Raw genomic sequence first — 230,686 nt, forward strand, 5'->3', positions numbered from 1 at the left:
CCGCATTACCGCTTTGGGAGCCACTTTTATGGGCGTTACCAAAATAGAATATAAAAGAACCGATGCCATTGATCCGGTGAAAGTCGTAGGAACTACAAAATCGGTTGGATATACCCAAGGGGATGAAATCTGTGAAGGAAGCATTGGGCTTTTAAGTGAAACGGTGGACGCCATTCAGGCGAAACTTCCGAAAGGTAAAACGCTTCAGGACATCGCACCTTTCCCGATCACAGTGTCCTATGTGGATGATGCGGGAATACAGGTCTGTCACGTCCTTTATGGCTGCAAGTTCAAAGAGAACGGAAGATCAGCCGAAGCGGGAAGCAACGACGCTCTTGTAGTAGAAAGTCCATTATACATTCACGACATAGACTTTGCAGCCTAATGAACCGGCAGGAATTAAGGGACAAATGCCGTGAAATGGGTATCCCCTTTACATCAAAAGACACTAACAATCAATTAACTGAAAAAATAAGACTTAAAAAAATGAAAAACGAAACAAAAGAAGGTAATATCACCGCAGAACAGATCGCAGAGTGGAAAAAGAAATCCCCAACCGGGAAAATCCACAGATTAGCAGTAAAAGATAAAGACGGAAATTCTATTGTCGGCTATCTGAAACCACCCGGAAGGGAAATCAAAGCCACCGCGCTATCTATGTTTTCACAACACAAATTATTAGAGTGCGGAGAGTTTATCCGGGATAACTGCTGGCTTGGTGGGGACGAAAGACTAAAAATAAAGGGAGACATTGCGGATTCAGCTGCGATTAAAGCATCCGGAATTGTTGAATTTTTAGAGGCGGAACTGGGGGAAGTTTAGGGCTTCCCATTAATAAGGAAGCCGGATTTGATTTTATCCGTAAAGTGGGTGCACTGTTAAGTTATCATTTTAAAATTCCTTACCCCGAAGAACTAGACGACCAGACCTTCTGGAATAAATGGGAGCAGCTGAAATGGGTACTTTTTTTTGAAAATAAAAGAGCTAACGCAAAAGAGGGAGAAAATGTCGAGTTATAATATTAATGTCAAAGAACTGATTAAACAACACTTTCCGTTTAAGCTGGGTTTTGCCACCCAAACCGTCGCAGATGCACTCTTTAACGGGTTTGATGATATACAGATATTACCAACCCATAATGAACTTGCCAAAGTTTCCGTAATGGGAACGCCGGTTTGGGATTTTATAGATTTGAAACCCTCTTATATAGAAGGAACCGGTGAGCAGTTCGGCGGATATTCTTTTCCGCTTGAAACCACTATTGAACTCATCAGACCAAAAAAGATTGTGGAAACCGATATTTTCGGGCGCGACGGAAACGTGGAAGAACTCATTGCACTGGATGACTGGCAGCTAACGATCCGAGGGCTTATTATTAATTATGACAGCACCGATTATCCTGAGCAGCAGGTTAAAGAGCTTCAACGGGTTTGTGAATTGAAAACGTCTTTATTAGAGTGTGAGGGAACCTTATTAACAATGCTTGGCATTAATTATATGAGCATTCATAAACTGATATTGACACCTTCGATTGGGTATTCCCATATTCAGGCTTTTGAATTGGAGGCAAAAAGTAAAACCCCCTTTATCATTTCCCCATAATGGTTCCATGTGTTGAAATATTGATCGGAAAACTAAGGTTCACCGCCGCCACTGAAATTAATATTAAAAAGAGTTGGCGAAACTTTACGGATACGGCAACGGTTAAACTTCCTAAAGCCATCTATTATTATGATGTGAACGGAATTTTAAAACCGGTGGAACACCTCGGAAATTTTATAAAAGTCGGTGATAAGGTGGAAATCAAACTGGGGTACAATCGCCAGTTATTTACCGAGTTTACCGGATATGTGGCAAGATCACCGCGGGTTAATATTCCTTATGAACTCTATTGTGAAGACGAAATGTGGCAGCTCAAAAGAAAAGAAACGAGCGTCTCCATTGAAAATGCAACGGTACGGCAGATTATTCAGGCAGTGGCTCCGGGTTATGAACTGGACTCAATTGATGAACTCTACGGGGATTTTTCCATGAAACAAACCACAGCTGTAAAAGTATTTAATGAGCTTCAGGAAAAAGCAGGGATTTATACTTTTTTCAGAGACGGGCGCCTGGTATGTGGGAAAATCTATTCCGACGAAAAAGTTTCTAAGGCTCAACCTGTTTTTCAGTACTGCGAAAATATTATTGATCACAACCTCCAGTACATTTTTCCGGATGAAGCAAAGGTAAAACTGTATGCAAAGTCTAAAAATAAAGATGGCAGCTATACACAGGTCGAAGTTGGAGAAGAGGGCGGGGATATTGAACATTGGGAAGTGCCTGCGATGGATATGAAAGAAAAGGAATTGAAAACAATGGCTGAAAACCGTCTTAAAAGTCTTAAAAGATTTGGCGGATATAAAGGCACAATAACCTCATTCGGTTGGTCACGGGTGGAACATGGGCAGGTAGTACAGGTAGTGGATAAAAAGTATGAAGAAAGGAACACCAAAAACTTTGTGGATGAAGTCGAGATCAATATAAGTGCAAACGGAGGTTACAGGAGAATAATTGATATAGGAAGAACATACAGGGATGGAGAGTTTAAAAAAATTACTTAACCGGTTTCCGGTGGTTTTAGATACGGCAAAAGTTGTAAGTATAACTGATGATAAATGCCATGTTATAAGCCTTACTACGGGTAATGATTTTAGAAAATGCTCAATCAATTCAATCATTGAAAACAGGAATAATAAATTATTGATTTATCCTAAAATAAACAGTGTTGTTACAATAGGCATTTATTCTACCAATAATAAAGCTGTTATCGTTTCCGTAAGTGAAGTTGAAAAAATTTACTTCAGGAACGAAAAATCAGATTTCACGTTCGACAGCTCCGGCTTTCAATTTAACCGGGATGGGGAAAATTTAAAAGAAGTCCTCAACGGGTTTCAGGACGGGTTCGGAAAATTGTGTGATGAACTGGCAAAAGTGGTGGTTTCTATTGGAGTAACCCCTGACGTTCCGGCAATCATGCAGATCAAAAATAACATTGTAAACACCAATAAACAGGCATTAAACAAAATATTAACCTAAAGTTATGATTGATATACTCTTAAACGAAGAAAACGATATTTCCATTGTGAACGGTGATTTTAAGATTGGAGAGTCGGAACAGCAGGAAATTGAAAGCATTTTAATAGCATTTAAAGGAGAATTTAAAAATACACCGCTTTTGGGTGCCGAAATTCCCAGAATGTTAAAGGCAAGAAATACCCGACAGGGAATCACCCGTGAGATTGGCGAACAACTAAAATATGATGGCTTCCGCAATATTGATTTCAACATTGAGGACGCCGAAAATTTCACCATAAACGCCCAGAGAGATGCCACTTGACAAACCTCAATTAATAATCAGGCTTAAAACCATTTTAAACAAACCAAAAACGACAAGCAATGTTGATACGGCGGCGCAGGAACTGGCGGATGCAATTGAGGAATATGTCAAAAGTGGAACCGTTACCGGGGTTTGTGGCGGTGCGGGAAGTCCTTTAACACAAGGAAAAGTGACGTAATGAAAGTATTGAGTTTAAACAATCAGTCTATTCTGGACGTGGCATTACAGCATACGGGAAGCGTTGAAAATTGTTTCGCCATTGCCGTTGTCAATGGTCATTCGGTTTCGGATGTATTGTCCGTGGGATTACCCGTTGAAATTCCGGAGGATGTATTTAAGAATACGGATGTCCTAAATTATTATAACGCTAAGAAAATTGAACCCGCGACGGGATGGGCAAAAGAACAGAACGAAGAGATACCGATGTTAAAAGGTATCGGATATATGCAGATCGGAAACAGTTTTAAAGTAACCTAAAATGAACTCTACACTTCAGGAATTGATCGGATTGATTCTATCATTAAAAGAAGCTAACCCTTTTTTACAGCTGCTTACTTCCACATCGAAAACAGCGGTCTGGCGTAATATTCTGGAAACGGTGGCTTTTATGATCTTTAATTTTCAGGAAGCCCTCCGGCTGCACATGAAAGAGATCGATGAAAAAATAGCCAGTCAGAAAGTACCGAATGAAAAATGGTACCGGGAACAGGCACTCCGGTTTCAGTATGGGTTTGAATTAGATCCGCTTTCCTATATCGGGGCGTTTCTGGGGGTATATGAAGATGGAAACGGTAATATTATTACTGCTACGGAGCAGGAAATTGAAGATTCAAAAATTATAAAATATGCTTCGGTTACACCCAATATCAGCGGAAACGGGGTGAAGAAAATTTCGATGAAAATTGCCGGTGAAAATATGGACGAGGTGATTTCGGATGAAAAAGCCCTTGCTTTTAAAACTTATATCGAAAGAATACAGGCAACCGGCGATCATATCGTAGTGGTGAATTTCCTGCCGGATATTCTTTTGTTACAATATAAACTCTGTTTTGATCCTTTAATCCTTTATCCGGACGGTATGAGCATTATAACAGCAGAATATCCCGTTAAAATTGCCATTCAGAATTTTTTGAAAAACCTGCCATTCAACGGTGAACTTTCTGTGGAAGCGTTGGAAGATACTATTCAGGGAGTTAACGGGGTAACTGATTTGCAAAAATTAGAGGTCTCAAGCAAATGGATTGAACCAGGTACAGGGTACGGATTATTTCAGCCCATTGAGATCAGCAGGATCCCGAAGTCCGGGAGATTTAAAATTGAAGACTGGAGCGGTATAGAATATATTAACTATCAGCCTACCGAGTGATGAAAGATGAATTATTTAATATCAATTATAAGCGGTTAGTCCTTTGGTGGCTGCCGACCTTCAGAAGAAAATCTGTGACCTTAAATTATTTATGGTGCCTGATTTTTCCCCTTGAAGCTTTATACATCGAGTTTCTGAAAAGAAGAAAACAAAATCTGATCAAGATGAATTTCAATTACCAGAAATTTTCAATGGAAAGAAGGTTGAACGATGCTTTCGATCCGATTGACAGGAGAATAGAGATTGTTAACGCTGTACAATATGAAGGGGTTTATTTATACACGGAAGCCGAGGATGATACCTATTTTTCAAAAACACAATGGTTATATGGAGACGAAAACCCCATTTATTTAAGAACTGAAGCCGAACTGGGGAGTGAATATGATTTTATTGTAAAAATTCCGAATACGCCCATTAATATGCATCAGCTCAGAGCCGAGATCGACTTTTACAAATTAATATGCAAACGCTATCAAATTGAAATAATAAACTAATGAGAATTAATATCAATTTCTTACAGACCGGCGGGGTTCCATTGACTAACGACTTAATGGCAACGATCATGGACGCCATTTTAACGTACAATGTTCTGGGTGATCTTGCCGGAAATCTGACCATCATTTCTGGCTGTACTATTACCGGGCAGAATGTAAGCCCCGGAGTTGTTATCATTGATGGCGACGTCCTGTATTTTGAAGGCGGTACAATAGTTTCAACGGTCTATGTACATACGGAAGAATTTACAAAAACGTTTCAGGACACCACGGATAAAGTACTTATTATAAAGAAAACCGTAAAATTCGGATCCGGAGCCACAAATCACAATTGGGATGATTTTATAAGACTTAGCACCTTAAAGGAGTTACAAATTGAATTGGACGGAAAAGCCGATCAAACACAGGTTGACAACCACGAAGACCGCTTAATTGTATTGGAAAAGAAAACCGCGCCTATTATTAACGGTGGTATTGTGTGGGCATGGTTCAAGCCGGTGGCAGAAATACCCGCCGGTTGGAAGGAATGCACCAACGTAAGGGGAAAAACAATTGTCGGATGGAACCCAAATGACAACGATTTTTCCACCATTGGAAATTCCGGCGGAAGTAAAACCGTCCAATTAACGGTCGGGCAGCTTCCAAAAATAAAATTTCAATATACGAGAACCCTGCCGTGGGCTGCGGGAAGCAGTGGCGGTTTTGGCGGGGGCGGAAATCAATTCAATATTTCTACGCAGGACACCAACGAACTCGGAAACAATACACCCATTAACATTATGATCCCGCATACCATAGCGGCTTTTATAGAACCTAATTTTTAAGATCATGTCTATACCTTTACATACAATATTGAGTTATTTTCAGACCGGAGATTTTCCGACAGAAGCTCAATTTGCGGCTTCGTGGTCATCTTTTTATCATAAAGATGAAACCATTGCTATGGATAAAATTACAGGTCTTCAATCAGCATTACAAAACAAAACGGACAAATCCGTTTATGAGGCGCATTTAACAAATGAAACTGCGCACCATACAACACTCGCGAAATTAGACGGCTCCAATCTGAATGATATAAATATTCAGGCTTGGAAGGCTATTTTGGAAGTGGATGATCTTCCTGCCAATATTGCCACGGTCGATGATCTTAATAATAATTTATATGGGAATGTATGGTCTAAAGAGCAGAGCGATGCTTTGTATATGAGCGTAGATGAGTTTGTACAAAACGGGAAGATTAGGGCGGACAAGATCGAAGCGTTGGGGCTTACTGAGATGATCACAGTAACGGAAACGTCTTTGTCTGCCTTCATGATCAATAATGCTAATTACAGCTATGAAAAAAATGATATTATCGCTATTCCGGATGGAGCTGGAAATCATTCTTTATTTATATACAAAGGCGGAAATAAAACAACTGCCGGAAATTATATTGTAACCGGTTTAACCAATATTACTATCGCAATGGTTCAGGGGTTACAGACTGCATTGGATGGAAAAATAGATAAGCCGACCGCTTTAGGGAATTATTTTATCAACCAAAACGGGACTACAAGCTACAGGGCAATTAATCCAACAGTCAATGCACTGCTTTTCTGGAATACTACAGATTTTACGGCTTCGGACATATTTTATAATTCCGGTAAATATGGAATTGGTACAAACACTCCGAGCGAAGTACTGCACCTTAATAATGGAAGGATAAGGGCGAAGGCGGTCGTGTTTGACGAAAATACGGAAGTACTGCCGAAACAATTGACCTATGACGGGACAAACCGCTCTTATTACGGTTCTGACAGTGTGGGAGTGCGCAGGAAACTGATGTATCAGACCTATGAGGACTATCTTGCTTTACTATCTCTGTTAACTGATGTTCAAAAAGACGAAATAAGAATAAAAAACAGAAAAACAGGGGAAACTTATTCTATTGCCCAGCCCCGTATAGATTTTATCTCGCCTCCAATTTTGGAAAATACAAACTATACACAGGGAATTGTATTAAGGGGTTTAAATCTTTTTTTGGACACTACTTCAGGAACAGGTTCATATGCAAAGTTAAAGCACGTATCAACAGGGCAGGAATTTCCAATTTCAAATATTTCAGTAAATCAGAATGATCCCACCTATATGACTTTCGCTTTAAACTTCAATACAATGCCATTAGGTAAGTATAGAATTATAGTGTATAATCATATTTCAGGTTTGCAAAATATTGACACTGTCGAACTGGATTTAGTAAGTACCCTGACGCATTTACCTATTCCAAATTTGACCTGGGATAAGATAACCGGATCCGGTATTACGGTAGATGCTTCTGATTACATTAACAGTACAGGGTTTTATGTAAATGCCCCTAATCAGACCTTTAACGGTAATTCTGTCGCTTTAAAATCTTCGGAATTACTTACCTCCGGATTATTGTCCACAGATTTTTGGCTCACGATAAGTATTAATCAATCTTATATCACAACCGCATATCAGGGAGGTTATACTCTTGGATTAATGCCATCCACTACGCCTGTAAACCTGACAATGGGTTATGATTTTGGTTTAAGCTACAATCCCGGAGGATCTCAAAATTTTATCCCCACTAATGCTTCTGCCGGTAATATCACGGCATCAATCAACAGGCTTCACATCATTAAGCGGGCAAATGTTATCACAATGATTTATAACTCCAATAACGGATTTAAGCAGACAAGTTTCGCATATAGTAACACAATACCGCTTTCATTGGCTTTTACATTAGGCTCTTTGATCGCTCCAAGTTCAAATAATGTAGATGTTTTAGCCAAAATAGACAGCATCGTTCAATTATAATTACAATAAAAATGAATACAGAAGAATTAATAATAGACCCGGAGGTACAGGCAATTATAGATGCTATAAAAAACACCGGTAAATCATGGCATGAGATAACCCTGCCGGATCATCCTGTCTATCCGCAGTTTTCCCGTAAGCTTGTGGTTGCAGGTTTCAACACTCCTGATATGGAAGGATCAGAAGACCGTATCTATGTAAGCGTTCGTCAATATCTGATATTAAAAGAAGGTAATACGGTTTACAAACGAATTAAAATGCCGGACTGGATGATCCATGAAAATAATGTAGAGGAGGTAATGGGACAAAACGGACTATTGAAAGGAAAGCGTGTGATAAAAGATGAAAACAGTGAGGTATTGTCAGAGAGTGAAGAAACCTTAAAGGCACAATCGGTTCAATATATCCGCTTTCTGATCAAAACAAAGTCAGCACATTTAGCAGATATTTTCACCCGGTTTATGGGGCTTTATATTCTACTATTTGAAACAGAGATTAACGAAATATAATGATGGGATCAGTTTTAAACACTTATTTAATAGAAAAATGAAAGAATTATTAACCGAACCTCTTGTTACTTTCTTAGGAGCAGTTTTGACCGGGATTGCAGGGTTTCTTTTCGGAAAGAGAAAGCTCAGGGCAGAAGTTGCCGGAATGAACGCCGATAATGAGGGTAAAGAAATTGAAAACGCTGACAAATTGGTCAAACTCTATAAGGAGGTTTTAGATGATTTGGGCGGGCGGTATGAAGCAAAGTTTAAGGAATTTTCGGATTTATCAGACAAAAAAGTTTTGATGCTTCAGGAGCAAATCGACTTTCAGAAACGAATTAACGAACAATTGAAAGCGGAAAATAATTTGTTAAAAGCGGAAAATACGATGCTTAAAACAAAATTGAAAGACAGTGGAATTACCCTGTAAAAATGTAGAATACTATAAAAAACAAATATATGTCAGACTTTAAATACAAAGAACAGCACGCCGTCATTATAAAAGTGGACAGCGAAAAAGAACAAAAGGAACTCTTCGACAAATTGAAGAAAATGGGATTTAAAAATTTAAAAGTAGTATCCGTATGAAAAAAATACAAATCAAGCACACCTGTGAAAATTTTAATTCATTCAGGTCAGAAAAAGTTAAAAGCTTATTTAACGCTGAAAGCGGTCATGACTGGCAACATACCGCCCAGCTTCCAATTGAGGAGGAAGGATGGCAGATTGGACTCATTGTTGGGGCTTCAGGAAGTGGTAAAACATCAATAGGTAGTCAAATATGGGAGAATGGAATTATAAACCTTTCTGAAGGTTGGAACCCAGGTCTGCCAATTATTGATGACATTGCTCCGGACTCAGATATGAATACCGTAACAAGTGCTTTGTCTGCCGTAGGATTGGGAGACGTTCCGGCTTGGCTCCGACCTTTCAAAGTATTAAGCAATGGTGAACAATTTAGAGCCGGGCTTGCCCGATTAATATGTGATCAACCGGATAAGGTTGTTGTTGATGAATTTACTTCTGTGGTAGACAGGCAAATTGCAAAAGTCGGGGCTTCTGCTTTTTCAAAAGCTTGGCGGAAAACGAAAGGAAAACAGATTGTATTACTTTCCTGCCATTATGATATTGTGGAATGGCTGCAACCTGATTGGGTATATGACACCCGGACAGGTGAAGTAAAAAAAAAGTCTCAAAACGACCTCCTATTGAACTCAGAATTTGGAAGGTCAACGGAAGTTACTGGAAATTTTTTAAAGACCATTATTATTTAGATTTAAAGCATCCGCCCTGTGCTGAATATTTTGTCGGAACCGTTGATGGTGAATTGGTTTGTCATGTTGCTGTTTGCCCATTATTCACTGCTAACGCATATAGGGCTACCAGATTGGTTGTCATGCCGGAATGGCAAGGAGCTGGGGTGGGAACAGCATTCTTGAATGAAATTATGCAATATCATTTGGATGGAAACGGAAGGTGTAACAAAAAGTTCCACACTTTTTTTCATACTTCACACCCTCAATTATGTGGTTATTTGCGTAACTCAAAAAAATGGAAACAGACCGGAGCCAGATTTTATGGGGACAATAAAGCAAGAAGCAACAAATCTATACTATACAAATCTAAAGGTTTTGGAGGAATTAGGACAGGTAAAATCCATGCGGGTGGCTATGGTGGGCATTTTAGGGCAATTCAGAGTTTTAAATATTTAGGAAATGAATAAATTTAGAGTTTTTATATCAGGTCAGAAATTCTTTGCTGAAGAAATTTTCAGGCTTTGCCTGAAATTAGATATTGAAATTGTTGGGGTTTGTTGCCCTTTAGATGACAAATATATCGGCAAGGCTGCCCGGCGTTGGAATATACCGATTATTCCCGCCGGAAGTTTAAACGCTGACAATATGCCGGAATGTGATCTGGGCATTACTGCACATTCATTCGATTATATCGGAAAGAAAACCAGATATATTCCACGTTTGGGTTGGCTCGGTTATCACCCGTCATTATTACCAAGGCATCGCGGACGCAGCTCCATTGAATGGGCAATCAGAATGAAGGAACCCATAACCGGCGGAACTGTGTTCTGGCTCAACGCAGGTATTGACAGAGGAGATATTGCTTATCAGGATTGGTGCTGGATACCACCGCAATATCATTTAAGCCCTCAAAAATCGGCTGTAAGCCTTTGGCGCGATACATTACTCCCGATGGGACTGAAACTCTTAGAAACAGCCCTTAATGACGTTTTAAATGGAATTGTAAAGAAGACACCGCAGGATAAAAGGTTTAGTACGTTTGAGCCGGACACCAATGTCAAAGATATTTACAAACCTGATCTCTTAATGATCGGATATGAGAGCAGCCACAACTAAGTGGCTGCTTTTTTATATCTTTGAGTTTATATTTTTTTCGGCAATTTGGAAATGAGCTTCCGGCTTTTTGGAATTGTTGATAGTAGATGCTATACCAGAATTGGCGAGTATGAAAAAGCTATTGACCCTCTAAAAAAACTTAATTATTTAAATCCAAATAGCAAAAATAAAATCATCGCTTATAGTTTACTTATGCATTTATTAGAAGATTTTGACTCTGACGGTGGTGCTGTAAGTCCTTCAACACTTATTAGTTTTATTAAAGAGAATTTTGAGATTACAACCAACGACACTGAAATCAAGAATATAATACAGATAATAAATGAACCTTATAATAGACATATTTTGGTCTATATGATTGGAGGAGGTTTCGGATTTGGAATGGGTTCTGGAGAAAGTCCTTATATGACTTCTGATGGTACTACAAAATCTGTAATTCGTGACGAAATAAAAGACGTTTTAAATTGGAATTAAAAAGAACGAACCGCCAACAAGGGTTTGCCAAAAGCTGGGTTGAAATACTACAAAAATGCATTATATAACACTAATTTTCATTTTTATACAATTAAGTTTGAATGCACAATCTGATAATTTTCTTTTGAATTTAGATTGTGATGATTTTGCACAAAATATTTCTGCAAATAAACGAATGAATGTTGATTTGATAAATTTAGAAAGATACAATTCATTAAAGAATGACACTTTAGCAAAAAAGAAGAAGATCTTAATAGAAAATTTGGAGTTAACAAAAAGTTTTGAGAAGAATTTCCCAAATAAAATATCTAAACATTGTGTGAATTCTAAAATCTATGAAACAGACAGTATAAGAGATCTTTCTTTTTGTAATGATGGCTATAATATTAAATTGATTGAAAAGAAATTTAATTTTTACATTTTCAAATTAGATGCATTTGAAATTGATAGTTATTTGTTGTTTGACACAAAAAGTCAAATAATTTATGCAATAAATAATTATCCTCAAATTATAAAGGAAGGAAAAATCATTTTAGATTTTGGGTATGAATATGGAGGTCAAAATGCGTTTAATTTTTATTTCATAGAAGATAAAGATATTAGTTACTTTGAATATAGAATTCCAAATCAATATCAAATTAAAGACTATAAAATCTTAAATTCCAGTACTAATAATCCAAAAATATTAGTTCATTTAATAAAATATGGATATAAAGAAGTTCCTAATAAGAAAGAATTAGGAAAGAAATATGAATATGACAAAGAAAAATTTTGTGAAAAAATTATAATGTTCAATTGAAAAGATACTGCAAATAACACGATATTGGTAAAATGCGGGGCTAAATATAAAAAAGTAGAACTACCTGATTCATTTAGCCGCTAACATTTTTTCCGTTATTCTATTACCTAGTATGTCAATAAAGACAAATCCCAGCTTTCGCTAGGATTTTGTTTTATTTTTATTTTTAAATTCTTTTTGTAGATATTCAATCTCACTTTCAATATTTTTTAATTCTTTGTCAGTTAGCTTCGTAAATAAAAGCAACATATCAATTTCAAAAAAATTACAGAATTTAACAAGGTTTTCTATTGTTGGATTAGTTTCGGCCCGTTCAATCCTACCAACGTGATTACTTGATAGATTAAGTTCATTTCCAAGTTGGAACTGTGAAAGATTTTTCTTTAGCCTATGTAATTGAATAAGCTTCCCAATTTGAAATTTTAATTCTTCAATGTCCCATTTATACATTAAGTAAATTTTAGACTTTCTAAAGTTTTTCATCAACACATATATGTGTTATATTGTTTTTTTTATTATATTTGTACAATAAGCTACAATAAATTTAGCTTTGCGATACTTCAAAGAAATATAGAAGCTATTGCTTAGAATCTTGTCATAGAAAACTGGTAATTTTTAATAGGAACAAGACGATAAGCAGGAAGCTCACGACCTAGGCGTGGGCTCTCTTATCTGTTCCAATGGTATACCAGTACCCCTATGACGGATATTGTAGAGTTCCATGCCGTTTTTATTTTCATGCAGTTCTGTTTTCTACAATCATCTTTTTCTAAGTCTGCTTCACAGCATAAAGTATCATGATACGGTACAATGGAGTGTACAATCCATTGCGGCTTTAGGGCTTTGAGAAAAACACAAATTCTATCATATCCATTGGGCTTGTATGGGCAGGAAGTTCAAGCGGACTTCCTCCTTTACGGCCAATAAAAAATCGTACAGTAAAAAAATACAAGCTCATGAAAAAAACCAGAACAGACCTTCAATCCCGGCTTGGGAAAGGCCGCAAGAAGCATTGCGCCTTACATCTAATGGAAACCTATTTTCAGTTTAATAATCTGACAGCATCTAAAGAGCAGCTGAACAGCATTATGAATTATGCCATCAAAAGAAATAGCTGGATAAAAGAAGATCCGTCCGTTATTTTTCATTTTCACTAGGCGATGCGGTCATTCATCCGCGCAGGCTACCTTATAACCCTGAAAGAAAAGAAATGGACCGCCAATACTCAGTTGAAAAAGGTCTCTCCGTTGGTTCTTGGCTTGCTTTCGGAGAAAGAATACCAAAATCCTCTGTTGGTCTTTAAAAAAGCATTCAAAGAATACAGCATCAAGGAATTTGATTATTTTATTTCCGGGATGGTCTATTTCTCAATGGGAATCTATGACAATCCGCCAGAAAGGAATATGATAAGCCCATACATTCATCTGACCAAAATGCTGGATGCAGCGTACCTCATTCTTGAAAGAAGAGGAAAGAAATAAAGCTTTCAAAATTAAAGAAATGTTATGCCTGAAAATGCAGCTTCTATTTCAGGAATGCTTTTAACTGACGAGTGTGTGATCACTGACGCGAAAAAAGACGAACCTGCAATGCCAATGGGTGATGGAACGCTGGGAATGATGTAACAGCGTATCGTTGAGACAATTTATATACCGACCCGCCCTACTTTTTGTGGAGTGGTTTTTTGATTTTGTATTAACCTAATTTGTAAATTTGAATCTTCTTCAAAATAAACAAAACTAAAATTGAATCATTTTAAAACAGAAAGAAAAGCTATTTACGACACAGCTAAATTCTTTAACGAATGTGGATGGATTTTTCGTGAACAACCTATTTGCGATATAGGTATTGATGCAATAGTAGAGACTCCAATAGATGAAAATGGGAAAATTAATATTTTTGCTTTACAAATTAAAGGTGGTGAAAGTAATTTTCAAAAAAAGAAAAATTATTTAACATTTTATTTTCCAGATAAGCATTTCCATTACTGGAATGCAATAAGTGAAAACTATCCTTTATTTATCATTCTCCAAGACCCAAAATCTGAAACTATCTATTGGCAATATTACAATCAATCCCTCATTTCAAAAACTCCTAAAAATTGGAAAATTGATATTCCAGAACACAACATAATTGATATTAATTCCAAACAAAAATTTTTGAATGTACTTCATAATCATAGACATTATAATAATTTAATACGCCCATTTTCTAATCTTCCTGTTAAACAAAAAAGAGAAAGTAACTTTTTTATAAATTTTACTATTAATAAAATCAATAACAGACTGAATGTAAATCTTCTATACAAAAGAAATTTCACTGCATTAGATCTATTTTATACACCTAAAAAGAAGGAATGGGATGGGGAAAAATCATTTCTAATCTGGGAAAATCAGTATTATTATACATTATTAAATTTTGAAAGATACCTCCGATTAGAGTTTGAAAAAACAAGTAAGAATAAAGTTGCTTTTCAAAAACTCATAAATAACTTAAATATGATTATTGATGGGAATATTGAAAACTTACAAGAGTTTTTGTTTAATTTAAAAAATAAAGATAACCAAATTCCAAAGTATAAAGACTTTATAAATGCATTTGAAGAATACAGTAAGTTAAATAGAAAACAATATGAAGCTCAATCACTTGATTCAATAATAATTTTTAAAACAAAAGAAAATTGTTACGAACTTACTTGTTATGAAAGTCTTACACAACATCTGAAAAGTTATATTGAAAACTATAGTTATTCTGAGATCTACACTGAAACGAATGAACATATATGGGGTGAAATTTACTTAGATGCAGGAATAGAAAAATCAAAATTTATTCCTGTGATGCAGAATGAATTAGAACGGTATTGGCAGGTATTATATAAAAGAATTAGAGAAGAAATTGGCAGGACTGAGCATTTGGATGAGTCAAAGGAACAATCTTGGAGAATGTTTAAAACTTTTTGTGATTTATATAATGATACAGGGAATATAATTGAATTAGCTTATGATTTTGATGACATGGTTCTATATCCAATTGCTGTAATCTCTATGATGAAAATATTTGATCCAGAGGTATGTTATACTGAATATTGTGAATTAGAATTGGATGCAAGCGGTGAATGGGAAAGCATTTGCTTAGATGATGACAATTGGGAATCTCCAATCTTTCATATTAAGCCTTCTGAATTTTAAAATATAAAATCTTATTAATGAACTCTCCCACTGTGCAAAGTGTCCTGACTTTAAGCAAATAGAAAAACATGACAAAAACCAAAACAACATTAGCGCAATTATATATATTGTATATTGACGCAAAGCAAAAATTTGGATGTTGGATGTTAGCAGATATTAAAAAAACCAAACAATGAAAAGAATTATACTATTACTATTGACAGTATTTTGTTTGACATTAAGTTATTCTCAAAATCTTTATCCAGAAAAATATAGTGATTGTAGTTTAACGAGTTTTTGTCTTGATTGTGGAGACACAAAAGCCGAACCTCCAAAAACTTTAATGAATGAATTGTTAGAAAAATTTGACAAAAAGAGTTTGAGTAAGATAAAAGGAAGCATTGAAGTGCAAATTCTAATTGACGAAAATGGAAAAGCCTGCTTATTAAGTTCAGTAAATCAAACAAATATTTCATCAAAAAAATTAGGTTTACAGAAAGCAATAAACTCTACATCAAATTGGGAATCTGCTATTTCAGACAATAAAAAAACTAATAGTTCAGTTTCATTGGTTTTTGAATTTGAAAATGGTGATTTTTCTGCAAAACGCAGAATCTTTGATTTTAAAAATTTGTCAAATGCAAAATCTGTTGGAAGCCCTGAAGTAAAAGGAACAGATAAAAACAAACTTTCAAAAAGTTGGACCGTATTCACTCAACAGAACTCAGAATTACCTTGGGATATGACTAGAGCAGTTGCAAATGATTTAGACAATAATATTTGGATTGGAACAGACAATGGAATTGTAAAAATAAATAATGGAAAATGGGAACATTTTAATTCAAAAAACACTTCTATCGCTTCTCCTGCTTATAACAAAAATGAAACACAATCTGTACGAGATTTAAAAGTTGATAAAAGCAACAATAAATGGTTTATTGCTGGTTGGGATGTTTATAGATATGACAATAAAAACTGGACAAAATATGACTCTATAAATTCTCCAATAAATTGGGCAAGAAAAATATTTGTTGATCATTCAAATAATGTATGGTTTACATCTTGGGACGGTGTAACAAAATTTGATGGAAAAACTTGGTCAATATTTAACAAGCAAAACTCAAATCTTCCAACTGACAAAACTCTTGGCGTTTATGTGGATAAAAATGATAGAATTTGGATTGGAACTTTTGAAGGAAACGTGATTATTGAAAACGGAGTAACGAAATCATTAAACGAGAAAAATTCACCTTTATCAAAAGCATACATTTCAAAAATCTATGAAGATAAAAAAGGTAATTTATGGTTTGACCTATACAACGACAAATCTGATGAAGCGGGAATTTATTTATTAGACTTGCAGGGAAAATGGACAAGGATAAGCCATCCAAATCCTAACATGTTCAGTAAAAATGCAATCAATGATTTTTATTTAGACGAAGAAAGCAATTTGTTATGGATAACATTAAACGGAGTTGGTGTTTTATGTTATGACACAAACTCAAAAAAATGGGAAACTTACACAAATGAAAATTCAAATGTTCCAAGTATTCATTGCGAGAGAATAACAAAAGACAAAGATGGTTCGATTTGGATTGCGACTTATGCCGGAGTAATCAAACTTAATAAATAAAAACATCTGCTACAAGATATTACCAAAAGCCCAGCTGAAGGTTCTGTAATCGTTGCTAAAGTGGCAGAAGGAAGCGGAGACTTCGGATACAATGCAAAAACTGACGAGTATGTAAACATGCTTGAAGCAGGAATCATCGATCCTACTAAAGTAACAAGAGTTGCCCTTGAAAACGCAGCTTCTGTTTCAGGAATGCTTTTAACAACTGAATGTGTAATCACTGAAGTGAAAAAAGACGAACCAGCTATGCCAATGGGTGGCGGAATGCCAGGAATGATGTAACAGCGTGTCGCTAAGACAATTTAATATATAAACCGTTCTGCTTTTGTAGGGCGGTTTTTTTATTTTGTAGATAACTCCTTTGTTTATCATTTATTATATACTATTGCGTTTATCCAAAAACAACTAAAAATAAACCGCTGTTTAACAAGCAATTGTACAATACACATATGAAATAAGCGCAATAATATATATGTGATATTTGCGCAATGCGTATATTTGGACGTTATCTGTAATTGCAAAACCAATATCTCGCAAAAAATAAATGACTTTATTAAATGTAATTTGGCCCGCTATTTATGTTAGTGAAGAAGTTCAAAAATTTTGGTATTTAATTTTCCTTACAATAATTATTGAAACCATAACTATTTATGTATTTCTTAAAATTGGTTGGAAAAAATCTGTGCTAATATCAATAATCGGAAATTTAATTTCTGGATTTCTTGGAACTCTTGTGATGATGTTTGCAATGTTAATTTGGCATTTTGCAATTGATAGATTTCTTCCAAATGCAACTTTTGACAAATTTAACTGGATTGCAACTTATTTTTTGATGTGTTTGGGAAGTGTGTGTATTGAAACTTTCGCTATATCAAAAATTTTCAAATTCAGTTTTAAAAAATTATTTATTCCTCTTTTAATTGGAAATGCTTTAAGCTACTCATTTATAGTATTTGCAGCAACAAAAGAAAACGATGTAAAACAAGCTAAACAAAAGCGTATTGAAAATGTTTTTTATAAACCATTAAAAAATAATTATACCTTATTAAACAAAAAAGATGTAATGTTTTACACTGCAAAAATTGAAATAGAATACGATGAAAATAATAAAATTTCAAATATCAGTTATCCATTGGAAATAATTTTTAAATATGATTATAGGGACTACTTTATAGATTTTCCGTTTGAACTTCGATTATCGACAGATGAAAATTCCAGCGAAATTGGAAACGGAAGAAAAATAATTTATCTTGACAAACTTTCTGATACTGTAAAAGTAGTCCTTGAACAAAAAAATCCCGATGAAAACATTGGTTGGACAAAACCAATAATTACTGACACACTTAAATTCGTTCGATCAAAAACCGAATAATGCAACTACAGATAACATTGTATTGGCAAAATATGGGTTAAGGTTGCCCTTGAAAACGCAGCTTCTGTTTCCGGAATGCTTTTAACAACCGAATGTGTAATCACTGAAGTGAAAAAAGACGAACCAGCTATGCCAATGGGTGGTGGAATGCCGGGAATGATGTAACAGCATTTTTGAGACAAATTTAATATATAAACCGTTCTGATTTTCAGAGCGGTTTTTTAATGACATTATTTTCAACAGAGTAATTTATTATAAAAAACATAAAAATTTACGCAATATCCATTGTTATTATTGACGCAATGCTTAAATTAGAGAGTTAGTGGCAACCTTATGACGAGAAACAGTAATATCAACATACAATATGGAATTTCACGAGAAAACACTTGAATTAAATATAACACACGAGTTGTTAAATCTTGCAGACAGTTGGTATTGGTTTCTAACAGACATTCCTCTTTGGAAATATTGGAGACCAAGACACCGATTACCATTTCTCAAATTTCCTAAATCTACATCAGGTGGTTTCCACATTACAACAGAAGGTAAAAACGACCCAACAGGAAATGCGGGTGGAGGATATGATGTAAGAATAAAAACTGGTTTAGGCGGACACTTACTTTTCATACAGTATAAAAAAGGCGACCTTGTAACAACAAGTCCTGATCCAAAAAGTGAATTCAACAAAGCACCACACGACCATTTCAAATTCAAAATTAATGGTACGACTACAGACCAACACTTTGTATTAAGAGACCTTGCCAATGGAATAGGACTGACCAAAGGAAATGCCGTTGTTTATGCTTTGCCTTTAATAGCGGACATGAACGAATTAGAAGCAAATGCTGGTAAGCTAATTCGTAAAACAAAATTTATATCCATAGCTGACATTGATAGTCAAGCAGCATCTCAAAATCCAAGCGTTTCATTTGCAAAAGGAAAGGAACATAATTTTAGAGTTGGCAAATTTGATTTAAATCGTTGTGAAGTAAATTATTTCTTTTTCTTTTTTTATGGCAAAGACAGAACCTCTGAAATTATTGCAGACATAATTGCAATAAAATTTCAAAAGACACTTTCTTATTTTCTCAATACAATTGAGAATAATTACAAAAAATATGACTTGTCTGAGGATTATATTCCTTATGGACTTCAGCAATCATTTGTTCAATATACAAGGTACCTACTTCATTATTTTGAAGTATCACCAACTAAACTTGATATACCTTTCATAAAAAATAACAGTAATTATTTTTACCCAGACGAATTTAATGAATACGAAAGTACATCAAGAGACATTGAAATATTAACGGCTGTGTTCAGTGCATTAACTGAATACGAGAAATTTATTAGTAGTATTGACAATAATCCTGAAAAAATATTTAGCAAGGAAATCCCTCAATACGAACCAAATATTTTAATTCAAAGTGAAGGTGGCAACGGATTTAATATAAAATTTGAGGAACAGACTTCTTTAGAGATTATTGAAGGAATTAATTATTTGGTTATTTAGTTATGATTAACCCTAATGACAACAGAAAGGCAACTACTAACACGGGTTTGGCAAAAGTGGCGGTTCAGTGTTCTGCAGACACATTTGTGGTTAATCAAGCATTGGTTCTCCGCATCAACATTTGTGGTGAAAATCGCCACCTTAGCCAAGCCCAGAAACGTTACCTAAAATTTTCACCAATATGAGCGCTAAAGAATATCAGAGACAAATTAATTTGAGATTACAAGAAAAATTTCCGCAACTTCAAGTTATCGAAGAATGGCGTGCATTCGAGGGAATTGGATATCAATATTCTCCTCGAGTTGACATTGCAGTTGGACCATTTAGCATTGTTCCAAATGGAAATCAAACAGCAGAATACAACAGATTACTCAGAGATCCCGAAATTGATACATTTCTTCAAAGAATATATGATTTACACGTTGAAAATATAGGTGACGAATGGATGAACGAATTAAGTATTCCTGAATTTGATTTTGTAACTCGTAAAAATCAGAATGCCAGATGTTTCTTATCATTAGAAATAGAAAACACAAGTACAAAAAAACACATTATGGGAAGTTTAATTAATGCAGCTTCTCTTGGACGTATTGGAATTGGAATCGCTTACAATGAATCTGTTAAAAGAACTTTCTTAAGAATAATGAATTATTTGGCTTTTCTAAAACGTGTTGAAAAAAACACATATGACACGACAAATTTTCTAATTATTACAAAAGAACAATTATCAGACCTTTTAAGAGAATAAATAAAAACTGCAAGTAACAAGAGTTTGGCGAAATGAGGGGTGGAAGGTGTGAAAATTAAACATTCGCTCCCCTTTAGCCAGCACTTTGTTAATACTTTTTCTGCTCTCCTATTACTTAATAAGTTAATAAAAACAAATCCCACTTTCTTCAGGATTTTTCATCTATTTTAAAATTAAATAATTCTTGAGGATGAATTTCCAAGCCTCTAGCTAATTCCTGTATTGTTGAAATTCTTAAATCAACTTCTCCTTTTTCAATTTTACTGATATTACTATGGTCAACATCACATTTTTGAGCTAACTCCCGATAGCTTAATCCTAACTTCTTTCTAAATTTTTCAACTCTTTTACCAAAAGCTATTCGAAATTCAATTCTATCCATTGCAATTACCATTATCAGAGCAATTTGGAAAGTTTACAATAAAAAAATGTAGTTGAATTAACCTACAATTGAAAAATTATATTATATTTGTACAATAAGCTACAATAAATGTAGCTTTGCGATACTTCAAAGAAATATAGAAGCTATTGCTTAGAAATCTTGCTTTTGAAAACTGGTAATTTTTAATAGGAACAAGACGATAAGCAGGAAGCTCACGACCTAGGCGTGGGCTCTCTTATCTGTTCCAATGGTATACCAGTGCCTCAAAAGCGGATATTGTAGAGTCTCATGCCGTTTTTATTTTCATGCAGTTCTGTTTTTCTACAATCATCTTTTTCTAAGCCAGCTTTACAACATAAAGTATCATGATACGGTACAATGGGGTGTACAATCCATTGTGGCTTTAGGGCTTTTATAAAAACACAAATTCTATCATATTACCCTTTGTTTGTATGGGAAGGAAGTTCAGGCGGACTTCCTCCTTTACGGCCAATAAAATCGTACAGTAAAAAAATACAAACTCATGAAAAAAAACAAAACAGACCTTCAATCCCGGCTTGGTAAAGACCAGAAGAAACATTGCGGCATACAGCTAATGGAAAACTATTTTAAGCTCAATGACCTGACAGCATCCAAAGAGCTGCTAAACGACATTATAAGTTATGCGGTAAAAAGAAACAGCTGGATAAAAGAACATCCGTCCGTCGTTTTTCATTTTCAGCAGGCGATGCGGTCATTCATCCGTGCAGGCTACTTCATAACATTGCAGGAAAAGAAAACAACTACAGCTCCCAAGTTGGAAGATGTTTCTCCGTTGGTTCTTGGCTTGCTTTCGGAGAAAGAGTACCAAAATCCGCTGTTGGTCTTTAAAAAAGCATTCAAAGAATACAGCATCAAGGAATTTGATTATTTTATTTCCGGAATGGTCTATTTCTCACTGGGAATCCATAATAATCTGCCGGAAAGGAATATGATAAGCCCATACATTCACCTTACCAAAATGCTAGATGCAGCGTACCTCATCCTTGAAAGAAGAGGAAAGAAATAAAGATAACCCGCTCTGCTCCACAAAGTACACCTTAAATTAACTGTTTCATTCCATTTGAGCTATTAGTACTTCATTACAACCACTCTTGTGGGAAACCAAACATAGTTGTATTTTGTTTCCTGCAACTTGCGTAAGATCTTCGGAGAACGGATTTTAACAAAAACAAGATTGTTTGTAACCAACGGATAAAGTATCTGATTACAAATTACCCTGTTTTAAACTAAATATAAACTACGGTAATTAAAACATAGGTGTCCGGAGTTTCGTAATTTTGCTCTTATATCCACCTTTAAAAAATTAAAACCAATTAACTCATGATTAGACTATATACTTTAATAGCAGCAGTACTCTTATTCTTCTCGGGTTGTACGAAAAATGATGCAAAATACAGTGTAGGCCAGGAATGGAAATACAAAACCCGCCCTATAGAAAAAAGCTCTACCCTTAAAATTTTAAAGATCGAGGAATATCCTGAAACTGGAAAAGTGCTTCATATCTCTGTGAGTGGGTTAAAAATTAAAAACCCTGACAGCCCTGAAGGCATTGCAAAACAGCTAAGTCACATTCCGATTTCTGAAGAAGCATTGAACAAAAGTGTCACCGAGCTACAAAATGAAACCCGTAAAATGCCCGACTCCATTGAAATGGACGGATATTCTTATTGGAAAAAGGAGTTTGACAATGGAAACGCAGGAATATTTACCATTCCTGTTTCTGAGATTGTAAGTACAATGGAAGAATCTATTGTTTCAGGAAACTATACCAGATAAAACATAATCTAACTTTGCAAAAATACGTTAAGATGAAAAAAGCTTTTGAATTCCTTCAACAGTTAGAAAAAAACAACAATCGTGAATGGTTTGCTCAACACAAGCCGGAATATGATTTGGCTGTAAAAGAAAACAAAGTTTTTTTCAACCAGGTTTATACCGAGCTTCAGGAACATGATAACTTAAAAGGAATCCATATTTTCAGGATTTATAGAGATGTCCGTTTTTCCAAAGACCAGACTCCATACAAGACCAATTTCGGGGTTGGATATTCCCGTTCAAAACCGATGCTGAGAGGAGGATATTATATTCAACTGGAACCTGGCAACAGTTTTGTAGGAGGGGGATTCTGGGGCCCTGATGCTAAAGATCTGCTCCGTATCCGTAAAGAATTTGAAATCAGTACCACAGAAATTGAAAAGATAACTTCCGATAAAACATTCATAAAGTATTTCGGAGAAATTAAAGGCGATGCTGTAAAAACAGCTCCGAGAAGCTTTGATAAAAATCATCCCGCCATAGATCTGGTCAGAAAAAAGCAATATGTAGTGATGCGGAAATTTACGGATAAGGAGGTTTTATCGGGCAGTTTTCAAAAAGAAGCCATTCTCACCTTACTGGCCATGCGTCCTTTTTTTGATTATATGAGTGAAGTTCTCACCACAGATTTAAATGGGGAACCTTTATTTTAAAACATAAAGAAGGCTGTTTAGGAATTTTCTGTTTTTATAAAATCTATTTTACTTATTTTTATAATAAACCAGTTGAAAGATAAGCTTATCAATGAAAAGTATCCGGTTGTCTGTATGTTTTTGACAGATTCGGGAAAAGTTTCAGGCAGATCTCACCTTCAAGTTACATTGTGAATAACTGAAAATACATCCAAAGTTCAACCAAAATAATAATGACCGCAACTTAAGACAGCAATAACAATAAGTTATTTGATGAAAAAGACGAATGTAAGCTGGAAAATTGAGAATTCGCGAATCCTCAGCTGGTTAAGAAAAGAATAAATGCCTTTGGATTTTCAATAAATTTTCGTTCATTTAATACTGTATGTTCAACCTCTAATAAGTTTACAAAATCTTTTCGGAATTCAAAAAACTTTCCGAAATTAGCAGTCTGTGCGTTAAATAATAATCTATGAAATAAACGAAAATTTAATTAAAACATACAGTAAAACTTAGGATAAGTTTTCTTCGGGGCAGGGCGAAATTCCCTACCGGCGGTTACAGTCCGCGACTCCTTTCATTCGAAAGGACTGATTTGGTGAAATTCCAAAACCGACAGTTACAGTCTGGATGGGAGAAGAAAATGGAGCAATCAGTAAGGCTATTTTATATAGACTTATTGTGTTGTATTTCATTTCCATGTACCGAAGAGCTATTTAACTTTTAAAAGTAAATACACATGGAAACATTATTAGAAAAATTCGGAGTTACCTCCAGAGAACGTGTGGAAAATGCACTTCTCAAATTACAACAGGGCAAAGGCATCCTTTTGGTAGATGATGAAAACCGTGAAAACGAAGGCGATATCATCTTTCCTGCCTCCACTATCACAGAACAGGACATGGCACTTCTGATCCGCGAATGCAGCGGAATTGTCTGCTTATGCATTTCTGAAGAAAAAGGCAGCCGGCTCAATCTTCGGCCAATGGTAGATAACAATACCAGTAAAAACCAAACTGCATTCACTATTTCTATTGAAGCTAAAGAGGGGGTATCTTCAGGGGTCTCGGCAAAAGACCGCGTAACAACCATTAAAACTGCCGTTTCACAACATGCTGAAGCAAATCACATCGCAAGTCCGGGACACGTTTTCCCCCTGATCGCCAAAAAGGATGGGGTATTTGAAAGGCGTGGCCATACGGAAGGAAGCGTGGATCTCATAAAACTGGCTAATCTTGGAGAAGATGCGGTACTTTGTGAACTGACCAATGAAGACGGTTCTATGGCAAGGCTCCCTGAAATTGTAGACTTTGCCGTGAAAAAGGAAATGAGTGTCGTAACAATAGAAGATATTTATACCTATCGAAAAATGATCATCAGTCAGAATTAACCACAGTATTTAGCGCACAGAAAACAGCCATCCAATCGTATTGGGTGGCTTTATTTTTATTAAATCCGTAAAAAAAAACGTTTATAACTAAAAACAAATTCATTATTTATATCTTTAATAAAAAAATAAACCATGAGAAAACCTGTACTTCTTTTATTGGCTACTTGCAGCCTATATTCAGCACAAACTACAATTACAAAAGCATTTAACGACCCTATCATTGGAGAGACCGTAAACAATAACACGGTAAACGGCACTGTAGATAATTCCGCAACAGGAGCCGACACCACCTTCAACAATGCTTCTTTAACGCAGGGAGCTGCGGCACCAACTATTTATTCGGCTCCAACCGCTTCTGAAATTTCTACTTTCCCCGGTACAACTATTAAAATGACAGGTAGTGGAAATACCATTTTATATAAACAATCTTCTTCAAAACTGGAAATCACAGGTCTTATAACACCGGATGCTACATTAAATTTCTCAACCAATAACGGAACATTTATTTCCTACCCCGCAGCTTACGGGTATACTGAAACCGATAACGCCCAAGGAACATTTACCTCATCTGCAGCCAATGGGAATTTTAGCGGTACCATTAATATTTCAGCAGATGCAAGCGGAGTTTTAATGATCGGAGCAAAAACCTATACCAATATTTTAAGAATAAAATCCGTTCAGGTTTTTAATCTGACCGTAAGTGGTTTCCCTGTGGGAACAATCACGAATACGGCTTATTCATATTATGACAATACCCACAAGTTCCCTTTGCTTAGCTTCACATCTGCCAACATCAATATACCGGCTCTTAGCATGAATCAGACGACAACGGGTGCACAGGCTTTAAACGAAGCCTTTCTGGCTGCCGAAGATCATTTCTCCAAAAAAGAAAATCTTAAAATTTATCCAAATCCTGCACAGGACTTTATTGAAATTAAAGGAAACAGTAAAGATTATTCAACAGTAAAAGTATATAGCCTGGATGGAAAACTGGTAAAAACATCAGACATCAGAGCTGGAAAAGTTCAGGTTTCAGAATTGCCACCTGCAGCTTATTTCATTGAGGTTTCCGGAAAAAACCTAAAAACGGAAACTACAAAACTTATAAAAAAGTAAATAACAGAATTAATACTCATTGAAATCCGGGCAGCTTCGCTGCCCGGATTTTTCATTTTCCGGCTAAGAGTACATATTCAAATAAGTTCATTATTTAAATTTTGATTCATAAAGAAAAAGAAATTATCTTTCCTTTATGAATTCACCACAGATCACCACAGCACAAAGAATCAAAGCCATAGTCGGCGGTTCCATCGGAAACCTGGTAGAATGGTACGACTGGTATGCGTATGCCGCATTTGCCATTTATTTTTCCCCATCCTTTTTCCCGGACTCTGACCTTACTGCACAACTCCTCAATACGGCAGGAATTTTCGCTGTAGGCTTCCTGATGCGCCCAATCGGAGGATGGCTTTTCGGAAGCATTGCTGATAAGGTCGGGAGAAAAAAAGCGATGACACTCTCCGTACTCCTGATGTCATTCGGTTCACTGCTCATCGCATTTACTCCTACATATAAAACAATCGGATTTCTGGCTCCCCTCCTGCTGCTGCTTGCAAGATTATTACAGGGTTTGAGCGTTGGTGGGGAATATGGGGTTTCCGCCACCTATCTCAGCGAAATGGCAACCGGGGACCGGAGAGGATTCTATTCCAGTTTTCAGTACGTAACCCTGATCGGCGGGCAATTAATTGCATTGGGAATTCAACTCATCCTGCAAAAACTCCTGTTAACTGAAACCCAGCTGGAAGAATGGGGTTGGAGAATCCCTTTTGTAATTGGGGCTATGCTTTCAGTAGTTGCATTATATTTAAGAGCCAATCTTCACGAAACTGAAGCTTTTGAAAATAAGAAAGACGTAAGCGAAAAGAAAAAAGGAACCGTAAAAGAGCTTCTGAAACATCCGAAAGCATTGCTTACTGTGGTAGGATTGACCTTAGGCGGAACTTTGGCATTTTATACTTATACCACTTATATGCAGAAGTTTCTGGTGAATACCGTTCATCTTACCAAAGAACAGTCTACCCTCATCTCATTTATATCCTTGTTCATCTTCGCCTGCTTACAGCCTGTTTTCGGTGGGTTGTCCGACAGGATAGGAAGGCGGCCGCTGCTTTTAAGCTTCGGGATTTTAGGAACCCTATTCACTTATCCTCTCCTGAATGCTTTAAGTACCACTACATCCATGTGGAGTGCTTTCTTTCTGATTATGTCTGCATTAATCATCGTGAGCGGTTATACTTCGATCAATGCCGTGGTAAAGGCTGAGCTTTTCCCATCGGAAGTGAGGGCTTTAGGGGTCGGACTGCCTTATGCATTAACGGTTGCTATTTTCGGAGGATCTGCGGAATATATCGCTCTGTGGCTTAAACAGGAAAATATAGAACATTATTTTTACTGGTATATTACAGCATGTATTTTCTTTTCGCTGGTTGTATATACAAGAATGAAAGACACCAAAGAAAACTCGGAATTAGATAAAGATTAATACTTATGCTTTAAAAGAGTCCGCGCCTCAGAATTCTTCTGAGGCGCGGACTTTATTTTTTAACTGTAAACCTGTTTGAATTTTTCGATCAGATGGTCCAGATTATGTCGCTGTACATAGACACTTTTGATCTCATCATACCTTGGGGATCTGTAAAAAACCTCATGAAAGTCCATACTTCCATTTCCTACTTTTACGATTCGCTGTACATCAATGTTCAGTTTCTTTAATTCGTCTTTCAACGTTTGAAATTCATCTTGTATATTATTCATCATTCTAAATGTTTTTTAATAAGTTAAACGATAAAAAATAGTGAATTTATCAGCGTATTTGCAAAATTCATGCTATTATTTAATTTCTATAAAGATACAAAAACCATACCTTATATTAAATAATTGTTAACAAATATATCATTTTCCCATCAGACAATGTGGATAACTTTTAAATTTATGTCTATTTTAGCACAATGACAGATGCTGCAAATAAAAATCACTGGGAAACCGTTTACGAAACAAAAAATCCCAACCAGGTAAGCTGGACCCAGAAAAAACCTCAGATATCTCTTGACCTCATCAATTCTTTCAAATTAGAGAAAAATGCCAGAATCATTGATATTGGGGGCGGCGACAGCAACCTTGCGGACTTCCTTCTTGAAGAAGGCTATCAGAATATTACCGTTCTTGATATTTCCGCAAAAGCTTTAGAAAAAGCGCAAAAGCGTTTAGGCCCTAATGCCTCAAACGTAACATGGATTGAAGCAGATATTACCGAATTTGAACCTGATGAAGCTTATGATCTTTGGCATGACAGGGCCGCCTTTCATTTTCTGACAAAGCCTGAGCACATTCAAAAATACATCAGCACGGCACAAAACTGCATAAAGAAAGGAATGGTTATTGGAACATTCTCTAAAAACGGTCCCACAAAATGCAGCGGACTGGATATCCTGCAGTATGATGAGAAATCTTTGGAAGCCCTTTTTGAAAATGGTTTTGAAAAAATAAACGTTATCATGGAAAACCACACCACTCCGTTTGATACAAAACAAAACTTTGTGTTCTGCAGTTTTAAAAGACAATTTCTTATACAGGAATTTTAACCTTACTTATACTTTCCAATCATATAGTAAACCTGACCCCATGAAAAACTCAAAATTATTTCTTTTATTTATTCTTTTTTCTACTTTAAGTTTTGCGCAAAAGAAAGATGAAACCCGTGTTACGATCACCACAGATAAAGGAGAAAAAACCGAACGAACAGTAAAAAAAGAAAAAACGCCTCATTTCATTCAGTTTGGGATCATGTCCAGGAACCATGAAAGTTTCAAAAACAAATATGGAGTAGATGTTGTTTATGAAAACTGTGTAATAAGTCCCTTTCTCTCAAAAAAAGCCGAAAACAATAATAAAGCCGTTGCCGGATATTTAACTGAAAAGCATGGTGATATGTGGAAAAAGGACCTCGGTATTATTCCTTACGGCCTATAATTTCTGGTTTTCCTCTTCCATTTCTACCTCATGTCTTAACTGAGCCTTATACAGGGTAGCATAGTAACCGTTTTTATCCAGAAGTTCCAGGTGTTTTCCTTCCTCCACTATTTTGCCCTGTTCCATGACGATAATTTTATCTGCTTTTTCAATAGTGGAAAGTCTGTGTGCAATGATAATGGATGTTCTGTTTCTGGTAATTTTTTCTGTCGCTCTCTGGATCAGTTTTTCACTTTCATGATCAATAGAAGAGGTTGCCTCGTCCAGGATAAGAATCTTCGGATCCGATAAGTAAGCTCTCAGGAATGACAGCAATTGTCTTTGTCCCAATGAAATTGAAGAACCCCTTTCACTCACTACATAATCATATCCTCCCGGAAGCAAGTCGATAAACTGATCTACTTCTATTTCTCTGGCCGCAGCCTTTATTTTATCCAGAGTAATGGTTTCATCGCCAAACGCAAGATTTTCATAAATACTTCCGTGGAACAGGAAAACATCCTGCAGCACAACCCCAATATGACTCCTCAGATTATACAGCTCATACTCTTTCAGATCAATATCATCAATAAATATCTTCCCGGAATTGATATCATATAATCTCGTAATTAAACTGATGATGGTAGATTTCCCTGCTCCCGTTGCTCCTACAATAGCGACAGTTTCTCCCGGACTCACTTTAAAATCGATCCCTTTCAACACTTCCTGCTTCTCATCGTAAGCAAAACGCACCTCTTTAAATTCGATCTTCCCGTCAAAATGATCCTTCATCACTTTTCCGTCATTCTGCATAGCATAATCCTCATCCATTAACCCCAATACTCTTTCTGCTCCCACAATACCCCGCTGGATATTATTGAACCGGTCAGCGATCTGCCTCAACGGACGGATCAGCATGGAAATATACTGAATGAATGCAATCACAACTCCAGCACTGATAGTAATATATCCACCATAGAAAAGAATAAAACCTATAAAAAGTGAGGAAATAAGCTCTACAACAGGAAAGAATAATGAGAATATAAAAACGGTCTTCAATAATGCTCCCTTCAGGGTAATATTAATATCATCAAATTTTTTGAACTCTGCTTTCTGCCTGTTGAACACCTGAATGATGGGCATTCCCGCCAATCTTTCCTGTACAAAAGAGTTTTGGTTAGATGTCCAGTTTCTTTCATCTCCGAAGGCCTGTTTCAGCCTCTTTTGGAAAAACCTTGTAATAAGTACCATTAAAGGCAAAATTGCTAGTGTAATATAACTGAGATGAACATTGGTATTGAACATCATCACCAATACAAATACAATCCTTAAAATATCCCCGAAAACCATCAGGAAACCATCTGTATACACTGTAGCAATAGTCTCCACATCTCCCACGGAACGGGTTACAAGCTGACCGATCGGGGTTTTATCAAAAAATGAAGTCCTAAAATAAATCAGCTTAGCATATAATCTCTCTCTTATATCCCGGATCACATTCTGGGAAATATAATTGGAAAAATATACCAGGAAAAAGTTTAGAACGGTTTCTGCAAATACCAGTCCCACCAGGATATAAATATGCTTCATCATCAAAGCCTTATCCTGAAGTTTTGTAATGTCATTATCCACCACCTGCATGGTAAGATAAGGCCTGTAAGTAGAAACTACCGATAGTATGATGGAAATGATCAAAGTAAGGATGAACCAGGAACGGAACTTCATTCCGATAAAGAACAGCCTCCTGATAATTTCCCAGGTATCTTGTTTTTTCATTATATGAATTGATGGAAAGAATAAAAATTCCTTTGCAAAAATAAGACTTTAAAATTTTAATGGATTAACAACTCATTAAAATAGTCATAGAAAAATGCAGATACCCGTCATTTAAAATATTAATGTTATTGCAGTTTATTCAACCAGTTAAGAATATAACCGGCCACTTCTTCCCATCCTTTTTCCCCACAGATAAAGTGGCTTCTTCCTTCAAACTCTTTAAAATCCACAATGCTGTTTTTATCTTGATAAGCATTTGCAATTTTTCTTGAAAATTCAGCAGGAAATATATGATCGCTGGAACCTGCTATGAATAATAGTGGCTGATGAGGCTTATTGAGATCCAGTTTTGCTGAGGATTTGAAAAGCGGGTCTCTGGCCAGCTTTCTGCTTTCGGGAGCAGCAACGGTTTCATACAATTTATCGCTTTCCTCTCTCGAATAATTATTAAAAAATGCCTTGTGATACCATTCTTTAGTTCCCATGTAAGGACTATTCCCTTTAAAAAAGTTTACTACAGGCCACACCACTTTAACTGTAGAAAAAGGAGCCATTACATTTTTAGGAGGTGCACCGTCAATACTTACCCCGGCAACCGCTTTGCCCATATCGATCAGCTTCTGAACCATTAATCCGCCAAAGGAATGCCCGATAATAATTGGCTTTTCAGGTAAAGTATCAATAAATCCAGCCAAATGATCCACAACATCATCAAAACCCACATTTCTTAGTTCAGAAGGAATATTTCTTTTCAGTTGCACAGGATCACCATTGTGCCCGGGATTTGAAGGAGTATGCACGGTATATCCCTGTGCTTCAAAATAAGTTTTCCACTCTTTCCAGCTTGTATTATTCACAAATAATCCGTGGATCAATACGATAGTTTTTGTTTTCATAATTTCTATTGTTTTAAATGATGAGACAAAGTTCCGTATATAAAATGACGATCAGTTTAACCTTGGTTAAAATCGTATTACTTTCCTGAAATTCTTTTTCTTATCCTGCTTAAAGACGGTCCCTGAATGCCTAAATAGGAAGAAATATGGTACAACGGCACATTATTGAAAATATCAGGATGCTGCTTAATGAGGTCCAGATACCGTTCTTCCGGGGATTTCAGTAAAAAACCTTCTATCCTGGTCATGGTTACATTAAAAGCTTCCTGCGCCAACAGCCTCCCGAATTTCTCCCACCGGTGCGACCGCTGATATAAGGAAAGCAGATCCGTATACCGGATATAAATAATGGAGGCATCCGTCAGGGCCTGGGTATGGTAATCACACGGGATCTGATTGATAAAACTTTTGAAAGAAACGACAAAACCGTTTGCAGAGTACAGGAAAACATTCTTCTCTTCCCCCGTTTTCTCATCGATCGTATAGGAACGAAAAACACCGTCAGTAATAAACCCGAAATAAGTGCAAACCGTTCCCCGGAGATTATAGAACTCTCCTTTTTTATATCCTTTAGGCAGCCAGAAGTCTTCGGATAATTTAAAGTCTTCTTCCGTAAGGCCGGCAAACTGCTGTAAGGCATATCCCAATTTCTCGATTTCGTTCATAGTTTTCAATTTTATTTAAACAGGCTAAACAAAGATACAGGTAAAAAAAATTTACTCTCATTTTGTCATTCTGCAGGAATCCCGGTAATACTTTATCATTTATGAATTTGGGTTCCTACAGAATGAAAATGGAGAAAATAAAATAATATCCCCTAATGTGAATTGTGTACAGAATAATTTTAAAATTATGTATGAAATTCAATATATTTCTAAAAAATTCTTGTGACTAAGAGATTATTAAAATTCATATCCCACGTCCACTAAAAACAAGCCCTGAGCCGGTGCGGAAGTTCCCGCAGCATTGCGGTTTTTATCTTCAATGACCTTTCGGAGATCCTCCGGCTTCAGTTTTCCTGCCCCTATTTCCACCATTGTTCCCACAATTGCCCTTACCATATTTCTCAGAAAACGGTTGGCCGAAACCGTGAATTTCAATTCACTTCCGCTTTGTTCCCATTCTGCTTTATATATTTGGCAGATATTGGTCTTATTATCGGTTTTCAATTTAGCAAAACTTGTAAAGTCCTCATATTCAAACAGAATTTTGCAAGCTTCATTCATCGGGTCAATATCTAAAGGCCTCTTCCAGTGCTGCCATGCCGAATCTAGGGTAAAAGGATTTTTTTCCAGAGAAATATAATACTCATACGTTCTGTATGTGGCATCAAAACGAGCATGAAAATCATCTTTCACCTGAAATATCCTCTTAACGGAGATATCCGGAGGAAGAAAACTATTCAGCCTTTGAGGCAGATTGATATTCAAAGCCTTTTCCGTATCAAAATGGGCAAAGATTTTCCTGGCATGCACTCCTGTATCCGTCCTTCCCGCTCCCGTGGTTTTAATCTCTTCCCTTAAAATAGTGGAAAGGGCTTTTTCCAATTCTTCCTGCACAGAAACGGCATCCGGCTGGATCTGATAACCGAAATAATTTTTGCCGTTATAAGAAAACTCAATAAAGTACCTCAATGTATTACAATAACTCCACAAAAATACTTTAATTAAATGAAATAATTGTTGAAAAGTCATTGAGAATATTGAAGCAAATCCTTTGGGAAATTCCTATTTTTGCAAACGTATGAAAAGATGGTACCTTTATCCTTTTTCTTTAGGTTATCATTTGGTAACGGGTATCCGGAACACCATGTATGATCTGGGAATTTTTAAATCTACGAAATTCAATACACCGATAATCAATGTCGGCAACCTGTCCGTTGGCGGAAGCGGAAAATCCCCGATGGTAATGTATCTTGCCCAATATCTTTCCAAGCATTACAGAACAGGGGTTCTTTCCAGAGGATACGGAAGGCTGACGAAAGGATATGCCGTAACGAATTATGAAAGCAATTACAAAATGGTGGGCGATGAGGCCATGCAGCTATTTGAGCGTTTCAAGAACCGTTTTGTGATCGCTGTTTCGGAAGAACGGGTGCCCGGGGCTCAAAAGGTTATTTCCGATATGGACCTGGATGTTCTGGTGCTGGATGATGCCATGCAGCATAGGGCTATTAAAGCAGGGTTCAATATTCTGATGACGGATTTTAATGATCCGTATTTTAAAGACCATCTGCTGCCTGCCGGAGATCTGAGGGAATCAAGGGCTGGTGTAAAAAGAGCCGATGTTATTATGGTAAGCAAATGTCCTGATGAACTGACCGAAGAAACCAAGCAGTATTATATCTCGAGGATCAGGCCTTTATACAATCAAAAGGTATTCTTTACTTCCATCGGATATGATGAAAATGTATATGGAAGAGAAAAAATGCTACCAGATAATAACCTGAATTATTATGATATCCTGCTGATTACAGGAATCGCCAATCCTAAACCATTAGTTGAACACCTTGCAAAATTCTCCCAAAGAGTTAAACATTTAAAATTCAGGGACCATCATAATTTTTCCGATGACGATATTAAAAAGATCATTGCCGAATACAAAAAATTAGGAGAATACAAACTGATCCTGACTACCGAAAAAGATTACGTCCGTCTTAAAACCTTTGATTATCTCAGGGATATTGTTTACTACTGGCCTATCAATGTGATCATTGATAAAAAGGAAGAATTTAACCAGCTCATCCTGGATTATGTAAGAAGAAACTAAGGGAAAAACAACCGGTTTCATCAGGGATATGGTCCAAAATGCTTTACGAAAAGCATCAATAATTATAGAATCTCTCAATTATTAAATTTTTCCCAATTCATACGAAATCAGTCTCCATTTACATTTCATTGTTTAGATTTGCAAAAAAGAATTGATATGAAAAAGCTATTGCTATTGCTGATGATGGGAATGTTCGGGCTGGGCTGTTCACAGGAAACACCAAAAGTCCTTAAAACCGCTTTCTCCAGAGAAGCACTCAATCAAAAGCTGGAAGATGAGGAAGGAAAAAGCATTACTATACAGCAGATTCTTGATCATCATAAAGGGAAAGTGGTAGTACTTGATTTCTGGGCCGGATGGTGTAAAGACTGTTTAAAAGTCCTTCCAAAAGTTGAAGAATTGGAAAAGAATAATCCCAATGTGGATTTTGTGTTCCTTTCATTAGAAAAATCAAAAGAAGGTTTTGATAAGAGCCTGGAAAGGTTTAACATGAAAGACAAAAACAATTATTGGTTTGCTGCCGGCTGGAAAAATGATTTCAATAATTACATAGACCTCAACTGGATTCCGAGATACATGGTCATTGATCAAAAATCCACGATCGCAAAATACTACGCTGTTTCTCCGGAAGATCCTGAAATTCAAAGTACAATAGATCAACTTTTAAAATAGTTATCTATTAAAAAAATAAATGAATCCATATCTTTGTGATATGGATTTTCCTTTTCCCATCCGCAAGATTATTCATGTAGATATGGATGCATTTTATGCTTCTGTAGAGCAGCATGATAATCCTGCACTGAGGGGAAAACCCATTGCCGTAGGAGGCGGGCACAGAGGAGTAGTTTCTGCGGCAAGCTACGAAGCAAGAAAGTTTGGGGTACGCTCTGCCATGCCCAGCAAAACAGCTAAAGAAAAATGCCCGCAGCTTATTTTTGTTCCCCCTCGTTTTGCCCGTTATAAGGAGATCTCAAAAAAAATCCGGGAAATTTTCTATGAATATACAGATATGGTGGAACCTTTATCTTTAGATGAGGCCTACCTAGATGTTACAGAAAATAAGAAAGGAATTGAGTCTGCCAATCAGATTGCAAGAGAAATCCGCCGGAAAATATTTGAGCAGACCGGACTTACTGCATCAGCCGGAGTTTCCATCAATAAATTCTTAGCCAAAGTTGCCTCCGATATCAATAAACCCAACGGGCAAAAAACAATTCATCCGGATAAAATTGAGGAATTTTTGGAGGAATTGCCCATTGAGAAATTTTACGGTGTGGGAAAAGTGACAGCCAATAAGATGTTTACTCTTGGAATTTTCAAAGGCCGGGACATTAAAAAAAGATCCCTAGAGGAATTGGTAAAGTTATTCGGAAAATCAGGATCTTATTACTATAATGTTGTCCGTGGCATTCATAGCTCGGAGGTTAAACCGCACAGGATACAGAAGAGTATAGCCGTGGAACGGACTTTTTTTGAGGATCTTTTTGATGAGCAGCAGATCAATGAAAAATTAAACAGCCTGAGTACGGAACTTCATCAGAGGTTACAAAAAAATAATATCCTCGGAAGGGCTTTGACTTTAAAGATCAAATATAAAGACTTCTCACTCTTTACCAGAAGCATCACCAAGGAAGAATATTTCATTGCAGAGGAAGAGTATTTCAATACTTCAAAAAAACTCTGGGACCTTCGTCCCTTTGATAAGCCGGTACGTTTGTTAGGATTATCATTATCACACCTCAACACTGAAGAGCAGAAGCAGGTTTCCGTTCAACTAAAAATACCGTTTAAAGAATTTGAAAATCAATAGTTAAAAAAATTCACTACATTGTATTGACTAAATCTTAGAATCTATGAACCCAACGATGATTCAGTTCTTCCACTGGTACTCGGAAGGTGACGGAAAATTATGGAAAGAAGCTGAAAAAAAGACAAGGCATCTGGCTAAACTGGGAATAACGTCTGTATGGTTTCCTCCTGCTTATAAAGGCGCAAACGGTGGTTATTCCATCGGCTATGACTCTTATGATCTCTATGATTTAGGAGAATTTGACCAGAAAGGCACGATTCCCACAAAATACGGAACCAAACAGGAATATATCAGAGCTGTTAAGGCGCTCAAAAAAAATAATATCCAGGTCATCGTCGACATCGTTCTGGGACATAAAGGCGGCGGTGATGAACTGGAAACCTTCAAGGCTGCCAAAGTAGATGAAGACAACAGGGATAAAATAATCTCAGACTTTTTCGATATACAGTCTTATACCAAATTTACATTTCCCGGAAGAGGAAAAAAATATTCGGACTTCGAATGGAATTTTACCTGCTTCAGCGGGGTGGACTATGCAGAAGGGCTGGACTCCCATATTTTTAAGATACAGTCCGAATATGGAGACGGCTGGGAAGAAATGATAGATGATGAGAAAGGAAATTATGATTACCTGATGTATAATGACATTGAGCACCGTAACCCTCACGTCCGGGAAGAACTCAATAATTGGGCAAAATGGTATTTTGATCAGACCGATTTCGATGGGGTAAGACTGGATGCCTTAAAACATATTTCTTTTGATTTTTATAAGGAATGGCTAACGCTGCTACGTTCCAATTCGGGAAAAGATATTTTTGCAGTCGGGGAATACTGGGCACCTGGATATTTAAATCTGCTCCAGAAATATATTGAAGTCACGGAAGGCTGCATGAGCCTTTTCGACAGTTCACTGCAAAACAATTTTCATCGTGCTTCCAGGGAAGGAGCTTCTTATGACCTGAGAAGAATTTTTGATGAAACCCTTACCGGAGCTGATCCTTTGCATTCCGTAAGTCTTGTCGACAACCATGACACACAGCCATTACAGGATCTGGAAGCTCCGGTTGAGAGCTGGTTCAAGCCCATTGCATATGCCCTGATCTTATTAAGGGAAAACGGATATCCGTGTGTCTTTTACCCTGATTTGTATGGTGCCCACTATGTAGATAAGGATAGGGAAGGAAATGATCAGGAAATTTTTCTGAACAAGGTTGATCGTATTGAAGAACTGTTAAAAGCCAGAAAAGAACATGTATATGGAGCCCAGAGAGATTATTTTGAAGATGCCAATTGTTTGGGATGGGTTCGGGAAGGTGATGATGAGCATAGCGGCTGTGCTGTGGTTCTAAGTAATAAAGATGCTTATAATAAGCCTATGGAGATGGGGAAACAGTATGCCGGAAAGAAATTCCGTGATCTGCTTAAAAGATCCAGAAAAAAAGTGATCATTGATGAGAACGGATGGGGAGATTTTCCTGTACCTGCCGGTAATGTGAGTGTGTGGATCTCTGAGTAATTCTCTTTTTAATCACATTTTTTAGACATCTTGGATTACATCGTTGGTTTAAGATCATTTTATATCCGTCATTTGTCATTCTTTAGGATTTTCTACAGTTGAGGGTTATGAGCATTTAGATTCCACGCTCCATTTCATTCCACTCTGAGTGACAAACATACTGCTGATTTTTATTTTGCAAATTTACGGCTTTATGATTTTGCCTTTTTACTAAATATACTTTTCCCTGGATGACAAATAACACGAATGGGTTTTCTCTTTTGCAAATTTGGTGGCTCAGAATAGCAAGTTCATAACTAAACTTTTCTGAGCTCTAAGATTTCCGGCCTTTCCGATTGATCTGAAATATTTCCGCTTCGTGCAAATTCTGCCCAAAGAGCTCTTAATTTCCGCCCATTTTCCTGAAGATATTCCCAGGGAATACCTTTCAGCAGTTCTGAGGATCTCCATGCGGATTCATTTCCGAAAATCAGGGGCAGATCAATACAATGCGAGGCACCGATATGATTATGTTTTATCTTTGAATGAATTTTGAACAGATAAATATTCCCTCCGCCTTCTGCATAATTTTCAGCAAAAATCCGGGCCGGCTTTTCGTAGATGAATTTTGTCGTTGTCCGGACGATCCTATCGAGGATCCTGTTATTTAAATATGTATAAATTCCTTTTTCGGCCGTTTTAATATAGAAAGCCGTCTCATCATTATTCAGTCCTATTAATACATCGTACTTTTTAGCATTCTTTTTCCACTGATGAAGACTTTCCTTTTCTTTACACAAGGGAGGATAACCATATTGCGTACAGAAAGGCATAGATGCCTTAAGGCCATGCTTCATTACAGAAGGCACATGCAATGCATATCCGTTTAGCATTTTCATAACATCAGCTTCATTTTTCAAAAACTCTGTTTTCCGGAAAAGCTCGGCAGACATTTTTTCTCTCCTGTGACGAAATCCTAAAGGCGCACTTTGAATAATAACTCTTTGAAATAAATTATCAACACCTTCCGAGATCATCAGATGCGCTATGACATCTCCTCCTGAAGATTGCCCGAAAAGTGTAATATTTTCAGGATCGCCACCAAAACCCCCGATATATGTTTTGATCCATTTTAAGGCTTCAATAATGTCAAAAAGCCCAAGGTTTGCCGGCCTTTCCTCATCTCCACCCAAAAATCCGAAAAGCCCGAGACGATAGGATACAGAAACTACGATAATGCTTTTCTCTTTCACCCAAACAGCAGGATCAGAAGTCGGGAGATCTCCACAGCCGACCTCATAAGAACCTCCATGAATCCAGACCACTACAGGCAGCTTTTCTCCGGTAGTATTTTCAGGACAGGTGACCGTAAGAAACTGGGTAGACTCATCAATCTTAAATTTTTCCGGATCTGTTTTTTCTATCAGTCTTTCCAAAAGAGGGCTTATCACCTGCGGACAGACCGGGATCTTATCCGTAAATATGATCTCTGAGGCTGAAGGTGGTACTGGAACAGGTTTTTGGTATCTTTCGGAACGGGCATAACGAATGCTCCGGGCTTTGATAACGCCATTTTCCTTTAATCCAATAATTTTCCCGAATGGAGTATGAAAGGTATGTGTTCCTATAGTCTGCTGTGATGTCATTATCTAAAACAATAACTTCTAGTCTTAAATTTAAGCTTTATTTTTTAGTTTTTAGCGCAAAGGACACTAAGATTTTTTGTTAATTATACCTTTTTTAAGGCCGAAAAAGCCTTAACATTCAACAATGAATATCCTGACAAGTTTTAATTTAGCGTTTTGTATTCGCTTGGGGAAACTCCTACTTTGCTTTTAAACAGTCTTGTAAAATGCTGCGGATATTTAAAGCCTAAATCATAGGAGATCTCACTGATGGATCTTGAAGGATCGAAGATGTGTTCTTTTGCAACATCAATTAACTTGTTATGAATGAATTCCTGTGCAGAGATCCCAAGTTCCTTTTTAATCAGATCGCCAAAATAATTCGCCGAAAGATTTAGTTGTTCAGCAAAGTAATTAACCATCGGGAAACCAATATTTTTAGGCTTATCAGATTTGAGATAATCATCCAGTAAATTTTCAAATTTCCCGATCACTCCCTGATTGACATGATCCCGGGTAATAAACTGTCGGTCATAGAAACGCATACAGTAATTTAAGAACAGTTCAATATTATTTACAATCAGGGATTTACTGTGCTTATCAATAGATTGCTCCAATTCAAATTTAATATTGGAAAAACAATCCAGAACAATTTCTCTTTCTTTTTCAGAAAGATGCAGCGCTTCCCGGACATCGTAAGAAAAGAACGTATAATCTTTCATATTTTTACTTAAGTTCGTTCCTTTTATTAAATCCGGATGGAATAAAAGGGCATAGCCAGCCGGCTGAATATAGGTACCATCATTTACAATTCCGCTTATCTGGCCGGGAGCAATAAAAACCAAAGTCCCCTCCTGGTAATCATAATAATTCTTCCCGTAATACATATCTCCACACATAACGTCTTTCAGGAAAACAGTGTAAAATCCAAAGTTCCTTTTGTGCTGGCAAATAGGATTGGATTTGGAAAAATCAACAATGCTTACCAATGGATGCAGGGTTTCATTATTAACCATTTTATTATATTCCGGGATATTATCGAAGTGCATTATTTCCACATCTTTCATGAGGGTATTCTTTTAAGTGATTCAAAGTTAATATATTAAAAGGCTCTTTTATCAGCTTCTGTAAAATTGGTAAATCTTTCTGTAATTTATATAAGTGATGTTCAGGTAAAAGTTTCGACTTTTGTATCCGGGAAAACCATATTACAATTAAACTTAAACCAAAAACAAATGAGCACATTCACAGTAAAAGCTTACGGAGCAGAGTCTACGACAGCAGACCTGAAAGAAATGAATATTGAAAGAAGGGAGGTAACATCCAAAGATATAGAGATTGAAATTCTTTATTGCGGCGTCTGCCACTCTGACCTTCATACGGCAAGAAATGACTGGGGCGGAACCCTATACCCGGCTGTTCCCGGACATGAAATTGTAGGAAGAATTACAAAAGTGGGAAGCGAGATCACCAAATTCAAAGTAGGAGACCTGGCAGCAGTAGGCTGTCTTGTTGATTCCTGCCGAACATGTGACAGCTGTAAACAGGATCTGGAACAATATTGCCTAAACGGATTTACAGGGACCTATAACGGGCAGGATAAGCACCTGGGAGGTCATACCTTCGGAGGTTATTCACAAAAAGTGGTTGTAGATGAACATTTTGTATTAAAAGTGCCTGAAAATCTGGATCTGGCAGCAGTAGCCCCATTACTTTGTGCAGGAATCACTACGTGGTCTCCTCTAAAGCACTGGAACGTAGGCCCGGATTCAAAGGTAGCTGTTGTAGGTTTGGGAGGGCTGGGGCATATGGCCATTAAATTAGCAAAAGGCTTAGGCGCTGAGGTTACTTTATTCTCAAGAACTCCCGGGAAATCGGAAGATGCGAAACAATTGGGTGCTGATCACGTAGTTATTTCTACTGATGAAGAGCAGATGAAGTCAGTAAACGGAAAATTTGATGTAATTATTGATACCGTTCCTTACGTACATGATATCAATCCTTATGTTTCCACCTTAAATATCAGCGGAACTCTTGTTTTAGTAGGATATTTAGGAGGTTTAGAACCTATTCTGAATACCGTTCCCATGATCCTGGGAAGAAAATCCGTAGCGGGTTCTGTGATCGGAGGAATTGCCGAAACTCAGGAATTACTGGACTTCTGCGGAGCGCATCAAATTGTTTCAGAGGTTGAAGTGATCAAAATGCAGGATATTAACAAAGCTTACGAAAGAATGCTGAAAAGCGATGTAAGATATCGTTTCGTTATTGATATGCAAAGCCTTAATAATTAAAAACATAAAAGAAGAGAGTACACAAAAATGTACTCTCTTTTTATCTTATCAAATACCCGGTACGAGTTATTTATCTGAACGGGTGATAACTTTTGAATAAACGTTATTTTTCCTGCCTGTAATTCTAATAATATAATTTCCGGCAGGCAATTGGCCCATATCAATTCTTAAAGATCTTTCTTCCATTATTTTTCTTCCTGAAAAACTAAAAATCTCTACTTTCTCAACAGGTTCTTCCGTCTTAATAGTAAGGAAATCTTTTACAGGAACGGGATAAAGACTAATATTTCCTTTTACAGTCATATTACTTTCACTTACTGCCAAAGTTCCACAACTAACGATACCGTTACTGTATAAGCTTTCTATTTCTCCGAAAGACAGAGCCCTGCTATAGATCAGTAAGTCATCCACAGCTCCATTGAACGATCCTATCCTGAATGCAGAGTTCCCTGTATTTAATGCGGCATTGGAAAAACTATGCCTTAAAACACCGTTTACATAAACCTTCACAGTATAAGAATTATATACAACGGCAATATGATACCAATTATTAAGGGCCAGCTGCGAATTTGTGATTACAACGTCATTCCCTGCACCAAATCCCTGAAAAACCAGATTCCCGTTTGTTGCACTGTATAATCCGAATGTCTGGTTATTTGCATTATTGCCGTAAGTAAAGTAAGTAGGCTGTGAGGTAAATGCCGTGCTCGTTTTCATCCAAAAGGCAATCGTCCTTGCACTGTTCCCTACAGGAAGGCCGGGAATGGAAGCTGCTCTGGGCTGGGTTGCCGCCTGAAAGGTCTGCAATGCACCATTACCCATATTATTCCTATCTGGTGTATACATAACAGGGTATACAGGATCTGTTGTTGTGAAAACAGAAGAGCCGTTATGGCTGGATGCTGAAGCGTTAAAGCCAAAATATCCGGCCACATTATCACACAGCCTTATTTCCCCTTTATATAGCTCTACCGCTTCTGAGGAGTCCAAAGCCCTGTTATAAATTTTCAGTTCGTCAACAGCACCGCTAAACCACTGCTCACCTCCCACTCCTACTCCTAATCTGAAAATATCATTATTATTAATCGTATTCCATGATTTATCCAACTGCCCCAGTAAACTTCCATTTCTATAGATCTTAGCAGCAGTGCCGTCATACGTCATTATAAAATGGTACCATGCACCGGCAACATTCTGATTTCCCAGGATCAATGTCAGGTTATCCGTATGCCCAAGAAACATTACCCTGTCTGCACTAAAGGAACCTCCGCAGGAATTTCCCGGCGTTCCTGTTCCATAAGTAAAAACAGGGTCATAATTAAGCCCGGAAAAAGAATTTGCCTTAGCCCAAAAAGCTATCGTTCTCGGAGAACTACCATAAGGCAGTCCGGGAATCACCGCCTGTGACTGGCTGGAATAAGTAATATTAATGGCTGAATTAGGAACTCCATCCCTGTCTGCCGTTAAAGATGTCGTTGAAAATGTCACGTCTCCGGCATCATTGGTATAGTTGTTATTAAATCTGAAACTTTGTATCAGTCCATTAGTAACCTGGGCATTTACAAACTGAAAAATTAAAAATAATAAACAAGTAATTGTAGTTCTCATAGGATTCAGTTTTATTGATTATTCAAAACTACCCCTTTCATACAAGCTTAAGGGGATCCAGTTAACCAAACCCCATTTTCAGTTAATGAACAAATACTATTGAATGTAATTATTGATTTCAGTAACTGTAAACATGTTTTCAGTAACCGCATATCTTATATTAAATGTGATTTGATACTTTTGTTATATTATAATTCCCTGATTGAAAAATATTTTTCACTTTTTCTTTGTATGCGTAGTCCATTTCTGCTTTGGGCAAAATCCTTATTTCCATACTATTGATAAAGCTTCCGGGTTGCCTTCCCATTCCGTGTATGATATCTTTCAGGACCATGAAGGCTTTATGTGGTTTGCTACCAATAAAGGAATCTGCAAATATGACGGTTCAAAATTTATATCTTATACTTCAGATCAGCAGTCTTCCGTTGCCGGATCTACTATTTCTGAAGATCGGTATGGAAGAATCTGGTACTGCAATTTTGACGGATATCTTTATTATGTGGAAAATGGAAAACTGCGTACTTTCAATCAGCCTGAAACCATAGGGTATTTTAAATACGGCATCATACAGGACGATCTGTATCTCATCCAGAAAAACAAGCTGCTGATCTATGATTTAAAAACATTAAAAGGGGCGGCCAGTCATAAAATAGAGGGCGAAAAGGTCTATTTTACATTCTCTGATGATTCTCATTTTTATGTTTTATCTGATTATTTATATGTATTTTCAGGGAAAAAGCTTTATTCAAAGTATAATGTTCCGGAAGATCTGAAAAAGAATTACCGCTCTGCCATTATTCAGAAATCGGAACAGGGTCTTATCATCGTCTCCAAGGAAAGAAAATTTTACTATTTATTTACAAATGGAAAATTCACCGAAAAGAAATTTCCCTCGGAGATCAGTTTTATTCAGAATGTTTCATTTGTTGACGGCAAAAACTGGATTTCCTCTACAAAGGGAATTTATAGGTTGGATACTTCTAAAAAGAATGAACCTATAGTCCATTATTTTCCCGATCATAATATTTCCTCTATTTATAAAGACCGTCAGGGAAATTATTGGGTTTCAACGATCAATCAGGGCTTACTTTTGATCGAAGATTTTCATTCAAAATTCTTTTCAATACCTTCAAAGCCTGTTTTATTAGAGGTTTCAGGCAATCAGCTCATGATATCTTCCGAAAAGGATGAGCTGATTTTGTATTCTTTAAAAGACAATCATTTTCAAAAAGTATATGCCGGAAACAGTAACCATTCTATCTATCAAATGCTTGCTGATGATGATTTAAAAAATATATTCTTTACCTCATCCTCTTTTAAAATTCTAAAAAACTTCAATAAAGTACAGACTGACGCTTCTACTGCCGTAAAAGAAATCAGAAAAATAGACCATAAGTATTACTCCTTTGCAGCAAGCGGAATATGCGGAATATTCCGTATGGATAATTCGGGCCCAAGTATTTGGGATGGCATTTACCGTTCCCTGGAAACCCCGGATGTCCAATTCAGTGAAATTGGTTTTTTAAAATACTGCAACGGAAAGTCTACAGCCTACAACCCCTATAATCAAAACATTTATTATGCAACCAATGTCGGGCTGTTTTCGAGAACCCTGAAAGGCCAGAAAGAGTTATTCTTTGAAAATAAAAGGCTATATATTTCAAAACTGGCAGGATATAAAGATCATGTCTTTGCATTATCTACTAACGGAAAAATTTATACTTTGTCCAGAGATAATACAATCCGGAATTTTCAGGTTCCTGACGAGATTAAAGAAGAATCCGTTTACAAGATCAAGGTTATTGGCAACAGTCTTTTCCTGTTTGGTGAAAATACTCTTTTTGAATATGACCTGATTAATAAAAGCTTCCGGAAAACCCTGGCAAACACCAATAATCTTGATGTGAGTGATGTTGCACTCCACAATGGCCAGGTTATTTTTGCGACGTCCAAAGGATTACTTATTACCGAAAGAAAAACAACCGAAAGGACTGTTATTCCAAAATTCATCATTAACCGAATTCTGGTCAATAATAAGGTACCGGATAAGAATGAACTTAAAAATCTGGATAACTCCCAAAATACAATAGAGATTCTTTTTTCTGTGTTATCCTATGTCCCAAGCCAAAAACCCGAAGTATTTTACAGGATCAATGATCATAAATGGAAGCTGTTTGAAGAGGAAAACAGAAGTCTGATACTTAATTCTTTATCCCCTGGAAATTATAAAATTGATTTCCGCACAAAAACAGGCAGCCATTTTTCTGATATATACCCGGTAAAGTTTACTATCTCAAAACCTTTTTGGCTGAAAGCCGGATTTATTATACCGGTAATTCTTTTGTTCTTTATATTCTTTTATTTGCTTTTCCGTTTCAGGATCAACAAAATAAGGAAGCAAAATCAGCTTTTACTGGACAGGGTAAGCCTGGAAAAAAACCTGAATCAGTCAAAGCTCAAAGCAATAAAATCTCAAATGAATCCTCATTTTTTCTATAATGCCCTTAATACGATCCAGGCTTATGTCCTGTCCAACGAAAAAAAACTAGCTATTAATTATTTATCCAAATTTTCCCTTTTAACGAGAACCATTCTTGAAATGTCCGAGAAAGAATGGGTAACTTTATCGGAAGAGATCCGAACTACGGAACTTTATCTTGAAATTGAAAAAGCAAGATTCAATAATGATTTTGAATATGAAATTTTTGTAGATGAAAATATAGATACGGACAATCAAAAAATCCCCTCCATGCTGTTACAGCCATTTGTAGAAAATGCAGTGAAGCATGGGCTTCTTCACAAAAAAAATGAAAAAAAACTTCTTATTCATTTTCAAAGAGAGGAACGGAATATAGAAATCCGGATCGATGATAATGGAATAGGCCGGAAAAAAAGCAGGGAACTGAACCTCATCAAAACAAAGAAGCATAAATCCTTTGCAACGGATGCAGTGCAGCAAAGAATTGATCTTCTTAATCTTAATAATAAAAATATGATCCGCCTCAGCTATACAGATAAAATTAATGATGCCGGAAATGCTACAGGAACTACTGTTATCATAAAAATACCGTTAGAATAAAACTATGAAAGCTATAATCATTGATGACGAAAAACAGGCAAGAATTTCCCTTTCGCTGCTTTTAAAAGAGTATTGTCCTGAAATAGAAATTGTAACAGACTGTGAAAATCTTCCGGAGGGTGTAAAAGCCATCCGAAGGCATAAACCAGATGTAATTTTTCTCGATATAGAAATGCCCGGCCACAGCGGTTTGGAGCTATTGGATTTTTTTGATGAAAAGGAAGTCAGTTTTGCCATTATATTCACTACAGCTTATAATGAATTTGCTGTTCAGGCCTTTAAACTTTCCGCTTTAGATTATTTATTAAAACCTATTATTCCTGATGAATTAGTAGCCTCTGTTTCCAGGCTGAAAAAGCAAAAGAGGGATCAGTTCAGTATCCTGTATGAGAATATCCATAGCGAAAAGCTTGATAAAATTGCCATTCCCTCCGGTACAGATCTGCTCCTGCTTAATATTGGTGATATTCTTTATATTAAAGGCGAAGGCCCTTACTCTGAAGTATTCATGACTGATGCAACTAAATACCTGGTAAGCAGAAGCCTCAAGAATTTCGAAGATGTTTTGCAAAATGACAGGCGTTTTCTGAGGATCCACCGGTCATATATTGCCAACTTTGATGAGGCCGTTTCTTACAGTAAATCAGACGGAGGCTGGCTTAATCTGAAAAACGGCATTTCAATCCCCGTATCTCCCGAAAAGGCAGGTCTCATTATGGAAAAAACAACAGTTGTGAAAAGGTAGTTTATTTTTTCAGATTCATTTAGATTTTTTCATATCCTGAATTGCCCAGTCTGCCATTGCCCCAATCACCGGAATCAGGCCTTTTCCTGCTTCACTCAACTCATAGGTAACATGGGGCGGAACCACAGGTCTTGATCTTCTGATCACCAGCCCATCTGCCTCTAATTGTTTTAAGTGCTGAATCAGCATTTTCTCCGTAACAGCCGGTATTGCCCGCTTTAATTCACTATACCTTTTATCTCCGTTGGAAAGATGGTACAGGATAATGGGTTTCCAGAAACCGCCGATCTTTTCCATCACATAGGTTACCGGGCAAAGATCCAATGCATATTTCTTATTTTGCTGGATGGTAGAGCTTTCTTTGATTACTGCCATGATACATACTTTAGGGTAAGTACTTGTGTAAAAGTAAGTACAAATATAACTTTGTTCCCGGAAATAAAAAAATATTCATTATGAAAATTGTTATCACCGGTTCACTGGGAAATGTAGCAAAGCCTTTAACCCAGCAACTCGTTGCAGAAGGGCACGATATCACTGTAATCAGCAGCAATCCCTCTAAGAAAAACGAAATCGAATCTTTAGGAGCAAAAGCTTCCATAGGTTCAATTGCCGACCGAGAATTTCTGGTTAAAACCTTTGAAGGAGCCGATGCGGCATTCCTGATGACCCCACCCAATATGGGAGTTGAGAACATTGTTGAAAACACTGTAAATGCCGGAAAAAATTATGCTGAGGCTATAAAGAATACCGGGGTTAAGAAAATTGTTATGCTGAGCAGCATAGGAGCTGAATCATCTGTAGAAAACGGTCCTATAAAAGGTCTTCATCATATCGAAAAGTTCTATAACGAATTAGAAAATACATCTGTAACATTTCTGAGAGCGGGCTATTTCTACATTAATTTATTTAATGATATCCCCATGATCAAAAATGCAGGAATTATGGGTGGAAATTATTCCGGGGATGTAAGTATTCCCCTGGTTCATCCAAAAGACATTGCCAAAGCAGCAGCCAGCGAGCTGGTAAAAGATACTGAAGGTAAAAATATCAGATATATCGTAAGCGATGTCCGCAAGAGTTCTGACATTGCCAAAGTTTTAGGTACTGCTATCGGAAAGCCGGAACTTCCGTGGATAGAGTTTAAGGATGAAGATTCATTGAACGGAATGCTTCAGGCCGGCCTTCCCAAAGAAATGGCCGAATTATATACTGAAATGGGAAGGGGATTGCGAACAGGCGTTGTACAAAAGGATTTTATTGAGCACAACTCTCCTGTTAACGGAGGAATTAAATTAGAGGACTTGGCCAAAGAATTTGCTTCCAGATACTAATTTTAGTGATCATAAAGCATTTTATGCCCACTGACATTCTGAAATATATGAAACTTTGCCATCTTATTGATGATTTAGATTATTCATTTCACTTCTGAACTATGTTCGTAAGTCTTCAACTTATATTCAGAATGACAAATTGAATAGTTCTAAAACTGTACAATCCTCTTAATTTATCGGATTTAAATTTTTATGAAGCAGTTCCGGCGCACCTTCGGTGCGCCGGAACTTTATTTTTTCAAAGTCTTTCTCAATACTTTTATTTTTCCGTCAATGGGCTGATGAATTTTCAGGTTTAATATTTCAGCAACCAGAGGGTAAACATTTACGTTGGAAAATTCACTGATCACCAGATTGCTTTTGAATTCCGGTCCCCAGGCTAAGAACGTGGCTTTCATTTCGGGAACAATCCGCGGATCATAGCCATGTTTTCCTATGGAAGTGGTTTTTCCTTTGGGCAGAAAAACTTTCGGGGCCTTTGGAACCAAAAGGATCTGCCCTATTCTGTTATATAGGTCATCCCTTGTGGCAAAATGCAGATATGCGGGAAGCCTTTTATCCAGATATACTTCATAATCATCAGTTTTATGGGCTTTGAGTTCTTTGTAAACAGCTCTGACTTCCGCGGGATTTTTAACATATACTCTTAAAAGTGTCTGGGAATTATAATAATCAAATCTGTCTCTATTAAGGAGGATAGAAGGGATCTCTAAAGGATTGTCTCCATCCACTTTTATCATTCCGTGATCTGAGACAAAGATGTAGTTTACATTTTTCAATCCAAGCTTATTTACTTTTTGAACCAAATCTCCAATTGCTTCGTCAACCCAATGAACTGCATTTTCGGTTTCTTTAGTATCCGGGCCATAGTGATGTCCGCTGCCGTCTACTTCCGGAAAATACAAGGATATGAAATGCGGCCTTTTATCCGAAGGCAGTTTCAACCAGTTGACAACTTTTTCCACCTTTTCAGAAGGGGTAAATTTTTCATGGTAAGGATAGTAATAAGTAGGTCTGATTCCTCCGGCATCACTCGCAGAACCCACCCACATCAGGGAAGCTGATATCATCCCTTGTTTTTCAGCCAATCCCCACAGCGGAATTCCCCCATACCATTTACCGTCTTCGGCGTTCTTTCTGTCGCTCATGGCATATCCTTCTTTTTTTTGGTAATCATAAAAATAATTATCTATCAAACCGTGATGGGATGGATACAAGCCGGTAATCAGGCTCCAATGGTTAGGAAAAGTGATACTGGGATAGCTTGGGATCATTGCTTCAGCCTGCACTCCCCGGGACGAAAATTCCCGAAGGTTTACGGCATTATATTTTTTTGCATAGTCATAGCGAAATCCATCCGCTGAGATCATAATTACATAAGGTTTAGCTTGTGCTTCGGCACTGTTATACCGGCCAGGAATAATGATCTGGGCAGTATCAATATTCCCTTTTTGAGAAAAGACCGTCAAAGAAACAAACAACAGTAAAAATAGTATTCCTCCCTTCATTCAAAATTTTTTGATAAAGTTACTGCCTGTATTTTTCAGATAAAAATTTCGCAGGTTAAAAAAACATTAAAAGCATTTTTCAGAAGTAATGCAAATAAAAATCCCCTACAATAGCAGGGGATCATGATAATTTTTAATTAATAACTATTTATTCCTTGATCAATTTTTCATAGGAAAGACTTCCGTCTTTCAGGGTGATCTCGAAATAATAACTGCCTGATCTCAGATCCGCAACACTAATGTTTCCTCCATCCAGTTTTACAGATCTTACTTTTCTTCCTGATGATTCATAAATATCAACAGATCTGATCTTATCAAAATTTTTGATATTCACGGTTTCTTTTGCAGGGTTTGGATAAAGAACAACCTTTTTGCCTTCTGAAGCTATGTCATTTACTCCCAGTACTGTTGTAAAAGTTCCACTGGTAACAGCCGTATTAGCTGCACCCCCATGAGGTGCTATGGTTAAGCTTGCCGAGCCCGTGATAACACATTTATTCGTAATACCGGCAGCTGTAGCATAATTAAACTGATAATCATCAGCACCATCAGCAGTTGTCAAATTACGTTCATAAGACATTGAAACGATACCCCCTGATATGGAAGGTGCAGTTACGACCGTCCAATCCTGAGTATCTGAGTCATAAACCCCTACACCCCCCAGATTCATGTCATTAAACCCTAAATTGCTGTAGGTTAAAGCTTCTGTAGGAGCTCCGGACATTCCGGAGTTTCCACTGCTTCTGAATGTATATCCAAACCATCTGTCTGCAGGCCCCGTTAAATCTAATCTCACTTTATTTGTGGTATTATTTAAAGTAAAATTAGCCGTTACGGACCTTGCGCCAACGGTACATGTCATAACTCCTGTAGATTTTTGCTGGGAGGCTGCCAAAAATCCTACGGTTAATAATAAAGAAGATAAAATTTGTTTCATACTTAATTTTTTAATAAGTTAATAATTTCGTGATTTTTAGTAAAAATAGCATATTCAAATGCTGTTTTGCCCTGTTTATCTGCCAATTCTTTATTAGCTTTGTTTTTTAATAATGTTTCTACCAAATCCTTATCCTGAAGCTGAACGGCATATATTAAAGGAGTAATACCATTGGTATCGGCAAGATTTGGATTGGCACCATGAGCCAATAATTTCTGAGTGAGCTGTTTGTTACCTTTAAAAACTGCCGCAGTCAACGCGGAACCCTGCGCACTGCCATGGTTAATATCCTTTACATTTTCTATTAAAAATTCTGCTACAGCAGTATTTCCTCTATAGCATGCTAATATTAATGGAGAGAATCCATTGTCATTGGTCCGATTGATGATATCCGGGTCCTGCTTCATAAGCTCTTTAACTTCTGCAACGGTTCCGCTTCTGGCAATATCAAAAATGGATTTTGTTTTTTCCTGAGCAGTGAATGAAACACTCACAAGGAAAGATATGATCAGAATTAAGTTTTTCATTGTTTTACCAGTACATAATTGTATTCAACATTCACATTTTCAGCGATCTTTTTAGTCACCATTTTAGGGATCTTCACATTATAATCGGCCGGCCGGGCTACAAAACCACCCTGCATATAAATTTTCCCGTCTTTGGTATAAATACTCGCTGTTGAAGTAACAGCTTTATCCACTCCGTGAAAATTTAAAGTTCCCTGAATAGTAAACTTTTGAGGTGCAGCCGTAAGCTTTGTCTTATCAAAATTTGCAATTTTTCCCTTAAAAGTCGTTTTGGGGTATTTTGCAGATTCTGCATAGCTTTCATTAAAGTGTTCTTCCATCAGTTTCACTTTGAAACGGAAATTCTTAATAATGGAAATCGATGCCATATCCCCTGTATCGGCATTCAGAACGATCACATTGTTATCGTCCTGTGCAAAAACGTCTTCAAATAAAGGCACAGATGCCTCGAACGTTACTTTACCTGTTTTGGAATTATATTTTTGTGCCTCAACAAGATTACTTAACAGTAACGAGATCGTGATTAATATCAGATTTTTCATTTTTTCTCTTTTTTAATTTTCTTTGAGACCATCTGCTTTCCATTTGATGAAAACATTGATCTGAGACTGTGATAAAGCTCCTCCCTGTGGCATTTTCAAAGGATCGCCATTGGGTCTCTGGATCCTGTCCAAAATATTGTCGATATGGGTCTTCACCTGGTCATAGCTCGTCCACGGCTGAAAGGAAGCCTGCCCGCCGGGAGCGTGGCACATAATACAACTGGCTTCTATGATCGGTTTTACATCTTTGGTATAATTTACCTCTTCCACTATGGGGGTGTTATCGGAAATCTCTTCATAGGTTCTGCTCTCACAGGCTATTAAGATTATGGCCAGTGATGATATGTAAGCTATTTTTTTCATCTTAAAAAACTCTATAAAGATTAAACCCAAAGAAAATATTCCCTTTTCCCCAATCTCCCGTAACATTGGTGAGATATCCTATATCTGAATTGAGCTGGGAATTCGTAAACAAAAGCTGGAAAACATGTCCCCCGGTTTCTATATCAACTCCCAATGATAGAGGGTTTTTATAAAAACTGTGATTATCAAAATTGACAAAGTATTCCGCATTCACGGAAACTCTTTTGGAGATCTTATAACGTCCTCCCAGTCCTGCCAGAAACTGGTCCTTATCTTCTATATTCGGGTCGTAGAGGTTCTTATGAACGTACGATGGTGTCAATTGTAAAGAAAGCTTATCGTTAAATCTTCTTGAGATCAAAGCCTGTGTAAGGTAGGAAAGCCGGTCGCCAAATTTAAGATGCGGATAGTTATCTTTATCCAGATCTGTATTGACAGCGATTACATTATACCCTACAATATCCAACGGGAAATTATCCCCTTGTTTTACAAGGCGGTATTTGGCTGCTCCTTCAAAGGTTTTCATATTGGTTTCCCTTGAAAGGCTGAGGGAAATCCCGTCTGTAGCCCCATAGATAACTCCCAGTTTGGTAGATGCATCATCCAGCCCAAAAAAGGTCTTAAATCCGTCACTGATGTCTCCAAAACGGTGAGCAACGACAATATACCATTCATTTTTTGCTGATAGTTTAGTAGACTGTCCTGTGACGACTTGCAGTGCCTTAAAAGCAGGCTGTGAATTTTCGGTGGTTTTGAGGGTGTCAATATCCTTAAGCAGATCTTCCTGAGAATAGGCAAGACCTGAAAGCAATACTGACAAAAAAAGGAAAGTTTTTGTCATATAAAATTCGGGTTAAATATTATATAACAAACTTATTGAGTTATGATTTCAAAAGTAGGTGATAAAAGTCACCTAATACATTGTTTTTATCAATCGAAAGTTTAAAATAAATAAAACATTTTTTATTAGATACTTCTAACATTTTCATTGGCCATTATTTTTATCCCTTCTTTGGTCTGGACAATTTCTCCTTCATTCTCAATTTTTTTCAGCACTCTGCTGACTACCTCCCGGGAAGTTCCGAGGTTATTGGCAATTTCCTTGTGCGTTAATTTTACAGGATTATTTCCCGTGATGGCAATCTGTTGTCTGATATAGTTTAAAACTCTTTTATCCAGCCGGTGAAATACGGCATCATTTACCATATTCATCACATCTGAGAAGCGCTTATCGTACTCATGATAAAAAACCTTGTTGATCTCCGGAAACCTGATCAGCCATTCATGCACTACGGAAACCGGTATTAAAAGTACTTCCGATTCTTCTTCCGCAATCGCATATATCCTGCTCACATAGTCGGTAAAAATAGAGGAAAAAGTCATCAGACAGCTATCATTTGGCCTGATGTAATAGTAGATGAGCTCCCGGCCATCATTTAAGGTGTAGACTTTTATAGAACCTTTTATAAGAAAGGGTACATATTTGTTTTTTTGTCCTTCTCTAATAATTTCTGTTTTTGCTTTTATATTAGTTATTATAGCATGTTTTTGAATTTCATTTAAAAAATTATTCCCTAAAAACCCGAATTTATTGAGAATAAATTGATTATCTACCATATCCATTATGTTAAGTTCATAAACAAATATATAAAATTGGATAATTGTATGATACTTTTTTAATCTATTTCAGGATTTTTAATGATTATCGGAAGGTATTCTGGTGTTTTTATATGATTATGTTTATGATAAAAACCACCCCGTCAAAAATTATAACTAATTTTTGACACCCCTCCAAGGGAGGGGAATTTTCATGCAGCTGATTTTAATTTAAATTTTAAAGCATAAAAAATGCCTCAATTGAAATTGAGGCATCCTGATTATTTATTTAAAAGTATCTTAAGCTTGTACGTTATTACCACCTAATACGAAAGGCTCAACTTCTTTAATCTCTCCAAATTGCTGCTCGTAATTAGCAATATTTTGCTGAAGGGCAGATAAAACTCTCTTAGCATGAAGTGGAGCAAGGATAACTCTTGATCTTACTGTAGCTTTTTGAATACCCGGCATTAATTGGATGAAATCTACTACGAACTCAGATGGAGAGTGGTTTACTAAAGCTAAGTTAGTATAGATACCAGCAGCTACCATTTCGTTTAATTCGATGTTGATGTTTCCGTCTTGATTTTGATTTTGATTGTCCATGTTTTTATTAAAATATTATATTTATTAAAGTTTCAAGCTACGAGATCCGGTTCTCCCAAACCTCGCGCCACGAAACTACGAAATTAATTTATATCTTCGAATTCTTTTTTAGAACCCACGATTACATTCTGATATTCTTTAAGACCTGTACCTGCAGGAATTCTGTGCCCTACAATTACATTTTCTTTAAGACCGTTCAGATCATCAACCTTACCTGCAACTGCTGCTTCGTTAAGAACTTTTGTAGTTTCCTGGAAGGATGCTGCAGACATGAATGATTTAGTCTGAAGAGCTGCTCTTGTAATACCCTGTAATACAGGTGTTGCCGTGGCAGGAAGTGCTTCTCTTACTTCTACCAAGTTTTGATCTTCACGCTTCAGCTTAGAGTTTTCATCTCTTAGTTCTCTTGCCGTAATCATCTGGCCTGGCTTGAATTCTTTAGAATCTCCAGCTTCTACCACAACTTTAAGACCGAATACTCTGTTGTTCTCTTCCAAGAAGTCATATTTATGTTCTAAAGCTCCTTCAAGGAATTGAGTATCACCTCCATCAACGATCTCTACTTTCGTCATCATCTGTCTTACGATGATCTCGAAGTGCTTATCGTCAATTTTTACCCCTTGCAGACGGTAAACTTCCTGAATTTCATTCACTAAGTATTCCTGAACCGCAGTTGGACCTTTAATTCTCAAGATGTCATCCGGAGTAATAGAACCGTCTGAAAGCGGTGCTCCTGCTCTTACGAAGTCATTCTCCTGAACCAAGATCTGGTTAGAAAGTTTTACTAGGTAAATTTTTCTTTCTCCAGTTTTAGCTTCAACGATCAATTCGCGGTTACCTCTTTTAATTTTTCCGTAAGAAACTACCCCATCGATTTCTGTAACAACCGCCGGGTTTGAAGGGTTTCTTGCTTCGAATAATTCGGTAACTCTCGGAAGACCTCCGGTGATATCCCCTGCTTTTGCAGATTTTCTCGGGATCTTGATCAAGACTTTACCAGCTTTGATCTTTTCACCATCATTTACCATCAAGTGGGCTCCTACCGGTAAGTTGTAAGCTTTTTGCTCAACTCCTTTAGAGTCTACCACTTTCAAGGTAGGTACGGCTTTCTTATTTCTGGATTCAGAGATTACTTTTTCTTCAAATCCTGTTTGCTCGTCAATTTCCAATTGGAATGAAACCCCTTGGATAATGTCTTCGTATTCTACTTTACCTGAAGTTTCCGCAATGATAACCGCGTTATACGGATCCCACTTACAAATCAGATCTCCTTTCTTCACTTTATCACCAGGTTTTACTGCTAATTCTGAACCGTAAGGTACGTTAGCAACCATTAATGGTGTTCTTGCTTCGTTATCTGCAACTAATCTGAATTCTGTTGAACGAGAAACCACAACTTCAGCTGTGTTACCGTTTTCATCTTCTGAAGTAATTGTTCTTACTTCATCCATTTCAACGATACCGTCTCTTCTTGCAACAATGGAAGGGTTTTCTGATACGTTTCCTGCAGTACCCCCTTGGTGGAAGGTTCTCAATGTTAACTGAGTTCCCGGTTCCCCAATTGATTGTGCTGCGATTACACCTACCGCTTCTCCCATGTGGATCACTTTACCTGTAGCTAAGTTTCTACCGTAACATTTCGCACAGATACCTTTCTTAGCTTCACAAGTTAATGGTGAACGTACTTCAACTGCTTCTAATCCTGCTTCTTCAATTCTCTTAGCTAATTCTTCGTTGATCACCTGATCTGCTCCAGCGATTAATTCATCTGTTTCCGGATCATAGATGTTATGAAGGGAAACTCTACCTAAGATTCTTTCTGAAATCTTTTCAACGATCTCGTCATTTTTCTTAAGTGCAGTAACTTCTGTACCTCTTAATGTACCACAATCATCTTCTGTAACGATAACGTCTTGTGCAACGTCTACCAATCTTCTGGTTAAGTAACCGGCATCGGCTGTCTTAAGAGCGGTATCCGCAAGACCTTTACGTGCACCGTGGGTAGAGATAAAGTACTCAAGGATGGAAAGACCTTCTTTAAAGTTGGCAAGGATCGGGTTTTCGATGATCTCCGCACCCGTAGAACCGGCTTTTTGCGGTTTTGCCATCAAACCTCTCATCCCTGATAACTGACGGATCTGTTCTTTAGATCCCCTTGCTCCGGAGTCAAGCATCATATATACAGAGTTGAATCCACCTTGGTCAGATTTCATTCTGCTCATGATCATTTCAGTTAATCCAGCGTTGGTGTTTGTCCAAACGTCGATCACCTGGTTATATCGTTCTGTATCTGTAATTAGACCCATGTTATAGTTAGCTCTAATTTCGTCTACAGTTTCAATTGACTGTGCAATCATCTGCTTTTTCTCAGCAGGAACTACAATATCTCCTAATGAGAATGAAAGTCCTCCTTTGAATGCGTTTGAATATCCTAAGTCTTTCATCGCATCCAGGAACTTCACAGTTGTAGGGAAGTCCGTATCAGCAAGGATCTTACCGATAACGTTTCTTAATGATTTCTTAGTAAGAAGTTCATTAATATATCCTACCTGCTTAGGTACAATCTGGTTGAATAGGATTCTACCCACTGTAGTTTCGATCAGTCTTGTTACTAATTCTCCGTCTTCTTTAACCGGTAATTTACATCTTACTTTAGCATTTAAAGAAACTTTTCCTTCTGCATAAGCAATTTCCGCTTCTTCAGGGGAATAGAATGCAAGACCTTCTCCTTTTACTTTCATAGTTTCAGTTGAATCCAACTGTTTTGTCATGAAATAAAGTCCAAGTACCATGTCCTGAGAAGGTACGGTAATTGGAGAACCGTTTGCAGGGTTCAAGATGTTCTGAGAACCCAGCATTAATAACTGAGCTTCAAGGATCGCTTCTGGTCCTAACGGTAAGTGTACCGCCATCTGGTCACCATCGAAATCGGCGTTGAAAGCTGTTGTTACTAATGGGTGTAGCTGGATCGCTTTACCTTCGATCATCTTAGGCTGGAAAGCCTGAATACCCAGTCTGTGAAGTGTAGGTGCCCTGTTCAATAGTACCGGGTGACCTTTCATCACGTTTTCAAGGATATCATAAACTACCGGCTCTTTTCTATCGATAATTCTCTTTGCAGATTTTACTGTTTTTACAATCCCTCTTTCAATTAGTTTTCTAATGATGAATGGTTTGTACAATTCCGCAGCCATATCTTTAGGAATACCGCACTCGTGAAGTTGTAAGTTCGGACCTACAACAATTACGGAACGCGCAGAGTAGTCTACCCTTTTTCCTAACAGGTTCTGACGGAAACGACCCTGCTTACCTTTCAATGAATCTGAAAGTGATTTCAATGGTCTGTTTGATTCAGATTTTACTGCTGAAGATTTTCTTGTATTATCGAATAATGAATCTACTGATTCCTGAAGCATACGCTTCTCGTTTCTTAAGATTACTTCCGGAGCTTTGATCTCCAATAGTCTCTTCAAACGGTTATTTCTGATAATAACTCTTCTGTAAAGGTCATTCAAATCGGATGTTGCGAAACGTCCTCCATCCAATGGAACTAATGGTCTTAGCTCTGGTGGTATAACCGGAAGAACACGCATGATCATCCACTCAGCCTTATTGATCATTCTTGTATTAGCACCTCTTAATGCTTCTACAACGTTCAATCTTTTTAACGCCTCAGTTCTTCTTTGTTTTGAACCTTCATTGTGAGCTTTGTGTCTCAGATCGAAAGACAATGCATCAAGATCGATTCTTTTTAATAGTTCCTCAACAGCTTCAGCACCCATTTTAGCGATGAATTTGTTCGGATCTGAATCATCAAGATACTGGTTCTCAACCGGAAGAGTTTCCATGATATCAAGGTATTCTTCTTCTGTTAAGAATTCCATATGTTCAAAATCTGAACCGTCTAATTTTTTAGCAATACCCTGCTGGATCACTACATATCTTTCGTAGTAGATGATCATATCCAATTTCTTGGAAGGTATTCCTAGAAGGTAACCGATCTTATTTGGTAATGAACGGAAATACCAGATGTGCGCAATAGGAACTACAAGGTTAATGTGCCCTATTCTCTCTCTTCTTACTTTTTTCTCAGTAACTTCTACTCCACAACGGTCACAAACAATCCCTTTGTAACGAATTCTCTTATATTTCCCACAAGCACATTCGTAATCCTTTACAGGACCAAAGATTTTTTCACAGAACAACCCGTCCCTTTCAGGCTTGTGCGTTCTGTAGTTAATAGTTTCCGGTTTCAGAACTTCTCCTCTCGATTCCTGTAGAATGGATTCGGGCGAAGCTAAACCGATGGTTATTTTATTAAATCTACTTGATTTATTTTTATTTGACATAATTTTTATTTTGATTAAAAGATTAAAAGATTGAAAGATTTAAAAATTACTTTCGCTCTTATCATCTCGGAGTTTATTAATGCTTTAATTTTTTAATAATTAAATCTTTAAATTACTCCTCCAATCTTACGTCTAATCCAAGACCTTGTAGCTCATGAAGTAATACGTTGAAGGATTCCGGAATGCCTGGTTCAGGCATTGCTTCTCCTTTTGCGATGGCTTCATAAGTTTTCGCTCTACCAATCACGTCATCTGACTTCACAGTCAGGATCTCTCTCAGGATATTGGATGCTCCGAATGCTTCAAGAGCCCAAACCTCCATCTCTCCGAATCTCTGACCTCCGAACTGAGCCTTACCTCCTAACGGCTGCTGAGTAATCAATGAGTAAGGACCAATAGAACGTGCGTGCATCTTATCATCAACCATGTGTCCCAGTTTCAGCATATAGATCACCCCTACCGTTGCAGGCTGGGTAAATCTTTCTCCGGTACCTCCATCATAAAGGTGAGTGTTTCCAAATCTTGGAAGACCTGCTTTGTCTGTATACTCAGTGATCTGATCAAGGCTTGCTCCGTCGAAGATAGGTGTAGCGAACTTCATTCCTAATTTCTGACCAGCCCATCCAAGAACTGTTTCATAGATCTGTCCGATGTTCATACGGGAAGGTACTCCAAGTGGATTCAATACGATATCTACCGGTGTTCCGTCTTCCAAGAACGGCATATCTTCTTCTCGAACGATTCTTGAAACGATCCCTTTGTTACCGTGACGTCCTGCCATTTTATCTCCTACGTTCAGTTTACGTTTTTTAGCGATGTAAACTTTAGCAAGCTTCATGATACCTGCCGGTAGCTCGTCCCCGATAGAAACTGCAAATTTCTCACGGTTTTTAACTCCCTGGATATCATTGTATTTGATTTTATAGTTGTGGATCAACTGTTTGATCAATTCATTTTTATCTGCATCAACCGTCCAGTCTGAACCGCTTACGTTTACGTAATCTTCTACTGAAGTCAGTAATTTATGAGTAAACTTCACCCCTTTACCGATAATTTCTTCATCAAGGTCGTTCTTCACTCCCTGAGATGTTTTACCACTTACCAGTGTGTTTAATTTTTCGATTAAAGTGTTTCTCAAATCATCAAACTTAGCCTTGTAGGTGTTTTCAATCTCTTCAAGTTTAAGTTTTTCTTCAGTTCTTTTCTTTTTATCTTTAATGTTTCTTGAGAACAATTTCTTATCGATAACCACCCCTCTTAATGAAGAGTCTGCTTTTAATGATGCATCTTTCACATCACCAGCCTTGTCACCGAAGATCGCTCTCAAAAGTTTTTCTTCCGGAGTAGGGTCTGATTCTCCTTTTGGAGTGATCTTACCGATCATGATGTCTCCAGGCTTCACTTCAGCACCGATTCTGATCATACCGTTCTCGTCAAGATCTTTGGTAGCTTCTTCTGAAACGTTAGGAATATCTGCCGTAAGCTCTTCCATACCTAATTTGGTATCTCGAACTTCCAATGAATATTCATCTACGTGGATTGAAGTAAACCAGTCTTCACGAACTACTTTTTCGTTGATCACGATCGCATCCTCGAAGTTGTATCCTTTCCAAGGCATGAACGCTACCACAAGGTTTCTACCAAGTGCCAGTTCTCCGTTTTCAGTAGCATAACCGTCGCAAAGTACCTGTCCTTTTTCTACTGTATCTCCTACTCTTACGTTTGGTCTCAGTGTAATGGTAGTACTCTGGTTGGTTTTTCTGAACTTCGTCAGGTTATATGTTTTGGTAGCGGATTCGAATTGTACTAAATCTTCGTCGTCGCTTCTTTCATATTTAATAACGATCTTATCAGCATCCACATATTCTACAATCCCTGCACCTTCTGCATTGATAAGAATTCTGGAGTCTTTAGCCACCTGTCTTTCAAGCCCTGTTCCTACAACCGGAGCCTGCGGCTTCAATAGAGGAACTGCCTGACGCATCATGTTAGATCCCATCAAGGCACGGTTCGCATCATCATGCTCCAGGAACGGAATTAATGAAGCTGAAATACCGGAAATCTGGTTTGGTGCAACGTCGATAAGGTCAACCTGTTGTGGTTCAACTACAGGATAATCTCCATCCAGCCTGGCAATAATCCTGTCTGTTTCGAATTCTCCGTTATCGTTCAGTTCTACGTTCGCCTGGGCAATTACCTTAGCTTCTTCGTCTTCTGCATTTAAGTAGATAGGATCGGCATTAAGGTCAATCTTACTGTTTTCTACTTTTCTATAAGGTGTTTCAATGAAACCTAATGTATTGATCTTTGCATAAATCCCTAAAGAAGAGATCAAACCGATGTTTGGTCCTTCCGGGGTTTCGATCGGACAAATTCTTCCGTAATGAGTATGGTGAACGTCACGAACCTCGAAACCTGCTCTTTCTCTTGATAAACCTCCAGGCCCCAATGCAGATAATCTTCTCTTGTGAGTAATTTCTGACAATGGATTCGTCTGATCCATGAACTGAGAAAGCTGGTTGGTACCAAAGAATGAGTTGATTACAGAGGTTAAAGTCTTAGCATTTACAAGATCAAGCGGTGTAAAGATCTCGTTATCCCTAACGTTCATTCTTTCTTTGATCGTTCTTGCAATTCTTGAAAGACCTACTCCGAACTGTCCTGCCAACTGCTCTCCAACTGTTTTAATTCTTCTGTTGGAAAGGTGGTCGATATCATCAACCTCAGCTTTGGAATTTACCAATTCTATTAAGTGTCTTACGATCGCGATGATGTCTTCTTTTGTAAGAACTTCCGTAGTTTCAGGGATATTAAGCCCTAATTTTTTGTTCAGCCTGTAACGTCCTACTTCACCAAGAGAATATCTCTGCTCAGAGAAGAATAATTTTTCAATGATTCCTCTTGCCGTTTCCTCATCTGGCGGATCTGCGTTTCTCAACTGACGGTAAATATATTCTACCGCTTCTTTTTCAGAGTTGGTAGGGTCTTTCTGTAATGTATTCTGGATGATAGAGAATTCATTACTGTTTTCTTTATGGATCAGGATAGATTTCACCCCTGCATCCAGAATAAGGTCTAAATGCTCTTTTTCAAGAATAGTTTCTCTGTCTAAGATGATCTCGTTTCTTTCGATAGAAACTACTTCACCTGTATCTTCATCTACGAAGTCTTCGAACCATGTGTTCAACACTCTCGCAGCTAATGTTCTTCCCTCCACTTTTTTAAGGGCAGCTTTAGAAACTTTCACTTCCTCAGCAAGGTCGAAGATCTGAAGGATATCCTTATCAGATTCGTATCCGATGGCTCTTAATAAAGTAGTTAATGGTAATTTTTTCTTACGGTCAATATATGCGTACATTACGCTGTTAATATCCGTAGTGAATTCCATCCAAGATCCTTTGAAAGGGATAATTCTTGAATAGTAAAGTTTAGTTCCGTTGGCGTGGTAAGTCTGCCCGAAGAATACACCAGGTGAACGGTGTAACTGGGTAACAATAACTCTTTCAGCACCGTTGATGATGAAAGACCCGCTAGGCGTCATGTAAGGAACCGGGCCTAAATATACATCCTGAACCACCGTCTGGAAATCTTCGTGTTCAGGGTCTGTACAATACAATTTAAGTCTTGCTTTCAGAGGAACGGAATACGTTAAACCTCTTTCCACACACTCATCAATTGAATAACGTGGAGAATCTACCAGATAGTCAAGGAATTCCAATACGAATTGATTTCTGGAATCCGTAATGGGGAAATTTTCCTGGAAGGTCTTATATAAACCTTCACTCCTTCTGTCTTCAGGAAGTGTATCAAGCTGGAAAAATTCTTTAAAAGACTCAATCTGGATATCCAGGAAGTCCGGAGTAATAATTTTTCCTTTCGCCGATGAGAAATTAATTCTCTGATTTCCCTGAGTTGTTGCTGTTGTTTTACTCATAAAACTTTTAAGAAAGGGTTAAAAAATATTTTGATTTTGTAAAAAATATCAGAAACTGAAAAAAGAGAAAAGAGAAAAGGAAAAGATATTAAGATGTTTTGGCGCTATCAGAATTAGTCTTTGTTCTTTGTTCTTTATTCTTAAGTTCTAATTTCTAACTGCAACACTGGTATATCTTTTCACAGCGTAATGCAAAATATTTTCATTACTTTTGAGGCATCAATTTGCCGCAATACCTATATACACGAAATCCCTTTCATTTCCATGAAAGAGCTGATTTACAATATTTTATAGATTTACAAACAATTATTCGCGCCAAAAGAGGAGCAAAGGTACAAAAAGTTATCCACATTCACAAATAAAAAACCACTTCAGAACGAAGTGGTCTTATTATTTATTATATTATGCTTCTACTGTCTCCAGAAACTCCAATTGGTTCCGTTGAAAACAGCCAGCTGCTTATTAAAGGTATCATATACTATCATTCCGGGGGAAGGATTGATGATATTCAGATGCGGGCTGGCCACTTTCGGTAAGACCATTGCTTTATTGGTATCTTCCAAAACCAGAATCCCCGGAGCTGAAGTAGGGGCCCCTATTGAGGTTTTTGCCATCGCATTTTCCGTAGCCGCATTTTGAATGAGAACTCCATCCACAGTAGTCAACGGATCAACCGTAGTCCCAGTAGTTTCTACTGAGAGATCTTTCCATCCTGAAGCATATTTTACTTTTACTTTTTTATCGGCAAGGTCATATACCATTGTCCCGTTTACAACACCTGTAACAGCTCCCGTGGAAGTCACCCACGGTAATATCATCCCCCGATTCTCCGCCCCGAAATCCAAAGAAACGGACGGGGAGGAAACAGATGTTTTACCTATTGCAACCTGAGAAAAAACAACCCCGGAAGACAAAGCCCATATGATTATGAATATATTTTTCATCTTGAATTGATTATTACATGTTAGTCAATTAGTTAGTCGGACAGGTTTGGGTATTGAAACAAGCCCATCCTGCAGCAGTTCCATCAGTGTTTACCTGCAGACAATCTAAGGTAGTATTATACACCATCATCCCTTCTACTAGATCAGCAGACGGAATAGCCGTGATCTGTGCTGAAGTAAGCCTGTTGAGTACAAAGCCTTTTGTTTTAGCTTCCAGAACTGTCCATGCTCCTTTCCTCACCATTGGCCAGTTATTGCCGGCTGTATCGGCTCCGGCTCTTCCTAAGGAAGTAATTCCCTGAGGAGTATTCAAAACGGTTCCGGCCGTTACTGCAGGTTTGTAGCACACTGCCTGGGTATCCGTATCTGTTGCCGAGTTATTGGTGTTATTTACTTCGGTAATATTGGAAGGCGGTGTTACCGTTACTGTATTAACAAGGTCTCCAGAGTAAGCCAAAGGAATAGTTACCACTACGGTATAGGTTACGGTACCTCCAACCGGAAGGCTTACCAGATCGTTAATTGCTCCTGTCTGGGTTCCTACCACTGAAGTTGTAGCTCCGCCAGCCACAGCCGCAGTATAACTGACATTCGCCGCAGGAATACCTGCCGGAACAGGATCGGAAACGGTAGCTCCAAGCACTCCGAACGGACCAGCATTGCTTACCGTTACCGTATATGTAGTCGTAGTACCTGATGCATAGGTACCCACACCATCTGTTTTAGTTACAGCAATATCCGCACTGAAGGCTATAGGCGACGTAACGCAATGAGCGCCATCGTTTCCTGAGCTGGCAGGAGCATTGGAAATCAGGACTCTCTGCCCGGTAGTGAGGTTGAACTGATAAAAACCTCCTGCATTTTCAACTCCGTACAATTCACCGGTGCTGGAGCCATACATTGCTCCAAAACTTGCTGCTCCCGGCGCGGTTCCTATTGTTGTTACCACATTGGTCCCCGGATTAATTGAGACTAACTGTCCGTTTCCTAAGTGAACACCATACAAAAGTCCTGTGGTAGTATTATAAGCGAGGTCTGGTAAATTAACACTTGTCGAAAGTGTCATCAAAGTAGCGGTCATTGTAGTCAGGTTGATCCTGTAAAGCTGATTGTTATTTGTATTCACCTTTACATAATAGTTCCCCAGATTATCTATTTCTCCTGCATTATAGATCACTCCGGTCGGCAAACCGGTTACAGGGCCTAATGTAATATGAGTACCATCAGTATTTAAAACAATCAGGGTATTGGTATTATTGATCAATCCGTACATATAGCCATTCAACGGATTAATTCCTATCCCATTATAATTGGATGTAGATGTACCAATAAGCGGATAAGTAAATGGATTACTTGAAGTGTTTACATTATATAAGGTATTGTTTTGGGAAAGATACATCGCTGATGAACAGCCAAAAGTGTTCGCACATTGTATATCCTGTATCGCCGAGTTTGCGGAAGATCCGGCCCCTTGTCCCTGATCTGAACCTATATCTGCCGCCCCGCCTGTATTTACAAGAACAGGTACTCCCTGGGCATCTACACTACTGTTGATACTTCCATTTCCATTAAGCTGAGCTGCTGTTACATTCTCATCCCCTTCTATTGCATCATAGCAGCCATCTCCATCGGAATCCAGATCCAGATGATTAAAAATGCTATCTCCGTCTGTATCACAAGTCAATGGCAGTAAATCCAAAAATACAATCTCATTCAATGATGCTCTTTGCGGTACAGCACTACTATAACCCTGACTGGAAATAATAGTAAACCTAACCCGTGTAACATTTGTATACTCTTTTGTGAAAGTAAAAACCGGGGTACCTGTATATTGATCAGGAGTAGTAAAACTCTCCGTGCCTAAAAGTGTATTACTTGCATTATACAGTTCTATTGCAAAGTCCTTAATCCATTCATTGATTCCCCAAGGTCCATACAGCTTAATATGATCAATTGTTGATGATGCCTGCATGTTCATACTAAATGCAATTGGAAGATTGGAAATATTAGTATACCAATACGGAAAGGTACCTGGACCGGAACCGCCTGCACCTTCTCCATCGACAAGCTGCTGTGCATTTCCTGATGTTATTGGTTTATCTGCTGTGATGGAAGCTGTGGTTACAGGTCTTACAGTGTAAGTAGGTGTACATTCTACTGTATCTAAAATTCCGTCATTATCATCATCCAGATCATCAACATTTGGAATACCATCATTATCTGTATCAATACATGCATTGAGTGATGAATTCCCAGAATATCCTATCCCTTGTCCCTGATCATTTCCTATATCTGCTGCTCCGCCTGTATTCACAAGAACCGGCACTCCCTGGGAATCTACACTACTATTGATACTTCCATTTCCGTTAAGCTGAGCCGCTGTTACATTCTCATCTCCTTCTATTGCATCATAACAAGTATCTCCATCGGAATCCAAATCAAGATAATCTGGTGTTCCGTCCCCATCAAGGTCTCTACAGGAAACCAGAGATACTGACTGCATCCCCAAATCTCTTACCTGTGTAGCAGATGGCCCTGCAGTAAAGGTGAAAAGCAAATTTCCCGTTGAAGGAATTCCCGTTTGAGGTAATGTAATTATTAAATTTGTTTTTGCAGACTGATTTACCTGTGTGGCAACAGCAGGCAACGAGCTTATATTTACAGTGGCTCCGTTAGATGCCACTATAGAAGGTTCCGGCGTACCGGTGGAAGTTATCGTAGCATATACTACTCCACCGTAAGAAACCGTGAATGTAAAGCCATTATCAGTCTCAGTACCTGCAGTCCTGAACCAATACATCTGATTAAGTGATAAGGAAGATCCTCCCATTACCCCCGTTAAGCTTTGTTGTAAAGTGGTCACAGTATTTACATCTCTTCTGAATTCCAGGCCATTTGTATTCAGATTTACTCTCCCTGTAGGAGAAACCCATGGTCCTGAGGCTGCATAAGTCCCTCCGACCGTCCATCCCGCAACCGTATTCGTATTTCCGCCAGTAGTCGGAAACGTACCACTGGTAATTCTGTCATTCGAATTACATTCGGAACTATCCGGAATCCCGTCATTATCGTCATCCAGATCCTGCCAGTCAGGATACCCGTCTACATCCGTATCTGTACAATCATTCCTGGTCATATCCGTAGATTGCCCTATGCCCTGTCCCTGGTCGCTACCAACATCTGCCGCACCTCCGGTATTCACTAGAACAGGAACTCCCTGGGCATCTACGCTGCTATTGATCCTTCCATTTCCATTAAGCTGAGCGGCCGTTACATTCTCATCCCCTTCTATTGCATCATAGCAGCCATCTCCATCAGAGTCCAAATCCAAGTAATCCGGTGTACCGTCTCCGTCCGTATCTCTATGATTACAATAAGTAATTGTATTCTGCGAAATAGTTATAAGGCCTCTGTCTCCAGCATTTCCGGCTCCGGAACCCGCAGTATTTGTAAATGCTGTGTAATTCCAGGTATAAGTACTTCCATAGCTTACCCCATAAGGCAATGTTGCCGCTCCTGCTGATGGATTGGTCGTATTCTGAAACTGCATCCTTGCGTAATACCCACTTGCCAGAACTGCTCCTGAATTGGCCGCATTAAAGGTCGAGAATAAATTTAAAGCAGTATTGCTGCTATAAGAAGATACCCCGGTTACTGTTGGTAAACTTCCTATGGTCGTGGTATAAGTACCTAACTGAGTGATCCTGTTGGTACTTAAAAAATACCTAAACCAGGAATCAGGGGTATTCGGTGATGCACCGCTCTGATCTTCAGTGGTAGTATTATTAGTTGGTAATCCTGTATACAAAAGTGTCGTATTAGGAATTATCCTAAATTCTGTTGCAGAAGTATTGAATGCACTCCAAGTATGGTTTTGTGCATTTACCGTATTCGTAAAATCCGAATAGGAAAAAGGAACGTTAAAACTGGTTCCCAATGATGCCACTGCAGGACCTGACGTTAAAGTATATACCAGATTAAAGCTTCCCCCATTGGCTCCGAAAGTTGCCCCTGCTAAGGTATTAGCAATATTCAGGGTATACACACTTTGAGAAGTACAATACCCTTCAGCCGTATCTAAAATACCGTCATTATCATCATCCAGATCCAGTGTGTTATCTATTCCATCACCGTCTGTATCAGGCACAACCGGGGCTGGTGTTATACTTGCGGTGTTATTGGTAGCATCAGGGTCTATCAAGTCACCTGAAATAGTCGCAGTATTCATATAGCTACCTGAGCTTTTCACGGTAGCAACAATTTCCATTGTGGCACTTGCCCCGGCATTTAAATTTCCAATAGTCCAGACTCCCGTACCGCTGACATAAGTACCTGCAGATACTGCGGAACTCACATAAGTATATCCGGATGGAAGGAGATCGTTTACAACAACATTCGTATTATTGGAAGCTCCGGTATTGGTAGCCGTAACGGTAAAGCTAACATTCGTTCCTGCAGTAGGTGTTGAGTTATTCACCGTTTTTGTGACACTCAAATTAGATTCTGCTGCCGTAACACCAATCATATAGCCTTCTCCGGCAATATTGCTTCCTGCATGCCAGTTAGTACCTGCATTAGCTGCTGCTCCACGTACATAAACCCTCAGGGTAAGTGTTGTTATACCCGTACCCGAAACCAGAACGGTACCTCTGGAAGCATTTGCAGCGGCCCCATCAGGTGTTGTGGCTGAATTCAAAATCTGGGTAGAAGTTACATTCAAAAAGGTAGTTCCGGAAACTTTAGAAAAAGTAACCGGGACGTTAGAAGACAAATAATCAAACTCTGTAGAATAAGACACTCCAGATACTCCTCCTAATGCATTAACCTGTAAATACGGATTATTGACCGGCCTGCTGAACGTCAGCGTCAGATCTGCCATTTGCCACCTTTGGTTTGTCGCTCTAGCTGCCGTAGTTAAGGGCTGAACGTTTGTAAAAAAGTTCACAGCCCTGTTTGCCGTAATATCTATACCAGTCCCTACCGATGCGCCATTGCTCGTAAAAGGAGTATTAGCAGTGGTACTTCCAAAAGCATTCATTAAAGTCAGGATAGGTTCATTTGGATATCCCATGAAGACAACCCCATTGTATCCCGCAAAGTTAGCCTGTGTATACTGCTGATTACTTAACGTATAAGTAACATTAAGGGCAGTAGGATTGGCATAGGTAGCGAACGTGCTAGCCGTAGGGTTGTTGGTATTATTTCTAAGTCTTATTGTAGTATTGCCTACCACATTTGTAACATTGGTCGTAGGATTACTATCTCCATCGGCCATTTCTAAAGAAGGATTGGTCTGAGCTTTCATAAAAAGAACTGAGAACATTGCTCCTATCAAAAAAAGATTTTTTTTGACAGTGCACCTTCTGATGTTTAGGTCAGATAATAAATTTTTCATACATAATTTATACTTTAATTATTATAAAAATAAGCAAAACAAGTTAAATATTATGTTAAAAAAAAGAAATCTTTAATTTTTACTACTTTGCCTTTCTAATAAAAAAGCGGAAGGCCTTTAATAAAGGCCTTCCGCAATAATAAATACTATTTCAAAATTTATTTTACAATCACTTTGAAAGTTTTTCCTGCTGATTTTGTTTCTATTTTAATAATATACATTCCGGCAGGCATCGAAGTGGTATTGATCTCGGTATTACCGTTAAATTTACCATTTTTCACCAGTTGCCCCTGAGCAGAGAATACTGCATAAGTCCCCTCTTCTGCGGATCTTACATTAAGATTTTCACCCGCTTTTACAGGGTTAGGATAGATCACAATCTCATTATTAATACCATTATTGGCAACAGCTTTTGCGTCTTTAGTCTCCTTATCCTTCGGAGCTGCTCCAGCTTTGGCATTTTTAGCAAATGGCGTACCTGGTATAAGTGGAGAGTTTGGAGCTCCTCTGTTTACAAGATCTGTATCTACAACCGCCTGAATACCATCCAGATCCGAATCACTGATTATAGAAATAAATCCACCACCAAGTAAATCCAGATCTGCTCTGCCTATCTGGTATAAATCGAAGTCTGAACCATTTGATTTCAAGTCTAAGAAATCAGGTACTCCATCACCATCCGTATCTTTAATAGCATATTTCATCACTCCTGAATCCGGTGCTGTTTCCAGAATATCTGCAATACCATTGGCACCCACAGGAATATTGCTATCCACAACTCCATTATGATCCGTATCAATCTGATCGATTACTGAAGCAGGAATACCTGATTCAAACAGATCTAAAACTCCGTCATTATCAGAATCAAGATCAAGATAATTGGCAACGCCATCTCCCAGTACTTCAACAAATGCAAGATCGCCATCTACATCATCATCTTCAAAAAGACCATTATTATTAACGTCTTCTTCCATAATATCCGGAATACCGTCATTATCAGAGTCACCATCACATCCGTTAGGAATACCATCTCCGTCTGTATCAATTGTTGAGCTCTTATCGCTAGTAGAGACACAGCTTGTTGTATCGCAGGCATCCGGAATACCATCACCATCTGAATCTATATTATCATCTCCATTAGGACAGATATCTTTACAATCCGGAACACCATCCCCATCAGAATCCAGCTCCACAAATACGTTATAGATATAATAGTTCACGCACTGGCATAGGCTCGCCGTATGCTTAATAGAAATCCTGATCCTGTTGAATGCTTTCGTAGATTTAAATCCTACTTCTGTTTTACCTCCTGAAACCGTGATCAGCTTTAAGCCGTTTGTTGTACTTTTCTGCTCTACCAGAGTATTTCCGTTATACAGCTGTACGGTAATAACTCCTAAAGCACTCCAATCTGTTGAAGTACTTTTACCAATTGTAAATCCTGCATAAGTACCGGCAGGGTAAGTAGTTCCCACTGATTCCACAGCTATATTTCCCGTAAGGTTATATTTGTAGGATGGAACGGAAAAAGTTGCATAAGTGGAAGGGTTAGAATCCACTACATATTCTGCATTATAAACTCCTAAATAAGAAGTTGTGGTGCTCCAGGTTCCTGACCATGGTTCACGTCTGCCACAATAAGAGGCTCCGTTCGGAAGATTTCCACATAATAAAGCTCCTTTATAAGGGGCTGTTCTGTTACACTGAAGATACTGCTTACAATCACAGTTCTGAGGCTCTTCAAAAGCGTAATAAATATTGATGGCCCCCATATTAGAGCAAGTTGAGTTCTGAGAGATCTTCAATCTTACTTCATTGAATGGCTTAGTGGTTGCAATAGATATCTTTTGTTTATTTCCTCCAAGATTCATTGAAGAAACGTTCATTGTTCCAGACCCACTGTTATAGGACTGGGAATTCTGCAACTGTCCGAAAAGATAAGTCTCAATAACAAGGTTATTAAGCATTTTCTCTGTAAGAACTGCATTTGAGTTAGCCGGAGAAATAACAAATCCGGCTCTGTTCCCCGCAGGATAATATTGGGTTTTATCAAAAACCCCTATACTGAAGCTTCCTGAAAAACCAGAAGGCAGAGTAACCGTACCAAAAGAACTTTTATCTCCATCTGAAATTCTGTCTCTGTTTGTTATTACAGATAAAGGAGAGGTAAGATTGCTGCTGCAAGATATATTAGCTTCTATATCTGCTGAAGCCCCGCCAATAATATCATCACATACTCCATTATTATCAAGCTTTACATTGGGAGCACAAGTAAATGCATAATAAATATTCATTGCATTACAGGCAGTATTGCTTCCTGATCTCAATAATCTGATCTCATTAAATGCCTTTGTGGTTTTAAAATGCAGGAATGTCCTGGATTTCTGGCCTCCATATGCAGGAGTTGAAGAAAAAGCACCAGGCGCGGAAGTTTCCTGAAGCACTCCGTTTTTGTAAGTAGCAATACTAAGGGAATTTGCTACAGTAGAAGTCATAGCCCCATTTCCCATATCCACATTAAATCCGGCAACAGATCCTGCAGCATACATGGTATTATTATCACTTACGGAAATACCATTGCTTCCGGTATTATTAATTAAATTTCCTAAGCTGACCCCACTATTTATATTGGCATCAATTAAGGTGTTAATGTTTGAAGAACTTGCAGCTGCTACACATTGTCCGTTCTGGGCAAGGCGTGCCCTGATCCCCATTCCTCTGATGGGTTTATAGTTCTGTGCAAAAGCAACAAATACAAATAGCACTGTGGCTATAAAAGAGAGACTTTTTTTCATTTTTTAATTTTAAGTTGTACTTTTTTTAATTGTGTTCTTTTTAATTATGATTAAGTTATATCCCTGGTACTATAAGAGGATAGTACCTTTACGATTTAACATAAAGTTTGAGAGTTTCAGCGTATTGAAAAAACCACCCTTTCGGGTGGCTTTATCAGCAAAACTGTTTTTCTTCGAAGTTATTTAACAATAACCTTATACGATTTTACAGTTGATTTTGTTTCTACTTTGATGATGTACATACCTGTAGGCAGTGAAGAGGTATTGATTTCCGCATTACCGGCAAACTTACCATTTTTCACCAACTGCCCCTGAGCAGAGAATACAGTATAAGTTCCTTCTTCTGTAGTTCTGATGTTAAGATTTTCACCAGCTTTTACAGGATTAGGGTACACTTTGATATCATTAGCAGTAGCTGCAATATCTGTAGCTTTTTCTCTACCGGTAGTTCCATTCTTAGCAAATGAAGCATAAGGCGAAAGCGGAGAGTTTGGAGCTCCTCTGTTAATAAGATCTGTATCTACCACAGCTTGAATACCGTCAGCATCAGAATCACTGATCGTAGAGATAAATCCGCCTCCAAGAAGATCCAGATCTGCTCTTCCAATCTGATATAAATCATAGTCTGAACCATTTGATTTCAAGTCTAAGAAATCAGGTACTCCATCTCCGTCAGAGTCTTTTACAGGATATTTTAAGACACCTGAATCCGGCGAAGTTTCTAAAACATCAGGAATACCATTTTCTCCGGATGGAACACCATTATCTATAATACCATTATGGTCTGTATCAATCTGATTGATTACTGAAGCAGGAATGCCTGACTCAAACAGATCTAAAATCCCGTCATTATCGGAGTCAAGATCAAGATAATTGGCAACACCATCTCCCAATACGCTCACAAATGTAAGATCTCCGTCTACATCATCATCTTCAAAAAGACCGTTGTGATTGATATCTTCTTCCATAACATCAGGAATACCGTCATTATCTGAATCAAGGTCACAAGCATCAGGAATACCATCTCCATCAGAGTCTCTTGTAGGCGATTTGTCATTTAATGCCACACAGCCTTCTGCACAATCAGGAATACCATTTCCATTATTATCAATACTGTCATCTCCATTTGGACATTTATCATTACAGTTCGGAACACCGTCTCCGTCAGAATCTAACTGAACAAATGCATTATAAATATAATATTGCTGGGCTAAAGTAATCCCGATTCCCGGATTAATTTCAATTTTCATCCTGTCAAACGGCTTTGTAGAGGTAAATCCTACATAAAACTGGTTTGAAGCTGAAGTAATAAATTGTCCGCTGAACAGACCTCCTGAAGTTCTGGACTCTGTTACCGTAGTTCCTTTATAGAAAGTAACGGTAATATAATCCAATGCATTTATCGTGAACAGGTTTGCACTTTTTGTTAATGTAAATCCTCCAAATGTTCCTGCAGGATAATCTCCCGTGTTACTTTTTACAGTAAGTCTTACTGTAGGAATCAAAAGGTTGATCGGAGAAAAATTTACAGTGGCAAAGTTTGACGTGTTGGTATCCACTACATTTCCTGTATTCGCAATGTTCGTAAGTCCAAAAAGAGTTCCTGAAGTACCCGTCCATGAAGCACCCGGTACAATATCCCCTAATCTGGATGTTCCTGAAGTCTGAATATATTCATTACAATCGCAACCCTGCGGTTCTTCAAATGCATAGAACACTTTCAATGCACCTAAATTTACCCCTACAGTCTGAGTTACCTTCAATCTTATCTCATTGAAAGGTTTAGAAGTTATAAGGGAAACTTTTTGTTTGTTGGAACCAAATCTTAACACTTTAATGTTAATAAGCCCGCCTCCATCACTTAGGTTTTTAGAATCTTGTAACTGGCCGAACAAGTAAGTTTCAATAGTAATGTTCTTTAAGAATTCAGCACTTAAAAGTTTTCCCTGGTCATCCGGTTCAATGACAAACCCAGCTCTGTTCCCGGCAGGATAAACCTGATTTTTATCCAATACCCCAACTGCGTAAGAGCCTAATAGACCTGCAGGTAAAACAATAGAGCCATAAGAGTTTTTATCTCCGTCTCCAATTCTCTCTCTGTTTTGTACATAAGAAAGAGGAGCGATAAAGTTACTGCTTCCTGAAACATTGCCATCCACACCACTTCCTGCTATAATATCATCACAAAGACCATTGTTGTCTACTGGTACTTTATTCGGATCGAATGCAAAAGCATAGTATACATTCATCGCACCAAACAATGATAAGGTATTGATCTGATACAATCTTACTTCATCAAATTCTTTTGATGTTTTAAAGTGCAGGAAAATCCTTGTTTTAGTACCTCCAAAAGCCGGTACGGACAATAAGGTAGCACTTGTAGAAGATTCCTGTAACACACCTGCCTTATAGGTACTGATCCTCAATGCGCTCAGAAAGGTCGCAGTAATTACGCTGGTTCCCAGATCAACATTGAAACCGGTAATATACCCGGCCGGATAAGTAGTATTGGTATTTTTTACTGAAACACCATTTCCGCTTACTAATGTAGCAAAGTTACCCATGCTTACATTGTTATTCAGATCTGCATCAACAAGAGGATTTAAACTCCCGTTATAGCAGCCTAAACATATTCCACCACTGTTTACAGCCCTGGCTTCCACACCCATCCCACGGATAGGTGTATAACCCTGCGCCATCACAACTACCGAAAGCAACAGCATCATTACTGCCGTCAGCTTCTGAAATAATTTTTTAGTCATTCTTTTCTTCGTTTTGTTTTTGTTATATAAAATAGTATTATTTTAATTATGGATTATTTAATTGTCTCCATTCAAAAGTAGGGGCTGAAGATATCCTTCTGCATCCTTCAAAATGTCCTGTACTTGCGCTGGCAGTATATCTGATAGAACCTTCGGATGCCGCATTACAAGTCATTGTCGTATCATTCACAAATTGTACAGCTTTTGACACTTTGATATCAGCAACCTGGGTAGAGCCAGGTACTGTATTTACTCCTATTTTAGAAAACTTGAATGAACCGTCCGCGTTCTGGGACTGGAAAAAGTGATATTCACTGGCATAGATATTACTGTTATTTACCAATGTTGTATTAGGAGCTACGGTGTTATCAAAATCTCTACCAATAACAATATGGCCTCCTGAACCTAAATCATTACTCATACCTACGACAATTCCTGAGGTACCCGTGTTATTATTCCCAAAAATCATCGATCCATTCACTGTATTTTTGAAACCTATTGCCATTCCATTATAACTAACGGAATTTTCTTTTCCTAAAAGTACGGTTGCCATTAACCCTGATGACGGAATAATATTAGAATTGATCAGAGAGTTTTTATACCCCGCAATAATTGCGTTGTTAAAAGTATGTACAGCCGCTCCTGTAGTGGCAGCAGTATTCTGGCTTCCCCACATAAAATATGAATTCCCGTCTGTACCACCACCGGTAAGTGATCCATTAGCATTATTAATAACCCCACGAATGGTTCCGTTAGCAGCAAAAACCAGATCGTTAGCATTTTGAGTTCCTAAATATTTAAGATTCGAAATACTGCTTGTAGCACTTCCCACTGAAGAGCTTACATTAGTAGCCGTAACATCCGAGTTCCCATCAATACGCCAGTCTGTTGATTGAACAGGAAGAGCTGCGGGAGCCCAATTTGTTCCGTTGAATGTCAGAACCTGACCACTTGTTGCCCCTGTTGTGGTTCCAAGCGGTGACCCATTGATTTTGACAACTGTTGTACTGGCCAAAGTTCCCGTAACATCTCCATTGATAGGAAGAGAAGAAGCTGAAAAATATGTAGGAGCTGCAGCTGAGCCCGTATTATTTCCAAAAATAGAATTTGCGGGGGCATTAGATAAGGAAAATGCCAACGAAGGCGTTGTAGTAGAGTTTGAAACTGATGTTGTAAACAACGGAGAAAGATTACCTGACGAGAAGCTTGTCACTGTTCCTCCACTTGAAACAGGCAGAGTCTGCCATGTCCCTACACCATTTGCATCAGAAGTCAAAACCTTACTGGCAGCCTGTGAGCCATCTACCAAACGAAAGCCTGTTCCGGCCGACGCTACGATATGAAGCCTAGTAGAAGGAGCTGCAACATTAATCCCCACATTCCCATTGTTGAGTACTGTAAGCATTTCATTAGCCGACGAATTATTAATCTCCACCGCTTTAGTAGAAGCTGTATTTCCATTGGACACTACATCCAGCATCGCACTTGGCGTTGGTGTATTAATCCCAACTTGCGCGCTGGCTGTAAATCCACAAAAGGATAAAACAGCGATCGTAAATAATTTGTTTTTCATTTGTAATGATATTTGTTGTTTTTTTGTGTGTGTTTTTTGTGTGTTTTATTTTCAATAATTATAAATCATCAGGTATATACATCGGAATATTCCCGAATAAATAGCTCCTTTTTTGATCTCCATAAAAAAGGATCCAGATACTGTATACCAGAAACAGCCGTTACAAAAACAAACTTTATATAATTGTTAAAATTTTGAAATATTCCAATGCCTACATGTGCAGTCCTATTTAACTTGGGAACAATTTGCTGACATAAGGAACGAATAGAATTGATCCTATCAGCAAAATACAGATCAGTATAAATTATAGATTGAAGTTTTTTTCCGGTGCATAAAGATTTGCCAACAGAGCCTAGCCCTATTGACAGAATTATAGCTTTTATAATCCTTACGGTTATAGCCCTCAACGATACTAGAGAAATGGCTAAAAAACCAAGGAAAAGAAAGTAACTTCTTTCCAAATTTAGTGTGTGTTTTTTTCGTATGCAAATATAGTACTATTTTCAAATAAACAGCACTTTTTTTGATAAAAAAAACTATTATACAAATATTTAGCAGATAATATTTGTTTTAAGCAATATTTTTTTATCATATTGATAATTATAATTGAATATAAATAAACATAACTAAACAATGTCTCAATATGAGTATTAATAATTGATTAATCTTAAATATATTAAACAAAAAAAAGCCTGAGCGTTATGCCCAGGCTTAATATTTGGAATTCAAATTGAATTATTTCAATTCTACTTCAGCACCAGCTTCTTCAAGTTGCTTCTTAAGAGCTTCAGCCTCATCTTTAGATACACCTGTCTTAATTGGAGCAGGAGCACCGTCTACGATATCCTTAGCTTCTTTAAGACCAGCACCAGTTAAATCTTTTACTAATTTAACGATCGCTAATTTAGAAGCACCAGCTGATTTAAGGATCACATCGAATTCAGTTTTTTCTTCAGCAGCATCTCCACCTGCAGCTCCACCTGCAACTACTACCGCAGCAGCAGCTGGCTCAATTCCGTACTCATCCTTAAGGATAGCAGCTAATTCGTTTACGTCTTTTACTGTTAAGTTTACTAGCGTTTCAGCTAAATTTTTTAAATCTGACATTGTTGTAATGTTTTTGTTGATTATTTATTTAATTTTTTGAGTGTAATTATTCAGCACTTGGAGTTTCCTCTGTGCTTTCTGCTACAGGAGCTTCAGGAGCCGCTTCAGCAGGAGTTTCTTCTACAGCAGGTGCAGGCGCAGCTTCTTCAGCTTTAGCTTCTACTGTTTCAGGTTTGTTTTGAAGAGCAGAAACAACTCTCTGGATTGGAGACTGAAGTAATCCGATGATTTCACCGATCATTTCTTCTCTGGACTTGATGTTTGCCAATGCATCCAGGTTATTGTCACCTACATAGAATGTTTCCTGAAGATAAGCAGATTTCAAAGCCGGCTTCTCTTCTTTCTTTCTGAACCCCTGGATTAATTTTGCAGGAGCATTTGCGGTCTCGGAGATCAGGATCGCTGAATTCCCTTTAAAAGTAGGGAACATCTCAGAGTAATCTACTCCTTCGATCTGCTCCATTGCTTTTTGTAAAAGTGTATTTTTCACCACTTTTACTTTTATATTTTGTTTGAAAGCCTGTCTTCTGAAATCTGAAGATTTAGCAGCATTCAATCCTTCCAGATCTGCTACATAAACTACTTTTGCATCCTGAAGCAAGTCTTTGATCTCTTGTATTGCTACAACTTTTTGGTCTTTTGTCATTGTCTTAAGGATTTAATATTAGTTAACAGATTTAGTATCAATTGCAATACCCGGGCTCATTGTAGAAGACAAGTAGATGCTTTTCACATAAGTACCCTTAGCAGCGGTCGGCTTCATTTTGATCAATGTCTGGATAAGCTCCTGAGCATTTTCTTTGATCTTGGCAGCATCGAAAGATACTTTACCGATACCTGCATGGATGATACCATACTTATCTACTTTGAAATCAATTTTACCAGACTTCACTTCAGTAACAGCTTTACCAATTTCCATAGTTACTGTTCCTGATTTAGGGTTTGGCATTAAACCTCTTGGTCCTAAAACTCTACCCAAAGGCCCTAGTTTACCCATTACAGCAGGCATAGTAACGATAACGTCTACATCTGTCCAGCCGTTTTTGATTTTATCTAAATATTCGTCAAGACCTACATAGTCTGCACCGGCTTCTTTAGCTTCAGCTTCTTTATCAGGTGTAACAAGAGCTAATACTTTAACATCTTTACCTGTACCATGAGGAAGAGATACTACCCCTCTTACCATCTGGTTCGCTTTTCTAGGATCTACCCCTAATCTTACAGCGATATCTACAGAAGCATCAAATTTTGTTGTGTTAACTTCTTTTACAAGAGCAGAACCTTCTTCAAGGTTATAAATTCTTCCTTTTTCTACTTTGCTTAAAGCTTCCTTTTGCTTTTTAGTTAATTTTGCCATTTCAATAAGTTTTAAGCGTTAGTTGGTTTAGTTCCTGTTACTCTTAATCCCATAGATCTTGCAGTACCTGCAACCATACTGATTGCTGAATCTAATGTAAAGCAGTTAAGGTCAGCCATTTTATCTTCTGCGATCTTCTTTACCTGATCCCAAGATACAGAACCTACTTTGTTTCTGTTGGGTTCACCGGAACCTCCTTTGATCTTAGCCGCATCCATTAATTGGATCGCTGCAGGTGGAGTTTTAATAACGAATTCAAAAGATTTGTCTTCGTACACTGTAATTACTACAGGTAAAACTTGCCCTGGCTTGTCCTGAGTTCTTCCGTTAAATTGTTTACAAAACTCCATAATGTTCACACCTGCAGAACCTAAAGCCGGACCTACGGGTGGAGAAGGGTTAGCTGCGCCACCTTTCACCTGAAGTTTTACCATTTTAAAGACTTTTTTAGCCATTTTTTGTTTTTTAAGTTTGAATAATTAATGAGTTTGGAAGCATTTATTATTCAGTAGGTTACCGTTCTCACCTATGGAAAACCTACTTTTCGGATTGCAAAAGTATAAATTTTTTTTGAAATAGCAAACGGAAATTATTGATTTTTAGAAAGATTAGAAAATATTTTCCATAAAACACATAACTCAATCGTGGAAATCATCTGAATCTTTTTCCGCTTTTCCTTTCACGTATTCGGTTGGGGTAATTCCTTCTATTTGTTTGAATACTTTATTAAATGTTGACTGATGCTTGAAGCCTGCTGAAGTATACACATATAATAAGGAATGTTTTTCCAACTCATTGTTATCAATGAGCTCCTTCACCAAACCGATTCGGTACCTGTTAACAAAGGTGGTAAAGCTGGTATTGGCATTAAACCGGACAGATTTTGATATATAGGTTACATTGGTGTCTAAGGCATTAGCAAGATGTGTTGTTGAAAAGTCCGGCCTTCGGAAAGGTTCGTATTCCTGGAAATAATCCAGAATTTCTCCGTAAAGCTTTTTCATCTTTTCATCGTTTTCATTATTCTGCTCATCAGAGAAATCGTATATATGCCTGTCATTTTCTTCCTCATATATAGCCTCTGTACCGGTTATATTCATGGTATGGATCTTTCTGCTGAAATAGTTTCCTAATGCGAACAAATAAAGTATTGAAATCAGTGCAAATACGTTAATAAGTACAATTCCATTGGAAGGAAACACAACTATATATTTATAAACAGGCAGTTTTTGAATATACCCGGAGCACACAATCGTTAATGCTATCAAAATAAACGTATAAAGGATCCAATAAATAGCAGACCTTTGCGAATAAATATTCATAGAGAAAAAGGGGATAAGAAAAAACCAGAAAAATGCAATAGGTGTTTTTTCCCAAAAGCATACGGCATACATAAACAGAAACAAAGATTTAAAAACTTGGTACAGGTTGATAAAAGGCTCTATCTGCTGAAAAGTAAGTTTCCTTATATATATTAATATAAGTACACCAATGAATGCTGCAAGCAAATTGTAATAATAGAAAAAGGTCATTTCAAGATACCTGTACAGTGCAGCATGAATAAATAATATACAAGTAACTGATACCATCTGATACATTATATATTTTTTCAAAAGGAAACTCAAAAGCATATTATCGGTTTTCATTTTTCGGAGACAAAATAACAGATTATTATTTTTTATAGTTCAAAAAAACTTTTCTTTATGAAGCAAAATTACTACAATAAAAACACTTTTCAATATCCAACTTAAGTAAAATACTGATTAACAGACTAATAAAAAATTAAACATTATTCAATATTCTGTTGAACACACAAGCATTTCATATTCCTAAAGCAGATAAATTTGTGATCATTAATAAAAAAATGCATTATGAAAAAAAGAACAAGTTTATTTATTGGAATGCTTGTATTTTCAAACACTATTGCCCAGGTAGGCATTAACACGCCTACGCCAAATTCTTCTGCTAATCTTCATGTTGCCAATAGCACTACAATAAGAGGAACTCTTTTAAACCCAATAACTACAGTACAAAGAAACTCTATTGCTTCTCCAGCAACAGGTCTTATTGTTTATGATACAGACCAAAAATGTTTAATGACCAATAATGGCACCCCTTCAGTTCCTAACTGGCAATGCATTGGCGGAAATTCAGGAAATAATGCTGTCTCCTATTCCAAACATTTTCATTATGCATTTCCAGGCACTATACCCACATCAGCAGGTGATAACTCGGCTCGAAGCGGAACCCTTAGCAATGCATTAACAACAATGTCTAACTGGCTTCAGGCCAATGACCCTTCACAGGTAGCCGAGATCCCCATAGTAGACGGGATAAGACTGGACATTGTATTTTACAGCACGTCTACAACCGGAGGCGCTGTATTATACAGGCCCCTCATTGTTAATACCAATGCGACCTCTAAAAATTTGGTAGGTGTTACCAGAGCAGACATATCCGGATTATATCAATGGCCTATCCCCAACATTTTACCCGGCAATAACGGCTATCTCAATATAGATTCAGATATGATCCTGGGCTGGGGAAATCAGGGTTATCTGGAAACCAGTATTTCAACCTTCAGGATTACAGGTGATGACGGATCATTATATCGGGCTACTTTTTACGGCTATAGGGATTATATCAACTCTTCTTCTACAGGAAAACACCAGATACATTTAATTTTGGAAAAATTTTCGCCACAATCGGGCGGATTACATAATTAAAAAACATTCCAAATATATTAGCATTTGTTCTTACCTGATTTCAATATCCGGCATTCAGCAGAAAAAATGATTATCTCTAACTACATTCTTTTTCGTAATTTATCTTGTATCAACATTGCAGGAGAAGAACTGCTTTTTAGCTTTAATAACTCTCCTTCATACTTCCGGCCATTCAGGTATTTACTTATTTATGATCCCAAACCAGATCCATTTTTTATAGAATCAAATGCTGTAAAAATATTATAAAAATTAAGACTGCCTTTTTGGGCAGTCTTAATTTTTATAATGATAGCAGAGTTTATATTTTCTCTACCTGCATATAGCTTAGTTCCATTGGAGTCTTTCTACCGAAGATCAGTACAGAAACCTCAATTTTCTTTTTATCTTCAAGAATTTTCTCCACTGTTCCGTTGAATCCGTTGAAAGGTCCGTCAATTACTTTAACGTTCTCTCCTACTATGAAAGGAATTTCAACATCGGTAGCAAATTCTGAAAGCTCATCCATTCTTCCGAGCATTCTGTTGACTTCAGATTTTCTCATCGGAACAGGATCTCCTCCTTTTGTGAGGCTCAGGAAGGAAATAACGCCTGGAATATTTTTAATAATATGAGGAATTTCTCCCATCAGATCTGCTTCCACCATCAGATAGCCAGGATAATAAGGTTTCTCTTTAGGAACTTTTTTACCGTTTCTAAGCTGAATAACCTTTTCCATTGGAATAACCACCTGAGTAACGTACTGCTCAAATCCTAAACGTTTGATTTCCGTCTCAATGTAGTTTTTCACTTTATTTTCCTGTCCGCTGATTGCTTTCAGCACATACCATTTCAATTCGCTCATTATGGGAAAATACTTTTTTAGTTGAACACGTTGATTAGCATTCCTATTATGTTGCTGATTGCTTTAGAAAACAATTCATCAACTCCAAAGGTAAATAACGCCAGAATAACTGTTGCAATAGTTACCACAATAGTAGAGGACTGTAAGTCGCTCCACTTTGGCCATTCAACTTTATGTCTGAATTCGTTATAAGAACCTTTTAAAAAATCGATAAATGAACTCATAATTTATATTTGCACGGGCACAAGGATTCGAACCCTGATCAACGGTTTTGGAGACCGGTATCCTACCATTGGACGATGCCCGTAGATAAAAAGCTCCGCAAGGTTCCTTGCGGAAGCTTATATTATTTTAAGATATTATTAATCTAAGATTTCAGTAACCTGACCAGCACCTACTGTTCTACCTCCTTCTCTGATCGCGAATCTAAGACCGTCGTTAAGAGCGATTGGTTGTAACAATTCTACAGTGATCGTTAAGTTATCACCAGGCATTACCATTTCTACACCTTCCGGTAAGAAGATCTCACCTGTAACGTCAGTAGTTCTTACATAGAACTGAGGACGATATTTGTTGTGGAATGGAGTGTGACGTCCACCTTCTTCTTTAGAAAGGATATAAACCTCAGCTTTGAATTTTTTGTGTGGCTTCACTGAATCTTTCTTAGCGATAACCATACCTCTCTTGATGTCAGTTTTTTCAATACCTCTCAACAATAGACCTACGTTATCTCCAGCTTCACCTCTGTCTAGGATCTTTCTGAACATCTCAACCCCTGTAATAGTAGAAGTTAATTTCTCATCACCCATACCTACGATATCTACAGGATCACCTGTATTGATAACACCAGCCTCGATTCTACCTGTTGCTACAGTACCTCTACCTGTAATAGAGAATACATCTTCAATCGGCATCAAGAATGGCTTATCCTGATCTCTTACCGGCTGCTCGATCCAGCTATCAACTGCATCCATTAATTCTTCTACAGTTTTAACCCACTTCTCATCTCCGTTAAGAGCACCAAGAGCAGATCCCTGGATTACAGGAGAGTTATCTCCGTCATATTCGTAAGTAGATAATAAATCTCTAAGTTCAAGCTCAACAAGCTCTAATAGCTCAGCATCATCCACCATGTCAACTTTGTTCATGAAAACAACAATTCTAGGTACATTTACCTGACGGCAAAGTAGGATGTGCTCTCTTGTTTGAGGCATTGGTCCATCAGTTGCAGCACATACTAAGATCGCTCCATCCATTTGAGCAGCACCAGTTACCATGTTCTTTACATAGTCGGCGTGACCTGGACAGTCAACGTGTGCATAGTGACGTTTTTCAGTTTCGTACTCAATGTGAGCTGTATTAATAGTGATACCTCTTTCTTTTTCTTCTGGAGCAGAGTCAATAGCAGAGAAGTCTTTTTTCTCAGCAAGACCTTTGTTTGCTAATACACTACTAATAGCTGCAGTAAGTGTAGTTTTACCATGGTCAACGTGACCAATAGTACCAATGTTCAAGTGTGGTTTGTTACGATTAAACGTTTCCTTTGCCATGATTTAAAATTATTTTATTTTATTGTTTATTCAAAATTTCGGTGTGCAAATATAGCGATTTTTTAAATATCAAAACCTTTTTATCAAAAAAAGTTTCAACATTTAGGATCCAAAGAATCACAACCTGATATTTCTCAGTATTGAGATTGCAAATTTACATAAATTTCTTGATTGAAAAAAACTTTTAAGAAAAAGCTTAAGTACAATTTATTCCGACCCGGCAGACATCTTATCCCATTCAGAACACTTATATATTATATTCTGAAAATCAAAATATTACACAAAACAAGCAAACAAGATTGTAAAAACTTAAAACATAGACAACTCCCCCGTTACGTCTTCTTTTGCAAAAAAAATCAGCACTACTAAAAAAGCTTCACCGGTGTACTTTTTACCTTTATTTGTTAAAAACCACACTGAATTTATTGATACTCTCCGAAGGGGATGAATAAACAACCTCCGCACCATGATACTCCAAGATCCTTTTCACGATCCGAAGCCCCAGGCCGGAACCTGAAATATTCTGAGAATTGTTTCCTCTCATAAAAGCATCGAACAATTTAAACCGTTCTTCTTCCGGAATTGTATTCCCTTGAGACAGTACATCCACTGTAAGGCTGGTATAGGTTTCCGTAATCATCACATCTACTTCCATATGATCAGAATATACTGCAGCATTTTTGAACAGGTTGATAAAAACGATATCCAGCAAAGACTGAATTCCTTTTATCGTTAAATGGGCATTTTCAGAAGTATCTTCAGAGATCAGGAAATCCATGGTAAGGTTAGGATAGCTTTTTTCTACCGCTTCAAAAGACTCAAAGATCACTTCATCAATTCTCACTTCCTCGTAAATACTCTGAATATTTTCTTTATCAAACTTGGTCAGAAGCAGTAAAGAATTGGTCAGGTCAGACAGCTGATATACATCCTGCCGAATCTGCTTTAATGAGGATAAGGTTTCCGGGGAATGCTGCCCGAGTTTAATCAGGTTCTCCAACTGGAAGGCCATCCTTGTGATAGGTGTCCGTATTTCATGAGAGGCACTTGCCGTAAAATCTTTCTGTGACTGAAAGACATCATTCAGTCGCACAATCATGGTATTAAAGGATTTTGCCAGAACATTGATCTCATCACCAGACTCTTCAACAGGGATCTGCGTGGTCAGCCTGTGGGCAGTAACCTCCGAAATCTCTTTATTCAGATCCTCCAGCGGACGAAGGAACCGCCCCATAAAATAATAACTGAAAAAACCGATAAGAAGAGTACTCATTACACATGCGGAAATCAAGAGGTATTTCAAATAAGCCAGTTTTGATTTTTCATTGGTGTCAAATGCACTGGTAAGGATATAATAATTTTCTCCGTTAATGGTTCTCAAAGCCGCATACACTTCAGGCACCGTTTTTTCGGTATATATACTTTTCTTTTCATCCAGTTCCCTGAGCAGGCTTTTATCCCAAGCAACATTCCCGTCTTTTATAGTGCTGTAGATAAGTTCTTTTTCACTATTAAAAATCAGGATCCTTTCGTTCAAGAGAATGTTATCCGAATTCTCATTAAAAAAGATAGGTGCCTCGCTTTCAAAGTTTTTGGATTTTGAGATAAAATGAGAAGTAAATTCCAGTCTCTGCCTGAATCTTTCCTTAAACTCCTCTTTTCTGAAATCATTAAAAGACAAATAAATAACGCTCATCACAATCCCGAAAAGTAATGAGAATGCGATGCTGATCGTTAATGCTATCTTTCTTTTTAAGGACATTTACAAAGGGCTCAAATAATATCCAAAACCGGAACGGGTATGGATAAGTTTAACTTTAAAATCTTTGTCGATCTTCTTTCTTAAAAAATTGATGTAGACTTCTACGGTATTGGTGTTCGTATTAAAGTTATGCTCCCAGACATGTTCTGTAATCTGTTGTTTGGATACTGTTCTCCCCTGCTCTTCTGCCAGGTAGACCAACAACTGAAATTCTTTTAAGGTAAGAGCGATCTCATTTCCGCCACGGTAAACTTTTTGTTCTGTTTTATTGATGATCAGATCATCTATCCTGATGATATCCTGATCCGGGTGTTCAGAAGGCCCCTTTCTTCTCATCAAAGAATTGATCCGCAGGATTAGTTCTTCAAATTGGAAAGGCTTCACCAGATAATCATCAGCCAATCTGTTAAAAGCATCTTTTTTATCCGAAAGATCACCATAGGCCGAGATAATAACGATAGGAGTATTCTTATCAAAGGAACGGATGGTCTGGCATACATCCAGCCCGTTTATTTTGGGAACATTAATATCCAGCAGATACAGATCGTAAGTGCCGTTCCTGATCTGGCGAAGAAAAGTCTCCCCGTCATAAATCCTGTCACAGGTAAAATGATTTGACTCCAAAAACTTACACAGTTCTGCCGAAAGAATGAGATCATCTTCCAATAAAAGAATATTCATCGAAAAATTATTTTATACGAATTTAGCTAAATTTTATGATTGAATGTTTCAGAATACCACACCTAGCTTTAAAATCACATTAAATACCTTCCAGATTTTCAACACTGATGCTTCCTCTATACATTCTTCTTATTTCCTGAAATATGAAGATTATAAAACAGTTAAGAGAAATTATATCATTTTTTTCAAAGACTGAAATATGGTATCTTCAATATGTCCTTAAAATTTCATTAAAATTTAATGGCAGTTTTTAAATCATTTCTTTGAAAAACCATGACATCAATTTCAGGCATAAAAAAATCCCGAAAAAAATTCGGGATTGAAGAGAGCCAATATCGGGATTTGAACCCGAGACCTCTTCCTTACCAAGGAAGCGCTCTACCCCTGAGCTATATCGGCCTAAACAAAAAATCACACCAGACAGCGTGATTCTATTGGAGCGGAAGACGGGGGTCGAACCCGCGACATTCAGCTTGGAAGGCTGACGCTCTACCAACTGAGCTACTTCCGCAATTTTGTTTCCAAAACTATTGGTAACGCTGTGCAAACTTATAAAAAACCTTTTAAATCTGCAACTTTTTCTTTATTAATATAAATGTGGGGAGAGCAGGATTCGAACCTACGAAGCCGAAGCAACTGAGTTACAGTCAGTCCCATTTAGCCACTCTGGAATCTCCCCTCATATTATATTAAACTGAGCCTCCAGAGGGATTCGAACCCACGACCCCGAGATTACAAATCACGTGCTCTGGCCAACTGAGCTATGGAGGCAATTTGAAAAAACTGAAAGTTTTCGGGGAAACTCTACCCCGGCTATTCAGGTGTAAAAAAAAATCACGCCTTTTGGTGTGATTTTACTGAGCGGAAGACGGGGGTCGAACCCGCGACATTCAGCTTGGAAGGCTGACGCTCTACCAACTGAGCTACTTCCGCAATTTTGTTTCCAAAACTATTGGTAACGCTGTGCAAACTTATAAAAAACCTTTTAAATCTGCAACTTTTTCTTTATTAATATAAATGTGGGGAGAGCAGGATTCGAACCTACGAAGCCGAAGCAACTGAGTTACAGTCAGTCCCATTTAGCCACTCTGGAATCTCCCCTCATATTATATTAAACTGAGCCTCCAGAGGGATTCGAACCCACGACCCCGAGATTACAAATCACGTGCTCTGGCCAACTGAGCTATGGAGGCAATTAAAAAAAGAATTCAAAAGATCGCTGTTCCTTTTTGCGAGTGCAAATATAGAGCGGATTTTTTGAATTCTCAAATTTTTCAATGACTTTTTTAAACTTTTTTTTCTAAGCCATTTCTTTTTTCTTGATTAGTAGCTTTTTAGCAGCATCAACACAAAGGTCTAAACTTTCTTCAAAAGTTGTGGTTGTCTTCTTTACAACAATATCGTCTCCCGGAACTACCAGAATGATCTCGGCCGTTTTATTAGCTTTTTCCGCATTGTTCTCTACTTTTAGGAATATTTTACATTCCTGAATTTTATCATAGAAAGTAGCAAGCTTGTTTACTTTTTTGTCAATGTGTGATTCTAATGGTTCGTGAGGAGTTAAACCAATTGATTGTACTGAAATCTTCATAATTCTTCTTTTTTTGAAGCTCTTGGATGAGCCTGATTAAACACTTTTTTCAATTGTTCGATGTTAGCATTCGTATACACCTGAGTACTGGCAAGACTGGAATGCCCTAATATTTTTTTTACTTTTGATATCTCAGCCCCATTATCCAGAACATGTGTAGCAAAGCTGTGCCTTAGGATATGAGGGCTTCTTTTTTGTTTAGATGTTACAAGACTAAGATACTTATTAACTACCAAATAAACAAATTTTTCAGTGAGTTTTTTCCCTTTTTTGTTCACAAAAAACCAGGCTTCATATTCTTTCTGGGGGCGTCTTATTTCCAAATAACTTCTGAGCATATCCATTAATCCACCAGATACCGGAATAAATCTTTCTTTGTTTCCTTTTCCTATGATTTTCAATTCATTTCCGGCAAGATCAACGTTTTCAAACATTAGCCCGCAGAGCTCAGCTTTACGAATACCCGTCTGATACAGGACTTCCATGATACATTTCTCCAACAGATCATGCATTTCTTCAAATACATAATTGCTGAGCACCTGCATTTCTTCTTCAGACATCGGGATCTGCTTCTCCGGATAAAATTTTAGGGAAGGGATACTTTCTATGGGAGAAACCTTGATCTCTCCTATTTTCAAAAGGAAAAGGTAAAAACTACGGAGTGAGGAAAGCTTTCTGTTGATGCTTCTTTTTGAGATCTTATTTTCACTGAGCTCAACAATAAAATTCCTGATCACTTTTTTATCTACGTGGGAAATCTCTTCAGAGGACTCTGTTCTGAGACAGAAACGGGAAAAGTCCTCAAGGTCTTTTTTATAGCTTGTAATGGTGTGAGAAGAGTATCTCTTTTCGAATTGTAAATATTCTAAAAATTTATCACGCATATACAAAAAATTCACTTCTCAAATATACGTATTTAAGAAGTGAATTTAGTATGTGTCTAAGAAAAAAATTCTTAAGCCTGCTCTTCTTTGCTAAGCGCTCTTTGTTTGTGAGCCGCTTTCAATCTTGCTTGTCTTAAAGTTACAGAAGGCTTAATAAACTGTTGTCTCGCTCTTAGTTGACGAACTGTTCCAGTTTTATCAAATTTTCTTTTATATTTTTTTAACGCTCTATCGATGGACTCACCATCTTTTACAGGAATTATTAACATATATTACATCTCATTTTGGATGGCAAAAGTACATATTTTTTGTTAAACTACAAAATCCGGCCACCTTTTTTGATCGAAATCATAATTTCGCCTTATAATTACTATTCACAAAAGCAATAATCAATATATATTATTTAAACAAAAAATTCTATCTTTGCATTCATTATTCATGGGGTTGACTGGTTTCGACAGCAAGATCAATGGGTAAGTAAGCATGCAGAGAACCGTAGCGCGATCTCTATAATCCCTTGCTACAAAATTTTAACTGGCAACGAAGAGTTCGCTCTTGCAGCTTAATATCGAAGTATAGTAGATCAAGCGTTTTCCCGAAGATTTCAGTAGGGAAGCAAGATATTCCACAAATGCTCTGTTCTGCGGCGTTTGATCTTGGGATATAGGAATGCGGAAATAAGGTTTTAGAAGCTTCGGCTAAGGCACGAAAATTTAGAAGATAAGCTGAAAGTTGGGTGTCTGCTCTCTGCTTTCAGTCGAAAACCAATAGTAGAATAAGCATGTAGAAAGCTTATGTATTGCTTGTTTGGACGAGGGTTCGAATCCCTCCAACTCCACTGATATAAAAGGTTATGAAACCTTTTTAACAACTAAAAACCCTTTATATTAGAGAAATATAGAGGGTTTTGTATTATTTAAAATCATCTGATATTCATAAAGCGTCACTTTATCTTGTACTTCAATTTTAACACTTACTATTCTCTGCCATTACCATATAAATAAGTATAGAAGAATTACACAAAATAGTTATTGTGAAACTATTCCATCATTTTTAATTTTAGGAAAACTAAAAAATGAAATTAATATGAAAAGTTTGTCAAAAAGAGAGCTTTCAGAATTATTTGTGGTGAATAGAAACTGTTTACTTGAAATTAGCATTTTACTGATTTTTCAACAAAGCGACAAGAAGAGTATTGCTATTGATTATACATTACGCCAAAGCACGCTGGATTATCTTGATTTAGCAATTCAAAAGCATGGAGTTGGTGTTATTGACATGGCAGAGAAACTTATTTATGTATGCCGGAATTGTTTATGGAGTCTATACAACGGCAGAGCAGATAGGACTAATATATGCCGAGGACAATCAATACAAGCTTGATCCTGAATTTAAAGATGTCATAATTGATCGTGTTATTAAACAGCCAGCTAAATGTGAAGGCAGTAATGAGCTGATACGCAATTTGATTTTAGAAGATATAAAGCTATAAAGTAAACATCTTCATCATATAAACCGACAATAGACCTAAACGTATGTATTGAGCCTTCATACTAATAAGGAATTACTCGATATAAATCATGGACCTCTTACGAGGTCTCTTTTCTTCTATATAATGTATTAAAACTCCTATTAAAATCAGATAAGATATTTAAAGCTTGTAAATTTATTGCAGGTTCCCCAAAAAGCAAATATTTTCCGCATATAATTACTATACTATAAAAACCATAAGCCTCTGAAAACTAAAATACTAAATCTGTGTATTCTAAAATACCTGCCGCCCATCCACAAAAAAGAGTAAAAAAATGTTTTATCGTAAAGAATTTTATATATTTGCACCATCTAACAATTAAAAAAATAATTTACTATGTCAGACATTGCATCAAGAGTAAAAGCTATCATCGCTGATAAGCTTGACGTTGAAGAAACAGAAGTAACTCCTGAAGCTAGCTTCACTAATGATTTAGGAGCTGATTCATTAGATACTGTTGAATTAATCATGGAATTTGAGAAAGAATTCAACATTCAGATCCCTGATGATCAGGCTGAAAAAATTACTACTGTAGGACACGCTATCGCTTATATCGAGGAAGTAGTAAATAAATAATATTCTTCAACAAAAAAGAAAATTCAAAAAGTTTATGGAATTAAAAAGAGTAGTTGTAACCGGTTTTGGCGCAATAACACCAATTGGAAGTAATGCAAAAGAATACTGGGAAAATCTTGTTAAAGGTGAGAGCGGTGCTGCTCCGATTACTCTTTTTGATGCCACAAACTTTAAAACAAAATTCGCTTGTGAAGTGAAAGGTTTTGATCCGTTGCAGCATTTTGATAAAAAAGAAGCAAAAAAAATGGATCGAAACACCCAGCTTGGTTTGGTAGCGGCTAAAGAGGCCGTATCACATTCAAGAATTATAGAAGACAATGTAGACAAAAACAGAGTCGGAGTAATCTGGGGTTCCGGGATAGGAGGATTGGAAACCTTTGAAACTGAAGTTTTAGGATGGGCCAATACGGATATTCCGAGATTTAACCCTTTCTTCATTCCAAAAATGATTGCAGATATTACCCCTGGACATATCTCTATTGAGTATGGTTTCCATGGGCCTAACTATACTACTGTTTCTGCCTGTGCATCTTCTGCAAACGCTCTCATCGATTCCAAAATGCTGATCCAGTTAGGAAAAGCGGACGTGATCGTATGCGGAGGTTCAGAAGCTGCAGTAACAGCAAGTGGCGTTGGGGGATTTAATGCAATGATGGCTCTTTCTACAAGAAATGATGATCCGAAAACAGCTTCAAGGCCTTTTGACAAGGACAGAGATGGCTTTGTACTGGGTGAAGGTGCAGGATGCATCATCTTGGAAGAGTATGAGCATGCGGTTAGACGTGGTGCAACAATTTATGCAGAACTTAAAGGAGGCGGTATGAGTGCGGATGCACATCATATGACAGCACCGCACCCTGAAGGTTTAGGCGCCTATTTAGTAATGAAAAATTGCATGGAAGATGCAGGGCTAACTGCTGATGAAGTAGATCATATCAATATGCATGGTACATCTACTCCATTAGGAGACATTGCCGAATCCAATGCAATTTCAAGATTACTGGGTGAGCACGCTTACGACATTCAGATTAATTCTACAAAATCAATGACCGGCCACCTTCTGGGTGCCGCGGGGGTTATTGAAGCTATTGCTGCATTGGGAACTATTATTCATGGTATTGTTCCTCCTACCATTAACCATTTTACTGATGATGAAAATATTGACAGCAGACTTAATTTTACCTTTAATGAAGCTGTAAAAAAAGATGTAAAAGTAGCCATGAGTAATACTTTTGGATTTGGCGGGCATAATGCCTGTGTTCTGTTTAAGAAAATCTAAAATTACTGAATGGAGTTACAGAAATACCTTTCTAAATTCCTTCTCAAACACAGAAAAAGAAAATTCACAGAGAGAGATTACTTCCTTAGTACTGAACTCACCAAAATGTTAGGTACTGAGGTGCAAAATATTGGTCTCTATCGGGAAGCTTTTTCTTTAAAAAATTCTTCTAAAAATCAGGATATCAATTACGAAAGGCTTGAATTCTTAGGAGATTCTGTTTTGGGTACGATTATTTCCTGTCATTTGTTTCAAACCTATCCTCAGGCTAATGAAGGATATCTGACGCAGATGAAATCAAAAATTGTCAACAGAAAAAACCTCAATAAATTAGGAGAAAACTTAAAACTTATAGAGCTCTTACAAAAGCAAAACTCTGTAGTTTTAAGTGAAAATATTTCCGGGAATTTGTTTGAAGCTTTAATTGGTGCCGTTTATTTAGACTTTCAGTATGATAACTGCAAAAAGATCATATTGGAAAGGCTTCTTACACCAACCGAAATCAATAAGCTCGAAAATAAGATTGTAAGCTATAAAGGGCTTCTTTTGGAATGGAGCCAGAAGAAAAAGGTAAATATAAAATATGAAACCTGTGAAGAAGTCCAGGCTAATAAGGCAATAGTATTCCGGTGCCATGTATGGCTGGAAGAAGAAAAGATTGCCAATGCCACGGAAACATCCAAAAAGAAAGCAGAAGAAAAGGCCGCCCAAAGAGCATTTTATATTTTAAATAAAAAAGAAAATATACTTGGAAATTCAAAAACTTTATGATGCAGATGAAATAGAATTCGAAGATATTACCATAGGGTTGGTAAGATTGGCGAAAACAGTACCTGATCATGAATTTTTCTACAAGATCAACCAAAACAATGATCTTAAGTTTTCAAGAATAAAAGACCTTATCTTCCACGGACTCTATTATGACTACTATTTTCCAAGGTTTGAGGCCTATCATAAATTCACAAAGACCTGTTTTACTTTCATTTCCAACAGATCATCGGAAAGTAAACAAAAAAAACAACAGACTGAACTCTTCTCAGAAGAAGAAAATATTAAGTTTTTATTAAATAATCAGGCAGAAGTAGAATATATTTTGCATAGTTCGGAACAATTTCCTGATTTTTCCGTAATTTTGCTCCCTGAAAATCTTGTGTTTCCTGTTCAGGAATACACGTTAAGTTCTGAGGAAGAACTTTATCAAATTATCCAATATTATGAATAAGTATTTAAAGAAGACAAAAATTATCGCAACACTGGGACCCGCTTCCTCATCTAAAGAAGTAATGCTAGGGCTTATGAAGGCTGGTGTTGACATTTTCAGAATAAATTTTTCACACGCAGATTACGATTTAGTCCGAAGCAATATTGAAATCATCAGGGAACTTAACAGAGAATATGGTTTTTCAGTGGGTATTTTGGGAGACTTGCAAGGCCCTAAATTAAGAGTAGGTGTTGTAAAAGAAGGTTCCTATCTTAATCCGGGTGATGTTCTTACCTTCACCAATGAAAAAATAGAGGGGGATTCCACCAAGGTCTATATGACGTATCAGCAGTTTCCCCAAGACGTTAAAGAAGGCGAAAGGATCCTTATTGATGATGGAAAGCTTGTACTGGAGGTTATTGAAACCAATGGAAAAGACACTGTAAGAGCTAAAACAATCCAAGGGGGCCCGTTAAGCTCTAAAAAAGGAGTTAACCTTCCTAATACGAACGTTTCCCTTCCTGCTTTAACAGAAAAGGATGTACAGGACGCCAATTTCATGATGGATATGGAGGTAGACTGGATTGCTCTTTCATTCGTTCGTCATGCACAGGATATTATCGATCTTAAAGAACTTATAAAAAATCACCCGAACGGTAAATTCAAAACTCCTATCATTGCGAAGATTGAAAAGCCAGAAGGGGTAAAAAATATTGAGCAGATCCTACTGGAATGCGACGGACTGATGGTTGCCCGCGGAGATCTGGGTGTGGAAGTCCCTATGGAAGAGGTTCCTGCCATTCAGAAAACCTTAGTGGAAAAAGCCAGATTCTATTCCAAGCCTGTGATCATTGCCACCCAGATGATGGAGACGATGATCAACAGTTTAACTCCTACAAGAGCTGAGGTGAATGACGTTGCCAACTCCGTTTTAGATGGTGCTGATGCAGTAATGCTTTCAGGAGAAACTTCTGTAGGAAGATATCCTGTTCAGGTAGTGGAAAATATGGCTAAAATTGTGAAGAACATTGAAATGACCCATTTCTATCAGCACAAAAATGAGCCGATCGAGAAAGATTATAACTGCATCGATGAGAGGTTTATTACCAACAGGGTATGTCTGGCAGCAGTTAGAATTGCTAAAACAACCAACGTCTCTGCAATCGTTACATTAACACATTCAGGATACACTGCCTTCCAGCTTGCAGCACATAGGCCTAACTCTCATATCATTGTTTACAGTGGTAACAAAAGAGTGATCACCATGCTGAACCTTCTTTGGGGAGTTCATGCCTATTATTATGACATGAAGAAGCCTACGGATGAAACGATCGTGCAAGTAAATATGCTGACCCACAACTACGGGTATATCGAAACAGGAGACTTTGTCATCAACATCAATGCAACTCCGTCATATGAAGGCGGAAAAACCAATACATTGAGATTAACTACGGTTTAAAAATATAGCAAAAAGGCAAAAGAGTAAATTTGCAATTAAAAATAAAGAACTCCCGAAAATTTCGGGAGTTCTTTATTTTTAGATGTATCTGCTTAGTTTCCTACAATGGTCTTTGCGGTTACGAATTCTTTTAAGGCTAATAATGAGAGTTCTGTCCCGTATCCAGAAGCTTTTGTCCCTCCGAAAGGAAAACGGGGATCAGAGCTCGTCATTCTGTTGATATTTACTGTTCCGGATTCTAAACCTTCAATAAAAAACTGCTGGCGTTCTCTGTTTTTAGTCCAAACAGAATTAGAAAGCCCGAATGGAATATCATTGGCCATCTGTAATGCCTCATGATCATTTTGGGCAATCATTACCATTCCCAAAGGCCCAAACAGTTCTTCCTGCAGGATAGGATTTCCTTCTTTCACCCTTATTAACCCCGGTTTGAACTCAGTATCAGAAATCCTTTCCAAAGGAATGATGATCTCTGCACCATGCTCAAGAGCTTTTTTAAACTGGCCCTCCAGATCATCCGCAAGATCCGGCCTTGCCATTCCTGCCAGCTTAGTATCTTTATTCATGGGATCTCCCGGAGTATATTTTTTATATTCCTCTATAAATTTAGGAAGAAACTCATCTTCGATTTTCTCCTCAATAATGAACCTTTTTGCAGCAACACAGGTCTGCCCGCAATTCTGAAGCCTTGCCCAGGCTCCTGTTTTCGCCGCTTCGTCCAGATCAGCATCATCCAAAACAATAAAGGCATCACTTCCACCCAATTCAAGCAAAGACTTCTTAATATTCAGCCCCGCAATAGAAGCTACTTCTCCCCCAGCCTTTCCACTTCCTGTCAGGCTTACTCCTTTTATGGTTTCATGTTCCAGAATTTCTTTTACTTCTCTATGTCCTACCTCTAAATTCTGAAAAACCCCTTCAGGGAAACCGGCTTCTTCAAATACTTTTTCAATGGCATTTCCGCTTCCGAAGCAGATGGAAGCATGTTTTAAAACGACCGTATTACCTGATAAAATTGCAGGAACAGCAAATCTTAGTACCTGCCAGAAGGGGAAATTCCAAGGCATAACGCCTAAGATCACTCCTTTCGGAATATAATGTATCTCAGAAAATGCATATTCAGAATCTACTTTCTCAGGTTTTAATACATCTTCGGATTTTGCATAATAATTCATCATTAAAGCACATTTCTCTACTTCAGCAATAGATTGGGAAATGGGCTTGTTCATTTCCATAGTGATCATTTCACCATATTTTCCTGAATGGTTCTTTAAAATTTCGACTGCTTTTGAGATGAGCTCCTGTCTTTCTTCAAATGGTACTTTTTTCCATTCTGAAAAAGTATGATCTGCTTTAATGAGTTTATTTTCAATTGATTGTTCCATGATGTATTTCTTAAAATAATATAGTCATGCTTTTTCCTTTACAAAAGCATGATGAAAGCAACAAATTTTGTTCCTTAAGCGTCAACAGTAGAATGATTTTCTCTATCGGAAAGGTAAGCTATGTTATATCATCAGCCATTCATTGACGAGGCTGGCAGCCAGCCTGGCCGTACGATCCTGGATATCATAAGACGGATTGACCTCGGCAACATCCAATGCAACAAGCTTTTGATTTTTTAAAATATGCCTGTAAAAATGCATAAAGGCAGCATCAGCAAAAATACCGTTATAGGCAGATGCCGAAACACCCGGTGCTATGGATGCATTAAAAACATCCATACAGATGGTAAGATAGACAACATCCACTTCATCCAGCAGATCATCAATACGCTGATAAACTGATGGCAGATTCTCAAAAAACAATTCGTCAGCCAGAATATATTTCATCCCAAACTGATGAGCTGCATCAAATAATTTTAACGTATTGGAATTTCTCTGGATCCCTATATGTAAAGAATATATTTCTCCTTCCTGAACAATCTGCCAGAAGCCTGTCCCCGAACTGGCTCCTACTCCGTTTTCCGGCTGCCTGTTATCAAAATGGGCATCTATATTAATGATCCCTATCTTCTTATCAGGGAAAGCTTTTCTGATCCCCGAATAATGGGCATAGGTAACTTCATGGCCTCCTCCCAGTACAAGAGACTTCCCGCCTTTTTGAAGGGTTTTCGAAACCTTTTCTGCAAGATTATCCTGCGTACTTTCCAGATTCTGGTCATCACAGCTGATATTTCCAAAGTCAAGAAATGAAAAATCAGGAAGGATCACCGGAAAGTTGGCCATATTTTTCCTGATCACATCCGGGGCATCTTTCGCACCTTCCCTTCCTTTATTTCGTTTCACCCCTTCATCAACTGCGAATCCATGTAAAACGAAATCATTCTTTGAAATATTTTCGTAGTTATTTTCTTCTTTTATTCTTTGAAAAACCCTGTGAAAAAGAGGTTCTTCACCATCCAATCTGCCTTGCCAAATATTGTTCATACTTAATTAATTGCGTATAGTTTGTCATGCTGTAAGCATCTAAATAACTTATATAATGTGAGTTGAGATTCTTACAGCACGACAAACTGTAAGTTTAAATCCTATCTCCATTAATATATACATTTTCAGTTTTCAGGCTCCCCTGATGATACAGGACATTCTGAAAATTATTGGTTTTAAATGTTACAAAATCCGCCTTCCAGCCGTTTTCCAGTCTTCCTCTGCCTTCTAAGCCAAGTGCAAAAGCCGAGCGGAAAGTTATACCAGCCAAAACTTCAGCTGTGGTCAACTTTTCGTAAGCTGCTAAAATAGAAGCCTGGGTTATTAAATTTCCCATTGGGGCAGAGCCCGGGTTCCAATCACTTGCAATGGCTAAAATAGCTCCTGCATCCAACAATTTCCTCGCCGGGGTAAACTTTTCTCCTAAACCTAAACTTGCTCCCGGTAAAGCAGTTGCTACGGTATCGGACTGTGCCAGAAATTTAATATCTTCTTCAACGGTTGCTTCCAGATGATCCGCAGATCTCGCTCCTACTTCCACTGCAATCCTTGAACTTCCCGGTGTAAACTGGTCTGCATGAACGGTAATTTCAAAACCTAATTCTTTAGTTTTAAGGAGAAAATCTTTACTTTCTTCGGGTTGAAAAGCTGACTTCTCAATAAAAATATCCACACGCTTTGCCAGATTTTCTTCTTTTACTTTTGGCAGGATTTTGGTAATGATATAATTCAGATATTCCTGATTATTTCCTTCAAAATCTCTTGGTTTAAGATGAGCCGAAAGACATGTTGGGACAAGCGTTGCCTCAGTTTTCTCCTGAGCTTTTTTGATCATTTTCAACATTTTAAGCTCATTCTCAACATCCAGACCATAGCCGCTTTTAATTTCAATTGTTGTGATTCCCAAAGCAATCAGAAAATCAATCCTTTCTAATAAAGTTTTCAGCAATTCTTCTTCGGAAGCATTTCTAGTATGCTGTACGGAGCTCCAGATCCCACCTCCGCTTTCGGCAATTTCCAGATATGTTTTTCCGGCATTGCGCATGGCAAAATCATTGGCCCGGTTTCCTCCGAAACAAATATGGGTATGGGAATCTACAAAAGCAGGAAGCGCTATTTGTTCCCCTTCTGTTGATTCGATTTCTGCATCCTGGTATTCGATCTTTAATGCTTCAAAATCACCCGTCTTCTGAACTTTACCATCATTGATTAAAATGCCTCCATCAGTAATAATTTCAAGCTGTTCATCAGATAATTTTCCTCTTAAAGAAAGGTTCGAAAGCGTCACGATCTGCTTAAATGGTCCTATTAATTTCATCAGGTCTTAAGGTTATGGCTAGGTTTAAATATTTGTTTTCTATAATTTATGTTGTTCAGATGCTTACAGTATGACAAAGTGTATCTTATCTATTCTATGCATATATAAAGTTTGCCATTTCCTGAGAATCCGATTACGTTAAACAGAACATTAATATTTTCAATCTTATTTTCCCTCAAAAATACTTAAAATATCCCGATTTTAAACCGTAAACTTTGAATCCTGAACTTTAGACTAAATTTCCTATCTTTGAGGTAAATGAAATGATTTAATGCCTGATTTTTTACATCCGGATAAAGATAATTATTCCCGTGAAGAGCTTTTACAGGAAGAACAGATACGTCCGCAGAGTTTCAAAGATTTTGCCGGACAAAGAAAAACGTTAGAGAATCTGGAGGTTTTTGTTACTGCAGCCAAAAAAAGGGGGTCTGCTCTCGATCATGTCCTTTTACATGGTCCTCCCGGTTTGGGTAAAACCACCCTGGCTCATATCATTGCCAATGAATTGGGTGTAAACTGCAGAATTACATCCGGACCTGTTTTGGACAAACCCGGAAGTTTAGCAGGCTTACTGACGAATCTTGAAGAAAATGATGTGCTTTTCATTGATGAGATCCATCGCCTGTCCCCTGTTGTGGAAGAATATCTGTATTCTGCTATGGAGGATTATAAAATTGATATCATGCTGGAGACCGGCCCGAATGCGAGAAGTGTCCAGATCGGTTTAAATCCTTTTACTCTGGTGGGAGCCACCACAAGAAGCGGGATGCTTACCAAGCCTATGCTGGCGAGATTCGGGATCCAGAGCAGACTGGAATATTATACGATCGAGCTTTTATCAATGATCATTCAAAGGAGTTCGAGAGTTCTGGGAGTAAAAATTTATGAAGATGCAGCGATTGAAATTGCAAGAAGAAGCCGGGGAACACCCAGAATTGCCAATGCACTCTTGAGAAGGGTAAGGGACTTTGCTGAGATAAAGGGTAATGGAGAAATTGAGATCAATATTACAAAATATGCGTTGAATTCCCTGAATGTAGATGAATTCGGGCTTGATGAGATGGATAATAAGATCATGCGGGTGATGATTGAAAACTTTAAGGGAAAACCTGTCGGGATTTCGGCTTTAGCTACATCTATTGGGGAAAATCCGGAAACCCTGGAAGAAGTGTATGAACCTTTCCTGATCCAGGAAGGATTCATCATTCGTACGCCAAGAGGAAGGGAAGCTACGGAAAAGGCATATCAGCATTTAAAAATTTCCAGACCCAAAAATCCGGGAGAATTGTTTTAAAAGATATGTATATTCCCAAATTATATAAAAGCGAAGATTATACTGTGATGAAAGAGATCATCAGAGAGAATGCTTTTGCATTGCTCATTTCGTCAGTGGATAAAATCAGGGCTACGCATTCAATGATGATGCTGAATGAGGACGATCCGGAACATATTTATCTGGAAACTCATATTTCAAAAGCCAATCCGCAGGCAAAAATCCTGAAAAACGGCGATGAAGTCCTTTGTGATTTTTTAGGAGCTCATACTTACATTTCCAGCAGCTGGTATGATCATATCAATGTATCTACATGGAATTATGAAGCGGTTCAGATCTATGGAAAGGTAGAACTGATGAACCGGGAAGAACTATATAATCATCTTGAAAAACTAACCTATACATACGAAAAAGTTCAGCAATGCCCGGTATTCGTCAAAGATATGGGCCGGGAATATGTGGAAAAGGAAATGAAAGGAGCTTTTGGGATAAAAATAATCCCTGCTGAAATATTTATTAAACAAAAACTTTCCCAAAACAGAAAAGAAGCAGATTTTCAGAATATTATTTACCATCTTGAAAAGTCAGATAACGATGGAAGAAAAATCGCTGAGAAAATGAAACTATTAAAAAAATAAACAAATATTATATGAAGTTATATCCTATACAATGTGGAAAATTTAAGCTGGACGGAGGTGCCATGTTCGGAGTCGTCCCGAAGAGTCTGTGGGAAAAGACTAATCCCGCAGACGAAAGAAATTTAATTGAACTGGGAACCCGGGCTTTGCTCATTGAAGACGGCAAAAAACTGATTTTAGTGGATTGCGGCCTCGGAAACAAACAGGATGAGAAGTTCTTTGGCCACTATTCTCTATGGGGCGATGACAATTTAGATAAAAACTTAAAAAAATATGGTTTTGTAAAAGAGGACATCACTGATGTTTTCCTGACGCATCTGCATTTTGACCATTGTGGCGGTGCCATTGAATGGAATGATGACAAGACAGGATACAGGCCTGCCTTTAAGAACGCCCAGTTCTGGACCAATGAAAACCACTGGCAATGGGCAACCGAACCTAACGCAAGGGAAAAAGCAAGTTTCCTGAAAGAAAATATCCTTCCTATGCAGGAAAGCGGACAACTCAACTTTTTACCGCTTCCAACCACCGGAAATTATGGTTTTGCCCCGGATCTGAAAATGGATGTGATCTTTGTTGACGGGCATACGGAAAAGCAAATGCTTCCCGTAGTTCAATATCAGGAAAAAACTATTGTTTTTGCAGCCGACCTTATTCCTACTGCCGGACATATCAACCAAGTGTATGTGATGGGTTATGATACAAGGCCTCTTCTAACATTAGAGGAAAAAGGGAAGTTTTTAAAGCAATGTATCGACAATGAATATCTGCTGTTCTTTGAGCACGATGCCCATCATGAACTTGCAAGCCTTAAAATGACCGACAAAGGGGTAAGGCTCGATGAGACCTATAGTTTTAATGAAGTTTTTGGATATTAATTTTTACATATGGAAGAATTATATTCAGAAGCAGCTAAGACAGAGCCACCGGCGAGGAAAATTATCGGTTTAACCGGAGGAATAGGTTCGGGGAAAACCACTGTTGCCCGTTTTATTGAGGAGCTCGGATTTCCGGTCTACTATTCTGATGACAGGGCAAAAACCATCGTTAATGATAATGAGGAGCTGAAAGTTAAGATCAAGGATCTTTTAGGAGAGCATGCCTATGACGAATCTGGTGTTTATGACCGGAAGTATGTGGCTGAAATGGTATTTAATAATGGCGATCTTCTCCAAAAATTAAATGAAATTATCCATCCTGCAGTCCGGATAGATTTTGAAGAATGGGTAAAGAGACAGCCCCAATATATGGTTTTTAAGGAAACGGCTCTATTATTTGAATTAAAACTTAACCTGCAATGCTATCGGTCAGTTTTGGTAACTGCGGAAGATAATATCAGAATAAAAAGGGTAATGGATCGTGACGGCAAAACCTACCGGGAGGTACAGGCAGTCATGGAAAAGCAAATGCCTGAAAAAGATAAGATAAAACTCGCAGATTGTGTTATCTATAACAACACTAATCTGGAAGACCTGAAAGAGCAAACAGAAAAAATCATCTTCGGAATTGAATAAAACAAAACCCGTCACTAGATTTCTGACGGGTTTTTCGTAGAGTATGACTAACTCTATATAATACCACTATTTATTTTTCATTTGATTCTATCTTTTTTCCTTCCATTATAACTTCAATGATGAGGAGAGACTCTTCACTTTGTTCAGAATGACAATTCAAATCAGTAAACTATAATACAAAAAAATAAGCCCTCATTTCTGAGAGCTTATTTTATTTATGAATGTTCAATTACTATTCTTTGATGAATTTCTTCTGAATAGATTTTGGACCGTCTTCAATATCTATTACATAAACACCGTTGACAAGCTTGCTCACATTGATCTGGTTATTCAACAGGATTCCACTAGCAATAAGCTGTCCTGATGCACCGTATATCTTATAATTCGCTTTTTTGCTGATATTCTTAACATACAGTACCGTACTCACCGGGTTAGGATAGATCATGATATCATCCTGGTTGGCAGAGTTAGGCGCCGGCTGCTTGGAAATTCTTACCGTATAATCCTCCACTTCTCCATTCTGGAAGCTCATACAGTTTACAGGAATACCATCTTTCTGCATGGCTACTCTCATCACTACATATTTATAGTCGGTCATACTAACAAATGCATTCGCCGGTACAGTAAATGTTCCTGACACAGGAGTTGTAGTACTTGGTGCAGAAGCAAGAATCCTTTCACTCGGTTCAAAAGTACCGCTTCTGTCAAAATCAATCCATACGGCAAGACCTGTATTGCTGTTAGCTCCTCCTGACTTCTCAATAGAAAGCTCATTACCCGTAGACCCCTGGATCAATTCAATAAATGTAGCCGGATTACCTGAATAATCTGTGTAATTAGATGCTCCTGAGGTATTTTCCATCGTAGGTTTTCCATTCGGCTTCACGGTAACTTTTGAGATATATACTGTAGCGGAGCTGGCAGAAGACATCTGACAGTATATCACGGTAGGTGTTGTGAAATGATACGGTGGAGTAAAGTTACCCGGAGTACCACTGCACATATTTGCAACCTGCAATTCGTATTGGGTAAGCTCTGTTAAACCTGTGATCGTGTAAGTATTGGTTGGTACCGATACAGTAGTCCAGCTCGGAATACCTACTTTTCTATATCTCAGGATATAAGAAGTTGCACCGGCAAACGGATCCCAAACCACTACAGCAGTTGTAGGAGTAAGGTTAGTGATCGTTAATCCCGGAGGAGGTATTTCACAGATTCTTTCGGTTGTAAAAACTTTAGGATTAGACCATGGATTGACTGTAGTTTCGCCGTTACAGATATTAGCAACCTGAACTTCATAAGTTGTATATGGGCTCAAGCCTGTAAGCGTGTATGTATTTGCCGGAGGTGCCGGTAAATTTACCGTAATCCATGTAGTGGTTCCTACTACCCTATATCTCATCACATAGGTTGAGCTTGCAACAAGCGGAGCCCAAGCAATCTGTGCAGAGTTGGTCGTAACATTACTTACCGTAACATTCGGAGGAGTAGGATCACATCTTGTAGTGAATGTCTTGATCGTTGTAGGCGTACCTGCTGTATTTCCACAAACCGCAGAGATCTGCACCTGGTAAGTCGTAGCAGGCGTTAAACCCGTCAGTGTCAACGGAACGTTTCCTAAAAGTGCAGATGCATATACATCCGTCCAGGCTGTTGTTCCCTGTACCCTGTATTGTACAAGATAAGTGATATTATTGGTAGCACCCGTCCAGTTAACTATGGCCGAGTTATGGGTAATCGTAGTAAATGTCGGCGCTCCCGGTGTGGTATTGGCACAAGGCCTTAATTTCACAGCATAGTCTTCCACTTCTCCGTTAAGTGCATTCTGGCACATCACCGAAGCACTTGTACGCTTCAATACTACTCTCATTGTTGTATTTAACGGACCGTTATAAGCAGTAGCCGGTACATTGAACAATGCTGTCACAGGGGTAGTAGTACTCGCTGCTGAGTTCAGTATTTGCTCACTGGTTTCGAATACTCCGTTTCTGTTAAAATCAATCCATGCAGATACTGCATCACTGTAAGATGTACCTGTCCAGCTTTTGGCAACGGATATCTTATTGCCATTAGAACCAATATCTAAAGTAATAAGTGTAGCCGGCGTTGTATAGCTGATATAATTGGTTTGTGCAGAATTATTGCTCATTGGCGGTATTCCCGGATTGACAGGAGTGATGGTAACATTGGAAATATGATCGTTAGTTCCTGTACCTGTCATAGGGCAATAAGTAATCGGTGTCGTTGTAAATACGGTAGAAGTAGACCAAGGTCCCTGTGTCCCGCCACATACTGTAGATACCTGCACTTCATATTGCGTCTGCTCGGTAAGACCTGTAATATTATAGCTGTTACCATTAATTACAGGGGAAGTTTGCCATGCTCCTACAGGAGAGGTTGTTCTCCATCTTACATAGTATGTGGCACCCGTTGCTCCGATCCATGAAACCGTTGCAGTAGTAGCCGCAATGTTAGACATTGTAATACCTGTTGGTGCCGCTGTTGTACATGGCTGAACATCAATAAATTTAACCTGATAATCTTCAACCTCTCCATTACTTGTAAGAGGTGAACAGGCATCAGCAGGTGTTAAGAAATATACAATCACACGCATTTTCAACTTATTCACTCCCACATAAGCATTTGCTGGAACTGCGAAGTTAGCCGTCACAGGCGTTGTGGAAGAATATCCTAAGTTCATTATTCTTTCACCTCCCGGCGTTGTAGAAGGGTTATTGTTGAAAAGCCCGTCACCGTTAAAATCTATCCATGCATAAGTAGAATAAGTACTTGAAAGGATTGTTCTTCCTACTGACAATACATTATTCGTTGTATTACGGGCTAATGTAATGATCTTTGAAGGATCTGTAGAGTAATCCGTATAGGTGCTTGGACCTGAATTATTGCTCATGATCGGAGTATTTACACCTGTCATGGTAATATTATTGATATAGCCATCCGTAACGGTAGCCGTACCTGAATTACAGTAAGTAATCGTAGGTGTGGTAAAGATTATAGACGGTGAGAATGCTCCCTGAGTACCTCCACAGATTGTAGAAACCTGTACCTCATACTGAGTCTGGCCATTAAGGTTAGCTATTACGTACGGGTTAGTTGCAGGGTTCACAGTGATCCATGCAGGTGCCCCTACTTGTCTGTATCTTAAAACATACATTGCTCCTGTAGTAGAGATCCATGAAACAGTTGCCGTTGAAGCAGTAACATTGGCTACGTTAAGATTGCTAGGCGGCGCTGTAGTACATGGCTGCATATCCACAAATTCAACAGCATAGTCTTCAATTTCTCCGCCTCCGCTTCCTGTAAGGTTAGAACATGGATTCGTGATCGTAAGCCATGACATGATCACACGCATTTTCACAATACCTGTGGCAGTAGTAGCAGGAACATTAAAGTTAGCAGTTACCGGAGTCGTAGTGGAATACCCCAGGTTCATTATTCTTTCAGTAGCATTATTTTCAAAAACTCCGTTTCCATTGAAGTCAACCCAGATGGATGTAGCATATGTACTTGACGGAATGAATCTGGATACTGAAACTGTATTATTAGCAGTACCTCTTACCATAGTAATCAGGGTAGCCGGATTCGTTGCATAATCCGTGTACAAACTTGCTCCTGAGTTATTACTCATTGCGTAAGAGTTCGTAGGATTTACCGTCACATTCGTAATATGCCCGTTGGAGTTGTTTGCTGTTACAGGACAGTAACCTATTGTTGCTGTTATAAATATTACCGAAGGAGAGAAACTTCCCTGTGTACCAGAGCACACATTCGCTACCTGCACTTCGTATTTTGTACCCATAGTTAATCCGTTTAATACCACACTGTTTGTAGTGGATGTAGTCTGTAACCAGGTTGTACTTCCTACCGGACGATATTGGATCACATAGGTTGCACCTACAGATGAGTTCCAGGTAACCGTAGCCTGGGTCTGGGTAACGGCAGAAACTGTCACACTCGCAGGTGGGGCTCCCGTACATACCGCTAAACTCGCGATAGTGGCATTTCCGATAGCATAGAATACGTTTCCAATGGCACTTACCCTGATCTTAACGTTAGTTCCCACCGGCAATGATCCGAAGTTTACATCTTCGTTTCCATCGTTCGCCGTTGAAGCGGAAAGAACAGTCCAAGTATTTCCGTTATCTGTTGTGAAATCAATCTTTACATTGGCTACGTTATATGGTGCTGATGCAGTATTGACAATATTCCAGGTTACATTCGTTGGCCCGTTGTTATAGGCAGTAGTAGTCGTTACCGTAAAAGGCCCGTCATTACCTACAACAATTACCTGCTCTTCATATTCGGTTTGCTGCTGGGTAGGATTGGCATTGTTATCTCTTACCGTTACGGCAAAATTTGTAGTTCTTGGAACCATGGAAACGGATTCCCAAAGGTTGTTCGAGTTATTCAGAACTCCTGCCAATACAGAAGATAATCTGGGAAAATATCTTGTCGGGCTTGTGGTCGGATTTAAGGATCTGAATGTAGCTCCACTGGTCGTTGTCCCTAAATTGGCAGAATTGACCACCACATTTGCATTGTCAATTTCTTCCCAGGTATAGGTCATTGGATCATTTTCAGGATCCGTAGCTGAGGCCGTCAATACAAATGCTGTTCCTTTAGGAATATTATATGTAGGCGGTACTGCAATTACCGGCGGGTTGTTTGTTATCGCAGTTTCAACGTCACAGGTTTTGCTTATTAAATTAGCCTGAACCTGAACAATACTTCCAATATGAAAATAAGGATCTGAATTAGACTGAACATCTGTACCTGCGCCTGTAATTCCGGCATATCCCATAATCGTAGAACCTGATCCCGGCTCCATTTGTACCGGATTTCCCTGCATACTGTGAGAGAAGGTATGATACGCCCCCAACTGATGCCCCATTTCGTGAGCCACATAGTCGATGTCAAATGTATCTCCCTGAGGGTTTGTATTCTGTGTGAAAGCAGATCCTTTCTGCAGTGCAGTGCTACTCGCAGGATTGATACATACACATCCTATACAGCCTGCATTTCCGTTTCCTCCTGCGGCATTAAATACGTGCCCGATATCATAATTGGCATTTCCAACATTCGCTGTAAGGGTCTGCTGTAATTGCAGGTTTAAATTGTTTGTATACGGGTCAGTTGCTGCGTTTGTATAAATGATGTTCGGAAAGTTCTGAACATTAAGGTGTAAAGCGAAATCTTTTTCAAAAACCCCGTTCACACGCGTCATGGTTGCATTAATAGCCGTTAATGCCCCTGCAACAGTACCTCCGAAGAACTGGGTATACTCACCTGTAACGGATATGGCCAATCGCATGGTCCTGTATTTCTTATCAGAGCTTTTTGCGAAATCATTAGGCTGATTGGTAAATAATTTCCCTTTCTGATAAAGCTTTTCCAGTTCCTGTCTGGCAACCGGATCTTCTGTTGTAGAACATAAAAAGCCTTCTTTGTCTTTAGCGGTCTTAGGATGCACACCATAAACCGTTTTATTCTGATCAACAGGTTCTATGAATTCATAGTGCCCGTTTTTGATGATCATCGACTGAAAGTCATTAGGAGCCAAACTGAATCTCAACTGCTTACCGGGATCATCTATCCCCACTCCCACATAAGAACCTAATTGGTACTGGTCTGCCAGTTCTTTCACCATAACAGGAAAGCTGTAGACCGCAAATCTTTCGATTTTTCCATCCATAGTTGGCAATGATACGGTAACGGGCTTTGCATTTTTCCCCATTTCCTGTGCTCCTGCCAATTGAGATTTTAATTCGGAAATATCCAGAACATAGTATTCTTTAATGTCTGAACTTCCCCTGGTTTTTTCTCCACTGTAAGGCGTGGGTCTCCACTGTGCACTGGAGATCGCAAACAAACAGAGGAGAAAGAAAGAAGTAAAAATTTTCTTCATAACTTTCTCAATATATTATATTAATCATACAAATCTAGTCATTTTTTTGTACTAATTTATGAGCACTACCATTTTTTTTATACAAACTTCGCAACAATTTACTTTATGATTTAAGAAATAAAAAAATCCTTAGGTTTTACCTAAAGATTTTCATTTAATAGCATTCAAATTGTAAATATTCAATAATATTATACAATAAATTTTTAAAATTTATAAGCGATATTCCATGCGAAACCCATATTGAATTTGGATGAACTTCTTCCTAATCCGGGAACGATCATCGGGCTTATTTCTTCCTGCTTTGTAGTATATATAAGATATTTAGGCTGCATATTGACATCAATATAAAAACTGGACTCGAACAGCTGCACCCTTCCTCCTATGGCTCCCTCTATCCAATAGGTAGATTGTGCAGAAGACGGAAAGGCAACGGAGGAACTGCTTCCCCCAAATCCGCGAACGGGAACCGCCATATATTCCTGATTATAAAATGAGCCAGCCACTTTACCTCCTGCATAGAATCCGTTGAATTCGTTTTCAGCATCTTTTGCCAGCATATATAAAGCACCCAGTTTTATAAACGGGCCGTTTACTTTTGCATCGTATCCGTTCTTTTGGTATACATTGGTTTCAAAACCGGCTTCCACAATACCATGAAGATTGTTTTTTATTTTTGAGGAAATGAAACCCTGATAAAGCTTCCTGTCTGAAAAAAAGGAAACTCCTGTATTGAGAACATCAACTCCCACCATGAAATTGGGTTCATATTTCCATTTTTCTTTTTTTCCTTTATCCTGATCCTGAGCAAACCCCAGGATACCTGCCAGACTAAAAAAGAAGGTAAAGATTAGTCTTGTCTTCATTCTCTATAAAATTTTGTCCCAGTTCTACTCCCAGAACAGGGTTTGATATTATTAATTCTGAACTCAGGTTTTCATAGTTCTTCTTCACACCGCATCCCGGAGAAACGTATGATGATTTTGTCGTGTAGCTAACCTTAACTTCAGATTCATTGCTATTTTTCCTGGTTTTAAAATACAACTGCGTAGAGGGAGAATCGTCTACACGTACCGGAATGAGAACGTTATCTATATTTGTTTTCCAGCCTAAATCTACTTTCCCGGAACCATAGTTTACGAATACCTGTAAGGAATCCAGTGTTACAGTTTTGCCAATGGAATTTTTGAACATGACCCTCATTCTTGGGGTTCCTTCACCGCTTTCGCAGATATCGTCATCTCCGCCACAGGACCACACAAGCCCTAAAAAGATAATGGATATGAGGAATTTAAAATATTTCATATAACGATTTGATCTTCAAATTTAAATAATTTATTTCTTAATGAGTAAAGCAATATTTTCCACATGATGGGTCTGCGGGAACATATCTACCGGCAAGATCTTTACCAGTGTATAGTGCTCTTTCATTAAAGCCAGGTCTCTCGCCTGGGTCGCGGAATTACAGCTTACATACACCACTTTTTCAGGAGACAGCTTGAGGATCTGCTCTACTACTTTCTGGTGCATGCCGTCTCTTGGCGGATCGGTAATTAATACATCTGCTTTAGGATGGTTTTGTAAAAACTCGTCATTGAAGATGTCTTTCATATCTCCACAGTAGAACGTACAGTTTTCGAGGCCGTTCAATTGGGCATGTTCAATGGCCGCATTTATTGCTTCCTGAACGGATTCTATTCCTATTACCTGCTTAGCCTTTCTCGCCACATACTGCGCTATTGTTCCTGTTCCTGTATAGAGGTCGTAAACTACTTCACTCCCTTTCAGATCTGCAAATTCAAGTGTTTTTCTATAGAGCTCCAATGCCTGCTTATAATTGGTCTGGAAAAAGGACTTCGGGCCGATCTTAAATTTCAGACCATCCATTTCTTCCATCAGGAAGCCTTCTCCGGAATATATCTTAATATCCAGATCGTAAATGGAATCGTTCTGCTTAGGATTAATGGCATATACTAAAGTGCTGATCTGCGGGAATTTCTCTAATAGAAATTCAAAGAGCTTTTCCCTATTCTCCTTTTCTTCTCTGTAAAGCTGGAACAACACCATCCATTCTCCTTTGGAGTTCTGTCTCATCATGAGTGTTCTCAGGAAGCCTTCCTGGTTTTTCACATCAAAAAAATCCAGGCCGTTTTTATCTCCATAATCTCTTACGGCAAGCCTGATCGCATTGGATGGGTCTTCCTGAAGAAAACATTCTTTCAAATCCAGAATTTTACTCCACATTCCCGGAATATGGAAGCCCAGGGCATTTTTATCATTAATATCCCCCTGTGAGTTTACTTCTTCTGCGGTAAGCCAGCGTGCATTGGAGAATGAAAACTCCATTTTATTTCTGTAAAAGTACTCTTCCGCGGAACCTAAGATCGGCAGGGTTTCAAAATCATCCAGCCCTCCGATTCGTTTGATATTGTTATAAACTTCTTCCTGCTTGAAATCCAACTGTTTTTCATAGCTCATATTCTGCCATTTGCAGCCTCCGCATGATCCGAAGTGCATACATCTGGGATCAACTCTGAAGGGCGATTTTTCCAGTACTTCTACGGCTTCGGCCTCATAATATTTGGATTTGGATTTTTTCACTCTTGCATTCACAACATCTCCGGGGATCGCTCCGGAAACCAACACTGTTTTCCCGTCCTCTGTTTTCCCGATAGCCACTCCTTTTGCACCTGCACTTAGAAGCTTTATATTTTCAAGAATAATATTTTTCTTCTTTTTCATTCCACAAATTCTATTTTTTCTATATGGTTTTATATCCCATTTTAAGTTAACAGGATTCAACCTATCCTTGTATTAAATCGCCCCTTCGGGACTTCGGGCACTCCCTTCTTCTCTATCTGTTTGCTTTTGAATTGCCTCTGATTTATCCTGCAAAAATACGATAAAAAAAACCTTATCCGGAGATAAGGCTTTATCTATATTAAAGTTTATTATTTTGCCTGTGCCGGCTGAGGGTTTGCTGCCGGAGGTGGCGGAGGAGGAGTCGCCTGCATCGCTGCCGGATCTATTCCCAACCCTTGCTGTAACTGAACTCTCGGATCTACTTTCGGAGCAGTAAGGCCGGTTTGCTTGTCAAGCACAGTTACCAGTTCAGGATCTCCGAGGTTGAAGAATGGCTTGCTTGCAATTTTTCCGTCTTTATCTACTATAAAGAAGCACGGTAATTTAAAGCCATATACTCCATATTTCTGTGCCATATCTGAATTCAATCCGCCAGTTGCATAAACGTTAGTACCTGTAATTCCTTTTAATAATGAATTGCTTGTTTTTACAAATTGTTCTTTTGTATCATCTACGTTCACGAATACAAAATTCATTTTGGATTTATAGAAATTCACCACTTCCTTCAATACCGGAATGGCAGATTCACCAATGTAAGGGTTCCAGGATGCATAGAAAACCAGCATATAAGGCTTTCCTTTGTTTTCAGAAACTTTATAGGCTTTATCATCCTGTTTTACCAAGGAAGCTTCAGGAGCGGGCTCACCCACTTTGAAACCGTTGATGGCAAACTGAATTTTCTTCAGGTCACTTTTGATCGTTGCATCTTTAATGTCTGTATCAATAATTTTTCTGATCTTATCTGCAGTTGCCACAGGGGTGGTAGGATGTATATCCGACTGAGCCATTACGAACGCCAAAAGATAATCTTTTGCTGTCTGTGACAGATCTTTTTTATCTTTCAGATACTGACTGAATAGTTCTGAGGTAGTAACATCTGTTTTCCCTTTGGTTTTTCCTTCTGCATATTTCTGGAAGTCAGGACTCATTTTTGATAAAAGATAGCTTCTGTAAGCCGGATTTCCTTTTACCATTTCATCTTTATTGGTCTGAAGTTTGTTTTCGTAGTCCGTAAATGCTTTCGTCACTTTAAATGAAGGGTTACCCATTTGCTTATGACTAAGGTCATATTGTGTCATGATGGTAAGCAATGTACCTGCGATATCATTTTTCTTCCACTGAACAAGCTCATTATCCGGGTTGAATTTCTTAACGTTTTCTTCGATATTCTTATTAATATCAGCTTCCACTTTCTGAATTCCTTTAAGGAAGGTTTTCTCATCCTTCATCAACAACTCATTCATATTTACGGTCTGGGCATAGTTGCCTAGGTATTTCTGGGTTGCCATAAGGAAGTCGTTATTCTGTTTGGCATCACCTGTAATTACATATTCCATCGGGAATGTGGATCCGTTTCCTGAGATCTCCAACTTTTGTCCTCCTTTCAGATAGATCAGGTTTTGTTTTCCTGCATAGGAAACCACATACATGCCATTTTTAGGAGCTTCAAAACTCCCGGAAAATGTTCCGTCATTTTTCAATCCGATATTGATCAATGGAAGGGTAGCTACTCCTGAAGCTTCAATAAATTCTATTCTTTCCAATGGAGAACTTCCTGTAATTTTTCCTTTTACTTCAACTTTTTTAGAGCAAGACATTGCAAATACTGCAATGATAAACAATAAAAGATATTTTTTCATTTTGATTTTTAATAATTGAACAAAAATAGGTTTTTCGGTATACTAAACCCAATTTAAAAGTATTTTTTATGAAAGATTTAACTAAAAAAATCGCCATCCAAGGAGGAGACGATTTTTTCATCTATTTAAAATAATTTTATCCTTTATCTACAAGAGCTGCCATGTATTCTCTGTTCATTCTGGCAATATTTTCCAAAGAGATTCCTTTAGGACATTCTACTTCGCAGGCTCCTGTATTAGAACAGTTCCCAAATCCTTCTTCATCCATTGCTTTTACCATATTCAGAACTCTTCGTTTTCCTTCTACCCTACCTTGCGGAAGCAATGCGAATTGAGAAACTTTAGCTCCCACAAACAACATTGCAGAACCGTTTTTACAGGTTGCCACACAGGCTCCGCAACCGATACATGCCGCAGCATCCATTGCCTTATCTGCATCATCCTTAGGAACCGGGATTGCATTGGCATCCAACGTATTTCCCGAAGTGTTCACAGAAACGAAACCTCCAGCAGCCATAACCCTGTCAAATGCACTCCTGTCTACCATAAGGTCTTTAATAACCGGGAAAGCAGCACTTCTCCAAGGCTCAATAACGATGGTTTCTCCATCTTTAAACATTCTCATGTGAAGCTGACAGGTTGTAATACCTGTATCCGGGCCATGAGCCCTGCCATTGATATAAAGGGAACACATCCCGCAAATCCCTTCACGGCAATCATGGTCGAAAGCTACAGGTTCTTTTCCTTCGTTAATTAAGTTTTCATTAAGGATGTCCAGCATTTCCAAAAATGAAGAGTCTGTAGAAACATCCGATATTTTATAGGTCTCAAACTGACCTTTTGATTTATTATTTTTTTGTCTCCAAATTTTCAGCGTAAGATGTAAGCCTTTTTTTGCACTCATAGTTGTATATTTATAGGTTGGAGATTATTTTGTTGGTTTATCTGCATTTTCAAATTTCATCCCTGAAGTTAAAACTGCAATTTTATTTGAATTTTTACTTTTCAGCTCCTGATATTTTTCCATTGCTTTTGCAATACTTTCAGATTTATCTTCTTCAGATTTAGCATACAGCTGTTTAGTACCATTTTTTACAACCTGATAAAAAACTTTTTTATCCTTGAATTCATTTGGGTTCATTGGCCTGAGGTTTACTCCAGCAACAAAAGCTCCCATTTGTCCTTCCGCATTGATAACATATACAGAATTAGGTTCCAGATCTGCCTCAATATAATCCCTGTTTTCCGCACCTGCCCAAAATAAATGCTGTCCGGGTTCACATTCATACACTAAATATTTCCCACTTGCAAGCGATCCCAAGAATACATCTTTATCGTAAATTCTAAAATTGATCAGAGCTCCGGCTCCGGTTTTCAAAATATAAACCAGGGACTTGCCTTCTGAAGGTTTATCTATAGCCTGCGTGGTTACTTTCTGAGAAAAAGCAGCAGAAAAGCCAAAGAAAATGGCAAATAATAAAAATACTTTTGTTAAATTCTTCATAACTGACTGCTATTTATAACTTCTTGTTTTAACCTCAATATTGTCATAGATCAGGTCTTCCTTATGCAGAACCTCCTGGTTGATGTCTGCTCCCTGATATTCCCAGGCTCCTACATATTTGTAGTTTACGTCATCTCTTTCTGCCTCTCCGTCCGGGGTTGAATGATCTTCACGGAAATGTCCTCCACAGGATTCATTTCTGTGCAATGCATCGATGGCCATTAATTGACCCAATTCAAGGAAATCTGCCACTCTGAATGCTTTTTCAAGCTCTGTATTCATTCCATCAGCTTCACCCGGAACTTTTACATTCTTCCAGAAGTCATTTCTTACCTCTTCGATCTCTTTGATCGCTTCTCTTAATCCTTCAGGAGTTCTTCCCATTCCTACTTTATTCCACATGATGTGTCCTAATCTCTTATGGAAATGGTCTACCGAATGGGTACCTTTATTATTCAGGAAGAAATCTACTTTATCTTTGATCCCTTTTTCAGCTTCATCAAATGAAGTTGAGTCGGTAGGAATAGCGCCCGTTCTGATGTCTGCAGACAGATAGTCTGCAATTGTATATGGCAATACAAAGTATCCGTCAGCAAGACCTTGCATCAGTGCAGATGCTCCCAGCCTGTTGGCTCCGTGATCTGAGAAGTTAGCTTCACCGATTACGAAACATCCCGGAATGGTAGACTGAAGATTATAATCAACCCAAACACCGCCCATAGTATAGTGAACTGCCGGGTAGATCTTCATTGGGGTTTTGTAAGGATCATCTGCGGTAATTTTTTCGTACATTACGAATAAGTTACCATATTTTTCCTCAACCCATTTCTTACCCAGATCATAGATCTGCTGATCTGTAGGGTTATGAATATGTTTTTCGATGGCGGATTCTTTCCCTTTTTTCATGATCTCTGTAGAGAAATCCAGGTAAACACCTTCCTGAGTATCATTATTCTCGATTCCGAAACCGGCATCACATCTTTCTTTAGCTGCTCTGGACGCAACGTCTCTAGGCACCAGGTTACCGAAAGCAGGATATCTTCTTTCCAAATAATAATCCCTGTCTTCTTCTTTAATATTTTCAGGTCTCAATTTACCTTCTCTGATCGCTACTGAATCTTCATGCTTTTTAGGAACCCAGATCCTTCCTGAGTTTCTTAATGACTCAGACATCAAAGTTAGTTTAGACTGCTGTGTTCCGTGAACCGGAATACAGGTCGGGTGGATCTGTACATAACAAGGATTGGCAAAGTACGCTCCTTTTTTGTGGATTTTCCAGGCAGCCGAAACGTTCGATCCCATTGCGTTGGTAGAAAGAAAGTATACATTTCCGTACCCTCCTGAAGCAATGACTACCGCGTGAGCAGAGTGTCTTTCAATTTCTCCTGTTACAAGGTTTCTTGCAATGATTCCTCTGGCTTTCCCGTCAACGATTACAAGATCCAACATTTCATGACGGTTATACATTTTGATTCTGCCTTTACCGATCTGACGGCTCATGGCAGAATAGGCACCTAATAATAACTGCTGACCTGTCTGTCCTTTTGCATAAAAAGTTCTTTTTACCTGAACCCCACCAAATGAACGGTTATCTAGCTGACCTCCGTATTCTCTTCCGAAAGGAACACCCTGTGCAACACATTGGTCGATAATATTGGCAGAAACTTCAGCTAATCTGTATACGTTTGCTTCTCTTGCTCTATAGTCTCCTCCTTTTATCGTATCATAGAATAATCTATAGGTAGAGTCCCCATCTCCCTGATAATTCTTGGCGGCATTGATACCTCCCTGAGCGGCAATAGAGTGCGCTCTTCTTGGGGAATCCTGATAGCAGAATGCCTTTACGTTATAGCCCTGCTCGGCTAAAGTAGCCGCTGCAGAACCTCCTGCCAGACCTGTACCTACAACAATAATATCAATCTTATCTCTGTTGTTGGGTGCAACAAGGTTCATATGGTCTTTATGATTTTTCCATTTGTCCTTAAGAGGACCAGCCGGAATTCTTGAATCTAGTTTACTCATATTAGTATATTGATATTATTGAGTTACAAAATGGAAAATTGCGATAATGATAAATCCTAGCGGAATAAGGATAGAATACCAGTTCCCTAAAGCTTTGATCACCGGGGTATATTTTGGATGTCTTGCTCCAACTGACTGGAATGAAGACTGGAAACCGTGAGCAAGGTGAAGACCTAATAGCACGAATGCCACTACATAAAGAGCGACTCTCCATACATCATGAAACTTGTGGTGAAGCTCGCCCCAATATCTTGTTTCATCCGGTGTATTTCCCTGAATATATTTATAGTTCATTTCCGGGAAATAAAAATCATAGAAATGAAGGGCAAGAAATGCAAGAACTACCGCTCCCGAGATAATCATATTTCTTGACATCCAGGAAGAATTTGCTGCACCATTGTTGTTAGCATACTTTACCGGACGAGCTTTGTTATTTTTTATCTCAAGAACAAAACCCATCACAAAATGGAAAATCACAGCAAACATCAAAACCGGCTGCATCAGATACTGCACAAACGGATTGTATCCCATAAAATGAGAAGCCTCATTGAAAACATCTTCACTGAAAACAGATGTCATGTTGGTAGACATGTGCATCACTAAGAAAATCAGCAGAAACATTGCCGAAAGTGCCATTGCATACTTCCTACCTATTGTAGAACTTGTTAAACCTGCCATATTAAGCTTAAATTTGAATTTCCACAAAATTAAGAAATGTTAACAATATCGAAAAGTGAGAAATCTCACAATTAGCCAGTTTGTAATCTTTCTAAATAAGAAATGTAAAGCATTATAAGTAAAGGAAAAAGGGGAATTATCATCAATTAATTTATCTCATAAATCTTACCCTGATACACCACCTTTTGTATTGAAGGCGAAAAAGTCCTTATTTCAGTTTTCCTCAGTCTTCTCGAAGCAGCGTACGGGTTGACAATGTATCTGACAATTTTCTCTTTATCTGCATTTTCACTTACCCAAAAGCAGGCCTCATCTTTTCTTTTTACTGAAAAAACCTTGTCTTTATAGAAATCATGAAGCAGTGTTTCCTCTTTCCGGTCTTCAACGATATTAAAACCGGCTCTTATGATGAAAAATACTAAAACCGCTATTCCCAGTCTGCCTATATTTTTAAAGTTAATCTTTACAATCACAAACCTCAGCCAGTAAATGATGGCAGACAAAGCGAAAACTTCGGTCAGGTTTAATGGAATATTTTCAAAAAACAAACCATCGAAACCTGCAAACCAATGAATGCTTTTTAACAAAATTTTAATTATAAAGTCATACACCACGCTGATCAAATGAAAATCAAGATCAAAAGCAATAAGAGCTGTCATTAAGAACGAAAAGATGATAATAACCTCTGAAAAAGGAACAATAAAAAAGTTGGCAACAATTGAAATGAAGGAAAACTGATGAAAATAATACAACACGAGCGGAAGTGTCCCCAATTGCGCAGAAATGGAAATTGAAACCGTATTAAAGATCAGTTTTTTGAAATAATTGTCCTGATCTGGCAGGTATTTTAAGATCGGCTGATTTAACCAGAAAATACCAAGAACGGCAGCAAAGCTCAATTGAAAACCAACATCGAAAAGCTGATGGGTATCCGGCATTAAAATGATAAAAGCCGATAGTGATAAAGAATGCAGAAGATCCGGCTTTCTTTGAAGAAGAACATACACAAAATAAACACTAAGCATGATGCAAGAACGCAGCACCGAATTTCCAAACCCGATAAATCCTGCAAACAGCCATATCAAAATCAGGCTTAAGATCACGGTATACTTTCTGAATTTCAAAGGGAGAAAACGGGTAAGAAAAAAATAAAACAGTCCGAAGATAATGACGATGTGGGTTCCCGATATCGCTAAAAAATGAACCAATCCCGACCGGTTGAAATCCTTTACGGTTTCAGGATCCATTTCCGTTCTGTCTGCCAGAATGATTCCCTTCAGGAATGAAGTACTTTGACGAGATATTCCGGCATGGTCAATCTTTTGTAATACTTCAAATCTTTTCTGTAAGATCACATCATTGAATGCCATATCATTTCTCCTTACAGAGGTAACCTGACCGGAAATATAGCACTGATATCCCACATCTCCACGTCTCAGATACTTCGCATAATCAAACTGAAAATCATATTTCGGGGATTTTGGCCGTACCAAGTATGCTTCTGCCTTATAATAATGGATAAAATCCAGCTCCGGGCTATTTTCAGGAAGAAACACAACTGAATTCAAATATTCTTTATCCAACTGAATAACAGCCATATATTTCTTATGTTTTTCGGTTGAGTTCAGCTTTTTAGAGATTCTGAAAACCACAGTTTTACCAGCAGGAACCGGAATGTCTTTAAACACCCTCGTATTAAAAGAGTGAAGCAGAATTCCTGACACAAAAAACAGGATTCCCAGTAAAAAAGATCTGATTCTGTGCAGGAAATAGGATTGAAAAAACACGGCAATCAATACCAGTATAAAACTCCCGATAACCCAATAAATATATGCTTTACCCATCGATACCTGCTCCTGAAAAAATATTCCAAGAACAAAACATATGACCAGTATAAGAAGCGGCTGTTTGTTCAACTGCAATCATTTAAGCTCCCAAATTAATCAATTAATCAGGATATGAACAGCTCTGAATTAACAGGATTGAGAGAGTTTCTTTGGAAAAAGAACAAAAAGAGCGCTTAATTTTTTGCTATAAAAGACAGATCGATGGTTAAACTTTTAAAATCACCTCAGCGGCATTTTCACTGGCTCCCTTCCCGCCCAACTTCTTTCTTAAAAGCTCATAGTCTTTTAAAACCTGCTGCCGTGTTTCGCCATGTATCATTTTGTTCAGCTCTTCTACCAGGTTTTGAGTGTTCAGGTCATTCTGTATCAGCTCTTTCACTACTTCCTTATCCATAATGAGATTGACCAGTGAAATATACTTGATATTCTTTACCAGCCTCTTGGCTATGGCATATGAGACCTTGCTTCCGCGGTAGCATACTACTTCGGGAATATTCAGCAGGGCGGTTTCCAGCGTAGCTGTTCCTGAAGTGACCAAAGCCGCTTTGGAGCATCTTAAAAGGTCATAGGTTTTATTGGAAACAAAATGAACATGATCATCCACATATTTCTGATAAAATGTTTTAGGAAGACTTGGCGCACCTGCAATGACAAATTGGTAATCTTTGAAATAAGACCTTACGGACAACATGATCTCAAGCATTTTCTCTACCTCCTGCTTCCTTGAACCGGGAAGGAGCGCAATGATCTCTTTTTCATTGAAGCCGTTTTCCTTTTTGAAAGCTTCAGCATCAATCTCCTGAAGCCTGGAAATAGCATCCAGCAGCGGATGTCCTACAAAATGGGAATGAACTCCGTGCTTTTTATAAAAATCTTCTTCAAACGGAAGGATGACCATCATTTCATCCACATATTTTTTAATGGTCTCTACTCTTCCTTCCTTCCATGCCCAAAGCTGTGGAGAGATATAATAAACCACCTTTATTCCAAGCTCTTTGGCAAATTTTGCAATTCTCAGGTTAAATCCCGGATAATCTACCAGGATCAGGATATCGGGTTGATGGTCTTTAATGTCATCTTTACAGAATTTAATATTATTCAGGATCGTTCTTAGGTTCATGGCCACTTCCAGAAACCCCATAAAGGCAAGGTCGCGGTAATGCTTTACCAGTGTTCCCCCTTGCTTCTCCATGAGATCACCGCCCCAAAACCTGAATTCCGCCTTTGGGTCCTTTTCTTTCAATGCTTTCATTAAATTGCTTCCATGCAGATCCCCGGATGCTTCTCCTGCAATAATATAATACTTCATTTCTTCTGAAATCTTTTATTGTTTTGGTCATCAGCAACCTCCTTCTGGCTTTCCAATCATCGGCTGTTATACATTATGGGAGGTTTCTATGATTAGGATAGAGAACAAATTAAGGGCATTATTGATCTTAATTTGTAAATTTGCTCAAAGATAATGATAAAAATGTCAGAAGAATTTGAAATCCGAAATAAAGTTGCAGAAAGCGGTTTAGTGAATTTTGATCTTACAGATCTTGTTCCCAAAGGGATTCGAAAGGGTATAGATCTTAAGGATTTTCTTTTTCAGGAAATGATCCTTAAGGAAAAAGATTTCCGTGAAAAAGTAGCTGCCATTGATACTGAAGAATATGAAGGAGCTTATATTTATATCTATAATTCTGCAGATGCTATTGTTCCGCTTTGGGCCTATTTCTTATTGACAGCAAAGCTTACTGATGCAGCCAAAAAGATCGTTTTCGGAGACCGTGAAGATCTGGAAGTTATTTTAATGCATAATGCCATTCAAACCCACGATTTTGAAGAGTTAAGAGGCAAAAGAGTACTTGTAAAAGGATGCTCGGATAAAGAAATTCCGGAAAATGCCTATATAGAATTGGTAGAACAGCTGAAACCTCTCGTAAAATCCCTGATGTTCGGGGAGGCATGTTCTAATGTCCCGATTGTAAAGAATTAACGTATGAAGCATCCCGCGCCTGCTATATTTATATTTTTCATCTTTTTATTTATTTATTATACAGGCAGTTTTGCCAGAATTCCCTTTGCTGACTGTGTGGGTTTTGTCCTTCTGGTGGAAAAGGGTGAATGGATGACCACTGCTACGGCCACCACCCATTTCCTATATACCAATACCGCTATTCTGATCAAAAATTTAACCGGCATGAATGCTATAGAAGCAAGCCGGTTTTTAGTGATCGCCTCAGCAGCAGCTACGGTTTCTGTTATATACCTTACGGTCAGAAGCATTACAAAAACCGATTGGATAGCGATAACAACCGCCTTTATATTCGGGCTCAGCTTTTCGTTCTGGAGAAATGCCGAAATAGTAGAAGTCTATACTTATCATTCTTTATGGATAAGCCTGTTCTTTTACTGTATGATCAAAACTTTTACGGAAAATAAAAAGGTATATATTATTCTGACTGGCCTTTTTTTAGGAATAAGCCTTTGGATCCACATCCAGAATATTTTACTGATCCCCGCCTTTCTGCTCTTCCTGTTTTATTTCAGGACGGAGAAAAAGTTTGCTTACTCTTCTTTACTTATCTTCCTGATGCTTTTCTGCTCTTTATCCGTTTTAAATGTTTTGCAGGGATTACCTGCCAATTCTCCGTTCACATCTGATCAGGGAAACTGGGTAGAAAATTCACTAAAAAAAACAACTCTTCAATATTTCCAAGACTTTATTAAATCTTTTGTTTACCTGGTTTATAATTTTAACGTATTTACTTTTTTCGGAATTGTTGGAGCGTTCTTATTATACCGCTCAGATCAAAGAATGTTTTTTGTTTTCTTTGCCGGCGCCGTATGCGTTTATGGTTTTTCCACCTTTTATGCTGTTTCTGACAACTATGTCTTTTTTCTTCCCTTCAATATCATTTTTGCTCTTTCAATAGGATATGGTTTATCTTCTGCAAAATATTCTTTTTTAAAAAAATGGTCATGGATATGTCTTTTCATTCCTCTATATGGCTATTACCTGCCCTATAAAGCTGCGTTATTCACTGAAAAAGGCAAAAATTTTCACCGGTTTAAAGAATACAAGGGAGGAATGAAGTACTATATGCTCCCCTGGATGAACAATAACGTAGGGATCGTTGAGTTTACCATTGAAAAAAGAAAAGCTTCGGAACCTGTCAATTGGATGACATTTAGTGCCCTGGAATATATACAGCTATTAAAAAGTAAAGGGTATACTGAAGAACAGATAAAAAAATTTTAACAAATTTTTAGATTTAAAAAAATTGTTACGGAATATTTTTTGATACCTTTGATTTTCTTAACAATTTAAATAAACACAAACTATGAGTTTAATCGACCTACTTACAGGGAACACCAGCAATCAGGTTGCTGAACAGGCTGAAAACAAATTCGGGATCAGCAAAAACCAGATTATTGCTTTATTGGCAGTAGCAGCACCTCTGATCATTTCTTACCTTAGAAACAAATCTCAGGATGCTAATGAAGCTGAAGCTTTAAATAATGCTTTAGACAAGGATCACGATGGAAGTATTTTAGATGATGTTTCCCAGGTAGAATCAAGACAGACCGAAGGAGGTTCTATTCTTGATCACGTTTTTGGAGGGCAGAAAAGCAATGTTGAAAATCAGCTTTCACAAAATACAGGAATTTCTATCGACAAGATCGGTCCTATATTGGCAATGCTTGCTCCGGTGATCATGGGGTATATCGGGAAAGAAAAACAACAGAACAATGTAGGAGCCGGAGGATTAGGAGACCTATTAGGAGGTATCCTTGGAAGTGCTTCAAACCAGGCACAGGGTCAGCAGTCCAATCCATTGAATGATATCCTGGGAAGCGTTCTTGGAGGTGGTCAACAGCAATCTTCAGGAAATCCTTTAAATGATATCTTAGGAAGTGTTCTTGGTGGCGGACAGCAACAGCAAGGCGGAGGATTAGGAAATATCCTGGGAAGTATTTTAGGAGGTAAATAATTGAATTAAAATACAATCACTAGAAAAGGCCAAAGAATAATCTTTGGCCTTCTTTGTTTTTTTAGCTTTTGGAGTTTCTGCGGAAGCTTCAGTTTTTTCGGAAGCAGCAAAAGACCGGGAAGCTTTTTTAGGCCTGGTCTTACCATAACTTCTCATATTGATCTTACCTCTCTTTGTTTTTTTATCTCCTTTTCCCATAATAAAGTATTTTAATGATGAATACGAAATTAAAAAATAAGTCACAAAACTCAAAGCCTCAGGCTGTTAAAATTTTATAAGAATAATTTAGAGCCTGTTTAAATTTATATTTTGAAAGTTTTTACCATTAAGAAAGACCGGAGAATAAACAAAGTACATTCCGGGTTTCTGATTTTACCTCATGTGAACTTTAATACACACAAATTATTTAACTTAAATAACTAAAGTGTTTTCAAAATCTACACACTCTGAAAAACTTTTGGACTTTTGTGGTTAAGATTTTTTGATAGGCTTAAAGGTTTAAATCTAAACTTTGATCGTTTTCCATCTTCCTCTTTTAAATAAAATAAAGGCTATAACCGTTATCAGGGTTTCTGCGACGGGAATGGATATAAACACCCCTTTCGGCCCCATCTCAAAATATTTTGAAAGCAGATAAGCAAAAGGGATCTGAAATAACCAGAATCCAAAAAAATTAACCCATGTCGGCGTCCACGTATCCCCTGCTCCGTTGAATGCATTGATCATCACCATCCCTACCCCATAGAAAACAAAACCTATGCTTATGATATGAAGCGAATTTTTGGCAAAACTTTTTATGATCTCTTCCTGTGTAAAAAAACTGACCAAAAGATCGCCCAGAAAAAAGAAGATCAGGCTCATGGTAAGCATAAAAATAACATTATACTTCACTGTTTTCATCACAGACTGCTCGGCACGCATCATTTCATTGGCACCCATATTCTGTCCCACTAAGGTGGAAGCCGCATTACTTAATCCCCAGGCAGGAAGCAGAAAAAACATGACCAGCCTTAAAGCCGTCTGATATCCCGCTGAAGCATTTTCACCTCCCGTGGTAGCTACAAGCTGGGCAAGGAATATCCAACTGCAGGATGCGATCACAAACTGGAAAATTCCGGGAGTAGCGATCCTGATGATGGATTGGATAAGCTTAGTATCCGGTTTAAAATAGCTCTGCCTGATACGAACCAATGAATCGGCAACAAAAAGATGATACAGCTGGTATAAAACCCCGGTACTTCTCCCTATCGTAGTAGCTATGGCTGCTCCTGTAAGCCCCATAGCAGGAATCGGCCCAAATCCCCGGATCAGTAAAGGGCAGAGAATGATATTGGCAATATTAGCAATCCACAAACTCTTCATCGCAATGGCTGCATTACCAGCTCCTCTGAATATTCCGTTAATTAAAAACAGCAGCATAATGATGATACTGCTCCCCATCATGATCCTGGTGAAGTTTTTGCCATATGCCGCCGCTCCAGGCTTCGAACCCATCAATATTAAGATTTCTTCCGCATATATTGCCCCTAGTAAACTCAGAACAGAGGTTACGGCAAAAGAGACCAGAATAACCTGTGCCGCACTTCTGGCAGCCTGCTCCTGGTTTTTCTCACCGATCCTTCTGGCTACCAATGCAGTAGCCGCCATACTCATTCCTATCGCAATAGAATAGATGATCGTAAGGACAGACTCCGTCAACCCAACAGTCTGTATGGCAAAACCGCTTTCTTTAAGATGCCCTACGAAATAAAGGTCTACCAGAGCAAAAACAGACTCCATGGCCATTTCCAGCATCATAGGGATCGCCAGAAGCAGTACCGCGCTTCTGATGCTGATCTTAGTATAATCTACCTCCTCATTACTAAATGCTTTTTTCAGAAAATCTATATATTTTGTCATAGCTGTTAAAATCTGTGTCAAAAATATAGATTCAAAAATGATTAATAATTGGCATATGGAAAGTTTTTGAAAAACTTTCCATCATTCATTTTTAAATTTTTAATTAACAGGAGATTTAAATTTTATTTCTATCTTTAATTTAGTATTATTTTCATTAAACATGCAGTTTGTCATGATAGAAGTATCTCTACATGGTGTGGATTCCTTCCTTTAGAGTCGTAGATTAAAAAGAGCTAAGATAGAAAAGAGAAGAGCATTTAATTAAACTGATAGATTCTGGTGAATACAATTCATATTCCGATTAAGAATTAAATGCCCTTTATTCATCAAGGGTTAGATAGAAATTTAGGAAATAAAGCCTATTAGGAAGGTATTAAGTAAAGATGAATTCCTGCTCCCGCCATTATCATTTTACCGGCTTATTATAAAGAACTATTGAATGATTAGTAGAAAGTATCAAAAAAATAAATTAGTTTTGTATAGTCTTAAAATAAAATTCATGAAAAAAATAATCTCTACTACTCTGATATTCGGAATTTCAATTTTCGCCAATATGCTGTTTGCCCAGCAAATGACAAAAGAACAAAGAAAAGCGATACAGTCCGATAATATTGCCGAATTCAAAAAACAATTTGCAGCAGCTGATTACAACAAATGTTTTGAGGTCAAAACGGACTCTTATAGTCCTCTTGCTTACAGTTCTATGTTTGGCAAAAAGAGCATTGTTGAGTTTCTGATCAGCAATAAGGCAGATATAAATAAGAACTGCGGCAGCCAGACTCCTCTTGCTCTTGCGGAAAAATTTGGAAGAAATGACGTTGCAAAACTCCTTACCAAAAAAGGAGCTGCAAAAAAATAAAACAGCATACAATATAAAAGATCAAACTTCCTTTTTGGAAGTTTTTTTTATTTTAAGACCTATTAAAATACTTGTATTTTAAAGCATCATCCCAAGAAATAATCTTCTGGCCATTGAAATAACATTAAGACTCTTTAAGAATTCATAATTAAATAATTTGTTAAAATTTTAGCTTTCATTATAAATTTTCCTAAACTAAAATCCGCCTTTACCATACCTATATTTTATCTCTATAGTTTTGAAAAAATTTTTAACCATGAAAAAAGGCCTTACCATTCTTATGCTGTTGGCATTCTTCCTTCATTTTCACGCTCAAAAAAAGATCGAGAACCTGAATTTTGAGAATTTCGAGAATAACTTTCCCAAAAACTGGGAGACCTTCGGAGAAAACCATGCAAAAATTTTTGCTGACACTCAGGAAAAACAGGAAGGAAAATCCTCTGCCGTTATTGAATCTCCGGATAAAGAAAGCTTCAAAGCCATCGCTTTTACACTTCCTGAAAATTATGCAGGAAAAAAGATCACACTTTCCGGATACATCAAAACAGAAAATGTATCGGATGAAGGGTTTTCAGGATTGTGGATGAGGATAGACCCTAAAATTGCCTTTGATAATATGAATAAGAGGGGCATTAAAGGAACCAACCCTTGGAAAAAGTATGAAATAACGCTTGATATGTCCCCTGAGAATACTACGCAGATCGTCCTGGGAGCCCTTTTGGTAGGAAAAGGAAAGATGTGGGTAGACAACCTGAAAGTAACTGTAGACGGAAAGGATATTGAAAATGCTACTGTTTTTGAAAAGAAATTATCCAAGGCCGACCTGGATAAAGAGTTTGACAACGGTTCAGCAATCAGTACTATCAATCTGGATAAGAATAATCTGGAAAATTTAAAAGCCCTGGGGCTTATCTGGGGGTACTTAAAATACTATCATCCAAGTGTAGCCGAAGGGAATTATAACTGGGATTATGAACTTTTCAGGATCTTTCCTAAAATTAACATGGCGTCCTCCGCAAAAAGAGATCAGGTTCTGGCTGCATGGATCAAAGGGCTTGGAGAGTTCCAGACTACTAAACCATCTGACCGCAGGAATGAAGAAGTAAAAATAGCTCCTGATCTGGACTGGATCACTACTTCCGGCTTTTCAAAAGAGCTGGTGGATATACTTGCAAGGCTAAAAGATGCCAAAAGGCCAAATGTGAGCTATTATGTGGGCTTTGGAAACGCCGGAAACCCGGAATTCAAGAATGAAAATCCTTATGGAAAAACAGCCTATCCGGATGATGGTGTGCGTCTGCTTTCCCTATACAGGTACTGGAATATCATTCAATATTATTTCCCTTACAAAAATCTGATCCAGGAAGACTGGAAAAATGTACTTTCGGAATTTATCCCGAAATTCATCAACGCAAAGAATGAAACGGAATACACGCTTTCAGCCTTAGAGATCATCGCACGGATCCATGATACCCACGCCAATGTCTGGGGAAATAATAAAGTTCTTGCCCAATATTTCGGAAAAAGATACACTCCATTTGAATTGACTTTTGCAGAAAACAAAGCCGTTATCAATGATTTCTATAATAAAAACCTGGCTGAGGAAGCTGGTCTTGAGAAAGGAGATGTCATTACCGAGATCAATGGAAAACCGGTTGAGAAGATCATTAAGGAGCTGTTGAAATACATCCCTGCATCCAACTACCCTACCCAATTGAGAGATGTTGCTGATAAACTGCTGATAAGCAACTCCGAAACCATTGACATTAAATTTTCAAGAAACGGAAAGGAAGAAAACAAAACACTAAAGACATATACCCTTTCCGAGATCCGGGAAGCCAGGCAGCCGAAAGATTTCTTTAAAATGCTCGATAAAAATACAGCATATTTCTATATGGGAAGCGTAAATGCTGAAAAGCTTCCTGAAGTGTTCGATCAGATCAAAAATACGGACGGGCTTGTTATCGACTTCAGAAGCTATCCGTCTGATTTCGTAGTATTCAAATTAGGAAAGCTGTTAAAAGAAAAATCTACCAATTTTGTCAAATTCACGCGAACTAAAAATGAAACTCCCGGCCTTTTTACCTTTTCTACCGGCCCTGAGGTTCCGGGAGATGGAAATGCAGCTTACAAAGGAAAAATTGCTATCCTGATCAATGAAACTACCCAAAGCAGTGCAGAATATCATACGATGGCATTCAGAACGGCGCCTAAATCAAAAGTTTTTGGTTCCACCACGGCAGGAGCAGACGGAAATGTTTCAAAAATCCTGTTACCGGGCAATATTTCTACCATGATCAGCGGAATAGGTGTTTACTATCCGGACGGGAAAGAAACCCAAAGAATAGGGATTGTCCCTGATGTGGAGATAAAGCCAACTGTTAACGGCATAAAAAACAATAAAGATGAAGTATTGGAAAAAGCCCTTGACTGGCTCCATAGCAAATCTTAAAACAAATGATCAGAAAATAATTTTAAGGCTTCCGAAAGGAAGCTTTTTTGTTATTAACGATGCTGTAAACAAATCATTTTTAAATTAGTTAAGTAATTTTACAATAAAATTTTATCGTAATACAATAAAATTTTATAAATTTACAACAAATTAAAATAAAGATATGAAACTTATTGGTGAGAACTCTCTGTCTACGATATTGAATAAACTTCTGTTAATCGGATTTTTCGGACAGGTCTTATATTTAGGCTATTTACTTTTCGGATTTATCGTCAGCTTTATCAACCAGAATACGGGAAGTCATTATTTTCCGCAGACATTCAGGGTGGGGAATTTTGGTGATGAAATCAAAAAGACAAATCCCGAAGCTTTAAGCTTCCAATTCAAAATGCCGTTTTCAGATGCGGTAACAAAAGGAGACTATACTATACACACCCTCATCTCAATTATTTTTTTCCTTGGATTTTACAGTATGTTCACCTTCTATTTATTTAAGATCTTTAAGGGAATGAGCAATGATATTATTTTTAATAAAAAAGTGATCATTTATTTAAAACAATTCGCATTGCTGAATATCCTGTTTATCCCATTTTATTGTATTCTTCTGTTTTTTATTGATCAGTCATTATACCAAATCGATCCTATATTCATATTGCTTCATCTGTCAACAGGAATCATTATCCTGTTCATTATGGAATTTTTTAAAAAAGGTTACGAACTGCAGACTCAAACTGATCTAACCATATAGCTATGCCTATTATTATTAACATAGATGTAATGCTTGCCCGGAGAAAAATGCAGTCTCAGGAACTGGCCGAAAAGATCGGGATCACACAGGCCAATCTTTCGATCTTAAAAAACGGAAAGGCCAAGGCAATAAAGGTATCCACTTTAGAAGCGATCTGCAAAGCTTTAGACTGCCAGCCGGGCGATATACTGGAATTTAAACTTTAAAAAAATATTATGAAACTAGCAAAAAAAATCATTTCAATCTTCACTATTTTTCTTGTATCCTATACTTACGGCCAAGAACTGACCAACGAACACAAACAGATGTTGAAATACGATAATACTGCTTATTTTGCCACTTTGGTCAACAAAGAAAATATTAATCAATGCTACCGTATAGAAGACAATTCCTATACATTACTGGCTTTATCTATCAAAATGAACAGTACCCAGATATTCCAGAAGCTTATTGATGAGAAGGCAGATCTGGAAAAGAGCTGTGACGGGAAAACTCCTTTGATGTTTGCTGCCAAATATGGAAATGCGGATCTCGCGAAAAAGCTTTTACAAAACGGGGCAAAAAAAGATGCCAAAACCGATAAAGGATATACAGCTCTGGATTATGCAAAAAAATATGAAAAACCGGAAGTCATTCAACTTTTAGAATAAAACCGATTTATTCTGAAAATATAAATAGGCAAATCCTTTCAGGCTTTCAAAATCTGAAAGGATTTTTGTATAAAAAACCTATCTTTGCAGACGAAAAATAAGGCTTATTAAAGTCTGACATCTAAAGTCTAATATCTAACATCTAAAACCAATGTTTCGATCACACACGAATGGAGAGCTGTCTCTAAAAAATCTTAATGAAGAAGTTACACTTTCAGGATGGGTACAAACTATCCGTGATAAAGGATTTATGATTTGGATAGATCTTCGGGATCGTTACGGAATTACCCAGCTGGTTTTTGACCAGGAGCGTTCTTCTGCCCAACTGATGGAAGAAGCTAAAAAACTGGGGCGCGAATTTGTTATTCAGGCTACCGGGAAAGTAATTGAAAGAGCCAGCAAAAACCCTAATATTCCAACCGGGGACATTGAAATTTTAGTTGAAAAATTAACGGTTCTGAATGAAGCCCAACTTCCGCCTTTTACCATTGAAGATGAAACAGATGGTGGTGAAGAATTAAGGATGAAATACCGTTATCTGGATATCAGAAGAAATCCTGTAAAAGATAAGCTCATTTTCCGTCACAAAATGGCACAAAAAGTAAGGAATTATCTTTCAGAGGAAGGTTTTATTGAGGTTGAAACCCCTGTTTTGATCAAATCTACTCCGGAAGGGGCAAGGGATTTTGTGGTTCCGAGCAGAATGAACCCGGGACAATTCTATGCATTACCACAGTCTCCGCAAACCTTCAAACAGCTTTTGATGGTAGGCGGAATGGATAAATATTTCCAGATCGTAAAATGTTTCCGTGATGAAGACCTGAGAGCAGACAGACAGCCGGAATTTACCCAGATCGACTGTGAAATGGCCTTCGTAGAGCAGGAGGATGTGATGAATGTATTTGAAGGAATGACCAAAATTCTTTTAAAAGATATTACAGGCCAGGAATTCGGAAGCTTCCCGAGAATGACATTTGCTGAGGCTATGAAAACATACGGAAATGACAAACCGGATATCCGTTTCGGAATGGAATTCGTAGAGCTGAATGAATTGGTAAAAGGAAAAGATTTCAAAATATTTGATGATGCGGAATTAGTAGTAGGAATCAATGTTGAAGGATGTGCAGAATATACCAGAAAACAAATTGATGAGCTTGTGGATTGGGTAAAACGCCCGCAAATAGGAGCATCAGGAATGGTTTGGGTGAAATTCCAGAATGACGGAGTGAAGACTTCTTCCGTCAACAAATTCTACAGCGAAGAAGACCTGGCAAAAATCATTGAAAAATTCGGAGCTAAGGAAGGAGATCTGATGCTGATCCTTTCCGGAAATGAGCATAAGGTAAGAACCCAGCTTTCGGCTTTAAGAATGGAGCTTGGAAACCGTCTGGGGCTAAGGAAAGGAAACGAATTTGCCCCGCTTTGGGTCGTGGATTTCCCATTATTGGAATTTGATGAAGAAAGCGGGCGCTATCACGCGATGCACCATCCTTTTACGTCTCCAAAACCGGAAGATATTCATTTATTGGAAACAGATCCGGGAAAAGCAAGAGCCAACGCTTATGATATGGTTTTGAACGGAAACGAGATCGGCGGCGGCTCTATCAGGATTTTTGATAAGGACCTTCAGTCTAAAATGTTTGATCTGTTGGGATTCTCTAAAGAAGAGGCGGAAGCACAGTTCGGATTCCTGATGAATGCTTTCAAATACGGAGCTCCTCCACATGGTGGTTTGGCCTTCGGATTTGACCGTCTGGTAGCGATCCTTGACGGAAATGAAGTGATACGGGATTATATTGCTTTTCCTAAAAATAATTCTGGACGTGATGTGATGATCGATGCCCCTTCTTCCATCGCTAATGAACAACTGGATGAACTGGAATTGCAATTGAATTTAAAAGCATAAATTAGAAGCGGGGATTTTTCTCCGCTTTTTTAATGATATCCCATGAAAAAACTTTTTATCCTCATTTTCTATTTAATCTCCCTTTTGATATATTCTCAGGAATTCAGAATTCCGTTCAGGTCGAAAAATCTCTGGGGTTTTGCAGATAAAACAGGGAAAATCAAAGTAACCCCAAAATATGATTCTGTTTCGATAAGTAATGATAATTTGAGATGGTTCGTCTATAAAAATAATAAGACCGGTGTCATTGATTCTTCAGGCAATGAGAAATTAGCCACAGAATATGATTCTATTGAAAGAAAACCTTTGCACAGCAGAGATAATGATTTTTACCTTTTTAAAAATAAAAAAACGGGATATGCCGATATAGGCGGAAAAATAATCTTTCCTTGTGATTATAAAGAGATCGTTGCCTGTAATGAGATCCTTATCGGTAAAATTTCAAATTTCTTTATACAAAGAGAAAACGGGAGTTTCTGGGAACTGCAGGGTTACAATCATGATATTCAGATTAATCAGATCCAGGAATTTGAAAATTTCTATGAGGGAAACTATTCGATCAAAAAAAATAACAAATGGGGATTTTATAATGTATCTCTTAAAAAATGGATCTTTAATGCTGAATATGACGAAATAGGCAGTCTGCACTATAAAGATTTTTATGAGAAGAAAAAAGAATATTCAGACTATAGATATTTCGCTAAAAAAGGCGACACCTATTATCTGTGTACGGAGGATTTTAAGATAGCGGAATTCAAAAACAAATATGACGATTTTTTTGAAGACAAAAGATCTGCCGCCAAAACATACAGCACCGTCTTTAGGGATTCCGGAGAGCCTGAGAAGAAAAGCTTTACCCAAAACAATTCTGACTTCTCTAAAGTATATAGGTTAAGTTCCTATTCCGGAGGGCCGGGACAAATAAAAATATTGCACGAAAAAAATAAATTCGGCTTACAGATTGCCGATCCGTATGAAGAAAAAAAAATTCTTCCGAAATATGATGAAATACAATTGATTGCTGAAGGCGGTTCCCATAGGAACGAGGTAGCTTTTTTCAGAAAAAAAGATAAATGGGGAATTTTCGACCTGAAAAAATTTGTCTGGGTTACTGAGGTTGCCTACAATGACATCATTCTTTCCAAAATAAGAAATATCCTTTTGGTTAAAGACAAAAAGAATATAGGATTATTTGAAATCAATGATGGAAGGACTGATTTTGATACCCAGTTTATTCCGCCGATTTATGAGAAATTCTCTACTATACAATATGCAAGATCTTTGGATGATAATTACAAAAGCTTCCATGTGTATTTTTTTATTAAGAATGGAAAAATTTATCCTGTAGGAATGAACGGAGTTCAATTTTATCAGGATTAAAATTAAATGAGATAATTAATCTAAAGCATAGTTTGTCATTCAGAGGGGATCCGTACCGTGTTGAGATGCTTTCAGCATGACAAACTATATACATATACCATTTTACCTTTAAAATTACTTTTATGAAAAATTTACTTGTTGAGGTTTTCGGCGCGGCGGCTTTGCCGCCGCGCCGAAAACCTTTATGGTATTAGTCCATCCGTAAAAATAACAGTCCTGAAAAATCAAAGGTATAAATAGAATTTAAACATGACCAAAGGCTCTGTTAGTACTGGTACTTCATTAATTCCAATCCGGATAGTTAGTCATTATCCATTGCTATTCAACGTATTTTCTCCCGCCTTTAATAACTGTAATTTTAGAAGTAAAATTTGAATAATTTTCAAAAGGATCCTGATGCCAAATGATCATATCTGCCTTTTTACCTTTTTCAACAGAGCCTGTTTCTTTTTCAATGCCGATGGTTTTTGCTCCGTTATAAGAAGCAATTTTGAAGATATCCGAAATCCTGAAGCCATGCTTTGCAAGAATGATCAGTTCCGACAAATTGACTTTCCCTCCATTGGGCATATCAGAACCTAATCTCAGGAGTATGCCTTTATCATTGATCTCTTTTACATATTTCATCATGATGGCAAAGTTTTCTTTGCTCCTGTCCAGCTGCTTTTGAGTTAAAGCCGTATCCTTACGGTCTGTAAAAAAAGTAGGTTCAATTTGTTCATAAATCCTATGAAGAGTAGTGGAAAAAGTGACATTCTTATCTTTCATTTCCTTGATAAAGGCCTGCATTTCTGCGGTTTTATGTTCACTGATGAACCGGAACTGTTCCAGGAAAAATTCTATAACTTTTGCCTCTGAATTTAAGTCTCCAAAATGGTCTTTGAACTGTTTATCCAAGAGTGCCCAATCTTCATCGCTGGTAATAATACTGTTAGGAATGGTTGCCAGATGTTCATAGTTCGTAAGCCCAAGTTTCAGGGTCTGGTTGATATTCAGGTATTCAGGATTAAAATCTCCGATATGACCGAACATTTTCATATTCAGGCTGTCTGCCGCTTTAGTCACTGCCGAAAACTCAGGTTCTTTTAATCTATAGTATAATTTGATGTTTTTGATTCCCAAATTATGATACTCAACGATTTTTTTCCCGGCCATTTCCGGGGAAGTAACTTCTGTATGGGCGATATAAGGGGTACGGTTGTCTTTTGAGATCAAAGCACCGCCGCAAAGATAAAACTCAACAGATCCGTGATCCGGCTGATTCTGCCATTTTAAAAGGGGCTTAATCCATTTTTCAGGCTGTCCCATGGTCATCACCGTAGTCGTACCGTATGGTACATACTGATCTGATAACGCTTTCCTCATCATGGGCAGTTTATCCTCCTGTAAATACTCCGGTGCTTTTTCATAATCTCCAAATATATCCGTCGGATGAATATGGGTATCAATAAAACCGGGTGTTACCAATTTTCCCGAAGCATTAATCGTTTCTTTACTTCTATAATCTTTTTTTCCGGAGATCTCTTTTATAATGCCATTCTGAATTAATACTGTCCGGTTTTTTTCTACTGTTCCTGACCTTACATTCAAGACATTGGCATTGGTAATTTTAAGATCATAAACTTCACGGGTGCTACAGCTAAAAACCGCTAGTATTCCGATCAGCCCTGTTAATATACTCTTCATCCATACAGTTTTTTTCATGGTAATTTAGCTACTAAGCTTTCAGGTAAAATTTTCAGGATACAGTAAATAATCTTCCATTTAAAATTAGGGACAATGGTAAATGATTTCCCGGCATTTACTATAAATTGGGCTACATAATCCGGTTCCATGATCAGAGACTCATTAAGCTGCAATCCTTCATTGATCTTAGTCCGGATATACCCAATTACTAAAGCGTTCACAATGATCTTCCTGTCAGACAATTCCTGTCTTAAGCCAGCCAGATACTGGGTAAAGGCAGCTTTTGTGCTTCCATAGATAAAATTGCTTTTCCTCCCCCTTACTCCCGAAAGTGAAGAAAGCCCGATAATCCTTTCCAGATTCCTATTGCTTTCATCCATCGCAACAATGTTCAGGATGGAAACCCCACCCATATAATTCACCAGCATCATTTGTTTTGCCCCTTTAAAATCCTGCAAAGCAGTTGAATTATCAACCAAAAAACCGGCAGCATATACAGCAATATGAGGCTTCACCGGAAGCTCATCATAAAACTGTTGATGGGAGTTAAAATCTTCAGCATCAAAATACAAAATCTTCACTTTTGATGTCTCCAAATGATGTTCTTTTACAAAGCTCTCCAATGATACCGTATTTCTGGAAGCTGCCATAACATAAAAGCCTTTTTCAATATACTGTAAGATGCATTGCTTGGCCACATCGGAATTGGCGCCTAATATGAGAACATTTTTATCATGATTCATCCGGCAAAGATATTCTATTATCAAAAAAACAAACCACAAAAGGCACAAAAGTTTTTTGACCTTTTATAATGTTCAAACTTTTCTTTTTACCACAAAAATTTCTTATTTATAAAACAAGCTCAGAAGTTTTGGGACCTTTTATGATGAGAAATAAAAGCTTGCAGATGATCCATACAAAAGCTCCGGCGCCGAACTTCGTTCGGCGCCGGAGCAAATATTTTCAAAAACCAGATTATTTCTTTTCGGTTTCGGTTTCGGTTTTTTCAGAAGACTTGTCATTCTTTACTGCCTTTTCTCCGAAACGTGCCTCCGTATATTCTCTGGAAACAGCAGCTTTTTCAAATTTCAATTTTCCGGATAAGGTTTCAATCACAAAACCGTCTTCCTGAATCTGGGCAATTCTTCCGTGAAGACCGGATGTAAGCACCACTCTGCTTCCCACTTTCAGCGTATCCTGGAAGCTTTTCTCCTGTTTTTGCTTTCTCATTTGCGGCCTGATCATGATGAAATATAAACCTACGACCATAATCCCCATCATGATAAGCATTGTTGATCCGCCACCCTGTGGCTGTGCCTGTAAAAAGATTGTCAGCATATTTGTTCTTAAATTATGGTTGAATATTCGCTGTAAATGTTAATTTGATCGGAGCTTTTTCCACATTAGCATATACATCCGCATATTTTTGAACATTGTTATCAAAATTGGTGGAATCAAAGCTTAAAGTGATCTTTCCTTTTTTACCGGGTAAAATAGGTTCTTTCGTAAATTCCGGAGCGGTACATCCGCACCCAGGTTTCACCTCAGAAATGACAAGCGGGTTGGTACCTGTATTGGTAATTTCGTAAACGTGCTGTACTTTTTCTCCTTTTTTGATCTTTCCAAAATCAAAGTTACTTTCGGATAAAGCAATTGTAGTTAGCGGCTGATCAGGTTGCGGCGTAGTATTTTCCTGACCTGTTGCAGGCAATACCGGAGCCTGAGCTGCTGTATCCTTTACTATTCCGTCTTTAGGATGTCCTGATAATAAAGTTTCTTCCTGAGGTTTGTTTTCATCTTTTTTGCAAGAGACCAAACCGAATCCTATAATAGATAAAGCGATAATTGATAACGTCTTTTTCATGCTATATTTTGTTAAATTCTATTTTTATCTTTACAATACTTGTCTAAAATTCCGTTAATGAAGATATTGGACCTGTCCGTAGCAAATACTTTGGCAATCTCTATATATTCATTGATGATCACTCTTGATGGGGTAAAAGGAAAATTATCCAGCTCTGCCATGGCTGTTGATAAAATCACTTTATCCATTAAAGAAACTCTTTCAAGGTCCCAATTTTCTAGTCTTTCTCCTAATTTCTTTTCATTATTTTCCCAGTTATTCAGAGTATCTTTTAGAAGCTTACCGGCAAAAGTTTTATCGTCTTCGTCCTTGATCATTTTGATCAATGTCCTGCTTTCTTCATCTTCTCTCATAAAACCGATTGTCTTCTGAACCATGGAATTGGAAATATGAATATCATCTGACCATGATAGTTCCTTATCTTCAATATGATCATGGAAATCATCATTTTCAGCCATATAACGTAGAAACAACTTCCCTATGAATTTTTGGTCATCTTCAAAAGAACATTCACCTTCTTTCATGAAATCCTGATAGCGTTTTCCGGCAGTAATCCTTTGAAAGGTTTTCACCAGCAGATCGTCATGCAGATCCCATTTCAGTTCTTTGTGCTGCCCCGTAAAGAAAAGCCTTTCAGGGTTTTCTTCCAGTTTGATCAGGATCTGGTTATTGATGAATTTTTGATTAGGATTGATATCAGCTTCAGTTTTGATAAACTTTTTCTTACCTATTTCTATCTGATTTTCCGCCAGATTTTTCAAAGCCACCAGAAAATTAAGCTGATAAATATAAAGATGATAGATTTTTTCTATTCCAGAGAACATGTTTTTCTCTAAAACATCAAACTTTAAAGGATTTTGGTAGTATGAATACACACTTTCAACTACTTTCTCACGGATTTGTCTTCTTCCTAACATTCAAAGAGCTTTTTTATGGGTGCAAAGATACAAATTTAAAATTGATGAGATTCTTAGTCTGGGGGTATTTTTGTAATTTTGTAAAGTTTATGAAAGCTTTAAAAACCCTGAATCCTTACTTCCTGAAACACAAAATATTATTGTTTTGGGGGTTGCTATTTATTATTGCCAGTAATTTTTTTAATATTTACAAGGTTCAGTTTGTAGGGAAGTCGGTAGATGAGCTTACCAAAAGTGGTCATTTGGGTTTTAACAGGCAGGTACTGATTTATGTTGCCATTATTGTAGGCTGCTCATTATTGACAGGTTTTTTCACATTCATGATGAGGCAGACCATTATCGTAGCTTCAAGAAGGATCGAATATGAACTGAAAAATAAGATTTACAGACACTATCAGGATTTGTCCTTAACGGATTATAAGCAAACCACCATAGGAGATTTAATGAACCGGCTGAGTGAAGACGTGGTCGCTGTAAGAATGTATCTTGGGCCTGGGGTAATGTATGTGGTTAATTTGCTGATCTTATTGCTGATCACCAGCATTTATATGGTAAAAACGGATATGTCGATGACTTTGTGGACCCTCCTTCCTCTGCCCGTTTTATCTTATATCATCTTTAAGGTAAGCTCGATCATAAATAAAAAATCGAAGGTCATGCAGAAAAGCCAGTCTGCGATCTCCACTTTTGTACAGGACAGCTTCTCCGGGATCCGTGTGGTAAAATTCTTTGCCAAAGAAAAATATATTGAAAAAAATTATGGGGTAAAGGTTTCCGATTATCAGAATAAAGCCTTGGATCTCGCTAAAACCGAAGCCTATTTTTTTACGATCATCCTGTTTGTGATCGGGCTGCTGAATGTAGCCATTATTTTAATCGGTGGCCAGAAATATATTGCCGGAGAGCTAAGTGTTGGTAAAATCGCTGATTTTTTCATGTACATCAACATCCTGATCTGGCCATTCTCTATGGTAGGCTGGGTAACTTCTGTAAACCAGAGGGCTGAAGCTTCCATGCAGAGAATCAATGAATTTTTGGATAAAAAATCTGAAATTGTCAATACAAATTTTGAGGTATATCCCATTAAAGGAGATATTGAGTTCAGAAATGTTTCCTATGTATATCCCAATACGGGAATTAAAGCACTGGAGAACCTAAGCTTTACCATTAAGGCTGGAGAATCTTTAGCTATAATGGGTAAAACAGGAAGCGGAAAATCAACTATTGCACTGCTCCTTTGCCGTTTAATTGATCCTACCGAAGGTGAAATTTTAGTTGACGGTAAAAACCTCAAAGACCATAATCTGGAAAACTATAGAAATTTCATTGGCTATATTCCTCAGGAAAGCTATTTGTTTTCGGATTCCATCGAGAATAATATCGGCTTTGCCGTTGATCACCCTTCTCACGAAAGAATAGTTGAATATGCTAAAATTGCAGATGTTCACAAAAACATCGCAGAGTTTAGAGACCAATACAAAACCATGGTTGGAGAACGCGGCGTGATGCTTTCAGGCGGGCAGAAGCAAAGGATCTGTATCGCCCGTGCCCTGATCAAAGTGCCAAACATCATTATTTTTGATGATTCATTATCTGCACTGGATACGGAAACAGAACAAAACATCCTGGAAAATATTGAGGCGAAAATTCAGAATGCAACATCTGTCATTATCACCCACAGAGAATCCAGTGCTCAAAAAGCAGATAAAATCATTAATCTTACCGAAATTACCAATTCTGTAACCGCTTAGCTGTTTCTTTTTGAATTGTTAAATAAATCATAAAAAAAATTTTGTGATTAAAAGAAAACTTTTATATTTGTTCTTAACAAGATTAAAAAATATCTAACAATGAGTGAATACAAGGAACGCCACGAAAATGAAATTTTCACGAAGGTGTTAAAAGCAGGAAGAAGAACTTATTTCTTTGATGTGCGCGAGACGAAAGCGGGAGATTATTATCTTACGATTACCGAAAGTAAAAAGAACTTCGGGGAGAATGGAGAAGCTACATTCGAGAAACACAAGATCTACCTTTATAAGGAGGATTTCAAAAGTTTCCAGGAAATGTTCAATGAGTCTACAGATTTCATCATTAACGAAAAGGGTGAGGATGTAATTTCTGAAAAGCATGATAAAGATTTTAAAAGCAGATCTTTCACTATAGATTCAGACGACGAAGTTTAAAAACAACAATATTTAAAAACAGGCATCTATCCAGATGCTTTTTTTATGCATAAAAAACCCACTTTCAAATGAAAGTGGGTTTATATCTATCGAATAGATCTTAATTTATTGCACTTCCTTTACCATTTTTCTAAATGATCCCGTAATTAACTTTGCCGTTCTTCATTTTTCCTTTACAAAGCAATAGAATTATATTGTGTACAAAATACGGAATTATTATTGGGATACATATTTATACATAAAATTTTCATATTGTATTTTTCTATAGAATTACTACGGATAATTCATATTTTTCATTCTTTACACTTATTTTTTTATTAAATTTAAGATTCATTATATCCAGATTTGGTGATAAATACCTGTTCACTCAATAGATTTACTATTCGGGATGAAAAATCAAACTAATAACTAAAACAATTATTGATGATGAGAAAAATTTTACTAAACTGCTTATGCTTAGTTCCTATTTTATCGTTTACACAAATGAAAAAATTGGATGAAAAGGATCTGAACAAAAAAAAAATTTTAGATTCTCTTCTATTTAAGGTCCTACCTAAAATACAGGAATCAGATATTAAGAAAAAAATAGAAACCTATGAAATAGCAGAAAATTATCTTTCAGATAAATTAGGGAATTATGCCACTTATATATTGAGAGGTAAAGCAGCCATTTACGAAGATACCGGTGAACCTGAAAAAGCTCTTTACTATATAGATAAATCTTACGAGGCAGCAATAGAGTTTCAGGATTTTATAGGAGCTGCAAGATCTCTACAGCATAAAGGTATATATTATGGTAAAAGAAATGATTTGTTGAAATCCGAAATCTACATCAAACAAAGTATTGACCTGGTAGAAAAAAACCTTTATAATCCAATTGTTGATTCTGTAAAAAATAAAAATCTTTTATTAAATCTTAAATCAAATTTGTGTATAAATTACTCCTTTCAAAAGAAATACGCGCAATCAATAGATTTACTTTTCAGTACTCTAAAACTGGCAAAGAATTTAAAAAATAAAAAAACCGAAGCCATCCAGTATGGTTATATTGGAAAGACATATACTGAGCTTAACCAGAACAAAAAGGCACTAGAATACTATTTTTTAGAGAATAAAATTGCGATAGAAATTAATGAGAAAAAAACTGAAGCGTATTCTTATGTGCATATTGCCCAAACACTAAGAAAGCTGAATCTTCACAATAATATAGAGAACTACCTGAATAAAGCTCTTAATATATTCAATGATATTAAAGATGCTGATGGAATTTTAAAAACAAAAAATGCCTTTTTCACCTACTACAGGCTAAACAAAAAATATGACAAATGTATTGAAATGGTTTCTGAATTGGAAGGATTATACAAAAAGGATAAGCAAGATTTGTCACACTTCTATATCGAGTTGGGAGAGGTATATACACACCTAAAAGCTTTTTCAAAAGCTGAAAGCTATTTTAACATGGCAGAAAAAATACTTGATGAAAAAAGATCAAGCAAAAGATTTTTATATAAAAAGAAAGTGCTATTAGAGGAAGCCAAAGGAAATATGGGAAAAGCACTAGAATACAAAAATAATGAGATAGAAGTATCCAAAAAAGAACTAGATACAGTTTTTGCTGATAAAATTGTATCATATGAAACCAGATACAAAACAGCCGAGAAGGAATCTAAGATAAAATCTCAGCAATTACAATTAGAAAGAGAAAAAACCACTAGGAATATTGCTATTTCCGGGGCCGGATTTTTGCTGCTTCTTTCGAGTGGGGGATTCTGGTTCATTAAAAACCGCCAAAAACAAAAAGAACTTCAAACCCAAAACACCCTGCTCGGTTTACAACAAAACCTCAACGCAATGGAGCTTCAAAGTCTTAACAGACAGTTGGACCCACATGAAATAAAGAATCTGCTCGCAAACATTTCTCCGGAAATCCAGGAAAAAGCCCCTGATTCCTACTCCAAAATGATTAAGCTTTTCAATATCACAAAAGCCAGCTTAAATAATACTTCTTTAACGGATAGCATAGAAAATCAGATCCGGCAGATAAAAGATCTTCTAAGCCTGGAGCAAAACATGCTATTTGTGCCACTGGAATACTCTATCGAAAATAAAATTGAAAATATCCAGTTGCAGATCCCAAGATTAATGCTGAAAAACCTAGTGGAAAACTCTATAAAACATGGCATTAAAGAAAAAGAAAGCGGAGGAAGGATAATCATTTCCCTTTTTGAAAAAGAAAATTATATTAACATTTGGGTAGATGATTCGGGAAAAGGAAGAAAAAGCATTTCTCCTTCTTATAGCGGAATAGGAACATCAACTTACCAAAAACTCTTCGCTACGCTCAACCATAAAAACAAAGAGAATGCTTCTTTTGATATTATAGATAAAGAAGAAGGTACCCGAGTAGAGGTAAAAATTCCCCTTAATTATAAATACAGCTAGCCATGAACTACAATTACATTATCATAGAAGATAATCCGGGCAGTATTAAAAACCTGCAAATGGCTCTCAGGCCTCATAAAAATTTTATAGAGACAGGGATGGCACATACTTTGGCAAAAGGAATTTCCCTGGCACTGACAGCCAGACCTCATATTATTTTCCTTGACGTTCAGCTTGGGGAAGAAAACGGTTTCGAACTCATCAAAGAAATCCGACAGTTTACTTCTGAAATGCCTTTTATCATTATAACCACTGATTTTGACAAATATGCTAAAAAAGCCGTAAACAGTGATGTATTATATTTTCTTGATAAGCCTGTGGATCCTGATGAGCTGATCATTGCCTTGCATAAATTTGAAAAAAGGTTTTTAGAAATACAAAATCATATCACGATAAAAAATACACAAGGGCATTTTTTCCTCCAATTGGAGGATATACAATATATTCAGTCTGATAATAATTGCTGTAGAATCTTCAGGGAAAATCATTCTCCAATGTTTGTGACCAAAACACTTAAGGAAATAGAAAGTATTTTACCGGCTCCTTTTATCCGCATCCATAAAAGCTACATCGTCAACGCGAAATATATACAGATGCTCAATACTGCTAAAAAGAAAATAAGGTTGAACACTCTGAATCCTGAAAATCTGAAAAATATTGAGCTTCCCATAAGTGATTTATACATGGAGTTAGTAAAAAACGTTCTTTTAACCGGAAAACAAACTAAATAAAGTACCTTATTCACTCAATAGAACCGTCTGAACAAGATAAAGACCAAACCATTCACACACATCAATATAATCCGCTGAAAATCAGTGGATTTTTATTTTATTTTTGTTGAAAACCATATAAACTATGAAAACAAGATTACTGCTCAATCGATTTTTTTTACTGTTACTCATTTTTATAGCAGGAAAAGCAACAGGACAAATTACCTATTCTGGAACCCCAGCTACAGCAAGTGCGGCTACATGCCCAACCACTATGGAGAGTTGCAGCAACACTCCTAACTATGGTAACATAATTAAAGCCAATGTACAAACCATTAACGGCAGTTCCGTTACGTTTAGAGTAAGGAAGTGCGATGGATCATCATTTTCATCTGCGGGAACATTAAAAGTTATCCTTAACAATATTTGTGGTTCTCAGGTACAATCAACAAGCATAAGTACAGGTAACACATATAAAGATATTACTTTTACCGTATCTCATACCGGCACAAATTATTATAGAGTAACTCTATATTCAAATTCCGACAGTAATACTTATTATACAAATCAATTAAGTGTTACCGGAACCTCTGCTGCCCAACCTGATTTAACTTGTGGTACATCTACTGTTACTCCTGCCCAGCCGGTGCAAGGGCAAGACGCACATTTCTCTTTTGTAATTTCAAATATTGGTTCAGGTAATTATACCGGACAGCTAAGGATGATGTGGAGAAATACCACATCCGGGTTTCAGCTGGGAAATACTCTAAATGGATTAAACGCAGGGGCTTCACACACTTTTACCGCAAGCTCCAACCCTCTTGCTTCTGCCCCGGGAACATGGTATCTGAATATTGAGGAAGCAAATGGCAATGTGATTTGTTCTAAAACAGTAACGGTAATCTCAAGTCCGGCGACCTGTGTGCAGGGTACAGGCAATCCTCCTTCAACATCCAGCCCGGAATACCAAGCAACCCAATATTTATGTCAAAACGGGATTATCATTCCCCAACAAAACTGGACCAGCAATTACAACAATGCCATTTTAAGGCAAGATATTGCCAAGATCACTTATCTGGGGCTATACAAAGGTAATACGCCGAACAGCCCGGCAAGCCATTTTCCTGTTCCGTTTTTGGATATGCAGGCCTCACACACAGGAAACGAATATTGGTATAATGCTGCAAAAGTACTTGCTTACCTACAATACAACGATGACAAAACACCTTTCGACAGGGATTTTATTCTTTTCCGGCCCGATGAATCTATTCCAAGGAGATATGCCATTAAAATGTTTTTAGAAGCATTTAATATTGCCCCGTCAGCCAATACCAATAATCCATTTTCTGATGTTTCTACTTCAGATGAGATGTACGGGTATATTAAAAAAGCTCACGAACTGGGAATTGTTTTGGGAAATCAGGAATACACACCGCAATGCACTGCAGGAACCTGCTTTCATCCTGATGCCAATTTAACAAGGCAGGATGCTTTCATTATTCTCTGGAGAATCCTCACATTTTCCGGCATCGTAAAACCAACTATGGCTCAACTGGAAAATATCAGCAATTATTTTGTACCTGGAAATAACCGTATATCAACTTTTGGAAATATTCCGGATCTGGGACAGGGTAATTTCAGTCATTATCAAAAAACTTCATTCTCGATCGGAGGAAGAAGCTCTCTCTCCCTTGATTTTACACATACCTATAATTCATTTTTAACCGAATTACCCAAAGGGTATTTTGAAGACGGAATAAGTTTGCCCAAACAAAATTTTTCTCCACTAGGAACCGGCTGGACCCATACTTACAATATTTATGCTATAAAGACAGACAGCTATACTATTGGTTCTTATACTGAACCTGCGAAAATAATGTTTTATTATCCTGACGGAAGTATCGCAGCTTTCAATTATGCCACTTCTCAGCCAGAAGGGACAGGGATCTATGATGTAATGACCAGAACTACCATCTCTGGAGGCGAAAGGATAACAATTACCACTAAAAATCAGATAAAATATATTTTTGAAAATTTCAATAATAACAATCATTTCTTTTGTAAATCCATTAAAGATCGAAACAATAATGGGATAAAACTAATCTGGTCTCCAACTTCCGGCACACCATCTGTTGCAAAATACAGGTTAACCAGTGTACAGGAAGAAGCCAATAACGGCAGCTTGGGAAGAAGCCTCACATTCAATTATATGAGCACAATTTCTCCATACTTGAAAAGTGTAACCGATAATTCTATCAACAGAACCATTTATTTCAGTGTAGATTCATCTGCCAAAAACCTTAAGGTTTATACAGATCCAAAAGGCCAGGTTACAAATTACAATTATGACGTGGAAGGGTATTTAACCTCCAATCTTTTAACTGAAATAGTATTACCAAAAGGAAATAAAATTAAAAATACATATCTACAGAGAAAGCTGAAATCCAGCCAAACCTTTACACAAACAGGAATAGCTTCCAGTACAACCCAGGTAAACTGGACATCTTCTTATAATTCTTCAGGATATAATAGTAATTCAACGGTTACCGACCCAGAAAACAGGCAGACATCCTATCAGTACAACACTTTGGGAAATCCGGTAAGCATAACAGCACCATCTGCTACTGTAGCTGTTAATAGTTATGCTCCAGGAAACAATGCCCATCTTCCGACAAGCATTACAGCGGACGGAATTACAACTACGATGAGCTATGACCCCCAAGGAAATCTTTTAAGTGCAACAAAGAACGGAATCAGCAATACATATACCTACAATTCTTTTAATGATGCTTTAACTCATAAAGACGGAAACGGGAATACAACAAACTACAATTTCGACGGAAACGGAAACCTGTCAAAAATTATACGTCCCGGAACAGGCGGTTCTATCAACATTACCCGAAACAGTTTCGGACAGATTTCATTGGTTTCCAACCCATCTGGAATACAGACTTCGTATGATTACAACATTAATGGCCTGCCCAATCAGGCTTCCATGCCATTGGGAATAACTACTTCCTCCAATTATGATGGTGCTTCGAGGCTACTGAGTGTAACGGATGCCAATAATAAAACAACGTCCTACGAATATGACCTCAATGACAATGTAACGAAGGTTACAGATGCAAACGGCGAGATTGTACAGCATACATATGATGCTAACAACAATCATATGACTATTAAGAATCCCAAAAACGAAACTCAAACCAATACCTATAATTTTGATAATGATCTGCCTGGTTCTGAATCGTTTGGAAATCACACCAAAACTTATATTTACAATGATGATGGTTCATTAGCAACGTTTACAAGAGGAAACGGTATGTTTACCTATACATACGATATGAATACAGGAAGGCTTCTGAATGACGGGCAGACACAGTATACCTATGACTCAAGAGGAAATATCAAAACGATCACAAATACCAATGGCACATTAACGCTGAATTATGATAACAATGACCGGCTGACAAGCTATTCCGACTATTATGGCCAAACTGTTTCATACGGTTATGATAATAACAACAACGTAAAAACCATTACCTATCCTGGAAATAAGATTGTTTCTTATGTATATGATGCCAATAACCGCTGTACATCTGTTACGGATTGGAACGCAAAAACAACCACATATACTTATCTTACGGATGACAGGATTTCTCAAATCACATTGCCAAACGGAACCAAAACAATTTATTCTTATGATATTGCAGGAAGACCCTCCGGCATCAGTAATAAGAAAAACAACAATGCTGTGATCAGTGAATACACATTTACTTTAGATAATGCAGGAAACCATTTAGCGGAAACCATTAGCGAGCCTTCTATTATAGCAGGATTACAGAATATTATTCCCGGAACGGAAAGCTACGGCAACTATCCTCATAACCGTATCAGCACACAAGGAGGTACTGGCTTTACGCACAATACAGCAGGGGCAATTACCAATAAAGGAAATAATAATTTCACTTATGATTTAAATGATAACCTCCTCAGTGTAAATGGAAATATAAATGCACAATTTAAATACGATGGTTCCGGAAACAGAAGGGAAAAAGCATCAGCAGGGATCACAACCAGATATGTATTGAATATATTGGGAATGAGCCAGGTATTGATGGAAAACAACAGCAGCAATATGGTACAGAACTATTATGTATACGGACCCACTGGTTTATTGTACAGGGTAAAAGCCAATAATGCATACAGCTATTATCATTATGATTTCAGGGGAAGTACCACCGCTATTACAAATGAAGCCCAAACCGTAACTCATAGTTACAGCTACGATCCTTTCGGAAAAATCATTGCGAATACAGAAGCAGATTTTAATCCATACCGATATGTAGGACAGCATGGCGTACAATACGAGAATAATGATTTAATGTTTATGCGTGCCAGATATTACGATCCCACCACAGGACGTTTTGTAAGCGAAGATCCTGTTTGGCATTTGAACTTATATCCTTATGCGGATAATAATCCGATTATGGGTATTGATCCGATTGGTAAAGCAACAAGGAGACCTGATGTTGCTTTAAGAAATATTTTAGGTTCTAAAAAGTTTGACAATTTAAGCCGAATAGTGGATATTACATTATTTTTGAAAGAGAATGGAAATGATATATTAAGTGCATTTAATAGGAATGATAAAGTAAGACAAAAGGCAATGATTAATATTCTCTCAAGATATATTGAAGAAAAATTAAGAGAAAAATTATATACTGAAGGAGTTAACTATTTGTCTAAGAATATTCCTTTTATAATGGCTATAAATCCATTACTTAAATACGGTCCTGTTAAAAATATTATTATTGATACAATAGATAAATCCAGTCAGTGGATTGGAAAAAAAATGGAAATCGGAGTTATTTATACATCACAAGTTCTAGGAATTCAAAATTATTTGCTTAACAATAGGCAATATCTAAGAAGTAGATTTGGGCTTAAATAGTATTCAAATTCATTACATTTCACAAATATTAAACTTTATATCCAAGCTGGTAACAACTATTGTACTAATTGAGATAAATGTAGTTAACGTACTACAAAACACAAATAGTGTCACCTAGCTTGGTCTAACAACACAAAATCCTATTTTTATGGGGCTTGTATGAATACAGATCAAAAAGAGATTCAATTTTAAAACTAAAATTATTACAAAATGAAAAAGACACATAAAATTATAACACTACTTATTCTATTTGTTGTTGCTTTAGCAAAAGCTCAAATAACAGTAAACTACACTTACGACAACCTTAATCGTTTGACTCAGGCCAGCTACCCCAATGGTGTAGGAATTCAGTATACCTATGATGCTTTAGGAAACCGTACCCAGGAAGCAAAAACTTCTACACTTTCAGTAGAAGAAATACAGAACAATAATTCCATAAAATTATATCCAAATCCTTTTTCCGATAAGCTGTTCATTATTACGGCAAACCAAAAAATAAAGCAAATCAATTTGTTTGATTTATCGGGAAAGCTGGTGATCAAAAAAGAGGTAAATGATGTTTCAGATTATCAGCTAGAAGCATCAGTGCTTACTTCCGGGATTTATATTATTTCAATTCTGACAGATAAAAGTAGTGAATCTTATAAGGTCATCAAAAAGTAAACAGCGTGGTATAAAAAACATCATCTGTTTTTATAAAAATCAAGAGAGTTAGATATCAGAATGGATCTTATTTAAAGAAAAATCCCGCCTTAAAAAAGCGGGATTACCAGATTTGGGTGTAATAATAATTTATTGGAACCTACATTCACATGAATACCCGACCAGGTTCGAAAAATCCCTTTAATCCCTAAAACATTATAAACTTATTTTTTATTTGTATTTTAAGATTGTTTATATAAAGCATCCATCAAAACTGTTAAGAATGAGACAATCGTATAGCATTACATAAAAAAGAATACAAATTGCCCAAAATTCTCATTAATAAATGATATTAACAGGCAAGACCTAAGCTTTTCTGGTTCATCCTATACAAATGAACAGTATGCGCCAGAAGATTCATATAAAGTTTCGCCATATTGCTTGTGGGAACTCCTCTACCCAAAACTGTAGTAATAGATGTTGATATACTTCCACCGTCACCATACATTACAAATATTCCATTTGTCCCCTGCTTGTTTCCTATAGCAAGATATTCAGTACTATCATTTGTTGTACCCATTATATCCATAGAAGAAGGTATTTCCGTTGTGGTAATATAGTTTCCTGCATGGCCGTCATTTGGCATTAGAATATTACAATAAAGCTTATCAGTTAGCAAAGAATAATAAGGATATCTTCACTATTCATAAGCTTGTTTTTCTGAATAATTTGTCAAGAATATACGAAAATATGCACATAAAAACAGCTTGAAGAAAAAAATGAAATGTATACCAGACAAAATTTTCTTTACTTGTGTACTGCTTTACTCGCCTGTTTGAGAATTACATTTTTAGCTTTTTTTTAGATTGAAACAAAAATTAAACAGACAGAAAACCGATTTGCTGGAAAAAGAAAAACACGAAACAGAATTAGTACTACAATTAGAAAAAGAAGAACAGCTTAATGATAATGATTATAATGAAGTCCAAAATAGTATAGAAAAAGTACACCCTGATCTTTTTAAACGTTTGAAAGAATTATCTAAAACAAAACTTTCAAATTTAGATTTAAAATACCAAATATTAATAAGCTACCCAAGACGTACCATTATAAACCTGGACGGCTTTTAGAGCCATATCATATACTATAAGACCTTTTGGAGGCGAAGCTATAACCAAAGCATTTGAAACTTTGGGCAATACAAGCGCCTTATTAGAAGCCTCTAATATGACGGCACCCTGTACAGAAGAAGCACTGGCTCCTATTATGACACCTTTGGTGTTAGTATCCGTATTTGTGGGATTACCTCCCGTCACTCCACCTGCATCAGCTACACTCCAACCAGTCCCGTTGTAATAACGGAAACTTCCAGTAATCTCGTCAAAAGCTATTGTACCAGCACTTGCAGTCATCAGTGTTACGTCTTCGACAGGATTTAAGCGAATTCCCTTTGGGTCTGAACCAAATTCCAGCAAAACACTGGAATTTGTAATGATAGTTTTCCCTATAGCAATCTGAGCCTTTGCTATTGTGAATAAACCTATTGAAAATAGGGATATTAATATGATTATTTTATTTTTCATTTTAATTATGATATAAAATTTAAACTAAAAACATAAAGAACCAGACCCGATAGATCCGCTAAAATCCTTAAATTCTCTCCATACGGTTCCGTTGTAAATCTTGAATTTGCTGTCTGAAGTGTCAAAGATTAGCATACCTTCAATCGGGGAAGCAATGTTTGATGTTCCGTTTATTCTGGTAACTACAAAACCCTGGCTTTTGGCATAGACTTCCAAATATGTATTAGTTGCTGATGGCAGCCAATCGCTTTGTAAACTTACTGCTACATCTTTGAATGGCAATATTGGTCCTTGTGGTTGTGCTGCTATGGGAACCGATTGTGCCAATGTAACATAGTTATTAGACGAATTCGCATTATTGAATCTTACAGGTGCTGAGATATAGCCCGATACCGGATCTATCTGAGTTACTCTCACATTAGTTGTAAAGGCTGCATCATCGGCAACAATGACATACCATTTGAGTCCACTTCCCAAAATTGCTGCTCCGGTCATATTAAATCTCAGGTTGATACAACCCATATCTCCCGTATCTTGTGCTTTCCAAATCTTGTTAGATCTTGCGAAAGCCTGACCGGATATTGTTACATTTGTCATATTATTATAAGCCTGGCCGTTATCTCCCATTATCAGAAATTTTTTGTCAGCTGAAATATCGGTATGGTTGGCAGAGGTATTAGCCGTTATAAAATCGGAATTTGTAGAGATCACCAACCTATTAACAGCACTCGCCGACGTGGAGATCCTTTGGTGCAAATCTGTAAAATCATCCCTTCCTATTCCTGTCACATTATTGGAGTAGGCTGAATTAGCTGCATGGGTCCAGGAGATGGTACTAGCATCACTGGCAATATAATCTTCGGCCAGGGTAATCCCGTTTTTCACAGCAAGATAGCTACGGATACGGTGTTCTTCACCAGCACTCATATTAGTATCATAACCTATTACTTCATTTATCGTTCCCCTGAATGATCTGTTATTTCCACTAAAATACGTGCTCTGATCAGAACCTATTAAATACCCCCCATTCCCTATAGTTACAGTAAGATTACTTGTATTGAGAAGATTGAGATTTTGGTAAAAGTAACGCCTATCAGATGTTTCATCAACCAGTTTATGTTCAAAGATCGACTGTCCGTTAGCCGGGGTTGAAAGGCCATTTAATCCACCCGTTAATGTAAATTGACTGAATGTAGCAAGCTCGCCGGAATCAAAAGCTTCACCTCCGGTCTTGCCACTTTCAGAGATTGAAAAAATTGTACCTATGTCATTAATTGGATATTTCATAGAGAAAAAAGCAGTAAGGGATTTTGTACCGGTGGGGCTCCAATATCCTGTAGAGTTGGTAGAATATTGGGAATAATTTATAGTACCCGTATTGGCCAAGAAATTCGTATCGCCATATCCAATAACCTGAACAAAATCCAAGTATGGGTTAAAATTATAATTGTTGCTGTTAGCAGCCATCAGCCGGGGGGTATGCTGCAACAAACCATCGTTAGTGGCAAAGGTACCATCCGGCATGTTTAGCCAACTGCTTACATTGGTTCCACTGGCAGTAACACCTGTGTCTGCCTTATGCCATACTAAGAGTCCGTTGGTAACTCCTCCCGGTGCTTTGTCAACATTTGCTGTGGTAGAGTTTTTCTTAATAAAACTTATATCATCTATGGCAAAGTCATTGCCGGAGGCAGCAGAATATTCTGCCCTAAACTCCATAATTACACTGACAATCCCTGGCGGGACGTCATACTGCCAAGAATACTGTCTCCATACATATGTACTGGGCAATGCTCCTGTTTCGCCAATTTTAACACCATTGATATACACACCCATATTGGCATTATTTCCATTAACATTAGAAATATACATGCCTATATTATAGGCCGTATCGGGGGTTACAGGTACTGTTTGCCTATAAGCCACTCTATAGTCATTGGCACCGTTTATAACCAGATATTTACCACCACTTGGCGTTGAACCCGATGGATAGGTCCAATAGGTAGGAGTTGCAGGGGGAGCGTTGCTGATAATAACACCGTTAGTGCCACTTGTAATAGAATAGTCTGTTGTCCAGCCTGTATAATCGTTGCTGAAATCACCGTTCGCAAGTAAATTACTTCCGGTTGGTGCAGTAGGCGTAACTGGATTCTGCCAGGCTAATGTATAATATTTAATCCCGCTAAAACTATAAACAGCATCATAATAACTACCATTAAGTGTAGCTGGTATTTGTTGAACATTGGTAGTAAAAGCTGCATCATCTGCTACAATAAGGTATGCTTGAGCTCCTGATACAAGATTGTTGATTCTCAAAGGATCAAAGCGCAATAAAGTCGGGGGCATTAATGTTCCCGTAACTCTACCCATCCAGCGACGGGTAAGAATCCTATTGACCCCTGTCAGTCCGGATGGCAGGCTAAGAGTTCCCATAAGAGAACCGCCATTATTGCCGGTTACAAAGAAATCGCCATTGTTCAGGGTGCTGGTATTGTTAGCGTTATCTACAGCAAGAGTGCCATTGTTACTTATGATAATAATGTCTCCGCGCTCATTGGCAACACTCTGCTTCTGATAAAGTTCTGATGCATCTTCCCGACCGATTCCTATAATATTATTGTCGAAGCCATACGTACTTCCGGAACCATCGGAATTATAGAGTGTAGTTCCTGATCCACTTATATAATCGTGTCCTATCCCTATCCCATATTTTATAGCCAAATAGCTTTCTATCTTTTGTATATCAGAAAGTGAAACGGTACCGTCATAATTTATTACTTCTGCAACAATACCGCGCAGAGACTCACTTCCGCTCCTTCCGCCAATCTGGAGGGCATCATTAGAGTAAGTTGCCGTATTGCTAACTCCGGTAGTCGCATTAGTACCGTTAATATATAATGCATTGGCAGCAGTTCCAAGATAATTGGCATTCGCAATAAATGACACATTATCTTTAACTTTATCATCGGCACGCATAGGTGCAGATCCTCCTGCATTTTGCTGAACAATCAGATTTGTAGGGGAACTTGCTGATGGATAAAAACGATAACCTGAAGATGTTGCAATGAGATCACGATAGGTCCCGTTAGTGGTTTCCCCATACGATTTATATACTACAAATCTGGAGTAAGGTGCGTTGGAGGTAACTGTTTTGGAAGTTGTAAGATAATCGTTTTAGATATAACAAAATAAGTTCAAATAAAAAAAAAATCACAAAAATCAAATAATTGACCAAAATAACTTCCCTTGGTTTTAACAAAAAAGTCGGAAGAAAAAATCTTCCGACCATGACTTGCATAAAACAGATCTTTTAATTTGTCCAACTTTTTGTTGCAAATTCAGTTTTTTATACTCTTGAATGAGGTCGATTGCTAATACTCAATAAAATTAGTAAATGTCTTATGGGAGATATCCTGTTAGTTCTATATTCCGTATTTGTAAATCATCTCCAATACTGCCTGTTCCCTGCCCTTCCAGACTTAATACACCAGAGTTGGGAATTGTGGGAAGGTTGAAAGATATATCCACCCAATTAGTCCAGCCGAAGCTGTAAGTTGAGCCTGAAGCACCATTCTGCGGTGTTACTGTAACAGTAGTGCCACCGCCTCCCCGACTATCCAAAGTCGCATAAATGACTCCATTATATTTTACCCGCAGGTAAGATTTTGAACCACTAGGAGGGGAAATGCTATTGTTCACACATACGCTGAAACGCAGTACATTTCCGGTTGTTACCACATTACTAAGGCTTTGAGTTGCTGTAACAGTGCTTGTACCATCGGCACTCGTCCACAGTTCACAGGTACCCCAATTCCATCCTCCGAGACTCCAGCCATTTGAATTGCTGCATACACCCGGATTCTGCACGGCGTTAGTCCGACATGTTTTATCGTCACCGTTGTCCCCATTAAATCTCACATAATTACCGGTTCCGGAAAATGTAACCGCACCCGTCCCGTTGAGTACTAATGCCTGTGTGCTCCAACCAACATTGGATGTAACCACAATTCCCGTATTAACGGTTTTGGTATCCGTATTATTTTGAAAGAGTGTGACAGGATAGCCCCAAGTCTGGCATTTATCCCAATCTCCGCTTGTAGAAGCTGTATTTTGGGAAAATATTGATGTTGCCCATATGCCAAGCAATAACACCATGATGGTTATTTTTTTCAAATGTATGCTCATGATCATCATTATTAAAGGGAAACCGACGGATGGTATGACTGATTAACTTGCTTTTTCAGTCCTTCAATCTGTTTTTGCTGCTCTTTCAATGCTTCTATTAGTACCGGAATCAATGCGGAGTAGTTTACGGCTTTATATCCCTCAGCATTAGTACTTACCGCTTCGGGAAATAACTTTTCCACTTCTTGAGCTATTATCCCCACATCATGTCCTTTTCCCAATGTCTGTCCCGGAAATTGAGAAGCATCTTTCCAATCATAGGTATAACCGTTCAGCTTTATTATTTTCCCCAATGCGTTCTCTATAAGTTTTACATTGGTCTTGAAACGGATGTCCGAAGGACCTTGTATTCTGGAGGCTGTAATTGTACCATTTACATGAAGCAGTGTTGAGGGAGATGCTGTTCCAATACCCACGTTTCCTCCCGAGAGTACCGTTAATCTTGCAAGATTGTTTGTTCTAATGGCAAAATCCTGAGCACCTAGCATGCCCACGTACCCCGCACCATTATCATTTTGTAAAAGTAAACGTGAGGAACCGTTGGTAGCTTCATAATAAGAAGTAAATGCTGAATTGGTCAAACGGACCGCCTGTCCCACTATATCCAGTTTGGTGCCAGGACCCGTGGTACCTAATCCCAGGTTTCCTGCCGAGGTCAACATCAATTGAGCAGCGTCATCAGTTGCTCCATTGCCATTTGCCCAAAAGCCTATGTTGGCTGCGGACCCTGTAGTGATTCGTTGCCAATTCCCATTATTTCCCAACATGAAAATAGGGTCGGTTTTGCTTCCAGTACCAGCGGGATAGAAACGAAACTTATTGTCTCCTACCTGGAAAGGTGCAACAGGAACGGTGGTGGAACCTACCCCCACATTGTTACCTTGAGAATTTAGTATCAGATGACGTGAATTCCAAGATTGCAATCTGTCATAATTAGTTTCCGAGCTAAGCGATACTCCGTTCCCTGTAAAAGCTATACCTGTGGCTGTAGAGGTAATACCACCGGCTACTTGCAACTTTGAGTTGGGACTTGTAGTACCGATTCCAATTCTGTTATTGAGTGCATCTACGGAAAATGTATTTCCATCCACAGCAAAATGGCTTGTGCCGGTTGATGCAGATGAATTGAAATTTAGCGTCTTATCACTCATCGTAACCGTACGGTTGTCAACTAGAGTACCGTCACTCTTGTAAATACTGGTGTCAGGCTCTCCTCCTCCCGAACCCATTAACTTTTCCCATGATGTTCCATCAAAATAATAAAATCCTATTGCGTCAATATGAGCTGCTGTTCCTGTCATACTTCCTGTAGAGGCATTGTTAACATAAATTATAGTGGAGGTAACCACGCTGCTCATGCTCTGTGCACGTTCTCTATCAACTCGCGGAATAATAATTCCATCCACACCGGATGCTGTGCCGGTGGGAATCTTTGCCACGATATCCAATGTAGCCTGTGGATTGCTTGTCCCTATTCCCACTTGGGAAAATATGGAAGTAGAAAACAGAATGCTTCCTAATAGTAAATTTTTTTTCATTCTACAGAGTTTTATAAATTGATTTTTAACTAAAGTAAAGTGCTCATTCAAAAGTAGGAGTAATTATTTTTTTTTAATTGTACGTAACGGCTAAAGTTTATACTAACAATTCTAATGGATAAAGAATTAAATAGTTTAACCTGATTTTAGAAAAAGAAGATTGTAGGAAAGTAGATATGCAGATTTGATCATGGAGATTCATCAACAAAGTAATTATTACCTATGGAAGTCCCAGAATTGCAGCGGAGCTAAAGCGAAAAGGGCATTCCATCTCAAGAAGAAGAGTTGAAAAGATTATACTGGATAAACCACATTAAAAAGCCCCCTTTACATCGGTCAAAAACACCCTCTTTGCCATCAAAAAGATGACCTCTTCCCGAAAAACTAGACAGTTTAAAAATAGAGAATTTTGGGTATCAGATAACAAAAAAAGGTAATTTGGTACAATTAAAAAGTCAAAATTCACAGTACATCAGATTGTATTTGCGATAAAACAGTCGGAAGAAGGAACCCGGGTTGATGAAATATGTCGACAAATGGGATTTCACAGGCCACATTTTTCAATTGGAAAAAGAAATACGGAGATTTAGGTCTTTCGAAACTTCGAAAACTTCGCCAGCTGGAGGAAGAAAATGCTCAGCTCAAAAAACTTGTTGCATATTTAAGTTTGGATAAACAGATGCTTCAGGAAGTAATAAAAAAAGCTATAACGGCGACTCAGAAGAAAGAAATGTCTTTGTGGCTGATAGAATCATATCAAATCTCGGTTCAGCACGCTTGGCGATGTGCATTATTGGCACGATCAGTTTTTTATTATAAGTCTCATTCTCGCGAAGATCATTTACTCAGAATGCGGATCAATGAAATAGCCAAAACAAGGGTTCGATACGGATTTAAAAGAATTTATATACTTTTGAAACGGGAAGGCTTTACCGACAATCATAAGCGGGTTTATCGGGTTTATAAAGAAGAAGGACTTGATTTAAGAAGCAAAAGCCCCAGAAGAAACAGAGCGGGAGCTCATCGTTTAGAACGGTTGGAAAACTCCAAAATCGACAAGGTCTGGAGTATGGATTTTATTCAGGATTATTTGTATAATAGGAATCGTTTCAGGGTTTTAACTGTAGTGGATAACTTTAGTAAAAAATGTTTGGGACTTATGACTGGAAAATCATTAAAAGGAACGGATGTAGCCATAGAATTAGAAAAGATTTGCATCTTGGAAAAATGTAGGCTGGAAAGGATACAATGCAATAATGGAAGTGAATTTATCTCCAAAGAAGTGGATAAATGGGTGTATGAAAACAGAGTGGTTTTAGATTTTTCCAGACCCGGAAAACCCACGGATAATCTTTATGTAGAATCTTTTAACGGGAAATTCAGGGATGAGTGTTTATCGGTTAATCGGTTTTTATCATTGGAAGATGCAGAGAAAAAAATTGAGGATTGGAAATGGGATTATAATCTTTTTCGTCCTCATTCTTCTCTGAATGATAACCCTAGGAATTTATTAACTTGCAGAAGAAAAAACAGCTCAAAACTCTATTTAAAAATGTTTATATGAATTAGTCAATACTTAATGTGAGATGAAACCGCTCCAAATGATTAGTTCCATAACGAACTATTTTGTGAACTTTCTTCTCTATCAATGTTCTATAACTAGGAAGTTTGTCTGTAAATATCTTTTTTGCTCGAGAAAGATGTAGATTTTCAGTTAATTTTCTCAGTGTTTGATTAGTTCTTGTTCCAACATTAAAATTCACGATATTACGACTTTGTCTTTCCAAAGCACAAACTAACCAAGTTCTCCTGTTTTTATCTCCAACATAAGTACATAGTTCATCAACTTCATACTCTTTACCCATCGGAATTATTGGTTGTTTAATGTTTTTTGCAATTAGTAGAATTCTTTTTAGTAAGGTTGTCGTGGAAATTTGTAAAACTCTTGCCGTACTTCGAATACCCAAGCCCTCTCTAGTCAATAGGGTAATTTGTTCATCAATATTGATTTGATAAGCATAATAAGTATAATTTTCTACTCTTGTTGCCCTACAAATTTTACATAAATACGTTGTTTACCTGATCGTGTTTTTCCATTCTTTACCATTAAAATTTTTTCATCAACACATCTGAAACACTTGATAGATTCTTGGCTCATTTTAGGCGATTTTGAGCTTGCAAAAATAGAAAAACAACCCGAAGGTTGTTCTTTTACTATTCATTTTATTTTTTTAAATTACTGTAAATCAATTACTAATGTTTTAAAAACTTCAAATCAACACATCTGATACGTTACCTTATCATTAATGTTTTATTATAAAGTTATTTAAACTTTCTGAAAAAGCTTTCAAATTATTTTGATGTGGTTTTGCTTTGCTTTTTTTTAGCAAATATTGATAACCTTTTTCTAAATTATCATTACTAAATAATTTATAAAAATCATTATAAATTGGATAATTATATCTTTGATCTCCTTCAAGTACAATATTTGTTAAAAGCATATAATCATTATTATCAAAATAGACGCTTTGAATCTCATCATACAAATCCACTAATCTTATAAAAAACATGGACAGATATTCCTGATATTTTTCCTTTGGCACAAGATTTTTCTTCCATCCTATCATTTGAAGTGCCATACTTCTGATAGGTAAAGAACCTTTATATTTTACAATAAGAGCATCTGTTCCGCTTATAAAATCCTGTAAATCGGCATACGTTCTTACATCCGTTATCATCCCATCAAAATACAGGTCTTTTTTATTATACATTGGATTTTCATCATAAAACTTTAGAAACTCTTTGTAATTTGCGTTCTGTTTTTCAGACGGATGATTAGTCCTCATTCCTATTTTTTCGAAAGATTTGGACAAAAGCCCACCATAGTAATTTGAGAAAACTAAAAGTCCATACATTGCCCTTAAATCATCTATACCATAAACTTTTAATTTATCAATTTCCTTTTGAAATTTAACTATTGCTCCCTCATTGAATGCATTGGTATATTTTGGATCTTCTGACATCTGCTTCATTCGTGAAACAATCTGCTCCTTCGTCAATAAAGATTGATATTTCTTTCTGAAATTCATAGAAAACGGAATAGGATTGAAAAGTCCTTTCATCATTATTCCAAAATTAATCTCCTTATCTAAGAAGTATATAGACAATAATGCTTTAAAATCTTCTTTTTTGCCATCATCAAGTTTTGATAAAAACAATTCTAAAGTATTTTCAAGTTCTGCAACAGGAATTCCTTTATTACCTTCTTTTTCCTGAGCAATAAGTTTTCCTAATATCTCTTCCTCAGCAGAATAAATGTTTTTTTCCGTATTTCTTTCTTCTGTTAAAATCCATGCGTTCATTTCCATGCATTTTGAATTTTCACAGCCCGATATAGTTTTTTCCAAACCCTTGTATGAAAATAAATTTTTATTACCTTTCCAAAGATTATACAATGTGTCTATTCTCATTTTTTTTGCCTCTTCATATTCTTCTTTGAAATCTTTAATATCTAATTTTGCAAGGCGAAAAAACATTTTGTTTTCCTCTGAAAACTTTGAGTTTGCAATCGCTTCATCCATTTTTTTATAAAATGTCTCACAGAATTCTTTAGAATTACCAAAAAGTTTTGAATACTCTTTTGTTTCCAGATAAGTTTTAAATTTGAAAAATTCAGGATTATCTGGATATTTTTTTTCAAAAGCCGAAAACAATATTTTATAGTCATCACGAAATTCTGAAAAATAAGTAAGCCAAAGTTTCAAAAATTCTTTTTTTTCATTGCTATAACTAGATTTAGAAACCATCTCAAAAGCAGCATCTTTTCCTTTAGTGTTATAAGTAAGTAAAGAATTAATGTAAAAGGCGGGTTCGGGATTTGATCTATAATAATCACTCTGAAGAAGTTCTATTGTCTTTTTATAATCACCGTCTTCATAAGTAGAATGAGAGATCCCTTCATTAAGATTATAAAAGTCTTTTTGGGTAAACATAAAATAGGAATCAAAAAAACCAACCTGAGCCTTGAATGAAACTGATAAAATAATTAAAACAGACCATATTTTCTTCATCTCTAATTCTTAAAAAATTCTACACCGTTTTCACCTACAATTCCTTTTTTCCCATCAATAGTTTCTGTTTCAAAAAGTCCAAATTGCCAATTTTCGTTAACTGGTATTGGAGGAATTTGTTTGATAGTTTTATACTTAGCCTGAATCGGTTTATAGATGGTATTCAATAAAAAAACTCCTTTTTTGCTATTTTTTTTCAGGACATAATATCTTCCATAATCATATTCATAGGTAATATCATCGTATTCTAATGGTAAAATAATTTTTTTATTTTTCAACAATATCCCTGATTTTCCATTTTTTCTCAAAAGAAATACTGCTGATTCTTTTTCATGACCTATAAAATCTATATCATCATATTCTATATCGAAAATTACAGTTTCATCAGGATAGCTCAAAACACCTTTCTTCTTATCCTTATCTACAAAAATTAGATTTTCATTTTCATAAAAACTTACATTATCATACTTTTCTAAAAGTCTTTTTTTCGCCTCTTTTATTTTATCTGATGGAGGTCTGGCTTCTTGAACACCAATTAGAGCCGGAGGTTCAAGAATATCTTCTTCTGACGCTTCAGGTATATAGATATCATCATAGAATTTTTTGTTTACAAAAACACCTTCTGCTTCCCAAACAAATTGTTTATTTTTTTCATCCTCTTTATCATAAGATCTGGAAACATACTTATATTCCACAGGTATGATAAGCTGTCCTTTTGAATTAATCAAACCTTCTAATTCATCTATTTTGACGACATAACTGCCATTAGCTTTTTTATTAATTCTATCATATTCTGTTGGAATAAATGGTTTAAAATTCATCAACATTCCCATTTTTCCATTCTTAAAGATAGTAGTTTCTCTATTTGAATCTGTAACAAAAATAGAGTCATAATCTTCAGTTTCATTCAGCAATATTTTTTTATACTGATCGATTACCGAAATTTTATTATTTTTTCTAACAACATATTTGCCATAAAATTTCTTATTAATTGCAAAGTTTTCAATTTTTTCAAATGTAGGTTTTACCTTTACGACCCCTAAAGTATCACAAAGTCCCCAAAGATTTCCATTTCTATATGGTAAAAGAATTTCATGTTTTTTTTTATTTTGGGAAAATAAACTAGCATTTATTAGAAGAAAAATAAACAATAGATTTTTCATAGATAACATAATTTTAAGCAAATTTAATAAAAATCCTTAGGAGTAAAAGTAAAGTTTTGAAGAACCAAAGAGATATACTTAAGGCTTATTTTGAAAATCATAGAAACTATAAGATCTATTTAAAACAAAAATCCCGCCTAAAAAAGCGGGATGACCTATAATGGGTGAATGATGGGTCTCGAACCCACGACCTTCGGAACCACAATCCGACGCTCTAACCAACTGAGCTACAATCACCGTTTTGTGGTTGCAAATATAGAGATAAAATTTAACCTACAAAATAATTCCATCAAAATTTTTCAGCGCAATCAGCTTTTCCGTCGTAAATCCCTCAGCATAAGTGACTCCCGATAACCTCCCTAAATCCTGCGCCCGGTAGGTTAAGCTTTCTAAAAAATCCTTGGTTGCAATAGGAGTGATGGGCTCATTGGAATCCGGATCATAAAATTGAGTTTTAAAAGCCATACATGCCTCGATCTTTTTATGAAGGTGTTCTGATATGTCAATAACAAATTCCGGCTGAATATGCTTCCATTGGATATAGTGAAAAATATGCTTGGGCCTCCATACTTCCTGGTTTTCCCCTTGCTCTACCGTTTCAATTTTTCTCAATCCGGATAAAAAGCATGCATCTGATACTAATTTTGCACCTTTTGCGTGATCCGGGTGCCTGTCATCAATGGCATTGCTCAAAACGATTTCAGGACGGTATTTTCGGATCATTTTTACAATTCTCAGCTGATATTCTTCCGAGTTCACAAGAAAGCCGTCCTTCATCCCTAAGTTTTCTCTTGCAAGAACACCCAGGATTTTTGCCGAACTGGCAGCTTCTTCTTTTCTTATTTCATCTGAGCCTCTGGTTCCAAGCTCACCTCGGGTGAGATCCACAATAACACATTTTTTACCTTCTGAAACCAATTTGGCAATAGTACCTCCACATCCCAGCTCCACGTCATCAGGATGTGCCCCGAATGCAAGTATATCTGTTTTCATATATTCAAAGATAAGACTTAAAATAAAAACTTCCCAAACATTCAGAATGGGAAGTTGTGTATCTATAATTTAAGTTTTAAATTATTTATTGATCTCTTTGTTTAGCTTTACTGCATCTTCGTATGCAGGATCTAACTGCAAGGATTTTGCTACATAATCTTTAGCTTTTGCCAGATCTGAATCTTTAGCAATATAAGCTACTGCAAAGTAAGCATATGCTAAGGTCTGCTTATTAGCCTCAACATCTGCAGGTTTCACAGTAGAGATGTATTTTTCATAAGATAACTTTGCGGCATCATTATTTCCAGCCTGCTGATAAGCATATCCCTGACCGTAATAAGCAGACGCCCAATCAGGAAGTAAATTAATCATTTTCTGCCAGGTAAGAGATGCTCCGTTCCAGTTTTTAGCTTCCTGATAAGCATTAGCTAGCTTATATATAGCATCGGTATCCTGAGGATTAGCTGCTACTTGTTTTTTCAGGGCTTCAATTTCAGGAGTAGTTGGTCCTGCATCAGCAGACGCCTGAGAAGCTCCACCACCGGAAATATTTGCCAATTCCATATCCCACTTCATAGTTTCATCTTTAGCCGCTTTGGCAATAGCAATTTTCTGCTGTGCTTCGGAAGTCAATGCTGCTTTTTTAGCGGCATCTTTTTCATCTTTGGCTAATCCTGCAGCGATAAGGCCCTGTAATCCTTGGTCAGCAGGCTGTACTCTTGATTTATCCGCTTGGGAAACAAAAGTATCCATATTCTGTTTTGCTTCAGCATACTTCCCATCGGAATATAATTGATAAGCTCTTAATTTGAATTTAATAGGATCATCAATTTTATCAAAAATCTTATCTAATACCATTTTGGAATTTGCATAATCTTCATTGGTGAAGTATAATTTAGCAATCTCCAACTGAGTATATGGGTCTTCATCAGCATATTTTGTATAATTGATCAGATCCTGGGTTGCTTTAGCGTTCTGCTGATATTTGATATCGTAGGCAGCCAATGCTTTGTATGCCGGTGCATAGGTCTGGTCTACCGAAATTGCTTTTTCTATATTCTGTTTTGCCTGTTGCCATTGCTGGGCGGCCATCCATAGAGTCCCCATTCTTGTATAAACAGAAGCTTTGTTTTTAGCAAGAGGCAACGCTTTGTCATAAGCAGTCATAGCATCTCCCGGGATTCTTTTTAAACGGTAAGCATCCCCTAAGGTATAATAATAATGAGCAGGAACTTCTTTTTTCTGTGCTCTTTCAATCCCTTTATTCAGGAACTGGATCGCTAAATCAGGCGCATTATTCTTTTCAAATAAGGTTAATGCTTCAGCCGCTCTGAAAAGTACTTCTGCATCTTTTTCTTTGGAATCAGTTACAATTTTCTGGATCTCAGCAATTGCATTTTTATCGCCTTTTCCCAGCTTCACAGCCGCGAGCCCTATCTTATTAAGGTAGCTTTTACCATCTGCAGCAAGCCCTTTATTAAAATTCTCTGATGCTTTAGCAAAGTCAGGTTCAGCCTGTCTTAAAAAGGTATTTCCCAAATAAAAATAATTTTCGGCCGTAGGCTCTTTAGCAATCATTGCGGTAAAATTATTTTTAGCCTGTGCATACTTATCGCTATCAATACTGTTAATACCTTCCTGTAATGTCTGCGCAAAGGCAAAATTGGTAAAAAACACCACTGCTGCTCCTAAAGCAATCTTCTTTACGTTCATATTCATTATATCTTTCATTTTATATTTTTCTAAAACTGAATTAATTACACACAATTTTCAGACCAAAATAATCTGGTAAAAATTTTATTTAATATTTTTTAACGCATCTGTACTTCTCTTTTGTACAGATTATAGGGCTGCAAGCCTTCTTTCTGAACAATCATCTGCCCAAGCTGGGTACATGAATAACGGATAAATCCATTAGCGATGCTGAAATTACCTTCACTCGTCAAGAAATATAATACTCTGGTAAAAGGGTACTTCATCCCTCTTAATCCCTGCGAATCCGGATAATATTCTTTTCCTTCATTTTCAACAGGTAATATTTTAACCATTTCTCTTAATTTCTCAGAGGTTTTATCATAGGGTCTGCTAAAAGTATTCAGACCGATAACTCCAATTTTTTCAGGATATTTATCCAGCTGCTCTATAATGTTCTGATTTCCCGAAATAATGGAAAATTTTAAATCTCTCGGTTGTTTTTTCAATTTCTCGGCTACAAAATTCAGATTACTGGAATTGGTTCCGTCAAAAATGAAGTTTTTCTCTTCAGAATTCAGGCCATTTTTAATATCTTGCATGGTAATCTTTGTTTTTGGGGAGTTTTTAGGAACTACAAAAACAACAGCATCTGCGGCAAATCTCGCAGGCAGATATTTAAGATCCACTTTTTCCTCATAGGCTTTGATTTCCTGTGGAGACAGAGTTCTTGACATGACAATAAGCTTAGCTTTATTATTTAATAAATCTAAAAATCCCAGGTCTTCTTTCTTCGTCTCTACTTTAAAATGAGTTTCGGGATAGCTGATCATATACCCTTCTGTTAACGCTTCCGTAATGCTTTTAAAGGATTCATCGGTAAGGATCGTAAGATTTCCTTTATGATACGTAGGAATATTTTCGTCTTTCTTCTTATTGCAGCTTAAGATCATAAGCATTAAAGACAGCAACAGCAGCTTATTCTTCATTTCTTGTGTTTTTAAATCTGGATATGGCTCTGAAGATCCTGAAAATACCATAAAGGATCATTACAATTCCCAAAGGATAAGCAACTGCAGGTTCCAGAATAATAAAGAAGAATTTATAGGTAATAATTACAATACCTAAAACGATATAAAAAAACCCGGTGACCAGGGATAACCAATTGAACATCATATAACAAAAATACCAAAAAAAATAAAAAGAGAAGCGATTGCTTCTCTTTATTTCATTATTATTTATAATTTAAAGATAATATCATCCTTCAAAATTCATAGAAACAGGAAATCTAAAACGTAAACGAACAGATTGACCGTTAATTTTAGCCGGAGTCCATTTGTTTTTGATAGATTTGATAGTCCTGACAGCTTCTGCATTAAAGTCAGAATTAGAGCCACTTGCTTTAACGTCTGTAATAGATCCGTCTCTCTCAACTACGAAAATAATTTCAGCTTTTACAGTACCTTCATCACCGTTCATTGCAGATCCATCAAAATTATTTTGAAATTTATTTCTAAACGCATTAATTCCGCCCGGAAATTCTGCATTTTGCTCAACTTCTGTATATATCTGTGTATCACTCACCTGCGGTTTAACTTCAGCCGTTACAGCTTTTCCAGTGGAAGGCGGCGGCGGCGGCGGCGTATAGGCCGGTGCCTTTATCCCTTCCTGATTCTGCAAACCTGTTGTCGTTTCCAACTGTCTTGAAATCGGTGGTGGCGGAGTTTCTATTTTCGGAGCTTTTACAGGCTCAGGAACTACGTTTTGAATTACCTCAATTTTCTCCTCTTCTTTTGGTGGTGGAGGTGGTGGAGGTGGTGCTTCTTCCGGCTGCTCAATGATCTTATCTTCCTGCAATACATCTACAAGGTTGGCTTCAACCTTAGTTTCTTCGTCTGCATTCATCTGCTTAATTTTCATAACGATGAATGGTGTAGCTACTGCAAGAACGAAGAAAGCAGTTCCGATAAGAAAAGATCTGGTAAGCAATCTTGGATAGCTGCTTCTCAAATCATAGGCTCCATACTCTTTATTTCTATGCTCAAATACAATTTCGTCTAAAGTAAGATTACTATTGTATGTATTTTCATTTGCCATATTTTCTATAATTTATGGTTAAACTACTTTGCAGCCGGAGCAGGTCCAACTCTCTTCTCGTAAATGGCTTTTTCCCAAGGCTTTACATCAGTAACCCCGTACTGCTCGCTTTTGGTAATGGCCATTTCATCAAGAATATCCACAAAGTTTTTATATACGGCATCATCAGTAGGCTTGATAATCACGGTGAATTTGGATTTATCAGCAGCTCTGTTTTTTGCCTGCTCAATTATTTTTCTAATTCCTTCTCTGTCAAAAGAAGTTTCATTAAGATTAGCATCTGTAAGGGATGTATTATCCTGCTGATGCCAGAAAATTTTATTATCTCTCCCTAATAATAAAGAGATTGAATTAGAAAGCTTAATTTCTGTTGGAGGTGGCTTCGGCTGATCTTCTTTCGGTTTAGCCGGAAGCCCCAGATCCATAACGTTGGGTTTACTAAATGTAGTTGTGAACATAAAGAAGGTAATCAAAAGAAACCCTAAGTCCACCATCGGAGTCATATCTACGCGGGTATTCTGCTTTTTCGAGCGGACCTTGCCGCCTTTCCCGCCATCCTCTTTTACTTGTACTTCTGCCATTTCTAATAATTATTCAGTTTTACCTTCTTGTGATGTGATCAACCAAAATTTAAGAAAATCAATATCTCTTAAACCTTCAAATAAACTTTTAACTTTTGGATATTCAGTTTGAACGTCACCTTTAATGGCTAGTTTATATTCAGGGTTTATTGCTAAACTCTTTTGAACCCAATCTACCAATTGTTTATTTGTACTGTCCATAGGAACTCCTGCTCCTTTATACGTTTTCTGCTCATCTTCAGGTAAATCCAAGTAGCTCTTTAGTTGAGTAATCGGAACACCAACTGCCTGAACTTTTGTAAATTTAGCTTTTTCTTCGTTCGTAAACTTTATCCCATACTGGTTACCCATACTTTCCAACAACTGCATTCTTTCAGTTCCGTTTTCTACAGGCTGGAAGTAGAATTTACCTCCGGGAGTTACATTGATCGTCATTAAGCTAGCGTCCGGCAATATTTTTTCGGATATTGAAGATGGCGGTTTTATTTGCTCCACATCAGGTTTTTTAAACTGAGTGGTCAAGATAAAGAACGTGAGTAGTAGGAAAGCAACGTCACACATTGCCGTCATATCCGTAACTACCCCATGTCTTTTTGGTTTGACTCTCGCCATATTATTTGTAAAATTTTAAATTAAACTTCTTTGTTTGTTATGCAAATTTCCTGCTAGAAATTTATTTCTTAGTGAAATTCTGCAAAAGACTGCTGGATGCTCATTGCGATCTCATCGATCTTATAAGTTAATCCGTCAATTTTAGAAGTAAAGAAGTTGTAAAGGATGATAGCGATTGCTGAAGTACCGATACCTAATGCCGTGTTGATCAAGGCTTCAGAGATACCGATTGAAAGTGCTGCAGCATCCGGAGTACCACCACCAGAACCTAATGCGAAGAATGCCTTGATCATCCCGATTACCGTTCCTAATAGTGCAACTAATGTAGCAACAGTACCTAAAGTAGAAAGGATCATCATGTTCTTTTCCAACATTGGCATTTCAAGAGTTGTAGCTTCTTCTATAGCCTTGTTAAGAGCTACCATTTTTTGTTCTTTATTTAAAGTAGTATCGTTCGCTAAAGCTTTATAAGTTGTAAGGCCTTCTTTTACTACGTTACCTACAGAACCCTGTTGTCTGTCACACTCTTCAAGAGCTTCATCCACTTTGTTCTGGTTGAGAAGGCTTCTGATTTTTAATACAAAGTTATCAAGGTTTCCAGCTCCTGAAGCTTTTCTAAGAACGAAGAAACGCTCGAAAGAGAAAACGATTACCGTAATCATAAACGTAATCAAAATAGGTACGATAGGACCTCCCATGTAAATAATTCCCATGAAAGACTCAGGATGTAATTCTTTATCAGGAACTCCTGAAAAATAAACTGATCCCCCCGTTAATCTCGGATCTGCTTTAAAGTTCCCCGGATTACCTAGTACGAATAAATAGATACAAACACCTATTACCAATAAGATAGGGATAATCAATCCCGGGTTTAATCCTCCTTGCTTTCTAGCAACTACTTGCTCATCATTTTTTGAAACATTCATTTCCATATTTAACTAAATTATATTGTTTTAAAAATTTTTTACGAGGTGTAAATTAAAGGCAAAATTAATTAAAATGCAAGAGTATGAAATAAACATTTTAGTTTTTTTTGACAAAGAAACTTTAATACAATTCCGATATCTCAATTATTTTCTCAATTTTTGGCAATATTTTGTAATTTTTAAAAATACGTTAAAAATTTAAAAAATTTCAGCCCTCATTTTTTTTAATTTACCAATGTTAATTTTTTTTTAAATTACTATATTCACAATTCTGTTAGGCACTACAATGATTTTTTTCGGGGTCTTTCCTTCCAAAATCTGCTGCATTTTTTCATCACCAATCACCAAATCTTCCACTTCTTTGGGAGATAATCTGGCAGACAGTGCTATCTTGAACTTCATTCTTCCGTTAACACTTACCGGATATTCAAATTCATCTTCTACCAGATAGGCTTCATTCAGTTCCGGGAACTTCTCAAATTCTATGGAAGTGTCATGCCCCAGCAGGCTCCACAGTTCTTCACAGATATGGGGCGCATACGGAGAGATGATAACGGCCAAAGGCTCTAAAATATTGCGTTTGTTGCATTTTATTTTTTGCAGCTCGTTAACAGCGGTCATGAAAGAGGATACAGAGGTATTGAAAGAGAAGTTCTCTATATCGTAAACCACTTTCTTTATTAAGGTATGCAGTACTTTATATTCCGCTTTTGACGGTTCTTCATCCGACACTTCGAAAGTATCTCCGTTGTAATATAAGTTCCAGAATTTTTTTAGAAAACCATATACCCCGCTTAGTCCCTGTGTATTCCACGGCTTGGACTGTTCCAATGGACCAAGGAACATTTCATACAATCTCAAACCGTCTGCTCCGTATTCGTCGCAGATATCATCAGGATTTACCACGTTGTATTTGGACTTGGACATTTTCTCTACTTCCCTGTCTGTGATATATTTTCCGTCTTCCAGAATAAATTCCGCATCGGCAAAATCCGGTCTCCACTGTCTAAATGCTTCAGTATTCAATTCATCAGAGGTTCCTTTTAATAAAGACACATCTACGTGAATCTTCTGGGTTTGATATTCATTCGCTAAATTTTTAGAAACATACTGATTAGTTCCTTCTATCCTATAAACAAACGCACTCATTCCAAGGATCATGCCCTGGTTGATCAATTTCTGGAAAGGTTCATCCTGATCAATATATCCTCTGTCTTTTAAGAACATATTCCAGAAGCGTGAATATAACAAATGTCCGGTTGCGTGTTCACTTCCTCCTATATATAAATCTACCTGTCCCCAATACTCTGAAAGATCCTTTGCACAGAATTCCCCGTCATTTTTAGGATCCATATATCTAAGGAAGTACCATGAACTTCCAGCCCAACCCGGCATTGTAGATAGTTCTAATGGGAATACGGTTTTATCATCAATCAAGTCCGTTGCGACTACTTTCTGGTTTGCCTCATCCCAGGCAAAAGCTTTTGCATTTCCTAGCGGCGGATCTCCGTCTTCTGTCGGTAAATATTTTTCAACTTCCGGAAGCTCTAAAGGTAAAGCAGATACCGGTAAAGTATAAGGCATCCCTTCCTTATAATATACAGGAACGGGCTCTCCCCAGTAACGCTGTCTCGAGAAGATAGCATCTCTCTGCTTATAGTTTATGGTGCCGAAGCCAATATTTCTTTTTACCACCTCATCAATTATTCTTGTTTTGGCTTCTTCATAGTTCAATCCGTCCAAGAAGTCTGAATTGATACAAACGCTGGTTTTGGAATCAAAGGATTTTTCCTGGATATCTTCATCGGTTTCCACTACCTTTTTTATTTCCAGCCCGAACTTTTTTGCAAATCTGTGATCCCGCTCGTCATGAGCCGGAACTGCCATTACCGCACCTGTTCCGTACCCCATCAATACATAGTCTGAAATATAGATCGGCATTTTTTCGTTACTGAACGGATTGATGGCATAACTTCCCGTAAAGGCTCCGGAAACTGTTTTCACATCTGCCAGACGGTCTCTCTCTGTCTTTTTGGATGTTTCTTCTATATAATGATCCACTTCTACTTTTTGAGCATCTGTAGTAATGGTTTCCACTAAAGGATTTTCGGGAGCCAACACCATAAAGGTTGCTCCAAAGATGGTATCAGGCCTTGTTGTGAAGACTTCAATATAGTTGCCGGTTGATTGTTGAGAGTTGTCAGTTTCTTCTTTCAACTCTAAACCATCAACTATAAACTTAACCTGAGCGCCCTGTGACTTTCCGATCCAGTATTCCTGTGAGTCCTTCAAAGGCTGTGGCCAGTCTAAAGTTTTAAGCCCCTGCAATAATCTTTCGGAGTAAGCAGAAATCCTCATGCTCCACTGCATCATTTTCTTTTGATACACAGGATATCCTCCTCTTTCGGATTTTCCGTCTTTCACTTCATCATTGGCCAGTACTGTTCCCAAAGCAGGGCACCAGTTTACGGTAGTTTCTGCCCTGTAAGACAAACGGTAATTCAACAGGATGTCTTCTTTATCTATTTCAGAAGCATTTCTCCATTCTTCTGCCGTGAAATTCAATTCTTCATTCTGATTGGCATTTAAACCTTCTGTCCCTTTTTCTTCAAAATGCCGAATTAAAGTATCAATAGATTCTGCCTTATCGGTATTTTTATTATACCACGAATGGAACAGCTGAATAAAAATCCACTGTGTCCATTTATAATAAGAAGCGTCTGAAGTTCTTACCTCCCTGCTCCAGTCGAAGGAGAAACCGATCTTTCTTAACTGTTCTTCGTATCTGGTAATATTCTGTTCTGTAGTAACTGCAGGATGCTGCCCAGTCTGAATGGCGTACTGCTCGGCAGGAAGACCAAAACTATCGTATCCTATCGGGTGAAGAACATTGAACCCCTGATGCCTTTTATATCTTGCATAAATATCGGAGGCTATATATCCCAGAGGATGCCCTACATGAAGCCCCGCTCCGGATGGATACGGAAACATATCGAGAACATAAAATTTAGGTTTGTCTGTTGTATCGGAAGTTTTATAGGTTTGATTTTCTTCCCAGTATTTCTGCCACTTTTTTTCTATCTGCTGATGATCGTAAAACACTTTATTATAGATATTAGATGTTAGATGTTAGATGTTAGACATATTTCAGCCTTAAAATCAGGATTCACAAAAATAATGATTTTAAAAGAAATTAAAATTTAATTTTTAATTAATTAGCATGAGCATAACAATAAAAAAATCCCATCCGGAGATGAGATCTTTATTCTGTTATATTCTTAACTTATTACTGAATTCTCTTGAATGTATAAGTTACGGAATGATATTCGATAGGATCTGTCTTATCTTCGATGGTAAGGTTCAAAGTGTTATCATTGAGCGTCGTTACTTTTCCGTTATCCGGAGCCACGATACCCTGATACTTTATCTGTACAGCTTTAGTGCTCTTATCATAGGTATAGGTAAGATTACGCTCAAAAGTCGTATCACATTGATTAGGAATAGCACTATCCCCCTTGTCGGTCCTTTTCCCTATTCCGCCGTCCACGAATACCCATCTGGATTCTTTCTGACAATTCGTATAGGTGATTTCATCTGAAACCCCATTTCCTCCAACCGGAATAGTAGTTACAACCTCTTTTATCGGCTGCCATGTTCCCACAAGCGGATACTCTATTGTATTATCGTCATCATCATTACATCCGGTAGCTACAAATAAGGATAAACCTGCAAACAGTAATGCTAATTTCTTCATATATCAAATTTTTGAAGTGCTAAAATTATAATTTTTTTGATTTATTTAATAGTTTTTTGTGAAAAATTATTTCAAAAGTCTATATTTCTATCTATAATAAAATATTTAATTTGCAATTTACCTTCATTTAACAAACATTCGGGAAGATATGGGTCACTATTTTATTAAAAAAACTATTTTTGCAGAAAAAAAAATGCAGGATATAGCGAAAAATAATTTTGATTTCATACGGGTTCTCTTAGCTTTTATTGTTTTTGTAGGTCATCTTGGTTATTTAAGTACTTCTGACACTTTGGTTTTCTTAAAGCACAGCCCTGTTGAGATTGCTGTTTTCGCATTTTTTATTGTAAGTGGTTTTCTGATCGCGAGGAGCTATGAAAGAACCAGTACCCTGCTGAAATATGCCAAGAAAAGATTCAACAGAATTGTACCGGGATATATGCTGGTAGTTGTGCTTTGTACAGTATTGCTAAGTCTGGTAAGCACCTTGTCTTTTACGGATTATTTCAGCAATATCCAGACGTATAAATATTTTTTCTGGAATTCAGTTTTCTTAAACTTCATGGCTCCAAATCTTCCTGAAGTATTTGGTAACGGTGCCGTGAACGGGGCGCTCTGGACCATTAAAATTGAAATGTGCTTCTATGCCGCAGTTCCTATCATATTCCTGTTCTTCGGCAAAAATAATAAGTACCGAAACTTAAGTCTGATCATCCTTTATTTTTTATCACTGGCCTATCTTAATTATTTTGAGATGACCGACAGAGTGGTTATTTCAAGGCAGATCCCGGGAGCATTATGTTATTTTATCGGTGGAATGCTGATCTATTTTAATTTTGACAAATTTATTCAATATAAGCAACCGCTTTTTATTGTTGCCTGCATTACGGTTTGGATCGATCTGATCTTCCATATTAAATTATTCTCACCGATGATGCTAAGCATTATTGTACTATATATAGCTTATTCTTTTAAGTTTTTGAATAATTTCGGGAAGTACGGGGATTTCACCTATGGCATTTATATCTTCCACTTCCCTATCATCAGAGTATTTGCCACGTTGGGGCTGTTCACCAGCTATAATCCGTATGTGATGGCGGTGATCTGTATGCTGCTTGTTATTGCCATAGGTATTGCCTCATGGCATCTGTATGAAAAAAGATTTTTATAATTAAAGAACACGAATGAAAGACCTTGTATCTATTATCACCCCCTGCTATAATTCGGCTGAATTTATTGAAGAGACCATACAATCTGTCCTGAACCAGACGTATGAGAACTGGGAATGGCTGATCAGTGATGACCTTTCCAAAGATAATACCGTTGAGATCATCAGGAAATACAATGACCCGAGGATAAAGCTTCAGGTCCTTGAGAAAAACGGCGGTGCAGGCAATGCAAGAAATAATAGCCTGGAAAGGGCGCAGGGAAGATATATTGCTTTTCTGGATTCTGATGATTACTGGTACCCGAACTACCTGGAAACAATGACCAATTATATGCAGGAACACCAGGTGGAACTTGTTTATTGTAACTATTCCAGGTGTAATGAACAGCTGGAGCCCATATTGAAAGATTTTTTAGCAGATAAGGTGGTTACTTTCTCCAATCTTTTAAAAACCTGCAGGCTGGCACCGGTCTCCACCATGTATGATACAAAAAGAGTGGGTAAATTCTTATTCCCCGTAAAAAGCAAGCGTGAAGATCATGTAATGTGGCTGAACCTTCTTAAGGAAATACCGGAAGGACATCCTGTAAAACAGACCCTTGCCAAATACAGAATGCGTGAGAACAGTGTATCCAGGAAGAAAAAGAACATTATCAAAGACCAGTATCTGGTTTATAAGGATTTTATGGGATTTTCTACCGTCAGATCTTTATACTATACGGCCAACTGGGCACTCAACGGCTTTATGAAGTATTCAAAGTTTTTTAATTAGGATCAATATTTTTCAGGATCTTATGGATAATGATCTCTGTAGAGTTGGGTTTTCCATCAACAAATTTCCGGGCATTCCCGGACATCGCGGTTAATGTTTCGTCATCATTGAGGAGAAACAGTACAAAGTTGGCAGCTTCACCTTCTCTTCCGAAAGATTTACCACCTTCGGCTGAGATCAGTTCGTCAGCTTCCGGATTTTTTCTGTAATGGCTTCCAAATACTACAGGAACCCCGAAAGTTGCAGCTTCCAGTATATTATGCAGGCCTGCTTCATGAAAACCTCCTCCTACAACGGCAATATCCGCGTAAGAATATAATTTTGATAATAATCCGATGCTGTCGATGATCAATAAACGATGATTACTCAACAATGGATGATAATCTGATATCTGGCTATATAACAGTGCATCGGGGAAGATCTGTTTCAAATGCTGCACTCTTTTTAGATCGTGGGGAGCCATAATGATCTTGGCATCGGGATCTTTTTGAAAAATTTCTTCGGAGATCTTCTCTTCGGCATGCCATGAACTTCCGAAAACAATCACTTTTTCATCTCCAATAAATTCTTTAATGAAATTTACATGATTATTGCGTTCCCTGAGCTGTTTTACCCGGTCAAATCTTGTATCTCCAGCTACGGAAGATTTTATAAGGCCAATAAGTTTGGCAAAATTAAGAGACTGTGAGGTTTGGTGAAAAAACCAGTCTATATTGCTCTGCAGCTGTTTCACAAACCACTTTCCGTAGAAAGTAAAAAAAGCCTGCTTTTCATAAAATAAAGCAGAAATAACGTAAGTTTTTACATTCTGTTTCTTTAATGCATCAAGAAGATGATACCAGTAATCGTATTTCACTGTAAAAAACAGTTCGGTCTTAAATTGTGAAGTAAATTCACTGATTATACTCTTTTTATCGAATGGCAGGTAACATACCACATTAGCAATATGTTTCTTTTTAACTACATTCTCATATCCTGAAGGAGAAAAAAACGTGATCAGAATTTTATGATCCGGAAACTCTTCTTTTAATTTTTCCAGGACCGGAAGGCCCTGTTCGTATTCTCCCAAGCTCGCAGCATGCATCCAGATGATCTTATCCGATCCCGAAAAGGCCGATTTTACCAGATTCAAAGATTGTTTTCTTCCTTCAATTCCTTTTCTGGTTTTCTCATTGAACAAAGCAAAGACTTTCATCCCGAAGATGAGAAGGCTGACAAATATATTATAAAAGAAAGACATCCGGATTATTTTTTAAACTTCAACTCTGTCATTATTTGTTGATGGATTGGAGATCACCAAAAACTCCACATCCTCTGCTGATTCATTGGAAATACAATGTTTCGATTTTGGCAAAACTGAAATTCCTTCACCCTTTTTTAATATAATTTTTTTATCCTCTACGCAAAAAACTGCCTGTCCCTTTAAAATATAAAAGAATTGTTCTGCATGATCATGAAAGTGCAGCTTTTCAGAAGTATTCGGCGGCATTTTTTCCTGTTTTACAGAAAGATTCCCGGTATCCCTTAAAACCCAGCTGTCGCATTGGCTGCCCCAGATATAGTGTTCGGAATTTTCTTTTGAAACTATCATTTGAAGGGGGTTAATAAGGGTTTGCAGATTTTCCTTTTCTGATCATGATAAATACCCAGGTCCCAAGGGTAAGGAACAGAAAACCCAACAGGACAAAAGCGAGGTTGCTGAGTGCCTGTATTCTTCCCTGAGCGATTAAAACGGTTTCAATAAGCATGTCCCAGAATAATAACAGAATGGGGATGAGAATCGTATATGAAAATAGTTCCAGTGTTTTTTTATCCCGGAAATTATCCGGTATGTTCAGCATGGGAGATCTTGGATCTTTTGTAACAGCAATCAGCACAAAAAAAATAAACGTTGCTATGGATGGAAGGAGCCAGATCATTTTTTTATGGTCTTCACCGTCTATATTTCCATAGGAATTAAAATGAGTCGGAATGATCTCCGGCAGTTCTCCATATTTCAATCCTGTAAATCCCCAGATAAAAATGAGGAGTATTATATTAATGCCTAATAATATTCTGGAAACCATTTTCAGTTTTACTGAATGACACTTCTAATCACTCTCAGTTTATGGGTATGTTTATTCATCTCTTTATTAAAGATGCCTGTAGAGTCTAATGTATCGATCCTTACTTTCCCGGAAGCATGAATGATCTTTTGATTTTCAAGCATAATTCCTACGTGGATGATCTTCCCTTCAGGGTTCTCAAAAAAGGCCAGATCCCCCGGACGGCTTTCTTCAACAAAGCTCAGTGGTTCCCCCACTTCAGCCTGCTGATAAGTATCTCTTGGTAATTTAATGTTATGGATCTTATAGACCAGTTGTGTAAAACCGGAGCAATCTACGGCAAAAAAGCTTTTCCCACCCCACAGATAAGGAACGTTGATGAATTCTCTGGCCGTTAAAGCAATACTTTCCCTCACATCATGGCTTCGTCTTGATGCAACAGCCGGAAATTCCACTTCAGAACCCATGGATAAAAGTGTTTTGCCGTCATTCATGATTACCGAAGAAAAATCTTCCGTGATGATGGTCACTTTCCTGTTAGCAAGTTCTTCGTCTGTTACAGGCCTGATCTGTTTTGTATCCATCCATCCTTCATAACCGTCGTAATGCATCTTTATCCTGGTCCAGTTCTTATTGACTTCCAGAATATCCGCACTTTCACCAAATAATATCTCAGTAACAATTTCCGCTTTATCAGAACTCTCCGCACGAACGGGCGCTACCGTAACTATACAAATTCCTTTATTCATTAAATTATCTATTAAAAGATTCAATGATTTAAAGATTAAAAAATCAGATGTGGTAAATCTTTTAATTTTCTAATGTTTAAATCTTTTAATTACTTTCTTCTGAGAAAGTTCACTCCATCCCGCAAAGGTAGAATAAGATTTTCAAAATCCTCATCCTTTGAGATCAAATCATTAAGTTCTTTAATAATCCGGGTGGATTTCTGCTTTGGATCTTCTTCCAGAACTTTCCCGTACCACAGGACATTGTCGAACATAATCACTGATCCCGATCTTGTTCTCGGCTTGATCAGCTTAAAATATTCCACATAATTTTCTTTATCTGCATCTATAAATACCAGATCAAAAACCTCATCGGTTTCTCTTAAAAACTCTTTCGCATCCTGCAATTTAAAATGAATACGGCCTGCATATTCACTTTCTTCAAAATATTTTTGCGGAAGATAGGCCAGATCTTCATTGATGTCCAAAGTGATAATTTTTCCATTTTTAGAAAGCCCTTCTGCCAGACATAATGTTGCATATCCGGTAAAAGTACCGATCTCCAGTACATTTTCAGGCCTCATCATCTGAGAGATAATGGTTAACAGCCTGCCCTGCTGGTATCCGGAGATCATGTGCGGCTGTGTGGTCTTCTGAAAGGTCTCTCTTCTTAATTTTTTCAGGATCTCAGGTTCAGAAGAAGCATGGTTTTCCAGATACCGGTCCATTTCCGGATTCTTTTCTTCAAAAAAGCTCATTGTACTCGGTTTTCTTATTCAAATTTAACCAAATCTATCGGATGCCAAAAAAACTTATTCTAAAAATACCGTAAAAACACGGATATATTTTTACTGATTTCCGGGATATATTTGTACCACACTAATCTCGAGAGAGGATAAATACAAAAGAGATGAATGATAAAAAAATTATTAAAAAGAAAACGAACAGATCCTCAACTGAGAAGAACATTTCTTCTCCTGAAAAAAAAACAGAAATATCCAATTCATTTTTTCAACGAATTATTTCTCTGATCAAAAAAGAAGAATTAATTTGATTAAAAAATAATCCTGGAAATTTCCAGGATTATTTTTTTAACATATTATCTTTTGCTTCTTTAAGCTACCGTTTTAGTATTAAACGTGCATGTTGAAATAAAAGATATGAGGCCTTAAAACAGTTTCGGCTCTGCAAAGCAGAGCCGAAACTTTGAATATAAAAACAAATCCTTTATTTTTTAACCGGAGCAATATCCATAAGTTTCATAAATTCATCAAGCTTAGGCATAATGATAATCTCCGTTCTTCTGTTCTCTGCTCTCCCTGAAACACTCATATTGGTAGCTTTAGGATTGTATTCTGAACGTCCTCCTGCTGTTATTCTTGAAGGATCTACTCCAAACTGGGTTTGCAATACCTTAGCAACTGCCGTACCTCTCAATGCAGAAAGATCCCAGTTGTCTTTTGGTAAGTTCGCAGAACTCAAAGGAGCATTATCCGTATTACCCTCGATCAATACTGAATATTTATCATAATCGTTGATCACTCTGGCCACTTTGCCCAAGATCTCCTGAGCGGCAGGTAACACATTATAATCACCGGTTTTATATAACATCTTATCCGAAAGCGAAATCATTACAACCCCTTTCAGTACCTTTACCTGAACATCCTCATCCGTTACATTATCCAAAGATCTCTTCAACTTGTTGGATAACGCCAGATTGAGACTGTCATTTTTAGCATTATTGGAGATAAGCTGCTTAATATACGAATTGGAAGCATTGATCTCCCCTACAAGCTTATCAATATTAGCAGAACTTTTCCCGGTATTTGCCAAACAGGCGTCCAGCGATGATTTTAAAGCATCGTGCTGGCTTTTCAATAAATTATTTTCCCCTGTAAGTGCAGAATTCTGAGACTTTAGGTCCTGAATCTCCCTTTGTCTTTCCCCTATATTCTCAATACACTGTTTGTAATTTGAACTCAATGCATCATACTGCTTTTTACTTATACAGGATGTCATTCCCAACACCATTGCAGAAACTGCCAGAATTTTAAAAATCTTCATAAATAATCATTTTTAGATGAAGTCAAAGGTAGGAAAATTCATTTTAATTATATGGACTATCTTTGCGTAAAAGAAATTCTCAGCCTCCATGTTGGAAAAATCAAGTTTTAAGAACCAACTAGAAAATCTTACAGACTCACCTGAAGATCATACTTATCTTTTAGCGGTGAGCGGAGGTGTGGACTCTATGGTTCTGGCTTATCTTTTTCATGTTTTAGGGTTAAGATTTCAGATTGCCCATATCAACTATAAACTTCGTGGAAAAGATTCGGATCTTGATCAGAAAACAGTAGAGGATTTCTGTGAAAATAATGAAATTCCACTTCATATTTACGAGGTTTCAGAAAAGGACAAAAAACCAAAAAATTCTATTCAGCTTTGGGCTAGAGAGCTCCGGTATCGTTTTTTCGGAGAGATATGTAGAAAAGAAAATCTTGAATTTTTAGTGACGGCCCATCATCTGAATGACCAACTGGAAACATTCATCATCAATCTTTCAAAAGCATCGGGAATCAAAGGTTTATCCGGCATTCCGGCTAATGATAATAATATTTTAAGACCGCTTTTATATTTTTCAAAAGAAGACATTTACCAATTCGCAAAGCAGAACAGGATTGAGTTCCGGGAAGACCTTTCCAATCAAAAGAATGATTATTTAAGGAATAAAATCAGAAATGAAATTGTTCCAAAATTACTGGAGGTCAATGACCATTTTTTAGAAAATTTTAAAAAAAGCTCTTCTTATCTGAATCAGGCCAGGGATTTTATAGAAGGACAGATTCAGGAAACCGAGAAAAAGCTTTCGGTATTTAATCCGTACCATAAAATTTTATCCAAAGAAAAATTAGAACAGGAAAGTGATTTTGTCAAATTTGAGATTTTAAAACGGTACGGCTTCGATCAGGAAGAGGAAATTCCTAAAATTTTTAAAGCTGAAACCGGGAGTTCTTTTTTTTCTACGGATTATCAATTGATGGTTGACAGGGATGAGCTTATTTTCATCCGTAAAAATGAAGAAAACAAAACCAGGGATGAAATAATCCTGATCAAAAATTTTGATTTCTCCGAAAACCGGACCAACATCAATCTGAAAGATGCTATTGAAGACATTGACGAAATCAATAAGAGCTTTGAATGGGATTTCGATGCCGACAAACTCCGCTTCCCTTTGCGGCTAAGAAGGCAGCAGGATGGCGATGTATTTTTTCCCTCAGGTTTTTCGGGGAAAAAGAAAGTTTCTAAGTTTTTTAGGGACGAAAAATTATCTATTTTAGCGAAGCAAAAAACGTGGATACTGGCTGACAGTAACAATACTGTTCTCGGGATTGTCCCTTTCAGACAGGACAGGCGATATGCAAAGGATGAGAAAACGAAAAATATTCTCAAAATTTTTAATGAAAAGTAAAATGAAATTTAGAAACTGGTTTTTATTAATTCTGTTATTCTTATGCTCAGGAATCAATGCACAAATAAAAAATCCTGTCAAATTCAAATTCACCGTTAACGATCTGGGCAACAACCAGTATGAAGCCGTACTGAATGCTACCATGGAAAGCGGATGGCATATTTATTCCAAAGACCTTCCGCCCGACACCGGAATCCCGACAGAATACAAAGTTTCAGGAAAGAATATAGAACTGATCGGAAAATTTACAGAAACAGGAAAAAAACATGAAGAGTTTTCCGAAGCATTCGGCGGAACGATCATCTATTATTCCAACGCGGCTGGCTTTAAGCAAAAATTCAAATTAAAAGATCCTGCCAAACCTGCTGACATAATAGCTGAAATTACTTACCAGACTTGCGATGACAGGGTTTGTTTAGCCCCGAATACCTTAGAATTCAATCAAAAGGTTACCCCAAAAGGCGTTCCGGAAGCAGCTGCAGCTGAAACCAGTGAAGAGACAAAAGATTCGGCAAAAACAATAGAAACCACTGTAGAAAGTCCGGTAAAAGAAGAAATTACAATTACGGAAACTCCAAAACTGGACCCGAAACAGCTGAAAATAGAAACATTAGATTTCAAAAAGCCATTAACAGATTGCGGTACTGCTTCTGAAAAAGTGGATGAAAATTACTTAACCTACCTGTTTTTGGGATTCATCGGAGGCTTAATTGCCTTGCTGACGCCATGTGTATTCCCAATGATCCCTTTGACGGTCTCTTTCTTTACCAAAGGGAATAAAAACAAGGGAAAAGGCAAAAGAGATGCGTTCATCTATGGTTTTTTCATCCTTTTGATCTTCGTTCTCCTGAGCCTTCCTTTCCATCTGATCGACGGGATTGCAGGAAATATTTTCAATGAGATCTCTACAAGCGTATGGCTGAACATTGTATTCTTTATCATATTCCTGTTCTTTGCGGGAAGCTTTTTCGGATATTATGACATCACACTGCCAAGCTCTATCGCCAATAAATCTTCAAAAGCCGAAGAAGCCGGCGGGATCATCGGTATTTTCTTCATGGCGTTAACTCTGGTTATCGTATCTTTCTCCTGCACAGGCCCTATTTTGGGAAGTTTGTTGGGAAGCGCCATTACAGGTTCCGCTAATATTCCTATGCTGCTGACCTTCGCATTAGCCGGATTTGGTTTAGCCTGGGCCATTGTTTTCGGGCTTCTGGCCTTATTCCCACAAGCCTTACAAAGCCTTCCGAAATCCGGAGGATGGATGAATACCGTAAAGGTAGTTTTAGGTTTTGTAGAATTGGCTTTGGCCTTAAAATTCCTGTCAAAAGCAGATCTGGTTTCCAAAACATTCTTATTAAAGAGAGAGCTTTTCATTGCTTTATGGATCGTCATTACTATAGGATTGATACTCTATTTATTCGGACTGATCAGATTCCCGCATGATGATAAAAAACCAAAGATCTCTCTTACAAGAAAAATCCTGGGTGTACTGGGAATTGGGTTTGTAGTATATTTAATCCAAGGATTGATTCCATCAGACCGTCCAAAACTTCAATTATTAAGCGGAATCCTGCCTCCTCTGAATGTAAGCTACTTCCATGATGAAAAAGACGGAATTCTCGGCATGCACCCTGAACATGATTTCTTTAAAGCCATTGAAGTTGCTAAAAAAGAAGATAAACCCGTCCTGATCGATTTTACAGGCTATGGCTGTGAGAACTGCAGGAAAATGGAAGAATTTATCTGGAGTGAACCCGATATTTTACCGATCCTTCAGAATGATGTGGTACTGGCCTCCCTTTATGTTGATGACAAAGAGGAACTTCCTGAAGGAGAACAGACAAAGATCAAGGTAAATGACGGACAGATCAGAAAAGTAAAAACCATCGGAGACCGGTGGAGCTTATTCCAAGAGGTCAACTTCAATGACAATACACAGCCTGTATATGTATTGGTAACACCGGATGGAAGAGTTATTAACCCGCTTTTCAAAGGATACAACAGCGACAAAGCAGTCTTCAGGAAATTCCTGGAATGCGGAGTCAATTATTACAAGAAAAATAAGTAAAGTATTTTAGTATTACTGATCAACCCCATACTTCATGAAGTATGGGGTTTTATTTTTTACTCATCATGCAATCATCAATTTTTCAGAAGATGTACCAATCTTATGGGATTTTATCTTCATAAGGTTTTTTTATGCTTAACTTAAGTTCATTCATATTTTAGAGAAAAGGATTAGTTTTACGCAAAAAATAATTCAAACACATATGAAAAAAATATTTTATTTTCTACTTTTCATTCTCAATAGCCACTTACTTTTTGCACAGGCTCCAAATATCCAATGGCAGGTGACTTTAGGAGGAAGTGAATTTGATTATGCCCAGGATATTCAGAAAACAACAGATGGCGGTTATATTATGGTGGGATTTTCAAACTCAACAGATAATGATATTACCGGAAATCATGGTGGAGAAGACTGTTGGGTTGTAAAGCTAAATTCCTCTGGCGCTGTACAGTGGCAAAAATCTTTCGGAGGAAGCAGTGATGATCGGGGTTTAAGCATTAAACAGACTTCTGATGGCGGATATATCATTTCAGGATCCACATTTTCTATAGATGGTGATGTTACAGAAAATCAAGGTGCGTCTGATTATTGGATTTTAAAGTTAGACTCTTTGGGCAATATGCAATGGCAGAAGACTTATGGAAACAGCTTGGAAGATTATGCCCGGGATATCTGGCAGACTGCTGATGGCGGATATATAGTTGCAGGAGACTCAGCAAGTGATATTTGGATACTGAAGTTAAACTCTCTGGGTAATCTTCAATGGCAGAAAACTTTGGGAGGAAGTGGCCAGGAAAGTTTAAAAGGCATTCAGGAAACTGCAGATAACGGCTTTATTATTTCCTGCTGGTCTAACTCCAATAATGGAGATGTGACAGGAAATCATGGCGGGGATGATTTTTGGATCGTAAAACTTACTTCTTCAGGAAATATTCAATGGCAAAAAAGTCTTGGAGGAAGCGGCACAGATTATGCGATGGATCTCAATCAAACCGCAGATGGGGGCTACATCATTGCAGGATCCAGCAATTCGATCAATGGTGATGTTACTCAAAATTACGGTGACAGCGATTACTGGATCGTAAAGACAGACTCTTCCGGAAATATTCAATGGCAAAAATCTTATGGCGGAAGTAACGAAGATATAGCTATGAGTATCCGGCAAACTTCTGACGGCGGATATATAGTTGCAGGATATTCTAATGAATACCCCTGGTCCAATCTTCACGGGACTAATTATTGGATAATAAAATTAAACAGCTCCGGAACCCTTCAATGGGAGAATACATTGGGTGGAGCTGCAAGAGATGAGCCCGTAGGTATCCATGAAACAAGTGACGGAGGATTTATAATTGGAGGATATACTGCTTCCTCTGGCAATGGAAAAGTTGATTATTGGGCAGTAAAATTAGCATATCCTACAACTTTGGGAATCTCAGAAGTTAAAAACAATTTAATTTCCTTTTACCCCAATCCGGCAAGAGATTTTGTTTATCTCAATAGCCTTCCCGGTGAAACAACCATAAGTCTTACGGATATTTCCGGAAAAAAACTGTTTTCTCAAAAATATAATGAAACAAAAGTTTCTGTACCTGTTAACCAATTAATTAATGGCACATACGTTCTTCAGGCAGAACATAAAGGAAAGATCATTTTATCTGAAAAGCTGATCATAAAAAAATAACAGATACTCTTAAAATATTATAAAACCTTATGAAAACAAAACCTCATAAGGTTTTTTTATGCCAGACATTGAATAAATTTTAATTTTTATTGATGTTTTCAAATTTTAGGTATAAACTTTGTATGGATTCATTTGAATAAATACCAAATATTCATTTTTCTCCTGATACCGTTTAACATTTAAAAATATTAATTATGGCTGAAGTAATTGCACAAGAGAAACAAGGCAGCAAACAAAGAAAGAAACTGATCCGCATTGATATGACCCCCATGGTGGACTTAGGTTTTTTACTGATCACTTTCTTTATGTTTACCACCAATTTTACCAAACCCAACATCATGGATCTGGGACTGCCGGCTAAAGGCCCCGCTCCAACAAAAGTAATTGATGAAAAAAATCAGGTTACTTTTATTATCGGAAAAGACAATCGCATTTTCTATCATCAAAGTAATTCAAACGAATTAAATACAAGCAACCTGAAAGAAACCAGTTTCAACGGAATGACGATCCCAAAAATTATTGCTGAAGCCTATAATAAAGCCCCGAAAAAAGAAAACTTCACAGTAATCATAAAACCTACGGATGAGTCCAGTTATGATAACTTTGTTGATATGCTGGATAATATCGCTATTGCCAAAAAAGAGCGCTACGGTATTACCGACATCAAACCCTGGGAAAAGAAAGTCTACGATGAACTGACAAAATAGAAAAAAGAGCATTTTAAAATGCTCTTTTTTATTTAAATTTGAGAGATAGAATGTTGGTATGAAAAAACTTTTAACCCTATTATTTGCTATTGCAACTTTAATTTCGTGTTCCAGGAAAGAAGCACAAGCCATACAAAACCAGGCAGACAGTGCAAAAATAATCGATTCCATCAATGCTGTCAGGATCAAAATGAATGACAGCATCAGCGCAAAAAACAGCACAAACCGCTTTAAGGACTTTAACGGAGATCACAAATTCACCCATAATCTGATCAAACAGGCAGGTTCTGTCAACTTCAGGAAAATAGATGATGAAAGAGATACCTATCAGATCTCCGGAGGTATAAAGTCCGGGAAAGATCGTATAACTATTGACGGCTATATGAAAGTCGTTTCGGACAAGCATATGAATTTTACGGGAACGATCAGCGAGAGCATTTCCGAAAATGACAACGGAAAACCTTACAGCAGAAAAGGAACCAGAACATTCCTGTCCAAAGACGGCGGAAAAAGCTGGCGGCTTCAGGATATGGTAAACGGCTCAGGATTTGTAGACTATATTGATATTCACTTTTAATTTTCTGGATCATGTTGAATTTCGAGAGAAAAGGAAACGGAAAAGAGGTTTTGGTATTGCTGCATGGCTTTATGGAAAACATTTCCATCTGGGATGATATGGAACCGCATCTTTCTGAAAATTTCACCCTTTTAAAAATAGACCTGCCCGGACACGGACAATCTGAAATTTTAGCAGAAGTTCATACGATGGAGCTTATGGCCGATGAGGTGAAAAAAGTTCTGGATGATCAGAATTTGAATAAAATACATTTATTGGGTCACTCCATGGGAGGTTACACTTCACTGGCTTTCGCCGAAAAATATCCCGATATGCTCAAAAGTTTAACCTTATTCTTCTCCACGTATTTCCCTGATGACGATGAAAAAAGACAGCAGCGGATCAAAAGCTACAGGATTATTCAGGATGCATTTTCCCATTATGCCAAAGCCGGGATCCCAAATCTGTTCAATCCCAATGAACGGGATATCTTGGAGGGAAAAATAGAAACCGCTTTAGAAATCGCTCTTTCCACAAACAATATGGGAGCTTTAGCCTGTGTAAAAGGCATGGTGGAAAGAACAGATAAAAAACATATTTTAGAAAACCTTGAGGCTAAAATCCTGATTTTGGCCGGTAAACACGATAATGCAGTAAAAACAGAAAATACAATCAGGAATCTGCCGGACAGGACAAATGTCAAGTCTTATGTCCTGGATTGCGGGCATAACGGCCATTGGGAAAAACCAGCGATCTGCGCAGAGATCATCAATACCGAGCTTCTTCACAATATGCCTAAAAACCTGATCTTCTAAAATACACGTATGGGGCTTTTTTCTTTCAAAAAAAAGAAACCGGTAATCGGGCTTACACTTTCCGGAGGCGGAATGCGGGGAATCGCCCACATTGCCGTATTGAAAGCACTGGAAGAATATGATCTGAAGCCGCATATTATTTCCGGTACAAGCGCAGGCTCCATCATTGCTGCTTTTTACTCTTTCGGAAAAACGCCTGATGAAATGATGGAAATCGTGAAACAAACGACATTTTTTTCACGGTCTTATCTGAGGCTTTCAAAAAATGGTATTTTCAGTTCTAATTTCATCCTTAAACTCTTCAAAGATCATTTTCCGGAAGACAATTTCAGTATTTTAAAGATTCCCGTATATGTTGCTGCCACGGAAATGACTCACGGGATTGTTGATTTTTTTTCCGAAGGAGAGCTTTTTCTTCCTCTTTTGGCGTCTTCAAGTGTTCCTTTTGTTCTTTCTCCTGTAAGAATAGGAGAAAAACTGTATATAGACGGCGGTGTTCTGGACAACCTTCCTATTGAGCCGATCATTGACAAATGCGATTTTTTAATAGGCTCGCATGTGAATTCGATAAGCTATGATGCGCTTCAGAATATGAGCCTGATGAAAGAATTTGACAGGATCCTGCATTTGGCGATCGCCAAATCGGTTTATTCCAAAGCAAAATCCTGTGATATTTTCCTGGATCCTCCTAAAATGACACAATTCAGCCTTTTTAATAAAAAAAACCTGGATGAGATGTTCAAAGAGGTATATGAATACACCTGTAAAGAACTGGAAGATAAAGGATATAAAAAAGCGAATATTTAGCCTGCTTAAATCTCTGATTTTTATTTTTTGTAGATCATGCTGCATTATGTTTGTCATTCTGTAGAAATCTCAATAGCTGCATAATAATACAGCTTAGATTCCACGCTCCATTTCATTCCGCTCTGAATGACAAACATGCTGTTGATTTTTATCCAACAAATTTACGATTTTGCAGTTCTGCAATTTTGCCTTTTTACAATTTACTCTTCCACAAATTCCTCTACCCTGGCCCGGAAAGTTTCAATAGTTCCCTGTAAAGACTCGTAAGATTTGCCTCCCGCTGCATTAATGTGCCCGCCTCCATTGAAATATTTTCTGGAAAACTGGTTTACATCCACATCATCCTTGCTCCTGAAAGATATTTTGATAAAGTCTTCGTACAGGTCTTCCATAAAGAACGCAGACATTTTTACGCCCACAATACTAAGCCCGTAATTTACAAATCCCTCCGTATCTCCTTTCTGGAAACCATATTCCTTCAGTTCGTCCCTTGTGAGATATAAAACCGCCACATTATTCACCACCTCTATCCTGCCCAGGATCAGAGCCAGCAGATGAAGGCGGGAAACGGTGTTGGTATCCCATGTATTGGAAGTAATAAGGGAAGGATCTGCTCCTTTTTCAATTAAATTGGCAATAATCCTGTGTGTAGTGGCACTTGTGGATCGGAAACGGAAACCGCCTGTATCGGTCATGATCCCGGTATAAAGACATTCTGCCATATCTTTATTCACCAGCTTTTCATCATCCATTGCTTCAATGAAATGATAGATCATCTGTGAAGTGGCCGGGATAACGGTATCAGAATATACATAATCAAATTCCTCCGGCTGCTGATGGTGGTCAATAAGGATCTTTTTGGCGCGGGCTCTTACCAACCAGTCTCCCAATAATCCTATTCTTGCCGAAGAATTGAAATCCAGACAAAAAATAACATCGGCTTCATTGATGAGATCAAACGCTACTTTCCTTTTATATTCTCCTATAATAGCTTTTTTTGCTTCGGGCATCCATTTCAGGAATTTCGGAAAATCGTTCGGCACGATAACATCGGCATGAATCCCTTTTGCCTGTAAATAATGTTTCAACCCCAGACTTGAACCAATAGCATCTCCATCCGGATTATAGTGCGTAAGAATAACTATCCTATTTTCAGGTGTGAGAAGGGCATTGATCTCCAAAAGTTCCGCAGGTGTAAACATCATAATATGTTTATTTTTGTTTAAATTTGAGGTTCCAAAGATAGACTTTTTAAATAAATCATTAGCATTATTTTTCAATCGGGAACGCTGTGCTTATGACCGGGATTAGGAAATGCCCCGTGAAAAAACATTTCGGATAATTTTCAAAAAAAGACGCTTAAAGTTTGCAACTTTTAAAAAAATCCATATCTTTGCAACCTGAAAAATAAATAGATAATTACGATTTAAATATATAGTAATGAGTAAGAGAACATTCCAGCCATCAGAAAGAAAGAGAAGAAACAAACACGGTTTCAGAGAAAGAATGTCTACGCCAAATGGAAGAAGAGTTTTGGCTGCGAGAAGAGCTAAAGGCAGAAAGAGATTAACTGTAAGTGCTGCACGCGCTAAGAGATAATTTCTTGAATTATCATATACAAACTATGCTTGAAAAGAAGTTTTTCAGGCATTTTTTGTTGTTAAAATTTACTAAAGTTTAGGTTCCTTAAGTTTCTTTTTTCTATTTTTAAAATCTGAATGAAAATCGTTTTAGAAATAGTATTTTAAAATTGAATTATGCCACATACCCATATCTCCGGAGATAATATCATAAGTTTACAGCACGCAAAAATCGCACAAAAAAACTTCACTGTTCTTTCTGACGTTAACCTCAACATCAAGAAAGGAAGATTCTGCTACCTCATCGGGAAAACAGGCTCCGGAAAAAGCTCACTTTTAAAGACATTATACGGGCATATTCCTTTGGCATCAGGACACGGAGACGTTGTAGGCTTTGATCTGGCTAAACTGAAAACCTCTGATATCCCCAACCTCAGAAGAAAACTGGGGATTGTTTTCCAGGATTTCCAATTGCTTTCCGACAGAACGGTAGAGAAAAATCTGAAATTCGTCCTTGAAGCAACCGGATGGAGTGACAAAGCAAAAATGGATGAACGCATCAATGAGGTTCTTGAAAGCGTGAACATGAAAAGCAAAAAGCATAAAATGCCTCACGAGCTTTCAGGAGGAGAGCAACAGCGTGTTGCCATTGCAAGGGCATTATTAAATCACCCGGATCTTATTCTGGCAGACGAACCTACAGGAAACCTGGACCCTGAAACTTCCAACGAGATCATGACCTTGCTGAAAAAGGTTGCTTTAGAAAATGGAGCTGCCGTAGTAATGGCCACTCACGATTATCACATGATCCAGAATTTCCCGGGAGAAGCTATACGATGCGAAGACGGAAAAGTTTCCGTACTAGATACCTCGGAATTATTTGAATAAAATTCAGAGATTAAGAAATTCAGATGGATTCCAATACTTCGTACATCTAGCCTTTAATCTCAGGTTTTGCCAAAAACATGAAACTCCTTAGTGAGTTCAAGATATTGGTCCGAGTATTTTCTCGGACTTTTTTCTATGATGAATTCTGATTCCTTCAATAGTTTTTCGTGGGGAGAAAACTCAAGGATCAGTCTTTTTATTTTTGAATGTTCAATTCCTTTAATATTGATTCTGCAGCGTAAGAACAAATGGTTTTCCCGGGCGGTTTCAATAAAATAATCTCCGGCTTCAACGGGGATAATGACCGATAAAATTCCTTTTTCACAAAGCAGATCTGCAGATTTTGATATTAATTCCCTGAAATTCAGTTCAACAGCCTGCCTTGCAATTTTATCTTTACCCGAGCCGGATTCTTCAAAATAAGGCGGATTGGAAACAATGAGATCAAATTTCTCACAGGTTTCAAATGTCTTAAAATCTTGCAGAATTGCTTTCATCCTAAATCCAAAATCAGAATTTTCGAAATTATCCTGAGCGAGACCCGCAGCATTCTCATTGATATCTATTCCTAAAAATTCCGCTTTGGAATTCCTTTGGGCAAGCATCAGTGAGATAAGCCCTGTGCCTGTACCTACTTCCAATACTTCAACTGCATCTTCCACATGAGCCAGAGCACCAAGAAGTACGCCGTCTGTCCCTACGCGGAAAACGTCTTTAGACTGCCGGATCTCAAATTTCTTAAATTTAAAGGGTTTCACTATAGATTGGTAGGCAATGTAATGGTGAACGTTGAACCTTTCCCCACTTCTGATTTCACAGAAATCTCTCCTTTATAATCTTCTACCATTTTTCTCACCATAGAGAGCCCCAGCCCCATTCCACTGCTTTTTGAAGTAAAATTAGGCTCAAAAATCCTTTCATAGATACTTTCCGGGATACCGATCCCATTGTCCTGAACTGAGATCATTACTCTTCTCTGGTGCTGCTCTACATCTACGTTGATGATCAGTTTTCTTTCATCACTCTGAGCCTGTTTCGCATTGGTAACAAGATTGGTGATGATCCGGGAAAGGTAGATCCTGTCCATATTGATCATGATGTTATTCTTATTGGTATGCAGGAAAATGCTGTCATCATTGAATACCCTAAGAATATCTTCAACCTCGGTATTCAGATTAATCACTTCGTTATTTTTTTCAGGAAGTTTGGCAAATTCAGAGAATGCTGAAGCTACCGTAGCAATGAGATCGATCTGATCTACCATTGTTTTGCTCATCTGCCTTACTTTTTCTACGATATTCGGGTCTTCCGGATCAAATTTCCTTTCAAAATTCTGGATCGTAAGCTTCATAGGAGTCAGAGGGTTTTTAACCTCATGGGCCACCTGCTTGGCCATCTCTCTCCATGCCTCCTCTGATGCTTTGAAACGGAGCCTTTCCTTTTGATCCTGGATCTGGAGGATCATTCTGTTATAAGCCCTCGCCAAAGCATTGAGCTCATCATTTTTATAGTACCTTATAGGCCTGAGCTCATTTTCAAACAGAGTAATCCTTGTGATCATATCAGAAAACTTCGTAATTGTTTTCGCCAGGTTATTAGAAGTAACCCAGCTCATCCAGATGCTCAGCAGAATAAGGAAAATATCGACCAGGAGAATATATTTAATATATTTATGAAGGACATCAAAGTATGCGGACTCATCATGATATAAAGGAATATAAACAATCCCAATGGGCTCCAGGGCATTATTTTCCAAGATCATATAAGATGACGTTAGTGTTGCATCCTTAGTTTTATCATAACCCGTAGTATCTACTCTTGCATTGGTAGACAGAAGCTTATTAACAATCTTAAGGGGGACTTTTCTCTCTTCTGTAGGATTTTTCTCCGTACTGGAAAGCAGATAGTTCCCTTTCAGATCATAGATAACAATCTTATGCTTATTGATATCCGCTATTTCGTAAATTTTATTTCCCAGAACATCCGGAAGGTCTTTGGTTTCGACAAGGGACCGGCTGACCGCGTAATCAAGAAACCGCATCACCGCAGTGGTTTTATCCTGCATATCTATTCTGCTCTGTGCTAAAGAATTATTTCTCAGAACAAAGTACGGAACGAGTGAAGAAGCAGCAACACTTAAAAGGCAGACCAGCAAAAAGCCAAAAAACACACGGTTTCTAAGGCTATATCCTTTATACTTATTTAATGACATTCTGTTTATTAATTAACCTAGCAATATACTTACCAATAATATCAAATTCCAGGTTTACTTTATCTCCGACCTTCAGATATTTCATATTGGTGAATTCCCAGGTGTAGGGAATAATAGCCACAGAAAACCGGGTGTCTTCACTTTTCGCTACCGTCAGGCTGATCCCGTTCACGGTAATTGAGCCCTGCGGAACCGTAACAAAATCCCCGCTATCCTCATACTGAATGGTCACATAATAACTTCCGTCCTTATTTTCAATTCCTGCGACCTCACCGGTTTTATCTACATGCCCCTGCACAATGTGACCGTCCAGCCTTCCGTCCATCTTCATGCAGCGCTCAAGGTTTACAACGCTTCCGGTCTCCCATTTTCCGAGATTGGTCTTTTCTAATGTTTCATTGATAGCAGTAACCACATATTGGTCTCCTTTAATCTCAACAACCGTCAGACAGCAGCCGTTATGAGCCAGACTCTGATCAATTTTCAACTCCTGAGTAAAGGGGCAGGTTAAAGTAAAATCTATATTACTTCCGTTCTCTTCTATCTTTTCAATCACTCCAACTGCTTCAATAATTCCTGTGAACATATTATTTTTGCTAAATTTGTAAACTAATCTTCAAAGATAATCAAAATGAGCCCAAAACACCATAAGGTACGAGTAGGAATTTCAATCGGTGATTTTAACGGAATTGGCCCGGAAATCATCATGAAGTCCCTGAAAGACAAAACTATTACAGATTTTTTCACACCGGTAATTTTTGGTTCGGGAAAACTTTTCACCTATCAGAAAAATATTTTTAAACTCAACTCAAATTTCAATTACATTAACGAAGCATCACAGGCACAAGGCGGAAAACTGAACATGGTAAACCTTGTAAAAGACAATGTGAATGTGGAACTTGGCACTCCAACGGAAGAATCTACAAAAATGGCCATTGATTCTTTAGAAGCAGCAACCGAAGCCTTAATGAAAGGTGATATTGATGTTTTGGTAACAGCACCGATCAATAAGGATGAAATGGTAAAAATGGGGTTCAAGCATGCAGGACATACAGGATATTTCGAAGAAAAATTTGGTAAAAAAGGATTAATGTTTCTGGTAACCGAAGACCTGAAGGTAGCGGTATCTACTCATCACATCCCGATTGCTAAGGTAGCTGAGAATATTTCCAAAGAGAAAATAAAAAAACAGATCAAGATCTTAAACCAGACCTTGATTGAAGATTTCTGTATTCAGAAGCCTAAAATTGCCGTATTGGGTCTGAATCCGCATTCCGGCGACGGAGGGGTGATCGGAAATGAGGAGATCGAAATCATCGCGCCTGCTATTAAGGAGCTTTCAGACAACGGAGTCATGGCTTTCGGGCCTTTTCCTGCTGACAGTTTTTTTCAGCCTAATAAATACAGAAACTTCGATGCTGTTCTGGCGATGTACCATGACCAGGGCCTGGCGCCTTTTAAAACACTTGCTTATGAAGAGGGGGTAAATTATACTGCCGGCTTACCGTTCATCAGGACATCTCCTGATCACGGGGTTGCCTATGATATCGCCGGGAAGAACATTGCAGATGAACAGAGCTTTACCGAAGCTATTTTCGCTGCTATCAAAATCTTCAAAAACAGGACTGAATACAGCGACCTTATGAACAACCGCCTGCAGCCGAGGAAAATGGCAGCAGATAATGGAATAGACGAAGATCTGCCTGAAGAAAACGAAGCCTGAACCGTTAAAACGAATTTTAAGTAATTTGTTGGGAATTTTATTTGTAATTATAAAAAAAATGCATATTTTTGCACACTCATTTTATGGACAAGTTAAGAAACTATGACATAAGCTTTTCCGGATTAAAAAACGGCAGGCACAAGTTCAAATTTGAGATAGATAAAACGTTCTTTCAATTATTTGATACTGATCAGGAATTTACCAATCCTAGAATCGCAGTTGATGTTTTACTTGATAAACACACTACTTTTTTAGAATTTGAAATTAAAATACATGGGACAGTAGAATTGATTTGTGATATCACCAATAAAGAGTTCGATCATCCCATTGAAAACCAGATCAGGGTATTAGTAAAGTTTGGAGAGGAGTATGATGACAGCAATGAAGAGGTAATTACCATTCCGTCTACAGACCATGCTTTCAATACGGCACAACTGATTTATGAAAACGTGGCACTTTCCATACCCATGAAAAAGATATCACCTGACGTAAGCGAAGAAGATCTGAAAATTCTTGATCAATTCAGCCCGAAGGATATTGAAGAGGAAGAACATGATAGTGACCCGAGGTGGGACGCATTAAAAAAATTAAAAGATAAAAATTAAAATAATTAATATGATGAGATGATGAATCTCATCGCTCATCAAATTAAAAAAGTTATTACAAAATGGCACATCCAAAGAGAAGACAGTCGTCTACAAGAAGAGATAAGAGAAGAACTCACTATAAAGCTGTAGTTCCTCAATTGGCTAAAGATGCAACAACTGGTGAATTACACCTTTATCACAGAGCTCACTGGCATGAAGGAAAACTATACTACAGAGGTAAAGTAGTATTGGAAAAAGCAGTTGAAACTACTGAAGAAAACTAAGAGGCATTTTTTTAAAAAGCCTTATTTTGATACAAAAACCACTCAATTTTGATAAAATTGAGTGGTTTTTTGTTAGTTTTTATGTTTTTTTGGTATCTTTGGACAAAATCAAATATCAAATTTATGGACATTAAAGACATACAGAATCTTATCAAGTTTGTGTCTAAAGCTGAAGTATCAGAGGTAAAATACAAAACAAAAGATTTCGAAATCACTATTAAAACTCCATTGGCCGGAAGTGAAGTAACGTATGCCCAACCCCCTGTTTACCATACCGCTCCACAACAGGTTGCTGCTCCTGCACAGACTGCTCCAGCCGCTGCTTCTGCTCCTGTAGAAAAAACGGAAGCTGCTTCTGATGATAGCAAATATGTAGCAATCAAGTCTCCTATGATTGGTACTTTCTACAGGAAACCATCTCCTGATAAAGACGTGTTTATCAATGTAGGTGATGAAGTTTCTGCCGGTAAAGTAGTTTGTGTAATTGAAGCCATGAAATTATTCAACCAGATCGAATCTGAGATCAGCGGAAAAATTGTTAAGATTTTGGTAGATGATGCTACACCTGTAGAATATGACCAACCTTTATTCTTAGTAGATCCATCTTAATTTAGAAGTTAGATGTTAGACATTAGATGTTAGACTTTGTGCTACATTCAAACAACATTATCTAATTTTCAAATTATCTAATTTTCAAATTAAAGTAAGATGTTCAAAAAAATATTAATAGCCAATCGTGGCGAAATTGCAATGCGTATTCTGCGTACTTGTAAAGAAATGGGGATCAAAACCGTAGCAGTATATTCTACTGCCGATAAAGACAGCCTTCATGTAAGATTTGCAGATGAAGCGGTCTGTATTGGGCCTGCTATGAGTAAAGACTCCTACCTTAAAATTCCTAACATTATTGCAGCAGCCGAAATTACCAATGCTGATGCCATCCACCCGGGTTACGGATTTTTATCTGAAAATGCTAATTTTTCAAGAATATGTCAGAAGAACAACATCAAATTTATTGGTGCTACCCCTGAACAGATCGAGAAAATGGGAGACAAAGCCAATGCCAAAGCTACCATGAAAGCAGCCGGTGTGCCTTGTGTACCAGGTTCTGACGGTTTGATAGAATCCTACGAGCATGCTGTAAAAATTGCTGAAGAAACAGGATATCCGGTAATGATCAAAGCTACTGCCGGCGGTGGTGGAAAAGGGATGAGAGCTGTTTGGAAAGCCGAAGACCTTAAAGACCATTGGGAGTCTGCTATTCAGGAAGCTGTTGCCGCTTTCGGAAACGGAGGCATGTATATGGAAAAACTGATCGAAGAGCCAAGACATATCGAAATTCAGGTTGCAGGAGACCAGTTTGGTAAAGCCTGCCACCTTTCTGAAAGAGACTGTTCTGTACAGAGAAGAAACCAGAAGCTAACCGAGGAAACCCCTTCTCCGTTCATGACAGATGAACTTCGTGAGAAAATGGGTGATGCAGCGGTAAAAGCCGCTGAATTTATCGGTTATGAAGGTGTGGGAACGATTGAATTCCTGGTGGATAAGCACAGAAATTTCTATTTCATGGAAATGAATACGAGAATTCAGGTAGAGCACCCGATCACTGAACAGGTAATTGATTATGACCTGATCAGGGAGCAGATCCTTCTTGCTGCAGGAACACCTATTTCGGGGATCAATTATTATCCTAAATTACATTCTATAGAGTGCAGGATCAATGCGGAAGACCCTTACAATGACTTCAGACCTTCTCCGGGAAAGATCACAGGATTGAATATCCCCGGTGGACACGGAATCAGAGTGGACACCCACGTATATTCAGGATATACAATTCCGTCCAACTATGACTCAATGATCGCAAAGCTTATCACTACGGCTCAAACCCGTGAGGAAGCGATCGCCAAAATGAGACGTGCATTAGAGGAATTCTATATTGAAGGGGTAAAAACCACGATCCCTTTCCACAGACAATTAATGGATAACGAAGATTATCTTGCCGGAAACTATACTACGAAATTCATGGAGGGTTTTGTAATGGACAAAAAGTACGATAATCATTAAAAATAAAAAGCGGTTTCGATATGAAGCCGCTTTTGTTTTTTTATAAATCGTAAAATTCTTCACCATCTTCACTCAGCCACCCGGATTTTCCTTTTTCATCTTCGAAACGTGAAAAACGGTTTTTCAGATCATCCAGTCTTTTATATTTTGGAGTAACATACATCAAATATTGCAATCTTGGTGAATATAATGCCATCTTTCCATTATCCGTTATCTTATAATAGATATGAGGGTAAAGATTATTATTTGCATTATCGGTTTCTAAAGGAAAATAAAAATAATCCTGATAATCATTCCCTTGGAAAGTTAATAAAGGCAGATCAGACATAACATCTTCTATTTTATCGAACTGAGGTATGGTGCTTTTATCATTATTGCTATTGACAAAATTCTCCTGGCTTACAATATACTTTGAGCACTCCTGCCCATAACATGAAAGCTTTAAGCCCAATAAACCTTCTTTGTTGTTTATCTTCGTTTTCACAAAATACACAAATCCGTCCCCTATTTTTCCAAAAGACTGGGTACTGTCAATCTTATTAAGATATCCGATTACCCCAATATGTTCGCCTATATGAGAAATCTGCTTATTTTCAAAAACCACATGATCATTCAGTGATTCTATTGCCATTAACCTGGAATTGTACAGGTCTGTTTTCGTCCAAATGGAGACATCATTATCTTTTAACCTTATCTGCGACTGTGTTGTACTCCAGCTCCCCATTTTTGTTCCACAAACGTCATAAACACGCCATAATGAAATAAATTCCGAATTTTCATTATTTTCGTAAATCCTGCCCAGTATTTTCGGCTCATTCTTTTCCAGGACTGCATACTGCAGCATTCCTTTGGTTTCTATTTTTGGATTACTTTCATAGTTTTGATCTTCAATCTTCAGAGGCAATATCTTCCTATATCCTGTCTTCATGATCTTATATCCGTAAAAATCATAGAAATACCAATATCCGTTTTCCTTAGCCAGAATAGCATCTGTGGTAATGATAATTTTCTGATATTTAACAGGCAGGATATTATTTCCCAAATTATCATTGACCCCATAAAAATCCAAATAATTATCTCCTTTTTGAATTGATTTGCTTTCAATCTTAAGAGTTCCATAAAATTGGGGATTTGCAAAATTGACTTTGGAAGGCTTAACCTCACAATCAGGAAACACATCGTTAAAAAAGGTTTTTAATTGAAAAGGAAAAATTTTATTATCAACAGCAAAAAATGTAATTCCTTCTATTTCATGAATCAAATATTTCACCGGCTCTTCCTGTTCGCTTTTCCAGCCATTGTACAACATTAACGGAAACTCTTCCGTATAACCGCTAAAATCAGTTGAAGAATATAATTGATTACCATAAAAAACATATCTACTTTCATGTTCTGCATTTTTATTTTTTACCGTAAACACTTTGTTTTTAAATCCGTTAAACGCAGTAACCGGATCTGATTTCACATTTTGTAATGGTATTACCATATTGTAAAAATCATCAATCTCTTTTTGATTTGAGGGTTTGAAAACATTAGAATTGGTTTCAAGTTTTCCGTATCTGAAAACATAGTTATTCATAGCAAAGCTGCCATCTCCCTTATCTTTATAAATGATCAGGTCTCCGTTTTGTAAAAGCATATATTTTTTCTCCTGTGCTTTTCCTAAAAATAAAAACAACATCAAAATCAGCAATACTCCTTTTTTCATCCTATAAAACTTTATTATGATGGTAAAAATACAGTTTTATTTATTGTCCGATACACCAATTATATTTTCTGATTAATAATGCTTAAATTTGTAAAAAACCTAAGAATATTATGTCTACAGTAGAAACAGTAAAAAATTCACAGTATTTTATTGAGCTTGAAGACCAGCACGGAGCACATAATTATCATCCTCTTCCGGTCGTTTTAGACCGTGGGGAAGGTGTTTTTGTCTGGGACGTGGAAGGAAAAAAATATTATGATTTTCTCTCTGCCTATTCTGCTGTCAATCAGGGACACTCCCACCCTAAAATTGTAGGAGCATTGGTAGATCAGGCACAGAAGCTGGCCCTGACTTCCAGAGCATTTTACAACTCAAAACTGGGAGAATATGAACAGAAGATCACTTCCCTTTTCGGGTTTGATAAGGTTTTACCCATGAATTCCGGGGCGGAAGCTGTGGAAACGGCAGTAAAACTGGCTAGAAAATGGAGTTATGAGGTAAAAGGGATTTCGGAAAATGCGGCTAAGATCATTGTCTGCGAAAACAATTTCCATGGAAGAACCACCACTATTGTTTCTTTCTCCAACGATCCTGATGCCAATAAAAATTACGGGCCTTTTACACCGGGCTTTGTTAAGATCCCTTATAATGATATTGCCGCTTTGGAAGAAGTTTTAAATAATGAAGCTCAGAATATTGCTGCCTTTTTAGTAGAACCTATACAGGGAGAAGCCGGAGTATATGTTCCGGACGAAGGATTTCTTAAAACGGCTTCCGATCTTTGTAAAAAACATAACGTTCTTTTCATCGCAGATGAAGTTCAGACAGGGATCGCAAGAACCGGAAAACTGATCGCATGCCATCATGAAGACGTACAGCCTGATATTTTAATCTTAGGAAAGGCTCTCTCAGGAGGGATGTATCCTGTGTCAGCAGTTTTGGCCAATGATAACATTATGAATGTGATCAAACCGGGGCAGCATGGCTCAACATTCGGAGGAAACCCACTGGCATGTGCCGTTGCAACGGCGGCATTAGATGTGGTTTCAGAAGAAAATTTATCTGAAAGAGCTGAGCATTTAGGCCAGATCTTCAGAGCAGAAATTGAAAAACTGATTGAAAGGACTGGCCTTATTACAAAAGTAAGAGGAAAAGGTTTGCTGAACGCTATTTTAATCAACGATACTCCGGAAAGTACTACAGCATGGGAGCTTTGCTTACTGTTAAAAGAAAACGGACTGCTTGCCAAACCTACTCATGGAAATATCATAAGACTTGCTCCACCTTTGGTGATCACCAAAGACCAATTGCTGGACTGTGTTAGGATTATTGAGAAAACTGTGTTGGATTTCAAAAAATAAGCATGCCTGAACTCACTGATAAAGTAAGTGGTTTGATCATAACGTATAACGAAGAAAAAAACATTCGGGAAATACTCGGATGTTTTGATTTTTGTGACGAAATTATTATCGTGGATTCATTCAGCACCGATAAAACTTTGGAAATTGCCCGGACTTTTCCTAGTGTAAAAATTATTCAGAATACCTTTGAGGATTTTACCCAGCAAAGAAACCTGGCATTAGATCATGCAAAAAACGACTGGATATTGTTCCTGGATGGCGATGAAAGAATTACACCGCCTTTAAGACAGGAAATTATAAAAGAATTGAATAAGCCTGATAAAAAGGATGCTTATTACTTCTACAGGAAGTTCTTTTTTGCCGGAAAACCTGTTCATTATTCAGGAACGCAGACGGATAAAAACTTCAGGCTTTTCAGAAAATCGAAAGCAAGGTATGTTGCAGAAAAGAAAGTTCATGAAACCCTGCAGGTGAATGGTACTATAGGAGAACTTAAAAATAAACTTCTTCATTTTTCCGTTACAGACTATGAATCATACAAGAAAAAAATGGTTCATTACGGAATTTTAAAAGGAAAAGAACTGGCCCTGAAAGGAAAAAAATTCAGTATTCTGACCCAGTATTCCAAAACGGCATTCAAGTTCTTCAAAGCTTATATCATGAGGCTTGGGATCTTAGACGGGAAGGAAGGCTATCAGCTCTCCTATCTGCAGTCTTTAAGTGTGTTTGAAACCTATGAATCTTTAAAAAAGGAACAAAATTAGTCGGATGAAGATTTGTGTCATTAGTTTCGATTTCTGGGGATATGATCAATACATTGTAGATGTATTGCGCAGTAAACGTATTGATGCTCATCACATCAAAATAGGAGACGTCACACATTCCAATTTTCAGGAAAGAGCCGTGAATGCTTTAAGTAAAACCTTTTTAAATAAAAACCTGAAAAAAGAAAAACGGCAGCAGTATGTATTGGATTCATTGGAAGAGCTTGGCTATCAGGATCAAATCCTGGTACTAAATCCGGATACGTTTGATATTTCAACTTTGGAAGCCCTGAAAAAATATACCGGCAGGCTGATCACTTATCTATATGACAGCCTCGAAAGATTTCCGGTAGAGGATAAATTATATCTTTTTGACAAAATATTTTCCTTTGATGCCGCAGATATTGAAAAACACGGCTTCGAAAAGCTGACCAATTATATTTACCTTCCTTATCAGCCCGATGCAAAACAATATCCTGAAATGGATGTCTTCTACATCACATCGTATGATAATAAAAGGGTACAGTTCATAAAACTGCTGGCCAAAAGGATGACCATGTTGAATCTGAAATTTCAGATCATGATCATCGGTAAAAAAACATGGAAACACCAGCTGAAAAATTTATTTATCCAGATTCCTGAAAATTTATCCATACTTTTCAGCATGAAAAAGATCAGCCACACCCAGCTTCCGGATTATTACCAGAATGCAAAAGCGTTGCTGGATCTGATGCGGGAAAATCAGTATGGATTGAGTTTCAGAGTTTTTGAGGCAATGGCTATGGAAAAAAAGATCATTACCAATAATGAGGCGATCATAAATTATGACTTTTACAATCCTAATAATATTCTGGTTTTAGATGAGACCTGTGCCAACCTCAGCAAGGATTTTTTTGATCAGCCTTATGAAAGTATCCCGGAAGGCATTTACCATAAATATACTCTGGACCATTGGGTAAATGTGGTTTTTAAATTAAATTCATAATGAAAACATCAGTTGCGCTCTGTACTTATAACGGTGAAAAATTTCTTAAGGAACAGATTGAATCCATACTCCATCAGACCATTAAAGTGGATGAGATCATAGTCTGCGATGATGGTTCGACTGACCAGACAACATCCATCTTATCCGAATATCAAAAAAAATTCCCGGAGCTCTTTAAGATCCAGATTAATGAAACGAATCTTAGGAGCGTAAAGAATTTTGAAAAAGCGGTTTCTCTTTGCAGCCATGATATCATATTCCTGAGCGATCAGGATGATGTATGGGTCGGAAATAAAGTAGAAAAGTACTTAGAATATTTCTCAGAACATCCGGAGATCTCCGTACTATGTTCAAACGGATACGGAATCAATGAGAAAAGCGAAATACTGGATGTATTTCCCATCTGGGAAGTTCCCGAACTATTGAGGCAAAAAGGAACTCCCATGAATTACTTTGATTATATTACCTTTATAGGGAATATCGCAACCGGAGCCTCAATGGCCATCAGAAAAACATTTGTAAAGGATATCCTTCCTTTTCCTTCAGTAAAGGGCTTTCATCATGATGAATGGATCGCCTTGATCGCCAGCTCGCAGAACAAATTTGAGATCCTTAATGAAAAGTATTTTAAATACAGGGTTCATGACAAGCAGCAGGTGGGAGGCGTTTTCTATCCCAATACTGAAAAAAGAAAAAAAAGGATGATCAGCATGCATACCATGGATCCGGATATTAAAGATTTTGCTTTTTATAAATCGGCACTGAAAAGATTGTCCGGTTCCTATCAGAAAAATAAAATGCTTGCAGCAAATGCCGATGCATGGAACGACATATTTGAGAACAATGCGGAAAGGGCAAAAGCCTTATTTATTGAAAATAAAAAACAGTTCAGAGAAAAATTTCCGTTAGGATTTTTTATGCTAAGTATAACAGACAAGATTAAAGGAAAAAGACAATTATAATGAATACTCAGTTCGGGATAAATATTTCAGGATATATCAACAAAGCTTTTGGTTTAGGTGTTGCCGTGAGAGCCAATATCAATGCGATGAAAGCTGCACAAATTCCTTTTGCGGTCAATGATTTCAATATTAAGATTTCTGAAAACATCGGAGAATTGGCTACTGAAAACAGCATTTCCAGAGAAAACCCTTACCCTGTTAATTTGGTACAGATCAATCCCGATATGCTGGGAGAAGTTTTTGCCAACGTCTCTCCGGAATATTTTAAAGACAAATACAATATTGCATTCTGGGCCTGGGAGCTAGAAAATTTCCCGGAAGCCTCCAAACCATTCCTCAGATTCTTTAATGAGATATGGGTACCCAGCAGCTTTTGCTCGGATGCCGTGTCTAAGGTCTCTTCCGTTCCTGTCATCAAAATAATGCATTCCATACAGATCGGGAATACTCCTTTTACCAGAAAGGATTTTAATCTTCCGGAAGATAAGTTCATTTTCATGACCATGTTCGATTATCACAGCTCCATAGACCGGAAAAACCCGATCGGAGCCATCGATGCTTATGAAAAAGCTTTCGGTAAAAACAATGCAGATACTCTGCTATTGATAAAAACCTCCATAAGTAAAGAATTTCCTGCCCAAAAACAGCGTCTGACCGAAAGGATCGGGGACAATCAAAGCATTGTCCTTATTGAAGAAATACTGGATCAAGACAAACTGTACAGCCTGATCAACTGCTGTGACAGCTTCGTTTCCCTTCACCGTTCGGAAGGTTTCGGGCTTACGATGGCTGAAGCCATGTATCTGGGAAAACCGGTGATCGCAACCGCCTATTCCGCCAATACGGAATTCATGAATCTCAATAATTCATTTCCTGTAAAATATGATCTGATCAAAACCGGAAACCTGTATTCTGGCAGTACGGATAAAGATATCTGGGCAGATCCGGATACGGACCACGCAGCAGAACTGATGTCAACAATTTATAATGACAAATCCTTAGCAGGAAAAATTGCTAAAAAAGGACAGGATGATGTAAGGAATTTCCTTGCTCCGGCAAACATAGGTGAGAAAATAAATCAAAGACTGAAAATCATAGATCAGGATATTCTGCCCAACCTCTCTAAAAGCAGTTCCAATGAAGCCACCCTTTTACAGTTCGAAATTAAAACCCTGAAAGAAAAACTGGAAAAAATAAGAAGCTTAAAGCCCGTTCAATGGAAGATCAAGATCAAGAATCTGAAAAATAAACTTACCGGTAAAGACAGGAAATATTTCTGGGAAGACTAATCCAGCGTTTCATAGAAATCATTCTGTTTTTTCTGCTTCTCAAAGTTCTTTTTATGAATGAGGCATCTTTCATAATCTTTGGGCATTTCGGTAAAGTTTTTGAACCCGTAGAAGGTTTCATGCACTTTATTTTTCCAGAATATTTTTTTGTTGTTCTTAATTAATCTCGGCTGGTAATCCGGAAAGTTGATATAGCCTTCCCGGTTGATGTTCCAGTTCATTTTTTTGATATATTCTTCCGTTATGCCTTCCACGATATTGATGCGGGGAACGAAAAAGCATTCCACACTTTTTTCTTTTTTCAGGTAAGGCTTAAGCTTTTTAATAAGATCTGCTGCAGGATATTCGTCTGCGTCTATCTGGAAAAGATATTTACATTTTGCCTGACGGATCAGGTTATTCTTGAATGAGGCAAAGTCCCCATTCAGCTGAGCTTCTATTTTGATGATCTTCGTGCCGTAAGTCTCGATAAGGTCTGCCACTTCTTTATTCTTACGCGTAACATCCTGAAGAACAATGATCTCATCCTCCTCATCAATCATAGGAATAAGGGTATCCAGCAGATGCTTCAGCTCATTTACCTCATCATTAACGGTGATGCCATAGGAAATAGTTCTCGAAGGACTCAGAAAATTGGAAAAAAAGCTCATATCAATTATTTATAAACAATGGGATAATTACCTGAAAAATGAACGAAATAATTATCTGAAATTATATCTTTTACGAAGTTCCTGTATTTTTGGGTAGGATAAAAGCAATATCCCGTTTTTTTATAATAATACTTTTTGAAAAAACCGGGAAGTTTCTTTTCACTATTCTCTATTTGATTTCCCCGCTCCGTTCCTTTTATTTTATACAAAACCTGAACATTAAATGCTGCCGGCAAAGCCTCAAACCAATTATTGATCTGAGAAAAATAGGCAAAAGGCGTTTCCTCAAAGCTATTCAATGCTCCCTGATTATGGTCTGAAAAATAATAGTCCCTAAAAATATCTGCCGTTTTCCGAGGTCTGAAAATAAATACTCCCCCATTAATACTTCCCTGTAATAAAGGATCCGCTTCAAAATGGCGGTCTGTAAAATAGATCTCATTCGTTTCTTCCAGTATTCTTGGAATATGCCCCCATGTTCTGTTAAACTCCTCAGTCCCTCTCGGGTCTAAAACGGCTCCAAAACATTTATCTTCAGGAAGATAATCAAATATGGATGGCGCCTGATCTGAAATGATAATATCCAGATCCAGGAACAATGCTATATCATATTGCTGTAAGGCAGATGGAATCAATAGTTTCTGCGATAAAAGCGGGCGATGAAAGCTTTCATCCAAAGGTTTATCAAGAATAACAAGATCTGCCCCACATTTCCTGGAGTAATTTTCAAACTGAGCTTTGCTCTTTTGATACATTTTTTGATACTTTTCTCCAACTATAAAAAGACAGACTGCTTTTTTCATTCAGATCTCAGAAACTTTGTTTATCTGCAAAAATACATTTTATAAAGATAAGGCTATACGAAAATATTCATACAGCCTTTGGTTTATTTATGATCCGTTAAAGGATTCAGCTTCTGTCATACTCATCCTCTATCCTTACAATATCATCTTCCCCGAAGTACGTTCCCGTCTGTACCTCGATAAAGACCACCGGTTTATCCGAAAGATTCATCATGCGATGTTTTGCTCCCTGCGGAATAAAGATGCTTTCTCCGTAAGACAATTGTATTTCCTTATCATTCAGCACAACCGTGGCATCTCCTTCAATAATGGTCCATTGTTCCTGCCTTTTATGATGATACTGATAGGAAAGCTTCTGCCCTGGATTCACTTCAATTCTTTTTAACTTATAATTGGATTCATCCGCCAGAACATAATATTTCCCCCAGGGTCTTTCTCCGATTTCTAACATAATGTAAGCTGTTAATCGGTACAAATGTAAAGATTAAGATCAAAAAAGCCAATAACCCAACCATTAAACATCCTTAAAACACATAATTTTAAGTAAATTTGCACCAAAATTTTTACAGAAAATGGAGAAAGTAAGAGTACGTTTTGCTCCAAGTCCTACAGGACCTTTGCATTTGGGAGGCGTAAGAACCGCATTATATGATTATCTTTTTGCTAAAAACCAGGGTGGCGAATTTGTATTAAGGATCGAAGATACAGATACGGCAAGATATGTGGCGGGAGCTGAAGAATATATTGAAGAAGCCTTGGAATGGTGCGGTATCATTCCGGATGAAAGCCCTTCCAAAGGAGGAAAATTTGCCCCTTACAGACAATCTGAAAGAAGAGATATTTATGACAGATATACTGAGCAGATCCTGAAAACGGACTATGCTTACCTTGCTTTTGACACTCCTGAAGATTTAGATGCTATCCGTGCTGAGTTTGAAGCCAGAGGAGAAGTTTTCTCTTATGATAACGTGACCAGAAACCGGTTGAAAAACAGCATCGCTCTCTCCGAAGAGGAAGTTCAGAAACTTTTGGACGAAAAAACACCTTACGTGGTAAGATTCAAAATGCCGGTTGACAGAACGTTAAACCTGGAAGATATTATACGCGGAAAATTCTCTGTGAACACCAATACTTTAGATGATAAGGTTCTGGTAAAAAATGATGGGATGCCTACCTATCATTTCGCCAATATCATCGATGATCATGAAATGGAGATCTCCCATGTGATCCGTGGTGAAGAATGGCTGCCTTCTCTGGGTCTTCATACTTTATTATATGAAGCGATGGATTGGGATGCCCCTCAGTTTGCCCATCTTTCTTTAATATTAAAGCCTGAAGGAAAAGGAAAATTAAGCAAAAGAGACGGGGATAAATTCGGATTCCCTGTATTTCCATTGGATTTCAAAGATCCTGCAACCGGAAGCCTTTCACAAGGATATAGAGAAAACGGATACCTTCCGGAAGCCTTTATCAATATGGTTGCTTTATTAGGCTGGTCTCCTGCAGATGATAAGGAAATTCTTTCTCTTGATGAAATGGCTAAGAAATTCGATCTTCACAAAGTTCATAAAGCCGGGGCAAGATTCAGCAAAGAGAAGGCAGAGTGGTTCAATCATCAGTATATCCAAATGAAATCCGATGAAGAGCTTCTCCAGATCCTTAAAAATACAGATATTGATCTGTCCGGTGTTTCTGATGAGAAATTATTAAGGATCATTCAACTGATGAAAGAAAGGGCGACATTCCCTAAAGATATTTATGAAAACAGTCAGTTTTTCTTCAAAGCTCCGGTCGCTTATGATGAAAAAGCCTCCAAAAAAGCATGGAATGAAGAGACTTCCGCAATTCTGGGTGAATTAGCTGTCACGCTGAGTGGAATTGAAACGTTTACTTCCGAGTCTTTAAAACAGGCGGTTCATGATTTTGCAGAAAACAAAGGATTGGGAATGGGGAAAATAATGATGCCGCTTCGTTTATCATTAGTAGGCGAGCTGAAAGGCCCGGATGTCCCGGATATTCTGGAACTTCTTGGAAAAGAAGAAAGTATCGCACGAATAAACAATGCGATAAATAATTTTAACTAAAATCTCATTATTTTTCATAAATTTGAAAGATTTAATTTACTTCAAGAAATGGAATATTTAAGTTTCGAGCTTCCTATCAAAGAATTGATGGATCAGTACCAGACCTGTTCTTTAGTAGGAGAAGAAAGTGGTGTTGATGTAAAATTAGCATGCAGCCAGATTGAGGATAAGATCGTAGAGAAGAAGAAAGAGATCTATGGAAGTCTTACTCCCTGGCAGAGGGTTCAGCTCTCCCGTCACCCGGACCGTCCTTATACATTGGATTATATTAACGGTATGGTGGATAAAGGGAGCTTCCTTGAACTTCACGGAGACAGAAATTTCGCAGATGACCCTGCCCTGATCGGCGGTCTGGCCACTCTTGATGGTCAGAAAGTGATGATCATAGGGACACAGAAAGGAAGAACAACCAAAGAAAGACAGTACAGAAGATTCGGGATGCCGAATCCTGAAGGATACAGAAAAGCTTTAAGGCTGATGAAACTGGCTGAAAAATTCCATATTCCGGTAGTAACTTTAGTGGATACTCCGGGAGCCTATCCGGGGCTCGAGGCTGAGGAAAGGGGACAGGGAGAAGCGATCGCCAGAAATATTTTCGAAATGGTGCAGCTTAAAACCCCCATCTTTACCTATATCATTGGTGAAGGAGCCAGCGGTGGAGCATTGGGAATAGGTGTTGGGAATAAAGTGTACATGCTTGAAAATACCTGGTATACCGTAATTGCACCGGAAAGCTGTTCATCTATCTTATGGAGAAACTGGGATCACAAGGAAGATGCTGCCAATGCATTAAACCTTACCCCAAAAGATGCTCTAAGGGAGAAATTCATAGACGGGATCATTGAAGAACCACTTGGCGGAGCTCATTATGAACCGGAAGCAGCTTATTTAAGCCTGAAAAATTCAATCTTACAGAATATCAAGGCTTTCTCCAAATTCACAGGACATGAACTTGAGACCCAAAGACAGGAGAAATTTATTGCGATGGGACAGTTTAAAGGATAAAAACAAAAAAGGTTAAGAAAATTTCTTAACCTTTTTTTATTTAGTCTCTTAAATTCAATTCAATTTCGATATCCTTATTGATCTTTTTCAGGGAAGAATATTTAGCATCACATACCATAGTTGTCAGCACATATTCACCTTTATCGACCAAGATAAAGTTCTGTCCGCTGGCAGGGACATCCAGATTATAATATTTTTTACCGCTTATTTTTACAATTAAATTGCATTTCGACCTGTTCTTAATATTAACATAGGCCTCCTTATCCATAGGATCATGATTAAAAATATGCGTTAGCATTGCAGCAGTTTTCTTATTTTTTTCGCTTGGCTCCGCTTTCTTTCCTGCACTGCTGCTCCCTACACCTGCATAGTTCACTGTTCTTTCGGGGATAGATGCTTCCGGCGTGTTCGATACTATTGTTTTTGAGCCGTTCAGCTCATTATTATTAACCATTTTCTCTACTTCTTTTTTACTCATAGGGGTAATGGTAGGCTTGGCAGCAGGAGAATTATCTGCCATGATGATCTCTATCAGCTTTTTCTTATAATAATCTGTTTTCGCATGTCCCGGATTTTGTTTCAGGAAACCTGCAATCACTCTCGCTTCTTTGGTACTTTCGGCGTCAGCTTCTGTATAAATGATTAATGTCTCTTTTTCAACAATGGCTTTGGTCTTGGATTTTTTCTTTTTCTGGGAAAAGCCCAGGGCAAAAAGGCTTAAAAATAAGAGAACAAATATTTTTTTCATCCGGGTAAATGTTTAAAAATTATTAAATAACTAAATAACGTGAAAAGTCATTTTTTAGTTTATCATTAAAATCATTATCTTTGCACTGCTCAAAATTAAACTAAAAATCAATACTAAATTTTAAATAAAAAAATAATAAATATTATGTCTTATACACCAGCTGCTGCAGACGTAGCAAAATTGAGAAACACAACAGGTGCAGGAATGATGGACTGCAAAAAAGCTTTAGTTGAAGCGGAAGGAGATTTCGAAAAAGCAATCGAGATCCTTAGAAAAAAAGGACAAAAAGTTGCTGCTAACAGAGCTGACAGGGAGTCTACCGAAGGAGCTGTTATCGCAAGAGTAAATGAAGATAACACTTTAGGTGCAATCATTTCTTTAAACTGCGAAACTGATTTCGTTGCTAAGAATGAAGCTTTCGTTGAGCTAGCTTATGAATTGGCTGAAATGGCGATCGTATCTGCCAATAAAGAAGAATTATTGGCTACTGATTTCCACGGGATCACTGTAGCGGAGAAGTTGGTTGAGCAGACAGGAGTTATCGGTGAGAAAATAGAGATTGGTGCTTTTGAAAGAATCGAAGGGCCTTTCTTAGGAGCTTACATCCACGCTGGAAACAAAATTGCTTCTATTACTTCTCTTTCTTCTAAAGTAGACGGAGCTGATGAAGCTGCTAAAGCTGTTTCTATGCAGGTAGCTGCCATGAATCCTATTGCTTTAGATGAAACTATGGTTTCTCAGGAAACTATTGACAAAGAATTGGAAATCGAAAGAGAACTTCTTACCAAAGAAGGAAAACCAGCTAATATTATCGACAATATTCTGAAAGGTAAAATGCAGAAATTCTACAAGGAAAACACATTGGTACACCAGGCTTTCATTAAAGACGGAAACCAGTCTGTTGCCGATTACGTAAAATCTGTAAACGGAGACCTGAAAGTAACAGGATTTGTAAGAGTAAGCCTTACATAATCCAAACGATCTTTCACACAGAAATATTCCCGGTGAGTTTTCACCGGGATTTTTTATTTATAAACATTCATTTGTTGTATGGCAGGATTTCCGAATATCGATCATATCTCCATAAATATTTAATATATCACAATCCGGCATTCCAAAATTCCATCGTGAAATTTTATGTAAAAAATTGATTATTAATGCTTACATTTGCTCCCCTTATAGTAACACATGAAAAAAATTCTATCAATTATTTTTACAGTTTTCTGTTTATTCGGAAATGCTCAATTGGATACTGAACATTGGTTTGCGCCCATGTCAGCCAGAGCAGGTACAAATAGTCTGGAGAGTTATTTATACCTGTCAACCAATGAAACCACACCGTTTTCGGTACAGATCTATAATAATAATACGGTGTACACCACAGTACAGATCGCCAAGGGAAATCCTGCCCAGGTAAGCATTCCAAGCACTTTCCTGCTGGCTTATCCTTCTCTTCTGTTCACTCCCAATACTATGGGATTATATGTGAAAGGCCCTAAAAAATTCTTTGCGAATTACAGGTTCTCTATAACCAATCATGCAGAAATCATTACCTCCAAAGGGCTGGCCGGACTTGGAACTACTTTTTATGCCGCAATGGCTCCTATTACAGGCACAGCCAACTATATCAACTCAACCATAGGAATTACCGCAACAGAAGACAACACGTCTGTTGTAGTCTCGGATTATGATCCCAATATTATTTTTTCGGACGGAACTTCCTCCCCTACAAAAACATTCACCCTGAATAGAGGGCAGTCATACGTAATGGATGTTATAAGCACAGATACTCCTTATAATTTAGACGGACTGGTAGGTGCCAAAATTGTATCCACAAAACCGATTTCGGTAACCAATGGTAACTTTAACGGAATTTATACGACCCTGAATCTTACCAATAATGATATTTTAATGGATCAGGCCGTTCCGGTGGAAAGATTAGGTAAAGATTTTGTAGTTGTAAAAGGAAACGGCTCCATTTCTTCTGAGATGGAAACAGTACTCGTGATTGCAGCCGAGAACAGTACCCCGCTTACTATTAATGGGGTAAATACCGGGATTACTCTGAATGCAGGGCAATATTATATGATCCCAAGCAGCAGTTATGTTAACCAGGGAAACAACAATTACAACATGGGTATTTCATCCACAAAGAATATTTATGTTTACCAGCTATTGGCAGGGGTTTCCGGTGGAAATGAATATCCTACGGGCGGATTCAATTACATTCCTCCCTTAAGCTGCTTCCTGCCTAATAAAATTGATGAAATAGGCTTTATCGATACCATCGGCCCGCAATCTTTTAATACAAAACTTAATATTATTACCCAAACGGGAGCTACGGTAACCCTGAACGGAATCCCAATTGCTACTATTAACGGGCCTTATCCCGTTACCGGAAACCCTAATTGGGTAAGTTACTCTGTGCCTAATGTCACCGGAAATATTACAGTAAATTCCACCAAATCCGTAACAGCAGGAATTGCAGCAGGGAGTGGCGCCGTAGGTTACGGGGGCTATTTTGCAGGATTCTCATCTGTTCCTGCTATTTCCAAGACCGGGGATTGTTACGCGGGACTACTGCTTGAGGTGGATAACACCTATGACAGCTACCAGTGGTATCTCAATGGAAACCCTATTCCGGGAGCAACTTCATACTCCATCAATCCTGAATTGTATGGAGCCGGAGCTTATACCTGTCTGATCACTAAAAACAATTGCGAGTCTAAGCTTACAAATCCTTATAATTATACCTTATGTCCTCCTATCACTACGACAACATTTAGCATAGGTTCCTGTAATACAAAAGTGATCTCTCCGGTTTTCACAGCATCCACACAATCAATAGATCCTTCGCATACGAATATCGTTGCGCAGCCAACATCAGGAACTGTAACGGTAAATCCCACAACAGGACAGATTACCTATACTCCCAATCCGGGACTTACAGCAGACACTACGGATTCTTTTGTATATTACATAGAAGGAAACGGAAACCCTGCTGATTTCGAATATTTTAAGATCATCCTCAATATTGACGTATTACAGATCTCCAATGCTTCTCTGTCATCCTGCATCGACGTAAACGGCAATGGTACTTTCAATCTGACCAACGCCAATGTGACTCCGGATACCGGAACTACAGTCACTTATTTCACCAATGCCAATTTAACAGGCCCCATTGCAACACCTGCAGCTTATACCAGCCCTGCGGGAATGGTCTACGCTAATGTAACGTCTTCTTACGGATGTTCTAAAACAGCACAGATCACATTGACTACCACCCCGTCACCCAATATCAATGTCAATAACTTCAATGCCAGCCTTTGTGATGATAATTTTGACGGGATCATTAATGTAAATTTTAATAACGTTACTCCTCAGATCGTCAATAATTCTGCGAGCTTCAATGTAAGGTATTACCTGAGCCAGGCAGATGCCAATGCAGGCAACAACAGCAATTTACCCATTAACTGGACCTATACAGCCAATACGACGGTATATGTAAGAGTAGATCCCATCAGCCCAAATGAATGCCCTACGGTTTTCGGACAGATAGATTTCAAGATCGGAAATAAAATTACTTTACTGACCGGTAATGCCAACGCAACGGTATGTGACAATGACCTCAGCGGTTCTGAGAATGTATTCCTTAATGATTATAAGAATTTATTCACTGCCGACCCTGGCGTAAGTTTAACTTTTTATGCAACATTAGCCAATGCCCAAACCGGGACTGCCGCAATACCCGCCACCCAGATCCTGCAAACAACAGGAACCTATTATATAAGATTTACAAGCAATACGGCATGCCCGAACACAGGGGTGCTGACCCTGGTTTTGAAATCTCCTAAAAAATCCGACACTTTACGTGATCAGGTAGTGTGCCCCGGAGAGAAAGCAACTCTTGACGCAGGTCCCGACTTCATATCGTATTTATGGAGTACCGGAGCCACTACGCAAAGCATCCTTGCCGGAGCAGGAAATTATTATGTAGACTTAGGTTTTAACGGGTGTATTTATCGTCAATACGTCAATGTAACAACAGCTCAGGCTCCGACGATCACTAAAATTGAAACTTCAGGTTCCGATGCCATTATTCATGTCTCGGGAGGGACACCGCCTTACCAGTATTCGTTAAATGGTATTGATTTTCAATCTTCCAATATTTTTGTTGGGTTAACAAGAGGCATACACAAAGTATATGTTTTAGGTTCTGATGGCTGTATGCCTGTCACCAAAGAGTTTTTGATCTTAAACCTGATCAATGCAATAACTCCTAACGGTGACGGAATTAATGATGTGCTTAATTATTCCGACCTGAGAATAAAACAGGACGTAAGTATAGAGGTTGTAGACAGATATGGAGCAATGGTTTACAGGTCAGCAAACAAGAACTATTCCTGGGACGGGAAGTCCGGCGGAAGAAATCTTCCTACAGGCGCTTACTGGTATCTGCTAAGGTGGACAGAGCCCGATACCAAATTACCAGTTTCGTATTCCGGATGGATTTTAATTAAGAATAGAGAGTAATTTTTTAATTTTCTTTATAATTTATTAACAATATTTCAAATATTATTTTAATTTTGTAGAAATCCTAACTCCATACATATGAAAAGATTTCTACTTAGTTTAGTATTAGTTTTTCTCACGATTAATACGCTCTTTGCACAAAGGGATACTGAACACTGGATTGCGCCATATTATGCTTCTACATCAGGGTATAATCATGCATTATATTTATCCACTGATTCCACAACCCCGTTTGAGGTAAAGATCTATAACAATAATCTTCCGGTAACTACTGTTCCTGCAACGATTATCATTAGTAAAGGAAATCCTCAGAGGGTCAATATTGACGATGATCTAATAGCAGGCACTTCTACTGCGACCGATGCTTTTCAGGTAATCAGCAAAGGGCTGTATTTAAAAGCAGACAAACCTTTTTATTGCAGCCTGAGATTAGCACAAAGTGCCCATGGCGAAATTATAACAAGTAAAGGAAAAGCAGGTATCGGTAAATTATTCCATGTAGTCGCCCCTCCTAACAGCCCAGGCGGTAGTTATAATTATACTGCAGGGATCATGGCTACGGAGGACAATACCAATGTAACCGTATCCTGGAATACTGCCGGATTAGTATTTCTTGGTGGAACACCGACCGGAAACTCCCATACATTTACATTAAATAAAGGACAGTCTTTTCTTTTCGCAGGTAACAGTGCTGCCTCAGCAGCAAACTTAACCGGTTTCATAGGCGCCAAAGTAGCAGCAGACAAGCCGATAACTGTTACTAACGGAAGTTGTAACGGTAACTTTGGAATAGGCGGATCCACCGGATCGGATGCTGTCTTGGACCAGTCGGTCCCGGTAGAAAGGCTTGGAAGCACTTTTGCCATAGTGAAAACCAGATCCACTGCCCCAAGCGAGAATATGGAAGGAGGAATTATTGTAGCTACAGAAGATAATACACAAATATTTGTAAACGGAGGAACTACGGCGATAGCTACCATTAATACAGGGCAATGGTATAGGGTCAATGAAAGTAATTATGTTGAACAGACTGCAGGAAGCGGGCATTATAACATGCTGATCTCTACTTCTAAGAAAGTATACCTGTATCAGTTTGTAGCAGTAGGCTCTGCTAATAACACCTGCGGTTTCAACTATATACCACCGCTAAACTGTTTCTTACCAAGAAGAATTGACGAGATTGGGAAAATCAATGAAATGCCCAATATTACCAGTGGCATTACTTTGAAATTAAATATCGTGACCGAAGCCGGAGCTACCGTTACCGTAAATGGTACTCCGCCTACAGCCGCACAGGGACCTTTTCCTCTAACAGGTAATACCCAGTGGGAGACCTATGCTATAGAAGGAATAACAGGTGATATAACCATTTTCTCTACAAAAGCTGTAACAGCCGGTATCAACGGAGGATACAGCACCGCAGGGTACGGGGGATATTTTGCAGGATTTTCTTCAATCCCTGTCATTTCAAAACAAACCGGAGATTGTGTTCCGGGAATTGTATTGGAAGTGGATGACAGTTATGAAACCTATCAATGGTATTTAAACGGCACAGCCATTTCGGGAGCCACTACTCATGTCTATACTCCTACCCAGGCAGGAGATTATACTGTGAAAGTAACAATGGGAACATGCCAGGCCGAGACAACACCTATTTATAAGGTCTATTCTTGTGTTAAGTACACCACGTCAACCATGACCGCCTGTTCTACTAAGATTATTACCCCTACATTCAGCTCGTCTACCCAGACTCCGGTTCCCGGAACCGTAACCATCATTACTCCACCTACCAACGGAACTGCTACCGTAAATCCAACAACGGGAGCAATTACTTATGTGCCCAATTCAGTAGGTACTGATCAGCTTGTGTACAAATTCTGCGGAAATGCAGCTGAGTTCATCGACTGCGAACAGGTAACATTAAATATGACCGTAGTTCCTTTTGAGGTTAATGATGCCGTATTAAAGGCTTGCCAGTATGACAATGATCCATATGCTTATTTCGACCTGACTAGTGCAGACGTTACGAATCTTGATCCGGTAATTAAGAAATATTACCCTACTCTTAATGACCTGAATGTGGGAACCAATCAGATCTCACATCCTGAAAACTATCCGTCAGCAGGAGGCTTTGTATATGTAAAAGTTTCAACATCGGAAGGATGTACCGACAATGCAAAAATTGAACTGATTGCTATTCCTATTAAAAAATCTCCTCTTCTGGTTGATCAGGATATCTGTATAGATGACAGAACAACCCTGGATGCCGGAGCCGGATATCAGTCTTATCAATGGAATACCGGAGCGACAACCCAGTCTCTTCAGGGAGTAAGTGTGGGAGAATATTCGGTTGTCCTTGGTAACAACGGATGCTTTATCAAGCAAACCATATATGTGAAAAAAGCACCGGATCCGGTAATTAACCAGATAGAAATCGCCAATAATACAGCCACAGTGATTGTAGAAGGAGGAAAGGCTCCTTATAAGTATGCTGTAGACGGAACAACAAACTGGCAGGATTCCAATGTATTTACGGGTCTTTCAAGAGGCCAGCATACATTCTATGTAAAAGATGCTTATGATTGTACCCCAATATCTGTTGAAATTACGGTCCCTAATCTGATCAATGCTATCACTCCGAACGGGGACAACGTTAATGATGTTATTGACTATACCGAACTAGCCTATAAAGGTGACCTTAGCTTCGTGATCTACGACCGATATGGTAATAAGATATTCACCGGAGATAAATTCAACAATTATAAGTGGGACGGAAGACACGCTAACAAGAAAATCATTACCGGAACTTATTGGTTCCATATGAATTGGACTGAACCTAACAAGGAAAAAACGCCAATTAAATACACCGGCTGGATCTTAGTAAAGAACAGAGAATAATATTTTTAACAAACTAATAAAAAACCACGATTTCAAATCGTGGTTTTTTATTAGTTTGTTAATTTTTTTCCAAATTATTTTAAAAACATATTAAATATTCTTTTATTTTTGCAAAAATCCTAATTTTCCTATATGAAAAAACTTCTACTCTCGTTTTTATTAATTTTACTGTCTTTTAATACGCTCTTTGCTCAAAGAGATACAGATCACTGGTTTGCGCCCTATTATTCCTCTACTACAGGATATAGCCATGCACTTTACTTTTCAACGGATTCTACAACTCCGTTTGAGGTAAAAATTTATAGCAATAATGTTGTCATCGGCACAGTAACCATCAGTAAAGGTTCTCCTCAGACATTTACTTTAGGAGCCGCAGCTATCCAGACCTCAGCAGCTTCAAGTGCCGCCACCCCTACCAACATCGGGGTTTATACCAAAGGGGATAAGCCTTATTTCTGTAGCTTAAGAGCTGCCCAGAGTGCTCACGGGGAAATTATAACCAGTAAAGGCAAGGCTGGTATCGGAACTCAATTTTATACGGCTTATACGCCAATGACAGTCAGTTCCTCTTCAAATAATTTCACGACAGGGATCATGGCTACGGAGGACAATACCACTGTTACCATCTCAGGGTATGATCCTAATGTACTTTTTGTGAATGTGCCTACTCCAACACCTCTTACCCTTACGGTGAGTTTAAATAAAGGGCAATCCTATATCCTTGCAGGCTTAGGAAATATCACGGCCAACAGTACCGGATTTATAGGAGCTAAAATTGTAGCTACTAAACCTATTTCAGTTACCAATGGTAATGCCAACGGGTTTTATGCCACTACAACTTCTTCGGACGGATCTGACCTTATTATGGACCAGTCTGTTCCTTTAGATCGTCTCGGAAACGAGTTTGCCATGGTAAAAAGTATCTCTACCAGTACTGCCAATATGGAAGGCGGGCTTGTGATTGCCACTGAAAACAACACTGAAGTTTATCTTAATGACGGTGCAACACCTGTTGCTACTCTTGGGGAAGGAGACTTTTACAGGATCTTAGCGAATTCGTATATCAGCCAGGGAGCAGGACATTCCAATATTTTTGTACATACTACTAAAAATGCCTATTTATATCAGCTGGTAGGCGCCGGCTCTGCTAATAATACTGGAGGTTACAATTATATCCCACCATTAAACTGTTTTTTACCTAGGAAAATTGATGAAATCGGTAAGATCAATGAAATGCCGGGCATTACCTCAGCGATAACTTTAAAACTTAATATTTTAACAGAAGTGGGAGCTGCCGTAACGGTAAATGGCGTAACTCCTACTGCGGCACAGGGACCTTTCCCTCTTACCGGGAATAGTCAATGGGTAACCTATGCTATCCAGGGAATTACCGGAAACGTTACGATAACCTCTAATAAAGCAGTAACCGCAGGGGTAAACGGAGGATACAGTACGGCAGGTTACGGAGGTTATTTTGCTGGTTTCTCCTCTATTCCTTTAATTGCCAAACAGACTGGGGAATGTATCCCGGGAATTGTATTGGAAGTGGATGACAGTTACGATACTTACCAATGGTTCCTGAACGGTAATCCTATTCCGGGAGCCACAAGCAACTCTTATACACCTACACAGGCAGGTAATTATACGGTGACTATTACCGTAGGAAGCTGTCTTCCTGAAACAACACCGGTGTATAAGGTATTCACATGTCTGCGGAAAAGTACAAAAGCCCTGACCGTTTGTGAAGGATATCAGGCTATTGTCCCTGAGTTCACCAGTTCTACCCAAACCTATGTGCCGGGTACCGTAACGATCGTTACACCACCTACCAATGGGACTGCAACAATAGACCCTGTAACAGGAGTTATTAATTATACACCCAACTTCTCCTACTTCGGGCCGGACAAGATTGTTTATAAATTCTGCGGAAATGCTCCTGAATTTATTGATTGTGAAGAGGTAACTTTAAATCTAACAGTTTCTGCAAGCCCGGTTGTCAATAATGCAACTCTAAGAACCTGCTTCTTGGAAGACAATCCCGCTACCGGATTATTTAATCTTACGGTAGCTACTGTAACTTCAGAACCGGGAGTTACAAAAGAATATTACCCGTCACCTACGGACGCCGTAAACGGAACCAACCAGATTCCAAACCCGGCTACATATATAGCCCCAACTGGAGTAGCCTATGTAAAGGTTATTAATGCCAACGGATGTTTTAAAGTTGCCGAGATCACCCTTGTGGTATTCCCACCTGTGAAATCTAATGTTCTGGAAGATAAGATCATCTGTATCGAAGATAAAACCACTCTGGATGCAGGTCCTGGATTTAATGCCTACTTATGGAGTACAGGGGCAACTACCCAGGCTATCAACGGTGTTACGGTAGGTACCTATTGGGTAAAACTGAAAACAGGAGATTGTACTACCACCCAAACGGTAAAGGTTTATCCGGCTGAACAGCCTGTGATTTCAAATGTGGATATTACCAATACGACCGTAACAGTAAGTGTAGTAGGCGGAACAGATCCTTACAGATATTCAATGGATAATATCAACTGGCAGGATTCCAACATATTTACGGAGGTACCGAGAGGCGAAGGAAGAATATATGTGAAAGACGCTTATGACTGTGAGCCTATCGATGTTCAGATCACCATTCCGAACCTGATCAACGTGATCACTCCAAATGCAGATGGTATCAATGATTATATTGATTACTCCGCCTTATCGACCAAGAATAATTTAGTCTTCAATATTTTTGACCGATACGGCAGCAAGATCCATCAGGCTGATAAGTCGAACGGCTATAAATGGGATGGAACAACCAACGGAACTAAAAGAGTATCTACCGGAAACTACTGGTATGAACTGGGCTGGATCGAGCCAAACGGTAAACAGACAGCCATAAAATATACCGGCTGGATCATGGTTAAAAACAGAGAATAATATTTTTAACATACCTTATAAAAACCACGATTTGAAATCGTGGTTTTTTTATTACTTTTTCAAGGCATTACTACTTTTTATTATTAAATTTGTGATAAAAGTCAGCACTGAATGAAGAAATTTCTATCTTTTCTATTTATATTTTATATTTTCATGTCCACATTTGCCCAGTTGGACAGGGAACATTGGTTTGCACCAATGATAGACAGGACAAGCAATCCCAATCCTTACCAGAAACTTTATTTGTCTACCAACAGGACCACTCCTTTTCCGGTAAATATTTATAACAATAATATTTTGATCGGTACGGTAACGATCAGTAAAAACAATCCCCAGAAATTTGACGTATTGCGGGAATACATTATCACAACACAGCAGACGGATCTGTTTACTCCAACTACAAAGGGATTGTATGTGCAAGCTGAATTTCCGTTTTATGCCAACTTAAGGTTTTCGGTATTCAATCACGCGGAAATCATAACCTCCAAAGGAATTTCTTCCACCGGAAAAAACTTTCATGCTGCTAATGCTCCGCTTACGGTCAACAATTTTATCCTAAATTTCATGACCAGCGTGCTGGCAACTGAAGATAATACCACGGTTACCATATCAGGATACAATCCTGCCGTTCAGTTTTCAAACGGGACTACCGGAACGACCAATCCAACAATGACTTTTACTCTCAATAAAGGTCAGTCTTATATTATGGATGGTCTGGGAAACATCAATGCCAATTTTGATGGTTTTATAGGAGCTAAGATCACTGCCAATAAACCTGTAAATGTTACCAATGGTAATTTTAACGGTCAATACGCCGGAAACCACCCTACAAGTTCCGATATCCTGATGGACCAGGCTGTACCCATAGAAAGATTAGGGAATGAATTTGCCCTTGTAAAAGGGAATGGGAATATTGGTTCCAAAATGGAAGGAGCTTTGGTTATTGCTACAGAAGATGACACCAAGATTTTCGTCAATAATGAAATACCTCCCGTAGCCACCTTAAATACAGGACAGTATTTTGTGATTCCGGACACCAAGTATCTGCTGCAGGGAAGCGGACACTATAACCTGTATGTAAAAACCTCTAAAAATGCTTACGTTTACCAGATGCTGGCCGGAGGCTCTGCTACGGGAAATGAAGTAGCAACAGGGGGATTCAATTTTATTCCGGCCCTCAACTGCTATCTGCCAAAACAAATTAATGAACTGGGCCTTATTGATGAAAATTTCGTCCATTCCAATAACAACCCTTCCGGTATTTTAAATATTCCTACCAAATTAAACCTTATCACTGAAAAAGGAGCCATTGTTACAGTAAACGGAGCTGTTCCGCCTGCCAATACGGGTCCTTTTAATATGACCGGAACCAACAACTGGGTTACGTATGGGATCCCAAATGTAGCAGGAACACTTACCATTGTTTCCAGCAAAGCCATTACCGCCGGGATCAATGCAGGGAGTGATGCTGTAGGATACGGAGGCTTTTTTGCCGGATTTCCTACCCAGCCCGTTATTCTAAAATCAGGAGGAGATTGCGTGCCGGGAATTGTGCTTACCGTAGATCCTGTTATTTATGACTCCTATCAATGGTATAGGAACGGTATACTTATTCCGGGAGCCACGGGAGCCTCTTTTACTCCCATACAGCCTGGTTTTTATACCTGCTCTGTAACGATGGGAAGCTGTGCTCCTCTAATTACCGAACAGTTTAAAGTACTCAACTGTACAAAACAGAGTACTGCAACCTATAACATATGTACCAGCCAGACCATTACACCTGCTTTCAGCAATTCCTCACAGACCCCGGTTATCTCAACCATTGCCGTGACTACGGGTCCGACCTTAGGAACTGCTACCGTAGATGCTGCTACCGGTGTAATCACCTATACTGTTACTAACCCCGGAACATCTGGAATTGATACTTTCGTATACTCGTTCTGCGGAGATGACCCTGTTTTTCCGGACTGTGAGACTGTAACCGTAACCATCAATATACAGTCTATCACTGTTACCAATGTTACCCTCAATGCCTGTAACATCAACGGACAAGGGACTTTTGATCTGACTACAGCTAATGTTACCAACAATTCTCCTGTAACCATTACCTACTATCCCACCCTGGCCGATGCACAAACCGAAAATGTGGCAGCTCTTATAACTACTTCTACGGCTTATACAGCTCCTAACGGAACCATCGTATATGCTGTGGTAAAAAATACTCTTGGGTGTAAAAGCATTGCCCAGATCACTCTTAGTTTATATAATCTGGCCATCGTACTGGATAATTACAATGGGGTCTTCTGTGACGATAATTTAGACGGGATCGTCAATATTACCCTTTCAAACATTACCCCTATTGTCCTTAATAACCCGGCATACTTTACTAATGTAAGATATTATGCCAATCTTGGCGATGCTAATGCAGGAAATGCGAATACGCTTCCTAATAACTGGAGCTATACTGCAACGACCACTATTTATATAAGAGTTGATTCTCCGGATGGCTGTGCCACTGTCATCAAACCTTTAACCTTTAGTATAGGAGGTAAAATACCCTTGATCGTCGCTTCGGTTACTCAAAATATTTGCGATGATGATCTGGATGGAATTAAGCTTGTGGATCTCCTGTTGTTCATGAATCAGTTTACAATAGATCCTAACGTTACTACAAGTTTCCATGCCAGCCTGGCTGATGCCCAGAATGATGTAAGTCCGCTTACCAACCCTGTCAGCATCAACAATTCCCAAACCATATATATCCGTTTTGAAAAGCCGGGCATCTGTCCTGAAGTGGGATCAATACGCATTAATATTAAAACCCCGAAAAAATCTGATCTGCTAAAAGACCTGATCATATGTTCCAATGCAGTTACCACTCTGGATGCGGGCCCGGGATTTGAGAGCTATCTGTGGAGTACGGGAGCTACTACGTCCTCCATCACCGGTGTTCCCATAGGAAACTATTGGGTAGACCTTACTTTTAACGGATGTGTTTACAGGCAAAACGTGAATGTTACCCAATCTCCTCTGCCGGCTATCACTTCAATTGAAATTAACGGATCTACTGTCACCATAGGGGCAAGTGGAGGTACTCCTCCTTATGAGTATTCTTTAGACGGAGTTATCTGGCAGAGTTCCAATGTTTTCTATAACGTTCCGAGAGGAAATCATACAGCATATGTAAGAGATTCCAAAAACTGCGATACCATTACAAAAGCCTTTGTGATCATCAATTTGATCAATACCATTACTCCCAACTCAGACGGACACAATGATGATATAGATTATTCGGCTTTGATGACCAATGACAATCTTGAGTTCAGGATCTTTGACCGGTACGGAGCGGAAGTTTTCAGAGGAACCCCTACCAACCGATATATCTGGGACGGAAAAGTTGGAGGAAGGCATGTATACACAGCCACCTACTGGTATATCATAAGCTGGACAGAGTTTGGAACCAATATTTCGATAAAATACACAAGCTGGCTGCTGGTAAAAAACAGAAAAGATTAAAAATGAATTTCCTCACCGGAAATCAGCCTTTTATAACATTCATTAACAATTAAGGAGGAAGTTTAATATAACTTTAACCACTTTCCATGATCTAATCCGGGCATACATTGATGGATTCTGTGTAATTTTGCTCTATTCTATGAAGAAAATTATTACTCTTTTGCTATTGGTTTTTCTGGCAAAAATCAATGCGCAATTGTACTCCGGGGAAGTATTTCTAAGGGACAATTCCGTTTTATATCTTAATCAGGTATATGTTACCAATCTTAATACCCAAAAAACCGTTCTTACTAACTATAACGGAGCTTTTAATATCCAGGCGGAAGCGGGGGACGTCATCAGGTTTACTTCCATTGTCACCGAACGAAAAGATATCAGGCTTTCTCCGCAAATGTTCAGGGTTAAAAACCTTATTGAGTTAAAAATTGCCTATCATGACATCCAGGAAGTTGTTATCAGCAGATTCAAGCCAACAGGCAATTTAAGATATGATGTAAATGCGCTGAAAAGAGAAGACAAAGCTCTTGCCATAAAAAAGGCAATCGGCCTTCCTGAGCCTAAAGGCGACGGAACGCCGCCGGAACTTCCGGTTGCCGGTTTAAGGGATGGCGGCCTTACCTTCAGCCTGGAAAGCATTTATGATATCCTCTCCGGTGAAAGAAAGAAAAAACAGCGTTATATGGCCTATGAAAGGATGAATAATTCGATTAGCCAGATCAAAAGCTATCTGGGACAGGATTATTTTGTAAGATTTAAGATTCCTGAGAATCTGATCGATAATTTCCTGCAGTTTGTATATACTTCGGAGAATATACAGCCCTATGTCTCTGCCGGAAATTTTGAGGCGGTAAAAATCCCGATCGAGAAATATTTACCCATCTACCAAAAAAGGCTGAGGAATTCTCATCTTCAGGAAGTTATAAAATGAAAATTGTAATATTCTGCTGAAAAAATGTGCGTATGAGAAACCATACTTTGCATTTTTCAAAAAAAGTGAGTAATATGGTTTATTTTTATCTTACATTTAGTGTTCAAAATAAAAACAAAAGAATCTCGTTTAGAAGTAAACACTAATAGCCAAAACGCAAGTTAGAGAAAGAAAATGATTTGTTTTTTATCTTAATATTAGTGAATGAAAAAATTAATTTTACTCTTTAGTTCAGTATTGTTTTTTAATCTCTCTGCCCAGAAAAAGGACAAAGATTACAGTAGTATTTTGAAAAGTAAAAATATTTATGAAATAAATGCTTTTCTGAGAGATGCTCACCCCGATGATCCCCGCAGGTCCGTACTGAAGCCCAGGGTGATGGATATGATGAGAGAATATATTAAGAATGCCCACCCGGCTGACCAAAAAGTTAAGGGAATGCAGGAAATGCTTGCCCTCCTTAAGAGAAGACCCTCTACAAAGATCACTTTTGATGAGATGAATGCCATCATCAAACAAAAACAGATCGCAAAATATAATGCGGAACTGGCCGCGAAAAAATCCCTGGTCACCTATACTCCGAGCAATACACAGAATGTCTTTGTGGCCAGTACAACTACTGCAGCTGCAGCAGCTCCTGCTGCCATTCCGGATGCAGAGGCCGAAGAATTCAATATGCTGATGGCTGTTTCTCCCGTAGAGCATAAAAACAAAACCGTAAAGATCCTTAACTCTCTTTTCGATAACGACCCTTACAGCAAAGAGTGTATCGTCCTTATTGAAAACAAATCCGACTGTAACATCATTGTAAGGATGGAAGGTGTGGGAAATACAAAATACAGGCTTGCCGTTCCTGCTCACGGGGATAACTCTATTGTTGTGAGTAAAGGGGATTACCTTTTCACAAGTCTCGTTTGCGGAGCACAGTATGCCTCACAAAAAACGATCCAGAAACCTCTTATGGTTGCCTTAGGTTCATCTTCCAAATAAAGAATTTTATTACCCTGATTTCTAAAATGCGGGGCATTATAGGTAATTTTTTCCTATTTTTGCAGCATTTTATATACTTATTCATGGGTAAAAATAAATTAGCAAGATTTGCAGAAAACAAAACTCTTCCCAATGTAATCCAGCCGACAAGAGAAGAAGCCCTTAACGGGTTTTCTCTTAAAGGTAAATGGAGAACAGATTTTTTTAAGAACAATAATCCCATTGTTCTTGAACTGGGCTGTGGAAAAGGAGAATATTCTGTAGGCCTTGCCAAAACTTTTCCTGAAAAAAACTTTATCGGAATAGACATCAAAGGTGCAAGATTCTGGTTTGGGGCTAAAGAGGCCGTGGAAAACAATATGAACAACGTCGCTTTTCTCAGGTCTCAGATAGAGCTGGTAGATCATTTCTTTGAGGAAAATGAAGTGGATGAAATATGGATCACATTCCCGGATCCGCAGATCAAATACAGACGTACCAAGCACAGGCTGACTCACCCCGATTTCTTAAACCGATATAAAAAATTCCTGAAACCTTCAGGAATTATTCACCTGAAAACGGATTCCGAATTTCTTCATGGTTATACTTTAGGACTGCTGCAGGGATCAGGCTATGAGATCCTTACCGCACATCACGATATCTACGGAGCACCCGAGTATGAACCGAATACCGAACATTTAAGGGATATAAAAACATATTACGAAGAGCTATTTTCAGCAAAAGGAAAAACCATAACCTATATAAAATTTCGAATAACCTGATGAAATAAATAATATTTGATGAAAAAAAAAATTTTACCGATCCTATTCTTCATTTTTCTGGCTTCCTGTTCTGCCAACAACATCCGAAAGGACAACGAAGACATCCTGAAAAGCACAAATATCAAAGAAATTGAAGACTATCTGAAAAACACCTTCCAGGATGATCCAAAAAAAAGTGTTTTAAAGCCTAAACTTATTGCTTTAAAGAACTCTGCATGGACTAAAGGAGTAAAAGATTCCAAACCTATGGAAGCAAGGCCCATTATTGCTGAAATTCCACAAGCAGCTATGGGAAACGCCAATTCCAGCGAGGCAGAAGAATTTAAACGCCTGGTCGCAGAAAATTCTACTGAGCACAAAGAGAAAACAGTGAAGCTTCTGAATGCCATGTTCGACCAGGATATTAACAGCAAGGAAGCTGTCCTTCTATTTAAGAACAACTCAGACTGTAATATTGTCTTACGGATCCAGGGAAAAGACTTCTACAATATGGCAGTGCCTGCACATGGGGAAAACTTTATGGTCGTTAAAAAAGGACAATACGCTATGAGCAGTAATGTCTGCGATGTAAAATATGCTTCGCAAAAAGACATAAAAAAAAGTATATTTGTAATATTAGGCAACCCGGAACAGACCAATCAGATAAGTGCGGATAAAAAACCTGCTGATTCCCCACCTCCGGTTAAAAGTAAGAGTACAAAGCCTGCTAAAAGAAGAACATAAGCAAAGCAATTGATATGAAAAGACTGTTGGTTTTCTTAGGATGTATGACACTTCTCCATAGCTGTAATGTCAATTACAACTCAAATTATCCTGTCAGCCGTCCATATCCTGCCGGAAACAGCTCAGGATCGGCTTATCCTTCAACGGCCGAGGTGGAAAGAGAATACAATGAACTTCGAAAGACCTATAAATCCGAAACAGCAGATGTACTGACGGACCTTCTGAATGATTCTTCCAACAATCCCAAAACATCCGTTATTGTAGAGAATGCTTCTCCCTGCAATATGGTGCTTACAATAAGCGGAAATAATTATTTCAAAAAAGTTCCTATAGGTGCAGGAAAAATAGGCTCCGTAATGGTGCTTAAAAATCAGAATTATAAGTTATCCGGAATGGTCTGCAGGTCTGTATATCAGTCCACAAAATTTATATCCGGGTCTTATTCAGTTAAGCTTTCCAATTAAAAAAGATATAAAAAACAAAAAACCGCTAAATTGTATTTAGCGGTTTTTTTATCATTAAGAATAAATCTGATTATTCTGCATCGAAATCAGCATCTGTATCAGCAGATACTTTTTCTCCTTCTTCTTTAGATTTTTCTTTATCAGCTTTTCTCTGAGACTGACCTTCTTTGATAGATTCAGCAACTACGCTTAAAATCATATCGATAGACTTGGAAGCATCATCGTTTCCTGGGATAACGAAATCTACTTTTCTAGGGTCAGAGTTTGTATCAACAATACCAAAAACCGGAATACCTAATTTCTTAGCTTCAGTAACGGCAATGTGTTCTCTAAGGATATCTACTACAAATACTGCAGAAGGAAGACGAACCATGTCTGCGATAGAACCTAAGTTCTTCTCAAGGTTAGCTCTTTGTCTGTCTACCTGAAGTCTTTCTTTTTTAGATAAAGTTTCGAACGTACCGTCTTTTTTCATTTTGTCGATAGAGTTCATTTTTTTAACAGCCTTTCTGATCGTAACAAAGTTTGTTAGCATACCTCCAGGCCATCTTTCTGTAATATAAGGCATATTAAGTTCCGAAGCGTGTTTTGCCACCACTTCTTTCGCCTGCTTCTTAGTAGCTACGAAAAGAACTTTTTTGCCTGCAGAAGTTAATTTTTCCAAAGCGTTACAAGCCTCGTCCAATTTAACTGCTGTTTTATGTAAGTCTACAATGTGAATACCATTTTTCTCCATAAAAATGTATGGAGCCATATTTGGGTTCCACTTTCTTGTCATGTGACCGAAGTGTACACCAGCCTCTAAAAGGTCTTTTACATTTGCTTTTGCCATGTTGTTTGTTTTTGTTAGTTTACTTTCCGCTTTTTAGGCAATCAACAACTTCTTTAGATGGGAGAAGCGTTTGGATGCTAAACGTAACGGGCAATTTTTTGCTTTAGGCTTTAGGCATTAAGCTGCAAGCTGTAAAGCGGATTAAAAATTCTAATAAGTTTTTCAAAAAGCCTATTGCATATTGCTTTAAGCTTACCGCCATTCTTAACGTTTTGAGAATTGGAATCTCTTTCTTGCTTTTTTCTGACCCGGCTTCTTTCTTTCCACCATTCTCGCATCTCTTGTAAGTAAACCGGCAGGCTTCAATGCTAATCTGAACTCAGCGTTGATTTCGCACAAAGCTCTTGAAATACCTAATCTGATCGCTTCTGCCTGCCCTGTATTTCCACCACCGAAAACATTTACGGTAACATCATACTGACCAACAGTTTCAGAAAGAATAAACGGCTGGTTCAATTTGTAAACCATTACGTCTGTAGAGAAATACTCTTTAGCATCTTTACCGTTTACTGTAATATTTCCAGAACCTGGTCTTACATAAACTCTTGCTACAGAAGTCTTTCTTCTTCCGATTTTGTGAACTATAGACATATTAATTATTTAAATTCGTTAATATTAATTGTTTTAGGCTGTTGAGCTTCATGTTTGTGCTCAGTTCCTTCATATAAATAAAGGTTCTTCAATAAAGCAGATCCTAATCTGTTTTTAGGCAACATACCTTTTACAGATTTTTCCAATACTTTCAAAGAATCTTTCTTTTGAAGTTCAGCCGCAGTCATAGACTTTTGACCTCCAGGGTATCCTGTATGCCAGATATAAGTCTTGTCAGCCCACTTGTTTCCGGAAAGTGTAATTTTCCCAGCATTCAAAACAATTACATTATCACCACAATCTACGTGAGGTGTAAAGTTTGTTTTGTGCTTACCTCTCAAAATCTTGGCAACCTGAGAAGCTAATCTTCCCAATGGCTGGCCTTCAGCGTCTACCACAACCCATTCTTTATTTGCAGTAGCTTTGTTCGCTGAAACAGTTTTGTAACTTAATGTATTCACACGTTTTAGTTAAAGATTAAACATAATTTTCCCTTTAAGGGTGTGCAAAGGTACAATAATTTTCGTAATACGGCAATATATTTTATATAAAGTGTTGCCCCAAATACCCGGATAGATTTTTATCTATATGATTATGACTGGCATAAATCTTGTGAAATAATTTTCCGATGAGAAAAAGTGATTTTTTCGAAAGATTCTGAAAACACAAGTGATAAAGTAAAGAGTTGAACCTCCAACTCTTTTACTTTATTAACTTTCAGCCCAACATTCCCACAATTTTTTTCAGGTTTCACAATAAATTCATCTCAGGAATTATTTTTCTTTCGCGAAATATTTATATTTGCTTCAAATCCTTATAAAACTATGAGCCACGGAAAAATAAGAGAAGACAAAAATTGTCTTAACTGCGGATATCACGTAGAAGAAAGGTTTTGTCCGAATTGCGGACAGGAAAACGTTGAAAGGCGACAACCCTTCCATTACCTTTTTACCCATTTTATTGAGGATTTCACGCACTACGACGGGCAATTCTGGAAAACCATAAAATACCTTCTCCTCTATCCCGGAAAACTTACCCGGCAATATCTTGTAGGTAAAAGGCAGTTATATGTGGCTCCTGTTAAATTATATATTTTCATCAGTTTCATTACTTTTCTGCTTCCCGGATTTTTACCAAAATCCAAAAATCCGGACCCAGAAGATAAAAAAACAAGGGTAGAGAAGGCACGGGATGGACAAGAAACCACAAAAAAGGTTCTGGATGATTTACAAAAAGAAGGCATTCTATCTATTGAAACCACAAAAAATGTAAAAAATAACCTTGACACCATACAGGCACGGGATTCTATTGAATATGCCATACGGGATAATGGGGATATCCTTGACAGGACATTTGATCAGAATGAAACCACAATCATGGATGCCCATAATATGAAACAGTATGACTCCCTTCTTGCCAAAAACGACAACGGATTATATGAAGTCATGAGGCCCATTGCAAAAAAAATGTTCGAATTAAAGGAAGAAGGCCTGAGCAAAAAGCAAATACGTAAAAAGTATGCCGAAAATTTCGTCCATACCATTCCGAAGGCTCTTTTTATCTACCTCCCCATTTTCGCGTTCTTCCTATGGGTATTCCATAATAAAAAGAAATGGTGGTATTTCGATCATAGTATATTCACATTACACTATTTCTCTTTCCTTCTGTTATCAACCCTGATCTTCATTATTGTAAACAGGATATCGGACTTTCTTCCCGATTACTCTGTTTTCACTTTGCTGCAGATGCTGTTTTCTACGGTGTTATTTATTTACACCTGTGTATACTTCTTTATTGCCCATCACAGAGTATATGAAAGCAGTAAAAGGGTAAGTATATTAAAAGGATCTTTGCTATTTATCATTAATTTTATAGGGCTTACCATTATGTTACTGGTACTAATGTACCTCAGCTTTGTTATGCTTCACTAATTACGTAAAGACTTGCTTGCCCTGAAGCTGGCGATTAAATAATAAGCGACGAAAACTGTTGAAAATTTAAGAACGGAAGGAATGGCCTGCTCTAAATTAAACAATAAAGTCCCTATAAGAACCAATACACCCATCGCCAGGAAAGACAGTCCAAGTTTCTGAGGTAATGTAAAACCCGGAGTATCCACATAATAGGCAACTCCCCATGCAAAGCCGAAAGCCACTGCATAAAATAAGTCCAGCCCAAGATTTTGACTGCTCAGAAAAAAGTGATTAATAAGGAAACTGATAACGGTTCCTAAAGCGAAATACAATAAGGCTCTCTGCATATCATAAAATATGGTACAAAAGTAGAGATTTTAATTTGAGAATTTGAAAATGAGAAAATTTGAGAATGAAATATCAGAGATCTAAATTTCGGATCAATCTTACGGGTCCATATACTTTTAAAATACTAGGACCTTAAACAGGAAATAGGGAAACACTTAATCTCTACAAACCAATCAACACAATGAAAATCAACTTATTAAAAACAAAAATAAGGTTCTTATTTTATTATTATATTTGGGAATTCAGAAATTTTCTAGATTTTTTATGGAAACCCAAAAATATACTCCTAAAAACAAAGTAAGAATTGTAACAGCAGCGTCATTATTTGACGGACATGATGCAGCCATTAATATTATGCGCCGTGTTATCCAGGGAACAGGATGCGAGGTCATTCACCTTGGACACGATAAATCCGCAGAAGAAGTCGTTAATACGGCTATTCAGGAAGATGCTAATGCCATTGCTCTAACCTCATATCAGGGGGGGCATAATGAATATTTTAAATATATCTATGACCTTCTAAGAGAAAAAAACTCCCCACAAATCAAAATTTTTGGCGGCGGCGGCGGAGTTATCCTTCCTGAAGAGATCAAAGACCTGATGTCTTACGGTATCGACAGGATTTATTCCCCGGATGACGGAAGGGAGCTTGGCCTTCAGGGTATGATCGATGATCTGGTTCAGAGATCAGATTTTGCCACAGGAAAAGATGTAACGGCAAAAGATTTAGAATCAATCGATTTTGAAAACCCGACCAGTATTGCCCAGATCATTTCCGCAGTAGAAAACTTTTCAGACGAAAAACCGGAACTGGTAAAAGCAATCGATGAAAAATCAAAAGACCTTAACATCCCTGTCATTGGTATTACCGGAACAGGAGGTGCCGGTAAATCTTCATTAACGGATGAATTGGTAAGAAGATTTCTACGTTCCAATCCCGATAAAAAAATGGCGATCATTTCTGTAGATCCATCCAAAAAGAAAACAGGAGGCGCATTATTAGGAGACAGGATCCGTATGAATGCCATTAATGATTCCAGAGTATATATGCGTTCAATGGCAACAAGGGAAAACAATGTTTCCGTCTCACCGTTCATCCACTCTGCACTGAATATACTGAAACTAGCCCATCCGGATGTAATTGTACTGGAAACTTCGGGGATCGGGCAATCCGGGTCGGAGGTTTCAGATTTTGCAGACGTTTCCATGTACGTGATGACCCCTGAATATGGGGCTTCTACCCAATTGGAAAAGATCGACATGCTGGATTATGCAGATCTTGTGGCTTTAAACAAATCTGATAAGCGCGGAGCTTTGGATGCTTTGCAGGCAGTGAGAAAACAATTCCAGAGAAACCATCATTTATGGGAAAGCCAGCTGGAAGATATGCCGGTGTATGCAACAAAGGCATCCCAGTTCAATGATCACGGAACTACTGAACTTTATAACAGATTAATATCAAAAGTTAACGATAAATTTTCCGGATTAGGCTTAAATACTTTTGTAGAGCAGGAAATTACAGATGAAGTCACCATTATCCCGCCAAAAAGAGTACGCTACCTGTCCGAAATTGTTGAAAACAATAAACAATACGATGCAGCTGTTGAAAAACAGGCTGAGTTCGCAAGAACCATGTATCATATTGAAGGGGTAAAAAATATGATTTCCAATGAAGCCCTTGAAACGGAATATCAGAAAGCAGAAAAACACCTTCAACAGGAAAATATTGATTTCTTAAAAACATGGGACAACACTAAAAAGGCTTTCCATGAGGAATTCTATTCTTACTTTGTTCGCGGAAAAGAGATCAAAGTAGAAACCTCAACGGAATCTTTATCTCACTTAAGAATTCCAAAAATTGCATTGCCAAAATATAATGACTGGGGTGACCTGATCC

At 37.8% G+C, this 230,686-nt stretch carries 205 protein-coding genes, 9 tRNA genes, 1 other RNA gene, 1 pseudogene and 1 riboswitch (2 of these 217 only partly in view); of the genes and pseudogenes, 110 read left to right on the plus strand and 106 right to left on the minus strand.

Features of this window, described 5'->3' with window-relative positions:
• From HNP38_RS13465 to HNP38_RS13550, 20 genes are all read left to right on the plus strand, one after another.
• Positions 1 to 385 carry the 3' portion of a hypothetical protein gene (locus tag HNP38_RS13465; RefSeq protein WP_184190393.1) on the plus strand. It extends 50 nt beyond the left edge of the window, so the window shows 385 of its 435 coding nt (coding positions 51-435); the start codon falls outside the window, past its left edge; its stop codon occupies positions 383 to 385.
• Positions 386 to 486: 101 nt separating this feature from the next.
• On the plus strand, positions 487 to 822 hold the full coding sequence (locus HNP38_RS13470) for a hypothetical protein (protein WP_184190395.1): 336 nt from the start codon (positions 487 to 489) through the stop codon (positions 820 to 822).
• Positions 823 to 1,005: 183 nt separating this feature from the next.
• A complete protein-coding gene (locus HNP38_RS13475) occupies positions 1,006 to 1,602 on the plus strand; it encodes a DUF6046 domain-containing protein (protein ID WP_184190397.1) in 597 nt (198 codons plus the stop codon).
• Entirely contained in the window at positions 1,602 to 2,603 is a 1,002-nt protein-coding gene (locus HNP38_RS13480; RefSeq protein ID WP_184190399.1) for a hypothetical protein, read from the plus strand. The genes HNP38_RS13475 and HNP38_RS13480 overlap by 1 nt, the downstream gene beginning before the upstream one ends.
• Positions 2,578 to 3,078, plus strand: coding sequence for a hypothetical protein (locus HNP38_RS13485; RefSeq protein WP_184190401.1), 501 nt, complete (start codon positions 2,578 to 2,580; stop codon positions 3,076 to 3,078). Before HNP38_RS13480 ends, HNP38_RS13485 begins: the two co-directional genes overlap by 26 nt.
• A 4-nt stretch (positions 3,079 to 3,082) precedes the next feature.
• Positions 3,083 to 3,379 carry an oxidase gene (locus HNP38_RS13490; RefSeq protein ID WP_184190403.1) on the plus strand — a complete coding sequence of 99 codons (297 nt, stop codon included), beginning with the start codon at positions 3,083 to 3,085 and terminating at the stop codon, positions 3,377 to 3,379.
• Positions 3,369 to 3,557 carry a hypothetical protein gene (locus HNP38_RS13495; protein WP_184190405.1) on the plus strand — a complete coding sequence of 63 codons (189 nt, stop codon included), beginning with the start codon at positions 3,369 to 3,371 and terminating at the stop codon, positions 3,555 to 3,557. Before HNP38_RS13490 ends, HNP38_RS13495 begins: the two co-directional genes overlap by 11 nt.
• Complete coding sequence (locus tag HNP38_RS13500; protein WP_184190407.1) at positions 3,557 to 3,856, plus strand: hypothetical protein; 300 nt, start codon at positions 3,557 to 3,559, stop codon at positions 3,854 to 3,856. Before HNP38_RS13495 ends, HNP38_RS13500 begins: the two co-directional genes overlap by 1 nt.
• Before the next feature lies 1 nt (position 3,857).
• Positions 3,858 to 4,745, plus strand: a complete 888-nt coding sequence (locus HNP38_RS13505) for a nucleotidyltransferase (protein ID WP_184190409.1) — start codon at positions 3,858 to 3,860, stop codon at positions 4,743 to 4,745.
• Positions 4,745 to 5,239, plus strand: coding sequence for a hypothetical protein (locus HNP38_RS13510; RefSeq protein WP_184190411.1), 495 nt, complete (start codon positions 4,745 to 4,747; stop codon positions 5,237 to 5,239). Before HNP38_RS13505 ends, HNP38_RS13510 begins: the two co-directional genes overlap by 1 nt.
• Positions 5,239 to 6,063, plus strand: coding sequence for a hypothetical protein (locus tag HNP38_RS13515; RefSeq protein WP_184190413.1), 825 nt, complete (start codon positions 5,239 to 5,241; stop codon positions 6,061 to 6,063). The genes HNP38_RS13510 and HNP38_RS13515 overlap by 1 nt, the downstream gene beginning before the upstream one ends.
• Positions 6,064 to 6,067: 4 nt before the next feature.
• Entirely contained in the window at positions 6,068 to 8,059 is a 1,992-nt protein-coding gene (locus HNP38_RS13520; RefSeq protein ID WP_184190415.1) for a hypothetical protein, read from the plus strand.
• An 11-nt stretch (positions 8,060 to 8,070) separates the two neighbouring features.
• Positions 8,071 to 8,568 (plus strand): hypothetical protein, encoded by a 498-nt coding sequence (locus HNP38_RS13525; RefSeq protein WP_184190417.1) that lies wholly within the window; start codon positions 8,071 to 8,073, stop codon positions 8,566 to 8,568.
• 37 nt (positions 8,569 to 8,605) lie between these two features.
• On the plus strand, positions 8,606 to 8,980 hold the full coding sequence (locus tag HNP38_RS13530; RefSeq protein WP_184190419.1) for a hypothetical protein: 375 nt from the start codon (positions 8,606 to 8,608) through the stop codon (positions 8,978 to 8,980).
• Between the two features lie 29 nt (positions 8,981 to 9,009).
• On the plus strand, positions 9,010 to 9,138 hold the full coding sequence (locus HNP38_RS18110) for a hypothetical protein (protein ID WP_262888921.1): 129 nt from the start codon (positions 9,010 to 9,012) through the stop codon (positions 9,136 to 9,138).
• Complete coding sequence (locus tag HNP38_RS18040; protein WP_228461069.1) at positions 9,135 to 9,824, plus strand: hypothetical protein; 690 nt, start codon at positions 9,135 to 9,137, stop codon at positions 9,822 to 9,824. The genes HNP38_RS18110 and HNP38_RS18040 overlap by 4 nt, the downstream gene beginning before the upstream one ends.
• Positions 9,770 to 10,273 carry a GNAT family N-acetyltransferase gene (locus HNP38_RS18045; protein ID WP_317166737.1) on the plus strand — a complete coding sequence of 168 codons (504 nt, stop codon included), beginning with the start codon at positions 9,770 to 9,772 and terminating at the stop codon, positions 10,271 to 10,273. Before HNP38_RS18040 ends, HNP38_RS18045 begins: the two co-directional genes overlap by 55 nt.
• Positions 10,266 to 10,922 carry a formyltransferase family protein gene (locus HNP38_RS13540; protein WP_184190421.1) on the plus strand — a complete coding sequence of 219 codons (657 nt, stop codon included), beginning with the start codon at positions 10,266 to 10,268 and terminating at the stop codon, positions 10,920 to 10,922. Before HNP38_RS18045 ends, HNP38_RS13540 begins: the two co-directional genes overlap by 8 nt.
• 51 nt (positions 10,923 to 10,973) lie before the next feature.
• Complete coding sequence (locus HNP38_RS13545) at positions 10,974 to 11,396, plus strand: hypothetical protein (protein ID WP_184190423.1); 423 nt, start codon at positions 10,974 to 10,976, stop codon at positions 11,394 to 11,396.
• A 55-nt stretch (positions 11,397 to 11,451) separates the two neighbouring features.
• Complete coding sequence (locus tag HNP38_RS13550; protein WP_184190425.1) at positions 11,452 to 12,195, plus strand: hypothetical protein; 744 nt, start codon at positions 11,452 to 11,454, stop codon at positions 12,193 to 12,195.
• Positions 12,196 to 12,336: 141 nt separating this feature from the next.
• Here the strand turns inward: HNP38_RS13550 and HNP38_RS13555 are convergent, their stop codons facing one another.
• Complete coding sequence (locus tag HNP38_RS13555; protein WP_184190428.1) at positions 12,337 to 12,645, minus strand: helix-turn-helix domain-containing protein; 309 nt, start codon at positions 12,643 to 12,645, stop codon at positions 12,337 to 12,339.
• A gap of 506 nt (positions 12,646 to 13,151) precedes the next feature.
• On the opposite strand from HNP38_RS13555, the gene HNP38_RS13560 reads away from it, so the two are divergent.
• The 8 genes and pseudogenes from HNP38_RS13560 to HNP38_RS13595 all read left to right on the plus strand — a co-directional run bounded on the left by HNP38_RS13560 (position 13,152) and on the right by HNP38_RS13595 (position 20,628).
• A complete protein-coding gene (locus tag HNP38_RS13560; protein WP_184190430.1) occupies positions 13,152 to 13,352 on the plus strand; it encodes a hypothetical protein in 201 nt (66 codons plus the stop codon).
• A gap of 3 nt (positions 13,353 to 13,355) precedes the next feature.
• Positions 13,356 to 13,676 (plus strand): hypothetical protein, encoded by a 321-nt coding sequence (locus HNP38_RS13565; RefSeq protein WP_184190432.1) that lies wholly within the window; start codon positions 13,356 to 13,358, stop codon positions 13,674 to 13,676.
• Positions 13,677 to 13,940: 264 nt separating this feature from the next.
• The gene (locus HNP38_RS13570; RefSeq protein WP_184190434.1) at positions 13,941 to 15,383 is read left to right on the plus strand and encodes a DUF4365 domain-containing protein; all 1,443 of its coding nucleotides are present in this window, start codon (positions 13,941 to 13,943) and stop codon (positions 15,381 to 15,383) included.
• Positions 15,384 to 15,555: 172 nt separating this feature from the next.
• Positions 15,556 to 16,995 carry a hypothetical protein gene (locus tag HNP38_RS13575; RefSeq protein ID WP_184190436.1) on the plus strand — a complete coding sequence of 480 codons (1,440 nt, stop codon included), beginning with the start codon at positions 15,556 to 15,558 and terminating at the stop codon, positions 16,993 to 16,995.
• Between the two features lie 18 nt (positions 16,996 to 17,013).
• Positions 17,014 to 17,277, plus strand: a pseudogene (locus tag HNP38_RS13580) (TCP-1/cpn60 chaperonin family protein); the annotation flags it as partial.
• A 262-nt stretch (positions 17,278 to 17,539) separates the two neighbouring features.
• Positions 17,540 to 18,367, plus strand: coding sequence for a hypothetical protein (locus HNP38_RS13585; protein ID WP_184190438.1), 828 nt, complete (start codon positions 17,540 to 17,542; stop codon positions 18,365 to 18,367).
• 364 nt (positions 18,368 to 18,731) lie between these two features.
• Complete coding sequence (locus HNP38_RS13590) at positions 18,732 to 19,880, plus strand: hypothetical protein (protein ID WP_184190440.1); 1,149 nt, start codon at positions 18,732 to 18,734, stop codon at positions 19,878 to 19,880.
• Positions 19,881 to 20,061: 181 nt separating this feature from the next.
• The gene (locus HNP38_RS13595; protein WP_184190442.1) at positions 20,062 to 20,628 is read left to right on the plus strand and encodes a hypothetical protein; all 567 of its coding nucleotides are present in this window, start codon (positions 20,062 to 20,064) and stop codon (positions 20,626 to 20,628) included.
• A 148-nt stretch (positions 20,629 to 20,776) separates the two neighbouring features.
• On the opposite strand, the gene HNP38_RS13600 is transcribed toward HNP38_RS13595, so the two are convergent.
• Positions 20,777 to 21,022, minus strand: coding sequence for a helix-turn-helix domain-containing protein (locus tag HNP38_RS13600; protein WP_184190444.1), 246 nt, complete (start codon positions 21,020 to 21,022; stop codon positions 20,777 to 20,779).
• A 511-nt stretch (positions 21,023 to 21,533) separates the two neighbouring features.
• Here HNP38_RS13600 and HNP38_RS13605 point away from each other — a divergent pair.
• The 6 genes from HNP38_RS13605 (at position 21,534) to HNP38_RS13630 (ending at position 27,434) form a co-directional block, all read left to right on the plus strand.
• Positions 21,534 to 22,058, plus strand: coding sequence for a hypothetical protein (locus tag HNP38_RS13605; RefSeq protein ID WP_184190446.1), 525 nt, complete (start codon positions 21,534 to 21,536; stop codon positions 22,056 to 22,058).
• A 314-nt stretch (positions 22,059 to 22,372) separates the two neighbouring features.
• The gene (locus tag HNP38_RS13610; RefSeq protein WP_184190448.1) at positions 22,373 to 22,828 is read left to right on the plus strand and encodes a hypothetical protein; all 456 of its coding nucleotides are present in this window, start codon (positions 22,373 to 22,375) and stop codon (positions 22,826 to 22,828) included.
• A 32-nt stretch (positions 22,829 to 22,860) separates the two neighbouring features.
• Complete coding sequence (locus tag HNP38_RS13615) at positions 22,861 to 23,520, plus strand: DUF2461 domain-containing protein (protein WP_184190450.1); 660 nt, start codon at positions 22,861 to 22,863, stop codon at positions 23,518 to 23,520.
• 499 nt (positions 23,521 to 24,019) lie between these two features.
• Positions 24,020 to 24,145, plus strand: a riboswitch (FMN riboswitch).
• A gap of 93 nt (positions 24,146 to 24,238) precedes the next feature.
• Positions 24,239 to 24,889, plus strand: a complete 651-nt coding sequence (ribB, locus tag HNP38_RS13620) for a 3,4-dihydroxy-2-butanone-4-phosphate synthase (RefSeq protein WP_184190452.1) — start codon at positions 24,239 to 24,241, stop codon at positions 24,887 to 24,889.
• Positions 24,890 to 25,021: 132 nt separating this feature from the next.
• Positions 25,022 to 26,005, plus strand: coding sequence for a T9SS type A sorting domain-containing protein (locus tag HNP38_RS13625; RefSeq protein WP_184190454.1), 984 nt, complete (start codon positions 25,022 to 25,024; stop codon positions 26,003 to 26,005).
• Positions 26,006 to 26,141: 136 nt separating this feature from the next.
• A complete protein-coding gene (locus tag HNP38_RS13630) occupies positions 26,142 to 27,434 on the plus strand; it encodes an MFS transporter (protein WP_184190457.1) in 1,293 nt (430 codons plus the stop codon).
• Between the two features lie 59 nt (positions 27,435 to 27,493).
• Here the strand turns inward: HNP38_RS13630 and HNP38_RS13635 are convergent, their stop codons facing one another.
• Entirely contained in the window at positions 27,494 to 27,709 is a 216-nt protein-coding gene (locus HNP38_RS13635) for a hypothetical protein (protein ID WP_228461070.1), read from the minus strand.
• Between the two features lie 191 nt (positions 27,710 to 27,900).
• On the opposite strand from HNP38_RS13635, the gene HNP38_RS13640 reads away from it, so the two are divergent.
• Together HNP38_RS13640 and HNP38_RS13645 are read left to right on the plus strand one after the other, a co-directional pair.
• Positions 27,901 to 28,533 carry a class I SAM-dependent methyltransferase gene (locus HNP38_RS13640; RefSeq protein ID WP_184190459.1) on the plus strand — a complete coding sequence of 211 codons (633 nt, stop codon included), beginning with the start codon at positions 27,901 to 27,903 and terminating at the stop codon, positions 28,531 to 28,533.
• Positions 28,534 to 28,573: 40 nt separating this feature from the next.
• Positions 28,574 to 28,921, plus strand: coding sequence for a hypothetical protein (locus HNP38_RS13645; protein ID WP_184190461.1), 348 nt, complete (start codon positions 28,574 to 28,576; stop codon positions 28,919 to 28,921).
• Here HNP38_RS13645 and HNP38_RS13650 read toward each other — a convergent pair.
• The 4 genes from HNP38_RS13650 to truA form a co-directional block, all read right to left on the minus strand.
• The gene (locus tag HNP38_RS13650) at positions 28,916 to 30,676 is read right to left on the minus strand and encodes an ABC transporter ATP-binding protein (protein WP_184190463.1); all 1,761 of its coding nucleotides are present in this window, start codon (positions 30,674 to 30,676) and stop codon (positions 28,916 to 28,918) included. The two genes, HNP38_RS13645 and HNP38_RS13650, sit on opposite strands and share 6 nt — an antisense overlap.
• A 125-nt stretch (positions 30,677 to 30,801) precedes the next feature.
• Positions 30,802 to 31,572 carry an alpha/beta hydrolase gene (locus tag HNP38_RS13655; RefSeq protein ID WP_184190465.1) on the minus strand — a complete coding sequence of 257 codons (771 nt, stop codon included), beginning with the start codon at positions 31,570 to 31,572 and terminating at the stop codon, positions 30,802 to 30,804.
• 77 nt (positions 31,573 to 31,649) lie between these two features.
• On the minus strand, positions 31,650 to 32,237 hold the full coding sequence (locus tag HNP38_RS13660) for a Crp/Fnr family transcriptional regulator (protein ID WP_184190467.1): 588 nt from the start codon (positions 32,235 to 32,237) through the stop codon (positions 31,650 to 31,652).
• 237 nt (positions 32,238 to 32,474) lie between these two features.
• The gene (gene truA, locus HNP38_RS13665; RefSeq protein WP_184190470.1) at positions 32,475 to 33,266 is read right to left on the minus strand and encodes a tRNA pseudouridine(38-40) synthase TruA; all 792 of its coding nucleotides are present in this window, start codon (positions 33,264 to 33,266) and stop codon (positions 32,475 to 32,477) included.
• 49 nt (positions 33,267 to 33,315) lie between these two features.
• Between truA and lpxK the strand changes: the two genes are divergently transcribed.
• From lpxK to HNP38_RS13685, 4 genes are all read left to right on the plus strand, one after another.
• On the plus strand, positions 33,316 to 34,341 hold the full coding sequence (gene lpxK, locus HNP38_RS13670) for a tetraacyldisaccharide 4'-kinase (protein ID WP_184190472.1): 1,026 nt from the start codon (positions 33,316 to 33,318) through the stop codon (positions 34,339 to 34,341).
• A 156-nt stretch (positions 34,342 to 34,497) separates the two neighbouring features.
• Positions 34,498 to 35,013, plus strand: coding sequence for a TlpA family protein disulfide reductase (locus tag HNP38_RS13675; RefSeq protein ID WP_184190474.1), 516 nt, complete (start codon positions 34,498 to 34,500; stop codon positions 35,011 to 35,013).
• A gap of 40 nt (positions 35,014 to 35,053) precedes the next feature.
• Positions 35,054 to 36,151: a DNA polymerase IV gene (gene dinB / locus HNP38_RS13680; RefSeq protein ID WP_184190825.1), complete on the plus strand. Its 1,098-nt coding sequence runs from the start codon at positions 35,054 to 35,056 to the stop codon at positions 36,149 to 36,151.
• 43 nt (positions 36,152 to 36,194) lie between these two features.
• Positions 36,195 to 37,667, plus strand: coding sequence for an alpha-amylase (locus tag HNP38_RS13685; protein WP_184190476.1), 1,473 nt, complete (start codon positions 36,195 to 36,197; stop codon positions 37,665 to 37,667).
• A gap of 296 nt (positions 37,668 to 37,963) precedes the next feature.
• Here HNP38_RS13685 and HNP38_RS13690 read toward each other — a convergent pair whose 3' ends face one another.
• Both HNP38_RS13690 and HNP38_RS13695 read right to left on the minus strand, forming a co-directional pair.
• Positions 37,964 to 39,292 carry a carboxylesterase family protein gene (locus HNP38_RS13690; RefSeq protein WP_184190478.1) on the minus strand — a complete coding sequence of 443 codons (1,329 nt, stop codon included), beginning with the start codon at positions 39,290 to 39,292 and terminating at the stop codon, positions 37,964 to 37,966.
• A 143-nt stretch (positions 39,293 to 39,435) separates the two neighbouring features.
• Complete coding sequence (locus tag HNP38_RS13695) at positions 39,436 to 40,338, minus strand: helix-turn-helix domain-containing protein (protein ID WP_184190480.1); 903 nt, start codon at positions 40,336 to 40,338, stop codon at positions 39,436 to 39,438.
• Between the two features lie 168 nt (positions 40,339 to 40,506).
• Between HNP38_RS13695 and HNP38_RS13700 the strand changes: the two genes are divergently transcribed.
• A complete protein-coding gene (locus tag HNP38_RS13700; RefSeq protein ID WP_184190482.1) occupies positions 40,507 to 41,565 on the plus strand; it encodes an NAD(P)-dependent alcohol dehydrogenase in 1,059 nt (352 codons plus the stop codon).
• Positions 41,566 to 41,631: 66 nt separating this feature from the next.
• Here HNP38_RS13700 and HNP38_RS13705 read toward each other — a convergent pair whose 3' ends face one another.
• Entirely contained in the window at positions 41,632 to 43,173 is a 1,542-nt protein-coding gene (locus tag HNP38_RS13705; protein ID WP_184190484.1) for a LamG-like jellyroll fold domain-containing protein, read from the minus strand.
• A 202-nt stretch (positions 43,174 to 43,375) separates the two neighbouring features.
• Here HNP38_RS13705 and HNP38_RS13710 point away from each other — a divergent pair, with 202 nt between their 5' ends.
• A complete protein-coding gene (locus tag HNP38_RS13710; RefSeq protein WP_184190486.1) occupies positions 43,376 to 46,252 on the plus strand; it encodes a histidine kinase in 2,877 nt (958 codons plus the stop codon).
• Between the two features lie 4 nt (positions 46,253 to 46,256).
• Positions 46,257 to 46,997 carry a LytR/AlgR family response regulator transcription factor gene (locus HNP38_RS13715; protein ID WP_184190488.1) on the plus strand — a complete coding sequence of 247 codons (741 nt, stop codon included), beginning with the start codon at positions 46,257 to 46,259 and terminating at the stop codon, positions 46,995 to 46,997.
• 15 nt (positions 46,998 to 47,012) lie between these two features.
• Here HNP38_RS13715 and HNP38_RS13720 read toward each other — a convergent pair whose 3' ends face one another.
• A complete protein-coding gene (locus HNP38_RS13720; RefSeq protein ID WP_184190491.1) occupies positions 47,013 to 47,372 on the minus strand; it encodes a winged helix-turn-helix transcriptional regulator in 360 nt (119 codons plus the stop codon).
• 80 nt (positions 47,373 to 47,452) lie between these two features.
• Between HNP38_RS13720 and HNP38_RS13725 the strand changes: the two genes are divergently transcribed.
• Positions 47,453 to 48,331, plus strand: coding sequence for an NAD(P)H-binding protein (locus tag HNP38_RS13725; protein ID WP_184190493.1), 879 nt, complete (start codon positions 47,453 to 47,455; stop codon positions 48,329 to 48,331).
• Positions 48,332 to 48,561: 230 nt separating this feature from the next.
• Here the strand turns inward: HNP38_RS13725 and HNP38_RS13730 are convergent, their stop codons facing one another.
• The 20 genes from HNP38_RS13730 to HNP38_RS18150 all read right to left on the minus strand — a co-directional run bounded on the left by HNP38_RS13730 (position 48,562) and on the right by HNP38_RS18150 (position 79,828).
• On the minus strand, positions 48,562 to 49,839 hold the full coding sequence (locus tag HNP38_RS13730; protein ID WP_184190495.1) for an ectonucleotide pyrophosphatase/phosphodiesterase: 1,278 nt from the start codon (positions 49,837 to 49,839) through the stop codon (positions 48,562 to 48,564).
• Positions 49,840 to 49,987: 148 nt separating this feature from the next.
• Complete coding sequence (locus HNP38_RS13735; RefSeq protein WP_184190497.1) at positions 49,988 to 50,776, minus strand: T9SS type A sorting domain-containing protein; 789 nt, start codon at positions 50,774 to 50,776, stop codon at positions 49,988 to 49,990.
• 2 nt (positions 50,777 to 50,778) lie between these two features.
• Complete coding sequence (locus tag HNP38_RS13740) at positions 50,779 to 51,303, minus strand: ankyrin repeat domain-containing protein (protein ID WP_184190498.1); 525 nt, start codon at positions 51,301 to 51,303, stop codon at positions 50,779 to 50,781.
• Positions 51,300 to 51,845 carry a YceI family protein gene (locus tag HNP38_RS13745; protein ID WP_184190501.1) on the minus strand — a complete coding sequence of 182 codons (546 nt, stop codon included), beginning with the start codon at positions 51,843 to 51,845 and terminating at the stop codon, positions 51,300 to 51,302. Before HNP38_RS13745 ends, HNP38_RS13740 begins: the two co-directional genes overlap by 4 nt.
• A 12-nt stretch (positions 51,846 to 51,857) precedes the next feature.
• Positions 51,858 to 52,208: a hypothetical protein gene (locus HNP38_RS13750; RefSeq protein WP_228461071.1), complete on the minus strand. Its 351-nt coding sequence runs from the start codon at positions 52,206 to 52,208 to the stop codon at positions 51,858 to 51,860.
• A gap of 1 nt (position 52,209) precedes the next feature.
• Complete coding sequence (locus HNP38_RS13755; protein ID WP_184190505.1) at positions 52,210 to 53,049, minus strand: DUF5777 family beta-barrel protein; 840 nt, start codon at positions 53,047 to 53,049, stop codon at positions 52,210 to 52,212.
• Positions 53,050 to 53,174: 125 nt separating this feature from the next.
• Positions 53,175 to 53,825: a Crp/Fnr family transcriptional regulator gene (locus HNP38_RS13760; protein ID WP_228461072.1), complete on the minus strand. Its 651-nt coding sequence runs from the start codon at positions 53,823 to 53,825 to the stop codon at positions 53,175 to 53,177.
• Between the two features lie 279 nt (positions 53,826 to 54,104).
• Complete coding sequence (locus HNP38_RS13765) at positions 54,105 to 54,410, minus strand: DUF3467 domain-containing protein (protein ID WP_184190509.1); 306 nt, start codon at positions 54,408 to 54,410, stop codon at positions 54,105 to 54,107.
• An 83-nt stretch (positions 54,411 to 54,493) separates the two neighbouring features.
• Positions 54,494 to 58,759, minus strand: a complete 4,266-nt coding sequence (gene rpoC / locus HNP38_RS13770; protein ID WP_184190511.1) for a DNA-directed RNA polymerase subunit beta' — start codon at positions 58,757 to 58,759, stop codon at positions 54,494 to 54,496.
• A gap of 112 nt (positions 58,760 to 58,871) precedes the next feature.
• Complete coding sequence (gene rpoB, locus HNP38_RS13775; RefSeq protein WP_184190513.1) at positions 58,872 to 62,693, minus strand: DNA-directed RNA polymerase subunit beta; 3,822 nt, start codon at positions 62,691 to 62,693, stop codon at positions 58,872 to 58,874.
• Between the two features lie 410 nt (positions 62,694 to 63,103).
• Positions 63,104 to 63,637 carry a hypothetical protein gene (locus HNP38_RS13780; protein WP_184190515.1) on the minus strand — a complete coding sequence of 178 codons (534 nt, stop codon included), beginning with the start codon at positions 63,635 to 63,637 and terminating at the stop codon, positions 63,104 to 63,106.
• Between the two features lie 28 nt (positions 63,638 to 63,665).
• The gene (locus HNP38_RS13785) at positions 63,666 to 68,972 is read right to left on the minus strand and encodes a DUF11 domain-containing protein (RefSeq protein WP_184190517.1); all 5,307 of its coding nucleotides are present in this window, start codon (positions 68,970 to 68,972) and stop codon (positions 63,666 to 63,668) included.
• Positions 68,973 to 69,190: 218 nt separating this feature from the next.
• A complete protein-coding gene (locus tag HNP38_RS13790) occupies positions 69,191 to 71,827 on the minus strand; it encodes a T9SS type A sorting domain-containing protein (RefSeq protein ID WP_184190519.1) in 2,637 nt (878 codons plus the stop codon).
• Positions 71,828 to 72,006: 179 nt separating this feature from the next.
• On the minus strand, positions 72,007 to 74,589 hold the full coding sequence (locus HNP38_RS13795; protein ID WP_184190521.1) for a T9SS type A sorting domain-containing protein: 2,583 nt from the start codon (positions 74,587 to 74,589) through the stop codon (positions 72,007 to 72,009).
• 46 nt (positions 74,590 to 74,635) lie between these two features.
• Positions 74,636 to 76,162, minus strand: a complete 1,527-nt coding sequence (locus tag HNP38_RS13800) for a hypothetical protein (RefSeq protein WP_184190524.1) — start codon at positions 76,160 to 76,162, stop codon at positions 74,636 to 74,638.
• Between the two features lie 735 nt (positions 76,163 to 76,897).
• Positions 76,898 to 77,269 carry a 50S ribosomal protein L7/L12 gene (gene rplL, locus HNP38_RS13805; RefSeq protein ID WP_123262513.1) on the minus strand — a complete coding sequence of 124 codons (372 nt, stop codon included), beginning with the start codon at positions 77,267 to 77,269 and terminating at the stop codon, positions 76,898 to 76,900.
• Between the two features lie 46 nt (positions 77,270 to 77,315).
• A complete protein-coding gene (rplJ, locus tag HNP38_RS13810; protein ID WP_184190525.1) occupies positions 77,316 to 77,915 on the minus strand; it encodes a 50S ribosomal protein L10 in 600 nt (199 codons plus the stop codon).
• Positions 77,916 to 77,933: 18 nt separating this feature from the next.
• Positions 77,934 to 78,626, minus strand: coding sequence for a 50S ribosomal protein L1 (gene rplA, locus HNP38_RS13815; protein WP_184190527.1), 693 nt, complete (start codon positions 78,624 to 78,626; stop codon positions 77,934 to 77,936).
• Positions 78,627 to 78,637: 11 nt separating this feature from the next.
• Positions 78,638 to 79,081 (minus strand): 50S ribosomal protein L11, encoded by a 444-nt coding sequence (gene rplK, locus HNP38_RS13820; protein WP_184190529.1) that lies wholly within the window; start codon positions 79,079 to 79,081, stop codon positions 78,638 to 78,640.
• 183 nt (positions 79,082 to 79,264) lie between these two features.
• On the minus strand, positions 79,265 to 79,828 hold the full coding sequence (locus tag HNP38_RS18150) for a helix-turn-helix domain-containing protein (protein WP_317166736.1): 564 nt from the start codon (positions 79,826 to 79,828) through the stop codon (positions 79,265 to 79,267).
• Positions 79,829 to 80,497: 669 nt separating this feature from the next.
• Here HNP38_RS18150 and HNP38_RS13830 point away from each other — a divergent pair.
• Positions 80,498 to 81,352 carry a hypothetical protein gene (locus tag HNP38_RS13830; protein WP_184190534.1) on the plus strand — a complete coding sequence of 285 codons (855 nt, stop codon included), beginning with the start codon at positions 80,498 to 80,500 and terminating at the stop codon, positions 81,350 to 81,352.
• Positions 81,353 to 81,650: 298 nt separating this feature from the next.
• Here HNP38_RS13830 and nusG read toward each other — a convergent pair whose 3' ends face one another.
• The 16 genes from nusG to rpsU all read right to left on the minus strand — a co-directional run bounded on the left by nusG (position 81,651) and on the right by rpsU (position 88,930).
• On the minus strand, positions 81,651 to 82,193 hold the full coding sequence (gene nusG / locus HNP38_RS13835) for a transcription termination/antitermination protein NusG (protein WP_184190536.1): 543 nt from the start codon (positions 82,191 to 82,193) through the stop codon (positions 81,651 to 81,653).
• 17 nt (positions 82,194 to 82,210) lie between these two features.
• Positions 82,211 to 82,417, minus strand: coding sequence for a preprotein translocase subunit SecE (gene secE / locus HNP38_RS13840; RefSeq protein ID WP_121459910.1), 207 nt, complete (start codon positions 82,415 to 82,417; stop codon positions 82,211 to 82,213).
• A gap of 12 nt (positions 82,418 to 82,429) precedes the next feature.
• A tRNA-Trp gene (locus HNP38_RS13845) sits at positions 82,430 to 82,500 on the minus strand.
• Positions 82,501 to 82,555: 55 nt separating this feature from the next.
• A complete protein-coding gene (gene tuf, locus HNP38_RS13850; RefSeq protein ID WP_184190538.1) occupies positions 82,556 to 83,743 on the minus strand; it encodes an elongation factor Tu in 1,188 nt (395 codons plus the stop codon).
• Between the two features lie 397 nt (positions 83,744 to 84,140).
• Complete coding sequence (locus HNP38_RS13855) at positions 84,141 to 85,505, minus strand: ATP-binding protein (protein ID WP_184190540.1); 1,365 nt, start codon at positions 85,503 to 85,505, stop codon at positions 84,141 to 84,143.
• A complete protein-coding gene (locus HNP38_RS13860; protein ID WP_184190542.1) occupies positions 85,506 to 86,186 on the minus strand; it encodes a response regulator transcription factor in 681 nt (226 codons plus the stop codon). It lies immediately after the preceding gene.
• A gap of 327 nt (positions 86,187 to 86,513) precedes the next feature.
• Positions 86,514 to 86,585 (minus strand) — tRNA-Thr (locus HNP38_RS13865).
• Positions 86,586 to 86,621: 36 nt separating this feature from the next.
• Positions 86,622 to 86,697, minus strand: a tRNA-Gly gene (locus HNP38_RS13870).
• Between the two features lie 87 nt (positions 86,698 to 86,784).
• Positions 86,785 to 86,865, minus strand: a tRNA-Tyr gene (locus HNP38_RS13875).
• Positions 86,866 to 86,883: 18 nt separating this feature from the next.
• Positions 86,884 to 86,957 (minus strand) — tRNA-Thr (locus HNP38_RS13880).
• Between the two features lie 89 nt (positions 86,958 to 87,046).
• A tRNA-Gly gene (locus HNP38_RS13885) sits at positions 87,047 to 87,119 on the minus strand.
• An 87-nt stretch (positions 87,120 to 87,206) separates the two neighbouring features.
• Positions 87,207 to 87,287 (minus strand) — tRNA-Tyr (locus HNP38_RS13890).
• An 18-nt stretch (positions 87,288 to 87,305) separates the two neighbouring features.
• Positions 87,306 to 87,379: transfer RNA gene (locus tag HNP38_RS13895), tRNA-Thr, on the minus strand.
• 107 nt (positions 87,380 to 87,486) lie between these two features.
• Positions 87,487 to 87,777, minus strand: a complete 291-nt coding sequence (locus HNP38_RS13900) for an HPF/RaiA family ribosome-associated protein (protein ID WP_184190544.1) — start codon at positions 87,775 to 87,777, stop codon at positions 87,487 to 87,489.
• Positions 87,774 to 88,661, minus strand: coding sequence for a tyrosine-type recombinase/integrase (locus HNP38_RS13905; RefSeq protein WP_184190546.1), 888 nt, complete (start codon positions 88,659 to 88,661; stop codon positions 87,774 to 87,776). The genes HNP38_RS13900 and HNP38_RS13905 overlap by 4 nt, the downstream gene beginning before the upstream one ends.
• A 71-nt stretch (positions 88,662 to 88,732) precedes the next feature.
• A complete protein-coding gene (gene rpsU / locus HNP38_RS13910) occupies positions 88,733 to 88,930 on the minus strand; it encodes a 30S ribosomal protein S21 (RefSeq protein ID WP_007846872.1) in 198 nt (65 codons plus the stop codon).
• 171 nt (positions 88,931 to 89,101) lie between these two features.
• On the opposite strand from rpsU, the gene ssrA reads away from it, so the two are divergent.
• The 7 genes from ssrA to pyk all read left to right on the plus strand — a co-directional run bounded on the left by ssrA (position 89,102) and on the right by pyk (position 94,707).
• Positions 89,102 to 89,502, plus strand: a transfer-messenger RNA (tmRNA) gene (ssrA, locus tag HNP38_RS13915).
• A 245-nt stretch (positions 89,503 to 89,747) separates the two neighbouring features.
• Positions 89,748 to 90,044, plus strand: a complete 297-nt coding sequence (locus HNP38_RS13920) for a hypothetical protein (protein ID WP_184190548.1) — start codon at positions 89,748 to 89,750, stop codon at positions 90,042 to 90,044.
• A 484-nt stretch (positions 90,045 to 90,528) separates the two neighbouring features.
• A complete protein-coding gene (locus tag HNP38_RS13925; protein ID WP_002976354.1) occupies positions 90,529 to 90,768 on the plus strand; it encodes an acyl carrier protein in 240 nt (79 codons plus the stop codon).
• A 34-nt stretch (positions 90,769 to 90,802) separates the two neighbouring features.
• On the plus strand, positions 90,803 to 92,047 hold the full coding sequence (gene fabF / locus HNP38_RS13930) for a beta-ketoacyl-ACP synthase II (protein WP_184190550.1): 1,245 nt from the start codon (positions 90,803 to 90,805) through the stop codon (positions 92,045 to 92,047).
• 9 nt (positions 92,048 to 92,056) lie between these two features.
• Positions 92,057 to 92,818, plus strand: a complete 762-nt coding sequence (gene rnc, locus HNP38_RS13935; RefSeq protein WP_184190552.1) for a ribonuclease III — start codon at positions 92,057 to 92,059, stop codon at positions 92,816 to 92,818.
• Positions 92,796 to 93,269 carry an IPExxxVDY family protein gene (locus HNP38_RS13940; protein WP_184190555.1) on the plus strand — a complete coding sequence of 158 codons (474 nt, stop codon included), beginning with the start codon at positions 92,796 to 92,798 and terminating at the stop codon, positions 93,267 to 93,269. Before rnc ends, HNP38_RS13940 begins: the two co-directional genes overlap by 23 nt.
• Positions 93,262 to 94,707, plus strand: coding sequence for a pyruvate kinase (pyk, locus tag HNP38_RS13945; protein ID WP_184190557.1), 1,446 nt, complete (start codon positions 93,262 to 93,264; stop codon positions 94,705 to 94,707). The genes HNP38_RS13940 and pyk overlap by 8 nt, the downstream gene beginning before the upstream one ends.
• Positions 94,708 to 94,799: 92 nt before the next feature.
• Here pyk and HNP38_RS13950 read toward each other — a convergent pair whose 3' ends face one another.
• The 3 genes from HNP38_RS13950 to hutI form a co-directional block, all read right to left on the minus strand.
• Positions 94,800 to 96,092, minus strand: a complete 1,293-nt coding sequence (locus HNP38_RS13950) for an aldehyde dehydrogenase family protein (RefSeq protein ID WP_184190559.1) — start codon at positions 96,090 to 96,092, stop codon at positions 94,800 to 94,802.
• 123 nt (positions 96,093 to 96,215) lie between these two features.
• Complete coding sequence (hutG, locus tag HNP38_RS13955; protein ID WP_184190561.1) at positions 96,216 to 97,136, minus strand: formimidoylglutamase; 921 nt, start codon at positions 97,134 to 97,136, stop codon at positions 96,216 to 96,218.
• A 94-nt stretch (positions 97,137 to 97,230) separates the two neighbouring features.
• Positions 97,231 to 98,454, minus strand: coding sequence for an imidazolonepropionase (gene hutI / locus HNP38_RS13960; protein ID WP_184190563.1), 1,224 nt, complete (start codon positions 98,452 to 98,454; stop codon positions 97,231 to 97,233).
• 271 nt (positions 98,455 to 98,725) lie between these two features.
• Between hutI and ruvB the strand changes: the two genes are divergently transcribed.
• From ruvB to coaE, 4 genes are read left to right on the plus strand one after another with little or no spacing between them, the layout of a single operon-like run.
• Complete coding sequence (gene ruvB / locus HNP38_RS13965) at positions 98,726 to 99,748, plus strand: Holliday junction branch migration DNA helicase RuvB (protein ID WP_184190566.1); 1,023 nt, start codon at positions 98,726 to 98,728, stop codon at positions 99,746 to 99,748.
• 5 nt (positions 99,749 to 99,753) lie between these two features.
• The gene (locus HNP38_RS13970) at positions 99,754 to 100,365 is read left to right on the plus strand and encodes an FMN-binding negative transcriptional regulator (protein ID WP_184190568.1); all 612 of its coding nucleotides are present in this window, start codon (positions 99,754 to 99,756) and stop codon (positions 100,363 to 100,365) included.
• Positions 100,366 to 100,376: 11 nt separating this feature from the next.
• Positions 100,377 to 101,243, plus strand: coding sequence for an MBL fold metallo-hydrolase (locus tag HNP38_RS13975; protein WP_184190570.1), 867 nt, complete (start codon positions 100,377 to 100,379; stop codon positions 101,241 to 101,243).
• Between the two features lie 9 nt (positions 101,244 to 101,252).
• On the plus strand, positions 101,253 to 101,879 hold the full coding sequence (gene coaE / locus HNP38_RS13980; RefSeq protein ID WP_184190572.1) for a dephospho-CoA kinase: 627 nt from the start codon (positions 101,253 to 101,255) through the stop codon (positions 101,877 to 101,879).
• Between the two features lie 232 nt (positions 101,880 to 102,111).
• On the opposite strand, the gene HNP38_RS13985 is transcribed toward coaE, so the two are convergent.
• The 11 genes from HNP38_RS13985 to lpxB form a co-directional block, all read right to left on the minus strand.
• The gene (locus tag HNP38_RS13985) at positions 102,112 to 107,805 is read right to left on the minus strand and encodes a GEVED domain-containing protein (RefSeq protein ID WP_184190574.1); all 5,694 of its coding nucleotides are present in this window, start codon (positions 107,803 to 107,805) and stop codon (positions 102,112 to 102,114) included.
• A 203-nt stretch (positions 107,806 to 108,008) separates the two neighbouring features.
• Positions 108,009 to 108,668: a DUF6048 family protein gene (locus tag HNP38_RS13990; protein ID WP_184190576.1), complete on the minus strand. Its 660-nt coding sequence runs from the start codon at positions 108,666 to 108,668 to the stop codon at positions 108,009 to 108,011.
• On the minus strand, positions 108,634 to 109,107 hold the full coding sequence (locus HNP38_RS13995) for a DUF6452 family protein (protein WP_184190578.1): 474 nt from the start codon (positions 109,105 to 109,107) through the stop codon (positions 108,634 to 108,636). The genes HNP38_RS13990 and HNP38_RS13995 overlap by 35 nt, the downstream gene beginning before the upstream one ends.
• Positions 109,108 to 109,137: 30 nt before the next feature.
• Entirely contained in the window at positions 109,138 to 110,544 is a 1,407-nt protein-coding gene (rlmD, locus tag HNP38_RS14000; protein ID WP_184190580.1) for a 23S rRNA (uracil(1939)-C(5))-methyltransferase RlmD, read from the minus strand.
• A gap of 209 nt (positions 110,545 to 110,753) precedes the next feature.
• A complete protein-coding gene (locus HNP38_RS14005) occupies positions 110,754 to 112,304 on the minus strand; it encodes a TlpA family protein disulfide reductase (protein WP_184190582.1) in 1,551 nt (516 codons plus the stop codon).
• 136 nt (positions 112,305 to 112,440) lie between these two features.
• The gene (locus HNP38_RS14010; RefSeq protein WP_184190584.1) at positions 112,441 to 113,208 is read right to left on the minus strand and encodes a succinate dehydrogenase/fumarate reductase iron-sulfur subunit; all 768 of its coding nucleotides are present in this window, start codon (positions 113,206 to 113,208) and stop codon (positions 112,441 to 112,443) included.
• A 24-nt stretch (positions 113,209 to 113,232) separates the two neighbouring features.
• Positions 113,233 to 113,808: a hypothetical protein gene (locus HNP38_RS14015; RefSeq protein ID WP_184190586.1), complete on the minus strand. Its 576-nt coding sequence runs from the start codon at positions 113,806 to 113,808 to the stop codon at positions 113,233 to 113,235.
• 9 nt (positions 113,809 to 113,817) lie between these two features.
• The gene (locus HNP38_RS14020) at positions 113,818 to 115,830 is read right to left on the minus strand and encodes a fumarate reductase/succinate dehydrogenase flavoprotein subunit (protein WP_184190588.1); all 2,013 of its coding nucleotides are present in this window, start codon (positions 115,828 to 115,830) and stop codon (positions 113,818 to 113,820) included.
• A gap of 15 nt (positions 115,831 to 115,845) precedes the next feature.
• Positions 115,846 to 116,508 (minus strand): succinate dehydrogenase cytochrome b subunit, encoded by a 663-nt coding sequence (locus tag HNP38_RS14025; RefSeq protein ID WP_184190590.1) that lies wholly within the window; start codon positions 116,506 to 116,508, stop codon positions 115,846 to 115,848.
• Positions 116,509 to 116,654: 146 nt separating this feature from the next.
• Positions 116,655 to 118,424, minus strand: coding sequence for a ComEC/Rec2 family competence protein (locus HNP38_RS14030; protein ID WP_184190592.1), 1,770 nt, complete (start codon positions 118,422 to 118,424; stop codon positions 116,655 to 116,657).
• A 136-nt stretch (positions 118,425 to 118,560) separates the two neighbouring features.
• Positions 118,561 to 119,664 carry a lipid-A-disaccharide synthase gene (gene lpxB, locus HNP38_RS14035; RefSeq protein WP_184190594.1) on the minus strand — a complete coding sequence of 368 codons (1,104 nt, stop codon included), beginning with the start codon at positions 119,662 to 119,664 and terminating at the stop codon, positions 118,561 to 118,563.
• A 162-nt stretch (positions 119,665 to 119,826) separates the two neighbouring features.
• On the opposite strand from lpxB, the gene HNP38_RS14040 reads away from it, so the two are divergent.
• The 3 genes from HNP38_RS14040 (at position 119,827) to HNP38_RS14050 (ending at position 122,335) form a co-directional block, all read left to right on the plus strand.
• On the plus strand, positions 119,827 to 120,336 hold the full coding sequence (locus HNP38_RS14040; RefSeq protein WP_184190597.1) for a DUF2480 family protein: 510 nt from the start codon (positions 119,827 to 119,829) through the stop codon (positions 120,334 to 120,336).
• A 3-nt stretch (positions 120,337 to 120,339) separates the two neighbouring features.
• A complete protein-coding gene (locus HNP38_RS14045; RefSeq protein ID WP_184190599.1) occupies positions 120,340 to 121,602 on the plus strand; it encodes a protein O-mannosyl-transferase family in 1,263 nt (420 codons plus the stop codon).
• A gap of 82 nt (positions 121,603 to 121,684) precedes the next feature.
• Positions 121,685 to 122,335: a DUF937 domain-containing protein gene (locus tag HNP38_RS14050; protein ID WP_184190601.1), complete on the plus strand. Its 651-nt coding sequence runs from the start codon at positions 121,685 to 121,687 to the stop codon at positions 122,333 to 122,335.
• Here the strand turns inward: HNP38_RS14050 and HNP38_RS18220 are convergent.
• Together HNP38_RS18220 and HNP38_RS14060 are read right to left on the minus strand one after the other, a co-directional pair.
• Positions 122,321 to 122,533 carry a 30S ribosomal protein THX gene (locus tag HNP38_RS18220; protein ID WP_184190603.1) on the minus strand — a complete coding sequence of 71 codons (213 nt, stop codon included), beginning with the start codon at positions 122,531 to 122,533 and terminating at the stop codon, positions 122,321 to 122,323. The two genes, HNP38_RS14050 and HNP38_RS18220, sit on opposite strands and share 15 nt — an antisense overlap.
• A gap of 306 nt (positions 122,534 to 122,839) precedes the next feature.
• A complete protein-coding gene (locus HNP38_RS14060; RefSeq protein ID WP_184190605.1) occupies positions 122,840 to 124,234 on the minus strand; it encodes an MATE family efflux transporter in 1,395 nt (464 codons plus the stop codon).
• Positions 124,235 to 124,733: 499 nt separating this feature from the next.
• On the opposite strand from HNP38_RS14060, the gene HNP38_RS14065 reads away from it, so the two are divergent.
• The 7 genes from HNP38_RS14065 to HNP38_RS14095 all read left to right on the plus strand — a co-directional run bounded on the left by HNP38_RS14065 (position 124,734) and on the right by HNP38_RS14095 (position 132,229).
• Entirely contained in the window at positions 124,734 to 125,093 is a 360-nt protein-coding gene (locus HNP38_RS14065; protein WP_184190607.1) for an ankyrin repeat domain-containing protein, read from the plus strand.
• A gap of 256 nt (positions 125,094 to 125,349) precedes the next feature.
• Positions 125,350 to 127,545 carry a S41 family peptidase gene (locus tag HNP38_RS14070; protein ID WP_184190609.1) on the plus strand — a complete coding sequence of 732 codons (2,196 nt, stop codon included), beginning with the start codon at positions 125,350 to 125,352 and terminating at the stop codon, positions 127,543 to 127,545.
• Between the two features lie 163 nt (positions 127,546 to 127,708).
• Positions 127,709 to 128,293, plus strand: a complete 585-nt coding sequence (locus tag HNP38_RS14075) for a DUF2975 domain-containing protein (RefSeq protein WP_184190611.1) — start codon at positions 127,709 to 127,711, stop codon at positions 128,291 to 128,293.
• A 2-nt stretch (positions 128,294 to 128,295) separates the two neighbouring features.
• On the plus strand, positions 128,296 to 128,499 hold the full coding sequence (locus tag HNP38_RS14080) for a helix-turn-helix domain-containing protein (protein ID WP_184190613.1): 204 nt from the start codon (positions 128,296 to 128,298) through the stop codon (positions 128,497 to 128,499).
• Between the two features lie 9 nt (positions 128,500 to 128,508).
• Complete coding sequence (locus tag HNP38_RS14085) at positions 128,509 to 128,943, plus strand: ankyrin repeat domain-containing protein (RefSeq protein ID WP_184190615.1); 435 nt, start codon at positions 128,509 to 128,511, stop codon at positions 128,941 to 128,943.
• Positions 128,944 to 129,094: 151 nt separating this feature from the next.
• Complete coding sequence (aspS, locus tag HNP38_RS14090) at positions 129,095 to 130,849, plus strand: aspartate--tRNA ligase (protein ID WP_184190617.1); 1,755 nt, start codon at positions 129,095 to 129,097, stop codon at positions 130,847 to 130,849.
• A 42-nt stretch (positions 130,850 to 130,891) separates the two neighbouring features.
• Positions 130,892 to 132,229, plus strand: a complete 1,338-nt coding sequence (locus HNP38_RS14095; RefSeq protein WP_184190619.1) for a WG repeat-containing protein — start codon at positions 130,892 to 130,894, stop codon at positions 132,227 to 132,229.
• A gap of 318 nt (positions 132,230 to 132,547) precedes the next feature.
• On the opposite strand, the gene HNP38_RS14100 is transcribed toward HNP38_RS14095, so the two are convergent.
• The 5 genes from HNP38_RS14100 to HNP38_RS14120 all read right to left on the minus strand — a co-directional run bounded on the left by HNP38_RS14100 (position 132,548) and on the right by HNP38_RS14120 (position 136,696).
• Positions 132,548 to 133,915 (minus strand): amidohydrolase family protein, encoded by a 1,368-nt coding sequence (locus HNP38_RS14100; RefSeq protein ID WP_184190621.1) that lies wholly within the window; start codon positions 133,913 to 133,915, stop codon positions 132,548 to 132,550.
• A 14-nt stretch (positions 133,916 to 133,929) separates the two neighbouring features.
• Positions 133,930 to 134,658 (minus strand): SDR family NAD(P)-dependent oxidoreductase, encoded by a 729-nt coding sequence (locus HNP38_RS14105; RefSeq protein ID WP_184190623.1) that lies wholly within the window; start codon positions 134,656 to 134,658, stop codon positions 133,930 to 133,932.
• 232 nt (positions 134,659 to 134,890) lie between these two features.
• On the minus strand, positions 134,891 to 135,253 hold the full coding sequence (yajC, locus tag HNP38_RS14110) for a preprotein translocase subunit YajC (RefSeq protein ID WP_184190626.1): 363 nt from the start codon (positions 135,251 to 135,253) through the stop codon (positions 134,891 to 134,893).
• Between the two features lie 13 nt (positions 135,254 to 135,266).
• Positions 135,267 to 135,779: a DUF1573 domain-containing protein gene (locus HNP38_RS14115; protein ID WP_184190628.1), complete on the minus strand. Its 513-nt coding sequence runs from the start codon at positions 135,777 to 135,779 to the stop codon at positions 135,267 to 135,269.
• Between the two features lie 11 nt (positions 135,780 to 135,790).
• The gene (locus HNP38_RS14120; protein WP_184190630.1) at positions 135,791 to 136,696 is read right to left on the minus strand and encodes a transcription antitermination protein NusB; all 906 of its coding nucleotides are present in this window, start codon (positions 136,694 to 136,696) and stop codon (positions 135,791 to 135,793) included.
• Positions 136,697 to 136,785: 89 nt separating this feature from the next.
• Here HNP38_RS14120 and HNP38_RS14125 point away from each other — a divergent pair, with 89 nt between their 5' ends.
• The 6 genes from HNP38_RS14125 (at position 136,786) to HNP38_RS14150 (ending at position 147,651) form a co-directional block, all read left to right on the plus strand.
• The gene (locus tag HNP38_RS14125; RefSeq protein WP_184190632.1) at positions 136,786 to 138,447 is read left to right on the plus strand and encodes an ABC transporter ATP-binding protein; all 1,662 of its coding nucleotides are present in this window, start codon (positions 136,786 to 136,788) and stop codon (positions 138,445 to 138,447) included.
• Positions 138,448 to 138,546: 99 nt separating this feature from the next.
• Positions 138,547 to 138,882: a DUF3276 family protein gene (locus tag HNP38_RS14130; protein ID WP_027375472.1), complete on the plus strand. Its 336-nt coding sequence runs from the start codon at positions 138,547 to 138,549 to the stop codon at positions 138,880 to 138,882.
• A 483-nt stretch (positions 138,883 to 139,365) separates the two neighbouring features.
• Positions 139,366 to 141,324: a hypothetical protein gene (locus tag HNP38_RS14135; protein ID WP_184190635.1), complete on the plus strand. Its 1,959-nt coding sequence runs from the start codon at positions 139,366 to 139,368 to the stop codon at positions 141,322 to 141,324.
• A 2-nt stretch (positions 141,325 to 141,326) separates the two neighbouring features.
• On the plus strand, positions 141,327 to 142,055 hold the full coding sequence (locus HNP38_RS14140; protein ID WP_184190638.1) for a LytR/AlgR family response regulator transcription factor: 729 nt from the start codon (positions 141,327 to 141,329) through the stop codon (positions 142,053 to 142,055).
• 124 nt (positions 142,056 to 142,179) lie between these two features.
• Positions 142,180 to 146,988: an RHS repeat-associated core domain-containing protein gene (locus HNP38_RS14145; RefSeq protein ID WP_184190640.1), complete on the plus strand. Its 4,809-nt coding sequence runs from the start codon at positions 142,180 to 142,182 to the stop codon at positions 146,986 to 146,988.
• Positions 146,989 to 147,198: 210 nt separating this feature from the next.
• The gene (locus tag HNP38_RS14150) at positions 147,199 to 147,651 is read left to right on the plus strand and encodes a T9SS type A sorting domain-containing protein (RefSeq protein WP_184190641.1); all 453 of its coding nucleotides are present in this window, start codon (positions 147,199 to 147,201) and stop codon (positions 147,649 to 147,651) included.
• Between the two features lie 331 nt (positions 147,652 to 147,982).
• Here the strand turns inward: HNP38_RS14150 and HNP38_RS14155 are convergent, their stop codons facing one another.
• Positions 147,983 to 148,276 carry a hypothetical protein gene (locus HNP38_RS14155; protein ID WP_184190643.1) on the minus strand — a complete coding sequence of 98 codons (294 nt, stop codon included), beginning with the start codon at positions 148,274 to 148,276 and terminating at the stop codon, positions 147,983 to 147,985.
• A gap of 220 nt (positions 148,277 to 148,496) precedes the next feature.
• Here HNP38_RS14155 and HNP38_RS14160 point away from each other — a divergent pair, with 220 nt between their 5' ends.
• Positions 148,497 to 148,760, plus strand: a complete 264-nt coding sequence (locus HNP38_RS14160; RefSeq protein ID WP_184190644.1) for a hypothetical protein — start codon at positions 148,497 to 148,499, stop codon at positions 148,758 to 148,760.
• Here the strand turns inward: HNP38_RS14160 and HNP38_RS14165 are convergent.
• From HNP38_RS14165 to HNP38_RS14180, 4 genes are all read right to left on the minus strand, one after another.
• On the minus strand, positions 148,713 to 149,042 hold the full coding sequence (locus tag HNP38_RS14165) for a hypothetical protein (protein ID WP_184190648.1): 330 nt from the start codon (positions 149,040 to 149,042) through the stop codon (positions 148,713 to 148,715). The two genes, HNP38_RS14160 and HNP38_RS14165, sit on opposite strands and share 48 nt — an antisense overlap.
• A gap of 195 nt (positions 149,043 to 149,237) precedes the next feature.
• Positions 149,238 to 152,189, minus strand: coding sequence for a hypothetical protein (locus HNP38_RS14170; RefSeq protein ID WP_184190649.1), 2,952 nt, complete (start codon positions 152,187 to 152,189; stop codon positions 149,238 to 149,240).
• A gap of 423 nt (positions 152,190 to 152,612) precedes the next feature.
• Positions 152,613 to 153,398: a hypothetical protein gene (locus HNP38_RS14175; RefSeq protein ID WP_184190651.1), complete on the minus strand. Its 786-nt coding sequence runs from the start codon at positions 153,396 to 153,398 to the stop codon at positions 152,613 to 152,615.
• 11 nt (positions 153,399 to 153,409) lie between these two features.
• The gene (locus tag HNP38_RS14180) at positions 153,410 to 154,936 is read right to left on the minus strand and encodes a tail fiber domain-containing protein (protein WP_184190653.1); all 1,527 of its coding nucleotides are present in this window, start codon (positions 154,934 to 154,936) and stop codon (positions 153,410 to 153,412) included.
• A gap of 215 nt (positions 154,937 to 155,151) precedes the next feature.
• Between HNP38_RS14180 and HNP38_RS18225 the strand changes: the two genes are divergently transcribed.
• A complete protein-coding gene (locus HNP38_RS18225; RefSeq protein ID WP_410493774.1) occupies positions 155,152 to 155,253 on the plus strand; it encodes an IS3 family transposase in 102 nt (33 codons plus the stop codon).
• A gap of 129 nt (positions 155,254 to 155,382) precedes the next feature.
• Positions 155,383 to 156,500, plus strand: a protein-coding gene (locus HNP38_RS14190; protein ID WP_317166738.1) for an IS3 family transposase whose coding sequence is annotated in 2 segments (ribosomal slippage) — positions 155,383 to 155,479 and positions 155,479 to 156,500 — 1,119 coding nt in all. Because the reading frame shifts where the segments join, the coding sequence is not laid out codon by codon here.
• Between the two features lies 1 nt (position 156,501).
• Here HNP38_RS14190 and HNP38_RS14195 read toward each other — a convergent pair.
• From HNP38_RS14195 to HNP38_RS14260, 14 genes are all read right to left on the minus strand, one after another.
• Positions 156,502 to 156,993, minus strand: coding sequence for an IS1 family transposase (locus HNP38_RS14195; protein ID WP_184190829.1), 492 nt, complete (start codon positions 156,991 to 156,993; stop codon positions 156,502 to 156,504).
• A 246-nt stretch (positions 156,994 to 157,239) separates the two neighbouring features.
• Positions 157,240 to 159,006 carry a hypothetical protein gene (locus HNP38_RS14200; RefSeq protein WP_184190655.1) on the minus strand — a complete coding sequence of 589 codons (1,767 nt, stop codon included), beginning with the start codon at positions 159,004 to 159,006 and terminating at the stop codon, positions 157,240 to 157,242.
• Between the two features lie 2 nt (positions 159,007 to 159,008).
• Positions 159,009 to 160,169, minus strand: coding sequence for a WG repeat-containing protein (locus HNP38_RS14205; protein WP_184190657.1), 1,161 nt, complete (start codon positions 160,167 to 160,169; stop codon positions 159,009 to 159,011).
• Between the two features lie 162 nt (positions 160,170 to 160,331).
• Positions 160,332 to 160,407: transfer RNA gene (locus tag HNP38_RS14210), tRNA-His, on the minus strand.
• A gap of 35 nt (positions 160,408 to 160,442) precedes the next feature.
• A complete protein-coding gene (gene bshB1, locus HNP38_RS14215) occupies positions 160,443 to 161,162 on the minus strand; it encodes a bacillithiol biosynthesis deacetylase BshB1 (protein WP_184190659.1) in 720 nt (239 codons plus the stop codon).
• A gap of 81 nt (positions 161,163 to 161,243) precedes the next feature.
• Entirely contained in the window at positions 161,244 to 162,893 is a 1,650-nt protein-coding gene (locus HNP38_RS14220) for a tetratricopeptide repeat protein (protein WP_184190661.1), read from the minus strand.
• A gap of 80 nt (positions 162,894 to 162,973) precedes the next feature.
• Positions 162,974 to 163,843, minus strand: a complete 870-nt coding sequence (locus HNP38_RS14225; RefSeq protein ID WP_184190663.1) for a PstS family phosphate ABC transporter substrate-binding protein — start codon at positions 163,841 to 163,843, stop codon at positions 162,974 to 162,976.
• Entirely contained in the window at positions 163,833 to 164,030 is a 198-nt protein-coding gene (locus tag HNP38_RS14230) for a C4-dicarboxylate ABC transporter (RefSeq protein WP_410493772.1), read from the minus strand. The genes HNP38_RS14225 and HNP38_RS14230 overlap by 11 nt, the downstream gene beginning before the upstream one ends.
• 81 nt (positions 164,031 to 164,111) lie before the next feature.
• The gene (locus HNP38_RS14235; RefSeq protein ID WP_184190665.1) at positions 164,112 to 164,951 is read right to left on the minus strand and encodes an energy transducer TonB; all 840 of its coding nucleotides are present in this window, start codon (positions 164,949 to 164,951) and stop codon (positions 164,112 to 164,114) included.
• A gap of 23 nt (positions 164,952 to 164,974) precedes the next feature.
• The gene (locus HNP38_RS14240; RefSeq protein WP_184190667.1) at positions 164,975 to 165,532 is read right to left on the minus strand and encodes an ExbD/TolR family protein; all 558 of its coding nucleotides are present in this window, start codon (positions 165,530 to 165,532) and stop codon (positions 164,975 to 164,977) included.
• A gap of 9 nt (positions 165,533 to 165,541) precedes the next feature.
• On the minus strand, positions 165,542 to 166,144 hold the full coding sequence (locus HNP38_RS14245; protein WP_184190669.1) for an ExbD/TolR family protein: 603 nt from the start codon (positions 166,142 to 166,144) through the stop codon (positions 165,542 to 165,544).
• A 68-nt stretch (positions 166,145 to 166,212) separates the two neighbouring features.
• On the minus strand, positions 166,213 to 167,076 hold the full coding sequence (locus HNP38_RS14250; protein ID WP_184190671.1) for a MotA/TolQ/ExbB proton channel family protein: 864 nt from the start codon (positions 167,074 to 167,076) through the stop codon (positions 166,213 to 166,215).
• Positions 167,077 to 167,319: 243 nt separating this feature from the next.
• Positions 167,320 to 170,172: a leucine--tRNA ligase gene (gene leuS, locus HNP38_RS14255; RefSeq protein WP_184190673.1), complete on the minus strand. Its 2,853-nt coding sequence runs from the start codon at positions 170,170 to 170,172 to the stop codon at positions 167,320 to 167,322.
• 184 nt (positions 170,173 to 170,356) lie between these two features.
• Positions 170,357 to 170,824, minus strand: coding sequence for a lipocalin family protein (locus HNP38_RS14260; protein ID WP_184190675.1), 468 nt, complete (start codon positions 170,822 to 170,824; stop codon positions 170,357 to 170,359).
• 193 nt (positions 170,825 to 171,017) lie between these two features.
• Here HNP38_RS14260 and HNP38_RS14265 point away from each other — a divergent pair, with 193 nt between their 5' ends.
• On the plus strand, positions 171,018 to 171,995 hold the full coding sequence (locus HNP38_RS14265) for an acyltransferase family protein (protein WP_184190677.1): 978 nt from the start codon (positions 171,018 to 171,020) through the stop codon (positions 171,993 to 171,995).
• A gap of 13 nt (positions 171,996 to 172,008) precedes the next feature.
• Complete coding sequence (locus tag HNP38_RS14270) at positions 172,009 to 172,764, plus strand: glycosyltransferase family 2 protein (protein WP_184190680.1); 756 nt, start codon at positions 172,009 to 172,011, stop codon at positions 172,762 to 172,764.
• Here the strand turns inward: HNP38_RS14270 and HNP38_RS14275 are convergent.
• The 6 genes from HNP38_RS14275 to HNP38_RS14300 all read right to left on the minus strand — a co-directional run bounded on the left by HNP38_RS14275 (position 172,757) and on the right by HNP38_RS14300 (position 177,601).
• Positions 172,757 to 174,004, minus strand: coding sequence for a 3-deoxy-D-manno-octulosonic acid transferase (locus HNP38_RS14275; RefSeq protein WP_184190682.1), 1,248 nt, complete (start codon positions 174,002 to 174,004; stop codon positions 172,757 to 172,759). The genes HNP38_RS14270 and HNP38_RS14275 overlap by 8 nt on opposite strands.
• Positions 174,005 to 174,016: 12 nt before the next feature.
• Complete coding sequence (locus HNP38_RS14280; protein ID WP_184190684.1) at positions 174,017 to 174,355, minus strand: cupin domain-containing protein; 339 nt, start codon at positions 174,353 to 174,355, stop codon at positions 174,017 to 174,019.
• 10 nt (positions 174,356 to 174,365) lie between these two features.
• A complete protein-coding gene (locus tag HNP38_RS14285; RefSeq protein WP_184190686.1) occupies positions 174,366 to 174,830 on the minus strand; it encodes a DUF1648 domain-containing protein in 465 nt (154 codons plus the stop codon).
• 8 nt (positions 174,831 to 174,838) lie between these two features.
• Entirely contained in the window at positions 174,839 to 175,558 is a 720-nt protein-coding gene (locus HNP38_RS14290) for a C40 family peptidase (RefSeq protein ID WP_184190688.1), read from the minus strand.
• An 89-nt stretch (positions 175,559 to 175,647) separates the two neighbouring features.
• Entirely contained in the window at positions 175,648 to 176,295 is a 648-nt protein-coding gene (locus HNP38_RS14295) for an O-methyltransferase (protein ID WP_184190690.1), read from the minus strand.
• A 469-nt stretch (positions 176,296 to 176,764) separates the two neighbouring features.
• Positions 176,765 to 177,601, minus strand: a complete 837-nt coding sequence (locus HNP38_RS14300; RefSeq protein ID WP_184190692.1) for an OmpA family protein — start codon at positions 177,599 to 177,601, stop codon at positions 176,765 to 176,767.
• Between the two features lie 88 nt (positions 177,602 to 177,689).
• On the opposite strand from HNP38_RS14300, the gene tilS reads away from it, so the two are divergent.
• The 7 genes from tilS (at position 177,690) to HNP38_RS14335 (ending at position 185,646) form a co-directional block, all read left to right on the plus strand.
• On the plus strand, positions 177,690 to 179,006 hold the full coding sequence (gene tilS / locus HNP38_RS14305; protein WP_184190694.1) for a tRNA lysidine(34) synthetase TilS: 1,317 nt from the start codon (positions 177,690 to 177,692) through the stop codon (positions 179,004 to 179,006).
• Between the two features lies 1 nt (position 179,007).
• Positions 179,008 to 181,077 (plus strand): protein-disulfide reductase DsbD family protein, encoded by a 2,070-nt coding sequence (locus HNP38_RS14310; protein WP_184190696.1) that lies wholly within the window; start codon positions 179,008 to 179,010, stop codon positions 181,075 to 181,077.
• Between the two features lie 202 nt (positions 181,078 to 181,279).
• Positions 181,280 to 182,761, plus strand: a complete 1,482-nt coding sequence (locus HNP38_RS14315; protein ID WP_184190698.1) for a T9SS type A sorting domain-containing protein — start codon at positions 181,280 to 181,282, stop codon at positions 182,759 to 182,761.
• A 194-nt stretch (positions 182,762 to 182,955) separates the two neighbouring features.
• The gene (locus HNP38_RS14320) at positions 182,956 to 183,468 is read left to right on the plus strand and encodes a biopolymer transporter ExbD (RefSeq protein ID WP_184190700.1); all 513 of its coding nucleotides are present in this window, start codon (positions 182,956 to 182,958) and stop codon (positions 183,466 to 183,468) included.
• Between the two features lie 58 nt (positions 183,469 to 183,526).
• The gene (locus HNP38_RS14325) at positions 183,527 to 184,045 is read left to right on the plus strand and encodes a hypothetical protein (RefSeq protein ID WP_184190702.1); all 519 of its coding nucleotides are present in this window, start codon (positions 183,527 to 183,529) and stop codon (positions 184,043 to 184,045) included.
• Positions 184,046 to 184,056: 11 nt separating this feature from the next.
• Entirely contained in the window at positions 184,057 to 184,839 is a 783-nt protein-coding gene (locus HNP38_RS14330) for an alpha/beta fold hydrolase (protein ID WP_184190704.1), read from the plus strand.
• A gap of 9 nt (positions 184,840 to 184,848) precedes the next feature.
• Positions 184,849 to 185,646: a patatin-like phospholipase family protein gene (locus tag HNP38_RS14335; protein WP_184190707.1), complete on the plus strand. Its 798-nt coding sequence runs from the start codon at positions 184,849 to 184,851 to the stop codon at positions 185,644 to 185,646.
• Positions 185,647 to 185,846: 200 nt separating this feature from the next.
• Here the strand turns inward: HNP38_RS14335 and HNP38_RS14340 are convergent, their stop codons facing one another.
• Complete coding sequence (locus tag HNP38_RS14340) at positions 185,847 to 186,848, minus strand: DHH family phosphoesterase (protein WP_184190833.1); 1,002 nt, start codon at positions 186,846 to 186,848, stop codon at positions 185,847 to 185,849.
• 238 nt (positions 186,849 to 187,086) lie between these two features.
• Here HNP38_RS14340 and rpmH point away from each other — a divergent pair, with 238 nt between their 5' ends.
• Both rpmH and HNP38_RS14350 read left to right on the plus strand, forming a co-directional pair.
• The gene (gene rpmH / locus HNP38_RS14345) at positions 187,087 to 187,245 is read left to right on the plus strand and encodes a 50S ribosomal protein L34 (RefSeq protein WP_002976260.1); all 159 of its coding nucleotides are present in this window, start codon (positions 187,087 to 187,089) and stop codon (positions 187,243 to 187,245) included.
• Between the two features lie 158 nt (positions 187,246 to 187,403).
• Positions 187,404 to 188,114 (plus strand): cell division ATP-binding protein FtsE, encoded by a 711-nt coding sequence (locus tag HNP38_RS14350; RefSeq protein ID WP_184190709.1) that lies wholly within the window; start codon positions 187,404 to 187,406, stop codon positions 188,112 to 188,114.
• 59 nt (positions 188,115 to 188,173) lie between these two features.
• Here the strand turns inward: HNP38_RS14350 and HNP38_RS14355 are convergent, their stop codons facing one another.
• The 3 genes from HNP38_RS14355 to HNP38_RS14365 are packed head-to-tail and all read right to left on the minus strand — an operon-like array spanning position 188,174 to position 190,912.
• The gene (locus HNP38_RS14355; protein ID WP_184190711.1) at positions 188,174 to 188,872 is read right to left on the minus strand and encodes a tRNA1(Val) (adenine(37)-N6)-methyltransferase; all 699 of its coding nucleotides are present in this window, start codon (positions 188,870 to 188,872) and stop codon (positions 188,174 to 188,176) included.
• Positions 188,872 to 190,326: a sensor histidine kinase gene (locus tag HNP38_RS14360; protein WP_184190714.1), complete on the minus strand. Its 1,455-nt coding sequence runs from the start codon at positions 190,324 to 190,326 to the stop codon at positions 188,872 to 188,874. Before HNP38_RS14360 ends, HNP38_RS14355 begins: the two co-directional genes overlap by 1 nt.
• The gene (locus HNP38_RS14365) at positions 190,313 to 190,912 is read right to left on the minus strand and encodes a riboflavin synthase (protein WP_184190716.1); all 600 of its coding nucleotides are present in this window, start codon (positions 190,910 to 190,912) and stop codon (positions 190,313 to 190,315) included. The genes HNP38_RS14360 and HNP38_RS14365 overlap by 14 nt, the downstream gene beginning before the upstream one ends.
• Positions 190,913 to 190,957: 45 nt before the next feature.
• On the opposite strand from HNP38_RS14365, the gene pdxA reads away from it, so the two are divergent.
• From pdxA to accC, 5 genes are all read left to right on the plus strand, one after another.
• A complete protein-coding gene (gene pdxA / locus HNP38_RS14370) occupies positions 190,958 to 192,049 on the plus strand; it encodes a 4-hydroxythreonine-4-phosphate dehydrogenase PdxA (RefSeq protein WP_184190718.1) in 1,092 nt (363 codons plus the stop codon).
• Positions 192,050 to 192,132: 83 nt separating this feature from the next.
• Entirely contained in the window at positions 192,133 to 192,654 is a 522-nt protein-coding gene (locus HNP38_RS14375) for a YceD family protein (RefSeq protein ID WP_184190721.1), read from the plus strand.
• A gap of 62 nt (positions 192,655 to 192,716) precedes the next feature.
• Positions 192,717 to 192,920 (plus strand): 50S ribosomal protein L32, encoded by a 204-nt coding sequence (gene rpmF / locus HNP38_RS14380; RefSeq protein WP_100075768.1) that lies wholly within the window; start codon positions 192,717 to 192,719, stop codon positions 192,918 to 192,920.
• Between the two features lie 123 nt (positions 192,921 to 193,043).
• Positions 193,044 to 193,529, plus strand: coding sequence for an acetyl-CoA carboxylase biotin carboxyl carrier protein (accB, locus tag HNP38_RS14385; protein ID WP_184190723.1), 486 nt, complete (start codon positions 193,044 to 193,046; stop codon positions 193,527 to 193,529).
• A gap of 99 nt (positions 193,530 to 193,628) precedes the next feature.
• Entirely contained in the window at positions 193,629 to 194,984 is a 1,356-nt protein-coding gene (accC, locus tag HNP38_RS14390; RefSeq protein ID WP_184190725.1) for an acetyl-CoA carboxylase biotin carboxylase subunit, read from the plus strand.
• A 40-nt stretch (positions 194,985 to 195,024) separates the two neighbouring features.
• Here accC and HNP38_RS14395 read toward each other — a convergent pair whose 3' ends face one another.
• Positions 195,025 to 196,692 carry a hypothetical protein gene (locus tag HNP38_RS14395; RefSeq protein ID WP_184190727.1) on the minus strand — a complete coding sequence of 556 codons (1,668 nt, stop codon included), beginning with the start codon at positions 196,690 to 196,692 and terminating at the stop codon, positions 195,025 to 195,027.
• A 110-nt stretch (positions 196,693 to 196,802) separates the two neighbouring features.
• Here HNP38_RS14395 and rocD point away from each other — a divergent pair, with 110 nt between their 5' ends.
• From rocD to HNP38_RS14420, 5 genes are read left to right on the plus strand one after another with little or no spacing between them, the layout of a single operon-like run.
• A complete protein-coding gene (gene rocD / locus HNP38_RS14400) occupies positions 196,803 to 198,053 on the plus strand; it encodes an ornithine--oxo-acid transaminase (RefSeq protein WP_184190729.1) in 1,251 nt (416 codons plus the stop codon).
• A gap of 2 nt (positions 198,054 to 198,055) precedes the next feature.
• Positions 198,056 to 198,817: a glycosyltransferase family 2 protein gene (locus HNP38_RS14405; protein WP_184190731.1), complete on the plus strand. Its 762-nt coding sequence runs from the start codon at positions 198,056 to 198,058 to the stop codon at positions 198,815 to 198,817.
• A gap of 4 nt (positions 198,818 to 198,821) precedes the next feature.
• The gene (locus HNP38_RS14410) at positions 198,822 to 199,802 is read left to right on the plus strand and encodes a hypothetical protein (protein WP_184190733.1); all 981 of its coding nucleotides are present in this window, start codon (positions 198,822 to 198,824) and stop codon (positions 199,800 to 199,802) included.
• Positions 199,802 to 200,764, plus strand: coding sequence for a glycosyltransferase family 2 protein (locus HNP38_RS14415; RefSeq protein WP_184190735.1), 963 nt, complete (start codon positions 199,802 to 199,804; stop codon positions 200,762 to 200,764). Before HNP38_RS14410 ends, HNP38_RS14415 begins: the two co-directional genes overlap by 1 nt.
• On the plus strand, positions 200,764 to 202,053 hold the full coding sequence (locus HNP38_RS14420) for a glycosyltransferase (protein ID WP_184190737.1): 1,290 nt from the start codon (positions 200,764 to 200,766) through the stop codon (positions 202,051 to 202,053). The genes HNP38_RS14415 and HNP38_RS14420 overlap by 1 nt, the downstream gene beginning before the upstream one ends.
• On the opposite strand, the gene HNP38_RS14425 is transcribed toward HNP38_RS14420, so the two are convergent.
• The 3 genes from HNP38_RS14425 to HNP38_RS14435 all read right to left on the minus strand — a co-directional run bounded on the left by HNP38_RS14425 (position 202,050) and on the right by HNP38_RS14435 (position 203,957).
• Entirely contained in the window at positions 202,050 to 202,703 is a 654-nt protein-coding gene (locus tag HNP38_RS14425; protein ID WP_184190739.1) for a glycosyltransferase, read from the minus strand. The genes HNP38_RS14420 and HNP38_RS14425 overlap by 4 nt on opposite strands.
• Positions 202,704 to 202,708: 5 nt before the next feature.
• Positions 202,709 to 203,458 (minus strand): hypothetical protein, encoded by a 750-nt coding sequence (locus HNP38_RS14430; RefSeq protein WP_184190741.1) that lies wholly within the window; start codon positions 203,456 to 203,458, stop codon positions 202,709 to 202,711.
• Between the two features lie 154 nt (positions 203,459 to 203,612).
• The gene (locus HNP38_RS14435; protein ID WP_184190743.1) at positions 203,613 to 203,957 is read right to left on the minus strand and encodes a phosphomannose isomerase type II C-terminal cupin domain; all 345 of its coding nucleotides are present in this window, start codon (positions 203,955 to 203,957) and stop codon (positions 203,613 to 203,615) included.
• Between the two features lie 121 nt (positions 203,958 to 204,078).
• Here HNP38_RS14435 and gltX point away from each other — a divergent pair, with 121 nt between their 5' ends.
• Together gltX and HNP38_RS14445 are read left to right on the plus strand one after the other, a co-directional pair.
• The gene (gene gltX, locus HNP38_RS14440; protein WP_184190745.1) at positions 204,079 to 205,590 is read left to right on the plus strand and encodes a glutamate--tRNA ligase; all 1,512 of its coding nucleotides are present in this window, start codon (positions 204,079 to 204,081) and stop codon (positions 205,588 to 205,590) included.
• A gap of 48 nt (positions 205,591 to 205,638) precedes the next feature.
• Positions 205,639 to 206,595 (plus strand): acetyl-CoA carboxylase carboxyltransferase subunit alpha, encoded by a 957-nt coding sequence (locus HNP38_RS14445; RefSeq protein WP_184190747.1) that lies wholly within the window; start codon positions 205,639 to 205,641, stop codon positions 206,593 to 206,595.
• Positions 206,596 to 206,635: 40 nt separating this feature from the next.
• Here the strand turns inward: HNP38_RS14445 and HNP38_RS14450 are convergent, their stop codons facing one another.
• Complete coding sequence (locus tag HNP38_RS14450) at positions 206,636 to 207,343, minus strand: DUF6759 domain-containing protein (protein ID WP_184190749.1); 708 nt, start codon at positions 207,341 to 207,343, stop codon at positions 206,636 to 206,638.
• A 144-nt stretch (positions 207,344 to 207,487) separates the two neighbouring features.
• Between HNP38_RS14450 and tsf the strand changes: the two genes are divergently transcribed.
• The 10 genes from tsf (at position 207,488) to HNP38_RS14500 (ending at position 225,105) form a co-directional block, all read left to right on the plus strand.
• Entirely contained in the window at positions 207,488 to 208,315 is an 828-nt protein-coding gene (gene tsf / locus HNP38_RS14455; protein WP_184190751.1) for a translation elongation factor Ts, read from the plus strand.
• 216 nt (positions 208,316 to 208,531) lie between these two features.
• Positions 208,532 to 211,876 (plus strand): T9SS type B sorting domain-containing protein, encoded by a 3,345-nt coding sequence (locus HNP38_RS14460; protein WP_184190753.1) that lies wholly within the window; start codon positions 208,532 to 208,534, stop codon positions 211,874 to 211,876.
• A gap of 78 nt (positions 211,877 to 211,954) precedes the next feature.
• Positions 211,955 to 214,774: a T9SS type B sorting domain-containing protein gene (locus tag HNP38_RS14465; RefSeq protein WP_184190755.1), complete on the plus strand. Its 2,820-nt coding sequence runs from the start codon at positions 211,955 to 211,957 to the stop codon at positions 214,772 to 214,774.
• A gap of 132 nt (positions 214,775 to 214,906) precedes the next feature.
• Entirely contained in the window at positions 214,907 to 217,723 is a 2,817-nt protein-coding gene (locus HNP38_RS14470) for a T9SS type B sorting domain-containing protein (RefSeq protein ID WP_184190757.1), read from the plus strand.
• 111 nt (positions 217,724 to 217,834) lie between these two features.
• Complete coding sequence (locus tag HNP38_RS14475; RefSeq protein ID WP_184190759.1) at positions 217,835 to 221,239, plus strand: T9SS type B sorting domain-containing protein; 3,405 nt, start codon at positions 217,835 to 217,837, stop codon at positions 221,237 to 221,239.
• A gap of 139 nt (positions 221,240 to 221,378) precedes the next feature.
• Complete coding sequence (locus HNP38_RS14480) at positions 221,379 to 222,167, plus strand: hypothetical protein (RefSeq protein ID WP_184190761.1); 789 nt, start codon at positions 221,379 to 221,381, stop codon at positions 222,165 to 222,167.
• 204 nt (positions 222,168 to 222,371) lie between these two features.
• Positions 222,372 to 223,157: a DUF6759 domain-containing protein gene (locus tag HNP38_RS14485; RefSeq protein WP_184190763.1), complete on the plus strand. Its 786-nt coding sequence runs from the start codon at positions 222,372 to 222,374 to the stop codon at positions 223,155 to 223,157.
• Between the two features lie 83 nt (positions 223,158 to 223,240).
• Complete coding sequence (gene trmB / locus HNP38_RS14490; RefSeq protein ID WP_184190765.1) at positions 223,241 to 223,918, plus strand: tRNA (guanosine(46)-N7)-methyltransferase TrmB; 678 nt, start codon at positions 223,241 to 223,243, stop codon at positions 223,916 to 223,918.
• An 18-nt stretch (positions 223,919 to 223,936) separates the two neighbouring features.
• Positions 223,937 to 224,641, plus strand: coding sequence for a DUF6759 domain-containing protein (locus tag HNP38_RS14495; RefSeq protein WP_184190767.1), 705 nt, complete (start codon positions 223,937 to 223,939; stop codon positions 224,639 to 224,641).
• Between the two features lie 14 nt (positions 224,642 to 224,655).
• Positions 224,656 to 225,105, plus strand: coding sequence for a DUF6759 domain-containing protein (locus HNP38_RS14500; protein ID WP_184190769.1), 450 nt, complete (start codon positions 224,656 to 224,658; stop codon positions 225,103 to 225,105).
• Between the two features lie 70 nt (positions 225,106 to 225,175).
• Here the strand turns inward: HNP38_RS14500 and rpsB are convergent, their stop codons facing one another.
• From rpsB to rplM, 3 genes are all read right to left on the minus strand, one after another.
• Positions 225,176 to 225,937 (minus strand): 30S ribosomal protein S2, encoded by a 762-nt coding sequence (gene rpsB / locus HNP38_RS14505; protein ID WP_123263508.1) that lies wholly within the window; start codon positions 225,935 to 225,937, stop codon positions 225,176 to 225,178.
• A gap of 204 nt (positions 225,938 to 226,141) precedes the next feature.
• A complete protein-coding gene (rpsI, locus tag HNP38_RS14510) occupies positions 226,142 to 226,528 on the minus strand; it encodes a 30S ribosomal protein S9 (protein WP_047373582.1) in 387 nt (128 codons plus the stop codon).
• Positions 226,529 to 226,533: 5 nt separating this feature from the next.
• A complete protein-coding gene (rplM, locus tag HNP38_RS14515; RefSeq protein ID WP_034680983.1) occupies positions 226,534 to 226,989 on the minus strand; it encodes a 50S ribosomal protein L13 in 456 nt (151 codons plus the stop codon).
• A 363-nt stretch (positions 226,990 to 227,352) separates the two neighbouring features.
• Between rplM and HNP38_RS14520 the strand changes: the two genes are divergently transcribed.
• Positions 227,353 to 228,459, plus strand: coding sequence for a DUF3667 domain-containing protein (locus HNP38_RS14520; RefSeq protein WP_184190771.1), 1,107 nt, complete (start codon positions 227,353 to 227,355; stop codon positions 228,457 to 228,459).
• On the opposite strand, the gene HNP38_RS14525 is transcribed toward HNP38_RS14520, so the two are convergent.
• A complete protein-coding gene (locus tag HNP38_RS14525; RefSeq protein WP_184190773.1) occupies positions 228,456 to 228,788 on the minus strand; it encodes a hypothetical protein in 333 nt (110 codons plus the stop codon). The genes HNP38_RS14520 and HNP38_RS14525 overlap by 4 nt on opposite strands.
• Before the next feature lie 265 nt (positions 228,789 to 229,053).
• Between HNP38_RS14525 and HNP38_RS14530 the strand changes: the two genes are divergently transcribed.
• Positions 229,054 to 230,686, plus strand: partial view of a methylmalonyl-CoA mutase family protein gene (locus tag HNP38_RS14530; RefSeq protein WP_184190775.1) — the start only. 1,715 nt of this gene lie beyond the right edge of the window; 1,633 of the gene's 3,348 nt are visible here — the first part of the coding sequence; the start codon lies at positions 229,054 to 229,056; its stop codon lies beyond the right edge, outside the window.

Source organism: Chryseobacterium defluvii (assembly GCF_014204415.1).
GTDB classification, from domain to species: domain Bacteria; phylum Bacteroidota; class Bacteroidia; order Flavobacteriales; family Weeksellaceae; genus Chryseobacterium; species Chryseobacterium defluvii_A.

Excerpts from the sequence above, each read along its gene's own strand:
- HNP38_RS13470 (WP_184190395.1), top strand. The coding sequence starts at position 487 with ATGAAAAACGAAACAAAAGAAGGTAATATCACCGCAGAACAGATCGCA.
- HNP38_RS13475 (WP_184190397.1), top strand. The coding sequence starts at position 1,006 with ATGTCGAGTTATAATATTAATGTCAAAGAACTGATTAAACAACACTTT.
- HNP38_RS13480 (WP_184190399.1), top strand. The coding sequence starts at position 1,602 with ATGGTTCCATGTGTTGAAATATTGATCGGAAAACTAAGGTTCACCGCC.
- HNP38_RS13485 (WP_184190401.1), top strand. The coding sequence starts at position 2,578 with ATGGAGAGTTTAAAAAAATTACTTAACCGGTTTCCGGTGGTTTTAGAT.
- HNP38_RS13490 (WP_184190403.1), top strand. The coding sequence starts at position 3,083 with ATGATTGATATACTCTTAAACGAAGAAAACGATATTTCCATTGTGAAC.
- HNP38_RS13495 (WP_184190405.1), top strand. The coding sequence starts at position 3,369 with ATGCCACTTGACAAACCTCAATTAATAATCAGGCTTAAAACCATTTTA.
- HNP38_RS13500 (WP_184190407.1), top strand. The coding sequence starts at position 3,557 with ATGAAAGTATTGAGTTTAAACAATCAGTCTATTCTGGACGTGGCATTA.
- HNP38_RS13505 (WP_184190409.1), top strand. The coding sequence starts at position 3,858 with ATGAACTCTACACTTCAGGAATTGATCGGATTGATTCTATCATTAAAA.
- HNP38_RS13510 (WP_184190411.1), top strand. The coding sequence starts at position 4,745 with ATGAAAGATGAATTATTTAATATCAATTATAAGCGGTTAGTCCTTTGG.
- HNP38_RS13515 (WP_184190413.1), top strand. The coding sequence starts at position 5,239 with ATGAGAATTAATATCAATTTCTTACAGACCGGCGGGGTTCCATTGACT.
- HNP38_RS13520 (WP_184190415.1), top strand. The coding sequence starts at position 6,068 with ATGTCTATACCTTTACATACAATATTGAGTTATTTTCAGACCGGAGAT.
- HNP38_RS13525 (WP_184190417.1), top strand. The coding sequence starts at position 8,071 with ATGAATACAGAAGAATTAATAATAGACCCGGAGGTACAGGCAATTATA.
- HNP38_RS13530 (WP_184190419.1), top strand. The coding sequence starts at position 8,606 with ATGAAAGAATTATTAACCGAACCTCTTGTTACTTTCTTAGGAGCAGTT.
- HNP38_RS18110 (WP_262888921.1), top strand. The coding sequence starts at position 9,010 with ATGTCAGACTTTAAATACAAAGAACAGCACGCCGTCATTATAAAAGTG.
- HNP38_RS18040 (WP_228461069.1), top strand. The coding sequence starts at position 9,135 with ATGAAAAAAATACAAATCAAGCACACCTGTGAAAATTTTAATTCATTC.
- HNP38_RS13540 (WP_184190421.1), top strand. The coding sequence starts at position 10,266 with ATGAATAAATTTAGAGTTTTTATATCAGGTCAGAAATTCTTTGCTGAA.
- HNP38_RS13545 (WP_184190423.1), top strand. The coding sequence starts at position 10,974 with ATGAGCTTCCGGCTTTTTGGAATTGTTGATAGTAGATGCTATACCAGA.
- HNP38_RS13550 (WP_184190425.1), top strand. The coding sequence starts at position 11,452 with ATGCATTATATAACACTAATTTTCATTTTTATACAATTAAGTTTGAAT.
- HNP38_RS13555 (WP_184190428.1), bottom strand. The coding sequence starts at position 12,645 with ATGTATAAATGGGACATTGAAGAATTAAAATTTCAAATTGGGAAGCTT.
- HNP38_RS13560 (WP_184190430.1), top strand. The coding sequence starts at position 13,152 with ATGAAAAAAACCAGAACAGACCTTCAATCCCGGCTTGGGAAAGGCCGC.
- HNP38_RS13565 (WP_184190432.1), top strand. The coding sequence starts at position 13,356 with ATGCGGTCATTCATCCGCGCAGGCTACCTTATAACCCTGAAAGAAAAG.
- HNP38_RS13575 (WP_184190436.1), top strand. The coding sequence starts at position 15,556 with ATGAAAAGAATTATACTATTACTATTGACAGTATTTTGTTTGACATTA.
- HNP38_RS13585 (WP_184190438.1), top strand. The coding sequence starts at position 17,540 with ATGACTTTATTAAATGTAATTTGGCCCGCTATTTATGTTAGTGAAGAA.
- HNP38_RS13590 (WP_184190440.1), top strand. The coding sequence starts at position 18,732 with ATGGAATTTCACGAGAAAACACTTGAATTAAATATAACACACGAGTTG.
- HNP38_RS13595 (WP_184190442.1), top strand. The coding sequence starts at position 20,062 with ATGAGCGCTAAAGAATATCAGAGACAAATTAATTTGAGATTACAAGAA.
- HNP38_RS13600 (WP_184190444.1), bottom strand. The coding sequence starts at position 21,022 with ATGGTAATTGCAATGGATAGAATTGAATTTCGAATAGCTTTTGGTAAA.
- HNP38_RS13605 (WP_184190446.1), top strand. The coding sequence starts at position 21,534 with ATGAAAAAAAACAAAACAGACCTTCAATCCCGGCTTGGTAAAGACCAG.
- HNP38_RS13610 (WP_184190448.1), top strand. The coding sequence starts at position 22,373 with ATGATTAGACTATATACTTTAATAGCAGCAGTACTCTTATTCTTCTCG.
- HNP38_RS13615 (WP_184190450.1), top strand. The coding sequence starts at position 22,861 with ATGAAAAAAGCTTTTGAATTCCTTCAACAGTTAGAAAAAAACAACAAT.
- ribB (WP_184190452.1), top strand. The coding sequence starts at position 24,239 with ATGGAAACATTATTAGAAAAATTCGGAGTTACCTCCAGAGAACGTGTG.
- HNP38_RS13625 (WP_184190454.1), top strand. The coding sequence starts at position 25,022 with ATGAGAAAACCTGTACTTCTTTTATTGGCTACTTGCAGCCTATATTCA.
- HNP38_RS13630 (WP_184190457.1), top strand. The coding sequence starts at position 26,142 with ATGAATTCACCACAGATCACCACAGCACAAAGAATCAAAGCCATAGTC.
- HNP38_RS13635 (WP_228461070.1), bottom strand. The coding sequence starts at position 27,709 with ATGATGAATAATATACAAGATGAATTTCAAACGTTGAAAGACGAATTA.
- HNP38_RS13640 (WP_184190459.1), top strand. The coding sequence starts at position 27,901 with ATGACAGATGCTGCAAATAAAAATCACTGGGAAACCGTTTACGAAACA.
- HNP38_RS13645 (WP_184190461.1), top strand. The coding sequence starts at position 28,574 with ATGAAAAACTCAAAATTATTTCTTTTATTTATTCTTTTTTCTACTTTA.
- HNP38_RS13650 (WP_184190463.1), bottom strand. The coding sequence starts at position 30,676 with ATGAAAAAACAAGATACCTGGGAAATTATCAGGAGGCTGTTCTTTATC.
- HNP38_RS13655 (WP_184190465.1), bottom strand. The coding sequence starts at position 31,572 with ATGAAAACAAAAACTATCGTATTGATCCACGGATTATTTGTGAATAAT.
- HNP38_RS13660 (WP_184190467.1), bottom strand. The coding sequence starts at position 32,237 with ATGAACGAAATCGAGAAATTGGGATATGCCTTACAGCAGTTTGCCGGC.
- truA (WP_184190470.1), bottom strand. The coding sequence starts at position 33,266 with ATGACTTTTCAACAATTATTTCATTTAATTAAAGTATTTTTGTGGAGT.
- lpxK (WP_184190472.1), top strand. The coding sequence starts at position 33,316 with ATGAAAAGATGGTACCTTTATCCTTTTTCTTTAGGTTATCATTTGGTA.
- HNP38_RS13675 (WP_184190474.1), top strand. The coding sequence starts at position 34,498 with ATGAAAAAGCTATTGCTATTGCTGATGATGGGAATGTTCGGGCTGGGC.
- dinB (WP_184190825.1), top strand. The coding sequence starts at position 35,054 with ATGGATTTTCCTTTTCCCATCCGCAAGATTATTCATGTAGATATGGAT.
- HNP38_RS13685 (WP_184190476.1), top strand. The coding sequence starts at position 36,195 with ATGAACCCAACGATGATTCAGTTCTTCCACTGGTACTCGGAAGGTGAC.
- HNP38_RS13690 (WP_184190478.1), bottom strand. The coding sequence starts at position 39,292 with ATGACATCACAGCAGACTATAGGAACACATACCTTTCATACTCCATTC.
- HNP38_RS13695 (WP_184190480.1), bottom strand. The coding sequence starts at position 40,338 with ATGAAAGATGTGGAAATAATGCACTTCGATAATATCCCGGAATATAAT.
- HNP38_RS13700 (WP_184190482.1), top strand. The coding sequence starts at position 40,507 with ATGAGCACATTCACAGTAAAAGCTTACGGAGCAGAGTCTACGACAGCA.
- HNP38_RS13705 (WP_184190484.1), bottom strand. The coding sequence starts at position 43,173 with ATGAGAACTACAATTACTTGTTTATTATTTTTAATTTTTCAGTTTGTA.
- HNP38_RS13715 (WP_184190488.1), top strand. The coding sequence starts at position 46,257 with ATGAAAGCTATAATCATTGATGACGAAAAACAGGCAAGAATTTCCCTT.
- HNP38_RS13720 (WP_184190491.1), bottom strand. The coding sequence starts at position 47,372 with ATGGCAGTAATCAAAGAAAGCTCTACCATCCAGCAAAATAAGAAATAT.
- HNP38_RS13725 (WP_184190493.1), top strand. The coding sequence starts at position 47,453 with ATGAAAATTGTTATCACCGGTTCACTGGGAAATGTAGCAAAGCCTTTA.
- HNP38_RS13730 (WP_184190495.1), bottom strand. The coding sequence starts at position 49,839 with ATGAAGGGAGGAATACTATTTTTACTGTTGTTTGTTTCTTTGACGGTC.
- HNP38_RS13735 (WP_184190497.1), bottom strand. The coding sequence starts at position 50,776 with ATGAAACAAATTTTATCTTCTTTATTATTAACCGTAGGATTTTTGGCA.
- HNP38_RS13740 (WP_184190498.1), bottom strand. The coding sequence starts at position 51,303 with ATGAAAAACTTAATTCTGATCATATCTTTCCTTGTGAGTGTTTCATTC.
- HNP38_RS13745 (WP_184190501.1), bottom strand. The coding sequence starts at position 51,845 with ATGAAAAATCTGATATTAATCACGATCTCGTTACTGTTAAGTAATCTT.
- HNP38_RS13750 (WP_228461071.1), bottom strand. The coding sequence starts at position 52,208 with ATGAAAAAAATAGCTTACATATCATCACTGGCCATAATCTTAATAGCC.
- HNP38_RS13755 (WP_184190505.1), bottom strand. The coding sequence starts at position 53,049 with ATGACAAAAACTTTCCTTTTTTTGTCAGTATTGCTTTCAGGTCTTGCC.
- HNP38_RS13760 (WP_228461072.1), bottom strand. The coding sequence starts at position 53,825 with ATGGTAGATAATCAATTTATTCTCAATAAATTCGGGTTTTTAGGGAAT.
- HNP38_RS13765 (WP_184190509.1), bottom strand. The coding sequence starts at position 54,410 with ATGGACAATCAAAATCAAAATCAAGACGGAAACATCAACATCGAATTA.
- rpoC (WP_184190511.1), bottom strand. The coding sequence starts at position 58,759 with ATGTCAAATAAAAATAAATCAAGTAGATTTAATAAAATAACCATCGGT.
- rpoB (WP_184190513.1), bottom strand. The coding sequence starts at position 62,693 with ATGAGTAAAACAACAGCAACAACTCAGGGAAATCAGAGAATTAATTTC.
- HNP38_RS13780 (WP_184190515.1), bottom strand. The coding sequence starts at position 63,637 with ATGAAAAATATATTCATAATCATATGGGCTTTGTCTTCCGGGGTTGTT.
- HNP38_RS13790 (WP_184190519.1), bottom strand. The coding sequence starts at position 71,827 with ATGAAAAAAAGTCTCTCTTTTATAGCCACAGTGCTATTTGTATTTGTT.
- HNP38_RS13795 (WP_184190521.1), bottom strand. The coding sequence starts at position 74,589 with ATGACTAAAAAATTATTTCAGAAGCTGACGGCAGTAATGATGCTGTTG.
- HNP38_RS13800 (WP_184190524.1), bottom strand. The coding sequence starts at position 76,162 with ATGAAAAACAAATTATTTACGATCGCTGTTTTATCCTTTTGTGGATTT.
- rplL (WP_123262513.1), bottom strand. The coding sequence starts at position 77,269 with ATGTCAGATTTAAAAAATTTAGCTGAAACGCTAGTAAACTTAACAGTA.
- rplJ (WP_184190525.1), bottom strand. The coding sequence starts at position 77,915 with ATGACAAAAGACCAAAAAGTTGTAGCAATACAAGAGATCAAAGACTTG.
- rplA (WP_184190527.1), bottom strand. The coding sequence starts at position 78,626 with ATGGCAAAATTAACTAAAAAGCAAAAGGAAGCTTTAAGCAAAGTAGAA.
- rplK (WP_184190529.1), bottom strand. The coding sequence starts at position 79,081 with ATGGCTAAAAAAGTCTTTAAAATGGTAAAACTTCAGGTGAAAGGTGGC.
- HNP38_RS13830 (WP_184190534.1), top strand. The coding sequence starts at position 80,498 with ATGAAAAAAAGAACAAGTTTATTTATTGGAATGCTTGTATTTTCAAAC.
- nusG (WP_184190536.1), bottom strand. The coding sequence starts at position 82,193 with ATGAGCGAATTGAAATGGTATGTGCTGAAAGCAATCAGCGGACAGGAA.
- secE (WP_121459910.1), bottom strand. The coding sequence starts at position 82,417 with ATGAGTTCATTTATCGATTTTTTAAAAGGTTCTTATAACGAATTCAGA.
- tuf (WP_184190538.1), bottom strand. The coding sequence starts at position 83,743 with ATGGCAAAGGAAACGTTTAATCGTAACAAACCACACTTGAACATTGGT.
- HNP38_RS13855 (WP_184190540.1), bottom strand. The coding sequence starts at position 85,505 with ATGTCCTTAAAAAGAAAGATAGCATTAACGATCAGCATCGCATTCTCA.
- HNP38_RS13860 (WP_184190542.1), bottom strand. The coding sequence starts at position 86,186 with ATGAATATTCTTTTATTGGAAGATGATCTCATTCTTTCGGCAGAACTG.
- HNP38_RS13900 (WP_184190544.1), bottom strand. The coding sequence starts at position 87,777 with ATGAAGATTTCAGTACAATCAATTGGTTTAACTCCTCACGAACCATTA.
- HNP38_RS13905 (WP_184190546.1), bottom strand. The coding sequence starts at position 88,661 with ATGCGTGATAAATTTTTAGAATATTTACAATTCGAAAAGAGATACTCT.
- rpsU (WP_007846872.1), bottom strand. The coding sequence starts at position 88,930 with ATGTTAATAATTCCTGTAAAAGATGGTGAGTCCATCGATAGAGCGTTA.
- HNP38_RS13920 (WP_184190548.1), top strand. The coding sequence starts at position 89,748 with ATGAAAAGTTTGTCAAAAAGAGAGCTTTCAGAATTATTTGTGGTGAAT.
- HNP38_RS13925 (WP_002976354.1), top strand. The coding sequence starts at position 90,529 with ATGTCAGACATTGCATCAAGAGTAAAAGCTATCATCGCTGATAAGCTT.
- fabF (WP_184190550.1), top strand. The coding sequence starts at position 90,803 with ATGGAATTAAAAAGAGTAGTTGTAACCGGTTTTGGCGCAATAACACCA.
- rnc (WP_184190552.1), top strand. The coding sequence starts at position 92,057 with ATGGAGTTACAGAAATACCTTTCTAAATTCCTTCTCAAACACAGAAAA.
- pyk (WP_184190557.1), top strand. The coding sequence starts at position 93,262 with ATGAATAAGTATTTAAAGAAGACAAAAATTATCGCAACACTGGGACCC.
- HNP38_RS13950 (WP_184190559.1), bottom strand. The coding sequence starts at position 96,092 with ATGGAACAATCAATTGAAAATAAACTCATTAAAGCAGATCATACTTTT.
- hutG (WP_184190561.1), bottom strand. The coding sequence starts at position 97,136 with ATGAACAATATTTGGCAAGGCAGATTGGATGGTGAAGAACCTCTTTTT.
- hutI (WP_184190563.1), bottom strand. The coding sequence starts at position 98,454 with ATGAAATTAATAGGACCATTTAAGCAGATCGTGACGCTTTCGAACCTT.
- ruvB (WP_184190566.1), top strand. The coding sequence starts at position 98,726 with ATGCCTGATTTTTTACATCCGGATAAAGATAATTATTCCCGTGAAGAG.
- HNP38_RS13970 (WP_184190568.1), top strand. The coding sequence starts at position 99,754 with ATGTATATTCCCAAATTATATAAAAGCGAAGATTATACTGTGATGAAA.
- HNP38_RS13975 (WP_184190570.1), top strand. The coding sequence starts at position 100,377 with ATGAAGTTATATCCTATACAATGTGGAAAATTTAAGCTGGACGGAGGT.
- coaE (WP_184190572.1), top strand. The coding sequence starts at position 101,253 with ATGGAAGAATTATATTCAGAAGCAGCTAAGACAGAGCCACCGGCGAGG.
- HNP38_RS13985 (WP_184190574.1), bottom strand. The coding sequence starts at position 107,805 with ATGAAGAAAATTTTTACTTCTTTCTTTCTCCTCTGTTTGTTTGCGATC.
- HNP38_RS13990 (WP_184190576.1), bottom strand. The coding sequence starts at position 108,668 with ATGAAGACAAGACTAATCTTTACCTTCTTTTTTAGTCTGGCAGGTATC.
- HNP38_RS13995 (WP_184190578.1), bottom strand. The coding sequence starts at position 109,107 with ATGAAATATTTTAAATTCCTCATATCCATTATCTTTTTAGGGCTTGTG.
- rlmD (WP_184190580.1), bottom strand. The coding sequence starts at position 110,544 with ATGAAAAAGAAGAAAAATATTATTCTTGAAAATATAAAGCTTCTAAGT.
- HNP38_RS14005 (WP_184190582.1), bottom strand. The coding sequence starts at position 112,304 with ATGAAAAAATATCTTTTATTGTTTATCATTGCAGTATTTGCAATGTCT.
- HNP38_RS14010 (WP_184190584.1), bottom strand. The coding sequence starts at position 113,208 with ATGAGTGCAAAAAAAGGCTTACATCTTACGCTGAAAATTTGGAGACAA.
- HNP38_RS14015 (WP_184190586.1), bottom strand. The coding sequence starts at position 113,808 with ATGAAGAATTTAACAAAAGTATTTTTATTATTTGCCATTTTCTTTGGC.
- HNP38_RS14020 (WP_184190588.1), bottom strand. The coding sequence starts at position 115,830 with ATGAGTAAACTAGATTCAAGAATTCCGGCTGGTCCTCTTAAGGACAAA.
- HNP38_RS14025 (WP_184190590.1), bottom strand. The coding sequence starts at position 116,508 with ATGGCAGGTTTAACAAGTTCTACAATAGGTAGGAAGTATGCAATGGCA.
- lpxB (WP_184190594.1), bottom strand. The coding sequence starts at position 119,664 with ATGAAGTATTATATTATTGCAGGAGAAGCATCCGGGGATCTGCATGGA.
- HNP38_RS14040 (WP_184190597.1), top strand. The coding sequence starts at position 119,827 with ATGTCAGAAGAATTTGAAATCCGAAATAAAGTTGCAGAAAGCGGTTTA.
- HNP38_RS14045 (WP_184190599.1), top strand. The coding sequence starts at position 120,340 with ATGAAGCATCCCGCGCCTGCTATATTTATATTTTTCATCTTTTTATTT.
- HNP38_RS14050 (WP_184190601.1), top strand. The coding sequence starts at position 121,685 with ATGAGTTTAATCGACCTACTTACAGGGAACACCAGCAATCAGGTTGCT.
- HNP38_RS18220 (WP_184190603.1), bottom strand. The coding sequence starts at position 122,533 with ATGGGAAAAGGAGATAAAAAAACAAAGAGAGGTAAGATCAATATGAGA.
- HNP38_RS14060 (WP_184190605.1), bottom strand. The coding sequence starts at position 124,234 with ATGACAAAATATATAGATTTTCTGAAAAAAGCATTTAGTAATGAGGAG.
- HNP38_RS14065 (WP_184190607.1), top strand. The coding sequence starts at position 124,734 with ATGAAAAAAATAATCTCTACTACTCTGATATTCGGAATTTCAATTTTC.
- HNP38_RS14070 (WP_184190609.1), top strand. The coding sequence starts at position 125,350 with ATGAAAAAAGGCCTTACCATTCTTATGCTGTTGGCATTCTTCCTTCAT.
- HNP38_RS14075 (WP_184190611.1), top strand. The coding sequence starts at position 127,709 with ATGAAACTTATTGGTGAGAACTCTCTGTCTACGATATTGAATAAACTT.
- HNP38_RS14080 (WP_184190613.1), top strand. The coding sequence starts at position 128,296 with ATGCCTATTATTATTAACATAGATGTAATGCTTGCCCGGAGAAAAATG.
- HNP38_RS14085 (WP_184190615.1), top strand. The coding sequence starts at position 128,509 with ATGAAACTAGCAAAAAAAATCATTTCAATCTTCACTATTTTTCTTGTA.
- aspS (WP_184190617.1), top strand. The coding sequence starts at position 129,095 with ATGTTTCGATCACACACGAATGGAGAGCTGTCTCTAAAAAATCTTAAT.
- HNP38_RS14095 (WP_184190619.1), top strand. The coding sequence starts at position 130,892 with ATGAAAAAACTTTTTATCCTCATTTTCTATTTAATCTCCCTTTTGATA.
- HNP38_RS14100 (WP_184190621.1), bottom strand. The coding sequence starts at position 133,915 with ATGAAGAGTATATTAACAGGGCTGATCGGAATACTAGCGGTTTTTAGC.
- HNP38_RS14105 (WP_184190623.1), bottom strand. The coding sequence starts at position 134,658 with ATGAATCATGATAAAAATGTTCTCATATTAGGCGCCAATTCCGATGTG.
- yajC (WP_184190626.1), bottom strand. The coding sequence starts at position 135,253 with ATGCTGACAATCTTTTTACAGGCACAGCCACAGGGTGGCGGATCAACA.
- HNP38_RS14115 (WP_184190628.1), bottom strand. The coding sequence starts at position 135,779 with ATGAAAAAGACGTTATCAATTATCGCTTTATCTATTATAGGATTCGGT.
- HNP38_RS14120 (WP_184190630.1), bottom strand. The coding sequence starts at position 136,696 with ATGTTAGGAAGAAGACAAATCCGTGAGAAAGTAGTTGAAAGTGTGTAT.
- HNP38_RS14125 (WP_184190632.1), top strand. The coding sequence starts at position 136,786 with ATGAAAGCTTTAAAAACCCTGAATCCTTACTTCCTGAAACACAAAATA.
- HNP38_RS14130 (WP_027375472.1), top strand. The coding sequence starts at position 138,547 with ATGAGTGAATACAAGGAACGCCACGAAAATGAAATTTTCACGAAGGTG.
- HNP38_RS14135 (WP_184190635.1), top strand. The coding sequence starts at position 139,366 with ATGAAAAAATTGGATGAAAAGGATCTGAACAAAAAAAAAATTTTAGAT.
- HNP38_RS14140 (WP_184190638.1), top strand. The coding sequence starts at position 141,327 with ATGAACTACAATTACATTATCATAGAAGATAATCCGGGCAGTATTAAA.
- HNP38_RS14145 (WP_184190640.1), top strand. The coding sequence starts at position 142,180 with ATGAAAACAAGATTACTGCTCAATCGATTTTTTTTACTGTTACTCATT.
- HNP38_RS14150 (WP_184190641.1), top strand. The coding sequence starts at position 147,199 with ATGAAAAAGACACATAAAATTATAACACTACTTATTCTATTTGTTGTT.
- HNP38_RS14155 (WP_184190643.1), bottom strand. The coding sequence starts at position 148,276 with ATGCCAAATGACGGCCATGCAGGAAACTATATTACCACAACGGAAATA.
- HNP38_RS14165 (WP_184190648.1), bottom strand. The coding sequence starts at position 149,042 with ATGACTGCAAGTGCTGGTACAATAGCTTTTGACGAGATTACTGGAAGT.
- HNP38_RS14170 (WP_184190649.1), bottom strand. The coding sequence starts at position 152,189 with ATGCGTGCCGATGATAAAGTTAAAGATAATGTGTCATTTATTGCGAAT.
- HNP38_RS14175 (WP_184190651.1), bottom strand. The coding sequence starts at position 153,398 with ATGAGCATACATTTGAAAAAAATAACCATCATGGTGTTATTGCTTGGC.
- HNP38_RS14180 (WP_184190653.1), bottom strand. The coding sequence starts at position 154,936 with ATGAAAAAAAATTTACTATTAGGAAGCATTCTGTTTTCTACTTCCATA.
- HNP38_RS14200 (WP_184190655.1), bottom strand. The coding sequence starts at position 159,006 with ATGAAGAAAATATGGTCTGTTTTAATTATTTTATCAGTTTCATTCAAG.
- HNP38_RS14205 (WP_184190657.1), bottom strand. The coding sequence starts at position 160,169 with ATGAAAAATCTATTGTTTATTTTTCTTCTAATAAATGCTAGTTTATTT.
- bshB1 (WP_184190659.1), bottom strand. The coding sequence starts at position 161,162 with ATGAAAACAGATATACTTGCATTCGGGGCACATCCTGATGACGTGGAG.
- HNP38_RS14220 (WP_184190661.1), bottom strand. The coding sequence starts at position 162,893 with ATGAAAGATATAATGAATATGAACGTAAAGAAGATTGCTTTAGGAGCA.
- HNP38_RS14225 (WP_184190663.1), bottom strand. The coding sequence starts at position 163,843 with ATGAAGAATAAGCTGCTGTTGCTGTCTTTAATGCTTATGATCTTAAGC.
- HNP38_RS14230 (WP_410493772.1), bottom strand. The coding sequence starts at position 164,030 with ATGATGTTCAATTGGTTATCCCTGGTCACCGGGTTTTTTTATATCGTT.
- HNP38_RS14235 (WP_184190665.1), bottom strand. The coding sequence starts at position 164,951 with ATGGCAAATGAAAATACATACAATAGTAATCTTACTTTAGACGAAATT.
- HNP38_RS14240 (WP_184190667.1), bottom strand. The coding sequence starts at position 165,532 with ATGGCAGAAGTACAAGTAAAAGAGGATGGCGGGAAAGGCGGCAAGGTC.
- HNP38_RS14245 (WP_184190669.1), bottom strand. The coding sequence starts at position 166,144 with ATGGCGAGAGTCAAACCAAAAAGACATGGGGTAGTTACGGATATGACG.
- HNP38_RS14250 (WP_184190671.1), bottom strand. The coding sequence starts at position 167,076 with ATGGAAATGAATGTTTCAAAAAATGATGAGCAAGTAGTTGCTAGAAAG.
- HNP38_RS14260 (WP_184190675.1), bottom strand. The coding sequence starts at position 170,824 with ATGAAGAAATTAGCATTACTGTTTGCAGGTTTATCCTTATTTGTAGCT.
- HNP38_RS14265 (WP_184190677.1), top strand. The coding sequence starts at position 171,018 with ATGCAGGATATAGCGAAAAATAATTTTGATTTCATACGGGTTCTCTTA.
- HNP38_RS14270 (WP_184190680.1), top strand. The coding sequence starts at position 172,009 with ATGAAAGACCTTGTATCTATTATCACCCCCTGCTATAATTCGGCTGAA.
- HNP38_RS14275 (WP_184190682.1), bottom strand. The coding sequence starts at position 174,004 with ATGTCTTTCTTTTATAATATATTTGTCAGCCTTCTCATCTTCGGGATG.
- HNP38_RS14280 (WP_184190684.1), bottom strand. The coding sequence starts at position 174,355 with ATGATAGTTTCAAAAGAAAATTCCGAACACTATATCTGGGGCAGCCAA.
- HNP38_RS14285 (WP_184190686.1), bottom strand. The coding sequence starts at position 174,830 with ATGGTTTCCAGAATATTATTAGGCATTAATATAATACTCCTCATTTTT.
- HNP38_RS14290 (WP_184190688.1), bottom strand. The coding sequence starts at position 175,558 with ATGAATAAAGGAATTTGTATAGTTACGGTAGCGCCCGTTCGTGCGGAG.
- HNP38_RS14295 (WP_184190690.1), bottom strand. The coding sequence starts at position 176,295 with ATGAGCTTTTTTGAAGAAAAGAATCCGGAAATGGACCGGTATCTGGAA.
- HNP38_RS14300 (WP_184190692.1), bottom strand. The coding sequence starts at position 177,601 with ATGAAGATTTTTAAAATTCTGGCAGTTTCTGCAATGGTGTTGGGAATG.
- tilS (WP_184190694.1), top strand. The coding sequence starts at position 177,690 with ATGTTGGAAAAATCAAGTTTTAAGAACCAACTAGAAAATCTTACAGAC.
- HNP38_RS14310 (WP_184190696.1), top strand. The coding sequence starts at position 179,008 with ATGAAATTTAGAAACTGGTTTTTATTAATTCTGTTATTCTTATGCTCA.
- HNP38_RS14315 (WP_184190698.1), top strand. The coding sequence starts at position 181,280 with ATGAAAAAAATATTTTATTTTCTACTTTTCATTCTCAATAGCCACTTA.
- HNP38_RS14320 (WP_184190700.1), top strand. The coding sequence starts at position 182,956 with ATGGCTGAAGTAATTGCACAAGAGAAACAAGGCAGCAAACAAAGAAAG.
- HNP38_RS14325 (WP_184190702.1), top strand. The coding sequence starts at position 183,527 with ATGAAAAAACTTTTAACCCTATTATTTGCTATTGCAACTTTAATTTCG.
- HNP38_RS14330 (WP_184190704.1), top strand. The coding sequence starts at position 184,057 with ATGTTGAATTTCGAGAGAAAAGGAAACGGAAAAGAGGTTTTGGTATTG.
- HNP38_RS14335 (WP_184190707.1), top strand. The coding sequence starts at position 184,849 with ATGGGGCTTTTTTCTTTCAAAAAAAAGAAACCGGTAATCGGGCTTACA.
- HNP38_RS14340 (WP_184190833.1), bottom strand. The coding sequence starts at position 186,848 with ATGTTTACACCTGCGGAACTTTTGGAGATCAATGCCCTTCTCACACCT.
- rpmH (WP_002976260.1), top strand. The coding sequence starts at position 187,087 with ATGAGTAAGAGAACATTCCAGCCATCAGAAAGAAAGAGAAGAAACAAA.
- HNP38_RS14350 (WP_184190709.1), top strand. The coding sequence starts at position 187,404 with ATGCCACATACCCATATCTCCGGAGATAATATCATAAGTTTACAGCAC.
- HNP38_RS14360 (WP_184190714.1), bottom strand. The coding sequence starts at position 190,326 with ATGTCATTAAATAAGTATAAAGGATATAGCCTTAGAAACCGTGTGTTT.
- HNP38_RS14365 (WP_184190716.1), bottom strand. The coding sequence starts at position 190,912 with ATGTTCACAGGAATTATTGAAGCAGTTGGAGTGATTGAAAAGATAGAA.
- pdxA (WP_184190718.1), top strand. The coding sequence starts at position 190,958 with ATGAGCCCAAAACACCATAAGGTACGAGTAGGAATTTCAATCGGTGAT.
- HNP38_RS14375 (WP_184190721.1), top strand. The coding sequence starts at position 192,133 with ATGGACAAGTTAAGAAACTATGACATAAGCTTTTCCGGATTAAAAAAC.
- rpmF (WP_100075768.1), top strand. The coding sequence starts at position 192,717 with ATGGCACATCCAAAGAGAAGACAGTCGTCTACAAGAAGAGATAAGAGA.
- accB (WP_184190723.1), top strand. The coding sequence starts at position 193,044 with ATGGACATTAAAGACATACAGAATCTTATCAAGTTTGTGTCTAAAGCT.
- accC (WP_184190725.1), top strand. The coding sequence starts at position 193,629 with ATGTTCAAAAAAATATTAATAGCCAATCGTGGCGAAATTGCAATGCGT.
- HNP38_RS14395 (WP_184190727.1), bottom strand. The coding sequence starts at position 196,692 with ATGAAAAAAGGAGTATTGCTGATTTTGATGTTGTTTTTATTTTTAGGA.
- rocD (WP_184190729.1), top strand. The coding sequence starts at position 196,803 with ATGTCTACAGTAGAAACAGTAAAAAATTCACAGTATTTTATTGAGCTT.
- HNP38_RS14405 (WP_184190731.1), top strand. The coding sequence starts at position 198,056 with ATGCCTGAACTCACTGATAAAGTAAGTGGTTTGATCATAACGTATAAC.
- HNP38_RS14410 (WP_184190733.1), top strand. The coding sequence starts at position 198,822 with ATGAAGATTTGTGTCATTAGTTTCGATTTCTGGGGATATGATCAATAC.
- HNP38_RS14415 (WP_184190735.1), top strand. The coding sequence starts at position 199,802 with ATGAAAACATCAGTTGCGCTCTGTACTTATAACGGTGAAAAATTTCTT.
- HNP38_RS14420 (WP_184190737.1), top strand. The coding sequence starts at position 200,764 with ATGAATACTCAGTTCGGGATAAATATTTCAGGATATATCAACAAAGCT.
- HNP38_RS14425 (WP_184190739.1), bottom strand. The coding sequence starts at position 202,703 with ATGAGCTTTTTTTCCAATTTTCTGAGTCCTTCGAGAACTATTTCCTAT.
- HNP38_RS14430 (WP_184190741.1), bottom strand. The coding sequence starts at position 203,458 with ATGTATCAAAAGAGCAAAGCTCAGTTTGAAAATTACTCCAGGAAATGT.
- HNP38_RS14435 (WP_184190743.1), bottom strand. The coding sequence starts at position 203,957 with ATGTTAGAAATCGGAGAAAGACCCTGGGGGAAATATTATGTTCTGGCG.
- gltX (WP_184190745.1), top strand. The coding sequence starts at position 204,079 with ATGGAGAAAGTAAGAGTACGTTTTGCTCCAAGTCCTACAGGACCTTTG.
- HNP38_RS14445 (WP_184190747.1), top strand. The coding sequence starts at position 205,639 with ATGGAATATTTAAGTTTCGAGCTTCCTATCAAAGAATTGATGGATCAG.
- HNP38_RS14450 (WP_184190749.1), bottom strand. The coding sequence starts at position 207,343 with ATGAAAAAAATATTTGTTCTCTTATTTTTAAGCCTTTTTGCCCTGGGC.
- tsf (WP_184190751.1), top strand. The coding sequence starts at position 207,488 with ATGTCTTATACACCAGCTGCTGCAGACGTAGCAAAATTGAGAAACACA.
- HNP38_RS14460 (WP_184190753.1), top strand. The coding sequence starts at position 208,532 with ATGAAAAAAATTCTATCAATTATTTTTACAGTTTTCTGTTTATTCGGA.
- HNP38_RS14465 (WP_184190755.1), top strand. The coding sequence starts at position 211,955 with ATGAAAAGATTTCTACTTAGTTTAGTATTAGTTTTTCTCACGATTAAT.
- HNP38_RS14470 (WP_184190757.1), top strand. The coding sequence starts at position 214,907 with ATGAAAAAACTTCTACTCTCGTTTTTATTAATTTTACTGTCTTTTAAT.
- HNP38_RS14475 (WP_184190759.1), top strand. The coding sequence starts at position 217,835 with ATGAAGAAATTTCTATCTTTTCTATTTATATTTTATATTTTCATGTCC.
- HNP38_RS14480 (WP_184190761.1), top strand. The coding sequence starts at position 221,379 with ATGAAGAAAATTATTACTCTTTTGCTATTGGTTTTTCTGGCAAAAATC.
- HNP38_RS14485 (WP_184190763.1), top strand. The coding sequence starts at position 222,372 with ATGAAAAAATTAATTTTACTCTTTAGTTCAGTATTGTTTTTTAATCTC.
- trmB (WP_184190765.1), top strand. The coding sequence starts at position 223,241 with ATGGGTAAAAATAAATTAGCAAGATTTGCAGAAAACAAAACTCTTCCC.
- HNP38_RS14495 (WP_184190767.1), top strand. The coding sequence starts at position 223,937 with ATGAAAAAAAAAATTTTACCGATCCTATTCTTCATTTTTCTGGCTTCC.
- HNP38_RS14500 (WP_184190769.1), top strand. The coding sequence starts at position 224,656 with ATGAAAAGACTGTTGGTTTTCTTAGGATGTATGACACTTCTCCATAGC.
- rpsB (WP_123263508.1), bottom strand. The coding sequence starts at position 225,937 with ATGGCAAAAGCAAATGTAAAAGACCTTTTAGAGGCTGGTGTACACTTC.
- rpsI (WP_047373582.1), bottom strand. The coding sequence starts at position 226,528 with ATGTCTATAGTTCACAAAATCGGAAGAAGAAAGACTTCTGTAGCAAGA.
- HNP38_RS14520 (WP_184190771.1), top strand. The coding sequence starts at position 227,353 with ATGAGCCACGGAAAAATAAGAGAAGACAAAAATTGTCTTAACTGCGGA.
- HNP38_RS14525 (WP_184190773.1), bottom strand. The coding sequence starts at position 228,788 with ATGCAGAGAGCCTTATTGTATTTCGCTTTAGGAACCGTTATCAGTTTC.